We start from the raw sequence: 230,686 nt of genomic DNA, 5'->3' as shown, positions 1-230,686 counted from the left end.
GACCATCGCCTTCGACGGCCTCGGCCTCTAGCCCACCCGGGCCGAGGACTGCGCTGCGATCACCGAGTCGGCCCAGGCGATAGCCAAGGCCGTAGCCGACTCGCGACCTCCCGCGTCGTGCCTGCCGTAGTCGCCCACTCGTACCGCCCCCAGTGCGCTGAGTGCCGCATCGAGCAGTTCGCTCCCCCGTGAGTAGGTGGTCTCGTAGCTGTGGTCACCCAGTCCGAACATCGCGTAGCGGACGCCGTCGAGCCGATGCGGCCCGGTGGTCAGCTCGCCGTGAAGCCGTCGAACTGTCGTGGGCAGCTCCCCGTCGCCGTAGGTCGAGCAGATCACGAGCAGCAGCCGGTCGGGCCGGATTCGCGACACCTCGATCTGGCCGAGATCGACGACCTCGACATCCGTGCTCGGCCGCAGGTGTGCTGCAACCTCCTCCGCCACGAGTTCGGAGTTGCCCGACTCGGTGCCGAAAGCGATGGTCACCGAGGCCCTGTCGACACCCTGAGCGCGGTCGACGGCGGAGCTACTCTCGTCGGCGACCGAGGGCGCAGAGGGCAGCGACAGCGCCGACCCGGCGATCAGCCGCAGCTCGGCCAGGTCTGTCACCTTGCGGCGGATCCGATCGGAGGAGGCATTGCGGGACTCGTGGGCATCGATGAGCAACCAGCCGTCGTAGCTCGTGGCGGTAGCGAGCGCCTCCCCCATGGCCTTGATTCCCGGACGGCCCAGGCCGGCACCGATGTCCCGAGCGATCAGGGCCGCAAGCTGTTTGGCGTCGGTACGCTGCGAGGGGATCGTGCCGCGGGGGCCGCGCCTCGCCCAGCCCGCAACGTACAGGCCGGGTTCCACCCTGCCCGTCTCGCGGGCCTCCGCATCGACAGCGATGTGGCGCTGGCCGGGGGCGGCAGTGAAGCCGACCGCCGAGATGACGCTCTCCACCGAGAGGGCGGTCCGGCTCGCGCCACCGCCCTGCACGACCTCGATCGAGGACACGTTGCCCCGCGCACCTCGCACGGCTGCGGGGCAGTGCCCGAACCACCACTCGACCCGCACCCGCGCGCCGGGGACGGCTTCCGCGTCCTTCAGGTCGCGCACCACGTCGCTGCGGGCGTCGTCTCCGGCGGGCGGGAGCTCGTCGGCCCCGTGCACGACGTGGGTGACGCCATCGAGTTCGATGACCTCCCTCATCATCACGGGATCGAACTTGGATGCCGCTGGCAGTGACCGGCCGATGACGTGGATGACGCTGAGCTCTGCGGCGAGCGCGGCGTGCGCCTCATCGTCGATGTCCGAGCCGACGAGTTCCCGGGGTGCCTTCGAGAGCAGCCGCACGAGATCCAGGGCGACGTTGCCCATACCGACGATGGCGGCTGCCGATCCAAGCGACGGCACCGGGCGGCCCTCGCCCGGGTGCCCGTTGAGGAGCCGCGTGATCCGCCCGGCGCCGACGACGCCCTGCAGATCGTGCCCAGGTACGTCGAGCGGGATGTCGTCGTGCAGGCCGTGCGCGAGCACGACGGCGTCGAAGGCACCGCGGAGGCCGGCAAGGTCCACATCCCTACCGAGGGTGACCCCGCCGTGGAAGCGGACCCCGTCCTTCTCGAACAGCCGCGCGAACTGCCCACTCACGGCTTTCGTGCCTTGGTGATCAGCTGCGACGCCGTACCTGACGAGGCCGTACGGCACGGGCATCGAGTCGAGAACGCTGATCTCTGCTTCTGGTAGCTCCTTGCGGAGCGCCTGCGCGGAATAACAGCCGGACGGGCCTGATCCCACGATGACGATGCGGGGGTGGCGGGTGGCCGAACCGGCGGTCGCTGCGTCCCACCGCACCGGCAGGCTCGTCATCCCCCGGAAAACCCATCCGCCCTGCTGCGGCGGGTTCTCGGGCACCAGGCCAAGGGCGGGAAGGTCACGGAAGATCCGCGGGAGCGCGACGGCGGCGACCTCAGCGCGGGCCGCCCACGCTCCGAGGCAGACGTGCACCCCCTTGCCGAACGCGAGGTGAGCGCCTTCGCCGCTGCGCGCGGCATTGAACTGCTCGGGCTTGGTCCACTGCGCGGTGTCGCGGTTCGCCGAGAGGATGCAGATTCCGAGCTTGGCGCCGGCGGGCAGTGCCACGCCCTGCAGAACGGCGTCGCGCGTCGTCTGCCGCGAATACATCCCGATGGGGGCTATCCAGCGCACGGCCTCGTCGAAGACGTCGTCCCACGTCACCGAACCGCTCTCGGCAAGGGCGCGCTGCCGGGGATCGGCCAGCAGTGCGTGGGCGGCGACACCGATCACGTCGCGCGGCTCGTTCAAGCCGCCGCCGATGGTCATCTTGACGTTCGCGCGGATCGACTGCAGGGGCATCCGATAGTCGGGCATTCCCAGCAACGCCGACAGCAGGCTGTCGTCGGGGTGCTTGGAGTGCCACACGAGCATCTCATCCAGGGCCTCGTCCACCTCGTCGAACGAGGCCTGCCCCTTCGCCCACACGACCAGATCGTCGGCGTAGTTGCCGGTGGCGTCGATCATCGTCTGCGACCAGCGCTGCAGATCCGCCGCGGTGGCATTGTGCAGCCCGATGATCGCGCGCAGGTTCTCGGCGGCGTACGGCGCCGCAAAATCCCAGACCAGGTCTGCACCCGGACCGAGCTCGGCGAACTCGCGAAGGTAGCGCTCCGCATTGCGCTCGAACACGGGCAGCCAGGTGCGTTTGACGACCCCCGGTCTGAGCACGGGCTGCCAGGCTCTGCGCTCGATGTAGTGGTCGGGGTCGTCACGGCGCAGCATGGAGTGGCCCATCGCCCGGATCATCAGGGATCCCTGCTCGTTCGCCGAGTAGGTTTCCTGGTCGAGCTCGGTGTCGTGCACGGCGTCGAACGACGTGACGAGGTAGCGGTTGACCGCTGGAACCCAGTGCACGCCGCCCTCGGCGCGGAGGCGCTCGAAGATCGGGAACGGGTCGCGGTAGAGCTCCGGGATGCTTACCCAGTCGGCAACGGGGGCCGGCCGGTTCACGCCGCATCTCCTTCAAGAATCTCGAGGGGGTCGAACGAGCTTCCCGCGGCGTAGTTGTCGAAGAAGAGCTCGGCGCCCTCCTCCGTCAGCACGGGCGAGGCGTACGTCCGGCGTGATCCCGCGACGGTGGATTCGCCGAGGCGGAGCAGCGCGCACCTCCGGGTGGGAGATCCCTCGTCGGCGATCGTCAGCACCGCGCCGCCGTCGACCGATTCGACGATCTCGACTCCGCCGACCGGCAGGTAGAGCATCCCGTAGTGACCGACGAACGTGACGCTCCCGGCGAATCGGGTGACCGCACTGCCCGCAGAGCGCTCGCCGGGAAAGAAGAAGCCATCCTCGTGACGAGAGACCCCGCCCTCCACGGCGATGGCGCCGTCGGGCATCCGTTCTATATAGGAAATGAACGATCGTTTGATCGGCCAGACGAGACTGCTCATGAAGTACTCCTTCGTAACTCCGCTGGTTACACTGTTGAGCCAGAGTTAAAGAACTACAACTGACCTTTCATGCACTTACAAAGAAGTAGGAGTGCGTATGGATGCGGGAACCCGCTACACTCTGCGGCAACTCGAGCTGTTCGCCGCCGCCGCCGAGCACGGCTCGTTCTCGGCGGCAGCCGACGCGCTCTACCTCACCCCCAATGCCGTCGCGCTGGCCGTGCGCGACCTGGAGACCGCGCTCGGCGCCCACCTCGCCGTGCGCCAGCGGGCCGTAGGAATGTCGTTGACCCCGGCGGGCGTGCATCTGCTCGACCGGGCGAAGAAGCTGCTCCGCGAGGCGGACGACCTCTACTGGAGCGTCAGCGACAACGGCGGACCGCTGCGCGGCCCCGTGACCGTCGGCTGCTACTCCACGCTCGCGCCGACGATCCTGCCGCCCCTCATGGAGACGATCCGGAGGGAGGCGCCCGACATCGCGCTCTCGATAGTCGATGGTCCGGTGAGCGAGCTGCTGCCCTCGCTGCTGTCGGGAGGAATCGACGTGATGATCTCCTACGGCTTCTCACTTCCTCCCGAGCTCGAGCAGGTGCAGCTGTCGGAGACCGAGATCCACGTCATCCTCCCCGAGTCGCACCGTCTCGCGGACAGCGAGTCGGTGCACCTCGAGCAGCTCGTCGACGACCCGCTGATCCTGCTCGACCACCCGCCGAGCAGTGACCACACGCTGGGGATGCTCGCCAGGGCCGGCGCAACCCCCAACGTCGCCTACAGGACGTCGAATTTCGAACTCGTGCGGAGCCTCGTCGCCCGTGGTCTCGGGTACAGCCTCCTCATCCAGCGCCCCGCGATCGACGAGAGCTACGAAGGGCTGCGCATCGTCAGCAAGAGGATCGAGCCGACGCTCTCGCGGGAATCCGTGGTCATCTCCTGGCCCCGCTCCGTGCGGCTCACCGCTCGGGCCCGCGCCGTTGTCGACCACGCCCACTCGGCAGTCGCGGGGCAGAACTGGTATCCCGCAGACCCCGGGTAGACGAAGAGACCGCCCCGTGAGGGACGGTCTCTTCGTTCGTTACTCCACCGGGTCGGGTGTGAGCACGTACTTCGTCTCGAGGTACTCGTGGATTCCCTCGAAGCCGCCCTCGCGCCCGAGGCCCGACTGCTTGATGCCTCCGAACGGGGCCGCGGCGTTGGAGACCACGCCGGTGTTGAGCCCCATCATCCCGGTCTCGAGCGAGTCGATGAGGCGCTGGCCGCGCGCGAGGTTCTCGGTGAAGACGTAGCCGACGAGCCCGTACTCCGTGGCGTTGGCCTTCGCGACGGCCTCGGCCTCGTCAGTGAAGCGGATGATCGACACGACGGGCCCGAAGATCTCCTCCCGGAGGATGTCGCTGTCGGCGGAAACCCGGTCGATGACCGTCGGCTGGAAGAAGGCGCCCGGGCCGTCGATGGCGGAGCCGCCGGCGAGCAGGGTCGCACCCTTGCTGACGGCGTCGGTGACGAGCGAGCCGACCTTGGCCACCGCGTTGTCGTCGATCAGCGGGCCGATGGTGACGCCGGGCTCCGTGCCGCGGCCCACGCTCAGCTCGCCCACCCGCTCCACGAGGCGACGAGCGAACTCGTCGGCCACCGCCTCGTGCACGATGAAGCGGTTGGCGGCGGTGCAGGCCTGGCCCATGTTGCGGAACTTCGCCACCATCGCGCCGTCCACGGCCTTGTCGAGATCGGCATCCTCGAAGACGAGGAACGGGGCGTTGCCGCCGAGCTCCATGGAGGTCTTCAGCACGCCGTCCGCCGCCTGCTTCAGCAGCGCAACGCCGACGGGCGTCGAGCCCGTGAAGCTGAGCTTGCGCAGCCGGGGGTCGGCGATGATGGGCGCCGAGACCGCGGAGCTCGACGAGGTGGTGACGACGTTCACGACGCCGGCGGGCAGGCCGGCCTCCTCGAGCAGGCCGACGATGAAGAGCGTTGTGAGCGGGGTGAGCGCCGCCGGCTTGATCACCGAGGTGCAGCCCGCCGCGATGGCGGGGGCCAGCTTGCGCGTGGCCATCGCGAGCGGGAAGTTCCACGGGGTGATGAGGAACGACGGGCCGACGGGGCGCTGAGTCACGATCATCCGGCCGGTGCCCTCGGGGTTCGAGCCGTAGCGGCCCGTGATGCGCACGGCCTCCTCGGCGAACCAGCGCAGGAACTCGCCGCCGTAGGCGATCTCGCCCCGGGCCTCGGCGAGCGGCTTGCCCATCTCGATGGTCATGAGCAGCGCCGCGTCCTCCTTGCGCTGCTGCAGCAGATCGAACGCGCGGCGCAGGATCTCGCCGCGCTCGCGCGGTGCGGTCGCCGCCCACTCGGCCTGCGCCGCAACCGCCGCGTCGAGGGCGCGCATGCCGTCGGCGGCGCTCGCGTCGGCGATCGAGGCGATGACCTGGCCCGTTGCCGGGTCTGTGACGTCGAGGGTCTTGCCGTCTTCCGCGTCGACCCAGGCTCCGCCGATGAACAGCTTCGTCGGCACGGCCGCAAGCAGCTCGGCCTCCGACCGTGCCGACGCGCTCACAGCGTGTTGCCGAGCTTGAAGCCCTGCTCCACGTCACCCTGGCGGGTGTACGAGAAGCCGTCTGCTCCGACCGTGACGGCCATCTCGCTCGCGTCCGTGCGCGGCACGACCGGCTGCGGGTTGCCGTCGAGGTCGAGCACGAGGGATGCCTCGGTGTACCAGCTCGGCACGACGGGGTTTCCCCACCAGTCGCGGCGCTGGTTGTCGTGCACGTCCCAGGTGACGACGGGGTTGTCGGGGTCGCCGGTGTAGTAGTCCTGCGTGTAGATCTCGACGCGGTGGCCGTCAGGGTCGGTGATGTAGAGGTAGAACGCGTTCGAGACGCCGTGGCGGCCCGGGCCGCGCTCGATCACGTCGCTCTTGCGCAGGGCGCCGAGCTTGTCGCAGATGTAGAGGATGTTGTGCTTCTCGTGCGTGGCGAACGCGATGTGGTGCATCCGGGGTCCGTCGCCGCCGGTGAGGGCGGTGTCGTGCACGGTGTCCTTGCGGCGCATCCAGGCGGCGTAGGTGACGCCCTGGTCGTCCTGGATGTCTTCGGTGACACGGAAGCCGAGGTCTTCGAGATACTTGCGGCCACGCGGAACGTCAGGGGTTACCTGGTTGAAGTGGTCGAGGCGCACGAGGGCGCCCGGGCCGTAGAGGTCGTAGCGCCAGGCGAGGCGCTCGACGTGGTCGACCTGGTAGAAGAACTCGTACGGGAAGCCCAGCGGGTCTTCCACGCGCACGGTGTCGCCGACGCCGTCGACGAAGCCCTCGCTGCGCCGTTCGGTGCGGCATCCGATCGCCTGGTAGTAGGCCTCGGCGAGGTCGACGTCTTCGGGGGTGCGCACGCGGAACGCGAACGAGGCGACGGCCGCGACCGGCCCCTGCCGCAGCACGAGGTTGTGGTGGATGAACTCCTCGAAGGTGCGCAGGTAGAGGGAGTTCTCGTCCTCCTTCGTCACGACGAGGCCGAGGATATCCACGTAGAACTCGCGGGAGGCCGCGAGGTCGGTGACCACGATCTCCATGTAGGCGCAGCGCAGGATGTCGGGCGGGGTCAGGTCGGTGGTGGGGATTGCGTCATTCGTCATCGAAGTGATCTTTCTGCGGTGAGAGGGATGGTCAGACTGCCGGTGCGGACGCACCGAAGCGGGCGGTGTGCACCTCGCCGAGGGTGATGTGCACGGCCTGCTGGTCGGAGTAGAAGTCGAGCGAGCGGTAGCCGCCCTCGTGGCCGAGGCCGGAGGCCTTGACGCCGCCGAACGGGGTGCGGAGGTCGCGCACGTTGTGCGAGTTGAGCCACACCATGCCCGCGTCGATGTTCTGTGCGAAGGTGTGGGCGCGCTCGAGGTCGCGCGTCCAGATGTAGGCGGCGAGACCGTACCGCACGCCGTTGGCGAGCGCGAGGGCCTCGTCGTCGGTGTCGAACGGCGTGATCGCGACGACCGGCCCGAAGATCTCCTCCTGGAAGATGCGCGCTTCGGGCTTCACGTCGGCGAACACGGTCGGGGCGACGTAGTTGCCGGTCTCGAAGCCCTCGGGGCGGCCGCCGCCGGCAACCAGCCGGCCCTCGGTCTTGCCGATCTCGACGTAGCTCATCACCTTGTCGTAGTGCTCCGGATGCACGAGCGCGCCGACCTCGGTCTTCGGGTCGTGCGGGTCGCCCACCACGATGTTCTTCGCCCGCTCGCCGAAGCGCCGCACGAACTCCTCGTAGATGGGGCGCTCGACGAGGATGCGCGAGCCCGCGGTGCAGCGTTCACCGTTCAGCGAGAAAACGCCGAACAGGGTGGAGTCGAGGGCGGCCTCGAAGTCGGCGTCGGCGAAGACGACGGCGGGCGACTTGCCGCCGAGCTCCATCGACATGCCCTTGAGGGTCGGCGCGCAGTTCGCGAAGATGATCTGCCCGGTGCGGCTCTCGCCGGTGAACGAGATGAGCTGCACGTCGGTGTGCTTGACGAGTGCGTCGCCGGCCTCCTCGCCGAGGCCGTTCACGAGGTTGAAGACACCGTCGGGCACCCCGGCCTCACGGAAGATGTCGGCCCACAGGCTCGCCGAGAGCGGGGTGAACTCGGCGGGCTTGAGCACCACGGTGCAGCCCGAGGCGAGCGCGGGGGCGAGCTTCCAGCTCTCGAGCATGAACGGGGTGTTCCACGGGGTGATGAGCCCGGCAACTCCCTTGGGCTTGCGGTTGACGTAGTTCAGCTGCCGCCCCGGCACCTTGTAGGCGTCGTCGGCCTGCGCCACGATCAGGTCGGCGAAGAAGCGGAAGTTCTCGGCGGCCCGCTGCGCCTGGCCCAGTGCCTGGGTGATGGGCAGCCCGGAGTCGAACGACTCGAGCTCGGCGAGCCGGGCATCCCGCGACTCGACGATGTCGGCGATGCGGTTGAGGATGCGCGAGCGCGCCCGCGGCAGCATCCGGGGCCAGGGTCCCTCGTCGAAGGCCTTGCGCGCCGCGGCGACCGCGCGGTCGATGTCTTCGCGCTGGCCGGCAGCGGCCTGCACGTAGGTCTGGTTCGACACCGGGTCAAGCACGTCGAACGTCGCGCCCGAGAGGCTGTCGACGAACTCGCCGTCGATGTAGTGCTGGATCTTCTCCGGCAGCCCCTCGGGGACGTGCTGGATGCGGCTGGACTGCTCGGTGGTCATGACAACTCCTCTAAGACGAACTCCGTCGTGCGGCTTCCCAAATGATATACGATAAGATGCACAATCAGAAGGCCCCGTTGTCATCGATAAGCTCGACGGCAACCCGGCCAGGGAGGACGAGGACGTCATGCTCGACACCAGCACCATCGAGGCGATTGCCGACGAGCTCGTAGAGGCGGCGCGCAGCCGCGTTCCCGTTCCCCTACTGCGGGCGCGGTATCCGGAGATGACAGTCGAAGACTCCTACGCCGTGCAGGCGCTCTGGCGCTCCCGCAACGAAGCTCTCGGCCGGCGGGTGGCCGGCCACAAGATCGGCCTGACGTCCAAGGCGATGCAGGCCGCGACCGGCATCACCGAGCCCGACTACGGCGTCATCTTCGACGACATGGTGTTCGAGACGGGCAGCATTCTCGACTGGAGCGCCTACGCGAACCCGCGAGTGGAGGTCGAACTCGCGTTCCGCCTCAAGGACGACCTCAGCGGACCGGGCTGCACGATGTTCGAGGTGCTCGCCGCCACCGAGTACGTGGTGCCGGCCCTCGAGATTCTCGACTCCCGCATCGAGATGGAGGGCCGCACCATCGTCGACACCATCAGCGACAACGCCGCGATGGGCGTCATGGTCGTGGGCGGCCGCCCGGTGCGCCCGGATGACATCGACCTGCGTTGGGTGGGCGCGATGCTCTACCGCAACGAGACGATCGAAGAAACCGGTCTCGCCGGCGGCGTGCTGAACAATCCCGCCTCCGGCGTCGCCTGGCTCGCCAACAAGATCGCCGCCCACGGCGACGGGCTGAAGGCCGGCGAGCTCGTTCTCGCCGGATCGTTTACCCGGCCGATGTGGGTCTACGCGGGCGACAGCGTGTTCGCCGACTACGGCCCCCTGGGGGTGGTGACGTGCAGGTTCCAGTGAGCCCTGATGCTGGCTTCTCCGCCGCCCTCGCCAGTGCGGGCCGCCCGCTCGCGGGCATGTGGGTGTGCAGCGGCAGTCCCCTCATCGCTGAACTCTGTGCGGGATCCGGGCTCGACTGGCTACTGATCGACGCGGAGCACAGCCCGAACGGGCTCGAGTCGCTGCTCGCGCAGCTGCAGGCCGTGCACGGCTACCCCGTGCTACCGGTGCTGCGCCCCCCTGTGCTCGACCCGGTGCTGATCAAGCAGTACCTCGACCTCGGTGCCCAGACCCTGCTCATCCCCATGGTCGACACCGCCGAGCTCGCCGAGCTCGCCGTGCGCAGCGCACACTACCCGCCGCGCGGCATCCGGGGCGTCGGCTCGGCCCTGGCCCGGGCATCCCGGTGGAACCGCGTCGACGGGTACCTCGAGCGCGCCGGTGAGGGCATCTCGGTGATCGTGCAGATCGAGTCGCGCGATGCCGTGGCGAACATCGACAAGATCGTGGCGGTGCCGGGGCTCGCCGGCATCTTCCTCGGCCCTTCAGACCTCGCCGCTTCGATGGGCGTGATCGGCCAGCAGGACCACCCCGACGTGATCGCGGCAGTCGAACACTGCATAGCCGTTGCCGTGGCGCACGGCGTGCCTGCGGGCGTCAACGCGTTCGCGGAGCCGCTGGCCCGCCGCTACCTCACGGCGGGGGCATCCTTCGTGCTCGTCGGCGCGGATGTCGCCCTGCTCGCGCGAGGCTCGGAAGCGCTCGCGCAGCGCTACACGGCACAGCCGGACGAGGGCACGGGGCCGCGCGCCGGTTATTGACTCGCCCGCGCCTCAGGCGTGGTGGTCGGCCTGGTAGGACAGCAGGGCGTCGAGCGTGCCGGTGCGGTGCGCGCGGGCCGCGAGCTCGATCTCGAGGGCTGGCACACCCGACTCCATGAGCGCGAGAAGGCGCTCGTGCTCGGCAACCGACTCGCGGGCCCTGCCCGGCACGAAGCTGAACGTCGAGTCGCGCAGCATGGTCAGCCTGTCCCACCCTCGGTGCACGAGGTCGAGGAGGTGGGGGTTCGGACAGTGCTCGAAGATGACCGCGTGGAACGCACGGTTCAGCTCGGTGAAGCGGTGCGGGTCGAAGTGCTCGAGGCAGTCGGCCATCTCGGTGTTGATGCCGCGCGCCGCGGCGAAGTCGGCCGGCGTCAGGAATTGCGCCGATAGCGCGGTCGCCGCACCCTCCACGAGGCTCAGCGTTTCCATTGTGAAGAAGTACTCGCGCTCGTCGACCATGGCGACCTGGGCGCCGACGTTGCGCTCGAAGGTCACGGCGCCCTCGGCCTCGAGGCGCCGGATGGCCTCACGCACCGGCACCACGCTCACGCCCAGCTGCTTGGCGATCTGGCCGAGCACGAGCCGGAATCCCGGGGTGTAGCTGCCGTTCTGGATGCGCTCCTTGATGTAGGCGTAGGCCTGCTCCGACTTGCTGCCCGCGGCCTCCGTGCTCTGCTGCCCCTGGGTGGCAGTGCTCATCGGGTCTCCTTCTGGTAGCGCGCCTTCCACGCCGCATTCATAGGGTAGAGGCCGTCGACGCTCTCGCCACGGGCTACCTGCTCTGCAATGTAGGTCTCCTCGAGCTCCTGGGCGATCGATGCCTCAACGACCTCGGCTACGAGGCCGGGCGGGATGACGATCACGCCGTCGTCATCGCCGACGATCACGTCGCCGGGCTGCACGGCGGTGCCGCCGCAGGCAACGGTCAGGTCGACGTCCCACGGCACGTGCCTTCGACCGAGCACGGCGGGATGCCCGCCCTGCGAGTAGGCCGGGATCGCCAATGCCGACACGGCGGCGAGGTCGCGGATGCCGCCGTCGGTGACGATGCCGGCCGCGCCGAGGTGCTGCGCGCGCAGGGCGAGGATGTCTCCGACCGTGCCCGTACCGGCCTCGCCGCGCGCCTCGATCACGAGCACGTCGCCGGGCTGGAGGGAGTCGAAGGCACGCTTCTGGGCGTTGAAGCCGCCGCCGTGCGACTCGAAGAGGTCTTCACGGTTCGGGATGAAACGCAGCGTGCGCGCGCGGCCGATCATCTTCTCGCCTGGATGGGTGGGGCGCACGCTGTCGATGGTGACGTTGTCGAGGCCGCGCTTGCGCAGCTGGGAGCTGAGGGTCGCCGTGCCCACCGATGCGAGCTTCGCCCGCAGCTCTTCGGTCAGCTCGAACGGCGGCGACGACGCGGACAGCCCGGCGGTCTCCCGGCTCCCCCACGCCTCGACGCGCTGCAGCTCGTCGACCTGCGGCCCGGCTCCGTGGCTACCCAGGGCGACGGAGCCCTCGACCACGCGGGTGACGAGCCGTCCGGTGGACGGCGCGCCCGGGGCATCCGGAGCATCGACCTCAACCTCGACGACCTGCCCCGGGCCGACCACGCTCGAGCCGGCCGGGGTTCCGGTAAGGATGACGTCGCCTCGCTCGAGAGTGATCAGCTCGGAGAGGTCGGCGACGAGCTGGGCGAACGGGAAGACGAGGTCGGTTGTGCGGTCATCCTGCACCAGAGCGCCGTCGACCCAGGTGCGGATGCGCAGCCGGGCCGGGTCGAGAGCCGCGGCATCCAGCAGGGTCGGGCCGAGCGGAGTGAAACCGTCGCCGCCCTTCGAGCGGAGGTTCGATCCCTTGTCGGCCCAGCGCAGATCGTAGACCCCGAAGTCGTTCGACGCGGTAACCGCAGCGACGTGGCTCCACGCTTCCTCGCGGGAGACCCTTCGGGCCGGTGCGCCGATCACGAGGGCGATCTCGCCCTCGAAGGCGAGCAGCTCGGTGCCCGCCGGCCGCTCGATAACTCCCCCGTTGCCCGACACCGAGGTCGAGGGCTTGAGGAAGTAGGAGGGCTGGGCCGGCACGCGCCCGCGCTGCGCGATGCGGCTCGGGTAGTTCAGGTGCAGGGCGATGACCTTGCCCGGGCGGTCGCGCCCCGCGGGGTCGAACGACGGTACGGGTACGGCTGCGTCAGTCATACCCGAATCGTATATTATTTAGTACACTTCTCAAAGGGCTGTCGGCCTGCCTATACTCACACCGTTCGGTCGATCAGGCCGGTGCTCGAAAAGGGGGCACGAAGTCCGCGAGCGCACGGCGGGCGAGACACACACGGAATTCTCCCGTCCCTGTCTCGAAAGGCGCTTCATGCCCTCGGTCTCCGCCCACGTCGCTCTCACCCTCGCCCGCCACGTCGACCACGTCTTCGGCATCATGGGCAACGGCAATGCGTACTTCCTCGATGCCCTCCTCGAGCGCACGAGCGCGACGTTCACCGCTGTGCGCCACGAAGCGGGCGGCGTCGTAGCCGCCGACGCCTTCCACCGCGCGGGAGGCGGGCTCGCGGCGGCCACGGCGACCTACGGCGCCGGCTTCACCAACACCCTGACCGCCCTCGCCGAGGCCGTGCAGGCGCACATCCCGCTCGTGCTCGTGGTCGGCGACGAGCCGACCTCCGGCGCCCGCTCCTGGGACGTCGACCAGATCGCGCTCGCCGCGGCGGTCGGAGCGCGCACCTACACCGTGGGCCGCATGGACGCGGCGGCCACCACGGTGATCGCCGTCGAACACGCCCTCACCTACCGCGTGCCCACGGTGCTCGCCATCCCCTACGACGTCGCGGCGCTCGAAGCGGGCGACGTGCCGACCGTTGCCGAACCCGCGCTGCCCGGTCCGCTCGTAGTACCCGGGCCGTTCGCCGAGGCGAGCCTCGCCGGGCTGGCCGACCTGCTCGCCGCCGCCCGGCACCCGCTCCTGCTCGCGGGCCGGGGCGCGTGGCTCGCCGGCGCGGGACAGGCGCTCGGCGAGCTCGCCGACGCCACCGGCGCCCTCACCGCCACGACGGCGCTCGGTCGAGGGCTGTTCCCCGACGACCGCTTCGACCTCGGGGTGGCGGGCGGCTTCGGCGCGGAACCGGCGATGAAGATCGTGCGGGACGCCGATGTCGCCGTGGTCTTCGGCGCCTCCCTGAACCAGTTCACCATGCGCTTCGGCGAGCTCCTCTCCCCCGGCACCCGCGTCGTACAGGTCGACATCGCGCCGACAGCGAGCCACGCGCACGTCAACGGCTACGTGCGTGGCGATGCGGCACTCGTCGCGCGCACCCTGGTGACGGCACTCGAGGAGCGCGGCGCCACGCCGAGCGGCTGGCGCGAAAGCGTCGACGTGGGCGCAGCGCGGGCGCAGCACCCGGGCCAGGAGCTCGCCGACGATGGCCGACTCGACCCTCGCTCGGCCGCGCGCCGCCTCGGTGAGCTGCTGCCGGATGACCGTGTCGTCGTCTCGGACGGCGGCCACTTCATCGGCTGGGCGAACATGTACTGGCCCGTCGCCTCGCCCGACCGGGTGATGATGGTCGGCACGGCCTTCCAGTCGATCGGCCTCGGGTTTCCGAGCGTGCCGGGGGCCGCGATGGCGAAGCCGAGCTCGACAGTGGTGCTGAGCACCGGGGATGGCGGCGGACTCATGGCGCTCGCCGACCTAGAGACCGCGGTGCGGGTCGCCGCCGGCCGCGGCATCGCGGTGGTCTGGAACGATGCCGCATACGGCGCCGAGGTGCACGTCTACGGCGGCAAGGGCCTCGCCCCCGCACCGATGCGCATCCCGGAGGTCGACTTCGCTGCGCTCGCCGACGCCGTGGGCGGCCGGGGCGTCGTCGTGCGATCGCTCGCCGACCTCGACGTCGTCGCCGACTGGGCTGCCAGCCCGGTCGACGAGCGCCCCTTCCTCCTGCTCGACCTGCGCATCTCGGGCGAGATCGTCGCGCCCTACCAGCAGGAGATCATCAGCGCTAACCGCTGAGGGCGCCAGCCTCGAGCATGGCCCCGGCGAAGAATGCCGAGAGCTCCTCGGTCGCGGTGAGCGGCAGCACGTGGGCCACATACTGGTCGGGCCGCACGACCACGACACATCCGGCCGACGCGTCGATGCCGCGCAGCGCGAAGATGCTCTGCTCGGGCACCGCTGCGTAGACCTTTTCGTAGTCGATCAGCTCGAAGGGACCGGTGCGGGGGAAGAACACCGAGGGCACCGATCCGAGGTCGACCTCCACGTGCTCTTCCGGGTACACCGCCTTGACGTCGAAGACACTGTCGAGCTCGGCGCCGGCGGGCGTGTGCCGCACGACCGGCGAGTCCGGCGCGTGCTCGAGCCAGGTCGCCCATTCCGCGAGCGCCTCGCGCCCTCCGACGGCGGCGGCCGCGGGGAAGGCGTAGAGCCGCCACCGGCCGTCCGCCCGCGCGTGATGACCGAGGTGGATCGGGTTGCCATCGGCGACCCGCACGACAGGCACCGACCTGAAGCGCTTGCCGATGGGGAATCCCTCGGCGAGAGCCTGATATGCAGGCTCCCCGATGAGCATCGACGGCGGATACTGGGTCATGAAGCCTGCCGGGAACTCGGCGGTGCGCACGTAGAACTCGGCGAGCTCTTCCGGATTCTCGAACTCCTCCGGCTTCTTGGCCATGAGTGTCGACCACTCCTTGTCGAAGTCGATGAGGTTCTTCGCGATCACCTGGCGCTCGCCCGAGTAGGTCTTCAGCAGCTCCGCCGAGGCCCGGCCCGTGAGCACGTGGGCGAGCTTCCAACCGAGGTTGAAGCCGTCCTGCATCGAGACGTTCATCCCCTGGCCCGCCTTCGCGCTGTGGGTGTGGCAGGCGTCCCCCGTGATGAAGACCCGCGGGCAGCGGTCGTCGCCCTCGGGCACCTCGTCGAACTTGTCCGTGAGGCGGTGCCCCACCTCGTAGACGCTCGACCACGGCACGTCCTTCACGTCGAGGGTGTAGGGGTGCAGGATGGCGTTCGCCTTCTCGATCGCCGTCTCCACGGTCGTGGCGCGCACGGCGCCGTTGTCGCCCGGGGCGACCTCGCCGAGATCGACGTACATGCGGAACAGGTGGCCCCCCTCGCGCGGGATGTGCAGGATGCTGCCCGCCTGCGACTGGATCGCGCACTTCGTGCGGATGTCGGGGAAGTCGGTGACGGCGAGGGTGTCCATCACCGCCCAGGCGTGCGCCGCCGAGGCGCCGACCAGCTTGCGGCCGATGGCCTCGCGCACCCCGCTGCGAGCGCCGTCGCAACCCACCACGTACTTCGCGCGCACCCGGCGCTCCTGACCGGCGCGGTCGCCGGCAGTCTCGCGGAGGGTGACGGCGACCGGATGCTCTGCCCCCTCCTCGATCGTGAGGGTCACGAACTCGAAACCGTAGTCGACGCCCATCCTGGCCGGGGCGTTGCGCATCGACTCGGCGAAGTAGTCGAGCACGCGGGCCTGGTTCACGATGAGATGCGGGAACTCGCTGACCCCGGTCGCGTCGTCGACGGCGCGGGCCGAGCGGTGGATGCGGCTCGGGTCTGCGGGGTCGGGCGACCAGAACGCCATCTCGCTGATCTGGTACGCCTCATCGGTGATCCGCCCGGCGAAGCCGAAGGCCTGGAAAGTCTCGACGCTGCGGGCCTGGATGCCGTCGGCCTGACCGATCGCGAGGCGCTCCGGCCTGCGCTCGATGATGCGGGCGTCGATGTCGCGGAACTGGGCGAGCTGCGCCGCGAGGATCATCCCCGCGGGGCCCGCGCCGACGATCAGCACGTCCATCTCGTCGGGCAGCTCTTCCGAGCGGTTCAGGCCGATGCCGGCGGCAGGAGCGATCCGGGGATCGCCGGACACATAACCGTGGTGGTGGAACTGCATGCGATTCCTACTCCGTCTTCGTCGACCTGCCTCTGGACTTCGGCGTCCAGAGAGAGTACGTTCTATAATAGACCGCTGTGTTCTACTATCGTTCGTGAGAGCGTAGTCCGGCATCACGGTTCACGCAACGGTCCAGGAGCAGCATGACCACCTCTGAGACGGCGGGCGGCGCCTCGTCGCAGACGCTCGACCGGGGTATCCGCATCCTGGAGCTGCTCGCCGACGAGCGGCACCCGCAGAGCATCGACGAGATCGCGGCCTCACTCGGGCTGCATCGGTCGGTGGCATACCGACTCATCCGTACGCTCGAGGCCCACGGCCTGGTGGAGCGGGAGGCGACGGGACGCCTGCAACTCGGCGCCCGTCTTGCCGCTCTGGCCGCCGGCGTCGCGCACGATCTCCAGGCCGAGGCGCTGCCCGAGCTCACCGAGGCGGCGAATGACCTGGGCGTCACCTGCTTCCTCGTCGTGCTCGACCGCGACGAGTGCGTGACGCTCGTGAGCGTCGAGCCGCGGCACGCAGTAGCCACCGTCGCGCAACGGCCTGGGACCCGGCATCCGGTCGACGTCGGAGCTCCCGGCAAGGCAATCCTCACCCAGATGCGGCCTGACCACTGGCCAGCGGGGATCCACCCGACCGTAGCCGCCAATGTGCGCGACGCCGCCGTGCGCGGCTGGGCCGAGAGCCAGAACGAGGTGATCTCGAGTCTGCACGCTGTCGCCGTCCCGCTGTCGCTGCGGGGTCGGTCGCCAGCCGCGATCGCCGCCGTGTACCTGCCGAACGGTCAGGAGGCAGCCGCCGTCGCCGAGCGTCTCATCCGGTCCGCAAACGCGGTGCGCGCGGCGCTCGGCGGCTGAGACGTCGGCCGCGTGTCAAAAACATCGATGCGATGTTGGCAGGCGATGTCTCAGCGGGATGCATCCAGACATTGGTGTGATGTGCCAAGACATCGGTGACGCTTGCCCACATTTTGCCCACAAATGGTCAGGATCACGGTGATCACGTCGACCCAGAACTAGTCAGACAACCGCGAAATCTCGCGGAACTCCGCCTATCTACTAGGCGCCGTTGGTGCCGGACTGTCACTGAAAATCGTGAGGTCACGGGATCGACGCCCGTCGGAGCCACAAGGGTGATCATTACGTCACCCCAGAAACCCTCGCGGAGCTTCTATCCGCGGGGGTTTTGCTTTTCCCTGGTGAGCGGTAGTTTTCTGTTGCTGATCAACCAGCTCCGCCCCATCGATGCACGAGGCAAGAAGTCAAACCGGCCTCTCCTGCAGATGCCGATTCGCACGCCTCGTCGACGGCTTGAGCCGGTCTGGGGCCTGTTGGTCGCCGAGACCATGAACCTCTGGTCCCAAGGGTGCCCTCCCGCCCAGTGGCATGGCAGAACGCCGGCGGTTACAACCCTGCCCAGCTCCCGATCATCTCTACGCATCTTCCGTACGTCGTCTCATCAGAGTCCATGAGCAAGTCAAGAAGATGCAGGACCTCGTACTGATGATGCTCAGTACCTGCACTAGGGAACTCGTCGCCGTATCTGACCCAGGATGCATCCTCTCGGAGTCCCACTAGGACGTTGCCCAGGAACACGGCCGCCGGTGCCTCCACGCCACGGGAGTGGATAGCTTCGCGATGCTGTCGCAGGACGTCGCCGAGGATCGTAATGCTGGATGCGAGATCCCGCGGGCTCGCTCCGAAATTGGCACACATGGTCGTGAACGGCTCGTAGCCCAGTAGGTGTCGAACCGAGACGGACGGCCTCTCAGTCGCCGGAACGTAAACCGCCCGTCCTCTCGGAATGACACGAACGGCGGACACCTCGTAGCCGGGGTCACGGAAGGGCGCATGGTCGTTCATCGAGCCTCCTCGGCGGACTCCCTCGGGTCCGTGAGGCTCACAAATTGCTCGCGCTCGGGAGCCGCGTGTGCACTGTCGCCGGGCAGCGGGTGCGGGGTGTCGGAGATCGCTCCGGACTCTGCGGTCCCGTGCGCAGAGACCTCGACTCCGACAGAATCCCATCGGTACACCTCGCTACCGGCAGCGGGGTTCTGCGACGTGATGTAGAAGAGTCCTGGCCAGGCGAGCGCTCCAATAGGAGGCCCGTCAGGGTCGGGATTTGCGAGCGCGACACCAGCCGTCGAAGCCACCTCGCGGCCTATATGGAAGGGCAGTCCGACGACGTCAGGCACTACCACTCGTTGCGCCGCTCGCCTCGTCATACTTCGACGGTACGCCGAGGGGCGGTGGCTGGCGAGTGGTCAATCGAGTCACCTGCCACGGGGCAAGTCCGCTCGGCGGTCAATGGTCCGCGCCCTCTCCCTCATCCGGGTGAACGTCGGGGCAGTCGGCGAGGCAGCAGCCGCACATTGGATGCGCGACAGAGCCAGCGTCGGCAGTGCCGACGTGGGGCGTTGTTCCCGAACCCGTGCGCAACGTTCTGCAGCGCCTCCAGGAGCGAGCGGCAGCGGGTGTCGACGCCATGGACACCCAGAAGATCAGCGGGGACACTCCGCGGAACCATGACGAAGCGTTCCTGCAGATGTCATGGGCAGCGGAAGCCGCTGACCGCGCGACCCGTGACTACCGAAGCGTCTTCAACGCCTACACGCACAAGTTCCACCAGCCGAAGCCCCCGATCGGCGAACTCGCTGCCATGCAGGGCGCGATCACACAGTCGTTCGCGAAGCGATACACGCCGAAGACCGTCGAGGCGATCGAGGCATTGCTCTCCGAGGAGCCCAACCTCGACGCGATCCGTTCGGGCATCCGCGCACTCGGCTTCGAGGATCTACGCGGTATCTCCGATGCGCTCGACCGCGCGATGAGAGCAGCCGAATCCGAACGTGGCTTCCATCCTTGGTTGCCTGCCGCCGACAAAGCTCGTGCCGCAAGCCGCGCCGTCGAGGCCCTCGGCAACGACGAGCTGTGAGAACTTTCTTTACTCGTTCAAGGCCGGCCTAACGGCCGGCTTGGCTCGCCTGATCCTGCGGTGCGTCCGGTCCTCGCTACGCTGCGGTCCGGGCGCTCCTCGCCTCAGGCGAACCCTGCAAGGCAGGAGGGGAAGATCAACGCCACATAGCAAGCGCGGGGCGAGTCCGGCCGCATAGGCGGAAGAAGGGCGTGAGGGCTGCTACCCCTAAGCCGTCCCACCCAGATGAACTGAGGGGCGCTCCGGCTACGGAGCGCCCCTCAGTTCGAAGAGGGTATCGACAGCCTGGTCAAGTTCCCGCGCAAGAACGAACGCCAGCGTGAGAGTGGGAGCGTGAGCTCCACGCTCCACCGAGATGATGGTCTGACGAGAGACGTTACAACGACGGCTCAACTCCTCTTGCGTGAGCCCGGCGGAAAGACGCGCCTCCCGCACCTTACTGACGAGCATCGTGGTTCACCCTGAGGCGGACGACGCCATAGCCGACGATGATGACCGCGAACAGGCCGAGCAGGATAACCCAGCTCGCCACCGCCGGTGCCGCGACAGCGACCACCACAGCCAACGCTGTAGCGACTATCGCGAAGACGTAGGCTCCGGCGCGTGCTTGTAGATCCAGCTGATGCTCGAGGGAATCTGCCTGATCGCTGCGGTTCCGGCGTTGGTCGCGGCGCTTGACAAGCATCGCTCCCGTGCCCACGATCACAATCGGCACCGTCATAGCCGCGATCCGTAGCCACTCGAGCTCATAGCGATACGCCAGACTCAGCCCGACAACCAGAACGACGATGCCGCCGGCGAGAACTGTCAGGTACTTCCAGAACACGAGTCACCTCCGGGTTATGTCAAAGAGTCTTGACTATCGAGCGTAGGCACACTTCATATCGAAGTCAAGTTCTTTTGACATCTAACGTGCCCGCAGCAGCCCCACGCGCGACTGTCCACGCTGCACGGCAGGCGCAAGCCTCGGAATCAGGCCGGGTCACGGGCCAGCTACCCGCCCCGCCCGAAACGCAAACCGGTCATCCGCGGCGAAGCGGTACTCGTCGTCGCAGCGATATCCGCGCAGCCACGGCACTCCGTCCACCACCCGCAGATAGAAGCCCTTCGGATACTCCGCGTCGTCGCTCAGCGGTGCCGACGCCACCTTCATCGCGCCCTGCGGCGAGCGCCCCATCGACAGCAGAGAATCGGTCGAGTTGGCCTGCAACGTCCACGCCAACCGTAGATACGGAGCAGCGTCGGCAGGGCACAGCTCGAGCCCCACAACCCCGGCAGCATCAAACACGTCGCGCAGCGTGCCGCCAGTCGGTAGACCCAGCTCCGCGACGGTGCGATCGACGAAGTGCATCACCTCGCCGGCCCGCTCGTCGAAGGCCGGGCCGGCGAGCAGAGTCTCCGCATGAGCGTTCAGTGAAACTCCCTGCCTGCGCAGACGCTCGGCGAGTTCGCCGCGAGACACCCCGCCGACGGTCACCTTCAGCGGCTGCGGCCAGAGCCGCCCGGATGCCGGGCCCACAAGCGAGTTCATCGACTCAGACTATTCACGTGCCACGGCGAGCAGCGCGGGAATGACGACCGCATCGACGAGCTCCGTCACGGCGCTCTCGTCGAGGTGGCGCCGCTGCAGCACGACGCTGCCGAACGCGGCGGTCGGGATGATCCCGGCCAACAGGGCGACGGGAGCGGTCGCGGGGACGACACCACGTCCGATCCACCGTTCGATCACTGCAGCGATCGCCGCCACAGGTGGCCGTCCGACTTCCCGCGACGCCTTGGCGCGCAGGTCGCCATCGTCGCCGAGCGCGGTCAACATGCTCGCGAGCACCCGGGCGCTTCGGTCATCTCGGCCGGAGAAGTGCATCGCCGCGGCGATGAGATCGCCGCGCAGCGATCCCGTGTCGGGCGGCACGGGCGGCACCTGCGACGCCAGCACCGCGGCGACGACGAGATCTGCCTTTCCCGGCCACCGCCGGTAAATCGCCGACTTTCCGCACCGCGCCCGCTCGGCGACGGCGGCCACCGTCGTTCCGGCATAGCCACGCTCGAGAAGCAGGTCTTGGGCGGCATCCAAGATGGCCCGATCGACATTCGGATTGCGCGGGCGCCCCACCGGGGCGGCATCCGTGAGTCGATCCATCTGGCCTCTTTCCCGTTTTCGGTACTGATGGTACCGTAACGCAATACGAGACACCGCTCTGGCCATCGCGGTGAACGCCATCGTCGCGTTCATCGCCCTGACGGCTGGTGTCTCGCCGGCCTTCGGCGGACTGACGGCGCCCGCCTACGCCTCGATGACGATCGTCGGGATGGTCGCAGGCTGGATCGGCTGGCGCCTCATCGCCACCCGCTCCCGCAACCCGCGAAAAGCGCTGAGCATCGCCGTCCCGGCGGTGCTGGTCCTCTCGTTCGTGCCCGACATCCTCCTGGCAACCCTGCAGTTCATGCCCGGCGCGACGCCTCCCGCCGTGCTGGCGCTCGCTGTCATGCACGTCGTCGTGGTCGCCATCGCCGTACCCGCGTACATCTCCGCGTCGCGAAGCCTCACTCGCCAGACGATCGCATAACGCGCACTTAAGCTCCGCCGACGTTGCTCCCAGCATCCGTCGACAGCGTGGGCTGCGTGACGACTCAGCGATCCCCCCTCGCCCTCCTCTCCCGCGGCGCCACGCTCGGTGCCGCTCTCCTGGCCGGAGCCGCCCTGCTCACGGGCTGCGCAGCCGGCCCGTCGTCCGCCACCTCCCCCGCCCCCGCGGTCGACGCGAAGACGGCGCAATCACCGGATGCCGCCGCGAACGCCGACGGCGGCACCACGGCCGATCGCGGCGACGCGACGACCGAGAAATCCAACGAAGGCCTCGTCTCGCGACTCATCGCCGAGACCTTTCCCGATCCCACCTCTGCCGCGGCGGCCTCGACCGCGACGGCCCTCATCGCCGCCGACGCCATCGCCCACGGCAACGCGCTCAAGCCCGGCCCCACCGGCCTGCTCGACCAGTTCGCCGCCGACCACGCACGCGTCAGCGGCGCGCAGGCCGTCATCACGCACGTCGCCGCCGATGGCGACCTGGTCGCCGTGCACTGGCAGATCGCGCCGAACCCCTCCGACGAGCGCACGGGCGAAGCCGCCGTCGACCTCTTCCGCGTTTCCGACGGCAAGGTCACCGAACGGTGGTCGTTCGACCAGCCGATCCCGACGGGCACCCCGGCCAGCGGCAACACCAACACGATGTTCAGCGACCTCTACCAAGCACCCGCGGGAACCACCGCACCGACCGAAGCGCAAGAGGAGACCAACCGGCAGCTCGCCGTCGGCGCGTACAACGCCCTGTTCCGCGACAAGGACACCAGCGTCCTCGACACGACGTTCGACCCGGCGTACCTCCAGCACAACAGCGTCGCCGCCAACGGCACCGCCGCGCTGAAGGCCTTCTTCGCCAGCGGCGTGCAGTTTCCGGCGCAGCAGTCCGTGATCTCGCTCGCCGACGGCGACCTGGTGTGGACGTTCTCGCAGTCGGTCGGAGCGAAACCGACCGACCCGTACCTCGCTGCCGACATCTTCCGCGTCGACGGCGGCCTGATCCGTGAGCACTGGGACGTGGTGCCGGCGACGCCGGGGAGCTGACGGAGAGCGCGGGAGGGCGGGAACGAGCGAGAATGATGTCGTGCCCGCCTCTGCCGCAAGTGCCGATGTCACGATCTCGACGGGGATGCTGCGGGGCACACGCTCCGACGGCGTCGACCGCTTCCTCGGCATCCGCTACGCCGAGCCTCCCGTCGGCATGCACCGCTTCGCCGCTCCCGTCCCCGCGGCGCCCTGGACGGACGTGCGCGACGCGACCGCGTTCGGCGCCACCGCACCGCAGTCGCCCTACGGCGGAGCGCTCGGGAAGCTGCTCGTCTGCCCCGTGATCGAGGGCGACGACGTGATGACCGTCAACGTGTGGGCCCCCACGGATGCCGGTGCGCAGGGCGCTCCGGTCGTGCTCTGGATCCACGGGGGCGCGCTCGAGCGCGGCGCCGCCGCGCAATCCATCTACGACGGCAGCACTTTCGCGCGCGACGGGGTGGTGTTCGTCTCCGTCAACTACCGGCTCGGCGCGGAGGGCTTCAGCGTTCTCCGGGACACTCCGCTCAACCTCGGGCTGCGCGATGTCGCCCTGGCCCTCGAATGGGTGCACGCCGAGATCGCGGCGTTCGGCGGCGATCCGAGCCGCATCACCCTCATGGGCGAATCGGCCGGCGGCGCCCTGGTCGCCGCGCTCCTGGCGCGCCCCGCCTCACGCGCCCTCGTCGCCGGCGCGATCATCCAGTCGGGACCGCTCGAGGCGCCCACCGTCGCCAAGGCGCGACGCGCCTCCGACGGCATCGCCCGTCGCCTCGGCATCCCGGCGACCAGAGAGGCGTTCTCCGCCCGCACCCCCGCCGAGCTCATCCAGACCCGCGCGGAGCTGGCAGCGGGATCGTCGCCGCTGGGTGGCACGCCGGGCTACAACCTGGCCGTCGACCCCGCGTCGCTGCCGGCCTCGCCCTCCGACGTGCTCGACCAGGTCGACGTGCCGCTTCTCATCGGCACCAACACGGACGAATACCGCCTTTGGCTGACACCCGACGCGCTCGCAGAGATCAGCCCCGTCAAGGCCTGGATCGCCCGACGTGGACTGCGCATTCCCGAACGCGCCGCGCGGGCCGTCCGCGCCGCCTTCCCGGACGCCTCACCCGGCGAGGTGCTCGGCCAGCTGATCACCGACCGGATGCTGCGGGCCCCCGCCGTCCGCGCCGCCCGGTCGCGCCGCGCGCCCACGTTCGTGTACGAGTTCGCCTGGCCGAGCCCCGTCCGCGACCTGCGCGCCGCGCACGCCCTGGAGATCGCCTTCGCGTTCGACACCATCGACCACGACGAAGCGACGCGCCTCGCGGGGCCGGATGCCCCGGCATCCCTCGCCCGCGAGATGCACGCCGCCTGGGTGTCGTTCATCACGACGGGTGACCCCAGATGGCCCGCCTTCGGCGCGGAGCGGACGACCCGGGTGTGGGACGTGGAGCCGTCGACGGTGCCACTGCGGCGCGCGGCGGTCGTGGACGCGCTGAGGTAGGGCGGGGCGCGCCCGCTCAACGACCGGAGGGCGGGCGGCGGAGCCGGCATCTGTGTGGTCGCCGGCACGCTGAACGCGCGGTATAGTGACGGAGAACGCAGCGCGAAACGTGTGGGGACGTCGCGCGATCCGGGGGGATCCAGGCGTTCTCATGGGGGAAACGCAGGCACCTAGTGTCTGCAGTCACGCATTGCTGGGGGGCAATATGCGGACACAGTCGGCTATCTGTGGTGCAGCACGATGAGTGCACTCGAAGACATCGCTTCGGGGCCGCATCTCGCGACGCTCGGCGCGCGCCTGACGTATCGGCACGCCGCCGTCGCGCCGCGGGCGTCGGAAGCGCTGGCAAGTCGCCAGCAATGGGAACGTCGATACCGCACGCTGCTGCGCATCAGCGACAGCGCCGTCGTGCTGCTGGCATGCCTTCTGGCATCGGCGCTCTCGTTGCTGGCGACCTCGCCGCGCATCCTCGCCGAAGATCCGGGTCTGCTGGTGCGGGTTCCGCTCAGCACCGCGCTGATCTGGATGCTCGCGCTGAGCCTGTTCAACACCCGCGAAGCCGCGATCATGGGCGTCGGCGTCACCGAGTACAAGCGCGTCGCCCACGCGACCGGCCTCGCCTTCGGCGCGCTGGCCATCGCCTTCCTGCTGTTCGAGTGGCAGGGCATCCGCACACAGCTGTACTTCGCTCTGCCCGCGGGCATCCTGGCCCTCGTCTGGACGCGCTGGCTGTGGCGCCGGTGGCTGTGCCGACAGCGCGCCGTCGGACGGTACGCCTCGCGCACCGTCATCGTCGGCGCACGTGAAGAGGTCGAATACGCGCTGCGCACCCTCGGCCACGAAGGCCGCCTCGGTTACAAGGTCGTCGGCACGGCGATTCTCGACGAATCACCGTCTGCTCTCGTCGTCGACGACCACATCTACCCGGTGTTCGCCGGTTCTGCCCCGCTGCGCGACACCGCGCACTTCCTGCGCGCCGACACCATCCTCGTCGCCGGCCAGCCGTCGGGCGACCCGACGTTCGTCAAGCGCATCGCATGGGAGCTCGAGGGCACGGCCGCGGAGGTCGTCCTCTCCAGCCGCCTCGCCGACGTCGCCGGCCCGCGGATGTCGCTGCGGCCCGTCGAGGGGATGCCGCTGATCCATGTGCGCATTCCCCGGTTCGACGGCGGCGCGTACCTGCTCAAGCGCGGGCTCGACGTCATCGTCGCGTTGCTGGCGCTGATCGCTTTCGCGCCCTTCGCCGTGATCATCGCGTGCGCGATCGCGATCGATGACCCCGGACCTGTCTTCTTCCGCCAGTCGCGCGTGGGCCGCGACGGCCACGACTTCCGCATGCTGAAGTTCCGGTCGATGCGCGTCGACGCCGAGAAGCAGCTCGCGGCGCTGCGGGCGACGAACGAAGGCTCGGGCCCGCTGTTCAAGCTCAAGCACGACCCCCGCGTGACCCGCGTCGGCCGGGTGCTGCGGAAGTACTCCCTCGACGAGGTGCCGCAGTTCTGGAACGTGCTCCGCGGCGACATGAGCGTCGTCGGGCCCCGCCCGCCGCTGCCCGACGAGGTGAGCATGTACGACACGGCCGTCTCGCGCCGCCTCTACATCAAGCCCGGCATCACCGGTCCGTGGCAGGTCGGCGGCCGCAGCGACCTCTCGTGGGACGAGAGCGTTCGCCTCGACCTGCGATACGTCGAGAACTGGTCCGTGTTCGAAGACCTGCAGATCATGTGGCGCACCGTGAAGGTCATGGTCAGCCCCGAAGGAGCCTACTGATGGTCCTGGAAGCAACGCCGGTCGTCACCGACCCGCAGACAACTCTTCCCCGCACCCCGGCGCAGAGCACGCGCACCCTCGAGGTCGCCATGATCGGCACGCGCGGCGTTCCCGCCGCGTACGGCGGGTTCGAAACCGCCGTCGAAGAAGTCGGAAAGCGCCTCGTCGAGCGCGGCCACGGTGTCACGGTGTACACGCGCGGCTCGGAGAGCCGCGACCGCGAGTACCTGGGCATGCGCGTCATCCACCTGCCCGCCCTCCATCAGAAGCAGCTGGAGACGCTGAGTCACACCGGCCTGTCCGCTCTGCACGCGGTCACGCGCAAGGCCCCGGATGCCGCGTTCGTCTTCAACGCCGCGAACTCGCCGTTCGTCCCTCTGCTTCGTGCCCGCGGCATCCCCGTGGCCCTCCACATGGACGGTCTCGAGTGGAAGCGCTCGAAGTGGGGCGCCCGCGGGCGTGCCTACTACCGCTGGGCGGAAGAGTTCGGTGTGCGCTCCGCCGACGCCCTGATCGCCGACGCACCGGGCATCGCGGACTACTACACCGAGGAGTTCGGCGTGCCGACCGAGCTGATCCGCTACGGTGCGCCGATCCTCGACAGCGCGCCGCTCGACGGCATCGCCGAACTGGGGCTGAGCGCGAAGGGGTACCACCTCGTCGTCGCCCGCTTCGAACCGGAGAACCACGTCCTCGAGATCATCGAGGGCTACCGCGCCAGCAACGCGACGACACCGTTGGTGGTCGTCGGTTCGGCCCCCTACGCGGCCGACTACACGCAGCGCATCAACGCCGCTGCCGCGGACGACCCCCGCATCCGCCTCCTCGGCGGGGTGTTCGATCAGGATCTGCTCGACGCGCTTTACTTCCACGCACGCACCTACGTGCACGGCCACTCCGTCGGCGGCACCAACCCGTCGCTGCTGCGCGCGATGGGCGCCGGCACGGCCGTCGTGGCGTGGGACGTCAACTTCAACCGCGAAACGCTCGCCGACCTCGGCTGGTTCTTCGAGGACGCCCGCGAGATCCAACGGCACTTCAACGATCTGGAACAGGATCGCACGCGCGTTCCCGCCCTGTCGGCCGCGGTGCAGAAGCGCGCGACGGAGCACTTCCGTTGGGACGACGTCGCCACGGCGTACGAAAACCTCGCGGCCCGCATCGCGTCGGGCTCGTCGGTGCACGCAGCGGCCCGGCGCGCACGCCGATCGGGATCGACCGCGTGAGCATCGGCACCGAAACGGGAACGGCCCCGCAGACCGCAGACGAACTCGTCGAGAAGGGCCGCGCCGATGCGGCCTCTTCCCGAGAAGAGCCGTCCGACCGCGTGGCACGTCTGCAGACCACGCGGGGCATACTGCGTTCCGTCGGAGGCAGCGCCGCCGCCCGTCTGATCGTCATGCCGATCAGCGCGGTCCTCGGTCTGATGGTTACCCGACTGATCATCGACAACTACGGCGAAGGCGCCTACGCGCAGTACATCCTGCTCGTCGGGGTCGCCGCGATGATCCCGTTCGCCGACCTGGGCCTGTCCGCGGCGATCATGAACGCCACGGCGGCGGCGCGCGACCCGCGGTCCGACGCGCACCTGCGCGGCGTGCTGATCTCCTGCATCCGCATCCTCGCGTGCTGCGCGACCGTGCTCGTTCTCACCGCGGTCGCCATCTACGCGCTGGGGCTCTGGGACGCGATCCTGGGCGACGGCCTCACCCTCGAGTCGGGGGCACTCGCGGCAACGCTCTGCGTCGTCGCGCTCGGGGTGAACCTCCTGATCTCCTTCGGCCAGCGCATCCTCATCGCCCTCGGCCTGAACACCCTCGTCGTGCTCTTAAGCGGACTCCAGACGCCTCTCGTACTGCTCGTGCTGTGGGTGACCATCAGCACAGGGTCGGGTGGAGGCTACCTCGCCGTCGCCTCGTATGCAGCGACGTTGATGATCAGCGCTGTCGGCCTTCTGCTCGCCGCACGACGGATCAACCCCACGCTGGCCGCGGCCGCCCGCGCCGCGGTGAATCCGCGCGAGCGCGGCGAGCGCGTGTTCGACGTCGCATGGCCGATGCTGATCCAGATGGTCGCGGTGCCGCTTGCCACCGCGTCGGATCGCCTCGTGCTCAGCCATCTGGGCACCCTCTCGCAACTCACCGAATACAGCCTCGCCGCGCAGATGTTCACTCCGCTGTTGGTCGTCGTCGCGACCGCGGGGATGTCGCTGTGGCCCGTCTTCGCGCGCGCCCGGTCTGCCGGGACAGCGAGCCCCTTGTCACCCCAACTCATGTCATGGGGCTTCGCCGGCATGGGTCTGATCGCGAGCCTCGTGATGTGGAGCTTGTCCGGTGCGCTCAGCCAGCTCGCATCAGGCGGACAGATCTCCGTCGGATGGCCCGTTCTGCTCGCCTTCACCGTCTTCATCATGGTCGACGCGGCGAAGCACCCGTTCGGCATGTATCTGACGGATGCCGCGGGGCTGCGCTTCCAGGCGTACTTCGCCCTCGCGCTGCTGCCGGTCAATCTCGGGCTCACTCTGGTGCTCACGCCCGTGCTGGGCGCGCCCGGCCCCCTCGTGGGGACAATCGTCGGCGTGGTCTCCTGCCAGCTGATTCCCAATATCCTTCTGGTGCACCGGCGCATGAAAAGGGCAGTCCTCGACGGCGTCGTCACTGCGTCGAAGGGAATCAGATGAAAATCGCACAGGTCGGCGACTACTCGGTCTCGAACTGGGGCGATCAGCTGTATCCGGGGGTAAGCCGGCACCTCTTCGACACCCTCGGGCTCGGTGTCGAACCCGCCTACTTCGCCCCGCTGAAGGGGACCACCGCGGCGGGCGAACCTATCCACCCCTACGCCGACATCGGTTCCAGCGGAGCCCGCGCCGTCCTCGTCGGTGGCGGTGACCTCATCCGATTCGATACCCGCACGGTCGCGCTGGACCACATGTCGATTCCGCACGAATCCCGCCGGGGACGCCTGCTCCGGTGGCGCGCCGACGCGTTCGCGCGCCGGCACCTCGCCCGAGGCCCCGGGGCATGGGTACCGACCGAGCCCTGGGTGAAAGACACCCCGACCGCGCTCGTCTCCGTCGGCATCCACCCGATTCCACAGGGCCCCGACGTCGCACGCGCCTTCTCGCACGTGAAAGCCGCCTGGGCGCGAACGCGCAACGGGGTCGAGCATCTGCAGGGCGCGGGTGTGGCACCCGAGCGGATCGTGCTCGCACCCGACATGATCTTCGGGCTGCGTGAACTGACGCAGCCCGACGCAGCACGGGCGCGCGGAGCAGCCGTGTTCGCCGAGCGCCTCGGCGTCGATGAGCCGCCCCTCCTCTTCCACGCCGCCACCTTCCACGGATGGCCGCAGGAGCGCGTTGAAGCGGCGCTGTCGTCCCTTCGCGGGATGCCGCTCGCCGTGCTCTCGCTGGGCGCCTACTCGGGTGAGGACCGCGTGCTCGCCGCCGCCGCACGCGCGACCGGCGTCGGCGAACTCATCGGGCTCGCCACAAACGACATCACGGCAGCGCTCGCGGCCGCGGGCGCCGTGTTCACCACGAGCATGCATGCGGCCATCGTGGGCGGATCGTTCGGCACCCCCGTCTTCGTGCCGGGAGTGAAGAAGACGAGCGAAGCATTCGCCGTGTGCCCCGTGCCGCCGCCGGTGCAGGGGGTGGAGGAGTCAGAGCTGGCTGCCGCGGTGCACGCCCGTCTCGGATCACGCACCGGTCACGACCCCCGGCCGAATGCCGAGGCCGTAGCCGCCGCGATGCGGACCGTCGCGGAGCGCGTGGGCCTGAGCTGACGCCCTTCGATCAGCTGCGCGCCCGCGGGATGAGGCGATGGCGCACCCTGCCGTCGCCCTCCGCGATCTCCTTCGGAAGGTGCGGAACGCCGGCCAGGTAGGCGCGTCCCTCATCCTGCGCGGCATGCCACGAGTAGGTGCTCGCCACCTTCCGGCTGGCATGCACCACGGCGAGCGCGTCGATGACGCCCATCCGCAGCCCGCGCTCCTGCATGAGCTGCGCCCAGTGGAAGTCCAGCCCCCACCCGTACCGGAGGTCGGCGGGGAACGGAAGGAGGATCCGGCGCGCGTCGCGGCGGATGAGCGTAACGGGTCCGATCTCCACGAAATCCGTCTCGCGCGCGATGGTGAGCAGGCGTCTCTTGGTGAGCGGCCAGTTCGCGTTGCTCTGTCGCGTCTGGGCGGGCTGGGCGAGCGCGAAGTCGAGGCGCTCGCACAGCTCGATCGCGCGGTCGAGGAACCCGTGCGGCACCGTGACGTCGTCGTCGACGATGACGAGCCAATCGGGGTCGCCCATCTGCTCCGCCAGCACATTGAGGTTTTGGAACTTGCCGGCGGTCAGATGGCTCGCGGCCGTGTCGCCCGCGAGGGCGCCCGGGATGTCACCCATCGCTCCCAGCCGCGCCGTCACGAGGTGCCGGCTCGCTCGCAGTTCGCGCACGACAGACGCGATCAGCTCTGCCTCGCGATAGATGCCGACGACGACGACCGACGACGGCTCACTGCGATGGCGCAGGCCCGAGAGCACTCTTCCGTAGAGGTCGTCCACCCGCTCCGCGAGGCGCCGAGCAGCGCGTTTGATTCCGTACCCTCGTGTCCGAATGCGCAAGAGGTCTCCGTTCGGTGGGTGTCGAGGCGGGTCAGAGCTCGCCCGGCAGGACGGCCTGACGGTCGAGCTCATCGAGGATGGGTGTCGAGAGTGCACGGCCCTGGGGTCGCTTCGGTGCGTAGACCACGAGTGCATGGAAGAGGAACCGCACGAAGAAGGCGGCCAGCAGGGTCACCGCGGTCGCGATGGCGGCCGACCAGTGCCATCCGCTCACGAGCACCGCCACGATCGGCAATCGCACGAGAGCTTCGGCGTTGTTGAAGGCGAAGGACTTCGCGAAACGAGATCCGACCCGGGATGCCTGACCCTTCATGTCCTGGAAAACGAAGCGCTCCATCAGCAGGAAGTTCGCCACGATCGTCACCTCGGCAGCGATCACTGCCGCGACGACATAGTTGACCCCCAGCCGCACGAGAGCCCACACGATGAGGACGTTCGCGATCGCGCCCAGCCCACCGACGATGGCGAACAGCGACATCTTGCCGAATCGGAGGGCGGCCAGCTGCACGAGGAAGTGCATCCCCTGCCGCAGCGACGCCTTCGACTCCCCCGCAAAACGCCCGGCGAAGTCGAACGGCACTTCGGCGACGCGCAGCGGGGTGCGGGCGAGGATCTCGAGCAGGATCTTGAAGCCACGCGGGTTGAGTGTTTCGTCGTCGATGGCGCGGCGATCCACCACGAAGTAGCCGGTCATGGGGTCGGCGACGCTCCGCAGACGCACGGGGAACATCGCTCGCGTCAGCGCCGTCGACAGGCGCGAGACCCACACGCGCGTGCGATCAGCCAGCCCGTGCGCGGTGCCGTCGCCGGTGTAGCGCGACGCGACGACCACATCCACATCTCCCCGCCGCATTCGCTCCGCGAGCTCGGGGATCTTCTCGGGCGGATGCTGCAGGTCGCCGTCCATGACAAGGCAGGTATCCGATTCGGCGAGGTGCATGCCCGCAACGACCGCGCCCCCCAAACCTCCCGAGGCCACGTCTCGATGCAGAAGCCGCACGGGGATGGCGGCATCCTGCGCCACCCGGAGGATCTCGGCCGGGGTGTCATCGCGACTGTCGTCGACGAAGATGATCTCCGCCCGCATGCCTTCGGTCGCCCGCGTCACGCGTCGGACGAGTTCGCGGATATTCGGTGCCTCGTTGTACGTCGGCACGATGATGCTGAGGTCCATGCTTCCCCCGGAGCAGACTCGCGGGGATGGAAGCGGCAGATGACAACGCGTGCGCGTCGCCCCCGCGACGCTCGTCCCCGCCGTCATCCTACCCAGTCGACGCGAGCTGGCCAAGACCCACAGCTCCGCGCCCCGTCACGCGACGGCGGCACTCACGATCTGCACGACCTGGTCGGCGTCGGCGCGCAGACGCGCGAAGAGCGCCCGGTGGCGTGCGGCGCTCTCGCGGTGCGCGTCGGGGATGTCCACCGGGGAGGCGGCGGCGGCGCGGCGGCCGAACAATCCGCGCGCCGGCGGCGGTGTGGATGCCAGCAGCGCGCGCCGACGATGCAGATCAGCTCCGAGTGCGCTCAACCCTTCGAGCGGCGCCGACTCTGCGGACGCCGCCAGGAGGATGAACTCTCTCACCGTGAAGGTCCGCGCGCGCGCGGATGCGTCGAGCAGCGCGATGGCCCCACGCTCGCGGGTCGTCGCGGTCAGGATGAGAGCTGCGCGCTCGACGTCACCGACCTTCAGCGGACGCGATCGATGCGCGTCGCCGCGCTCAGCCGCCTCGGGCGGGAGGCTGGCGCGTGCAATGTCGCACATCGGCTGTCCGGACTCGGCGCGGACACCCCGACTCACCACCAGATACCCGGCGTCGAGCCGATCGAGTTCGGCTCCGACCGTCGCCGCGAGATACGGCGACCGGCAGACGTTCTGCGCGCACACCACCAGGATGCGTTGGCTCACGACATGCCTCGGGACGATAGGCGCACAGCCACCACACTAGGCCTCGGCACGCCGCACCCGTTCGCGACGAAGCAATGGGATAGGCGTCGTCAATTACCCCGCGCACCGGGCAGAATAGGCAGAACCCCTCCGCAGGCCGGGGCTCCACCGAAACGAGGCACAGTGACCCTTCGCGATTACGTCGTATCGCTGCGAAAGAACTGGATCGTCATCGTTGCGCTCGCCGTGCTGGGCGCGATCGGCGGCTACGCCTACGGCCAGACCCAGCCCGACCTGTATCGGTCGCAGTCGTCCGTGATGGTCATCCCCGCCCGCGGAGACAACACGAGCGAGCTCGTGCAGGGCTCGAACTACGTGCAGAACTTGGTGCAGACGTACGCCGTCGTCGCGACCTCGCCTACCGTGCTCGACCCGGTGATCCGATCGCTGGGCCTCAACACCTCCGCGCAGGCTCTCGCGAGCACCATCTCCGTGGAGTCTCCGCTGAACACGGTCGTCCTCAACATCTCGGTCGTGGCTCGCGACGCGGTGACGGCCCAGCAGATCGCCGATGCGGTGGCCACGGAGTTGTCCAACGAGGTGCAGGATCTTTCGCCGCAGAATGCGGACAACAAGCCGGCGGTGCGGGTACAGACGATCACCCCCGCGAAGGTGGCGGCCTCCCCCTTCGCGCCGAATGTCCGCCTCTTCGTCCTCGTGGGTGCAGGTATCGGACTTGCGATCGGCATCCTCTACGCGGTGCTGCGCCGGCTCCTGGCCACGCGGCTGGTCAGCCGCGCCGACGTCACCGCGCTCACCGAGACGCCGTTGCTCGGCGAGGTCTACCAGGCCGGCACCGGGGTGTCCCTGGCCGCTGCGGTGCGCTCGGCGCCGCGCAGTTCGGTCACGGAATCGGTCCGGAACATCGTCGCGAACCTCCGCTTCGCGAACCTGAACGGCGTGGCGCAGGTGATCCTCGTGACCTCCGCCACGTCCGGCGAGGGCAAGTCGTCGGTGAGCGTCGCGATGTCGGAGATCCTGGCCGAGCAGGGCGCGCGCGTGCTCCTCATCGACGCAGACCTGCGCCGAGCCTCCATCGCAGAGCTGACCGGCCTGGAGGGGGCGGTCGGTCTCACCACCGCCCTTCTGGGCGACGTCTCCGTCGCCGATTCGGTGCAGGAATGGCAGCCGCACCTCGACGTCCTCACGAGTGGAGCGCTCCCGCCCAATCCTGTGCAGCTGCTCACGTCCGCGCAACTGCGCAGCCTGCTGGTCTGGGCGCGTGAGCACTACGACTACGTCATCATCGACAGCGCTCCCGTCCTCGCCGTCAGCGATCCACTGTGGCTCGCACCCAACGCCGACGGCATCGTCGTGGTCGCCCGCTCGCGCATGACGAAGCGCGACGCGCTCGCACGCACGCTGTCCACCCTCGAAGCCACGCGGGAGTCGATCCTCGGCATCGTCCTCAACGGTGCGAAGACGACCGACCTCGGGCCCTACTACGAAGTCCAACCGGAAAAGCGTGGCCGCCGATCGGCGGCGCCGCGCGAGTCCACCGCGTGACGTCCGCGACCACGGGGAAACGTTCCTCACTCCTGGCCGCGCGGCTCGCGCCGGCGGGGCTCTTCGTGGTCGCAACACTCCTGGCGACGATCATGTCGCCGACCGTCTCACTGTGGACCGATGAGTCGATCACTCTGTCGGCGGCATCCCGCACGCCGACGCAGTTGTGGGCGCTCCTACAGCACATAGACGCCGTCCACGGCGTCTACTACGCGTTCGTGAACGGCTGGATCCACCTTTTCGGGGACTCGTCGTTCTCGGTCCGCCTCCCGAGCGCGCTCGCCGCGGGGGCGACGGCACTCGGCATCCTGTTTCTCGGCCGGCTCGTCGCCAGCGCCGCCACGGCATGGACCGCGGCGATCGTGTTCGCCACACTCCCCCGGATCACGTGGGGCGGCATCGAAGCCCGCCCCTTCATCTTCGCGGCCGCCGCGGCGGTATGGGCGACGTATCTGCTCGTCCGCGCGACGCGCTCGGCCTCACGCGCCTTCTGGGTGGCCTACGGAGCTGTCGCGGCGCTCGGGGTGGCGATCAACATCTACCTCGCGCTCGTCATCGTCGGCCACGCGGTGACCGTGCTCCTGACCTCGCGCGATCGCCGCCGGATCACGCGTTTCACCGTTTCTGCTGTCATCGCACTCGCCCTCGCTTCCCCGGTCATCCTCCTGGCCCGCTCGCAACAGAGCCAGCTCGGCGACCAGGGCGATAGAAACGTGCTGAGCATCGCGCGGAAGGTTCTCGTCAACCAGCTGTTCCTCGGCGAGACCCCTTCGACGGATGCCGCACCGACGTGGTTCACCCGCTCGTGGCAGATCGCGGCCGTGGTCGCGGCCGCGATCGGGCTGCTCGCGATCGTCCTTGCCATCGTCCGGCGCCCGGCTGTCGGCGACGACCGCAGAGTGATCCTCGCTGTCGCGCTCCCGTGGTTGATCGTGCCCACGGCGATGATCGCCGCCTACGCCGTGCTCGCCTCGCCGATCTACCAGCCGCGATACCTGACGCTCGCGGCACCGGCCGGCGCCCTGCTGATCGCGGCAGGAGTGCGAACGATCCGCGCGCGGGTCTGGGCCGCCAGCGGCGCCATCCTCTATGTCGTCGCGATCGGCATCGTCTTCGCCTCCCAGCGCATTCCGTTCGCCAAGTCAGGGAGCGATTGGTCCGCCGCGGCGGCCGCGGTCGAACGGGGCGCCACCACCGGGGATGCGGTCTACTTCGCCCCGCGTGACACCGATGGGCCGACGGGAACCGCCATGCTGACCTCGCGCCGCATCGCATACGCGTACCCCGCCGCCTTCGAGAACCTGCGCGATCTGACCCTGGAGCGCACGGGCGCCGAGACGGCCACGCTCGACGGATTCTCCCGCGGGCTGGACGCGGTCGCGCTGCCCGGCGATATCGATCGGATCTGGGCCCTGTACAGCAAGAAGGGCCCGGCGTCGGTGCGCAGCGAATCCGACACCCTTCTTCGCGAAGCCGGCTTCCACGGCACGGTTGTCTGGGAGGGCCCGTCGACGACCGTCATCGAGTACTCCCACGACGACTGAGGCCACAGAACTCGGCGCTCCGCCGGCGTCCCCGGCACGCCCCGGTGAGAAAGGTCTCATACGGACAGGGCGCCGACGGGCGCCGCCTATCGTGTGAGCAATCCCGAGGGCGCTCCCGAAGAGCCTCACCCACCGCACGCATCGGGACCTCGATCCGCGCGTCGCCCCGATGACCTCGCGTGTCACGCAGTCAACTGCCTCAGGAGCCGTACCGTGAACACACCTCCCTCCCACCCGTCCGGTGCCGTGTCTCGGCGGCGCCGCTGGGCGGCCCGCCTCAGCACGCTCGTCGTCGCGGCGGTCGCCGCAGCGACGCTCGCACCCCAGGTGGCGACCGCCGCACCCACCACCGTCTTCAGCGACGACTTCGCACGGAACGTGGCGGGGAGCTGGGGAGCCTCCGCCGCCGGTTCCTACGCCGGGTACTCCGTCCCGGGCGCGTTGTCCGTGGACGGAAGCGCCGCGCAGCTGAATCTGGCTCCCGCGCAGTCCGTCTCTGTGCTGGCGGGCACGGGGAGTGCGGGAGACGTGCGCGCCGATGCGTCCATCCGCCTCGGCCAGAGTGCGGGCCGGTCGTACTTCGCCTTCATCCTCCGCTATCAGAACGACGGCTCCGCCTACCGCGGGCGCCTGGAACTGGATGCCGCGGGCACACCCACCCTCGCCGTCTCACGTGCCGGAGGGGGAAGCGACAAGCAGCTCGCCGCGGTGCGCCTCGCACAACCCCTCGACCGCGGTGAGTGGTACACCCTGTCGTATTCGGTGACCGGCACGTCGCCGGTGACGGTGCGCGCCAGCCTGACGAAGCGAGGTGCCGATCCGGCGACACCCCAGTTGACCGCGAGTGATGCCGACGGGTCGAGGATCGAAGACGCGGGGCGCGTCGGGCTCTGGGCGTACATCTCGAGCAGCGCTACGAAGAACACCGAGCTCAGCCTGGATGACCTCGCGTTCGCCGATGGCGCGGCGCCGTTGACCATCGCCGGGGGACCGAGCCCCACGCCGACGCCGACCACGACACCGACACCGACACCGACCGCGACACCCACCCCCACGACACCCCCGGCAGCGACACCCACTTCCACGCCGACCACGCCGCAACCGCCGGCCACCGGTGGAGGCTCCGCGTCGTCGGGGGATGCCGGGTCCGTGGACGTCGGCCGAGCGGCCTACCCTGTGCCCACCGGCGCCGTCTTCGTCGACGCACACGCGTTGCGCAGCGGAAACGGCTCCGCCTCCTCACCGTTCACGACCGTGCAAGGCGCGATCGACGCCGCAAAGCCCGGCGGAACGATCGTGGTCCGCACGGGCGTCTACCACGAGGCTCTCTCCATCCCCTCGAACAAGCCCCTCACGATCCAGGCGTATCCGAACGAGGCGGTGTGGTTCGATGGCTCGCGGGTCGTCTCCGCGTGGACTCCGTCGGGCTCGGTCTGGGTCTCCACCGGATGGACCACGTCGTTCGACAGCTCGATGCGCGGTCAGGCGTCGATGTACGTGAGCAGCGACCATCCCACCGCCAATCGGCCTGACCAGCTCTTCGTCGACGGGATCGCACTTCGGCAGGTCGCCAGCGCCGCGGAGGTCGTTGCGGGCACATTCGCCGTCGACGACGCCGGCGACCGGTTGGTTCTCGGCACCAATCCGAATGGCCGCGAGGTTCGCGCGAGCGATATCAGCCAGGCGATCGACGCGACCGCGCCGAACATCACCCTGCAAGGCTTCGGCGTCCGTCGTTACGCGACCACCTTCGGCGCGACCGCCCAGGTGCGCATGCACAATACGGGCGCCGTTGTGCGCAACCTGGTGATCGAGGACGGTGCGTTCATCGGCCTGGCCGTCCAGAATGACGACAGCGTCATCGACCATGTCACCGTGCGCCGCAACGGCATCATGGGCATCGGTGTGAACCAGGCCTACAACCTCGTTCTCAGCAATTCCCTCGTGACCGACAACAACGCGCAGCACTTCAACGACATCCCCGTGGCAGGCGGTATCAAGATCACGCGTTCGCGAAACGTGACCGTGACGGGAAACGTCGTCAGCAACAATGACGGCTCCGGCATCTGGTTCGACGAGAGCTGCTACGACGTGAAGATCGTGCGCAACACCGCGAACGACAACTCGACGAGCGGCATCCAGCTCGAGCTCTCCGATACGGCGGTCATCGCCGGCAACACGTCGACCGGAACGCGGACCGGAATCCAGATCATCAACACGGGAAACGTCCGGATCTACAACAACGAACTGGGAGCCAACGCCGACAACGGCATCCGCCTTCGCCAAGACGCCCGCCGATCCGCCACACACGCGACGGGACGCGACCCTCGGATGGGCATCGACTCCCGCGTCCCCTGGATCACGCGCAACATCACCATCGCCAACAACGTCTTCGGTTCGGGAGGTCGCTATTCCATCCGAGCGAACGACGGCGCGACCAACCGGCCGGTGGACAGCTGGAATGTGGTGATCACCGGCAACCTGTTCAACAACAAGGCTGCGGGCGGCCCGACCATGGTGGCCTGGGGAACGGGAGACAACCGTTCCTTCGAGGGCTACCAGTCACCGGCCGAGCTGAGCGCAGCCAAGAACCGATCGTGGGTCAACGCGATCGCAGCCTCGGCGCTCCCCCTCGCGTCGATGGCATCGGCCGCAGCTTCCGCTGCCTCGACGGCGGCTCCGATTCCCGCCGATGTCGCCGCTCTGTTGGGCGTCGGGACCACCCAGAGATTCGTCGGGGTCCGCTCGCGATGATCACCCGGTGGACGGCCTCGCGCTTCACACCGAGAATCCGGGCGCGAGGTCGTTCGACCCTATACTGAACTGCACGCCAGCGGACGAGGGGTTCGAGCCGGCGGCAGCAGGGGGACGTCGGTTTCGACCGACACGATGGAGGCACGTGTGAATCGTCACGGGGACGCCCAGCGAGTACTCCTTCTGACGGCGACCGTCACCCCCCACCCTCAGATGGGCGCCCTCGTCGTGCGAGCGCCCGACGAACGGTTCGAACAGTATCGGGCCGCGTTTGGGCACCTCGTCTCGTCCGGAGCAACGGAGCTGTTCGACGCCATCGTGCTGTGCGAAAACAGCGGCTTTCCGCTCGAGCGCTTCGACGACGTGTTCGCAGATTCTCAGGCCACGGTGGTCTACGCCCCCGTGGCGATGGACGAGTCGGCCGGGAAGTACGGACGCGGCTACTCGGAGATGCTCCTGATCGACAGAGCACTGGAACAGGTCGGCGATGTGGTCGGAGAGGGCGACCGGATCTGGAAGCTCACCGGGCGCTATCAGATCAAGAACCTCGCCAAAGTGGTGTCGACGTCGACGTCCTCGGCGGATGTGGTCGTCAGCCTGCGCAAGTACCCCTCGAAGTGGGCGGACCTCTATCTCTTCGGGTTCAACCTTCGCGCCTGGCGAGCGCTGTCGGCGCATCTCGACGAACTGAAGGCAGCGTCGGGATCGGTCGTCATGTACGACCTCATCGATGGTCTCTCCGCGCAGGGGATCGAGGTCACGGCTCGGCTGGGCGCGGAGCCCATCCTCGCGGGCGTGCGCGGTCACGATCAGCGCAACTACGATTCGGGCACGCAGCGACTCAAGCGCCGCGCGCGGCAGTTCCTCCACATCGTGGCCCCCGGGCTTCGGGTCTGAGCAGCTCACGAGGGATGATGAGCGTCGAGAGCACCTGGGTGTCGGCGTCGGCTCGGATGCTCCGCGGGGCGAAGTTCGAGACCACCGCCGCCGTCATCGCGATCATCCTGATCGGAATCGACATCCGGCTGCCGTTCAACGCTCCCACCAGCGTCGTCATCGGCACCGTCTTGTTCCCCGTGGTCTTCCCCGCGGCATACCGGTACACCTGGTTCCTGGGCTTCGTCGCCCTGGTGGTCGCGACGGTCGGCTGGGGTCTGTTCATGTCTGCGCAATCGCCAGAGCCCTCATCGACGTCGCTCGCCGTCGCACAGTGCCTCCGCGTGCTCAATCTGGTGTTCGCACTCGCGGTTCTCCTGTGGGCTCGAGGTCGCGTCGGCATCGCCCACACGGTGCTCGCCTTCGCGGGCGGCATGTTGCTCGGCGTCCCGCTCAGCGGCATCCATGCGCTCAACCCATGGAAGTTCGATCTCGGGTTACCGTTCACCCTCATCGCGCTCTCTCTGCCTTTCGTCTATCGCAAACGCGTGCCCCAGATCGTCACGGGTTGCGTCCTGATCGCCATCAACGTCCTGTTCAGCTCGCGCTCAGCAGCCGGATTCGTGCTGATCGCCGTCGCGCTCGGACTGACGGGCGGATCCGCCGCGGCCGTCGCCGGCGCACGGCGCAGCAAGAAGTGGCTTGCGTTGCGCTACGCCCAAGTGGTCGCTGCGGCCGCAGGCGCGTACTTCCTCCTCCAAGGAGCGATCCTGGAAGGGATGCTGGGTGAGGGCATCCAAGAGCGCACACAAGCCCAGATCTCTGCGGGCGGATCGGCCCTGGTGGGCGGTCGTCCCGAGATGGGCGCCTCGATCGCGCTCATCGCGGCGAACCCCTGGGGGTACGGGGCCGGAGCGCTCCCCACGCCGAGCCAGATCCTGATCGCGAAAGGCGGGATGGCCCGCCTCGGCTACGACCCCAACAACGGGTACGTCGAGCAGTACATGTTCGGTACCTCCTTCGAGGTGCACTCCACGATCGGAGACCTCTGGGTGACTTTCGGCATCCCCGGAGCGATCCTGGCGATCGTCTGCCTCATTCTGCTGCTCGGCGGAACCGGGGGCGCCATGGCGAACGGCACCATGTCGACGGTTCTCGTGTACCTCGTCATCCGCTCCGTCTGGGACCTGGGTTTCAGTCCTATCTATACGTCGGTTCTCCTGCTGCCCCTCGCACTCGCGGTGATCGCCGCGCCTCGGCGTGACCGTGTCGAGCCACCGGGCTCGTTCGCCGGCGGAGCAGCGGGGTTCGGTCCGCGGACCTTCGCATAGTGCTCTCGCCGTCGCGGCAAACGGCGGGGAAGGCTTGGCGGGCAGGGGAACACCCCACCAGTTCGGGATGGCTGATGGGGTGTTCCTGTCGATCGTGCCGGGCCGCGGCGATCGTCCGCCGGGCCGTTCGCCTACTGAGGCATCGTCGGGTCGATGACCACGATGTCAGTGAACGAGAGCGTCACCGGGTAGGCGTTTGCCGAGGTCGGCACGTAGGTGTCCAATCCCACCCAGCCCGCCGCCTGCAGCTCAGCGGTGGTGTCGGACTTCGAGATCTGCCAGCTGCTCGGCTCGGGGTTCGACGCCTTCCACAGCTTCGCTGCGAGCGATGTGGTCCCGACGCCCTTGACCTCGAACGACACGGTGTAGACGGTGCCGGGAGTCAGGACGAGCCCCGTCACGTTCACCGGTGCGCCGAAGCTCGACTGGTTGCGGAAGATCGCCAGTCGCACCGTTCCGTCCGCAGCCACGATGACGCGAGCGTTGTAGTTGTCCGCCCCCACCTGGCGACCGATCACGGTGATCTGCTGGCCGGCGGCGATCTTGTCGACCGAGAACGACGCGGTGACGCGGGTGTTCGAGCTGGATGCCGCCGCGAGACTCGCCCGCAGCCCGGTCGAAGAGCGGACCTTCATCTGTGCGGCGCCGTCGGCGACCGAGAACGACGAGGCCGCGCCCGACGCGATCGACCACGAACCGCCCAGATCAGCAGCACCCCACCCATTGGCCACAACGCGTTCGAAGGCATCCCGGGCAGTCACATTGCTGACAGGTGCCACCGCGACGACGGTGCGCGCGACGGAGCCGGTCGCGCCGGAACCGTCGGTGACCGTCAGGGTCACCTGATACGAGCCGGCGGCGGCGTAGGTGTGCGACGCCGTCGCGCCGGTGCCGCTCTGGCCGTCGCCGAAGTCCCAGGCATACGAGGAGATCGGCCCCTCGGGATCGCTGGATGTCGAACCGTCGAACGTCGCCGCGAGCGCCGACGCCGACGAAGTGAACGCCGCCGTGGGCGGTTGGTTCACCGGCGCAACCGTGACGTCGTGAGTCACAGATCCGGTCGCTCCCGCTCCGTCCGTCACCGTGAGGGTGACGTGGAAGGTCCCGCCCGTTGCGTAGGTGTGCGACGCGCTCGCCCCCGTCCCGCTCTGCCCGTCGCCGAAGTTCCACGCGTACGACGCGATCGGACCCTCGGCATCCGCCGATGTCGACCCGTCGAATGCCGCTCCGAGCCCGGTCACCGACGAAGTGAATGCGGCGGTCGGAGCCTGGTTCACCGGGGCGGCGGAAGCGACGACGTCGTGGGTGACCGCGTTGGTCGCGCCCGACGCATCGGCCACCGTCAAGGTGACGTGATAGGTCCCGGGCGACGCGTAGGTGTGCGACGCGGTCGCTCCTGCGCCAGAGGTCGCATCGCCGAAGTCCCACGCGTACGACGCGATCGGCCCCTCGGCATCGTTCGACGCCGAGGCGTCGAACGATGCGCTCATGTGACTGACCGTCGATGCAAAGGCTGCAACCGGCGGCTGATTCACAGGCGTCACGACGACGTCCTGTGAGACGGTTCCGGTCGCACCCTGGTTGTCGGTGACGGTGAGAGTGACGTGGTAGGTGCCCGCACTGCCGTAGGCGTGGGTCGCCGTCGCTCCGGAGCCGCTGTGGCCGTCGCCGAAGTCCCACCCGTACGATGCGATCGACCCGTCGGCATCCTTCGAAGCGGTGGCGTCGAAGGATGCGCTCAGCCCGGTGACCGACGACGAGAACGCCGCGGTCGGAGCTTGGTTCACCGGCGCGACGACGACATCGTGTGTCACGGACCCGGTCGAGCCGGCCCCGTCGGTCACGGTGAGCGTCACGTGGTACGTGCCGGCAGCGGTGTACGTGTGGGATGCCGCAGCGCCGGTTCCGCTCTGCCCGTCACCGAAGTTCCAGGAGTAGGCGGTCACGAGTCCCTCGGCATCCGACGAGGCGGATCCGTCGAACGAGGCCGCCAGACCAACGGCCGACGAGGTGAAGACGGCGACCGGAGGCTGGTTCACCGGCGCGGCGCCGGAGCCCATCGTCCAGTGCGAGCTCACCTGTGCCGCCGTGAGGGTCTGCGGGTAGACGGCGACCTCGTCGACCGCGCCGCGCCAGTACTGGTCGCCCTCCCAGCCGTTGTCCCCACCGACGCGCCAGTATCCGGTGTAGTCCTGTGCTCCGGTGTTGGCGCTCGTCGAGACGAGGGCGCCGTCCACGTAGAGCTCCATGCCGTTCGACGACATCTGAGCAACGGCATAGTGCCACTTGTTGTCGTTGTAGCCCGGCGAACTCTGGATGATCTGCGACGATCCCGTCCAGACTCCGAATTTCAGCGTGCCGTCGCCACTCATATAGAGATGACGGTCGTACGACCCGCTCGTACCGGTCTGCGAACTTCCGAATCCGAGGATCTTGCCGCCGGAGGTCGTGTTCGTCTTGAACCACGTCTCGAGCGCGAACGTCGTCGGGTTGGTGAACGCGGCATCGCTGGAGATACCCGTCTGGGTGCCGCCACTCGGATGGAGCGTGATCGCAGTGTTCGAGACCCCGGCGAGCGCGCCCACACCCCCCTTCGTCACGTCGCCGTAGTAGGTACCCGAGTTGGCGTCGGGAGCGGAATCGAGCGCCTTCGCCCCCGACGATTCTCCGACCCGCCAGTACAGAGTCGGCGACAGCCCGTAGACCGCGGCACCGTAAGCGTCGCTGGGTGCGGCCGTGATCGTCGACGCGCGGCCCGAAGCCACCCAATGGCTGTTGATCTGATTGCGGGTGAGCACCTTGTCGTAGACGGCGATGTCGGAGATCGATCCGTTCAGGTAGTTGCTGGAGCCCGTGTCGGGCCACCCGCCGAGGTTGTCTCCGCCGACGCGCCAGTAGCCGGTGTAGGCCTGACCCGACGTGGTGTCGGTGCGGCCGTCCACCCGCTTGCCGTCGATGAACAGCGACATGCCCCCCGAACCCATCGAGGCGACGACGTAGTGCCATTGGCCGTCGTTGTAGCCGGTCGAGGAGCGCACGGTTCGCACGCTGCCCGGGTACACACCGAAGGTGATACGCCCGTCACCCGACATGTAGACATGTCGGTCGTAGCTGCCCGAATCACCCGACGTGGAACCGCCGAACCCGACGATCTTCCCACCGGCGGTGCTCGTGGTCTTCACCCACGACTCGACCGTGAATGTGTCACGACCCGGTTCAGAAGCCTTGGACACCGCGAAGGATGTGTTGGCTCCGGCGAAGCTCGTCGCCGCGCTCGCGGTGGCGAGGTTGGGTCCGGTCGCGCCTCGGGTGGCCGAGTTCACGGCGAGATCGCTGCCGCCTGCCCAGTTCGCCGCGGTCGTGGTCGATGAGTCGCTGAGAGGCCAGTAGCTCACGGCGCCGTCGTTCAGCACGCCGAGCGCGTAGGCGGATGCCGCCGTCGACGAGACGGTCACGGGCGAGTACGCCCCCATTACCGCGTTGCCGTTCGGGTCGGTGGCCCGCACCCGGTATTGATAGGTCTTTCCGGCTTCGACTGTCTTGTCGACATACCGTATGTCGGGAAGCGTCCAGAAGTTCGAGTCGACGGTCGTCTCGTAGATCGGAGCAGAGACGCCCTCGCGGTACAGCTGATACGTCAGTCGGGTGTTGTCACGATCCCAGTTCGCGGCCCATGAGAGGCGCACCTCGCCGGCGCGGATCGAGAGAGCGGTCACGGGGAATCCCGTTCCGCTCAGGCGCGGGCCGTCGGTGTCGGGCGCGATGGCCTTCTTCGCGAAGCGCACGAGGCCCTGCTGCGCCACGTTGTTGATCTTGAGGAACTCACCGCCGTAGACGACGTAGTCATCGTTGGTGGTGACGTCCCACGCCGCCTGGCTCTTGCCGGTGTAGGAACCCACCTGCCAGTCGGGGAACCAGTTGAGCAGGGTCCCGGCCGGCTGTCCCGTGTAGGACTTGTAGCCGTAGATGTCCGAGGTCAGAGTGTTGCCGAGATAGTCCTTGGCAAAGGCGAGCGAGTGGTGGAACGACCAGGTCGGGCTGGTCTGCGGGAAGCCGCCGACGTTGCCGCAGTAGTGATCGTGCGAAGCGGAGTAGACGACTCCCGAACTCACCGCGACCGAGTAGTCGTCGCCATGGCAGTCCTGCAGCCAGACGAGGGATCCATCGGTCCAATTCGCGCGGAACACACCTTCGAAGCCGTCCTCGCTGCCGCCGCCGAAGTCGTACCCGGTGCCGTAGACGCTGTCGCCGTCGGAGTACAGCGCGTACATCGCGGCCTTCGTGCCGGCGTTGCGGATCAGATCGTTGACGGCCCAGGGCATTGACGCTCCGGTGATGGCGTCGAGCGCGGCCATCCCGCGTCCGGGGTTGGTCGAGCCGTTGGCACTCTCGAACGAGCCGGCGACCACCACCTTCGAACCGGTCGGGTCGACGACGATCGCGCGCACCCCGTACCCACCGGTAAGAGTGGCCGTGAACGGAAGGGCCTTGGACGTGGTGGCGCTCACCGACGCGATGCGCACGCGTGACGCTCCGCCGATCCAGCTGAAATCGCCGCCGATCCAGACGGTGTTTCCGCGCACAGCGATGTCGCTGACGGGACCATTCGGGGCGGGGTTCCACGGCAGGAGCGCGCCCGTCGCCGCGCTGAACGCGGCGATTCTGCTGCGCGACACACCGGCGATCGTGGTGAACGTGCCGCCGACGTAGATCGTGGAACCGTCGGGCGACGCCACGATCGATTTGATCGCGCCGTTCGCGCCGGGATTCCACGACGTCATGACGCCGGTCGAGAGCGTGTAGGCCATGAGGTTGGCGCGCGGCGACGTGTTCACCCCGGCAGCAGCGCCGGCAGGCCTGGCCGTGGTGAACTCACCGCCGACGAACACCGTGTCACCGGCGATCGCCTGCGTCCACGCGACGCCGTCGATCTGCGCGGTGGGCAACGGCACCGACGTGACCGTCTCCGGCTCGCCCGGCGCGGTCGGGGTGGTGTCGGCGTATGCCGGCGCCTCGGCCATCCCCACGCCGGCCAACACGATCCCTACCGCTGTCGCGACTGCCAGAAGTCGATTCCGTCGACCCCGCACGCCACGACGGGCCGCACGATGATCGAACGCAGCAAAAATGCTCACGCTCATTCCCCCGTCTGCCCGCCCCCGCGAGCAACGATCCCCGGCGCTCGACGCGCCGGTCCCCAGATTGGCTGATCGTACCGTATGAGCAGCGCGTGCGGCAATCAGCTCTGCGGGACGGCTCCCCGCCACGTCAGCGCGGGCTCATCGCCGCGATAGTCGACGACGAACGTGACGTCGGAGCGGCGGTCATCGGGAATGCGGAACAGGTAGACACCGGAGGCCGTGGCACCGGGATCGAGAGAACCGCTCACTGGCATCCCTCCCGGCTGCTGGTAGGTCTCGGCGGGGTCGCGCTGCTCTCCCATGTAGGCGCTGACCACCACGAGATTCAGATCGAGCGGCGCCTGGCCCGTGTTGGTGATCTGCACCGTCACCCGGACTGCCGCAGCCTGGACCTCGCCGGGCACGACGACCTCACCGGTGACGCTCTCGAAGGAGGTCAGTGCGACCTGGATGCCGGCGGCGGTCGCCGGCTGCTGCGGAGCCACGGGTGCGAGTTCGGGTACCGGGGTCGGATCGGAGGGCTCTGCGCTCGCCTGCGGGCTCGGCGTCGTGGGTACGTCCGCCGGCCCGTTCGGCGTCGCGGTGGACGTCGGGCTGGGCAGCCCGGTCGGCGATGCGCCCGACGATGACGACGGGATGCCGCGGACGAACAGCACGGCGACGATGACGAGCACCGCCACCGCGACGGCGCCGAGGATCCATGCGGTCCTCGTGCGCGAACCGCCCTCTGCAGGTGCACCCGTGTCAGCCATCTTTCCCCCCTGAGCGATGCGGCGGTTCCCCTCCCGCCGACGACGCCGAGTGTATATCGTCCCGCCCCGAGGCCGGTCCTCGACCGTTCGCGCCGACGACGCGGTTGGATACGATGACCGGACTCGATGAGCCGTGAAAGGGGCCCTATGCGCGTCCGCCGTCCCGGGCCACTCCGGTATCTCATCGCCCACCCCGGCGCGGAATTGTATGGATCCGACCGGGTGATGCTGGAGACGGTGGTCGCGCTGATCGAGGGCTCCGCCGAGGTGACCGTGACGCTTCCGGAGACGGGCCCGCTGGTCGACCTGCTGGTCGGGGCGGGTGCCACGGTCAGGTTCGATCCCGCGCTCGTTCTCCGCAAGAGCCTCCTGCGCCCGAAGAACGGGATCGCCTCGATCCGTGCCGCGGCGCGCGGTCTCCGCGCCTCCCGTCGGGTGCTTCGACAGGTACAGCCGGATGCGGTGTACATCAGCACCATGACGCTTCCGCTGTGGCCGCTCGTCACGCGGTTCGCGCGCGTTCCCTCGTTGCTTCACCTGCACGAAGGCGAACAGGGCGCTTCACGGCTCGTGAAGTGGGCGATCTACGCGCCCGCAGCCGGGGTCACGGCGATCGTCGTCAACAGTGAGTTCAGCCGCGACGTCCTCCGCCAGGCATTTCCGAGGCTGGCCGAGCGGGCTCAGGTGGTCTACAACGGTGTGGCAGGCCCGCCCGCGGTCAGCCCGCCGCCCGCCGACCTGGGCGACATCGTGCGCCTCGCGTACATCGGCCGCCTCTCGCCGCGGAAGGGACCTGACCTGCTGATCGAAGCCCTCGCCCGGCTTCGCGATCCCCGGATCCACGTAGACCTGATCGGCGCCGTTTTCCCGGGGTACGAATGGTACGAGCAAGATCTGCGACGGCGTATCGCCGACCACGCGCTGGGCGAGCGGGTGCGCCTGCTCGGGTTCCGGCCCGACGTGTGGCACGCGGTCGAAGACGCCGCCGTCGTCGTTGTTCCGTCGCGACTGGATGAGCCGTTCGGCAACACCGCGGTCGAAGGGACTCTCGCGGCGCGCGTGGTGCTCGTCAGCGACACGAGCGGCCTCCGCGAGGCAACGGAGGGCGTGGCGACGGCGATCCGGTTCGCCCCGGACAGCGTCGACGCGCTGTGCGAGGCGATCACGTTCGCCGTCGAGCGGTGGGACGAACTCCAGCCGCAGCTGGCAGCCGAAGCGGATGCCGCCGCCCGCAGATTCGCCCCCGCCCGCTATCGCGCGCAGATCGCGACCTGCCTGTCGCAGCTCAGTCGCCGGTCGTAGCCGCCGCGTCGATCGCACGCATCTCGCGGAACCACTTCGCCGCGGCGAGCACGAGGAATCCGCCGCACAGAACGAAGACCGCGCCGTACACGGCGAGGAACAGGGCGGGCACGCCCCACAGCACGAAGATGATGCAGAGCACTCCGAAGTCCGTCGGCAACAGCAGCAGCGATCGACGCAGCGTCCCGCCGCCGCGGGCATGCGTCGAGGTGACCCCCCGCTTACCCTTCAAGAGATCGTTGAGCAGCATCCCGAAGAACGTGACGACGGCGACGACGCTGAACCCGATCGGAATCAACAGCCACGGCACGGGAACGTCCGTGAAGCGGAACAGACCGATGAGCACCGCGAGATGCAGGCTGGCGATCTTGAGCGCGTCGACGAAGTGATCGAGCCACTCGCCGGCGACGCTTCCCCCGCCCTGCAGCCGCGCCAACTGTCCGTCTGCCGAGTCCCACGCGTAGCCGAGGACGAGAAGCACCGCGATCAGCACACCGACCGCCACCGAGGGAGGCAGAACGCACATGAGCGCGATCGCCGTGAACGTGAAGGCCGCACTGATCACCGTGACGGCGTTGGGCGTGAGGCCCCACACGTACGCGGTGGCCGCCAGAACGCGACCGATGCGACGGTTCACATATACCGAGTACGCGGGCGCTCCCCGCGCGTGACCTTTCTGCGCTGTCCCCAACCGACGCAACGCCTCCGACCAACTCCCGCTCATGCTCCCCCGATCGTCGCGGTGCGCCATCGCGGTTCTCGGACTGCTCCGTGACCGTCGATGCACGCGTTGGAGGTCAGGCTAGTACGACACCGCGCCTCGCTCGGCTCCCGGGCGCCGGGGAAGCCGGGCGCCAAAACGTCAGTAGACTGCGGAGCCAGATGCGGATCGGGTCGGCGCACGCGTCGCCGCCACCGCATGCTGAACTCGAGTGGGGGCTCACGTGCTCAGGTCGCAGAACTGCGAGATCGTCGTCGCCGTGACGACGTTTCGCCGGGCGCGTCAACTGGCCGAAGGGCTTCCGAGGATCGTCGAGCAGGCCTCGGCCTCGGCCCACGACGTTGCCGTCGTCGTCGTGGACAACGACAACGAGCCCTCGGCCCGCGCGTTCGTCACAGAGCTGTCGACCGACGTCCACTACATCCACGAGCCACGGCCGGGCGTCTCGGCTGCGCGAAACGCGGCTCTTGATGCGGCATCCGAGGCCCGTGCGCTGATCTACGTCGACGACGACACCGTGCCGGGGCCAGGATGGCTGGACGCGATGATCGATGCGTGGGCTCGCGACCGCCCCGCGGCGGTGTCGGGGTCGACCGTGTTCACTTTCGACTCCGACGCGGATGCCCGCTACGCACGGGGGTGGGGCGAGTTCGAGCCGTCACGCCGACCGACCGGAGCGTCCTGCGACAGCGCCGCCAGCCGCAATCTGCTCCTGGACGTGGGCTTTCTCCGCGCCCATGATCTGCGATTCGACGAGCACCTCGGGCTCATCGGCGGAGAAGACACTCTGCTGACACGCCAGGTCACGGCCGCGGGCGGGAGCATCCTCTGGTGCGACGAGGCGTGTGTCACCGAAGCGGTGCCGGCGTCGCGGGTCACGCGGCCGTGGCTGTTGCGGCGGGCCTTCCGCAGCGGCGGTTCGTGGGCCTACGCCGTGATTCGCACCGCGAAGAGCGGTCCGCGGCGCACGCGGGCACAGCTGCTCCGCCGCGCCGTTCCCATCATGGTCGTCCGCTCGACGGCCGCGGCGCTCGCCGTGGCGATGCAGCGCCGGGTTGCGGCCCGCCGCGCGTGGCGCGACGTCGTGTCTCAGGCGGGGGTGCTGGCGATCTGCCTGGGGGCACGCGGAATGCGCGAGTACGGACGCGGGCGATGACGCGGTGGGACCTCGGCTTTCCTGCCGAGACATCGATCGAACAGTGGGAGCGTCGTCACGCGGAGGGCGATGTCCCGGGCCGCTGGCCGTACGGGCTCGATGCCCTCTCGGCCTTCGCCGATGTCCGACCGATCTCCCTCCCGGTACCGGGCTCGCTGACGAAGGCACGAGCGCGCGTCGGGATCGGCCCGCGACCCGTGCGTGACGCCCTGGGCCTGACGTGGGACGAGAACACCGCATGGCGCATGTCGACCGCGGCCCCCCATGCGACGCAGGCGAGCGGAGTGATCTGGCTGACCGACACCGCGGCGCGCGGTGGCGAGCTCGGCAGCTTGCCGCGCACGCTGAGTCGATGCGCGGTCCTGTGGGTGCTGAGTGAGGCGCAGATCGCGCCGCTGCGGGCGATCGTGCCCGGTCCGCAGATCGGATACGTGCGCTTCGCGATCGATCACGACTTCTTCACCCCGCGCCCGCTGCCCGAAACGCTCCGAGTGGTCAGCGTCGGCGGCGACCGGGACCGCGACGCGGACACGCTGTACCGGGCGTTCGAGATCATCCACGCGGCGATGCCGCAGGTCGAGCTCGTGGCGCAGACCAGCTCGTCGCTGGCTCCGCCGGCGGGGGTCACCGTGATCCGCCATCTCCCCCACGCCGAACTTCGAGACCTCTATGCCTCGGCGACCGTGGTCATGATCGCGACCCGTGCGAACCTGCACGTGTCCGGGATGACGGTGTCGCTGGAAGCGATGGCGACGGGAAGACCGGTGACCATCACGCGGACACCGGGGATGGACGACTACGTGGCGCACGACCGCACCGGGCTCCTGAGCGCCGTGGGCGACCCCGACGCGCTCGCCGCGCATACGCTCGAGCTGCTGCGCGATCCGCAACGCGCGGAGGAAATGGGAGCGGCAGGACGACGTCGTGTCGAGGCGCGCTTCACACCCATGCTCATGGCGAAGCAGATCGGGACCCTCCTGTCGGACCTCTGAGGCGCCGACGGGACGGTCACCGGGCCAGGGGCCCGCTGACTCCGCGACGCCCATCGCGCAGTCCGCGGCGGAGCGCTCGCCAGGGTGCTCGCGACTGGAGCAGCTGCCGCCGACCGCCCTGGAGCACAATCGCCCACGACATCCGCAGAGCGGATCGGCGCCAGCGCCGCTGCGCCTCGGAGTCGAGCCTCAGTCGCGCGAACAGCAGCCGGTTGCGGATGTTGTAGTAGTAATACGTTTCCGACTTGGCCCGACTGCTGTGGGCCTCGTCGTGGGTGCCGCCCTCGTCGTGAACGGCGAAGACATCGTCGAGCACGCGCAGGGTACCGCCGGCGTCGTGCACCCGCGCGGAGAGGTCGACGTCCTCCCAGTACAGGAAGTACGCGTCGTCGAATCCGCCGAGCGTCCGCCACAGTGAGCGCGAGATCGCGAAGCACGCCCCCGTGAGCCAGAACATGCGCGGGCGATCTCCCCGAGCCGGCCGGTGCCGCACTCCGGCACTCGAGCCGTCGTCGAGATAGAGGTCCACCCCCGCGCTCCACAACGACCCGTCGGGCTTCGTGATGGTGGGCGCGACGAGCGTCAGCGGGTCGGACGCCGCGCTGGCGGCGAGCGCGAGGACGGATGCCGCGTCGAGCGTGGCATCCGGGTTCACGACCACGAGCACATCGGCGCCGCGCGCGAAGGCGAGGTCGGCGCCTCTGTTGACTCCGCCGCCGAAGCCGAGATTCTCCCCGAGCAGAAGCGGCGTCCATCCGTGGCGTGCGCATACCTCGCCGACGCGCTGCGCCTCGGATGCGGAGGTGAAGCAGTCGACGACGATCACGTCGATGGCATCGCTCGCGGCATCCAGTTTCGAGAAATTCTGCTCGACCAGCGCGGCCGACCCGTACGAAACGACGACGACCGCCGCCCGACCATGCCCCATGCTGCACAGCCTAGGTCACACGCGTTCCGTTACGCTGGTCCCGCCTTCAGGAGGACACATGACCGAGCTCCCGTACTGCGCCGCTTCCTCGGGGGGAGCTGCATGAGCCGCGAGATCGTCGTCGCGATTCCCACCTTCCACCGACCGGAGTCCCTCGCTGCACTGCTGCGGGCGGTGGCCCCGCAGGTTCGCGAGGTCGGCGCCGAGGTGGTGGTCATCGACAACGATCCCGCCGGTTCCGCGCGCGAGTCGGCGGCAGCCGAGGGCGCCCGCTACGTCATCGAACCCGGGCGCGGGCTGGCGGCGGTGCGCAACCGTGCTCTCGACGAGGCGGCGGAGGCGCGGGCGCTTGTCTTCATCGACGACGACGAGCTTCCGGCAGACGATTGGCTCAGCACCCTCGTGCAGCGTTGGCGACACTCCGGCGCCGCGGCGGTGTCGGGGCGGGTGGAGACCCGTTTCCCCGACGGGTGGAGTGATCGCTGGATCGAGCAGGGCGGGTTCTTCCGCCGCGTGCGGTTCGCCGACGGCGCGCAGCAGCACAGCGCACCCACCAACAACCTGCTTCTCGATCTCGAGGTGGTGCGGCGCCACGGCGTGCGCTTCGACCCCGCGTTCGGATTGTCGGGAGGCGAGGACATCCATTTCACGCGCCAGCTCGTCACCCTCGGCGAGTCGATCGTCTCCGCTCCGGATGCTCTCGTGTTCGACATCGTCGATCCGGCACGACTGACGAAACGATGGGTGCTGCGCCGCGCCTACCGGGTGGGTATCAGCACCGTCCACGCCGACGTGGCGCTGAGAACCGGCGTGCGCGGACGCCTTGCAGCGCGCGTGCGGGGCGTCGCGAAGGGAGCATTGCGCCTGATGGCGGGATCCGGTCGACGTGCGCTCGGCGTCGTGACCCGTTCGGATCGGCACCGGGCGCGCGGCGCACGGGCCGCCTGGAGAGGGGCCGGCATGGTGGTCGGTGCCGTCGGCGGTTCGTACCAGGAGTACATCCGCCGCTGACGCCGGCCGCGAAATGCGCTAGTGTCGCAATCGGACTTTGGGGAGTCCGTGTCGGGTCGGGGGACTCGGCAGTTTCTGGGTCGTCTTCGGACGGCTCAAGAGTCAGTTGCTGGGGGGCACATGACTATTCGCATCGGCTATGCCGCGGGGGCGTTCGATCTCTTTCACATCGGACATCTGAATGTTCTGCGTCATGCCAAGGAGCAGTGCGACGTCCTCATCGCGGGGGTGGTGAGCGACGAGATGCTGCGCAGCGTCAAGGGTGTGGAGCCGTTCGTTCCGACCCTGGAGCGCGTCGAGATCGTCCGCGGCATCCGCTACGTCGATGAGGTGCACGTCGAGACGGTTCCCGACAAGCTCGAGGTCTGGCGCCAGGTCGGTTTCACGCATTTCTTCAAGGGTGACGACTGGCGCGGGACCGATAAGGGATCACGACTCGAGCGGGAGTTCGCTGGCGTCGGTGTCGAGGTCGTGTACTTCCCCTACACCGCTCACACCTCGAGCACGAAGTTGCGGCGGGCGCTGGACGCCGCCGCGGCTGCGGGTGAAGAACGGCGAGCAGCGCGTTCCGAGTCGGCGTGAATGGCGCGCCCGGAGAACGCCGATGACGCCGGACCCGGTCGACCTCTTCGTGGGACAGGTGATCGCGCTGCTCCCGGCGCGCGGCACGGACGCCGGGGACCCTGTGCGTGCGCGGCTCATGCGCATGCTCTTCCCTCGCGCCGTCGGGCGCACCGTCGATCCGCCGACCGGGCCGCTGCACCCTCGGGTGTACTCGCTGATCACGAACGGACGTGACGTCGGGGTGCTCACCGTCAGCGGAACCGAGATCCCCGTCCGCGTTCTGCCCCTGGACGTCGGAACGCCGTCCGAGGCGACCGCCTTCCGCATCACAGAGATGGCCGGGCGCGCACTGCGGGTTCGCGGCGTGGCCGAGGGCGACTCGGCGGCCTGATGTCGTCACGCGGCAGCGGCCGCCGGCACGGATGCCGACGACCCCCCGAATGTCGCGTCACTGCATCGCCTGCAAGCGGGCGCGCAACTCCTCGCTCGTGTGAGTCTCCTGGTCGAGGTTCTCCTTCAGCAGCGCGAGCACCTCGCCGTTGCCCATCGCCTGCACCGCGATGATCAGAGCCTCATACGCCGAGATCTCGTAGTGCTCGTTGCCGAGCGCCGACGCCAGGGTCACCTGGTCGCGGAGATTCGCCGAGCTCCGCGCGATGAGCGAGGCGGCCTGCTTCGAGATGCCCTTCGTGCTCGGCGACGCGGCGCTCGATTCGGGAAGCTCGAGGAGCGTGAAGACCGAGCTGAGGTTCTCCATCTGCTCGCGCGTCTCGTCGGCGTGGTGGCGGAAGAGCTTCTTCACGTCGCTCGACTGCGCAGCCGATGCCAGCTCTCCGAGCGCGGCGAGGGAGTCCTCTTCCATCGTGACGGCGGTGCGCTACTGGAAGCGGAGCAGGTCGGTAGGGGTTTCGAGAATGGTCTGAGACATCTGGTTCCTTTGGGTTGGAGTGCGGTCGGACGAGTTCGGTCGGTGCGCTGAGGCGCGCTCAGGCGGGGCCCGCCGCGCCGTCCGGTGCCCCATCGAGAGGCAGATCCGGATCGGTCAGCACATCGCCGTCGGCGATGCCGTCGCGAACGTCCTCGCCGATCGGATCGAGGATGTCGTCATCGCCCGCGCGCTCCGGCTCCTGCGGCAGAGCGGTATCGGGGTCGAGGGGACTCTGATCGGGATCGATGATGCTCATGGCGTCCTCCTTCTGTGGTGGTCAGGAGAGCCTGCGCCCTGTTCGCGCCGGAGCCGACGGGCTTGACGCGGCATCCGTCGCAGGGTACGGACGAGACCAGGTCGTCCGCGGAGGTGAGGCGCGCGCGGCTCAGCAGGTAGCGACGGGCGCGGGCCGACCGGCGAAGCGGTCGGAGGTCCAGGAGACCAGCGTCGGCAGGAAGTCCGACCCCGACGCCACGATGCTCATGTGGCTGTATCCGGGGTACTCCCGCCACGTCAGGGGGATGCCGGCGGCACACAGATCGCCGACGTAGCGATGCTGCAGTGCGGGCGAGATGACCTCATCGGCACCGCCCCATGCGATCATGAGCGGCATGGGCCACGGCCCCATCGTCTTGTTCTCGTCAAGTCGGGTCCCCATCGCGCCGGCCGTGGGGTCGCCGATGTACAGACGATCACCGGCACCGATGCCGAGTGCGCTGAGCACGCTGACGAGCAGCCCCGGCTGGGAAGTGCAGCGCGCCGACATCTCCCGCACGATGGCCCGCCCCGCGGGTGCGACCTCCGCGGTGAAATCGACGTCGGAGTAGGCCTGACTGTAGGGGATGAGCACCCACGCGACGGCGATGGTCGTCAGGGGGCTCGGGTGGGAGGAGTCGACGATCAGCTCGGCCATCCCTCGCGGATCCGCCGCGGGCGAGATGGCCGCCACGCCCAGGATCCGCAGTTCGGGGGCGTAGTCGCGGGCAACGGCACCGGTCCACAGCGCCGCGTGTCCGCCTTGGGAATGGCCCCAGACGACGGCCTCATCGCCGAGTCGGACGCCGTCGAGCTGCTTCGCCGCACGCAGAGAGTCGAGCGTCGATCGCGCTTCGCCCTCGCCGATCACGTACGGGAAGTCGCCCTCCGCCCCTTGGCCTGAGTAGTCGGTCGCGACGATCACCCACCCGGCGGCGATGGCATCCGCGACGGCGGGGATGCCCTGGATCTCGAACATGTTCGGCAGCAGGCTCGGGGCGCAGCCGCGCGCGATGCCCGTGGTGCCGTGATCCCACAGGATGGCGGGCGCCGGGCTCGCCGCGGCGTTGTCGGGGATGACGACGATCGCGCTCGCGACCGCCGGGGCGCCGTGGACATCGGTGGTCGTGTAGAGGATGCGTTCGACGTGCGCCCCCTCGGGTGCGGCACCCGGCCACGGCTCTGCCCGAAGAAGGGCACCCGGGGTGCGGGGAACCTGCGCGGGCGCTGTATAGAAGGAGTCGATCACCGGGAGCCCGGCGCGCAGCTCCAGGCTCCCCCACCACGCGAGAGCCGGCACGGCGATGACGAGCACAGCGGCGACCCAGCGCGCGCCGGCGATAAGACCTGGCGGTACGCGGGCGGCACCCGCGTCAGCCTGCGCCACCGGTCTGCGAAGGCCTTGCCAGACGAGGCCGGACCCGAAGACGGTCATCCGGATGCCGAAGAGCACGGCGATGGTCACCGACGTCAGATCGGGCCACACCAGGGCGAGCACCCCGATGGCGATCTGGGCGACGATCCAGGCCGCCACCAGCACCCGGGCGCTGAGTGGACCTCGCCGAACCCGGGGCACTTCGGACACACCGCCGAGGATGAGCAGCACCGACAGCACGACGGGAAGAACGGCGATGCTGACGCCGAGCCACACGATGAGGGCGGCGCCGCACACGATCCAGACAGCTCCGACAACGGCGGGCCACCCGGTCGGCGAACCGGAACGGCCGATCTCGGCGACGCCGGAGAGGATGCAGCTGATCCCGGCGTAGACGGCGAGAAGCGCCAGCGAGGTGACGGGCTGCAGCGTGATGACGAGGCCGAGTGCGATCAGCACCGCACCGGCGAGAACACGGAGGGATGCCGGCGCGTGAGCCAATATGCCGGGAAGCGCGCGGAACCGTCGCAGCCGCCCGCCGAGATCGCTCACAGCGACACCCTACCGAGGCGGCCCATCCCCGTACGGGAAATTTTCGAAAATGGTCCCTGGCCCGGTGATTTCAGCCTTCCGACACCCGACGCCCCTAGGATGAGCCCGGCGCGGGGCGCGCCCGGTTCTTGGGGGTTATGAATGGGTCCTCTCCGCACGGGTCGCGGCGCTTTCACTCGCGCTGCCTCGGTCGTCGTCGCTGCCGCGGTGGCCGCGCTGTTCGCCGGATGCGCGACCGACACCACGGACGCCGACACTCCGGATACGCGGCCACCCGCCTCAGCGACGACGCCCACACCGTCGCGCACTCCGCTCACGCCGGCACAGCAGCTCCTCGCGCTGCACACCGACGTGCCCGGGGCGTGCGCGGTCAGTTTCTCCGTCGACGGGGCGACGGTCGATCCGCAACTGCAGGTGCACGACCGCCTCTTCGATCACCTCCCCATCCCTCGCGTCGCCGGTCGGGTCTTCGCGGGCTGGTACCCGGATGCCGCGACGGCGGCCTCGGCATCCGCCGACCCCGCGGCACGCGCGGGCAACCCGGCCACGCGTGTCAACGGATCTCACGTCGTCTCATGCCCGTCGCACCAGATCACCCTGTTCGGAGCCTGGACGACGTCCGACGCGCTGGCGGCAGCGAAGACGCGGGTGCCGATCCTCATGTACCACCAGTTCACGACCAAGGCCGGGGGCGAGGACGGATGGCTGCGCGGCAACTACTCCTACATCGAGGATTACCGCGCCCAGATGCAGTACATAAAGGACCAGGCGTTCTATCTGCCCACCTGGGATGAACTCAGTGCATTCATCGACGGCGCCCTCTACCTTCCCGACCACGCCGTCATCATCACCGACGACGACGCCGACGCCTCCTGGCTCACCCTGGCCTCACCCATCAACGAGCAACTGCAGCTGATGGCGACGTCGTTCGTGATCACCGGTTCGGGCGTTCCCACCCAGAACCGCTACGTGCTTCCCCGTTCGCACACCCACAACATGCACCAGGCCGGCTCCAACGGCAAGGGGCAGATGGTCAACCTGTCGGCCGCCGAGATCGCCGCCGACATGAACGCGTCGGCGGCCGCGCTCGGCGGCGTCAAGGAAGTCATGGCCTACCCCTACGGCCACAACAACGAGACATCCCGCGAAGGCCTGCGCCAAGCCGGATTCGAGATGGCTCGCACCATCGCGCAGGGTTACGTCTCGGTCGGCTCCGACAAGCTGACACTGCCGTGCGTCCGTATCAACTACGGCATGGGCGTCACCGACCTGAAAAAGCAGATCGGCTGAGCCGAGCGTTCCTGCGCGCGAGCACCAGAAGGAACTGACAGAGCACGCACAGCACTTGCCCACCTGGGCGTCGCTAGGCTGATACGGTTCTGTCCCTGACCGATCGCGAGCGCATGCCCATGGATCTTTCCGTCATCGTTCCCACCTTCAACGAAGGCGGGAACGTCGCCGAGTTGGTGCGCCGTATCGGGGCATCCCTCGACGACGTCGATTTCGAGATCGTGTTCGTCGACGACTCCACCGACGATACCCCCGCAACCATCCAGGCGGTCGCCGAGGAGGCGCGCTTCCCGGTGCGGCTGATCCACCGCGACGAACCCGAGGGTGGACTCAGTGGCGCGGTGCTCGAGGGCTTCCGCAACGCGCAGGCGCGCTGGTGCTTGGTGATGGATGGCGACCTGCAGCATCCCCCGGAGGACATCCCCCGCATGCTCGAGCGCGCCGAGCGCGGCGATGTCGACATCGTCGTCGCCTCGCGCTACGTGGCCGGTGGTACCGCAGGCGGCCTCGCGGGTGCGACGCGCACGGCCGTTTCGCGCACCTCGACCCTGCTGACGAAGGCGATGTTCCCGCGCAAGCTGCACGGCTGCACCGACCCGATGACCGGGTTCTTCCTCGTCGACCGCGACACCGTCGACATCGAAGAGCTGCGCCCCCGTGGTTTCAAGATCCTGCTCGAGATCCTCGCGCGCCGTCAGATGCGCATCGGTGAGATCCCGTTCGCTTTCGCCACCCGCTTCGCGGGCGAATCGAAGGCGACCTTCGCCCAAGGCATGCGCTTCTTGACGCAGCTGGCGATGCTCCGCTTCGGCCGCATGTCGGCGTTCGCGCTGGTCGGCGGGGTCGGCGCGATCGCCAACCTCGTGATCATGTGGGGGCTCGTCCACCTGGGGATGAACTACGTCTCCGCCGCGATCATCGCGAGCGAGGTCACGATCATCGGCAACTTCCTGCTGCTCGAGTATCTGGTCTTCGCCGACATGCGTTCGGACTCGGGCCAGATGTGGGTGCGCTTCCTCAAGTCCTTCGCCTTCAACAACGTCGAAGCGATCGTGCGCATCCCGATCATCCCGCTGCTGGTGCAGGGCGCCCACATTCCCAGCGTGCTCGCCGCCGCCATCACGCTGGCCGCTGCATTCGTCGTCCGCTTCGTCTACCACGCACTGTGGGTCTACGCCCCCAAGCGCAAGGAGACCTCGGGCGCGCCCGCGCGGGCCGTAGCCCGTGCCGGCAGCCGTACGCTGGAATCATGATGTCCGAGAAGACCCCCATCACGATGTTCGGCGCCGACTGGTGCCGCGACTGCGTCCGCACGAAGAAGCAGCTCGACGAACTCGGCGTGGAGTACACCTACGTCGACCTCGTCGCCGATCCCGCCGCGGCGGATGTGGCGCGCGAGATCTCGGGACGCACGAACATCCCGGTGGTCGTCTATCCCGACGCCTCGCACCACGTCGAGCCGTCCAATGCCGACGTCGAGGCGAAGCTGCGCGAGCTCTCGCTCATCTGAGCCGACGGCGGCATCGGGTAGCAGCTTTCCCGGGACCGCGTCTCATTCGGTCGTAAGCTGGAGGCCCGCGCGCGAGCGCGACCACCGCTTCGAAGGAGAACGCCGTGACCGCAGAAGCTCCGTCCGCGCCGTCCGCATCGCCCCGGAAGAAGACCCCCGCCGCACAGGTCGATGACGAGGTGCGCTCCGAGTTGGATGCCGCGATCACCCGTCTTCGCACAGGATCGCGCACGTGGGCGGCGCTCTCGCTCGGCCAGCGCCGCACGCTGCTGACGCGGATCCGGGTCGCGACCGCCGCCGTCGCCGCGGAGTGGGCCGACACGGCATCCACCTCGAAGGGACTGCCGGCGGGGCATCCGCTCCGCGGCGAAGAGTGGCTGTCGGGCCCCTACGCGGCCATCGTCGCGCTCGACGCCTACGCCGGCACCCTTCGCGCCCTTTCCGTAGGCCGCTCGCCGCTGGAGGGCGTGCGGATCGGCACGGCGCCGGGCGGGCGAACCGCCGTGCACACGTTCCCCCTGTCGGCGACCGACGCGCTGCTGCTGTCGGGCTACACGACGGAGGTCTGGCTGCAGCCGGGAGTGGATGCCGCCACGGCGCGGCGCGAGGCAGGACTCGGCCAGCTCGACGCGGGGACAGCGGGTGGGGTCGGCCTCGTGCTCGGGGCGGGCAACATCACCTCCATCCCCTACCTCGACGTGATGTACGAGCTGCTCGCCTTCAATCGCGTCGCCATCCTCAAGGTGAACCCCACCCAAGATGCCCTCGTCCCCATCTTCGAGCGCGCGCTGGCGCCGCTCATCGAGCCGGGGTTCCTGCAGATCGTCCGCGGCGGCGGCGACGTCGGCGCCTACCTCACGAAGCATCCGGAGATCGACCACGTCCATATCACGGGCTCAGAGTCGACCTTCCGCTCGATCGTGTGGGGCCCCTCCCACACGCCAGCCGCGGCCGGTGCGGCCACGCGGCGGCGCAACGAGGGGCGTCCGCTGCTGAAGACGCCGATCACCGCCGAGCTGGGCGGTGTTTCCCCCATCATCGTCGTCCCGGGAAAGTGGTCCGACGCCGACCTGCGCTTCCAGGCGGAGCACGTCGTCACCATGCGTCTGCACAACAGCGGCCACAACTGCATCGCCGGCCAGGTCGTGCTGATCTCCGACGACTGGCCGCAGCGCGACGCGTTTCTCGATGCCCTGCGCACGGCCTACGACCGCGCACCGTCGCGCCCGGTCTGGTATCCGCAGAGCCAGAGCAAGCTCGACGCGGCCCGCGCCGCCTACCCGGATGCCGCGTGGTGCGCCGGCGGCACCCGGGCCCTCGTGGAGACCTCCGCCGACGATGCCGACGCACTCGAGACGACGGAGTACTTCTCGCCGGTCCTCGGCGTGGTGGGGCTGCGCGGCACCGGTCAGGAGTTCCTCGATGCCGCCGTCGCACATGCCAACGACAAGCTCGTCGGCACCCTCGGCGCGAATGTGCTCATCGATCCGGCGACGCAGAGCGCACTCGGCGACGGGTTCGAACGCGCCATCGCCGACCTGCGATACGGCACCGTCGCGGTGAACACGTGGACGGCGTTCGGATTCCTGACCCCGACGGCGACGTGGGGCGCGTTCCCCGGCGGCACCCTCGCCGACGCTCCCAGCGGGATGGGCATCGTGCACAACGCCCTCCTGCTCGATCACGTCGAGCGCACCGTCGCGCGCGGTCCGTTCCGGCCATTCCCGCGGTCGGTCTCGTCGGCGACGCGGGGATACGGCCTGTCGGTGCTGCCGAAGCCGCCGTGGTTCGTCACGTCACGCACGGGCGCGGCCGTCTGCGAGGGCTTCACCCGGTTCCGGATCGACGGGAACTGGCCGCGCATGTCGGTGACTCTGGCGAAGGCGTTCGGCGCATGAGCCCGCGGCGCCCGGCCGCTTCCGGTGCGCTCGAGGCGGACTATGTGATCGTCGGTGCGGGCTCTGCCGGGGCCGCCCTCGCGGCGCGATTGAGCGAAGACCCCGCCGTGAGCGTGCTGCTGATGGAGGCCGGCCCCGTCGACGGGGCCCTCGAGCTGCATGTGCCCGCCGCGTTCTCGACACTGTTCCGGGGGCGCTACGACTGGAACTACGACACCGTCCCGCAGCGGGAGCTGGAGGATCGCACGATCTACTGGCCGCGCGGCAAGACCCTCGGCGGCTCATCGTCATTGAACGCCATGATGTGGATCCGTGGTTTCGCTGCCGATTACGATGCGTGGGCCGAGGTCGCCGGCGACGGCTGGTCGTGGAAGGCTCTCGCTCCGTACTTCCTCCGCGCGGAGGCGACGCAGGATGCCGCCGATGCCACCCAGGGAACCCACGGCGCCCAGCCTGTCGAGCACCAGCGCGATCCCCGCCCGCACACGGCCGCGTTCCTAAAGGCGGCGCGTGAGCTGCGGCATCCGGTCACTCCGGCGAACCTCCCCGCCCGCCAGGGGTTCTCGCAGACGATGGTCACGCAACATCGCGGCGCGCGGGCATCCACAGCCGACGCCTACCTGCGGCCGGCGCGGGGGCGGCGCAACCTCCGGGTGCTCACCGACGCTCTGGTGCGACGCGTGACCTTCACCGACGACGACGCGACGCCGCGGGCGACGGGCGTCTACGTCGATCTGGGCGGGCTCACCCGCCACGCCCGCGCGCGACGCGAGGTCATCCTGTGCGGAGGCGCGATCAACACCCCGCAGCTGCTGATGCTCAGCGGCATCGGGCCCGCCGACCACCTCACCTCCCGCGGCATCCCCGTTCGCGTGGACGCCGCCCAGGTGGGCGAGAACCTGCAGGACCACCTCGTCGCGGGACTCGCGCCCGCCGCCCGCGGGGGCACGCTGTACGGGGCGCGACGTCCCGCGCAGCTCGCGCGTTACCTCAGCCGCCGCCGGGGGATGTTGAGCTCGAACGTGGCCGAGGCGTACGGGTTCATCCGCACTCCGGTGGCCGAGCGTGCGGGGGCGCCGGCTGATTTTCCGGACATCGAGATCATCTTCGCGGCGGCGCCGTATGTCGGAGAGGGTCTGGTGCCGACGCCGGCCGAAGGCATCACGGTGGGCGCGATTCTGCTGCAACCACGCAGCCGCGGCACCATCCGGCTGGCCTCCGACGACCCGACGGAGGCCGCGATCATCGACCCCGGCTACCTCACCGACGCCGAGGGCATCGACGCGGAGACGATGCGCGCCGGACTCGCCGAGTGCGAACGGCTCATCGCGACGTCGGCGCTGCGCGCCGTGACCACCGGTGGGTGGGTGCAGCCGGTCGGCGGCGAGCGGATGAGTGCAGCCGAACGGATCGAGCTGTCACTGCGTCGCTACTCCCACACCCTCTACCATCCGGTCGGAACGGCGCGGATGGGCGTCGACGCGGCATCGGTGGTCGACGCCGACCTGCGGGTACGCGGCGTACGAGGCCTCCGCGTCGCGGACGCGTCGGTCATGCCGACGGTGATCCGCGGTCACACGAACGCGCCGGCGATCATCATCGGCGAAAGGGCCGCCGACCTCATTCGCGGGCGCTGAGCGCGACCCGCGGGTGCGCGGGCATCGAGACGCCCGCGCACGTGCGCTGATCAGCGGCCGGAGCGGCGCTGACCCCCGTTGGAGCGGACGACCGAGCCGACCATGAGCTTGCCGCCGGCGGCACCGGCGCCGCCGCCGTGCGAGGCACGACGCCCGGCGGTGCGAGCATTGCCGGATGCCGCGGGCTGAGCCGCCACACGATCCGTCGACCGGTGGTCACGGGCGGGACGCTGCTCGCGACCGGCCGTCGAACGCTCGGCAGCCGGACGACCGGCGCGCTCACTCCGGCCCTGACCGGCCGACGCACCCTGGCCGGCGCCGCGGCCCTGACCGCGCCCGCCGCCCTGAGCACCTTGGCCGCCGTCGCGGGCGGCGCGCTTGCGCTGCGCGTTGGCTCCCTGGCTGCGCCCGCCGCCGCCCTGGCCACGGCCGGGCTGCTCGGTCTTCGGCGCGGGGGTGACATACGCGGCGACGGTGCCGACGAGCGCGGTGACCTCGGGCGAGGTCGGCGTCACGGGCACGGGCGTCACGGAGATCGCGGCCTTGCGCAGAAGGTCCTTGACGTCGCGCTCCTGACCGGGCAGCACGAGGGTGACGACCGAGCCTTCCGCGCCGGCGCGTGCCGTGCGACCGGAGCGGTGCAGGTACGCCTTGTGCTCCATGGGCGGGTCGACGTGGATGACCAGCTCGACGTCGTCGACGTGCACGCCGCGGGCGGCGACGTCGGTGGCCACGAGCACGCGCGCGGCGCCCGAGCTGAACGCGGCGAGGTTGCGGTCACGGGCCGGCTGCGACAGGTTGCCGTGCAGGTCGACAGCCGGAATGCCCTGTGCGGTCAGCTGCTGCGCGAGCTTCTTGGCGTGGTGCTTGGTGCGCATGAAGAGGATGCGGCGACCCGTGCCCGACGCGAGCGTCTGCACGAGTTCCTTCTTCTGGTCGACGCCCCCGACGTGGAACACGTGGTGGGTCATGGCCGCGACGGGCGAGTTGGCCTCGTCTACGGAGTGCAGGACCTCGTTCTGCAAGAAGCGCGTGACGAGCTTGTCGACGCCGTTGTCCAGCGTCGCGCTGAACAGCAGACGCTGTCCGTCGCGCGGGGTCTTGTCGAGGATGCGGGTGACCGACGGCAGGAAGCCGAGGTCGGCCATGTGGTCGGCCTCGTCGATGACGGTGATCTCCACAGCATCCAGCTTCACGAAGCCCTGCGAGATGAGGTCTTCGAGGCGACCGGGGCAGGCCACGACGATGTCGACGCCGGCCTTGAGAGCGGCCACCTGACGGCTCTGGTTGACGCCACCGAAGATGGTGGTCGTCTTCATTCCGTACGCGGCCGCGAGGGGCTCGAGGACCGCGTTGATCTGCGTGGCGAGCTCGCGGGTCGGCGCGAGGACGAGACCCAGGATGCGGCCGGAGCGACGGCTGCCGCCGGCGAGCGGGCCGCCGAGACGGGCCGCGAGCGGAATCGAGAAGGCGAGAGTCTTGCCCGAGCCGGTCTTGCCGCGGCCGAGCACGTCGCGGCCGGCGAGCGTGTCGGGCAGGGTGTCGACCTGAATCGGGAACGCGGTGGTCTTGCCGTCCTTCGCGAGGACGTCCAGGAGCGGGGAGGGCACGCCGAGCGCGCCGAAAGTGATGTCAGACATAGTGATGTTTCTGGGCGGAAGGGCCCGGATCGGTGGCCTCTGCGCGGATGCGCACAGGGTCGCCGTACGAAGAATGTCAGCCGATCATCCGGTTGGGAGCCGGGCGGCGAGGGAAGCGTTCTACGACGCGAGCGCGCTGATGTCAGCGCGACAAGTACCCCCAGCCTACCAGCCCGGCCGCCATTGCCCGCCGCCGGGCCTCGCGACGCGGGAAAGCGGCAGGGAAAGCGGCAGGGAAAGCGGTCAGCGGGCGAAGCGGTCGGTGGCGTCGCGCAGGGCGCGTGCGATGCCGGGCTCGGATGCCGAGTGGCCCGCGTCGTCCACGACGACGTACTCGGCCTCGGGCCAGGCGCGATGCAGATCCCACGCCGTCATGATCGGCGTGCAGATGTCGTAGCGCCCCTGCACGATGACCGCCGGGATGGCGCGGATCGCTCCGACGTCGTCGATGAGCTGGCCTTCGCGCAGCCACCCGCAGTGCATGAAGTAGTGGTTCTCGATGCGGGCGAAGGCCACGGCCGCCTGCTGCTCGGCCATCGACGCGACCAGGTCTGGATCGGGATGCAACGTGAGCGTGGAAGCCTCCCACGTCGTCCATGCGACCGCTGCGGGCACGTGCACTGCGGGATCGGGGTCGGTGAGGCGGCGGTGATAGGCCTCGATCAGACGCGAGCGCTCGAGCACCGGGATCGGCGCCAGGTAGTGCTCCCACAGGTCGGGGAAGATCGCCGACGCACCGCCCTCGTAGAACCACTCCAGCTCGTGGCGACGGAGGGTGAAGATACCGCGCAGCACGATCTCGGTGATGGCATCCGGATGGCATTCGGCGTACGCGAGCGCCAGCGCGGAACCCCACGAACCGCCGAACACCTGCCACGTCTCGATGCCGAGGTTGCGCCGCAGCAGCTCGAGATCGGCCACCAGGTGCCACGTGGTGTTGAAGCGCGGATCGGCGTCGGGCGCGCTCATATGCGGCGTCGACTTGCCGCACCCGCGCTGATCGAACAGCACGATCCGGTACTTCTCCGGGTCGAAGAAGCGGCGATGCCACGGCGACGTGCCCGCGCCGGGCCCGCCGTGCAGGAAGACGACCGGCTTGCCCTCGGGGTTGCCCGACTGCTCCCAGTAGATGCGCTGGCCGTCACCGGCGAGCAGGAAGCCGGTGTCGTAGGGCTCGATCGCGGGATACAGGATGTCGTCGAGGTGGGCGGGTCCGTTCACAGTTCTCCTCCTGACACCGAGAAGGTGTCACAGGCGCCAAGGCCGTTCTGATATCCGCTGGTGAACCAGCGTTGACGCTGCGCGCTCGAGCCGTGCGTCCACGTCTCGGGTCGCACGGCCCCCGACTGCGCCTGGATGTTGTCGTCGCCGACGGATGCCGCGGCATTCAGCGCATCGCGCAGCTGCGCATCGGTGGGGCGCTGCAGGTAGGCGACGCCCTTCGGGTCGGTGACACTCGAGGCGTCTTTGAGCCAGGCGCCGGCATAGCAGTCGGCTTGCAGTTCCGTGCGCACACCGTTGCTCGTCGGTCCGGTGCCGTCGTTCGCAAAGCGCTCCATCACGCCAGTGATCTGTTGGATGTGATGACCCCACTCGTGCCCGAGCACGTACAGCTGCGCCAGCGGCCCCGCCTGCGCGCCGAACTGGGTGCGCAGCACGGCGAAGAACGTCGGGTCGATGTACACCGTCTCGTCGGGAGGGCAGTAGAACGGACCGGTCGCGTGGGAGGCGGTGCCGCACGAGGTCGACTGCGACCCGTCGACGATGATCAGCTGCGGGGCGCGGTAGTCGCGCACGCGCTGCTCCCAATACCCGTCGAGGATGAGCTGACTGGCGGCGAGACGACAGTCGTCGTTCGCGTTGGCATCGGCGCCGGTGTCGCACTGCGCGATCGCGGTGCCCTCCGACGGCTGCGGAGCTTCCAGGCCGCCGAGCAGGCTGCCCACATCGCCGCCGGTGAACAGGTTGAGCAGCAGGATCGCGAGGCCGCCGAGACCCGCCAGACCGCCACCGATCACCAGGCCGCCGCGACCGCCGCCGCGACGAGCAGTGTTGCCTCCGACATCCGCGTTGTTGTTGAAGGTCATGCCTCACCGTACCGTCACCGGGCCCGCCCCCGTAGGCTCTCCACATGGATGCCACGACAGTCACCGTGACCGGAGCCGGGGGCCAGATCGGCTACTCGCTGCTGTTCCGTATCGCCTCCGGAGACATGCTCGGAGCCGATCGTCCGGTGCGGCTGCGCCTGCTCGAAATTCCCCAAGGGCTGAAGGGAGCGGAGGGCGCGGCCCTCGAACTGCAAGACTGTGCGTTCCCCTTGCTGGCCGGAGTCGAGATCACCGACGACGCCCGTGTCGCGTTCGACGGCGCGAACCTCGCTCTGCTCGTCGGTGCGCGCCCCCGCACGGCAGGGATGGAACGAGCCGATCTGCTCGCCGCCAACGCCGGCATCTTCGGCCCGCAGGGCGCGGCACTGAACGACGTGGCCGCCGACGACATCCGCGTCGCCGTGGTCGGAAACCCCGCGAACACGAATGCCCTCATCGCCGCCGCCTCGGCGCCCGACATCCCCGGCGACCGCTTCGCCGCGCTGACGCGGCTCGACCACGACCGCGCCGTCGCCCAGCTCGCGGCCGCCCTCGACGTTCCCGTCGCCCACCTTCGCGGCGTCGTCGTCTGGGGCAACCACTCCGCGACGCAGTTCCCCGACGTCGCCCACGCGACCGTCGACGGCCGTCCGGTGCTCGATGCCCTCGCCGACCGTCTCGGCGGGGCGGATGCCGCGACCACCTGGCTGGACGAGGAGTTCGTGCCGCGCGTCGCGAAACGCGGCGCAGAGATCATCGCGGTGCGGGGATCGTCGTCCGCGGCGTCGGCCGCGAACGCCGCGATCTCGCACGTCCGCGATCTCGTCCACAGGACCGGCGACGCATGGACGTCGGCCGCGGTGCTCTCCCACGGCGAGTACGGCGTGCCGGACGGGCTGTACTCTTCGGCGCCGGTGTCGAGCGACGGGACCGGCTACCGCATCGTCGAGGGTCTCGAGCTCGACGATCGCGGACGCGCGCGCCTGGACGCATCGGTCGCCGAGCTCGTCGCCGAGCGCGACGCCGTCCACGCCCTCGGCGTGATCTGAGTCCGCGGTGAGCGATCTCACCTGGCTGATCGCCGGCGTCGCGGTCATCGGCGTCTCCACGGTGCTGGCGCGCCGCTTGGGCGTCGCCGGCCCGCTCATCCTCGTCGCCATCGGACTGGTCGCCTCGCTCCTGCTGCCGACGTTCTCCGTTCCGCCCGAGCTGATCCTCGTCGGCATCCTTCCGCCGCTGCTGTACGCCTCAGCGGTGCGTCTCCCGGCGGTCGAGTTCCGCCGGGATGCGGTGCCGATCGCGGGTCTCGCCGTCATCCTCGTCGTGATCAGCGCGCTGGCCCTGGGCACGCTGTTCTTCTTCGCCATCCCGGGACTCGACTTCGCGCTGGCTGTCGCCCTCGGCGCGATCCTCAGCCCCACCGATGCCGTGGCGACCTCCATCGCCAAGAAGCTCGGCATCTCCCCACGGGTCGTCACGATGCTCGAGGGTGAGAGCCTCCTCAACGACGCCACGGCACTCGTGCTGCTGCGCAGCGCCGTCGCCGCATCCGCCGCCGGCTTCTCGCTCATCGGCACCATCGGCGCGTTCGCGTGGGGCGTGCTGATCGCCGTCGTGGTCGGCGTCGGCGTCGGCCTGCTCACTCTGCGGACCCGGCGCTGGATCGGCGACCCGGTGGCCAACACCGCCGTCGGTTTCATCGTGCCGTTCGTTGCCTACCTGCCCACCGAGCACCTGGGCGGCTCGGGGCTGGTCGCCGCGGTCGCGGCGGGGATCACGACCAGTCAGGGGGCGGCCCGCTGGTCGACGCCCGAGCAGAGGGTGTCCGACCAGCTCAACTGGCGAACGCTGGAGCTGTTGCTGGAGGGCGCCGTCTTCCTCATCATGGGGCTGGAGCTGCGCGACATCGTCAGCGGCAACGTGGTGAAGTACAAGGGCATCGGCATCGCCATCGTGCTCGCCCTGGCGGCGTTGGCGATCGTGCTCGTCGTGCGCGCTCTGTATGTGTCCGGGGTCGTGGTGCTCATCGCGCGGCGTGCACGGCGAATGCAGCGGGGACGGCTCCAGGGTTTCAGCGACCGCCTCGACGCCTTCGATCCCGATACGTCCGACCTGCGCGACCTGCGCCCGCCGCGCGACGGACCGACCGGCGCCACACCACGTCCGGGCTTTCTGCGACGATTCACCCGACGCACGGCGCGGACAGTGGTGCGCCGCGTCGCGGCACGTCCGACCTCGAGCCCGGCGGCGACGCAGCACCGTGTCGACGGCCTGCGCGCACGCGTCGGACGCCTACTCAACGACATGGACTACTACCAGGCGTCGACGCTCAACTGGAAGGACGGCACGGTCATCGTCTGGGCCGGCATGCGCGGGGTGGTCACGCTCGCCGCCGCGCAGACGCTCGAGCCCGACACCCCCGCCCGCGAGCTGCTGATCCTCGTCGCGTTCTTCGTCGCGCTCACGAGCCTCATGCTGCAGGGCCTGACGCTGCCCTGGCTCATCCGCATGCTCAAGATGCCGGCTGCGACGGGCGACGGTGCCACCGCAGAGGAGAGCGATCGCCTCGATGATGAGCTTCGCGAGGCGGCGCTCGCCCGCCTGCGCACTCCCGGGCTGGCCGACGCGAGCGGAACGCCCTATCCCCCCGAGGTCCTGGCGAAACTCGCCGACCGCATGGGTGCGCCGCGGCTCGAGTCGCTCGAGATCACCACGGCGGGCGTGATCGATCTGCGTATCGCGCTCATCGAGGCGATGCGCGATCACCTCGTCGACGTTTCGCGTGAGGGTTCGTACTCGTCCGCGACGCTCCGGCACGCCCTCGCGCGGCTGGATGCCGACCAGCTCAGCATCCAGCTGCGGCGCGGAGAAGAATGATCGCGTCCGGCGCCTGAGCCACAGGCCCGCGGCAGGCGATCGGCCCAGAACAGGCGTCATCGTCGTGAATCGCCCTGTCCCGGGCAGATTGCCTGCGGCGGGCCGATGATGCGCGTGCGTCGACTCGGAGAGGACGCGCGACGAGGAGTCGAAACGTGTCCACCCGGGTCGCGAGGTCGGAGGGGTAGGCCACAATGGATGCCGTGAGCACCGATCAGCCGCACGAGCATCGCGCCCCCGCCGATTACGCGGAGTCGATCGCCCTGCCCGCCGTCACCTCGGCCGTGCCGGTGGTCGTCTCGGGAGCAGACTGGTGGGCCGCGCGTCCCGCGGGCTCGCGCCTCGTGGGGCTCGTCGTCGCCCGCGACGACCTGCCGTCGGTGATCTCCCAGCGCGACGCGCTCGCAGAATTCGGTGTGCCGATCGAAGGTTTCCGCCATCCCGCACCCGAGACCGGCGAGAGCTGGTCGGAACGCCTCACACGCCTGTTCGGCCGACTGGTGTCGGGCGATGTGGTCGTCGTCGCCGACAAGCACGCCCTCGGGCGCACCGTCGACGAGGAGACGCACGCCATCGCCGAACTGCGTCGGCGCGGCGTCATCGTCAAAGTGCTGGGGCACTCCCGCGGCTGACCCGTGCGGGCTCCGGGGCGCCGGCATCCGCCCACGCCGATCCGGCGACGATCGCGTCGAACAGCCGCAGCATCGCGTGGGGGAGATCGCCCAGCGGGGTCGACATCTGCACGAGAGCGACCTGTTTGTGCCCGGGAACGGTGTACCAGTACCGTGCGACGAGGCGCTTGTGCACCGACGTCTGACCGTCTTCCTCGATCGTCTGCGTGCTCACCGCGTGCAGACGCAGCACGGCGGAACCGGCGGCATCCACGCGGATCGCCGTCCCCAGATCCGGTTCATCGGTGTGGGGCAGGCTCATCTCGAACGCGCGCATCACGGCGTCGGGCGCCGTGCCCACGGCGGGAGTGATCGTGATCGGGGTGTGGACCGTGATGGCGACCGGCGTTGCAACGCCCGGAGCGACCTCGCGACACATCAGCAGCAGATGCGCCGAGGCGGCCCGCGCCGCGGCCGCGGCCTCTTCCAGCCCGGACCGCACGCGACGGCGAAGCACCGCCGCGTCATCGCGCGGACCGACGATCTCGCGAGCGATGATCGTGATGTGCTCGCGGGTGGCAACCTCATCGCGCGGGTCGAGCGAGATCCATTCTCCCGGCAGACGGAACCGCAACTGCGGGAGCGAGGCCGTGCTCACTGGTCGCCGGCGAGGCGGCGGATGTCCGCGGCCGTGAGGTCGAGGATGCCCTCGACGCCTTTGCCTCCGACGATCTCGCTGACCGAACCCATGATCCGCAGATCGTCGATCTGCGAGTTCTCCTCGGGGCGGCCCTCATACGCGATGAACGTCAGGTCGCTGTCCTTCAGGTCGGGGTCGGCGACCGCGGCACTCGCGACCTCGCGCACCGCGGTGGCCACGCCCTCGGCCGAGCTGTCGCGCACGTAGAGGCGGATGACGATCTTGTTCACCCACGGAGCGCCGGGGTGCTGCACCTCGACGCGGGCGGCATAGGTCGAAGCCTCGGAGGCCGTGGTGACACGCGACGACGCGTTGCTCTCGTTCATTCCCGCACATCCTGTCAGCATCAGAACCAGCACACCCGCGGCGACAAGTGCCCGCGGCCATCGACCATTACCCACGCGAATACTCCATCTCGTATACCTGCTCGTACGTGCCCTGGACATCGTCCGCGAAGAAGATCTCATCTCCGGGGCGCACCTCGGGCACGAGGTCATCGGCCAGTTCACCGTACATGTCGGCGTTGTGGATGCGGATGTCGACGGGGTGGTACGTCTGCCAGTTCGGGCCCGGAACGTCGTTGCGGTCATAGCCGACGAACTCCAGGGTGTGCACCGGATCCCAGCGGTTGTTGACCTGGGTGACGCGCACCGACGGGTCCATCTCGCCGGCGTGTTTGTCGATCGCCGATCCGGCGGTGACGACGGACTGCACGCGATCGGCGATGCGCGGATCGGTGGCGAGGTCCCCGGCCATCATGCCGCCCAGGCTCCAGCCGGTCAGCATGATCGGGGCGTCGCTGTCGAGGGCGCCGGAACGTTGCAGGGCGTCCCACACCGCCTTCTCGTACTGCGTCTCCAGTCCCGGGAACAGCGCGAGCATGGCATCGGCGGACAGATCGTTGAGGGCGCCGTCGGTGTTCATCGGCGACCAGTTCTGCGTGCTCGGCAGCTGGACACGGTAGCCGATGACGGTGCCGGCGGCGTCGGTGATGGCGATCACCCGGATATCGGTGGCCGTCTCGCCGCCGATCACGTCCTGGCGCCCGACCTCTTCGAAGAGGTCGCCGTAGTCCTGCGCCGTCTTGTCGTCGGCACTGTCGGAGGCATCCGCGTCCGACGGGCGCTTGGGGTACGGGAACCCCTCCTTCGGTGTCGACGGGCCCTTCGGGGTGCCCAGCCCGTCGCGGATGAGGAAGGTCAGCAGGAGCGAGCCCACGATCACGACCGCCAGGATGGCCAGCGCGACCCAGCCGATGACGGCGGCGATCAGCGAGAGCACGATCGCCACGATGATGACCACGAGGATGATCACCACGATCGCCACGAGCACTGCCAGCAGCTCGCCGAGGAACTCGAGGATGCCCTTCAGCACGCTCGCCGCCCAGTCGCCGATCCAGCCCGCCGCGCCCTCCCAGAACTGATTCCAGTTGTCGTATGCGGAGTCGCTGTCGGCGTCGATGGCGGTCTCGATCTTCGCGATCGCGGTGTCGGCGATCGCGCGGAGGCGATCGCGCGCGCGGTACAGCTCCTGGCGGGCATCCTGCACCTGAGAGGAGGCGTTCGACTGTGCCTGGCGCAGTCGCCGCAGGTCGTTCTCGATCTCATCGATCTGATGCTGGGGGGCCTCGACGGCCTCCGCGCGGAGCAGATCGCCCTCGCGCAGCGACATGTCGTTCGGCAGCGTCGCCGACTTCTGGTCGTAGTACTCGGCCGTGGAGATGGCGGTGCGAGCATCCTGCTGAATGGGGCGCAGGTCGGCGGCGTACGTCTGGAGCGCCTCACCCGTCTTGCGGTAGCGAGTGCGCGCGTTGCTGAGCGAGCGGGCGACCTCGGATGCCGTTTCGGCGAGAGCGTCGGTCGAGCGGGAGATCTGCCCGTCGATGAGGCCGCGCAGCGACTCGGTCGCTCTCGCGATGGCCTCGGCCGCCGTCACGAGGTCGGCCGCGCGGGGGTCGAGCTGGTCGGGTTTGCCGAGGAGCAGGTCCTCGAACTCCACGGAGATCGCGCTCATCAGGGCTCCCCATCGGAATCGGAATCGGAATCGGTGTCGGGGGCGGCCTCCTCCGCCTGGCGGGCGAGCTCGGCGTCGACCTCGGTCATCGTGTCGACGATCGCGTCGATGCCGTCACGCACGAACTGCAGCTTCTCGATGAGCTTGCCGCGGTTGTAGTCCCAGTTGTCGGCGAAGTCACGCACCTTGCCGGCGAGGCGGTCCTCGCCGGTCAGTCCGGCCAGGTCACCGCCGACCGTGCCCGCCGACTCGAAGGTCGACAGCGCGTCGTCGACGCGCACACGCGCGGTGCGCAGCGCATCGAACTCGATCTGGATGTCCGTCATCGTGTCTCCCCGACAGGAGTGGGGCCGGGCGCTGTCATTGCGCTCGGCCCCACCGATGTGATCACTGACCGAGCTGGCTGGCGAGCTGCTCGTCGGTGGACTGCAGAGCCTGGGCGGCCTTCTCGAGGAAGCTCGCCATGCCTTCGATGCCCTGGACCGTCTTGGTCGCGCCGGTGGTGAACTCGGTGTACGAGGCGTCGAAGGCGCCCGACGCACGGCTCGTGGTGAACCCGTCCTGCACGAGCTGGGCGACCAGCTGGCGCAGACGCTGGAGGTTCGCCTCGAGCTCGTTCTGGCCGTCACGCAGACGCGAGGCAGCGGAGTTCATCTGGTCGTAGGTGACATTCAGATTGGCCATGAGGGCCCCTTTCAGCTAGCCCGGCCGGAGTGCCGGGAGGTCTTGTTGATTAGACGATAGGCGCGGGCGCCCACCGTGACCATGGGGAGAACTCCCCATGGTCGGCCCATCCCTTCCGTGGCGGGACGGCGGCTCACGCGTCCACCCCGGTCGCGGCCAGTTCTGCGGCGGCCGTCGCGAGGGGGAACTGAATGCGCACTGTTTTGCCACGATGTGCCAGGATTCCGCGCCCCACCGGCAGCTCGCCGCGCACCAGACGCGGGAATGGCGTCTTCAGCACGACTTCGCCGTCAATGGTCTCGGGCTGCAGCACCACGCCGCGGCGGGCCGACTTGATTTCGCCCAGCAGGCCGAAGTTCGTTGTCCACTCGCTCATCTCACCGACGACGACGAAGAACACCTCGCCGCGTCCGGCGCGTTTGACGATCGTCGACAGGTTCATCTCGATCATCGAGCTGGCGAACTCGCCGATCCCTTCGAGCACGAGCATCGGCACGGCACCACCGGCTGCGACCCGGTCAGCGGCTTCTTCGATGGCGCTGAGCAGTGCCATCGCGGTCGACGCCGATTCGGCCGTGCCCGTCCAGGCCGCGGCATCCTGCACCGGGGATCTCCGATCGCCGATGTAGTACGCAGGGGTGTCCGCACGCGCCCGCAACACCTGACGGGCGATCGCGGCAGCCGCATTCGAACGACCCGCCGCGGGAGCGCCGGCCACGATGAACGTCCCGTGCGGTTCGATGCCGTAGGGACCGAGGTCGAGGTCGGACAGACCGATCGCCACACCGGTCGGGGTCGTCACCGGCAGCTGGTCGAGGGGGTACTCGACGGGCAGCGCGCGGATGCCGGGCGCCGGCGTCGTGCCGCGACGGAGCATGGCCTCGGCCATGCGATCGATCGCCAGCGACTGATCCTTCGTGCTCGAGGTGCCACCGATGACGGCGATCTGGGCCTCGTGGTCATCGACGATGGCGCGGCCGGGAGCCGCGTCGGCGCCGAGGATGTCGCGCGGCATGCCGAGCAGGGCGTAGCCGTCTTCGTCGGCCATGCGCAGCACGATGCGGCGCTGGATCATCGCCTGGAGCGAGGTCGGTACGCTCTGCCCGCGATCGGCGGTGAGCGCGACGTGGATGCCGAGACCACGACCGTCGGTGAGCACCTGCTGGAAAGCACGGTAGGAGTCGGCGCGACCGGGAATGCCCTCGAAGGCGGAGCGGAACGCGGGGAAGCCGTCGACGAGCACCAGGATGCGCGGCTCGTCGGTGCGTCCGGACAGCGCCCGGTACTCGGTGAGGGTGGACGCGCCGGATGCGGCGTACGCGTCGCCGCGGCGGTCGAGCTCGGTGCGCAGCATGCCGAACAGCCGCTCGATGCGCTCGGTGTCGTCGGCCGAGATCACGGCGCCGACGTGTGGCAGCGACTCGAGCATGCGCAGGCCGCCGGTGGCGGCATCCACCCCGTAGACGTGCACGGGGCCGCCGCGCGGGGTGATGCCGGCCGAGACGGCGAGGGTGCGCAGTGCCACCGACTTGCCGGAACCACCCGTCCCGAAGATCGCGAGGTGGCCCTCCGTGTCGGGTTCGAAGAAGAAGGGCACCTGGTCCTGCCGCTCGGGCACGTCGACGACGCCGAGCACCAGGCGCGCATCGGTGCGCTGGTGCAGCTTGGTCTGGTCGAAGGTCGTCGCCAGTTCGTCGAGCCACGGACGCCGCGGCGGGGCGATGCGCGCGAGCTGCGCGGCGTCGCCGAAACGGGCCACGAGCAGCTGCTGGTCGTTGGGTCCGAGGTCCTCCGTCTCGGAGGGTGCCTCGTCGGTGGCGGGCTTCTGCCACACCGGCGCCTCGCCCAGCAGGAAGGGACGCACCTCGACCGCCGGCTCGGGCTCGGCCCGCAGGCTCCAGCCGCCGGAGTAGGCCGACTGGAACAGGCTCATGCGGCCGGGGCCGGTCTTGGCGATGCCACGACCGGGAATGCCCGGGTCGAACAGCGCCGCCTCCTTCGAGCCGATGACGTCATCGGAGTCGGTCTCGTCGGCCATGCGCAGCGCCACCCGGAGATTGGTGTTGGCACGGAGGTTGTCTTTGATGACACCGGCCGGCCGCTGCGTCGCCATGATGAGGTGGATGCCGAGCGAGCGCCCGCGCTGAGCGATGTCGACGACACCGTCGACGAATTCGGGCACCTCTTTGGCGAGGGCGGCGAACTCGTCGATCACCAGCACGAGCGCCGGGGGCGCATCAGGGTCACCGGCCTTCTCGAGCTCGAGCAGGTCTTTGGCCTTCTTGCGGTTGAAGAGGTGCTCACGGTGGTGCAGCTCTGCCCGCAGGCTGGTCAACGCGCGCCGCACGAGGTGCGGGCTGAGGTCGGTGACCAGGCCGACGCAGTGCGGCAGGCTGACGCAGTCGGCGAAGGCGGAACCGCCCTTGTAGTCGACGAAAAGGAACGTGACGCGCTCGGGGCTGTACTCGGCGGCCATGCCGAGCACCCACGCCTGCAGGAACTCGCTCTTCCCCGATCCGGTCGTGCCACCGACGAGGGCGTGCGGTCCTTGCTGTCGCAGGTCGAGGTGCAGCGCGCCCTGGGCGCCCTGGCCGACGAGGGCGCGCAGCTTCGGCTGATAGCCGGCCCCCGACCGCGTCGCGCGGATCGAGGCATTCTGCGTCCACCGGTCGATGACGGCATCCGCGCTCGTGGCCATCTCGGTGCCGAGAAGCTGCAGCAACGGGATCGTGCGGGGCACATCGCCGGCGTCCTCGGCGACATCGCCGATGTCGGTGATGCGGGCGAGGGCACGGGCGACCACACCGAAGCGGGCGGCGTCGAGCGCCTCGACCCGCAGCGGAGCGATGACGGTACCGAGGCGCACGAAGTTGGCGCTGGCCTCACCGTCAGCCGGAAGCTCGACCCACGTGCGACAGGCCGCCGGGAGGTCGGAGACGCGGGACGTCGCCCAGACCGGGATGACGCCGCTTCCGGCGGCACGCTCGCTCAGCTGGATGAGGCGTCCGCGATCGACGGGCGCATCGGGGGTGACGATAACGACATATGCCGGCAGCGGCATCTCCTCTTCACGACCCCGCGACTCGCCGACCTCGGCTCCCGCGGCGGTCGCGGCATCCGTCGCCTTCAACGCGCGCAGGCGACGCAGCTGCTTCACGCGGGTGTCGACGAGTTCCTCGAGCTGGGCGAGCAGCCGGGATGCGGTGGCAGCGTTGTCGGCGATGGGCGCCGTGCCGAGCGCGTCTTCTGCAGCCCACGTGTGGGGCAGCCACTTGAGGTCGGCGAGCGCGGCGCGCGTCGTCGGCCCGACGAAGGCGACGATGTGCACGTCGGAGGGGGCGTGCAGTCCCGCCGTCTGCGCGAGCAGCGCTCGCGCCGTGTCGCCGACGCGAGCGGTGGAGCCGGCGATGCCGATAGCGCCGGCATCGGCGAGCGATTCGAGGATCGGCACGTCGTCGACCTCGCGGTACGCGGCCACCGTCTCATCGAGGCGGTCGACGTACGCGGGGATCGCCGCGTCGCGCTTCGTCGATTCGGCGACGGTGTTGCGGCTCGGCGAGGTGCCGTCGCCGAGCCGGACGTGCAGGAACGACCAGTGCTCGGGGCGTCGGGTCCACACGAGCGGGCCGGCGGCGAGCGCGTCGGCGCAGACGGGGTCGAGTTCGGGAACCTCTCCGCGGCGGACGCGCCGCTCGGTCTCGCGCTCCTCCTCGAGCCGCGTCGACAAACGCGACAGCTGCTGCTCGAACCGGTCTTTGTCGCGCTGCAACTGCGCTTTGGCCTGCAGGCGGGTGGTGACCCAGGTGCCGAGCATCAGCAGCGGGGATGCCGCGACGAACACGAGCGCCATCGGGTTCTTCATGACGAAGAACAGCACGGCGCCCATGATCACCGGCGCGATCATCGCGAGCCACGGGAACATCTGCGGGGCGGGCGGTGCGGGCAGGTCGGTACCCGGCAGCTCCTCGCCGAGGTAGCGCGCTTCGACGCGCGGCGAGCGGACGAAGGGCACTTGTCGCCAGGTGGACGGGGCTGCGGTGGCGTCGCCCGCCGCCGCGGTGATGCGCAGGCGCGTGTCGCCCAGTACCGCGTCGATCTCACCGTCGGCCGCCGCCAGATAGGTGACGGGTGCGCCGTCGACGAGGATGCCGTTGGCCGAGTTGAGGTCGACCAGTTCGGCGCGTCCCTGCCCGACCTCCAGACGCGCGTGACGCTTGGACACGAGGGGGTCGTCGAGCACGATGTCGCACGCCGCGTCGCGTCCGATGATCACCACGCTCCGTTCCAGGGGCACGGTCGTGCCCGCACCCGGGCCGGAGACGATCTCGATCTCGCCGATGGTCTGGCGCGGCTGATAGCCCGCCGGCACCACACGGATCGCGGATCCGGCGCCGAGCTGGATGTGGGCCACGGATGCGGCGGCATCCAGCACTTCACCGGGACCCTGCGCGATCGTGCCGAACGCCTCGAGGGTCACCTCATCGTGCGTGGGGATCCCCCCGCGCGGATCGACCTCGGTGAGCGTGCGCGCGAGGTCTCCGACGGTGGCATCGGCATCGGCGTTGATGACGAGGTCCTCGGGTTCACCCCCGGGGCGGACGAGCGTGGTGCGCAGCTTCATGCGTCTTCCTTTCTGCGCGGGGAGTCGTCGCCGGCCTCACGATCGTGAGCGGCAGGGTCATCGAGCATGGCCAGATCGTCACGAACGACGAGGCGGGAGGCGATGGCATGCTCGACGAGACGCACACGGCGATTGGTGGCCGACGTGGTCACCCCGCCGCGCAGGCCCGGCACTCCCTGGCGGTCGAGCTTGTCGCACACGTTGTCGAGCTTGCGGTTGAAGCGCGTGATGCTCCAGCCCAGTCGCTGCGCCGCCGACGCGGAACTCGGCAGTTCGCTCATGCCGGTGCCCTCACGGCGCAGCACCGGCTCGGCGAGCGCAAGGATGAGCAGCTTCTGACTGGGCGTGAGAGGAACGGCACCGATGGTGGATTCGCCATCGCCGGAGGTCTCGGGAGTCGTCTCGCGGAAGGCCGGCTGAGCGGTGTGCACCGACAGCTCATACGTCGTGGGTCCGGCGCTGAAGACGACCGTCGTCACACCGAAGACGATGGGCAGCCGCGCCCCGGGGGCGAGTTGCGCCTGCACGCGGCCCTCTGTGTCGGTGACCGTCGCCGACAACCGCGACCCGATGTTGACGAGCCACCACAGGCCGCCGGACTGCTCGATGGACAGGAAGTGGCGGTGTAGGAACCTGTTGTCGTCGATCGCCAGGTCGCCTTCGCGACCGATCGTGAAGCGCGTCCCCGAGGCCACGGTGACGTACTCGCCCGCGAACTCGACGGTGATGTCCGCACCGTCGACATCGCCAGCGGCGTCCTCGACCGGGGGGACGGTGTCGTGGATGTCGGTCATGGTGTGCACTTTCGTGTCTCGGTGCTCGCGGTGCCGTCCTTGCGGACGAGCATCACCGCGATGCACGTCGTCCCCCCGGCATCCGCCGGCAGTGTCACCGTGGTGTCGGTGACCTTGCGGGTCTCGCCGTTGCCGGCGAGCGTGTACGGATACCAGAGGTAGCCGTCGCCGTCTTTCGGTTCGGGGTTCTTCCAGGTGAAAACGGCGTTGCCGCCTTGCACGGTGCCGGCGAGTCCCGTCACCGGCGGGACATACCCGCCGAGGGGATCCTGCGGTGCGGCCGAGACGGCCGGGGTGTTCTCGGCAGAGGGCGGTGCCGCGGGCGCGAGCAGACTCGCTCCGACGGCCACACCGGCGACGACGAGCACGACGGCGGCGATGGCGAGACCGACCCACAGCCCGCGCCGCGTACGCGGCGCCGAGGCGGGTGCAAGGGGTTCGCCAGTGGTCTCATCGACGATGGCCGAGGCGGCGCGTGGGTCGAGCGTGTGTGCCGGCGGAGCGGTGTTCTTCGCGGGGCGACGAATCGTCGACGACGTGTCGAGGTCGGTCTGCGGGGCGATCGAGACGGGACCGCGCAGCAGCGTCGGTTCGGCGGTGTCGGTGGGCACCGCGGCCGTCGGGCGTGCCGGAGCGTCTGCCGGGCCCCGCCCGGTGCTGTCCGCGCTGTCGGAGCTGGCCCAGGGACTCGCCTGATCGCGGCGACGGGTGGGGCCCGCCGCTGGGTTGGTGTTGGGCTCGATGCTGACGATGCCGCGCACTCTCGTCAGTTCGCCGTCGGCGTCGTCCGCGGCGGCATCCTCCGGGGAGTCGTCGAGGATGTCGATGGGCGTGACGGAGTGCGCCAGCTCGATCTGCACCCGCTGCAGAGCCCGCGCGAAGGCGATCGCCGATTCGTAGCGGTCGCCGGGACGCTTTGCCATCGCCCGCTCGAGCACGGCCTGCAGCGACGCCGGCGCGTCGACGCGCACGAGCGGCGGCACCGGCTGCGACTCGATGCGCTGAATCAGATCGGCGCCACCGTTGCGGCCGCCGGGCTGCTCGAACGGCGAGCGTCCCGCCAGCAGGGTGTACACCGTGGCTCCGAGCGCGTAGACGTCGGTGGCGACGCCCGAGCCAGGCACGTCGCTGAAAGACTCTGGCGGCGACCACGGAATGGACATTCCCGACGACGACTCCTCCGATTCGGCGGTCGTCGCGATGCCGAAGTCGGTGAGGGCGGGACGGTTGTACTCGGTGACGAGGATGTTGGCCGGTTTGATGTCGCGATGCAGGATGCCGGCGCGGTGCGCCGTCTCCACCGCGGCCGCGACCTGGATGCCGACCCGCAGCGCCTCGGCGATCGAGAACGCCGCCGCCCGCGAGCGCACCTGCAGGTTCGGCCGCGAGCAGTACTCCATGACGAGGTAGGGACGGCCATCGTCGGACACGCCCGCCTGGTAGATCGTCACGATCGCCGGGTGCGTCGACAGCAACGCCATGACGTTCGCCTCGGCGGTGAACTGCTCGGCCGCGCCCGAGGCCATGCGGTCGGCGAGCATGACCTTCACCGCCACACGGCGACGGGGCAGGTGCTGCTCGTAGAGGTAGACGTCGGCGAATCCACCCGAGCCCAGCACGTCGACGTAGGTGAAGCCGGGCAGCGCGGGCGGCGGCGCCGGCGGCCGCTTCGCCGCGCTCACGGGAGGTCCTCGAAGGTCACGGTCACGTCGTCACCGAGGTCGAGGACGTCGCCCGACACCACCATGGTCGGCTCGTTCGGATGCAGGCGTACGGGCTCATTGCCCCCGCGCAGAAGCACCGTGCCGTTCGTGGTGTCGAGATCGGTGACGAGCACGTGCTCACCCTCGGCCCGGATCTCCACGTGGCTGCGGGAGATGTCCTGATCGGGGCTGTCGACGGCGACGAGGGTCGGCAGGTCGGCTCCGGACGTGCGGGTGGACTTCGGTCGACGCCCGATGATCACGGGGCGTTCCAGCTCGACGACTCGTCCCGTTGACAGTCGTATGCGTCCGCGGGTCGGACGGCGCTCAGGAACGCTGTCGGTCGACTCGAAGGCCGGGCGCTCGGCCCGCAGCGCGCGCATCTCGGCGACAGCGATCGTCGCGCCGTCGTGATCGCCGAGGTCATCGGGGTTGCCTAGGTCGTCGGGGTCGTCGGGCATCGGTACCGCGACGGGAGATTCGGCCGACGCCGGGGCGGCCTCGTTCTCGGCTTCCGCGTCGACGGCGGCGCTCGCCGCGGCCGACACGGGGCGGGCGACCGTCTCGCCCCACAGCAGGTCGTACTCGTCGACCGCCGCGGGCGCTCCGTCGCTCGCCGTCGCCTCGGGAAGGAGCGTGTCGGCGGAGGCGTCGGGCGCGGGCACCTCGAGCACGGGCTCGCCTGGCTCGGCGGCCGGCTCGGACTCCGCGGCCGGCTCCGGCGTCGGCGCTGCGGGCGAGCCGAACAATCCCGGAGGCAGCGAATCGATGACGGATGCCGAGGAGATGGCGGATGCCGAGGACGAAGCGGCCACCGGCGGCTCCTCGGCATCCGACGCCTCCTCGAAATCCGACGGTGCGGGCGCAGAGGACGCGGAGAGCGGTGGCATGGCGGTCGTGGCAGTCGGCGTCGACGGGGGTGCGGCGACCGGTGCCGCGTTCGGCACTGCGGTCGACGGTGTCCGCGCCGGCGCGGCCTGATCGACATCCATCGTGAGCTCGATCTGCACCAAATCGGCGAGGACGACCCCGGCCTGCAGTGGAACATCGCCCGCGGGCGCGGGCGGGCCTCCGGCGAGCACCGTGACGCGGGTGGCACCCGGCAGGAACCGCTCCGTCCAGGTGGAGACGCCCGCTCCGGAGACGGCGTCGGACGACTCCCCCTCGACCGTGACCTCGATGTCGCCACGCACGGCGACGCGTACGCCGCCCGCTTCGGCCATCGCCAGGGCGAACGGCGGAATCGCCGTGAGAGACGTTCCGAAGGCGCCCGTCAGCGCCTCGAGCACCGTGCCGATGCCGCCGGCGCCGAGTCCGCGCCAGACCGCCGCGGCCGTCATCGCCGACACCGTGGGTGAGAGTACGGCGAGAGCACCGTCGTCGGCCGCCACCCACCATGCGGCGTCGCCACCGGCCGGTCGGTAGAGCACCCGTGCGGTCGTCATCGCATCCCCATTCATTCGAAATCGCCTCTCGCGCCCGCCCTCGGGCGGGTGTCACCGTCGGCGTCGCCGCGGCTGGCCCCCGCCGGAGCGGTGTCGTACACGTCGTCGTAGCCCGAGACCGCCACCGCATCGACCACCACAGCGGTGATGTTGTCACGCCCGCCGTGCAGGAGCGCTTCGTGGATCAAGCGGGTGGCCGCGGCGTCCGGGGCGGTCTCGTCAGCCAGGATGTCGCGCAAGCGCTCCGCCGACAGTTCCCCCGACAGTCCGTCGGAGCACACGAGGATGCGGTCGCCCGGCTCGGCGGGCACCATCCAGTAGTCGGCCTGTCCATCGCTTCCCGCACCGATGGCGCGGGTGATCTCGTTGCGGCGGCTGTCGGTCGCGGCGTCCTCCCCGGTGAGCATGCCGGCATCGAGGAGTTCCTGCACCACGGAGTGGTCGACGCTGATCTGTTCGAGCAGTCCGTTCGCGAACCGGTAGGTGCGCGAGTCGCCGACGTTGACGGTGAGCCAGTAGCCCACACCGCCGACGTCGGCGACGACGACGCCGGCCAGCGTGGTGCCGGCGGCCCGACCGTCGCTGGCGATCGCTTCGACGCGCGCGCGGGCGCGGCGAAGCGCTGCACGCACCTGATCGATCGCGAGGCTCGTTGCCCCGACGAGGTCGGCGAACTCCGCGACGACGGCGGCGCTCGCGCGGTCGCCCGCGTCATGGCCGCCCATGCCGTCGGCGACCAGGAAAAGCGGCGCGTCGGCGAGGAAGGCGTCTTCGTTCACGCGGCGGCGGAGCCCCGTATGCGTGGCAGCGCCCACGCGCACGACGATCGGCGCTTCGCTCACGAGGCCAGCTCGATCGTCACCTGGCGGTCGCCGAACTCCAAGACATCGCCCTGTCGTACGCGCGTACGCTCGCCGGGGACGAGATGCTGGAGTTCGCCGCCGCGGCGAAGGCCCACCCCGTTCGTCGAATGCCGGTCGACGACCCACAGCGTGCGGTCGCCGTCGGGGATCAGTTCGAAGTGCGTCTTCGACAGCGAGAGCGTCTCGTCGCGGACGGGCGAGACCATCGCGCCCGTCTCCGGCGCAGGATTTCGGCCGAAGAGAGTACGACCGTACACGGCCTGCCGAGCACCGTCGTCCCACACGAGGCGAGCGTAGGGTCGCTCCCCCGTCGACACGCGGGTCTCGTCGAGATTCTCGATCAGTCCACTCGACACCGCATGCGAATCGCTGACGACGGGGGCGGCGGCAGATACCGCGGGAGCGGGAGCGGGAGGAGCATCGACGGTGGGTACGGCCGAGCGAGCGGCCGGCTCCACGGCGTCGAGTCGTGACGTATCGCTCACGCCGGGAACAAAGGAGATCAGACCGCTCACGGCGGGCGTGGGACGCGCCGCCACGGGTGCGGCCGACGGGGTCCATCCAGCGAGATCCGGGGCATCGCCGACCGGCAGAATCGGTGCTGCCGGCAGCACCGTCGGCGCCAGCGTCGACGGCCGAGTCGGGGATTTCTCGGCATCCGGCCCAGAAGCGGGCGCCTCCGCGGCGTGCGGCAAGACCGCTCCGCGGCCGGCGACGTCGGTCATCACCGCACCCGACACGCGGTCATGCCACCCCCGGTGCCACGGCGAGGAGTCGAAGAGCGGCGAGAACGGCCCGACGATAATCGCCGACGCGAGCGCCCAGATGACATTGCGCACGAGCGCCTTGCCGAAACCGAGGCGCGTGGCGCTGGGCTGATCGACGAGCACGAGGCGCAAGCCGAGCGCGCGCATGCCCAGCGAACCCGCACCGGCCTGCATGAAGGTGTAGACCACGAACCAGCCAAGGCCGATGACATACGCGAGCAGCACGGCAACCGGCAGCGGCAAGGCCCCGCCGGTGCCGAACGAGATGCCCGCGAAGATCCCCACCGCGATGAGCAGCACGACCATGCCGACAGCGCCGTCGATGACATAGGCGCCGATACGGCGGCCGAGCTGCGCCGGGCGCCGCCCGAGATCGGGATCACTCATCGGTCGACTCCGTTTCACGAGGGGGGCGCCGGATGCCGCGGCGAACGGCATCGTTCAGCGTGTGCCCGAGGCCGACGATACTGCGGCGAACGATCTGCCACACCGAGCCGCCACGCCGCAACGAACGGAGGCTCAGTCGGGCGCGCACCCGTTGCCACACCGTCGTGGAGCCGCGCATCTCTCCGACGATGTCGTCCACCTCGCGCCAGAATGCCTCGACGTCCTCGGGCGCAGGTTCGCCCGGACCGAAGACATCGACATCGGCACGGGTCGCCAGTTGGGCGACGCGGGGCTGGTCGAACGCCGAACCGACGATGGCCGCGCTTTCACTGCGGGTCGCGCCCACGACCACGGGAGCGCGCAGGTCGACGGCCGAGTCGACGAGTTCGTCCCAGCCGCCCGAGATGCGATCGGCGGTGCGGGCGGCGTTTCGGCGGCGCGCGCGACGAGCGCCCTTGATGACGCCCATGATGATGAACGGCGCCGCCAGCAACAGCAGGATGCCGAGGGTGATGCCGCCGTACAGCAGCACGGGTCCGAGCCAGCTGAGCCCGGCATCCTGCTCCTCGTCCTGATCGCGGTTCTCCGCGATGGCGGGCGGCAGGTCGGCCGGCTGCTGCGCGGGCGGCGGCGGCTGCAGCACCTGCGGCTTCGGGTTGGCCTTCGGCTTGGTCGACTGGTCGTTCGGCTTGTTGTCCTCGTCGGGCGTGGGGTCGAACGCGATCCAGCCGTGGTCTTGGAAGGCGATCTCCACCCAGGCGTGCAGATTGCTGCCGGTGGCGGTGAGCGTCGGGCCGTCCTGAGGGTGCTTGTCGTCGGCATGCCACCCCATCACGACGCGCGCGGGCATGCCCAGCTGGGTCGCCATGAGCGCCATCGCGACCGCGTACTGCTCGTCGTCGCCGACCATCTGCTCGCTGCCGAACAGCGACGTGATGCGGTTGGCGCCGTGGCCAGACAGCGAGACCACGTCGTCGCCGAGGCCGTGGCTGAAGAAGCCCTGCGTGTGCAGGTAGCTCTCCAGAGCACGCGCGCGCTCGATCGGCGTCTCGGCGCTGGCGACGGCCTTCGAGGCGATGTCGGCGATCTTCTCGGGGATGCCGCTCTGCTTCGGCATCTTCAGCGCGGCGAACGGCACGTCCGCCAGGGCCGCGTCGCTCGGCTGATCGGGGATGACGGTCTGGATCGTGTAGGCGTCGCCCTGGGCGAGGCCCGTCGGGGCGACGGCCGTGCCGGTCGCGTCGTTGAAGTACGTGGTGCGGGCCAGTTCGGACGCGCGCGGACCATCGAACGTGAAATCGCGGGCCGCACCGACATCGGGTACCCACACGCCGGACAGGTCGCCGATCTCGACGCGGACGGTGGAGTCGGTGCCGGTCGCCGTGGGCGACATGTTGGAGCGGATGGGCGTGAAAGCACTCGACGAGCCGGCACCGTCGTCCGACACGTTGTAGACGATGCCGTCGTAGGTGTCCATCGTGGCCAGGCGCACCCGACCGTCCTTGGGCAGCCCGGTCACCGTGAACAGTGTCTTGTCGGCATCGTCGCGCACATGGCCGCGGAACGACTGCAGAGGGCTCGGGTACTGGGTGATGTCGAACGGCGGGATGATGAAGTCTCGGAGGATGTAGCGCGGCGGCGTCGCCACCGCGGCGGTCGCCACTCCGACGCCGGATGCCACGGCCAGCACGATCCCGCCGGCGATGAGACGTCGCATGCGCGAGCTGCGCACGGTCGCCGCATCCGACACACCCGCCGATTCGACGCGCACCGCGGCGCGATCGTGGTCCCACACGCGCCGCATGGCGAGCCACACCGTCGCCACGACCGCGAAGACGATTCCCTGCACGAGGGGCGCCGCCGGTTGGGCGACCCCGAGCAGGATCGTCGCCACCAGCACGATGAGCGCCGGCAACAGCGCCCACGCGGTCTGTCGGGCCCGGCGCGCCAGCGATCCGGTGAGCACGCCTCCGACCAGCAGGAGAATGAAGGGGACGACGAGATGGCCGTCGGATGCCGCGACCGGCGGCACCGTCGTGAGCAGTTGCTTCCACGACGTGACCGTGCCGATCGCGAGCTGCTGCAGCGTGTTCAGGGTGGGGATGAACCCCGCGAGCGCGGTGTGCGGCAGGGCGAGCGCGCCGCCGAACACGAAGTACACGCCGATCGTCGCGCCGAACAGACTCAGAACCCCCCAGCGCCACCGCGCGCCGACCTCGGCGAGCGCGAGGCCCAGCAGGAGGCCGCCGACTCCGGCGACGAGGTACTGGGCGGAGTCGAAGGTCGGCGCGAAGCCGATGATCGAGACGGTCAGCAGGAGCGCCGCCGCAGCGAGATCGAGCACCACGACCCGCGTCGCCCGCGGCGCGATGGAATGTGCCGCCGCGGTGCGCGGTGCCGAAGCACGGGGACGTCGCACCGGAAGACGCAGACGCGCACTCACGACAGCACCTTCCGCACGGCGCGGGGCAGCTGGTCGAGGGCCCCGATCGTGATGACATCGGCCTCACCGATGCGCTGGAGAGCGGGCGCGTCGACGCGCGTATCGGTGACGACCGCGAGTGCGCGCACCGATTGCGGCAGACGCGAGCACGCGAGGCGCAGTTCGGCGGCGTCGGTGCGCGAACCCGTCACGAGGACGACCACCGCGGCATCCGGTGCATGCGCGGCGATGCCGCCGGCGAGGGCCACGATGCCGCCGAGGCGAGCCCGCGAGTGACCGAGCAGCGACAGCTCGTCGAGAAAACGGCGGGGCGTGATCGAGCGGAGCGGGCCCTGCTGCGTGCGCGCGTCGAGAATGCGCGAGTCGCGGAGGGCGCGCAGGCCCACCGAGCCGGCGACAGAGATGGCGAGTTCGAACTCGTCGGCGTCGCGGTACTCGTCGGGCAGGGTCGACAGGCCCACGACGAAGTGGGAGCGGCGGGTCTCCTCGTACTGGCGCACCATCACTTCGCCAACCCGCGCGGTCGACTTCCAGTGCACGTGGCGGAGGTCATCGCCCGGCTGGTATTCGCGGAGGGCGTGGAATGACACGTCGTCGCGGGAGAGGTGCTGGGCGGGCAGGCCCTCGAGGTCGCGCATGTGTCCGAGCGACAGACCGTCGAGGGCGGTGGTGCGCGGGTGGACGAAGAGGTCGACCGCCTGCCGGCGGTCGTTGGCGCGCTCGAAAAGTCCGAGGGGATCGCCGCGTCTGACGCTCACCGGTCCCACCGAGAGCACGCCGCGCGCCGTGGTGGGAATGGCGAAGACCTCTTCGTGCTCTTCGCCGGGCACCAGGCGCGGCACCTGGAACACGCCGCGGCCGGCGCCGACCGGCAGGATGACTTCCGAGGGCAGCAGCGTGCGCGACGTGCGGTTGGCGAGCATGAGCCCGCCGACGGCACGCTCGCCGACGACGACGTGCGTGCGGGTGAGGTCGAGCCCGATCTCGTAGTTGGTGCGCCCGAACAGGAAGCCGAGGCTGACCACGAGGGTCGTGGTCAGCACGCCGGCGACCACGAGGAATTCGCGCCACCCGTAGGCGAACGCCAGCCACCACACCAGCACGGCGGTCGCGATCAGCACCCATCCCAGAGGCTGGACGACGTCCGCGACGATGCGCGCGATCCGCAGCACGCGGCGGCGCACCACGTCGATCTGCTCCCGGCGACGTTCGGCCGCGGTGGCTTCACGCGGCGCGACGAGAGGGGCGTCTCCGGTGTCGGCGACGGCGTCATCGTCGGTCGGCGGGGCCGCGCTCGACACCGTCTCCGGACGCGCCGCGGATGCGCCGGAGTCGCCGCCCTGCCGACGCGTGCGGCGCGACGGAGTGAGGGTTTCCGGCGCCTGCGACATCAGCTGGCGGCCCGCGCCAAGGGTGCCTCGACCGCGGCGAGGGCACGCTGAACGACGCTCTCCGCGGTCGTACCCGAGAACTCGGCCTCGGGGTCGAGCACGAGGCGGTGGGCCCACACGGGCACGGCCAGCGCCTTGACGTCATCGGGCACCACGAAGTGACGACCCTGCGCAGCGGCGTACACCTTCGCGACGCGGATCATCGAGATCGCACCGCGCACCGAGACGCCCAGGCGGGTCGACTCCGACGCGCGGGTGTGCTCGACGAGCTGCGCGGCGTAGCGCGCCACCACCGGGTCGACGTGCACGGACGCGGCAAGGTCGGCCATGTCGGCGACGGCGCCGGTCGTGATAACGGCGGTGAGGGATGCCGACGGGTTGCGGTCGACCGCGCCGGCGAGGATGCGCTCGGTGACGGCGAGGGTCGGATAGCCGATCGACGTCTTCAGCATGAAGCGGTCGAGCTGGGCTTCGGGCAGCTTGTACGTGCCCGACTGCTCGATCGGGTTCTGCGTTGCGATCACGAGGAACGGCCGACCCACCTCGTGCGCGACACCGTCGACGGTCACGCGGGACTCCTCCATGACTTCGAGCAAGGCCGACTGCGTCTTCGGCGAGGCGCGGTTGATCTCGTCGGCGAGCACGATCGAGGAGAACACCGGGCCGCGGTGGAACTCGAAGCGGTGGTTCTGCTGGTCGTAGATGGTGACACCGGTCACGTCGGAGGGCAGCAGGTCGGGCGTGAACTGGATGCGGGTGCTCGTGCCCTGCACCGACGCGGCGATCGCCTTCGCGAGGCTCGTCTTACCGGTTCCGGGAGCGTCCTCGAGCAGCACATGACCCTCGGCGAGCATCGCGGACAGCACAAGGCCGACCACCTCCCGCTTACCCAGCAGCGCCTGATCGACGTTGTCGACGAGGCGCGTGAAGGTGTCGCGGAACCAGGCGGCCTGTTCGGGGGTCATGCTCATTCGTTCGTTCCTTGCTGTCGAGGAGTTACGGAGAGGGTCAATTTCGCGGCCACCATTGCTTCTCGGTGTCGACGTCGCTGCCCCAGCCGACGATGTCGACCCAGACGTTGTAGCCATCGGCGCCGCTGTAGCACGCGAGTTGCTTGGAACCATTGGAGGGCAGATCGAATTCGGCGCGCGTACCGAATCGGTGTGCCCCGCCCGAGTCGTTCCAGCAGTCGATGGTGTATCTGCCCCCGGTGAAGTTCTGCGTATTCACCACGAACTTGTAGCACCCGTTTACACAGGGCCCGCCGGGAACGTAGTCACCGCGGGTGACCCACACACGGGGCTGCGGCGGGTTGTCCGTCGTCGCCGAGTCGGACGCCGTCGTCGTCTGTCCGGGCACGCTCGTACGCACCTCGATGCTGTGGGCTTCGTTGTAGCCGTAGCCGCGCGTGATCGAGCCGTTCGCGGCGTTGCTCACGAGACCGCCGTCGATATACACGTCCGTCGTGATGTCGCGACCGTTGCGCCCGGGCGACGACCACGAGAACGTGATGTTGGTACCGGATGGCGCTGCGGTCGCGGACGGGTTGCCGATCGGACCGTACGGCGAGACAGCGTTCGACGCGTTGGATGCACCGCTGGCGTAGGTGCTGCCGTCGACGGTCGACACCGCCCGCACGCGGATCGTGTAGGTGCCGTTGTTGTTGACCTGGCCGTTGCCGATCGTGCCGGCGCCGTTGGTGCCGCCGCCGATCCAGTCGCTGCGCCAGCCACCTGTGCCTACGGAGTACTGGTACTGGATCTCGTTCGCGGCGGCGCCGTTGCCGGAGCCCGCCTGCCAGGTCACGCCGACCGTATTGTTGCCCTCGGTCGCAGCTACCGCGGTCGGCGCCGCCGGCGCGGTCACACCGCGGCGCGGCGCGGACTGCGGGCTGCGGTCACCCCAGCCGGCCTTGTTCTGCGCACGAACGTCGAACGTGTAGTCCGTCGTCGAGGTTTTGACGGTGACTGCTTGGCTCGTCTGGCTGCCCGACACCGGGATCGTATTGACGACGGACCCTCCCTGCAGCACGCGCAGCTCGTATCCAGAGATGGCATCGCCGTTCTTGTCCGGGGCGTTCCAGTCGACCCGGATCTGCGCCTGGGAACCGACGGGTTCGAGCAGCGTCGTCGTGGGCGCGTTGGGAGCGGCGGGCGGTCCCGCCGGCACCATGGACGCCGACCACGGGCTGAACTCGCTCGGGTCCGGCGCCTTGTTGTGGGCGCGCACACGCACCTGATACGACGCGCCGTTTTCGAGCCCGTCCCAGACGATCGAGGTTCCCGTGACGCCCGTCTTCTGGACGATGCCCGACGGCGGTGCCGGCGAGATCTCCAGCGTGTACGACGTCACCGGCGAGCCCTCCGAGCGCGGCGGGACCCACGAGACCGTGAGGCTGCGGTCGCCGAACTTCAGCGTCGGCGGGGCCGGGGTGTCGGGGCGCACATCCGGGCGGGCGGTCTCGGACGGCATCGACGGGTCGGAGGTGCCGACCTTGTTGCTCGCGGTGACCACGAAGTTGTACTCGACGTTGTTGGTCAGCCCATCGAGCGTGCACGTCGTCGACGCGCACTGCTTCATGTAGTTGTTCGCGGTCGAGGTGACGGTGTAGCCGGTGATCGGCGACCCGTTGTCGCTCGGCGGCGTCCACGACAGCACGACGGTGCGGCTCTGGATGCTGGAGACGACGGGGCGACCCGGGGCATCCGGCTTGCCCTGCACCGTGATGCGGATGCGTCCCTCGACGGCGCGGTCGGGGTCACCCGTGGCATCCATCACGCGGTAGCGCGCCACGACGACACCGACGAACGCCTTGTCGCTCGTGACTTCGACCCGGTCACCCTTGACGACGACCTGCGCCTGACCGGTCTCGAGCTGAGCGCTCTCGATCTTCAGCGGCGTCTCGGGGAACGGGTTGACGTCGTTGTCGAGCACGGCGACCGACTCGGTCGAGCCCTGGGCCGACTCGGCGATGACGTCGTCGTTGGCGCTCGCGAGCGGGCGCGTCGAGGCGGTCACGACGACCGAGATCGTCGCCTCGGCCGGCGTCGTCGTGCCATCGTCGGCGGTCACGGTGAGGTCGGCACGCGTGCCCTTCTTGGTGGATGCCGCGGCCGACACCTTCAGCTGGGTACCGTCGACCGACGCGGTCAGCCCATCGGGCGTCGAGCCCTTGATGCCGAACTTCAGCTTGCCCTGATCGCCCGGATCGGGGTCGGTGGCCAGCGCCGCGAGGTCGAGCACCGCGGCATCCTCGCCCGGCGAGACGTTCATGGAGGCGCCGATCATCGTCGGCGGCTGGTTGTCGGGCGGCAACACGGTGATCGGGATCGTCAGCGTCGCCTTGCGCCCGGTCGCATCGTCGGGGCCGTCACCGTCGGTGACCTCGAAGGTGAGCGCATCGGAGCCGAAGTATCGGTCGGCCGACGTGTAGACCAGGGTCTGCTGATCCTTGATCAGGCTCGCGCCGTTCGCGTGGATCGCCGAGACCTTGGCCGCCTCGGTGATGACGACGTTCTTGCCGCCCGCGGCGCGCACATACTGCGACAGCGGCAGCTGGACCGTCTCCCCGCTCTTGACCTCGAGCGGTTTGGTCGAGATGAGGCTCGGCGGCAGCTCCGACAGCGCCGGCACGCGGATGAACGCGGAGTCGGTGAGACCGTCGGGGTCGGTGACGGTGTACGTGATGAGCTGGCGCTGATCGGTCACCTGGACGTCGACGGTGCCGTCGGCGTTCACGCGGGCGTTCTCGCCGCCGGCGCCGAGCGTGACCTTCAGATCGCTCTTGGTCCCGTCGGGATCGTCGTCGTTCTCGAGAACGGCGACCTGGGCGGTCACGCCGTCCTTGAGGTCTTCGGCGCGGACGCGATCGTCACGGGCGATCGGGCGTTCGAGCGGAACATTCGGGTCGACGGTGATCTGCACGCTCGTGGATGCGCGCGCACCGCGCGCATCGGTGATGGCGTACTGCAGCGACGTGTTCATCTGCTCGTTGGGAGCGGTGATCAGCAGGTACTTACCGCTGACCCGCGCCTTCAGTCCCGGAACGTCCGGCAGCGTGATCGGGTCGTCTTGAGCGAAGCCGAACTCGTCGCCGTCGGGGTCGGAGTCGTTCGCGAGCACCGGCACGGCCACTTCGCGCCCGGGGCGGATGGTCACGGCATCGCGCACCGCGTAGGGCGCCTGGTTGACGGATGCCGCCGGAGCGATGCCGACCTGGATGTTGGCGGTGGCATCCTTGCCGAGCGCGTCACGGACGCGATACGAGAACCGATCGACGCCGCTGGAGCCGGCGAACGCTTCATAGGTGAACGCGTTCGCGGCAGTCTCGACGATGCGGCCCTTCGTCGGCGCATCGGCGATGCCGACGAGTTCGACCGAGTCGCCGTCCTGATCGATGCCGTCCAGCGGCACAGGGATGGTGACCTTCGATCCGCTCAGCGTGCGCGCAGTGAGGTCCTGCGGCTTCGGCGCCGAGTTCGCGTCGTCGTTACGGGGGAGGATCTGGATCGTGACGTAGCCCGCGTCGCGCTGGCCGCTCGAGTCGACGGCCTCGTAGGTGACGTAGACCGTCTTCGGAGTGTTTCCCGCGCGGAAGCGGACCTTGTCCTCCGAGACGAAAGCCTCACCGTCGGCCGGGTCGACCAGCGGCGGAACCAGGTCGGGGGCGACGTGCATCGTGTCGCCGTTGGGGTGGTAATCGTTGGCGAGCACCGGGATCGTCACGGTGTCGCCGACGCGCACGATGGCCTGATCGTCGTTGGCGACGGGCGGGCGCAGCTTGTCCGGCGGCGGCACGGGAATCACGACGATCTCGCCGGTCGCCGACTGCGAGCCGTTGGAGATCGTGTAGCCCACGCGCACCTGTTTGTTGAGCGAGCCCACGTCGCTGATCCGGACGGTCTCGTGGCCCAGCACCGCCGCGGCCACGCCCGATCCGGGCACCGTCGTCACCGACTGCACGACGAGGATGCCGCCGCTGGGGTCGGTGTCGTTGGAGAGCACGTTGACGAGAACGTCCTTGCCGACGGGAAGCAGGGCGATGTCGCGCACCGCGACCGGCGGCAGGTCTTCGTTGGATGCCGGGAGCACGTCGATGCGCACGAGGCCCGGAACCGAGTTCGGACCCGCCGAGACGAGGTACTGCGGGTAGTAGGTGCCGGGGTTCGCGGCGGTGAAGGTGAACGTCTTGTTCGCGAAGTCCGGCACGATCGTGGCGCCCTGCACGTCGTCGACGCGGGTCAGACGCAGCGGCTCACTGCCGGAGCTCGTGTCGTTCATGAGCGGCGACACGGTGACGGTGCGGCCGGCCTGCGTCACGACGTGATCGGAGTTGGTGATCGGCACGGTGGTGCCGAGGGGTCGGATGTCGTAGCGCGCAACGCCCGGACCGTCAGCGGAACCGTCGGAGATGACGATCGGCACGTCCTTGCGCCCCTGCACGCCGCCGATGGCGCGGTAGGTGATCTGACCGTCGGGAGTGAAGTCGGCCTCGTCGCCGCCGTCGGCCGTGACGTTCTTCAGGAAGATGTCGTCGCCGTCGGGGTCGATCCAGTCGGAGAGCACGTTGTACGAGGCGGTGCCGCCGGATTCGACCGTGATCGGGGTTGTGCGCTTCTGTACGGGCGCAGAGTTGACGTCGAACGGATGGACCGTGACGGTGACCGTCGCGGTCGCTTCTCCGCCGCGACCGTCGTTGACGGTGTAGCGGAAACTCGTCGAACCGGTGGCACCCTCGGGCGCGGTGAACTGCAGGGCCGCGCCGTTGTTGATCGGTTCCACCGTGCCGAAGGCGGGGGTGGATGCCGGCGACGCGACGAGCACGTCTCCGTCGGCATCGGTGTCGTTGTCGAGCACCGTCAGCACGGTGGTGCGCCCCGGGCGTACGCCGTACTGGTCGTCCTGCGCGATGGGCGGGGTGTTCTTGTCGGTGCGCTCGGGGAGGGTGGTCTGCACCGTCTCCTCGGTCGTCTTCTCCTCGTCGGAGCCATCGCCCTCGGGAGGCGTGATGTCCTGCCAGTTGTCGACGCGCTGCATCGAGTCCGACGCCATCCATGCCGCCCCGCCGAAGACGTCGTTGAGCACCACGACATCGCGGTTCACGCGGAAGCGCAGCACGCTGGTCGGCTCGACGCCCGGCACGTCCTGCACGGTGTCGTCGCTGTCGCCGGGGCAGTCGCGCACGAACCGCCCGGAACCCGACCAGGCCCCGTAGGCACAGCCGGCGACGTAGACAGGCTCGGCGGGCGTGCCCTGCGCGCTGCCCGTTTCCACCGTCTGGGCGTCGCCGCCGCCGGTGGGAACCCGCACCAGTGCCGTCGGGGTCGCGAGCGTCACGGCATCCGCGGCGCCGGAGGGCTGCTGCAACACGGCGTCGCCCGGCACCTGCACACGCGAGCCGTCGCCGCCGTAGAGCGTGTTGGTGTCGTGGTCGAGCACGTACGGGGTGGTCCCCACGACGGTGATCGAGAGCTTGTGGTCGGCCGCGACACCGTCGAGCCCGCGCGACGACTTCTGCACCGTGTTGCCGTCATCGCCGGGACCGTACGACCGGACGGTGGCATCGGCGGCTGACGCCGCGTAGACGGTTCCGTCGACGCCGACGGCCACTTTGGCGTTCTTGCCCTCGTCGGCGACGGGCTCGGTGCCCTGGGCGCCGATGCCGCTGATGGCGGTGAAGGGGCTCGTCCACAGCGCCCCGGTGGGCTCGAGCACGGCGACCGTGTCGGAGCCCATCGCGACCGCGGCGCCGGGCTTGAGCTCGGCCGAGTCGGACATGATCACGCGGGCGGGGTCGATGGCGGCGATCGACGACGCGGTCGAGTCGACGACCAGCACCCGCGTTCCGCTCTGCAACAGGTCGTAGTCGGCGCTGCCGGTGCGCAGGCCGCCGTCGAGCACACGAGAGGAGTGGTTGAAGTGACCGATGAGCAGGCTCGACTGCTTCGTCACCCAGACGCCGCCGTCGTTGAGGTCGACTTCGGTCGTCGGCTTTCCCTCATAGGACACGGCGAGGAAGCCGACCACCAGGGCGGCCGCTGTGACCGCAGCAGTGGAAATCAGCGTGCGCGGACGCGCTCGAAGCCACGCAAAGGACTTCATTGTGGGCTCGGCTCCCCTCCGGGCTCGTATTCATTTGCGTGGCGTCGGGACCTGTTGCTGAAGCAGGCGCACACGTCGTGCAGACCCGGATAGCCTACGTCACGAAATCTACGGCGGCGTCCGCTTGCGCATGGGGAGAACTACCCACTATTGGATCGTCATCTTGCGACGTACGTCGCAAGATGCGCCGCCGTGAGGGTCTGACCGCCCGCAACCAAGTCCGCAGGCGTTCCGGTGAACACGACCCGACCGCCCTCGCGCCCAGCACCGGGCCCGACATCGATGATCCAGTCGGCATGAGCCATCACCGCTTGATGGTGCTCGATGGCGATCACGGTGTTGCCGGCATCCACCAATCGGTCCAGCAACGCCAGCAGGTTGTCGACATCGGCCAGGTGGAGCCCGGTGGTGGGCTCGTCGAGCACGTAGACGGCGCCGGGCTTGGCCATCGCGATGGCGAGCTTGAGGCGCTGGCGTTCTCCACCCGACAATGAGCTCAGGGCTTGGCCGAGCGAGATGTAGCCGAGCCCGACATCGATCATGCGCACCAGCGTCGTGTGCGCTGGTCCCGTGCCCACGAATGCCGCCGCCTCATCGGCCGACATGGCGAGCACCTCCGCGATGTTCTTGTCCTGCCAGCGGTACTCGAGCACCGCGTCGCTGAACCCGCTGCCCCCGCAGAGTTCGCATCCGGTCTCCACGCTCTGGGTGAAGCCCAGATTCGTGATGATCACTCCCAGTCCTCGACAGGCCGGGCACGCCCCCTCGGAGTTGGCGCTGAACAGTCCCGGCTTGACGCCGTTCGCCTTGGCGAATGCGGAGCGGATCGCATCGAGGATGCCCGTGTAGGTCGCAGGGCTCGAGCGTCGCGACCCTTTGATCGCGGTCTGGTCGACGACGACGACGCCGTCGAAGGCCGGCAGGCTGCCGTGGATGAGCGAGGACTTGCCCGAACCCGCGACCCCGGTGACGACGGTGAGGATGCCGAGGGGCACATCCACGTCGACGTCCTGCAGGTTGTGCAGCGCGGCGCCGCGGATCGCAAGGGCACCACGCGCGGCGCGCGGCTCCGACTTCAGACGGGCGCGATGGTCGATGTGGCGACCCGTCGTGGTATCGGAGGCACGTAGCCCCGCGACGTCACCTTCGTAGGTGATGCGTCCGCCGCCGCGGCCCGCGCCCGGTCCGAGGTCGACGACGTGATCGGCGATCGCGATGACCTCGGGTTTGTGTTCGACGACGAGCACGGTGTTGCCTTTGTCTCGCAGCAGCAACAGGAGATCGTTCATCCGCTGGATGTCGTGTGGATGCAGGCCCGTCGTGGGCTCGTCGAAGACGTAGGTGACGTCGGTGAGACTCGATCCGAGGTGGCGGATCATCTTGGTGCGCTGCGCTTCGCCGCCGGACAGCGTGCCGCTGGCCCGGTCGAGCGAGAGATAGCCGAGCCCGATGTCGACGAAGGAATCGAGAGTCTGGCGAAGACCGGTGACCAGCGGCGCGACCTGCGGATCGTCGATGGTGGCCACCCACGCGGCGAGTTCGGTGATCTGCATCGCCGCGGCATCCGCGATGCTGATCCCGCCGATTTTGGAGGAGCGGGCACCGTCGTTCAAGCGCGTGCCCTCGCATGCCGCACACGGCATGAACTTGACGGCCCGGTCGACGAAGGCGCGCACGTGGGGCTGCAGGCTTTCGCGGTCCTTCTGAAGCATCGATTTGGTGACCTTCGGGATGAGACCCTCGTAGGTCATGTTGACGCCGCCGACCTTTACCTTGGTCGGCTCGCGGTAGAGCAGGTCGTGCAGTTCAGCCGCGGTGAACTCGGCGATCGCCTTGTCGCCGTCGAAGAATCCGGATTCACTGTAGGCCTTCACCATCCACCCGTCGGCGGTGTAGCCGGGGACGCAGATCGCGCCGCCCCGCAGTGAGAGCGAACGGTCGAGCAGCTCATCGATGTCGATGTCGCTCACCTGACCGAGCCCCTCGCACGTCGGGCACATGCCGCCGGTGATCTCGAAGGACCGCTGAGAGGTCTTGCCTTCGCCGCCGACGGCGATGGTGACCGAGCCCGCACCCGACACCGCGGGCACGTTGAAGGAGAAGGCCTGCGGAGAACCGACGTGCGGCTGACCGAGGCGGCTGTAGAGCACACGCAGCATCGCGTGTACGTCGGTCGCGGTGCCCACCGTCGACCGGGCATTCGCACCCATGCGCTCTTGGTCGACGACGATCGCCGGGCTCACGTTCTCGAGCGCGTCGACATCAGGTCTGCTGAGCTGACCCATGAACTGCTGCACGAAGGTGGGATACGTCTCATTGATGAGGCGCTGCGATTCAGCCGCGATCGTGGCGAAGACGAGGCTGGACTTGCCGGAGCCGCTGACCCCGGTGAACACCGTCAGACGTCTCTTGGGGATCTCGACATCGATGCCCTGCAGATTGTTCTCGCGCGCACCGACGACGCGGATGCTCCCGTGGGAGTCGGCCACGTGCCCCGAGGTTGATGCCATGGCGTCAGTCTGCCGCCTCCGTGCGACATCCACACCCTGGTGTGCGGGGGCCGCCGGGATCCACACGATCGGTGACTTGTGCCGAGGCCAGCAGGCGCTCGGTATGCACGGAGGCGTCGAGCAGACTCACCGAGTCATCACGCATCACGTCCCGGCCCGCATCGGTGACGTCAGAACGCCCGGTGGCAGCCCTGCAGGTGGTCGTCGACCATCCCGGTCGACTGCATCAGGGCGTACATGGTGGTCGATCCCACAAAGCGGAAGCCGGCCTTTCGGAGCGCCGTCGACAGCGCATCGGATGCTGCGGTCACCGCCGGCACATCCGCGAAGCTCTGCGGCCGCACGGTGCGGGGAGGCGGAGCGAACGACCACATGAACGCGTCGAAGGCCCCGGGCTCCATGTCGCGCACGAGTCGTGCGTTGCCGATGGTGGCGAGGATCTTGGCACGGTTGCGGATGATCCCGGCATCCGCCATCAGCCGTTCGACGACGTCGTCGCCGAACTCCGCGACGACGTCGGGTTCGAACCCGGCGAACACCTCGCGAAAGCGGGGTCGCTTGCGCAGAATCGTGATCCACGACAAGCCCGCTTGGAAGCCCTCGAGGCTCATCTTCTCGAAGAGCGGTCGATCGCCGCGCAGCGGGCGTCCCCACTCCTCGTCGTGGTAGCGGCGGTACTCGGGATCATCGCCGACCCAGCCGCACCGGGCGATGCCGTCGGGTCCTACGCGTAGATCGTCCACCCGCTCAGGCTAGCCGCGGGCGCCGACACGACGCGCGAGGGCGGAGCGCAACGCGTCGTCGAGCTCGGTGTGGGCGAACGCGAACCCCGCCGCGCTCAGCCGCTCGGGCACGACCCACCGGCTCTTCACGACCAGCTCGGGCTCGGTGCGCAGCGCCCACATCGCCAGCTCCAGCATCCACCGGTAGGCGGGAAGCCCCACCGGCATGCCGACGATGCGCCGGAGGGTGCGCATCAGTTCGCGATTGTCGGATGCCGTGGGTGCGACCACGTTGACGATGCCGTCGAGCTCCGCATGCGCGACGAGGAAGTGCATCGCCTCGACGACGTCGTCGATGTGCACCCAGCTGAACCGCTGCGCTCCCCGCGTACGGTGGTGCGGAACGCGGCCATCGACGGATGGATCGGGCCCGATGCCCCGGTAGCGGCGATGCTGCGGCCCCCACCCGTCGATCTGCGGACCCCCGAGACCGATGCGAGCGAGCATGGTGAGCATCCGCGTGGCGGGTCCGTCGCCCAGGACGATCGCCATCCGCAGAGCGAGGCGCCGCGTCGTCGGCAGATCCCCGGCGAAGAACTCGGCTTCCCAGGCCCGCGCCACATCCACCGAGAACCCTTCGCCGAGCTCCCCGGCGTTCTCCGTGTTCGGCGCGTCGGTGCGATGGCGGTAGATCGTCGCGGTCGAGGCGTTCAGCCACACCGCCGGTGGGCGGGATGCCACAGCCACCGCCGTCCGCAGGGCGCGGGTGGTCTCCATCCGGGAGCGCAGGATCTCGTCGCGGTTGCGGTCGGTGTAGCGGCAGTTCACCGACTTTCCGGCGAGGTTGACGAGCACGTCGGCGCCGTCGATCAGTTCTGCGACGGCGGCGGGGTCGTCCCAGCTGACGGGCGCGTGCCGTCCGATGACGCCCACCCGATAGCCGCGCTCGCGAAACGACGACACGACGGCGCGGCCGATGAAGCCCGAGGCCCCCGCCACCACGGCTCGGGGGCTCGTGGGTTCATCCGCTGGCGTGTCTTCTGCTCGAGCCATTGTCTTGCCCCATTCTGAACGCGTTCAAAACAGGATACCGCGAAGGCATGCCCGCGTCGAGGAAGGGCCCCGAGCAGCTCGAGCAGTCGGTGTATCAGCGAGTGCTCGGGGTCGGGGAAGGCTGCTTCAAGGTCGCGGGGCGACGGTGCGAGCGCTCCGTCCGGCATCCGCCGTACTGGCGTTGCGCCGAGTGATCTTTCCCGCCTTCACCTACGAAGTCCGCAGAAATGCGCGAACTCCGCATGATCCGGGCGGGATCGTGCGGAGTTCGCGATGAACTGCGGAGTCGGCGATGGCGCGCGCGGAGCGCGACTTCGGACCTACTTCTTCTTGAGCGACTTCTCCGAGACCGGCGCCTGCCCCGACGCGGCGAGCTCGGCGTAGTACGCGCGAGCCTCGCGCTGGCGTGCGTCTTCCGCGCCCGAGGCGATGGGCGCACGCACGTGCTCGGGCTCGAAGGCGAAGGCGTCGACGAGGTCCTGTGCGTGCGGGCGCAGGCGCAGGAGCAGCCGGTCGATGTACTTCGAGACGGATGCCGCGCGCTGCGCCGACAACCGGCCGTGGATGAGGTACCAGGCCAGGTGCTTCTCGATGAGGTGCAGTCCGAACAGGTCACGCAGCCAGGTCAGCACCTGGGCGGTGCCCGCATCGGACACCCCGGAGATGCCGTCGCTGAAGGCCTCCCACTGCAGCAGTTCGCCGTGAGCGCGCGCAGCCTCGATGAGCTCGGCCTGGTTCGCGTTGAAGATCGCCGCCGCCTCGGCCGGCGAGGCCTTGGATGCCGGTCGGAGCCGGCCCGCGACATCTTCGACCATCTGCCGCACGCGCCCGGCGAGCAGCTCGTGCTGCTGCTCGGCGCGCAGGCCCAGCTCCACCGACCGCGCGGTCGAGCCGAAGTCGGCGACGGCCTGGCCGAGCTGGCGCAGACCCGCCCCGTGGAAGACCTTGCCCGCGGTCTGCTTCGCGGCGAACGACGCGAGCTTCGCGGCATCCGCCCCGCTGAACTGCTTGGCGAAGTCGCTGAGCAGCCGCTTTCCGACCAGCTGCAGGAGCACATTGTTGTCGCCCTCGAAGGTCACGTAGACGTCGAGGTCGTGGTGCAGCCCGACGAGGCGGTTGTCGGCCATGAAGCCCGACCCGCCGCAGGCTTCGCGGCACTCCTGAATGGTGTCGAGGGCATTCCACGTCGACAGCGGCTTGAGGGCCGCAGCGAGCGTCTCGAGGTTCTCGCGCTCATCGGGAGTGTCGGTGCGCCCGCTGAAGACGCCGTCGAAAGTGCGCAGCAGTTCGTCGTTGGCGAAGAACTGCGCGTACACCTGAGCGAGGCGCGGCAGCAGGCGCCGCTGGTGCTTGCCGTAGTCGAGCAGCACGACCTCGTCGCTGCCCGACCCGGAGTCGAACTGGCGGCGCTGGTTGGCGTAGGTGAGGGCGATGTGCAGCGCCAGCGCCGTCGCGGTCGTCGCCGCACCGTCGAGAGACACGCGCCCCTGCACGAGCGCACCGAGCATCGTGAAGAACCGACGTCCGGGGCTCGGAATGTCGGAGCTGTACGTGCCGTCTGCGGCGACGTCGCCGTAGCGGTTGAGCAGGTTGAAGCGCGGCACGCGTACGTGGTCGAACGCCAATCGGCCGTTGTCGATGCCATTGAGCCCACCCTTGACCCCGTCATCCTCGCTCTGCACGCCCGGCAGCGTGGCGCCCTGTTCGTCGCGGATCGGAACGAAGAAGCAGTGCACGCCGTAGTTGACCCCGCCCGTGATGAGCTGCGCGAATACCGTCGCCGCGCGCCCGTGCAGGGCGGCGTTGCCGAGGTAGTCCTTCCACGCGCCGCGGAACGGCGTGTTGATGACGAACTCCTCGGTCTCAGGGTCATAGGTGGCTGTGGTGCCGATGGCCGCGACGTCGGAGCCGTGCCCGATTTCGGTCATCGCGAAGGCGCCCGGCAGTTCGAGGTCGATGACATCGCGCAGCCACGCCTCGTGGTGCTTCTCGGTGCCCAGCTGATAGATGGCCGAACCGAACAGACCCCACTGCACGCCCGACTTGATCTGCAGCGACGGGTCGGCCAGCACGAGCTCCATGAAGCCGGCGAGGTTGGCCCCGTTGTCCTCCAGCCCGCCGTACTTCTTCGGGAACGCGCGGCGCGAGCCGTTGTTCTCGACGAGGATGTGCAACTGCCCGAGCACGCGCTCCCGGTGGTCGGCGACCGACAACCCCTCGATCTTCCACAGCGCGGGGTCCTTGATCATCTCGCGCGCCTCGCGGCGCGTCTCGGCCCACGTTCCGAGGAGCAGATCGGTGACCGTGTCGACGTGGATGCGCGCCTCGTTCGCCTCGGCGGCGGTGTGTGCGGCCCGGGGTGCCCCGCCGGCGGGAGTGCGCGTGTTCGTGGCGGGCTTCTTCGGACGGACGGCGGCGTCGGTCATCGGCGTACCTTTCGACAGCGGACAGGAAAACTCACAGTCGACGGTAGGAGCGCCACAACACCCTCGCAAACCGGTTGCACCCACCCCACAAAGGGCGCGGCGTCCGCGGCATCCGGCCCTGTGTGACACCCACACTCACGATGCGTGAGACTCAGTTCCACCGTGTCATCGCGGGATGCCCCGAGGTCAGAGATCCAGACCGTGACCGAAGCGGAAGAGCGGATCGGCCGTGTCGAAGGGTACGTCGGGGCGGGATGCCTCCACAGCCGCCATCGAGCGGGGCAGGTCGAACGGCAGGCGCCCGCGGGCGCTGGCCGCACCGCTCAGCACGTCGAGGAGCGCGGCGGAACTCGCTCCCCAGTTGCCCGTGACGGTGACGCCCAGCTCGACGATCGGTGTGAGGATGGCCGGCCGGTCGAGGAAGACATCGACCACGGTCGGCGCGACAGCGGCGACGGCGGCGACGTGCTCCACAACCTCCGACGGGAAGTCCAGCGAGCCCGCGTGGAAGAAGTTCTCGAAGCTCGAGCCGCGCTGCTCGTACGGCGCCTGCAGGCGGAGCACGGCGAGGTCGGCCTCGGCCGGGGTGGCGACGATCTCGCCGTATGCAGCGGCGACCTTCGCATCGACGCCCTCGACGTAGAGCTTCAGCCCGCGAGCGAAAGGCACCGCGTCGGTCGCGGCGAGCACCGTGATGGCGGTGCGTTGCGCGGCGGCGCCCGCGGCGCGGAACGATGCCGACCCGACGATCTCGTCCGCTGCCTCGGCATCCACAGACGGGTTCTCGAAGAGCCCGAGGGTGAACTTCTCGCGCAGCAGGCGCCTCGCCGAGACGTCGAGGCGCTCCTCCGAGACGATGCCGTCGGCGACGAGCTGCAGGAGGATCTCGGTGCAGCGTTCGCCGCCGAATTGGTCGGCGCCGGCATCCAGAATCTTCGCCATGCGTTCGGCGGGGGTGAGGTGCTCGACACCCCAGGCGCGCGCCGGGAAGGGGTCGCCCATGATCTCGCTGTCGGTGACGAGGCCCCAGTCGGTGCAGACGATACCGCCGAAACCGAACCGGTCGCGGAGCAGCCCCGTCAAGACGCTCTTGTTGAAGCCGAATCCGACCTCTTCGTAGGCGGTGCCGATCGGCATGCCGTAGTAGGGCATGACCTGACGCACCCCCGCCTCGAACGCCGCCGCGAAGGGCACGAGGTGCAGCTCGAACGCGTCACCAGGGTAGACCTGCTCACGGCCGTAGGCGAAGTGCGGGTCTTCGCCGTCTTTCTGCGGGCCACCGCCGGGGAAGTGCTTGACCATGGTCGACACCGAGTCGGGGCCCAGCTCGTCTCCTTGGAAGCCGCGGATGTAGGCCGCGCCCAGCCGTGCCGAAAGCTCGGCATCCTCGCCGAAGGTCTGCAGCTGGCGCGCCCACCGCGGCTCGGTCGCGAGGTCGACCTGAGGATGCAGCGCCACGCGGATGCCGACGGCGGCGTACTCCTGCCGGGCGATGTCGCCGAAGGTGCGCACGAGCTGCTCGTCGCGCGTCGCCGCGAGCCCCAGCGCATCCGGCCACTGCGAGAACGGGCCGGCGTGCATCGACGCCCCGGGGTTGTCGGTGAACGAGTGACGCGGATCGGTGGAGAGGGTTACGGGGATGCCGAGGCGCGTGGCGGCCGCGAGCTGCTGCAGACGGTTGTGCCAGCGGGCGATCTCGCCGGCGGTCGGCGCAGCCCCCAGAAGGTTGAAGTGGGTCATGTGCCGTTCGCGCACGTACTCGTCGGTCGACGGCAACCCGAACGCACTGTCGCCCTGCGAGAGCTCACCGTCCGGACCGATCGAGATCATCGTCTGGAAGAAGAGTCCGGCTTTCTCCTCCACGGTCATTTCGCGCAGGAGGAGCTCGACACGCTCGTCGATCGGCAGGCCCGCGTCGAGCCAGGGGCGGTTGGCGGCGGCCGCGGGTGCCATGGGGGTCGCGGGGGTCGTGCCCGGGGCCGGCTCTGTCATGGGAGATCCTTCACAGCGATGTGAGAACGAGACCGGACGGCCTCTCCGGCGACGGTACACGAAACCCGACCGATTGGTAACTACGAATCGAGGTCACGTGATTGCAGGGCTAGGGTGGGCCCGGGAGGCGACAATGACCACGCCGGCACCGACGCGCAGGCGCAATACGGCGGCCACACGCGCGCGCATCGTCGATGCGGCGCGCGAGGTCTTCGTCGCGCACGGCTACCGCGCCGCGTCGCTGCGTGACGTCGCCGCTGCCGCGGGGATCACCCACCCCGGTCTGCTCAAGCACTTCGCCACGAAGGACCTGCTGCTGGCCGCCGTGATCGCGACGTACGATCGGGCCGCCGAGGACGTGATGCAGCCGGGCGGCGCCACTGTCGCCGCCGGGGATCTCGTCTTCTCGGCGGTGGCCGCTCGCAACCAACAGATCGAGGGATACCTGCCGTTGTACGCCGCGCTCGTCGGCGAAGGCTCCACCCGCGGCCACCCCGCCCACGCCTACATGCGCGAGCGCTACGCCCGACTGCGGGAGGTATCGGCCCTGCAGTTGCGTGACGCCAGCGCGGTCGGCGCCGTCCATCCCACGCGCGACTTCGCCGGTGAGGCCGTCCGCCTGGCGGCCGTCTGGGACGGACTGCAGCTGCTCGCGCTCTACCTGCCCGCGCGTGTCGACGTGGTCGCCCTGCTCACGGAGGTGCAGCGGCTGCTCGCGACGGCGCCGCGATCGCGCGGACCGGCGGATGGTGGACAGGGCGGCCCGACGCATGACGGGGATGGCGCACCCCGCGCCGCGGCATCCGGATCAGCGTCACCCGCGCGCTGGCCGTCACTCGATCTCGGGATCGACGACGGCGACACCGCGGAGGGATATCGCGTCGGGCGGGAGCGTCGTGCACGCATCCTGCGCGACGCGACAGCACTGTTCGCGCGCGACGGCTATGCAGAGACCAGCCTGCGTGAGATCGCCGAGCGGGTGGGGGTGTCGAAGTCGGCCCTTCTGCATCACTACTCCTCGAAGGACGCACTGTTGCGGGCTGTGCTCACCGAACGCGACCGCGCGATCTCGGCCACCCCGCCCGCGACGACCGACCGGGCGGCGGACTTCGTGCGCAGCCTCCCGCGCAGTGCAGCCGAGAACGCGGCGACGACCCCCGGTCTCATCGAGGTGTACGCCGTGTTGTCGTGCGAGGCCCTGCCGGGCGACCACCCCGCGCACGACTACTTCACCCGCCGGTTCACCGCCACCGTCGACCACTTCGCTGCGGTTCTGCGTGCCGCACAACGTGACGGCGACCTGCCTGACCATCGCGATCCCGAACGCGAGGCCATCCGCCTGGTCGCCCTGTGGGACGGACTGCAGTATCAGTGGCTGTACGACCGGGACAGTGTCGACGTGGCTGCGCATCTGAGGGCGCACCTCGACGACATCCTGCCGCCGCACTGACGCGGCGGCCGCGGCTGACGCCGGCCCGGAGGCACACGCCGAGGCGCGCACCGAGGCGCACACCGAGGCGATGAAGCTGCCTCACCGGATTCGGGCTCGGGTCACGGATTCGGACGGTGGATGCCGCGACATCCGAATCTGTTGCGCATCTCCGAATCTGGTGATGGATACGCCGAGCGAGGGCTGGCCCCGCCGGCCCGGCCGGCCCGACCGCCCCGGGTCAGTTGGCGGCGATGACCGCGACGACCGCCTCGCCGTACGCCTCGCGCTTCTTCGCGCCGATGCCCGTGATCCCCTCGAGCGCCGCGACGGATGCCGGGCGCTGCTCGGCGAGGGCCCGCAGTGTGGCGTCGCCGAAGACGATGTAGGCGGGCACGCCCTGCTCCTTCGCGGTTGCCGCGCGCCAGGTGCGCAGAGCCTCGAACAGGTCGCGATCGTCGTCGGCGACCTGTTCGGTGGCGGCCGACTTGCGCACTCGCGCTGCCCCGCCGCTGCGACCGAGCACATCGCGGCGCAGCGGCACCTCGAGCTCACCGCGCAGCACCGCGGCGCCCTCGTCGCCGACCGCGAGCACGCCGTACTCACCGCGCGCGACGATGATGCCCCGCGCGAGAAGCTGACGGATCACACTGCGCCAGTCCTGATCTCCGAGGTCGGCGCCCAGCCCATAGGTCGCGAGCTTGTCGTGGCCCTGCTGGCGGATGCGCTCGGTCGAGGCACCGCGCAGGATGTCGACGAGGTGGCCGGCGCCGAACGCCTGATTGCGTTCACGCTGGAGGCGGACGATCGTCGAGAGGAGTTTCTGCGCCGGCACCAGCCCGTCCCACGTGTCGGGGTTGTCGAGGCACGTGTCGCAGTTGCCGCAGGGCTCGGAACTCTGCCCGAAGTACCCGAGCAGATTCTGACGGCGGCACGACACGGTCTCGCAGAGGGCGAGCATCGCGTCGAGATGCTGGCCCAGACGCATCTTGTAGGAGCGGTCGCCCGGCGACTGGTCGATGAGACGCCGCTGCTGAACGACGTCACCGAGTCCGTAGGCCATCCAGGCCAGGGCCGGCTCGCCGTCACGACCGGCACGCCCCGTCTCCTGGTAGTAGCCCTCGACCGACTTCGGCAGGTCGATGTGGGCGACGAAACGGACGTCGGGCTTGTCGATTCCCATTCCGAAGGCGATGGTGGCGACCATCACGACGCCGTCTTCGCGGAGGAACCGCTGCTGGTGATGCGCGCGCACCGCGGCATCCAACCCGGCGTGATACGGCAGGGCGTCGACGCCTTGCGTGCGCAGGTACTCCGCGGTCTGCTCCACCGACTTGCGACTGAGCGCGTAGACGATACCCGCTGACCCGGCCGGCTGCGAGCGGACGAACTGCAGCAGCTGGCGGCGCGGATCGACCTTCGGCTCGATGCGGTACTGGATGTTGGGGCGGTCGAAGCTCGCGACGAAGTGCCGGGCGTCGGGCAGCTGCAACCGCTCGGTGATCTCCTGGTGCGTCGCGCGCGTCGCCGTCGCCGTGAGTGCCATGCGTGGCACCCCCGGGAAGCGGTCGGCGAGGTCGCCGAGCGTGAGGTAGTCGGGCCGGAAATCGTGACCCCACTGGCTGACACAGTGCGCTTCGTCGACGGCGATGACGCTCAGCTGCCCGCGCTGCAGCAGAGCGGTGGTGGATGCCGCGCTCAGCCGCTCGGGCGCGACGTAGAGCAGGTCGAGCTCGCCCGCGAGGAAGTCCTGCTCGACCCCCGCACGTTCGGCCGGCGACTGCGTGGAGTTCAGGTACGCGGCGCGCACGCCGTTGGCGAGCAGGGCGTCGACCTGGTCGTGCATGAGGGCGATGAGCGGGCTGACCACGAGGCCGGTGCCCGGGCGCACCAGGGCGGGCACCTGATAGGTGATCGACTTGCCGGCGCCGGTGGGCATGAGCACGATCGCGTCGCCGCCGGAGACGACCTGCGCCACGATCTCTTCCTGATCGCCGCGGAACTCGTCGTAGCCGAAGACCTCTTTGAGCACCGCCTTCGGGTCGGAGGCGTAGGCGGGCCGCGCCGCTGCGGCGGGCCGGGCGCGCGGCGCAGCAGTGGGAGCGGTGGGAGTGGTGGGAGTGGTGGGAACCGCAGTGCGGGTTCGTGACGCGGGCGTGGACGTGCGCGACCGTGACGCGCCCGACCCGGCGGCGGGCACGGTCGCCGTGTCTCGAGTCGCGCGGGCGAGGGCGCCCGCATAGCCGTCGTACTCGGGCGGGGGCGGCGCGTCGTGATCGTCGGGCGGGGTCAGCTCATCGACGTCCCACGGCACGTCCGCGTACGGGTCGTCGTAGCGGTCGGTCGATGCACTCACCCGTCCAGGCTAGCCGCGGCATCCGACACCCGCGCCCACCTCCCCGAGTACCGCGCGAGCTGAGCGCGGGAGCTACAGGCGTGCGACCTCGGTCACGCGGACGACGGCGGTGCCCTCCTCGACGGACGCCACGAGGTCGACTTCGGCGCGGATGCGCCAGTCGTGGTTGCCCTCGGGATCATCGATGGTCTGGTCAACGCGCCAGAGACCGGATGCCGCGGCATCCGCGGTGTCGATGACGCACAGCCGCGGCGAGCGCGCCGGACCTCCCGTGAGGATCTGGTCGTGCTCGTCGTAGTAGCGATCGAGCGCGGCCGGCCAGTCGACGTCCGGGTCGAGAGCGACGAGACCGTCGTCATCCTGTAGCGCGGCCAGCTGCACGCGGCGGAACAGCTCGTTGCGGACGAGCACCGTGAATGCGCGCTCGTTCGTGAGGATGGAGGGCGGCGCCGGCGGGACGACGGGGGCGGCGTCCTCAGGCAGGTGCGCCGTGGGGTCGACCAGCGCCGACCACTCGTCGACGAGACTCGAATCGACCTGGCGCACGAGCTCGCCGAGCCATTCGATGATGTCGAGCAACTCGTCGGTGCGCGCCTCGGCCGGCACGGTCTGGCGGATCGCGCGGTAGGCGTCGGAGAGGTACCGCAGCACCAGTCCCTCGCTGCGGGCGAGCTGATAGAACGACACGAACTCCGCGAACGACATAGCCCGCTCGAACATGTCCCGCACGACCGACTTCGGGCTCAGTTCGAAGTCGCGCACCCAGGGCTGACTCGAGGCGAACACCTCGAACGACTGCGCGAGCAGGTCGGCGAGCGGCTTCGGATAGGTGATCTCCTCGAGCAGCGCCATGCGCTCCTCGTATTCGAGGCCGTCGCGCTTCATCGCCGCGACCGCCTCGCCCCGGGCCCGGTACTCCTGCTGCGCGAGGATCGCACGCGGATCGTCCAGGGTCGCCTCGATCACACTCAGCACATCGAGGGCGTAGTGACCGGTGCCGATGCCGCCCGGGGCGACGGGGGCCGCGCCGGCGCGACCCGAACTCCTCCAATCCGCACCCGGATCCCCCGGATCGGCCTCGACAGCGCCGGGGGCGGTCGCCGTGGAGGAGTTCGGGACGGCAGCGGCGCCGGGCCGCACGTCGTCCGCGGGCGAGAGCAGCTCGATCGCGGCGAGCGCGAACGGCGACAACGGCTGGTTGAGCGCGAAGTTCGGTTGCAGATCGACGGTGAGGGCGATGCGCGAGCCGGATGCCGCGGCGCGATCGATCTCGACGATCCCGGCATCGACGAGGGTGCGGAAGATCGCGATGGCCCGCCGCGCCAACGCGAACTGCCGGGCGCGCGGCTCGTGGTTGTCGAAGACGAGCGACCGGACATGACCGAACACGTCGCCGCCGCGGCCGATGACGTTGATCAGCATCGCCGCCGTGAGCTTGAGCTGCGGCACGAGCGGTTCGGGCGGCGCGGCGATGAGGCGTTCGTAGGAGCCCTCGCCCCAGTTGACGACGCCCGTCGGCGCTTTCTTGCGGACGATCTTCTTGCGCTTGGCCGCATCCTCACCGGCCTTCGCCAGAGCGACCGCGTTCTCGATCTCCCACTCGGGGGCCATCACCACGACGTTGCCGTGGGTGTCGTAGCCGGCCCGACCCGCGCGGCCGGCCACCTGGTGGAACTCGCGGGCGCTGAGCTGGCGCATCTTGATGCCGTCATACTTGCTCAGCGCCGTGATCAAAACGGTTCGGATCGGTACGTTGATACCCACCCCGAGGGTGTCGGTGCCGCAGATGACCCGCAGCAGCCCGCGTTGGGCGAGGGTCTCGACCAGGCGGCGGTAGCGGGGCAGCATGCCGGCGTGGTGCACGCCGATGCCCGCACGCACCAGCCGCGACAGCGTCTTGCCGAAGCCGGTGGTGAAACGGAACCCGCCGATCGCCTCGGCGATCTCGTCGCGCTGCGCGCGCGTGGTGAGGGTGACGGATGCCAGGGCTTGCGCCCGTTCGAGCGCGGCAGCCTGGGCGAAGTGCACGATGTATACCGGCACCTCGCGCTCGTCGACGAGCATGGTCAGCACCTCGTGCACCGGACGGCGCTCGTAGGAGAAATGCAACGGCACGGGACGCTCTACGCCGGTGATCTCCGCGACGGCGCGACCGGTGCGCCGGGCGAGGTCGTCGATGATGGGCGTGACGTCACCGAGCGTCGCCGACATCAGCAGGAACTGCGCCCTCGGCAGCAGCAGCAGGGGCACCTGCCACGCCCATCCGCGGTCGGGGTCGCCGTAGTAGTGGAACTCGTCCATGACGACCTGATCGACCGCCGCATCCGAGCCATGACGAAGCGCGATGTTCGCGAGGATCTCCGCGGTGCAGCACACGATCGGCGCGTCGGGGTTCACCGACGAGTCGCCGGTGACCATGCCCACGTTCTCCGCACCGAAGATCTCGACCAGGGCGAAGAACTTTTCGCTGACGAGCGCCTTGATCGGAGCGGTGTAGTACGACCGCCCGCCCGCGGCGAGACAGACCGCGTGCGCGGCGATCGCGACGAGGGACTTGCCGGTGCCGGTCGGCGTCGCCAGCACGACGTTCGCGCCGGAGACGAGCTCGATGACCGCCTCGTCCTGCGCCGGATACAACGTCAAGCCGCGACCGGTCGCCCACGCGACGAAGCCTTCGTAGGCGGCATCCGCCGTGGCCCCCGAGGGCACGAGGTCGGTCAGCGCCGCGGCAGAGGTCATGCTCCGAGTCTGCCAGGCGCCGCCTTCACACCGTCACGCGGTCACGGCTGCGCGGCCTTCGCGGCCAGCACATGCCGGGCCGCGTCATCGACCCGCTGAGCGAAGGCCGGATCCGATTGCGCTTTCGTGAGCACCGCGTCGTACATCGCGGGGAACACCGACGGATCGGTAGAGGCCAGCACGACGTCGACGCCCGCGGTGATCGCGAGCACCGCCCGGTCGGCGGGACTCCACGCCTGCACGGCCTGCGCCGCAGAAAGATCGTCGGACATCATCATGCCGCCAGGCCCCACGACACCGCGGGCGAGAGCAACCACGGTCGGCGAGAAGACCGCCGGCGACGCGGCGTCGAGATTCTGGTAGATCGCGCTCGCGACCATCACACCCGCCGGCCCCTCCGGCACCAGCGCGCGGTACACCGCGATGTCGGGGCCGTCGGCCGTGACGGACGTGTCGACGACGTCGGCCGTGTCGTCGGTGTTGGCGGTGACGTGTCCGAGGCCCGGGAAGTGCTTGAAGACCGGCATCACGCCCGCGGCACGCATACCCTCGGCGAATGCGCCGGCCTTCGCCACGACCGTCGCCCGGTCGTAGCCGTACTGGCGGCCGAGTCCGCCGATGGGCGGATTGTCGAACCGTGTCTGCTCGCTCGTGACGATGTCGGCGACGGGCGCGAGGTTCAGCGTGACCCCCGCCGCGGCGAGCTGCCGCCCCCAGGCGGTCGCCGACGCGCGTAGCTGGTCGTCGGGAAGGTCGGCCTGGCGGATCGCATAGGGCATGTCGTCGAAGCCCGGCCCGGAGAGCACCTGCACTTCGCCACCCTCCTGGTCGGTGGAGACCCAGAGGGGGATGCCTCCGGCATCCGCGCTCGTGAACGCGCTCACCACCGCGGCGACCGCCGCAGACCCGGCGCCCGATCGGCCGTGCAGGAAGATGCCGCCGGCGTGGCGATCGACCACGGCCGACATCGTGTCGGGGGTGACGGCGTCGACCTCGGTGCCGACGATGAAGAGCTGGCCCACCCGGTGGCGCAGATCGAGATCCGCCAGCGGGTCTGCTGTCGGCGTCGGGGATGACGACGTCGACGGCGGGGAGAGCGTCGGCGGTGCCGACGACGGCGCGGGCGCGGGCCCGTACGCCCCGCAGCCGGCGAGCGCCACCGCGGTCGCTGCGGCGAGCGCGGACGCGCCGAGAATGGTGCGGGCGAGCCGGCGATGGGGGCGGTGGTGCATGCGCTCATCCTCCCGGCTCTCGCCCGTCGGCGACAGCCCTGGCGGAACACGAGGCTGCGCGCCTACGTTGGGAGGCAGAGACACTCACCCGGGAGGACCGCCATGAGCGACGACATCCGCATCGCGCGCAACGACGAGCAGCACCGCTACGAGATCCTCGTGGACGGGGAGATCGCCGGGTTCACCGAGTTCGAGGAGGATGCCGAGGGCCGCCTGGTCTTCCCGCACACGGAAATCGATCCGGCGTACGGCGGACGCGGTCTCGGAACGAAGCTGGTCGCCTCCGCGATGGCAGACGAAGCCACCCGCGGAGACGTCATCGTGCCGGAGTGCCCCTTCATCGTGACCTACCTGCAGAAGCACGACGTGCCCGGCCTGCAGATCGCGTGGCGCGAGCGCGACATCGAGATCGCCGAGCATGCCTCGACCGCCGAGCGCACACCCGGCGACGAAGGCGTCGGCACGCCGCGCGGATGACACGGCTCGACGACGCCGCCGCCGATCTGTCCGGTCCGGCGACCTGCGACGGCCCGCGCGCCCTGCTGCTCGAGGCGCGCGAGGTTCCGCTGGGTGGCGTGCGGGCGATGGAGGTGCACCGCAGCCTCCCGCAACGCGCGCTGCCGATGGTGGGCGCGTGGTGCTTCCTCGACAGGTTCGGGCCGCAGACGGCGCGCATGCGCGTGGAGCCGCACCCGCATATCGGTCTGCAGACGGTCACCTGGCCCCTGGTCGGCGAGGTGCGTCACCGCGACACGCTCGGCAACGACGTGGTCGTGCGCCGTGGTGTGCTCAATCTGATGACCAGCGGCGCCGGCATCGCCCACTCGGAATACTCGGTCGGCGACGATGCTGTGCCTCTCGACGCGCTGCAGTTGTGGGTCGCGCTGCCGGAGAGCCGCCGCCATGGCCGACCCGACTTCGAGCGGCACGAGAACCTCCCGGTGGTCGTCCTCGACGACCACCGGGGAGCGGGCCCCGACGACGACACGGTCGGCCGCGCCACCGCGACGGTGGTCGTCGGTTCTTTCGCCGGCGCACCCTCTCCCGCCGCGACGTACACCCCGATCGTCGGCGCCGAGCTGCACCTTCCGGCAGGCGCGCGCGTGCGCCTCCCGCTCGACCCGTCGTGGGAGTATGCACTCGCCGGCGTCGAGGGCACCGCAGCGGTATGGACGGATCCGGATGCCGCGACCACTCTGCCGACACAAGGCCTGCTGTACCTCGGCATCCACCGCGACGCCATCGACATCACGACCGAGCGCGACACGACGCTGTTCCTGATCGGCGGTGAACCGTTCGAGGCCGACATCGTCATGTGGTGGAACTTCGTCGGCCGCTCACACGAGGAGATCCTCGCGGCGCGCGAGGCGTGGGAGGCGGACTCCGCCCGCTTCGGACGCGTCGTCGACCACGGCGACGAGCGGGTTCCGGCGCCGCCGCTGCCCGCCGTTCGTCTGACCCCGCGCCGCCGTTCCGCTTGAGGTTTTTCCCGGCCGGTCACCCCCGGGAGCGCGGCTACGCTGGGGACGTGGCCCGAAACACCGTTCTCCCGACGCGCGTTCTTCTCGTGTGCGCGGCGATCGGGGTGGCCACCGGCATCGTCGGTGGTATCGCCGGACTGGTGACGCCGGTCGTGCTGGCGGTGCCCGGACTCGCGATCGTCTACGGCCTCGTGTTGGGAGCCCACGTGCTTCCCGGAATCATCGCCCAGGAGGTGCTGCGCCTCCCGCTGGTCGCGATCCTCACGCACGTGCTCGCCGCGCTCGTGGCGAGCGCCTTCGCGCCGATCTGGACACTGCGTTTCCTCGGCACGGCGCTGCTGTTCGGTGCGATCCAGGAGGGTGTGGCCGCCCTCACCCGTTACCGCGCGTGGGGCGCCTGGCGCTTCTTCATCTCCGCGGCGATCATCGGCGTCGTCGTCGCCGTGGTCGTCTTCTTCGCTGCCCACCTGAGCGCCTACGCGCTCTGGGCGCAGATCGCCTACCTCGCCCTTTCGGTCTGTGGTCCTGTCGCCTGGACAGCCCTCGGACTCGCCGTCGGCGCGTCTCTGCGGCGCGCGGGCGTGGCCCGCCAGGGCGCCGTCCGTGGCTGATCCGCGCGGGGAGATGCGCCACCTCTGGCAACTGAGGTAAGGCTAGGCTAACCTGGAGTCGAACCACTCCCCGACTGTTCGGATCACCCGTGACCTCTGCCTCCCGCGGAGCGGATGCCGCGACTGCCGCCGCTTCTGCGCCTCAGCCCGTGCTGCGCGTGCGCGAGCTCGGCGTGCGGCACGAAGGGGCGGATGCCGATGCCCCGGCATCCGCGACGTTCGATGTGCGACGCGGCGAGGTCGTCCTGCTGCTCGGCCCCAGCGGCGCCGGCAAGTCGACGCTCGCACTGGCGCTGAACGGTCTGATCCCCCATGCGGTTCCCGCGACGCTGACGGGGTCGGTGCACGTCGACGGCCTCGACACCGCCATGACACCCGTCGCCCAGCTGAGCACGCGCGTGGGGATGGTCTTTCAAGACCCCGATGCGCAGCTCGTCACGGGAACGCTGCTCGACGAAGTGGCGTTCGGACCGGAGAACCTGCGCATTCCGGTCGACGAGGTGCTCGCGCGTGGCGAAGACGCGCTGCGGCGGGTGGGCCTGTGGGATCGACGGTACGACAACCCCGATCTGTTGAGCGGTGGGGGGCGCCAGCGCCTCGCCATCGCGTGCGCGCTCGCGATGGGATCGCCCCTGCTGGTGCTCGATGAGCCGACCGCCAACCTCGACCCGCAAGGGATCGAAGAGGTTTACGCGGCGCTGGCCGAACTCGTCACCGCGGGCGACCGGGCGATCGTGCTCGTCGAGCACAACCTCGACGCCGTCGTCGCGATCACCGATCGGGTGGTCGTGCTCGACCACGACGGGCGCACCGTGGCCGACGGCACCGTCGACGAGGTGCTGCGCGCTCGCGCCGCGGAACTGCACGAGATGGGTGTCTGGCTGCCGATCTCGACGATCGCGGCGTTGCGGCTGCGTTCCGCCGGATGGCGCCTCGATCCGTTGCCGCTGGATAGCGACGAGCTGCGCGCCGCGCTCGAGGCTGAGGACGCCCCCGCGACCGTAACGCCCGGCGCGCAGCCCACCGAAGCGTGCAGTACCGCCCCCTCCGGCCGGAGTTACGCGCGCGAAGCCACCGCCAGCTCCGAGCCACTGATCCGCGTGCGCGGGTTGCGCACATGCCGCGGGCGCCGCGAGATCCTGCACGGCATCGACCTCGACGTGGCCCCGGGCGAGTTCGTCGCGATCGTCGGGGCGAACGGCGCGGGCAAGACCACTCTGCTGCAGTCGCTCGCGGGGGTCGTGCCCGTCCCGCGGGGCCAGGTCACGGTCGACGACGTCGACGTGGGACGCACCGACCTGCGCACCCTGTCGCGCCGCATCGGCTTCGTGTTCCAGAATCCCGAGCACCAGTTCATCGCCGCGACAGTGTTCGACGAACTCGCGCACGGCCTCCGCCAGCAGAAGCTGCCCCACGACGTGGTCCGCGCGCGGGCGCTCGAGGTGCTGCGCCGGTTCGGCCTCGAGAACAAGGCCGATGTGCATCCGTTCCTGCTCTCGGGCGGCCAGAAGCGCCGGTTGTCGGTCGGCACCGCCCTGGTCGCCGGCGCACCGGTGCTGGCGCTGGATGAGCCGACGTTCGGGCAGGATCGTGCCCGCGCCGACGAGCTCATGCACCTGCTGAGCACGCTCAGCGCCGCCGGAACCACCATCCTCGTCGTCACTCACGACATGCAGCTGGTCACCGAGCACGCTCACCGCACGATCGTCGTCGGCGAGGGACGCATCATCGCGGATGCCGCGACCCCCGAGATCTTCGCGGACGATGAGCTTCTGCGATCGGCGGGGCTCCGCCAGCCTCCGCTGCGTCGCGCGTTCGCCGGGGTGACGCGGCATCCCGAGCTGGGTGGCATCACCCGCCTCGCCGACCTGCCGGGCGCAGGCGCGACCGTGGTGACGCCGTGAGTGCGGCTGCGGTCGATCCGTGGGCCTCCGCGGCGCCCGACGACAGAATGCTCGCGGGGTTGAACCCGTTGGCGAAGCTGGTCGCGCCGCTTCCGGCCATCGTCCTGCTGGTGTTCGCGCGTGACCTCGCCACACCCCTGTGGTTCATCGCGTTGGCGTACGCCGTGGTACTCGTCGGGGTGCGCCTGACCGCGCGCACCGCGCTGCTCATGTTCGCGGTGCTTCCGGTCGCCGGTCTGGTCATCGGCCTGTCGATGGGCCTGTGGACCGACCCGTCGAAGGTCGATGGCTCCACGGTGGTGGCACAGATCGGCGGGTGGACACTGTCGGGCGGAGCGCTGCTGCTGGGCCTGGCCACGGGTGCGCGCCTCGCCGCGATCGTCGCCCTGGCCCTCATCGCCGGGCTGACGACGACCGGCCCCGATCTCGTGCGCGCCGGCGTGCAGCAGCTGCGCGTGCCCTACCGGGTCGGCTACACCGCGCTGGCGGCCTTCCGTTTCGTTCCTCGCTTCGGCCACGAGCTCGACGTGATCCGGCAGGCGCACCGCGTGCGGGGAGCGCACGGCGGTCACGGTCCCTTCACGGCCCTGGCCCGATGGTGGGGCTATCTGGTGCCGCTGCTGGCAGGTGCGATCCGTCACGCCGAGCGGGTTGCCCTGGCAATGGATGCCCGCGCCTTCGGCGCCTACTCCGACCGCACCGAGCGGCACGTGGTGCCCTGGCGCCGCCGCGACACCGTTTTCGTGATCGCCTTCTGGCTGGTGAGCGGCGGCATCCTCGTGGCTCTCTTCCCCTGGACCTTCTGACTTCCGCTCTCCGTTCTCCCACCCCGCCGAAAGGACCCGCATGGCCCGCTTCTCCCGGCTCACCAAGCCCGTCACACAGGAGCTTCTGCGCCTCGACGTGCTGCGCGTCGAACGGCTCACGCCGCACTGGATGCGCGTCACGCTCGGTGGTGGCGACATCGATCGCTTCACCCCCCTGGGCTACGACCAGTGGTTCCGCCTCTTCCTGCCGCACCGCGGCGACGCCGCAGAAGAGGGTCTGGAGCGCATCCCCGTCAAGGCGAACAAGATCTTCGGCTACCTCAAATACCTGCGCATTCCCGAGGGGGTGCGCCCCGTGATGCGCAACTACACCGTGCGCGCCTTCCGTCCGGCCGGAGCCCACGGCGGCGCCGAGCTCGACGTCGACTTCGTGCTCCACGGCTCCGGCCCCACGGCGGGTCCCGCATCGCGGTGGGCCGACTCGGCCACCCCCGGCGAATCGGTGGTGATCATCGACGAAGGCCTCGGCTTCTCGCCGGATCGGGGAACCGACCGGGTGCTGCTCGTCGCCGATGAGACCGGCGCGCCCGCCGTCGCCGGAGTCTGCGCGTCACTGCCCGCCCACGCGACCGGGACCGTGCTGCTCGAGGCCCCCTCCGCCGCCGACGTGCTGGATTTCTCGGCACCGGAAGGCGTCGAGGCGCACTGGCTGGTGCGGGATGCCGGTGCGAAACCGGGTTCGGCGGCCCTTGCCGCTCTGCAACAGCTCGGTACCCCGGCATCCGACACCCACGCGTTCATCGTCGGCGAGCAGTCGTTGGCGGCCGCGGGCCGCCGCCACCTCGTCGGCGCCGGCCACCGGAAAGAGCGCATCAGCTTCGTCGGCTACTGGCGCGTCGGTGCCGCTTCTCCGGCCCCGAGATCAGAGCGCGCCGAAACCGAGGTCCGCTGATGGGCAAAGTGACCACGGCGTATCTGCTGACCTGTGCCGCGATCGGCGTGGCGGGGGGAATCGTGCTCGCGGCCGGCTGGTCGCTCTCGCTCGCGATGTTCGTGACGATGCCGTTCGTGTCGGTCGCGATCGCCGGTCTCTGGGTGCTTCCCGCAGTGGTCGCCCTGCGACTACTGCAGCGCCCCTTCGCGGGACTGCTGGTCGGACTGATCTCGGGGCTGGTCCTGGCGCCGTTCTACACCGTGTCGGCGGTCGCGACGACGCTGTTCTGGTCGTTCTTCCCCGAGCTTCCGTTCCTCGCCACCCTCTACCGCAGGTGGGCGACGTGGCTCCACTACGCGGGAGCCGTGACGATCGGCATCGCATACCCGATCCTGGCGGCGCAGTCGTTCGACCTGTGGTCGATGTCGCCGCCCCTCCTCGTAGGCTTCATCGCCCTGTGCGCAGCATCGTGCGTGGGGGGCACGGCACTCGGAATCGTCCTCGCCGACCGTCTCCGTGCGGCGGGCGTCGCGCGGCTCGCCCGCCACCGCGCGACGGTGTAGCGCGGCGCGGCAGGAATGCCGCGTCAGCTCACCGCCCCGCGGAGAGCGTCGGCGACCCATCGGGCGTAGCGGTGCCAGGGCGGGACGTCACCCGCTATCGCGGCAGCATGGGCGCGCAGTTCCGGATCGGCGCGGAACCACTCGCCGCCCGCCCGCAGGTGGGCGAACTGCTCGTGGCGCGCACGCTCGAGCGTGCGTCCCCCGGGTTCGAACGCCAGCAGCTCCTGATGCCAGATCGCTGCGAGACGCTGACGCGGTTGTCGCGTGGTGCCGATCTTGATCCGCTGCTCCCACCGCAGGTAGTAGACGACCTCCACCCGCGGGGGCGGCAGATCCGGGTCGGGGCTGTCGCCCAGCCGCCAGCGGCATACCGGACAACGGCGGATGCCGTCGGCATCCACCTCCGGAGGCGCGAACCCGCACAGCACGCAGGTGGCAGCATCGATCACCGCTCGAACGCTACCGAGCGGCGCCGACATCCGCGCGGGCGGGTGCGGCGACGCTCGTGCGGGCGGGTGCGGCGACGCTCGTGCGGCTAGCGCTTACCGACGATCTGACGCGACACGATGTCGCGCATGATCTCGTTCGTGCCGCCGTAGATGCGGTGCACGCGGGCGTCGAGGTAGGCGCGCGCGATCGGGTACTCGGTGATGTAGCCGTAGCCGCCGTGCAGCTGCACGCCGATGTCGAGCAGCTCCGCTTCGCGATCGGTCGACCAGAACTTGACCTTCGCCGCCTCTTCGGCGGTGAGCTTCTTGTCCTTGTAGAGCATCATCGCGCGGTCGTTGTACGTCCACATCACGTCGACCGTGGTCGCCATGTCGGCGAGCAGGAACCGCGTGTTCTGGAAGTCGGCGATCCGCTCGCCGAACGCCTCGCGGCTCAGCACGTAGTCGCGCGTCCAGGCGAACGCGGCCTCGCCCGCCGCCGCGGCCGCGACACCGATCGACAACCGCTCCAGCGGCAGGTTCATCATCAGCTGGATGAAGCCGAGGCCCTCTTTGCCGCCGATGAGGTTCGCCTCCGGAACGAACACGTCGGTGAAGCTGAGCTCCGCGGTGTCCCACCCGTGGAAGCCCATCTTCTCGAGCTTCTTGCTGTGGTCGAAGCCCTCCATGCCGTCTTCGAGGATGAGCAGGCTGAAGGCATCCGGTCGGTTGCCTTCGCCGGTCTTGACGAAGGTCACGACCATGTCGGCGGTCTTGCCCGACGAGATGAACGTCTTCGCGCCGTTGACGAGATAGCCGCCGTCGACCTTCTTGGCGGTCGTCTTGATGCCGCGCAGGTCGCTGCCGGCGCCCGGCTCGGTCATCGCGAGGGCGCCGAGGATCTGGCCGGTCGCCATCCCCGGCAGCCACTTCTCCTTCTGCTCCTGCGTCCCCATGTGCACGATGTACGGCACCGCGAGGTCGTCCTGGATGCCGAAGGCACCGGCAAGCGAACCCTGCCCGGCCCCGATCGTCTCCTCGAGCACGATCGAGCGGAAACGGTAGTCCTGCAGCATCCCCGCGCCGCCGAACTCCTCCGGCACGCTCAGACCGATGATGCCGGCCTCGCCGGCGGCGAGCATGGTGGCGCGGTCGATCTCGCCCGCCGCCTCCCACTGCTTGCGCTTCTCCTCGGAGGCATAGCGCTTGAGGAACTCCTTGACGACGTCGCGGAACGCCTCGTGATCCTCGTCGTAGATGTCGCGCTCCATGGTGCGCCCGTCCTCTCGTCGTCGAGTGCCGAATCCTGCGGGCTGCGCGGCGGAGACCGCCGGATGCCGGTGGCATCGCATCCCAGCATCCATGGTACTGGGTTTCACCCCATTCGACGAGTGCGCTGCTCCCGACTCAGTAGTCGGGAGCAGCCGGAAGGCCGAAGAAGTCCTCGAGCGTGTGGAAGCCGCCCTCGTGGTACGCCTTCGCGAGCTCGACGCCGACATAGCGCAGATGCCACGGCTCGGCCTGGTAGCCGGTGACGGCGGTGTACCCATCCTCGTAACGGATGATGAAGCCGAAGCGCCACGCGTTGGCCGCGGTCCAGGCACCCTGGCGGGTACCGCCGAACGACTCGATCGCGCCGCAGCCCCCGTCGCACGCGGCGACGTCGGTGGCGAGGCCCGTCTGATGCTCGCTGTATCCCGGGCGGGCGCTCTGCCTGTCGGCCTCGGCGCGGCCGAGCGAGTTCACATAGCCGTTGTAGGTGCGCGTCTGGGACGCATACGAGCGGTACGCGCTGTTGAGACCGATCGCGCCAGCGCCTTCGTCGGCAGCAGCCGCGACGAGTGCGGTCAGCGCTTCGGCCGCGGGTGGCTGGAGTCTCCCATCGACGGTGCGCTGAATGTTCGCGGGTGCGACGACCTCGGCCGGCTCGAAGTCGACCGGGTTGAGTGGACGACGCTTGTCGACGACGATCCAGACGCGGTGCGGGTCGCCCAGGTCGATGCAGGGCGCGGCTCCCGCAGCCACAGTTGCACGGAAAGCCGCGCCTCCCCCGAACGCGGCGATGACGTCGGCGTCACTCCCGCTGGCCAGCGCCGACGTGACGGCGGAGCTGTCGCACGATGCGGCGGCAGGCCCGCTCTGCGCGGGGACGGGCAGGGCTGTCGCCCCCGCCGCGGCCCCTGACCCGCCCGGCAGCGTCACGGCGTCGGTCGGGTTCGCAGCCGCGGGCGCCGTGCCATCCGGAAGCGTCGACTCCCCGCCCGGACGCGCGAGCGCGACGACGAGGGCGATGAGGCCGACCGCCAGAACCGCGACGACGGCGACGACCCCGCGACGACCGAGGGCGAATGCGAAGCGACGACGCGAAGCGACGGCGCGATCGGCGGTCGCACGGTGCGCCGGGGCCGTCGCGGACGCCTCTGCGGCGAGGCGCGCGGCACGGCGACTGTTCGGCTGCTCGGGTTGCGGCACTCATCCATTCTGCCGCGCGCGACCGCTCGAACGAGCGGCGTTGCGATTGTGTCGAATCTATGTTCGTATATCACCATGCGCTGGCGTGGACAAAGTATCGATTCGACGGATGCCGGCGCACTGCCCGGAATGGAGAGCCTCGACGGTCTGGTGCGCACGGTGACGACCCCGGAGTTCGCGGGGATGACCTTCCACGAGGTAGCTGCCAAGTCGGCGCTGAACCACGTGCCGAGTGGTTCCGCCATGCCGTTCGACTGGACGGTCAACCCCTATCGAGGGTGCAGCCACGCGTGCTCGTACTGTTTCGCGCGCAACACGCACACCTATCTCGACCTCGACGCAGGACGCGACTTCGACGAGCAGATCGTCGTGAAGGTGAACGTCGCCGAGGTCCTACGGCGGGAGCTCGCGGCTGCGTCGTGGAACCGCGAGCCGGTCGCACTGGGTACCAACACCGACCCCTATCAGCGCGCGGAGGGCCGTTACCGACTCATGCCCGAGATCATCGATGCACTGGCCGCGAGTCGGACACCCTTCTCGGTTCTCACCAAGGGCACGCTGCTGCGCCGCGATCTGCCTCTTCTCGCCGAGGCGAGAAGATACGTTCCCGTGCACCTGTCGATGTCGATCGCCATGCCCGACGAGCGGCTGCGCCAGACGCTGGAAGCGGGGGCGCCGACCTTCCAGGCGCGGCTCGACACCGTCCGCGCCTCGACAGACGCAGGCTTCGCCGTGACCGTCTTCCTGATGCCGATCGTGCCGCACCTCACCGACTCCGTGCCGGTGCTCGACGACGCGCTCGCGCGCATCGCAGCATCCGGGGCCCGCCGCGTCGTCTTCGGTGCGCTGCACCTGCGACCAGGGGCGCGGGAGTGGTTCTGGCAGTGGCTCGAGCGGGAGCATCCCGAACTCGTCCCCGCCTATCGCGGGCTCTACCCGGGCGCCACGACCTACGCCCCCAGCGGCTACCGGAAGATGCTCGCGGCTCGGGTCCGCCCGTTGCTGCGTCGACACGGCCTCACGGGCGGTGCCGAGGAGGAGGTCGAGAATCGACCGGCCCGGACGAGCCGACCCGGGCCCGTACGAACCACGGCGCGCGCGGCCGCGGCGACCGCCGCGCCGGCCATGCTGTTCTGACGCCGCTTCGAATCCGAGCACGCAGAAGGGCCGCGACGATATCGTCACGGCCCTTCCTCAGATCCGATGTCAGCGGTCGACGTTCGCCGCCTGGCGACCGGCGATCTCCTCAATCAGGTCGTCGCCCGGACGCGCATCGTCGAACGGCGCGTCGATCTCGGCGCGCTCGAGCATCTCCGTCATGCGACGGCGGCGCTGGCGCGGAATCAGGGTGACGACCCGGCCCGAACGACCCGCACGACCGGTGCGACCGGAACGGTGCAGGTACGTCTTGAACTCGTCGGGAGCATCGGCCTGGATCACGAGGTCGATGTCGTCGACGTGGATGCCGCGCGCGGCGACATCCGTAGCGACGAGCACGCTGACGCGGCCCGAGGTGAGGCGCTCCAGGTTGCGCGTGCGCTTGGCCTGGTTCAGGTCGCCGTGGAGGGCGACCGCGTGGATGCCGGCATCATCGAACTGCTCGGCGAGCATTTCGGCGTAGGCACGGGTCCGGGCGAAGACGAGAGTCTTGCCGGCGCGATCGACGAGCGAGGTGAGGATCTCGGCCTTGTCGCGATGATCGATGACGAGCACGCGGTGGTCGATGGTTCCGGAATCCTGGTCCTCGCCGGCCACCTCGTAGACGGCGGGATCGACGAGGAACTCGTCGACGAGGGCCGCGACCTCGCGGTCGAGGGTTGCAGAGAACAGCAGCTTCTGCGCGCCGGACTCGACGAGGCGCAGGATGCGCTGCATGGGCTCGAGGAAGCCGAGCTCGCTCATATGGTCGGCTTCGTCGAGCACGACGATCCCGATCTCCGAGAGGTCGAGCTTGCCCTGCGACTGCAGGTCTTCGATGCGACCGGGGGTGCCGATGATGATGTCGACGCCCTTCTTGAGCGCACCGACCTGGCGCGCCGCCGGCACACCACCGTAGATCTGGGTGGTGAACAGTCCCACGCTGCGGGCGATCGGCTGGATCGTCCGGTCGATCTGCAGCGCGAGCTCACGCGTCGGAGCGAGGATCAGCGCTTTGGGGCTGCGACCGAAAGCGCGACGCTTGCCGGCCTGGCTGCGCAGCACCGACTCGACGAGCGGGGCACCGAACGCAATGGTCTTGCCCGAACCGGTGCGTCCGCGCGCGAGCACGTCCTTGCCGGCCAGGATCGGGGCGATGGTCGCGGCCTGAATCGGGAAGGGCGACGGCGCACCGAGCTCAGCGAGGGCACGGACGATGTTGTCGCCGAGACCGAGGCTCGAGAAGCTCACATCGGCGACCTCTTCGGCCTGAACGGCCTGAGCCTGCAGCTTCTCGTGCACGACGTCGGCGTGCGCTTCGTAGGCCTTGCGGGCCGCGGCATCCTTGGCGTCGGAGTTCCAGTCGGAGCGGTTTCCACCCGTCCGGGCCGAACGGTCATCGCGACGCGGGCGGTCGTCGCGGACGGGGCGGTCGTCGCGGACGGGGCGGTCGTAACTCCTCCGATCGGTGTCGCGCGCGGCGAAATCGGGACGCTCACGGCGATCCGGACGCGACGTGGAGGAGTTGCGTCCGCGGTCGTCGAAAGAGCCGGCGGGGCGGTCGTCGCGGGCCGGGCGCCCGTCGAACGAGCGGGCCGGGCGGTCGTCACGACGGGGACGTTCAGTACTCCGGAAATCCCGAGCCTCACGGGGCCCACGGGCGCCATCACGGCCACCACGCGCAGAATCTCCGGAGTTGCGGACATAGCCACCGCGGTCATCACGGGCCGGGCGGTCATCAAACGACCGTGCCGGACGGTCATCACGGGCCGGACGGTCATCGCGACGGGGACGATCGTCAAACGACCGTGCCGGACGGTCGTCGCGACGGGGACGATCGTCAAACGAGCGGGCAGGACGGTCGTCGCGACGGGGACGATCGTCGAACGAACGAGCCGGACGGTCGCCGTGGGCGCGCGTCCGGATGCCGCGGGCCTCGTCGCGCCCCGCGCGCTCCTGCGCGCTCCACCGCTGCTTGGGGGCCGACGACGACTCGGTGGCCTCGACGGCGCGGTAGCCGCGGTGCCCCGCGCTCTTGCTGCCGGGCTTGCCAGCGGACGACTGGCCGGGGCGGCGCTTCGCATCCTGGTAGCTGGTCTTGGCGCCGTAGCGCGGTTCGAAGTTCTGGGCGCGGCCGCCGGCCGGCTTCTTGCTCTTGGGCATGGTGTTCTTCCTGGGTTTTCTCGCGCGAGAACAGCGCCACCGCGCAGCGAGAGCCGGGGACAACCAGAAGGTCGGACGGATCGGGGCGGCGGGCGACCCGGTGGTCCGGGGGCCATTCAACATTGATGGTTCATGTGCGCCGAACGACGCTCACCATCGGCCCCTTGGACTCACAAACCCACCCGCGCACGTGCGCGGTGTCCAGAGCCGACCACACAACAGTACTCGTCCCACCTGGGAAACCGCCGCGTCGCGCGACTTTCCCGCGGGTTCAGCCGCCGTTGGCGGCACGCAGCGCAGTGAGCGCGGCAGGGAGATAGACCGATTCCATCGCCCCCTCGTGAGCGCTCCCGACGATCGCGATCCACGTCGTGCCCTGAAACGCGTATCCCGCTTCCACGCTCGAGATCTCTGAGGGGACGGGCGTCGTGAAAACGGTCGCGCCGTCCACGCTCGTCTCGGTGTAGCTCCCCGCATCGCGGAGCGCCTTGATCAGTCCGTCCCGGACATCGGCCGGCAGCTGGAGCACGCCGGCATGCACGCCGCCGTCCGATCCACCCTCGACGCCCCAGCCGCAGTCGGCGCGACGAGTCGCGGCGTCGACGGCCGCTTTCGCGACCGGTCCGGGCAGAAGCTGTCCGATCGTCCATCCCCCACCGTCGGGATACAGAACCGCATTCTCAGAGAAGTTCGCCTTCAACACCTCGATCGGGATCAGCTGTGCGCACTCCGGGAAGACGACCGCCGACGACGGGGAGGGAGAAGGTGTCACCGGAGCAGTGCGCACGCTTCCGCCCCTAGCGACCGCGGCGCGAGCGGCGCGGGTGCAGGGCGGCGGTTCCGTCCCCGGATGCCGCGACCTCTGCTCCGTCGACATCCGCCTCCGGGTCGCTCGCGTCGGACCGACCCGAGCGCCGGGCCGCGCGACGCTCGCGAGCGCCCTCGACCAGGTTGTAGAGCGTGGGAAGAACGAGCAGGGTCAGCACGGTCGACGAGATGAGTCCGCCGATCACGACGATCGCGAGCGGCTGGGAAATGAACCCGCCGTGCCCGGTGATGCCGAGGGCCATGGGGGTGAGGGCGAAGATCGTCGCAAGCGCCGTCATCAGAATCGGACGCAGACGTCGCGACCCGCCCGCCATCGTCGCGTCGTGGGCACTCAGCCCCTTCGTGCGGTACTGATTCACGAGGTCGACGAGCACGATCGCGTTGGTGACGACGATGCCGATGAGCATCAGCACGCCGATGAGTGACGCGACACCCAGCGGCACCCCGGTCGCGATCTGCAGCAGGATGGCGCCGGTCGCCGCGAACGGCACCGAGACCAGCAGCAGCAGCGGCTGGCGGAGCGACTTGAAGGTCGCCACCATCACGATGTAGACGATGAGGATGGCGGCGAGCATCGCGAGTCCCAGCTGACCGAAGGCATCCTGCTGCTGGGTGACCACACCGCCGATCTTCGCGTCGGCTCCCGTGGGCAGATCGAGACCGGTCAGGGCCGCACGTACGCTGGCCGATGCCGTGTTCAGGTCGTCGGTCGACGGCGTCACCGTCACGGTGGCGGTGCGCTGACCGCGCTGCGTGGTGATCGAGGTCGGCCCCTGGCTCTGCTCGACCGTCGCGACCTGGTCGAGGCGCACGAGTCCGGAGCCGGAGGCGATCTGCAGCCCCTTGAGCTGGTCGATCGTCTGCGGCACCGAGGACGACTGCAGGTACACGGTGAGGGAGGTGTCGCCGATCTCGACCGTGCCGATCTGCCGCGGCTGCATCGTGTTCGAGACGAGTCCGCCCACGGCGACTTCCGACAGACCGAGCTGCGCGGCCTTGGCCCGGTCGACGGTCACGGCGACGTAGGGGAGGGATGCCGAGAGGTTCGACGTGACCTGCCCGACTCCCGCCTTGCCCTGCAGACCCGCGATGACGGCATCGGTGGCCGTCTGCAGGGCGTCGGACGAGGGCGCCGTCACATCGACCTCGACGTTGGTCGAGCCGAAACCGCCCTGACCCGACGACACGGTGACGGTGCCGACGTCGCTGAGCCCGGCGACCGCCTTCTCAACGTCATCGCGGATGGTGACCTGATCGGCGGAGGTATCGGTCGTGACCGAATAGGTGATGCCGGTGCTGCCTCCTCGGAAGGCGTCGCGCACGGCTGATCCGCTCGATCCGATCGAGGTCTGCACGGTCGTGACTCCGGCCACGCCGGTGAGGGCGGCTTCGACCTTCTTGGCGGCCGCATCTTCGGCGTCGAGGCTGGGCGCCTGCCCGACCTGCTGGGTGACGGTGAAGGTGTTCTGCCCGCTGTCACCGAGGAAGTTGGTCTTCATGAGCGGAGCGGCGGCCAGCGTGCCTCCGAGCACCAGCACGGCAAGCAGCAGGGTGATCCACGAGTGCTTCAGCGTCCAGCGCAGGATCGGCAGGTACCCGCGCTGCAACCGCGAGGGAGGCGCCGTCGGGTCTTCGGGATCCACGGGCCGGCCCGCGGCATCCTGCACGGGCTTGCCGGGCCGAAGGAACCAGTACGCGAGCACGGGCACGATCGTCAGCGCCACGAACAGCGAAGCCGCCATCGCGATCGTCACGGTCATCGCGAAGGGACGGAACAGCTCACCGGTCACGTCGCCGACGAACGCGATCGGAAGAAAGACCGCGACCGTCGTGATGGTCGACGCCGTGATGGCCGCGGCCACCTCACGCACCGCCAGCAGAATCGAAGAGAGCTTGTCGGCACCCTCGACATAGTGACGTTTGATGTTCTCGATCACGACGATGGAGTCGTCGACAACGCGTCCGATCGCGATCGTGAGCGCGCCGAGCGTGAGGATGTTGAGCGAGTAGCCGAAGGCTTGGATGCCGACGAAGGTGATGAGCACGCTCGTCGGGATCGAGATCGCGGTGACCAGCGTCGAGCGCACCGACAGCAGGAACAGAAGGATCACGAGAACGGCGAAGACGAGGCCCAGCAGGCCTTCCTGCGCCAGCGATTCGATCGACTGCTCGATGTAGGGCGCCTGGTCGAACACGACCGTGAAAGTCGCGTCACCACCGATGTCGCTCTGCAGCTTCGGCAACAGCGCCGTCACGGCGCGGCTCACATCGACCGTGTTGGCCGACGGCAGCTTGGTGATCGAGACGGTGAGGGCGGGTTGGCCGTTGACCCGCGAGATCGACGTCACCGGGTCTTGCGCGAGGGCCACGGTCGCGACGTCGCCGACCTTCAATGCGCCGCTCTTCAGCGCCCCCTCGAACTGCGCCGCCGAGGTCGGCACGAGCGGGAGAGCGGCGATCTGGTCGACCGACGTGAGCTTGCTGCCCGTCTGCACGGTCAGTGTCTGCTGCCCTTCGGTGACGGTGCCGCCCGGGAAGAGCACGCCGTTCTGCTTCAGCGCATCGCTGAGCGCCGTCTGCGTGAAGCCGGCCGCGGCGAGTTTCGCCTGGTCGGGCGTGATGGTCACGCGCTGGCCCTGGCCACCGACGATGGATGCCGCGCTGACGCCCTTGACGTCCTGGAGGTCGGGGATCGTACTGGCCTGCAGCTTCGCCTGGATGGTCTTCTCGTCGCTGTATCCGGTGACGGCGAGCGCGATGACGGGCAGGTCGTCGATCGAGAACGAGACCACGTTCGGCTCGACACCGGTGGGCAGGGTGGACTTGATGCGGTTGATCGCCTGGAGGATCTTCTGCTCGGCGGTGGCGAGATCGGTGCCGTAGGTGAACGAGGCCTGGATGATCGAGGCGTTGGTCGTGCTCGTCGCCGTGGTCGACTCGAGGCCGGGAATGCCCTGGATCGCCGTCTCTATGGGGCTCGAGACGTCGTTGTTGACGACGTCGGGCGAGGCCCCGGGGTAGGTCGAGAGGATCGACAGCTGGGGGAACTCGACCGACGGAATGAGCTCCTGCTTGAGGCTCGTCAGCGCGAGCCCGCCGAAGATCGCGGCGACGATCGTGATGAGGGCAATGAGAGCACGGTTCTTCAGGCTCAGGACGGCGAGGTGCGACACGGGGAACCCTTGCTCTGCGGACGGCGTGGACGACAAGCTCGATACACGCGTGTATCCGCTTCATTGTCGCACGGCGATGAACCGGCTCGGACGCTCACGGGCCGGGGGTTTTCCGCCGATCTGCCCGCTCAGCGCGGGACGAATCCGCCCAGCAAGAAACCGAGGGCCGCCGCCACGAGCGCGAACACGAGCGTGCCGATCAGGTTGATCCAGGCCCAGTCGCGCCGCCCCCGCTCCGCGAGAAGCGCCGACTCGGTCGACACCGTGCTGAACGTCGTGAATCCGCCGAGCACACCCACTCCGATGATGCTCATCCACGCGGGTGCGACGGTGGGTCCGAGCCCGGTGAGAAGGCCCAGCAGGAAGGACCCCAGCACGTTCACCATGAGAATGCCGAGGGGAAACACCCCCGTCCGTCCGCGCATGATCGCGCCATCCATGACATAACGCGCACCCGCACCGAGGCCGCCGCCCAGGATGAGTGCTGCGATCTCGAAGGCGTTCACTCGGCATCCTCCGGGCGCTCGATCTCATCGGGCCGGTCGGCCATCCGTCGTCCGATCGTCAGGCCGATCACGGCGAGCACGACTCCACCGAACACCGACACCGCGATGAGGACGAGGCCCACCAACGGGAGCGCGGCCGATGTGGTGAGCGCTTGCACCGCGAATGCGCTGTAGGTGGTGAATCCACCCATCACTCCCGTTCCGAGGAACAGGCGTCCGAGCGGATGCCGGTCGGCGAGCCAGCCCACGATGACGCCGAGCAGCATCGAGCCGAGGAGGTTGATGGCGAGCGTGACGGCGGGGATCACGAGCGGATGCAGTCCCGCGGAGCCGAGCGGCAGCACGATGACGGCGCGGATCGCGACCCCGATCATGCCGCCGAGGATGACGACCACGAGCGCGGCGGGCGAGAACCAACGGGTCGTGGACACGGGGGAAGACTAGTCGCGGCTCACCCCCGCAGAAGCGCGCGGATCGCCGTTTCCGGCGAAATCGACGTGTCGAGCACGACGCCCCGTCGGTACCGCGAGAACACCCGTGGGTCGATGTACGAACCCTTGGCGACCGTCGGGGTGTTGCCCAGTGCCTGGGCGGCGGCCTCGACCGCACGAACCTCCGCGCGCTTGCGCTCGGTCTTGCTGGACGCGGGTCCGGTGCGCGCGAGCTCCTCCGCGGCTCGGATCGTGCCGCGGAGCGTGCGGAAGTCTTTGGCGGTGAAGGTGCCGCCGGTCATCGTCCGCACGTACACGTTGACGTCCCGCGGGCTCAGTGGCACGCGACGCCGACCGCGCGCGTAGGCCAGCAACGGCGCCGCGGGACGGCCGGCCGCAAGCAGAGAGATGACGGCGGCGAGGTCGGCGTCGTCGATGTCGAGGCTCTGTCGCTTGCCGCTCTTGCCAGGAAAGCGCAGGCTGGTGATGCTGCCCTCCACGGCGGCATCCCGGCGCTGCAGTGTCGTCAGCCCGCGGCTGCCGTGCGCGGAGAAGTACCGCTCGCTGCCGACGCGGGGCGCCGCCCCATCGAGCATCCGAAAAGCAGTGGCCAACACCCGCTCCCGATCGATGCCGTCGCGACGCAGCGACGGGGTGACGCGCGCACGGGCCCGCGGAAGGCGCTCAGCCAGGTCGAGAGCGCGGGCGTACTTTCCCTTGTCGCGGCGGGCCGACCAGTCGGGATGGTAGAGGTACTGCATACGCCCCGCGTCGTCGATGCCCGTCGCCTGGATGTGCGCATTCGCGGCCGCGGCGATCCACACATCGCTCCACGCCGGGGGGATGACCATTCCGGCGATGCGCTCGCGTTCGTCGGGCGGAACCGCCGATCCGTCGGCGTCGACGTAGCGGAAGCCCGACCCGGAGCGCACACGGCGGTAGCCGAGGTCGCGGCCGGGCCGGACCTTTCGCAAGCGCGGCACGTCAGCAATCGCGGAGCATGTCGATCAACTCCGCCTTCCGTTTGCCCGAGTAGCCGCGGATGCCGAGTTCTTTCGCTCGGCCGCGTAATTCGGCGACCGACCAGTCGTCGTACGATCCCGATTCGCCGCCGCGTGCCCCGACGGCTCTGCGACCGTCTCGGGCCGCCGCGTTCGAGATGCGCGCGGCTTTCTGCTTCGATGCGCCGTCCTTGCGGAGCTCTTCGTACAGCTCCGGGTCCTTCAAGGAGGGAGGCGTTCTGTTTTGGGGCATATATCGGCCCTATCGCAGATGAGACGGGACTGGCAAGGGGGGTGCCCGAGTCCACGATCGCGACTACGTTCAGGGGGTCATGGAGTCCCCCGAGAATGGAGCAATCACATGAATCTCGCTCTGATCATCATCATCGTCGTCGCCATCGTGCTGGCCATTGTGGGCGGTATGAACGCCGCCCTGAACTGGTTGCTGTGGGTCGCTCTGATCGTCGGCGTCATCGCCATCATCGCGTTCCTGCTGCGACTTGTGCGCGGCGGTCGCGCATAACAGCACCGCTTCACCGGACACCGCGCCGGCTCACCCTCGGGTGAGTCGGCGCGCGTCTGTGTACTGCGGGATGCCGCGTCTCTCACCCTTGGCAGCTCGAGATATATCGTGTTACTCTCGTTGCAACGCGATATATCTCGAATCGCCCGGAACCAGGAGAGAACCCATGACACTCGAGAAGTGGCTCATCAAGCCGGGCGAGACCCGGGTGATCGACCTCGAAGACATCCGCAAACTCAAGATCGGCCTCGTCGGCGGCCAGATCGACGTCGTCGCGCACGACGAACCCGGCGTCCGCATCGAAGTGCACGCCGTGACCATCAAAGACCTTCGCATCGAAGCGTCGGGCGACGTCGTCGAGATCGACCACCCGCAGTTGCGCTGGGACAACTTCCTCGAGGTGTTCCGCAATTTCGGTTCCGGCGGGCCGAAAGCCGAGATCAGCGTCGCGGTTCCCCGCGGCATCCTTCTGAACCTCGGCGTCGTGTCGGCGAGCGCGCTCGTGTCGGGGCTCGCATCGGGCGCTCGCCTCAACACCGTGTCGGGCGACATCATCGTCGACGGCCTCACCGGGGATCTCTCCGTCAACGCCGTCTCGGGCGACGTGCAGATCCGCGGGCTCGACGGCTCACTCAGCGCCAACTCGGTGTCGGGCGAGGTGGCGGCCACCGGCAGCATCCGCAAGGCCACGATCGACACGGTCTCGGGCGGCATGCTCGTCGATTCGACCGGCCGTGTCGACGTCGTCAGCCTCAACACCGTGTCGGGCGACGCCACCGTGCGCCTCGACGAGGGGCACCCCGCAAACTTCGTGCTGCGCAGCGTCAGCGGTCGCCTGATGGTCGACGGCGTCAAGCGGTCGACCTCGGGCCCGTCCAACTACGTCGACTCGGTCGGCGAGCTCAGCGGCAGCTTCGCCGACGTGCGCGCCAACTCGGTGTCGGGCGACGTGACGGTTCTGCGGCGTGCGACGGCGGCGCCGGATGCCGCGGCATCCACACCCGCCGAAGACGCCCCCGAGTGGGCGACCCCCGCAGAGGAGGCGTGACGATGCCCCCCGTCTTCTCGCACGGCGATCTGCGCCTGTACCTGCTGAACCTTCTCGACGAGTCGCCGCGGCACGGGTACGACCTCATGCAGGCCCTCTCCGATCGCACGGGCGGTACGTACACGCCGAGTGCGGGCACGATCTATCCGCGGCTGTCGAAGCTCGAGGAGGAGGGTCTCGTGACGAAGGTCGTCGACGGCCGGAAGACCGTGTACGAGATCACCGCCGCCGGCCGAGCCGAGGTCGCCGCCCGCGCACACGAACTGGAGGGCATCGAGGCCGGCCTTGCCGACAGCGTGCGCCTGATCGCCGATGAGGTGCGTGGCAGTGTGCGCGAGGCGATGAAGAGTCTGCGTGCCGATCTCGCCGCTTCTGCCCAGTCGGAACGCGACCAAGCCGAACGCGACCGGGCGGCCGGGCGCGCCTCGGCATCCACGGGACCGGCGGATGACGCGCGCACCGCGTCACGCGAGCAGATGCGACGCGCCGAGGCGATCGTGGGCGAGTTCCGCGCCACCGTGCGCGCCGACCTGCGCACCCATCTGGCCCACGGCGGCGACCTGGGAGCCTCGGTGGTGGATGATCTGTCACGAGCGCTCGACGAGGCGCTGTCCACCCTTACCCGGGCCCTGCGCTAGCCCCGCCCAGTTCCGCGAGCGGGGTTGGTGGGCGCTGGCGGAAATGGTCGGCGCACGCCGGTGAAGGGTCAGGCAGGCCAGAGTTCCTCGTCGTCGCCGACCGGGTCTTCCAGCGGCACGACCAGGATCGGGCGCGACTGGCGGTGGGCGAGGCGCGCCGCCACCGAGCCCGTGAAGAACTCGCGGATCGACTCTCCGAGTCCGCGCCGCCGGGTGCCGACCACGATCAGTCGAGCCTGCGCACGCTCCGCCAGATGCTTGATGGCGAGGGCCGGGTCACCGACGAGCTGGGTGACGGTCCATTCGACACCCGCCCCCTCCAGCGCCGACTCTGCATCGTGTTGCACGGCCCTCAGTTGCATCTCGCCCACGGCGATGTCGACGTCGATCGGCGCGGAATGCACGTACCCGTCGGGATCCTCGTAGGTGACGAACCTCGTCACATCCACGTGCGCCACGATGAGCGGGGCGCCGAAGAGTTTCGCGTAACGCGCCGCTTCCTTGAAGACACGCGGCGGTTGGCCGGGAATCGCACCGACGATCACCGCGCGCAGGGGGACCGGATTCTCGTCGATATCGGTCATGACACCCTTCCCGTCCTCCCCCGCACCGCAGAGGCGCCGAGGGCACCGTGTTATTCTGAATGCTACTCTTCCCGGCAAGATGCCGGATCGTCAACCGCATCGTGAATGCGCCGGACCAAAGTGCGGAACACCGCATCGTCCGTGACTCAGAAATGAGGGGGTCTCGCATGGGGCGTGGCCGTCAGAAAGCGAAGCACACCAAGATCGCTCGCGAGCTGAAGTACGACACGTACAACGTGAACTACTCCGCGCTCGAAAAGGAGCTTGGACACCACGAGGAAGACCCGTACGTCGACAAGTGGGCAGATCAGTATGCCGACGACGAGGACGAGCTCGAAACAGCCTGACGTCTGTTCGTTGCGTCGTCGGTCGACCGTGAACGGTGCGCGTCACCACGCGCCGTGGCGACGTTCCCACTCGTCCTCGATCGTCCGCGGACGTGAGACGACCAGGCCGATCGGCAGGGTCGCGAGGAAGAGGATGCCGAAGACCACCAGCACCGGCTGCCAGCTCCCGGTCGCCTCATGGACGACCGCGAACATCAACGGGAACAGCGCCGCGATCGCGTAGCCGACGCTTTGGGCGAAGCCGCTCAACGCCACCGCGCCCTCGTGGGTGCGCGAACGCAGCTGGATGAGCACCAGCACAGCGGGAAAGAGCGCCTGAGGGGCGCCGAGCAGCACCACCCACAGCACCGTCGCAGCGGCGGGCGCGAGGACCATTCCGAGCACCCCGGCGACTCCGGCGGTGAGGGCGACGGCGTAGATCACGCCGACGCGACGCCACCGGGTGATCACGATCGGGACGATGATCGACCAGGGCAGTCCCATGGCCCCGAACAGCGACAGCAGGGCGCCGGCTTGGGCATGCGAGACGCCGGCGATGTCGACGAGAACGACCGGCAACCAAGCGAAGCAGGCGTACACGCTCGCCGCCGAGACACCGAAGCTGCCGGCGATCGCCCATGCCAGCGGCAGGCGAGGCAGGCGTCTGAGCACACCGGGTGCGGGTGCGTCGATCTCGATCGCGCCGGTCGCGACCTCGGGGTCCGCCGGTGACGGCATGCGCGAGCGCACGACGAGAGACACCCACGGAACGACGGCGACGAGGGCGAGCACCGACCACATCCCCAGCGAGAATCGCCAGCCCGCGGCATCCGCCACGGGCACCGCGACCAGCGGCGGCAGGAACGCCGCCACCGACAGCAGCGACGAGTACACCGCCGTCATCGTGCCGATCCGCTCGGGGAAGTAGGCCTTGATGAGGGGCGGCAGCACCACGTTTCCCACACCGACAGCCGCGAACAGCACCGTCGTCGCGATGAGCAGGCCCACCGCGTCGGCCGCGTTCGCGCGCGCGACCAGCGCCCCGGCGGCGACGATCATGGATGCCGCGGCCAGCCGCTCCAGTCCGAAGCGTCGCTCGAGCGCGGGCGTGACGATGCCGAACACCGCGAAACACACCGGCGGAGCCATGCCGATGAGACCCAGAATCCCGGTGGGCACGGGGAAATCGACCTGGATCTCGGAGATGATCGGCGACAGCGCGGCCACCGCGGAACGCAGCGAGAACGCGACGAAGACGACGCCGACCAGCGCGAGCATGCGGCCCCGCCAGAGGGAACGGGGGCGGGGAGCAGTCACTCGACCAAGCCTACGAGGGACTCAGGACGTTACGGCTCGCTGCGCTCAACGAACGGGGGTGAGCGACGGGTCAGCTCTCCTGGGTGCCTTCGACCCAGGCGAGGTATTCCTCCGACACCGTGCCGGTGATGTACCGGCCGTCGAAGCAGCTCATGTCGAGGTCTTCGACATCGGGGGCGCCCTCGAGGATCGCCGCCTTCAGGTCGTCGATCTCCTGGTAGACCATGTAGTCGGCACCGAGCTCCTCGGCGATCTCGGGAATCGTGCGGCCGTGGGCGACGAGCTCGTGACGCGACGGCATGTTGATGCCATAGACGTGCGGGAAGCGTACCGGCGGCGCGGCCGACGCGAAGGTCACGCTCTTGGCCCCGGCATCGCGCGCCATCTGGATGATCTCTTTCGAGGTCGTCCCACGCACGATCGAGTCGTCGATGAGCAGCACGTTCTTGCCCTTGAACTCGCTCGACATGGCGTTGAGCTTCTGGCGCACGCTCTTCTTGCGCACGGCCTGACCGGGCATGATGAACGTCCGGCCGACATAGCGGTTCTTGTAGAAGCCCTCGCGGTACTCGATGCCGAGCTTTCGTGCGACCTGCATCGCCGCCGGCCGTGAGCTGTCGGGAATGGGCATGACGACGTCGATGCTGCCGCTGGGGGTGTACTTAGCGATGGTGTCGGCGAGGCGCTCACCCATGCGCAGGCGGGCCTCGTACACCGAGATGCCGTTCATGATCGAGTCGGGACGCGCCAGATACACGTACTCGAACGAGCACGGCACCAGCTGCGGGTTCGCGGCGCACTGCTGCGTGTGCAGGCGCCCGTCCAGGTCGATGAATACGGCCTCGCCGGGCTCCACATCGCGGACGACCTCGAAGCCGCCGTTCTCGAGAACGAGCGACTCCGACGCGACGATCCACTCATAGCGCCCCGTCGGGGTGCCTGCGGCATCCAGCGCGGGACGCGTGCCGAGGATGAGGGGGCGGATGCCGAAGGGGTCGCGGAACGCGAGCAGACCGTAGCCAGCGATCAACGCGATGGTCGCGTACGAGCCCTCGACGCGCTCGTGCACCCGCGTGACGGCCTGGAAGATCTGCGCCGGATCGAGCTCGAGTCCCGAGATCGACGCCTGCAACTCGTTGGCCAGCACGTTGACGAGCAGCTCGGTGTCGGAGCTCGTGTTCAGGTGCCGGCGGTCTTTGCTGAACAGCTCTTCGGTCAGCTCACGCGTGTTGGTGAGGTTGCCGTTGTGCACCAGCACGATGCCGTACGGGGCGTTCACATAGAACGGCTGCGCTTCTTCTTCGCTCGACGCGGTGCCCTTGGTGGCGTACCGCACGTGGCCGAGCCCGATCTCACCGAGGAGGGCGCGCATGTCGCGCGTGCGGAACGCCTCGCGCACCTGCCCCTTGGCCTTGAACAGGTGGAAGACGCCGTTCGACTCGGCTGTGGCGATGCCGGTGGAGTCCTGACCGCGGTGCTGCAGCAGCAGGAGCGAGTCGTAGATGTCCTGGTTGACCCGGCCCTGTCCGACGACGCCGACGATTCCGCACATATGGTGTTGCTCGATCCGTTTCTGCGCCTAGACGGCGGATGAGTATGCGCCGACCAGGCGCACGGCTCCGCCGTCGACGCCCTTGGCACCCTGCTCGAACTGTCCGTCTGGCCGGGCGCCGTCGCGCACGACGCCGACCTGCCAGGTCGCGATGCCGATGTCCGACAGAAGGGATGCCGCGGCATCCGCCTGATCGGCCGAGACGACGGCCACGAAGCCGACGCCGAGATTCCAGGTGCCTTCGGTGTCTTCCAGGCGCAGGCCGCCGAGATCGGCGAGCACGCGGAAGACCGGGGTGGGCGACCACGTCGAGCGGTCGACCTCGACCCACGCGTGCGGAGGCAGCACGCGGGCCAGGTTGGCGGCGATGCCGCCGCCGGTGACGTGGCTGAGCGCGTGCACCGCGCCCGGCAGCTGAGTGAGGAGGTTCAGCAGGGGCAGCGTGTACAGGCGCGTCGGCTCGAGCAGCTCCTCGCCCCACGTACGCCCGAACTCCGCCGCGTGCGCACCGTAGTTGACGCCCTTGCCGGCCACGATGTGTCGGATGAGCGAGTACCCGTTGGAGTGGGGGCCGCTGGATGCCAGGGCCAGCACCACATCACCGGTCTGCACGCGCTCCGCGCCGAGGACGTCACCGGCCTCGACGGCACCGGTCGCCGCACCCGCCACGTCGTAGTCGTTGATGCCGAGCAGGCCCGGGTGCTCGGCGGTCTCGCCGCCCACGAGAGCGGTGCCGGTCTGCTCGCACCCGAATGCGATGCCGCGAACGATATCGGCGATGCGCTCGGGGAAGACCTTGCCGCAGGCGATGTAGTCGGTCATGAAGAGCGGCTTCGCGCCTACCACCACGATGTCGTCGACGACCATGCCGACGAGGTCCTGGCCGATCGTGTCGTGCTTGTCGATCGCCTGAGCGATCGCGACCTTCGTGCCGACGCCGTCGGTCGAGGTGGCGAGCAACGGCTGCGTGTAGGCCCGGAGCGCGGAGGCGTCGAACAGGCCGGCGAACCCGCCTACACCGCCCCAGACCTCGGGTCCATGCGTACGACGAACGGCCGACTTCATCAGTTCGACGGCGAGATCGCCCGCCGCAGTGTCGACGCCGGCTTCGGAATAGGGATTCTGTGGGGCTTCTGCCACGCGAACAGCCTAGCGGCAGCCTCGACGGTCGCGGACCGATCGTGCTCGCGCCATCGCGGACGCCACCCTGTCGCCCGCGGAACGCGCTTGCCTAGGATGGCGACATGGCAGCCGCGGCGGGACCGGAGTGGATCATCCGCGAAGACGCGAGCCTGCCGGTGCTCGTCGCCCTGTATCTGCGCCACGTGCTCGGCACCCGGTTTCCGGAAGAGCTGCCGCATCTTCGGGCGATCGCGCCGACGCCTGCCACGACGGCCGGCGAGTACGACGACCGGTCGTCGATCGAACGGCAATGGCGCGCGTACTGGGACCTGACGGTCGAGCCGCAGGCCAACCCCTCCCCCGTGCCCCTGGAGCTGATCGACGGCTTCGAGACGTATGTGGCGCTCCCGGTCGAGGGCTTCGCCGCGCTGCAGGCGTCTATCGAGCCGCACGCGGCGGATGCCGTCGCGTACGCCCGCACCGCAAACGAACGCTACCGGGCGAGCGTGGGCAGCGGCGCGTCGTATCGCGCCTACGCGAGTGCCATCGCGGAGCATGAACGCGTCGTCGGGCGCCGGGCGCACTCGTTCGAGCTGAACGTGCAGGTGCTGCCGTTCACCCAACGCGGCGTGTGGTGGATCGGCGCCCTGACGGTCGCGGTGACCGACGGACTGCGCGGCGACATCGCCGAGTTCGATGCGGCGATCGGTCCGATCATCGCGGACATCGCGTGACTGCGGCATCCTTCGGGGCGTCCGCCGCCCGACGACAGGCGATCGCCCGGACACAGGCGAACCCGTCGCGAATCTTCCTGTCCCCGGCAGATCGCCTGTTACCGGGCGCAGCGACGGAGGACTACTCGGCGTCGTCGACGGTGATGATCTCGCGGTCGACGCGCACCTCGCGGGTGCGCCGTGCGAGGGCGCGGTCGATCACGAGCGCGACGACGCCGCCGATCGCGACACCGATCGGGATGGCGAACAGGCACACGAAGCCGAAGACCTGCGTGGTCGAGTACGAGACACCGGTGCTGGCGCTCACGTTCTCGCTGCCGTTGAAGCCGAAGGTGAGCACGAGGGCGGCGAGGATGCCGAGGGCAGCACCCCCGACCAGGAACACCGTGTACCGCGGGCTACGCCGCACGTAGGCGGTCTCGATGCGGTGCGCGGCGGAAGGGCTCATGGCTCCATTGTTCCACTCCGGGCCATTCAACAGGCTCGGAGACTGCTGCGGCAGGAGCCGGTCGGGTGAGCGGGGTAATCTGCGGCTATGACGGCATCCGGACCTCTCTCCCACGACGACCGCCACCGACCCGACTTGTCGGCGAGACCCCACGTCATCATCGTGGGCGGCGGCTTCGCGGGAATCAGTGCCGCCACCGCCCTGCGCCACGCGCCGGTGCGGGTGACCCTCATCGATCGTCGCGTCTACAACACCTTCCAGCCGCTGCTGTATCAGGTGGCCACCGGCGGCCTGAACCCGGGCGACGTCACGCACTTCCTCCGCAGCCTGCGGCTGCGCCAGCCCAACCTCGAAGTCGTGCACGAGCACCTCATGGAAATCGATACCGATGCGCGCCGCGTGCGCCTGCTCGACGGCCAGGAGATGTCGTACGACTACCTCCTCATCGCCAACGGCGTCACGACCGCCTATCACGGCACGCCGGGCGCCAAGGAGAACTCCTTCGCGGTGTACTCCCGCTCGCAGGCGATCACGATCCGCGACACCCTCTTCACACGACTCGAACGCGCCGCCGTGCGCGACGACCGCAGCAAGGGGCTGTCGGTCGTCGTCATCGGGGGCGGACCGACGGGTATCGAGATGGCGGGCGCCCTCGCCGAGCTGCGCGATCAGGGCCTCGAGCCGGCCTACCCCGAGCTCGACGGCGATGCGTTCCGCATCACGCTCGTACAGCGCAGTGAGATCCTGAAGCCGTTCGTTCCCAAGCTCCGCGAGTACGCCGCGGCGCAGCTGCGGCGCCGCGACGTGGAACTGCGCCTGGGTGCCGGCGTCGACAAGGTGCTCCCCGATGCCGTCGTGCTCTCCGACGGCAGCGTGCTGCCCAGCGACCTGACGATCTGGGCGACGGGCGTCGCCCCCCACGAGGAAGTGCGCGAGTGGAGCCTTCCCCTCGACAAGGGCGACCGCATCCGTGTCGGCGAGGACCTGCAGGTCGAGGGCCTGCCCGGAGTGTTCGCCGCCGGCGACGTCGCGATCGCACCCCAAGACCTCCCCCAGCTCGCCCAGCCGGCGATCCAGGGCGGTGAGCACGTGGCGAAGCAGATCCTGAGAATCATCGCGGGACAGGCCACGGAGCCGTTCGCGTACTACGACAAGGGGCAGCTGGCGATCATCGGCCGCCGCTCCGCGATCGGGGAGCTGCCCGGCGTCGCGAACCTTCCGGGGCTGCACGGCCTCCGGTTCCTCGGAAAGATCCCGCTGCTGCGCAAGACGGTGACGCTCACCGGCTCATTCGCATGGATGACCTGGCTCTTCGTCCACATCACGAGCCTGCTCGGACCTCGCAACAAGTTGACGGTGATGATCGGGCTCGTCGCCCGCTACGGCGTGCACCTGTACCGGGCTCCGGTGCCGATCGTCGGCGATGTGCCGGCCATCCGCCCGTCGAAGGCACAACGGCGCCAGCGGGCCGCGAAGCCGTCGACCGACTGAGCGCCGCGCGTTTCGAGCCGGCGCAGCGCGTCGAAACGCAGAACCCCGTGAGCGAGCCGTGAGGACTGTGGCCACCCCCGTAGGGAAAGCGTAAGGACCGCAGAAACGGTCGTATCGCGGGAGTTGGATCGGAGCCGTGCCCATCGTGGGCGCCCGCCGAGAGGCCCGGTTCGATCCGGCGTGCGGTCAGTCTCCTGGAGTTGCTGTGCTCGATGTGATCTACGTCGTCGTGACGATCGCGGTGTTCGCGATCGTCGCCCTCGTTGCGAAGGGGGCGGAGCGACTCTGATGGACGTCTTCTCGATCATCGGCGCCGTGCTCGGCATCGCCAGCGTCGTCTACCTCGTCATCGCCCTCGTGAAGCCGGAGCGCTTCTGATGGGCGTCGACACCGCCGACATCTGGTTCGGCGTCCTCCAGATCTCCACCCTGGTCCTGCTGCTCGCGCTGCTCTACCGTCCCGTCGGCGACCTCATCTTCCGCATCTTCACGAGCGAGAAGGATGCCGCCCCGGAGCGCCTCGTCTACCGCCTCATCGGTGTCGATCCCCGTGCGGAGCAGACCTGGCAGGCCTACACCCGCGGCGTCCTCGCCTTCTCACTCATGGGCGTGCTGTTCGTCTACGCCCTCCAGCGGCTGCAGGCGTTGCTTCCCGCATCGCTGGGCCTGCCGGCCGTGCCCGAAGGTCTCGCGTTCAACACCGCGGCATCCTTCGTCACCAACACCAACTGGCAGTCGTACTCCCCCGAAGCGGTCATGGGCTATCTCGTGCAGCTCGCCGGCCTGACGGTGCAGAACTTCGTCTCGGCCGCCGTCGGCATCGCGGTCGCCATCGCGCTGGTGCGCGGCTTCGCGCGGCGTGGCGGGCGCACGATCGGCAACTTCTGGGTCGACCTCGTCCGCGGTACGGGGCGTCTGCTGCTGCCGATGGCCGTCGTGGCGGCCATCGTGCTGCTGGCGGGCGGCGTGATCCAGAACATCAATGGCTTCGTCGACGCGCATACCCTCGCCGGTGCGACGCAGTCGATCCCGGGCGGCCCGGTCGCTTCGCAAGAGGCGATCAAGATGCTCGGCACCAACGGTGGCGGTTTCTTCAACGCCAACTCCGCCCACCCGTTCGAGAACCCCACCCCGTGGACGAACCTCTTCCAGCTGCTGCTGATCCTCGTGATCCCCATCGCTCTGCCTCGCACATTCGGGCGCATGGTCGGCGACAACCGCCAGGGCTACGCGATCCTCGCGGTCATGTCGACCCTCGCGATCGCGTCGATCGCCGCGGTCAGCGCCCTCGAAGTCATCGGCCACGGCACCGCCCCGCAGCTCGCGGGTGGTGCGATGGAAGGCAAGGAGCAACGCTTCGGCATCATCGGTTCCGCGCTCTACGCCGCCGTGACGACCCTGACGTCGACCGGCGCCGTCAACTCCATGCACGACTCGTTCACCGCGGGCGGCGGGATGATCCCGATGGTCAACATGATGCTCGGCGAGGTGGCTCCCGGCGGCGTCGGCTCGGGCCTGTACGGCATGCTCGTGCTCGCGATCATCGCGGTGTTCGTGGGCGGCCTGCTGGTCGGGCGCACACCGGAATATCTCGGCAAGAAGATCGGCCCCACGCAGATCAAGCTCGCGAGCCTGTACATCCTCGTCACGCCCACCCTGGCTCTGGCCGGCACGGCGCTGAGCTTCGGCATCCCCGCTGTGCGGGCCGACGTCGAGGCGACGTCGATCCTGAACCCCGGCATCCACGGGATGAGCGAAGTGCTCTACGCCTTCACGTCGGCGGCCAACAACAACGGTTCGGCCTTCGCGGGCCTCACCGCCAACACGCCGTGGCTGAACACCGCGCTCGGTGTCGTCATGCTCCTCGGGCGCTTCGTGCCGATCGTGCTGGTGCTCGCCCTGGCGGGCTCCCTCGCCGCGCAGCAGCGTGTTCCGTCGACGGCGGGCACCCTGCCCACGCATCGCCCGCAGTTCGTCGGCCTGCTCGTCGTCGTCACGATCGTGATCTCGGCACTCACCTATTTCCCCGTTCTCGCGCTGGGTCCCCTGGCAGAAGGTCTTTCCTGATCATGAACACGACCGCCCCGGTCATCGACCGTCCCTCCGCCGAGGACGACACCACCTCGTCGGCTCCCGCCGCCCGCCGCGCCTTCGGGTGGGCGCAGCTGGTCACCGCCCTTCCCGGCGCCCTTCGCAAGCTCAATCCCGCCGAGCTGTGGCGCAGCCCCGTCATGTTCCTCGTGTGGGTGGGCGCGGCCCTCACAACCGCCATCGCGGTCGCCGAACCGTTCCTCGGCGGCCCGCAGAGCTCGGGCGGCACCCCCGTTCCCGCCGGCTTCACGTGGGGCATCGCCGTCTGGCTCTGGCTCACCGTGCTGTTCGCCAACCTGGCCGAGTCGGTGGCCGAAGGCCGCGGCAAGGCCCAGGCGCAGGCCCTGCGCACCACGCGCACCGCCACGATCGCGCACCGGGTGCAGGGCTACGACGCGTCGGCGGATGCCGCGGCCACCTCCGCCGCCACCGAAGACATCGCCTCGTCGGAGCTCTCGCTCGACGACGTGGTCGTCGTCTCGGCCGGTGAGCTCGTACCGGGCGACGGCGACGTCATCTGGGGCATCGCCACGGTCGACGAGTCTGCGATCACCGGCGAATCGGCTCCCGTGGTGCGCGAGTCGGGTGGCGACCGCAGCGCGGTCACCGGCGGCACGCGCGTACTCAGCGACCGCATCGTCGTGCGCATCACATCGCAGCCCGGCCAGACCTTCGTCGACCGGATGATCGCTCTCGTCGAGGGCGCGAACCGTCAGCGCACGCCCAACGAGATCGCCCTCGGCATCCTGCTGGCGAGCCTGTCGATCGTGTTCGTGATCGTCGTGCTGACGCTCAACCCGATTGCGTCGTACGCGGCAAGCCCGGTCAGCATCCCCGTTCTGATCGCCCTGCTCGTCTGCCTCATCCCGACAACGATCGGCGCGCTGCTGTCGGCGATCGGCATCGCCGGAATGGACCGCCTCGTGCAGCACAATGTGCTCGCCATGTCGGGGCGCGCTGTCGAAGCCGCCGGCGACGTGACCACGCTGCTGCTCGACAAGACCGGCACCATCACCTACGGCAACCGTCGCGCGTCGGCGTTCCTGCCCCTGCCGGGCGTCGACGAGAACGACCTCGCGTCGACCGCCGCCCTATCGTCGCTGTCCGACCCGACGCCCGAGGGCGTCTCGATCGTCGAGCTCGCCGCGGTCCGCGGCGTGCAGGTCACGGCCCCCGCGGATGCCGTCGCGGTCCCCTTCACCGCACAGACCCGCATGAGCGGGCTCGACCTGGCCGACGGCACGCAGATCCGCAAGGGCGCCGGCAGCGCGGTACTCGCCTGGATGGAGCAGGCCGGGCCCGTCGCGGCATCCACCCGCGAGGCGCTGCTCACCGATGTCGAAGCGGTGTCGCAGTCGGGCGGCACGCCGCTCGTCGTCGCCGTGCGCGATGCCGGCGGCGCGCGCCTGCAGGGCGTCGTGCACCTGAAGGACGTCGTCAAGGAGGGGCTCGCAGAGCGGTTCACCCAGCTGCGCGCGATGGGCATCCGCACCGTCATGATCACGGGCGACAACCCGCTGACGGCGCGCGCCATCGCCGCCGAGGCAGGCGTGGACGACTTCCTCGCCGAGGCGACACCCGAAGACAAGCTGGCGCTCATCCAGCGCGAGCAGGCCGGCGGTGCCCTCGTCGCGATGACCGGCGACGGCACCAATGACGCCCCCGCGCTCGCCCAGGCCGATGTCGGCGTCGCGATGAACACGGGCACGTCGGCCGCGAAGGAGGCCGGCAACATGGTCGACCTCGACAGCGACCCGACCAAGCTCATCGACATCGTGCGCATCGGCAAGCAGTTGCTCATCACCCGCGGCGCCCTGACCACGTTCTCCCTCGCCAACGACATCGCGAAGTACTTCGCGATCATCCCGGCGATGTTCATGGGGGTCTTCCCCGGACTCGCGGCGCTGAACCTCATGCAGCTGCATTCGCCGGCGTCGGCGGTGACGAGCGCGATCATCTTCAACGCGATCATCATCGTCGTGCTGATCCCGCTCGCCCTGAAGGGTGTCGCTTACCGGCCGGCCAGCGCGTCGCAGATCCTCGGCCGCAACCTCCTCATCTACGGACTGGGCGGCGTGATCGCCCCGTTCATCGGCATCAAGCTCATCGACCTCGTCGTGAGCCTTCTCCCGGGCTTCTGAGCCGGGCTCCTGAAAGGCATCGTCATGTCCACCCGCACCTCCCTCCGTCATCTCGGCGTCGCCGCGCGCACCATGCTGCTCGCCACGGTCGTGCTCGGCCTCGGCTACACCGCGGTGATCACCGGACTCGGCCAGCTCGTGCTGCCCGGGTCGGCCAACGGATCGTTGCTGCGCAGTGCCGACGGCCAGGTCGTCGGCAGCGCCCTGATCGGGCAGTCCTTCACGGATGCCGACGGCGCGGCCCTGCCGCAGTACTTCCAGTCGCGTCCGTCCGCCGCGGGCACCGGCTACGACGGCACCGCGTCGAGCGGCTCGAACCTCGGGCCCGAGAACGCCGACCTCATCGCCTCGATCGGGCAGCGCCAGGCTGCCGTCGCCGTGGCGGACGACGCAGCGACGAGTGACATCCCGGCCGACGCCGTCACGGCATCCGGATCGGGGCTCGACCCGCACATCTCGCCCGCGTACGCCCAGCTGCAGGTCGCCCGCGTGGCCGCGGCCCGCGGGCTCGACCCCGCCGTCGTCTCGGCGATCGTCGCCGAGCACACCACCGGCCGCGACCTCGGGTTCCTGGGCGAGCCGCGGGTGAACGTGCTGGAGCTGAACATCGCGCTCGACGCCGCCCAGCGGTGACCCGCGGTGACTGGGGTGGGCAGCGAGAACTAAGGTGAACGCATGAAGCGCGGCAGGCTGCGGGTACTGCTCGGGGCCGCGCCGGGCGTTGGCAAGACGTACGAGATGCTCACCGAAGGGCGCCGCCTGCTGGGCGACGGCGTTGACGTGGTCGTGGGCATCGTCGAGACCCATGGGCGCGCCGCGACCGCCGCCCAGGCCGCGGGACTGCCGACCCTCGACCGTCGACGCATGCAGCACCGCGACGTCGAACTCGACGAACTCGACGTCGACGCGCTCCTCGCGCGGCATCCCGAGATCGCCCTCGTCGACGAGTTCGCCCATACCAACGCCCCGGGCTCCCGCAACGAGAAGCGCTGGCAAGACGTCGAAGAGCTGCTCGCTGCCGGCATCGATGTCATCACGACCGTCAACGTGCAGCACATCGCCTCCCTCGGCGGGGTGGTCGCGCAGATCACCGGGATCACGCAGCGCGAGACAGTGCCGGATGCCGTGGTGCGCTCGGCCGATCAGATCGAGGTCGTCGACCTCGCGCCGCAATCGCTGCGCGACCGCCTCGCCGCGGGCGCGGTGTACCCCGCCGAGCGCATCGACGCGGCCCTGTCGAACTACTTCCGTCTGGGAAACCTCACCGCCCTGCGCGAACTCGCCCTGCTCTGGCTGGCCGACGAGGTCGACAGCGCGCTCAAGACCTACCGCGAAGAGCACGGCATCACCGGCACGTGGCAGGCCCGCGAACGGGTGGTCGTTGCGCTCACCGGCGGTCCTGAAGGCGACACTCTGCTGCGCCGCGGCGCCCGCATCGCCGCGCGCGCCGCGGGCGGAGAGCTGCTGGCCGTGCACGTGACGACACAGGAAGGCCTGCGCGCAGCAGCGCCGGGAGCACTGGCCGCCCAGCGGGCGCTGGTCGAGTCGTTGGGCGGCAGCTACCACCAGGTCATCGGCGAAGACGTGCCGCGCACGCTCGTCGACTTCGCAAGATCGGTCAACGCCACACAGCTCGTTCTGGGCGCGAGCCGTCGCAGTCGACTGAGCGCGGCCTTCACCGGTCCGGGCATCGGCTCGACGGTCATCCGGGAGTCGGGCGACATCGACGTGCACATCGTCACCCACGCGGCGGCCGGTGGCGTGTTGCACCTGCCCCGCCTCACCGGCGGCGCGCTCGGCTGGCGTCGCCGCATCCTGGGGCTCATCGTCGCCTTCACCGGCGGCCCGCTGCTGTCGTGGCTGCTGTTCTCCACGTCGAACGACGACACGATCACGTCCGACGTGCTCGCCTATCAGTTGCTGGTGGTCGTCGTCGCGCTGATCGGCGGCATCTGGCCGGCGCTCTTCGCCGCCGTGTTGTCGGGACTCACCCTCGACTTCCTCTTCATCCAACCGCGCTTCACGGTCAGCATCGACAAACCCCTTCATGCACTGTCGCTCGTGTTGTACGTCGTGATCGCGATCCTCGTGAGCTGGATCGTCGACCAGGCTGCCCGCCGCACCCGTCGCGCGCGCCGCGCGGCGGCCGAATCGGAGTTGCTGGCCACCGTCTCGGGCAGCGTGCTGCGGGGAGAAAGTGCCGTGCCGGCGCTGATCAGCCGCATCCGCGAAGCCTTCGCCGTGAGCGGGGTGCGCCTGCTGTCCGGAGACGGGTCGACCGGCGAGGTCATCGCGACCGACGGCGAACCGGTGAGCGACGGCCGTGCGGTCTCGGTCGCCGTCGGCACCGACGCCGCGACCGGCGGCCCACGCGCCACCCTGGAACTGCACGGCGGCGACCTCGGCACCCTCGAGAGGCGACTGCTCGACGTGATCACGGCGCAACTTGCCGCCGCGATCGAGCACCGCGATCTCACCCAGACGGCCCGCACCGCCGATGCCCTCGCCGCGACCGACCAGGTGCGCACGGCCCTGTTGTCGGCGGCCAGCCACGACCTGCGACGCCCCCTCGCCGCGGCGATCGCGGCCGTCGGCGGACTGCGCGCGGCGGGATCGTCGCTCAGTGCGGACGACCGCAACGAGCTCATTGCGACGGCCGACGAGTCGCTCGCCTCGCTCGCCTCCCTGGTGACCGATCTGCTGGATGTCAGCCGGGTGCAGGCGGGCGTGCTGGCCGTCTCGTTGGCCTCCGTCGACGTCACCGCCGCGGTGCTCGAAGCCATCGACGAGCTCGGCCTCGGACCCGGCGCCGTCGAACTCGCCCTCGACCCCGACGTGCCGAGCGTGCGCGCCGACCCGGTGCTGCTGCAGCGCGTGGTGGTCAACGTGCTTGCCAACGCGCATCGGTACTCCCCCGAGGGCTCGCGCGTGCGCATCTCGTCGAGCCGGCTCGGCGAGACGGCCCAGCTCCGCATCGTAGACCACGGACCGGGCGTCGCCGCCGAGCGTCAGGACGAGATCTTCGCGCCGTTCCAGCGCCTCGGAGACACCGACAACACGACCGGCCTCGGGCTGGGCCTGGCCCTGTCGAAGGGGTTCACCGAGGGGATGGGCGGCACGCTCGTTCCCGAGACGACGCCCGGCGGCGGACTGACCATGGTCATCTCTTTGCCGGTGGATGCCGCGGCGTCCGACTCTCTCGACTCCGGGCAGGGAGGATGAGAGAGTGAAGATCCTGGTCGCCGACGACGACCCGCAGCTCGTTCGGGCACTGCGGATCACCCTGGCCGCGCACGGTTACGACGTGGTGGCCGCCCCCGACGGTGCCGCGGCGATCGCCCTCGCCGCCCAGCAGCGGCCCGACATCGTCATGCTCGACCTGGGGATGCCGCGACTCGATGGCATCGAGGTGATCCATGCTCTCCGCGGCTGGACGAGCGTGCCGATCCTCGTCGTGTCGGGCCGCACCGGATCGGCCGACAAGGTCGAGGCGCTGGATGCCGGGGCCGACGACTACGTGACCAAGCCCTTCCAGGTCGACGAGCTGCTCGCGCGGCTGCGGGCGCTCGTCCGCCGCAGCGGCGACGGCTCGACACCCTCGAGCGACGCGCCGATCGTCCGTTTCGGAGCGGTGGAGGTCGACCTGGCCGCCACGCGGGTGACCCGCGACGGCGAGGTGGTTCATCTCACGCCGACCGAGTGGCGCATGCTCGAATTTCTGGCGCGCAACCCGGGAACACTCGTGACCCGCCAGACGCTGCTCAAGGACATCTGGGGCACCGATCAGGTCGCCGATTCGGGTTACCTGCGGCTGTACATGTCTCAGCTGCGCAAGAAGCTGGAGCGCGATCCGGCCCGACCCCAGCACCTGCTGACCGAGCAGGGGATGGGCTACCGCCTCGTGCTCGAGGGGTGACCCCCGGGAAGCCGCGTTTCGACTCGCTCCAGGCCCTACCCCGCGACGACCGCCTCGAGACGCGCGTACGAGGCCTCCATACCGTCGGTCATGCCCGTGGCGAGGATCATGTCGCGAGTCTCCTTGTCCGGGTACTCGATCAGCAGGGTCAGCAGCGTTGCGCCGTCCTCTTCGTACAGCTGGAGGTCTTTGAGGGTGGCCGGTCCCGGCATCCCGATCATCTGTTCGGTGGTGACCGCGCGCCACATCGGCTCGCTCAGCACCGTCGAGCCCTCGAAGCCGAAACGCGTGGACTCGTCGTCACCCTGCTGCCAGACGTAGCGGTAGGTGTCGCCGACCTCGCACGCCACGAGCTGCCAGCCGTCGGGGCCGAGCAGCCACTTCTTCAGCAGTTCGGGTTCGTGGTGCGCACGCCAGACGAGCTCGCGCGAACCCTCGATGAGTCGGGTGATGCGCACGTGCTGGTCGGAGAGCAGCTCGGTGCGCGTGCCTTTGCCCTGCGCGTAGTCCCGCAGGTCCTGCAGCACCGCGTCGAGCTGGTTCATCGCCAGGCGCGAGCCCTCGATCGCGCCCATCGCGACGACCTGCTCCAGCGCCTCGAGCGAGGCGAAGTAGGTGGTGTTGGTAAGGCGAGAGCCCTCGGCGGTCGCCTCGAAGGAGAACACCATCCGCATCGAGGGGAAGCCCTCGAGCTTTTCGCCGTCATTGCCGACGAACGAGTCGAGCACTTCGAAGCTGCGTCCGGCGTCGACGTTCAGCACCTCCCACGATCCAGCAGATCGCTCGCCTTTCGGGCTCGTCATGCGGTAGTCCACGCGCCCACCGGGGCGCAGGTCGAACGCGGTGAACGTCGCCGGCCAGCCGGGAGGGCCCCAGAACCGCTCCAGCTGGCGGGGGTCGGTGAAGGCCTCCCAGAGACGGGAGACGGGTGCCGCGGCATCCGCCACGAGCGTCATGGTGAGGTTCTCGGGATCGGTCGTGATGTCGGTGACGGGCATGTCATTCTCCTTGGGTCGGGCGGGGATCGTGCGGGGATGCCGGCTCTGCCAGCAGCGCGTCGAGGCGATCGATGCGCGAGCGCCAGAGGTCTTCGTAGCGGGAGAGGAGCGCCCGGGCGCGGGCGATCATGCGGGGGTCCGCACGCACCAGCCGCTCGCGTCCCTCGGCGCGTTTGACGACGAGACCCGCGGCTTCGAGCACCGCGACGTGCTTCTGCACGGCCGCGAACGACATGTCGTAGTCGGCGGCGAGCGCCGACACCGACTGCTCGTCGACGATCGTGCGCCGCAGGATGTCGCGCCGCGTCGCCGCCGCCATCGCGTGGAACAGGCGGTCGGTCTCATCGTCACTCAACTCAGTTTGTGCAACCATTTGGTTGTACGTTAAACCCAAGAATGCCGCGTGTCAACGCCCGTCCTGTCGGGAACGCGTTCTCGTTGCACTTGTGGGCTTTACGTTGCACTGGTCCCGTTCGTCGTTGCACTGGATGCAGCGAAACGCCGATGCGGCTGCGCCCGCTCCGCTCCCCCAGCGGGAGTATCAGCACCAGGCACGCAGCGTCGCGAGCCCGTAGGGAGGCATCCAGGTGCGACCGGTCGACATCGCGAAACAGATCACGACCAGGCGCCGCTCTGCGGGCACCGAAGTGCACTGGGTGCCGCGCGCAAATGAGAACGGCGCCGGCCTCGAGCAGCAGCACGGCGTTACCAGCAGAGAGCTCGGCGAACGGGACTGGGCTGCGATTGATCCTGTGCAGGTGCGCACCTCGAAAGGCGTCCGTCACTACTTCACCGGCGCGCTGTACTTCTGGGAGCGCACACGCAGTCATGTGTGGTGCGAGTCTCAAGCAGAGCGCTGGGAAGTCCTGTGGCTGGACTACGGCGGGCAGGTTAGCCGGCTCTGGGCGCAGCCGATGGCGGTCGCTTTCGGACACGGTTCGCGGCTGTCCGGGCATTGGCACATCCCCGACCTGCTGGCTCAGTTCATCGATGGCAGTTACGGCCTGCTCGATGTTCGGCCGGCCGCCCGCATCGACGACGCGGCTACGCTCCAGTTCGACGAGACAGCGAAAGTCTGCGCCGCGCTCGGGTGGCGCTACCGTGTACTCGCCGGCCATGACCCGCTCGCGACGAGAAACCTCGACTGCATTTCTGCGTCCCGCCACGATCGCTGCAGACCGACCGCGAGGATGGAGGCTCTGATCTTGGACGCCGCACGAGGCGGCCGAACGCGCGGCGAGCTATGCCGGATCGTGTCGCCGGACTGTCCGCCGCTGGCCTGCGCTTGGGTCGACAACCTCGCGTGGAGACGGCTCCTCGACCTTGATCTCGCTTCGACCTTCAGCAGTGACACCGTCTACTCGACCTCGGAGCGCATCCGGGAAGGAGCGTTGACCCATGCCTGACGACCACAAGCTTCGACTCGGTGATGCCGTCGAAATCGACGGCGAGACCTGGGTGTGGGAAGGCGTGCGCCGCGGCACCGAGGCGAAGCTCCGGCGAGACGGATCTTCTGACGACTGGTTAGTCCTCTCTGTACCCGAGTTGCTCGCCCACGCCGGCACCGCGCGACGCGACACCGATCTACCGCTGCGACCCAGCCAAGGCGACTGGCCGAGCGATGTCCTCGACATGGAGAAGCATCTCTTGGAAGCCTTCCGTGGAACCCCGATGGACGTGACCGCCACGAAGCCACGAGTAGCGTACGACCCAGCAACGACCCGCCAGGAGGAACGAATCGCCTCCAAGACCGCCGAGATCGCGGGCACGTCGCTCGGACGATCTCGACGCACGCTCTACAACCTATGGAACGCCTACCAGGCTCATGGCACCGCGGGCATCGATGCCCGGATGCACCGCAAGGGCAAGAAGCGGCTGGCCATTGCGAAGGCCGACCCCCGACTGGTCGCCGTCATCGACCGCGCACTCGACGATCGCAAAGACATGCCCACGAGCACTCGACGGCACTGCGCGTTGCTCGTTCGTCGGACGTTGTCGCAGATGTATCCGGGCGACGCGATCTGTGAGATCAAGGACGGAACGCTGCAGGGGTACATCAACGAACGGGACGCCGGCAGATACAGCTTCGCGAAGGCGACGACGCGACGCACGGCCGCCAACAGCCCGGAGCGCGAGTTCTTCTCCGGGAACGCGTCTCGTCTCGGAGCGGTTTGCGAGATCGATTCGACCAAGCTCGACGTCCAGGTGTGGGACGACAAGGGCAACGTGTTTCGGCCAACCGCGACCGTGCTGTTCGATGTGGCAAGCCGGGTCCCTCTGGCATGGGCGATCCACGCAGACGCTCCGAACGGCTTCGATCACGCGTTGCTCTTAGCCCGAGCCATTGTCGGTCGGCGAGCTATCCCAGGTTCAGCGGCGGCTGTGCTCTCGGGGTCCGCCACGCTCCCGGTTGAGTTGATGAAGCGAGTGAACCCATACCTCGACGACGACTCGCTGGCCGTGCCGTGGATCTTCCCGCACGCGATCACGATCGACGGGGGTGCAGATTACCGCTCCGCCACGTTCGAGGCAGCATGCCGCGCATTCGGCATGACCCTGGTCCTCGCACCACCCAACGCCCCGACAGTGAAACCGCACGTCGAGCGCAACTTCGGCACTACGTCGACGAACTTCGCAACCTGGTTGGCGGGCGCAACGGGCAACTCAGTCGCCAACCGCGGCAAGCGCGACGTACCGACGCTGACACTCGACTCGGTACGCCTCGCATTCGAGACGTGGATCACGACGGTCTACCTCAACACACAGCACGGCGGGCTGAGATCGCCGCTGTTTCCCGGTCGGGAGTGGACTCCAAACCAGATGTATGCGGCGCTGTTCGAGGTAGGGCCGGGCGTTCAATTGCCGTTCCGTGCCGAGGACTTCTTCGCACTGCTGCCCACAAAACCTCGCGTGATCAGCAACGAAGGCATCGCGTTTCAAAACCGTACCTACGACTCGCCACTGCTGGCCGATCTCCGGGGACGCTCGATGACCGGGACAGGCTCGCCTGGGTCGAGAAGTGCCCGCAAGGTCGACATCAGCTACGACCCGTACAACCTCAACGCCGTCTGGGTACATCATCCCGAAACTAAGGATTGGATCGAGTGCTGGGACACGGCGCTCGATGATCGCTCGGCATGGATGGCGGCGGAGGCCGCTGTGAAGCTGGTGGAGCGGTTCGGGGCCGCCGACGGCGGCGAGACTCCGAAGACGGCGGAGTTCTTGGATTCTGTTGAGCGGCGGGCGCGCAGCGACAAACGCGCCCGCGCTACACACCTCCGAGATCAACGTGGCCCGGCTAGGGCAGGCGACACGGTTGAAGGATCTGCCGAGTCAACGCCCATCAAACTGCGAGAGTGGGCCGCTCCGGTCGACGTAGACGACATCGATTGGAACTCGTCGGCATACGACATCGTCACCATCAAGGACATCCGCTCGTGATCGTCGAGCCACTGATCTTGGATCACGACCGCAAGACCACCCTGCCCGGCCTGCGAGAGGCCTTCAGCTCGCTCCCACCGCCTCCGCCCGCCCTATCGTTCGCTGACTACGCTGCCATGCCCGCTAACGATCGCGCGGCCTATGACCAGGCACGCGATGACTTTCTGCGACTAACGCTACGGGTGCCGACCCCTGAGCAAGACCTCAGCGCCGGCATTCTCGCCAAGCTCATCCGCTCCAATCCTCGCCGCAAGAACTCCCGCCGAGGACTCATGATTTCTGCCCCGATGTTCTACGGGAAGACCGAGCTCGCGCTGCTTCTGGCTCGTTCTGTCGAGCACGAACACGCTAAGCGCTATCCGGAGTACGCCGACGACGGCGAGGTTCCTGTGGTGTGGATTGAGATGACCGACCACGGGACCGGGAAGGCACTGCTCGCGCAGATCATCCGATTCGTGGCCCCGACGATCGTGCTGCCGACGCACATCACGACAGACGAACTCCGGCACCGCGCCGTCGATCTGTTGCGCCTCCACCGCACGAAGCTTCTCGTGATCGACGAGGCGCACAATCTCGGGGGCAGCGAACCCTCGAGCGTCATTAAGGCGTTGCAGAACGAGTCGTCAGCGACGGTCGCTTTGGTCGGCATCAGCCTCGCGAGCGGAACGGCCTTCGGTAAGGGCGACGGTCTGCAGGTCACGATGCGATGCGAGATGGTGGAGCTGCACCGGGCTGACGAGACCGATGCCGGGCGCGCGTTGTGGGACAGATGGGTCACGACGTTCGATCGAAATCTCCCGCTTTGCGAACACGCTCCTGGCACGCTGACACGGAATGCCCGGGCTTTGCAGAAGGCCGCGGACGGGCGTCTCGCAGTACTCGCTCTGATCGTCGAACGGCTGGTCGCTTCAATTCTCGACGACCACCACCGGCGCGACGAGCAGGTCACCCGCCACCGGCTCTTCACCGCGCTCGACGGCCTGCGCCACACGACACCGGTTCGGCACCCGATCACGATTGAAGATTTGGTCGAGGCGGCGTGACAGACGCTCGAGCATGGGCGATCCGGCCGAAGTGGCACCGGCTGGAGACACCGCGCTCGTATGCGCAGCGTCAGTGCCGAGCTACGGGAGTCCCGTTCGAGGACGTCGAGCGAGGGCTCACCTCCGAGAAGCAGCTTTACATCTACCGGGTGTGGAAGGACGAGGCTGCGGCCGCCGCAATCGTCGAGGCGGCCGCCGGACGACCCCCCGGCCACCACCTTCGGCTGCGCGCTATCGCACAGCCAAACCCCTCCTTGACCTATCCCCAGCGCTTTCTTTGCCGTCTCTGCTCGGCTGGCGATCACGTGGAGCAAATCCCGCACGATCGCGAGAACTGGTGCCTTCGACATCCGGGGCAGATGGTCTGGGTGGGCCCAGGTACGACCACTGAGACACAGCAGATCGTGCCTCATGACAGAGCCCTATTCAGAGCCGAGCGCGGGTTTCGGCGCCTCGTGACCCGCGGCCACGTCGGCCCGCGATTACACGCTCGGGCATGGGAGATGGTGCGTGACAACGCGTGGCTGACACGACCCGAGGGGTGGAGCGCCGCAGTATCGCTCTGCGCAGACGACCGGGAGATCCGCGGTCGCGCGGCGCTCTACGCGGAGACCATCGCAGTACTCGAGGTGATTTCCGACGCGAAACGAGTCCAGCGACTGGCCGCGTGCTCGTCAGTCGACCTCCGCCCCGCGATCAAGAGCGCGCTGGCCGCTATCGACGGGCCGATCGAGGTTCTCGTGGAACGGATTGTGCTGTGGCTACGCCCTCTACGCCGCGAGGTATGCGCGACCCGCATCGAAGACCTCGACGTCCCGTTAGAGGTCGTCCACACCTCGGCAATCATCGACGTATCTGCCCCCTACCCTTTATGGATTCAACGATCTCCGCAGGCGATCGCCGAATGGGACTGGAGACGCAATGCTGGCGACCGCGATCCCTGGGGACAACAAGGTACGTCGGTGAAGGCATCGTGGGTTTGTGATCGCGGTCATCGGTGGGAGACCTCGCCGTACGTACGATCGGTCGCGGGGTGTCGATACTGCGCCGGGCAAGCGGCGTGGCCCGGGCAGACGGACCTCCGTACGGAGTATCCCGAGCTCGCGGCGGAGTGGGACCGAACTCCAGGAGCGAATGCAGGTGACCCGGACGGGGTCGGCGCTAGATCCAATCGTCGTGTCCGCTGGGTGTGCGGGAAGGGGCACCGATGGCAGGCGACCATCGCTAATCGCACCCGAAACGGCTCGGGCTGCCCCTTCTGCGCGCGCAATCGGGCGAGTCCAGGTGAGACGGACTTGGCGACCGTTATGCCGGATCTTGCGGCCGAATGGGACTACGAGCGGAACGGCGAGTCGTCGCCTTCTTTAGTCGGTGCTAAGTCAGCGAAGAAGGTGTGGTGGGTTGGTCAGTGTGGTCATGGCTGGCAGGCAGCGATCAACAACCGCTCGGCGGGTCAGGGCTGTCCGTTCTGCAGCGGCAAGCGCGCCTTGGCGGGTGTCACCGACCTCGCCACGGTCCGTCCCGATCTCGCGAAAGAGTGGGACGCCGCGAACGACTTGAAGCCGCAGGAGATACTCCCCCACTCCGGCAGGAAGGTTGTCTGGAGGTGCGCGGCTGGGCATCGCTGGGAAGCGGCGGTATACAGCCGGTCGGCCGGCCGAGGATGCCCCCACTGCTCTGGTCGGTACCGAGAGCCGAAGTAGGCGGCAGGCGCTGGACAGCTCCGACTGACAGTCGCGACTACTCCTGCTCGGCCTCGACGTCCATATCGGGGCTCCCAGGTAAAAGGTCGGAGGCTTGAATGTCGTCAAGAACAACTGCGAGCTGGCCAGGTGTCTTGCTCACGTCGTCGAAGAGCGCGTCAGCGATTCGCCATAGCTCCACCGCAGCCTCGGCAAGTGTGTACAGGTCCTCCGATCCCTCTTCCGTGTCACTCATCTGCAGCGCTCCTCCGTTCACAGAACCGTCAATAGTGTCACTACTGTCGCTTCGATGCATCAGCGCGCAGCCAAAGTCGGCCCGGGGGCGGACCACCTATGCGGCCTGATACTCGACGGCTTAGAAGCGGCACCTCGAGCCACCCACGCGACAGTGTCGTGACGAATTCCACCTGCCTGACCGACTCCTCACGACGCAGGCGGAACTAGTGCGAGGCTGCCTGGTCGCACTACTTCCCCCGCGCCGGCGATGAAGCTGATCGCTCCGGTCCGACACCAATAGAGAAGCAGCCAATCACGCAGTAGCTGGAGGTGTGCCTCTTGGTCGCCGCGTGGCCGTTCCTGATCCGCGATGACCGTCAGCCAGTCGTCGGGCTCGAACATCGCATCTAGCAGTTCGGCGGGTGTCGGACCTTGCGAATGCTCATCCCACCAGTCGCGCGCCGCCTCGTACGCATGCTGTGCGGTCGGTAGACCATTGGGCTCGGAGACGATCGCGATCAGTGCCTCGAGGAAAGGATCGCGGGCGGCCATCTGGAAGCCGCCCACGTCCACAAGATCGAAGCCCATGAGCAAGAGAATGCCATACGGATTAGGCCTTCTCCGGGAGGCTTCGCGGCAAGCCTGAGAGGGTGCGCAGGAATCCGGACCCAAGCTCTGACTGGAGCGCGTACGTCCGTGAGATAGGAACAAATATCCAGCGTCAGCGGCTCGCCCGCGGTTACAGCCAAGACCGGGTCGCTTACGAAGCAAACCTGAGTAGGTACACGTTTCAGAAGCTCGAGAAGGGCGAGTCCCGTCCGGACACGGCCGCCAACCCACGACTGATGACACTGCTCGCGATTTCGCAGGTGCTGGGCGTGGAGCTCTCAGCCCTCCTCCCCTCGCATCCGCCAGATCTGACGGCGCGGTAGCCGAAGCCCGTGTCGGGTAAGCGCGGATCACCGTGCGGACGGGTCCCTCCTTGCCCTTTCTGCCGAAATTCGTCGCGACCGACGGGCTCGCGCTCATCATCGTGGCCCTCAGCCGCCCCAGACGGCCCGCGCCGATGATCGTGATAGGGATGGGCGCCTGGTCGGCCCTGCCTGCAGGCCCCGGATACACCTAGTTCACTATCCCGCCGTCATTATCAGCGGCATCCTCACCGGAATCGGCCTTCACTTTGGCGCTGTTCACGCGGCCAACGCAATTGGTCAACGAGCCGGTAGCGACTCAGCGTCGATGAGCCCGAGCGGGTGGCCTCGCGAAAGTCTAGGGAAACGCTAGATATCCCTAGACTTCGCTAGACCCGCCAGTCGCTCCGGTAGTCGGGATGATCCGCATGAGCGAGGGCGAGTTCCCGAAGCACTGCCGCCAACGTCTCCGCTGGCACCATTGCGGGCGTCGCCGCGCGGAACGCGTCGACGATCCGGCGCTTGGCGGCACACTCTGCGAACACTCTCTGATAGTCGATCGCGACGATCATGCGTTCTGGGTCGAACGCGAACTGCGTCGCCCAGACGCAGAATCCGGTATCTGCCGTCGGTGACACTGACGCGACATGGTCCGCGATCCGCTCATCCTCATCGATCCGAGCCAACAGGAACGCCACAAGCCCCGTCGATTCTTCCGCCATATCAACCTCCTCGAGAGCAACCTGCCAGGATCGCACACCGTACGTCCTCCAACGCACCCTTGGGAGGTCGTGATGCCCAATTCACGCCGACGTCAGAGCCCTGCTGCATACTCAGATGCAGTCCAGGACCGACCGACTAGATTGGAACCCGGGTGCAGAACCCGAGGCGTCGAGAGCATCCTCGTCGCCCAGACTCACGTTCACATGCGCGTTCTGCTGCGCGCCGTGGCATCAGATTCGGCCGCGCGGATGACTTCGGAGAAGCTCCGCGCCCTTGTGGCTAGGGAGAGCATCGAAGCTGTCTCCCGACTCATTCAGTAGATCGCGACATGGGCCTCGAGGCCCCGCACGGTGCCGCACGAAGTCGTATGGATCCGCTGCCTGCACTGACCACCTCCGGCGAGCTACTCTGGAGGGACCCCGTTCCGCACTGAAGGGACCCCGCATGGACCGGATTCACCGGCGCGATAATGGCCTTATCGTGCCCGCAAACTTCATCCGCGCCGCCCGAGAATCCGGCTACCTGAGCGTTTCGAGCGCCCTTGCCGAACTCATCGACAACTCGCTGCAGGCTGGTGCGACGGTCGTCGACATCCGGGTCGATCGGGACACTGACCGCAACCTGCCCCGGATCACCATCGAAGACAACGGTGGCGGCATGGACACGGCAGAACTGGCAGCGTGTTTGCGCTTCGGGGGCTCATCGCGGTTCGATGCTCGCGATTCCTTCGGCAGGTTCGGGATGGGACTTCCCGCCGCGTCTCTCAGCCAGGCGCGACGAATCGAGGTCACCGCATGGCGGCCGGGGTCCGCCGCACAATCCGTCACGCTCGACGTCGACGCCGTCGCGACCGGTCACCCCGCGGATCTCGCCCCGGCTCCCGGCGCCGCCGGCGCATCACCGTCGGGCTGCCGGGTGGTCTGGCACGACTGCGACCGTATCGAGTACCAGCGCCTGGCTTGGTTGGAGCGCGCGCTCCATAAGGACCTTGGACGGATGTTCCGCCGGTTCCTCACCGGCGCGTTCGCGTTGCGCATCAACGGCCGTATCGTCGAGGCGTCCGACCCGACGATGCGGTCGACAACGCTCCACGGACACACCGCGCGACTCGCGTTCGAACCGCTCAAGTATGAGGTCGCGACCGCCAACGGGTCGACCAGCCAAGTCACGGTCACGTTCACCATGCTGCCGGTCGCACACTGGCACGACCTCGACAACACCACAAAACGTCGCCGCGGAATCGTCGGTGGTGGCGGGATATCGATCCTCCGCGCGGGGCGAGAGATCGCAAACGGCTGGCACCTGATGGGTGGCAAACGCAAAGAGAACTACGACGACTGGTGGCGATGCGAGATCGAGTTCCACCCGGCGCTTGACGAGCACTTCGGCATCACCAGCAACAAACAGGGGATCCGGCCCACCGCCACGCTCCGAGAAGCTCTCGAGCCGGAGCTCGAGTCCATCGCACGCATCCTGAATGCCCGGGTGAGGCAGGCATTCGAGGAGGTAAAGTTTGAGGCCGCGGTCCAAGGATCCTGCCGGATCGCAGGTGCCGCGGATGGGGATCTTCCTGTCATCCGCTCGCATGGGCGCGCTCGCGGTGCACTCAGCTACCGCCTGAGCGTCAACCAACTGACCGGGGACTCCATGTTCGATCTGACGCTGCGGCAACGCCTCCTCGACGTCACAATGAACACCGATCACCCGGGCTACACCGCGCTTTACCGGCCTTTGCAGGATATGGGCGACGCTGCGGCACCGGTACGCACCGCTCTCGACCTGCTTCTCCTGTCCTTTGCACGATCCATCGCCGCCGCCGGCCCCCACGAGGACGACTACCGCAGTCTGCTGCAGGAATGGGGCACCACGTACGGGCGGATGCTGGAGAAGTCATGACCGACGACGAGACCAAATTCGTCAACATCTCTCTGCCGACCGGAACGTCACGAGCTGAACGAGAGGGATATCTCCGCCTCTGCAAGGTGCTCGCCGCAGTCTCCTTCGATGCCCTGCGGCCCATGGTTCGGGAGCGCCTGTTCGCGGACGCGGAGATCAGTGATCTCTACAACCGCCCCACGCTCGGCGCGGCCGCGCACACCCTCATCGACCTCGTCGAACAAGGATGGACACTCAAGCTGTACCGGCACGGGCCGCTCCTCATGCCCCCTCCCTCGCACCCCGATCCCGAGACGGAGAAGGCCCGCATCCGCCGGCAGGAGCACCTTCGACGTGACCCCCAGCTCCGCCAACCAAGTGTGCGCCGATTCATCGAACGCATGGAAAAGCCTCGCGAGCATGCGGGCGGACTGGTGTCGATCTTCAACCTGATGCGTGATGGTCGTGAGCTTGCAGACACCTTAGAGACCGCGGACGATCCGAACACGGTGATCAAGCCGTACGTGCAAATCGTCGACAGCGGCAAATGCGAGCACACAGGACTCGCACTCCACGATATCTGGCGATACTTCCGGCACACCTGGTCCAACGCGTACTTCACCGTGCCGGGACGGTCCATGCCGATCCTGGTCCGCGACGCCGCCACCGCGCACCATGCGGTGATCGGACTCGCCGCCGTCTCCAGCCCCGTCGTTCAGATCGCCGAACGCGACCAGTGGATGGGATGGGACACCGACACGTTCCTCGAGGCGATCCACGAGACGCCAACGTCGAAGGTGGCGCAATGGTTGTCCGCCCGCATCGACACGCAACTGCATGAGATCTATGTCGAGGACCTACTCAACGACGATGTCCTCCAACCCGCCGCACTCCAGCAGCCCACCCTCGAGGCCGTCGCGCTCCTGCGCGCCGACGCTGAACGACACCGGCAGAAGCACCACCGGACGCCGTTGCGTGAGGTTCGACAGATCGAACGAGATGACTGGACCGAACGGGCCCTCACCCCCTTGTTCCGCAGCAAACGGGCAACGGCGCTCGCGGACACGCTGGAGGCTTCCCTCGCCCTGCACCCTTATCTGCACCCCACACCGACCGCCGAAGGCCTCTCGGCGGCGCTTAAGGACACCAAGGCGAGGACGCAGATCCGTCGACTTGTTCGGCACGCGCGAGGCGAAAGGGTGGGCACGGTCATCGCGGATCTGACGGTGTGTGGGGCGGTCGCGCCATACAACGCGCTGGCTGCCGGAAAGCTCGTCGGAGCGCTGGCCGTGTCCCCCAAAGTGATCTCCGCCTACTGCACCAAGTACGCGCGGCCAAGCGAGATCGCGTCCGCGATGGCCGGGCGAGGTATCGAACGAGAATCGCGTCTCTCCTTCATCAGCACCACCTCGCTTTACGGCAGCGGATCCAGTCAATACAACCGGCTGCGGTGGCCGGCCCAGGTGATGGGAGGACCGGGCGACCAGCAGATCAGGTTCCATCAACTCGGACGCTCCCGCTCCTTCGGCACGTCGCAGTTCACGGACGACACCGTCGACGCGCTCGTCCGACTGTCCCGATTGCAGGGTGCGACGGTCCGGGTCAACAGCCTGTTCGGTGAGGGCGTGAGCCCGCGGTTGCGGAAGGTTCGGCTGGGTCTTGCTGCGCTCGGGTGGTCAAGCAACGACCTGCTTAGGCACGGCCGCGAAAGAATTGTGTACGGGGTGCGGCTCGTAGAGAATCTACGCGATTACTCGCTCGGCATCGACCCGGACCCCCGTTATCTCGTGAATCCCGAGCAGGTCGACGGGGAAGCCGCAGTCGCGCAGTGGTGGTTCGAACGCTGGGGAGGACGCCGCGCCGGTCAAGCGGCTGTCGCCGAGTCGATGCGCGCCCACCGGTTGGTGCGCCCTCTCCGGCACGGTGCACGCGTGTCACTTCCCGACGTCGAGGATGCGCCGTCCGAGCAGACGCCGCCGGTGACCGCCCAACAGGCTTGACTACCCCGACACCACTGACAAGATCTCGGAGCTGCTGTTCAACGAGGCGATCAAGGCATCCGCCTCATCAGGGTCGATGGTGCGTCTCACACCCAGAATCCGCACCTGCTCACCAACCGGCAACGTGAACGACGGGCGGGGAGTGCGCACGAGCAGATTGCTGCCAGTGCGCCCCTCCCGCAACACCCAGCTCTTCACGCCGTGCTCCCGCAGCACCGTCCCCTCCACGTCATACCAGCCGCCGTTGACAACATCCACGGTGTTCGGCGTGCCCCTCTCCCAGTACTCGTCGCACAGGCCGCGCACGTCACACGTACCGCACTGCTCCCCCACGACGGCTGCCGGACGGTTCGCGGCAACCATGGCGTCGGCGCGACCGACCCTGGCGGTCACCTCCGCACGGAGGTCCGCAAGTTCCGCCTCTGTCGGGACGGGCACCACCACATCACGGTCCGGGTAGGCGGCAACCAGCGCGGTCACCGGGAGAGCGTCGGGGTTACTCTCGCGGTCATCCATCCACAACAGCGCGTACAGCCGGAGCTGGTCGCGGTGCGTCGGGGCCTCTGCGCCTGTCTTCGTGTCCATGATCTCCGCACCGTCGGCGTCCACGCTGAGCACGTCGACGCGACCCCTAACGCGCAGGTGCGCGGCCACCAGTTCGCGTTCTGGATGGGTGCCTCCCCGAATCGGGTAGCGCTTCGCGGGCAGCCGGGTCGGCGCACCGACCGGCGCCGGCGTCGGCGTCGGCGCCGGCGCCGGATGCGGGTGCAGCGTCATCCGGTTGAGGTAACTCTGGATCTGTTCGCGCGCCTCCGGCAGCCAGTCCGAGAGGGCACGATCGATCTGCTCCCGCCGGTCCGCACTGATCCGCGGGTTGCCGTCAAGTCGTCGCAACTGTTCGTCGAGGGTGCGCTGCGCAACAGCCGTGTAGCCTCCGAGATCCCGCAGCACCGTGACGGCGTCAGCGGTCCGCGGCGAGACGCAGCCCGCCGTGACCAGTGCGGTGACGATGATCTGCAGCGCCCCGTGCACCACGTCACCCTTCATCGCGGGCAGGTTCGGCAGTCGCGGATACCCATGCTGCGCCCACAGATCCGGGTAATCCGCTCGTGCCAGGGCGAATCGGCGCGGGCAGATCTCGGCTTCCTTCAATGAGGAGTAGCTCCACATCGCCGGCACGGTCGGCAGGACCCCCGGACCGTGGCTGATGCCGGTGTCGTAGAGTCTCGTCTCGTTCAGCTCAGCCACCGCAGCACCTGCTGGCTCGCGACGGGCAGGTTTCGGGTCACGACGATGTCATCGATCGGGTGGATCGGTACACCACCAAGTTCTTTCGCATCCCAGAGTTCCTGCGTGGGAGGGGTGTCCCGGGTCAGCGGACTCTGGATGTAGAAGATGCGGTCAGTGCCGTTGCCGCGAGCGAGGATCGGGGCGGTGACCGACCCGATCCCCGGAATCAGCACCGGTTCGTTCTTCAGGAACTCGATGCCCGTGATGTCACGGCTCTGCAGGTCGGCGAGGAGCTTGTCGATCGACTGGTTCATCCGAGCCTCGTTCAGCACCGGGCTGATGCCGTCCAGGACATACCGCAACAGCGCTGCACCGATCTGACGGTCGAGCAGGCTGTGCTCAAACCGGTTGCGGAAGCTGCGCAGGCACCGGTAGCAGGACGCGTCGCAGTCGGCCGGGCAGTGCTCAAGCCGGTCCAGCGCCTTCCGGAAGATCGATTCCCCGTACCCGTGCACCCGCCGAGTGAACCCGGCACCGCCGGCGAGCGTGTCGTACAGGTAGATCTCAGCCTCCAGCCCGTGGTTGCCGCCCGGTGTCAGCGCGGGGCGGTACTCGGCCTGCAACTCACTCGCGTCCACGTCGAGCTCACCTGTCGCAGCAATCGTGAGCGCTTCCGCGACGGTCCGAAGCGCCACCTGCGTGGACAGTAGTTCCGGGCGCAGGGTGAGTGGCTTCTCGACGCTCAACCGCACGAGCAGCACATCGGAGATGAAGTCCGTGCCCAGCACGAGACCCTTCGTCGAGCCCGACCCCTGACACTCTTGTTCCCGCTCATCGGGGAACGGCTTGGCGTGGGGGCCAGCGACGATGCCCGTCGAACCATGGCTCGGTTCGATCAGGCCGCACTTCGTGCAGTACGTGTATCCCTCGCCGCGTGGACCGGTGTTCGTGACCAGCAGTGTGTCCCGCCGGTAGGTCTGCTCGAGGCGGGGTGTGACGTGATCCCAAGCTTCTTCGCGCTCCGGGCCCTCGGCGACAAGTTTGGCGCGGGTGGCGTAACTGTTCGCCGGTGCGTCGTCCGGGCTGGTGCCGGGATCGTCGTTGGCGCGATGGGCGAACCCGGGCGGTCGCATCCAGTTCATCGCCTTGCCGAATTTGCCGGTCGCGCCGCACGCGTCGCAGTCACGCTCCTCGCCGCGCTGGGCCTCGTCTGCTGGGACGTGCTTGGCGTAGTGGCAAACCTGGCATTCGAAGTAGAGCATCTTGTCGCGCCAGGCTTGAGCTCGTTCTTTGTGCATCGGCGCGTAAATGGCGCCGGAGGTCCATTCCTTGTTGTCGATCCACACCACCTTGCCGGGCGCGTACTGGGTCAACGCGACCGGCAGGCCCTGGCTCGGCGCGTACCGGAACTCAGTGTGGAATCGTTCCGACTTGGCACGGTCGAACACGTGGAACGCCACCACATCGGTCGGGAACGCGTACCTTGGCAGCACGCCTTTGTAGAGGAGGCGATCGAGCAGGTTCGACTGGCTGCGCTGCTCGGCGGGCACCTCGGCGCCGTCCTCGCCGGCATCGCCGTCCTCGACCGCGACCTCTTGTGGGGCGGCGTCGCCCTCTTCCGGTTCGGGCAGCTTCCCATCGGCTTGCAGGTCGAGCGCGTCATCGATCGCGCCGAGGGTCGCCGTGATCAGGCCGTCGAGGAGGTGCGATCGGTCCGTTGCGGTGAGCTCCGCTGGCAGCCATGACGCGATGTCGACCGTCAGCACGGTCTGATGCTCGGTCAGCCACTCTTCGAAGTCGGTGCGGTTCAGCGGTGACGTGGTGCCCATGAAGCCGCGGACGGTGCCGAGCACTTCGAACAGTTGGGGCTGATCCTCGGGGTCGATCTCGGGCAACCTGTCCTGGTTGTACCGCTGCAGCAGGTAGGCGATGACATGACGTCGCGCGATCTCGTCGTTGTCCAACGTCAGCACCGGGTCGTCCACGTCGCCGCGGATCATGAGGTGCGGGTTTCGGAAGTAGTGGTCGTCGTGCGTGTCAGCACTGCCGAATGCGACGACCGTGGCGACCGCGTTGCCTCGACGACCCGCACGGCCCGCCCGCTGTTGGTAGTTAGCACGCGATGGCGGCATGTTGCGCAGGGCGACACCCGACAGGCTCCCGATGTCGATACCGACCTCCATCGTGGTGGTGCACGAGAGCACATCGATCGCGGCGCGTTCCTGTTCCCCCGGTCGCGGCAATCCGACATCGATGTCCTGGAACAGGAGTTCGTATTCCTCGGCACGTGAGAAGACTGCGTCGGATTGGGCCGCATTCAACTGTGCGGTGTGCTCCGCGGCGATGATGCTGAGGATGGGTTTGTGGGGAGACTGCAGGGCACGTTCGGCGCTCTGCCGGTAGTAGCCCTTGCGCGCCTGGAAGACCTCGTCAGTCGTGGGGTCGAGGGTGCGCACCTGGTTCTGGTCGCAGTTGACGCAACGTGTTGATCCCGGGAAAGGCCGCTGGGTGAACCGGCACCGCTTGCAGTATCCCCACAACCCGCCCGGCTCCAGCGCGACCGTGCCGGCGAGCAGTCGATACTTCGCGCCCTCCAACTCGCAGAACGCAGGAAGCAGCACCGGCAGCCACTGCTCCTTGAACTTCTTCTTCGCTGCCGGCGTTCCCAGCCAGCGGTCGATGGCCTGGAATCTGCCGGTGTGGGGCTTCACGCCGCCCTTCTGCCGCCACCACTCCGAGGTCATCGTCGGGAACCAGATGCCGCGCGTAGGCGTCGCCCACTGCGCGAGCCACAGCCGGACCAGGGCGAGGCGCTGCTCGTCGGTCGTGGCGACACCATCGATGGCTGGCAGGTCCGCGAGGAGGTCGTCTCGCAGGCTGGTCTTCTCCCGGATCGACGCGAGGCCCAGAGACACCAGTCCGTAGTGCTTGTCGGTCAGGGCCAGGTAGATCGCACGCAACAGGGCCTGCGGGGGCGGGGAGGTGAGCATCAACAGTTCCCCGCGCGCTTCTTCGTTGCCTGTCAACGCCCCGTTGTCGACCGCCTTGCCGACCGCTTTCAGAACGTGGAGGGACTCCGCTTCCCGAAGTTCCGGACGCAACCGCACCTCGAGTTGCTTGGCTCCCACCATCACCGCCAAGTACAGACGCTCTAAGCTCAGCTGCTTCCCGATGCCCGGCTGGGCGGACAGTTCTTCCCACCCCTTCAGGATCAGCGGCCGGATCACGTCTCGCATCGAATACGCCTGCAGGTTGGGCGCCAGACGTGCGGCTACCTGTCGCGAGTCGGAGAACGCCAACACCTTACGGCCGCGCAGCGGCGCGAACGTGGAGTACGGGGCACTGGGCGGCTGGACTTCGATCTGTCGGGTTACCAGTGCCTGGAACGGCTGGTCGCCCTTCGTCTGGTGGTCCTGAACGGAGGAACGGCCGAAGAACCCCGCCAACTGTCCGCAGACACCGCACGGTTTGAATTCGCCGTCCGCTTCGGCTTGGTCGTCGCCGTCATCGCCATCGTCGTCGCTCGTCACCTTTTCGCCGCTGCGCAGCTTCGGGAGAAAGACGATGCGGCCGCGGACCGGCGGCTTGTCCGGATCGAGCCGGCCGGTCACCAGGTCGATCTCGGCGACCTGAACCTCTCCGGCCTGCGGTTCTTCCAGCAACAGATCGAGGGGAAACAGTTCGGGGACCGCGCCGGCGGTGGTCTGGAAGGCGCCGCCGCTCTCATGCCACAAGAACGTCGGATGCTGCAGATCATCGGTGTAACCGCGCGCGTAGGCCGAACCGCAGTGACGGCAGGTGTAAAACTCGAACACCCGCGCCCCGCACTGGCAGGTGGCCCGCGGTTGCGGGTACAGCCTGCCGATCGGTCCGACGCTCGGCGGCAGATCGTCACGTTCGACGGCCTTGCACTCGGGGTCGATGCACGCCCACAGCCCGGGAAGCCCTCGGAAGAACGCGTGCACCCGGCAGGGCAGCAGGCCCGCTTCCTCGGGGGTACGGCGTGCGGCGCTGCCCAGCGCGACGAGGGCGGTGACCGCCTTGTCCGCCAGCTCGGTGGCGACGTCGGGGAACACCGCTGTGCCGAGTTCGTGCAGCGGTTGCGCCTTCTGCATCGTCTCGTTGATGAGCAGGTTCATCGGCTCGTAGCCTGCCAGGGCGTCGTGGAGCAGTGACGCGACGGGACGGTCCCGGTCGGCCACACCTCGGTCGGTAAGCAGGTCGGCGACCGCGACCATGCGTGCCGGTTCGGTCTCGGCGTTGTAGAAGTCCGCGAGCGGGAGGCTGGCGAGCAGCGTCGCATCGGCCGGCATGCCTTGTGCAGCACCGGCTCGCAACGCCGGTTTGCTGGTAACCGTCCGGAAGTCGGCTTCGTCCTTGCCGGTCAGTTGCGCGGCGAACTCGCGGGCATACTCGGGGGTGCTGAAGCTCGCGCTCGTCGTGATCACCTGGACACGATCCGGCGTGATCCCCAGCCGGGATCGCAACCGGCGCAACAGCAGTGCGACCTCGGCGCCCGCGGCCCCGCGGTACAGGTGCGCCTCGTCGACGATCAGTAGGAACTTCTCATCCGGGTTGTCCGCCAGCCACTGCCGGGTGTGGTCGAACACCGGCCGCTCGAGCGGCCTCATCAGCATGTACTCGAGCATCGAGTAGTTGGTGATGAGCACGTCCGGGGGTGCGGCGAGGACCTCGTGGCGGGTGAGGAGTTCCGGGTCATCCGGTCCCATCACTGCCCGCAGGAACCGCCCACTCTTCACGTCCTTCCACTTCGAGTGCTTGGGTCCGAACCACGCCTTAAGGTCAGGTTTCGCGGGCCACTTGCCCCGCGCCTCCAGCTTCTCCTTGAGCTTCTTCGCCTGCGCGTGCCCGGGCGCTTTCGGATCGGCAGCTTTATCGATCAGCAGCAGGTAGAAGTCCTCGATCGACCCGAGCCGCTTCTGATCCTTTTTCACCGTCCGCACTCCCGGGTACAGGGTGCGGCTGGTGTAGCGCGCGAAACGGGCTGGGCGACCTGCCCAGGCATGGAACTGCGTCGTCAGCCGCGGGTCGCCCAGCAGCAGACGCAGACGCGCCAACTGGTCGTTGACCAGCGCGTTCATCGGGTAGAGGATCAGCGCGCGCACGGCGGGGGCAGCGAACGAGTCCGGCCGGTGCTTAGCTTCGGTGGCCAGCTTGGCGAGCATCGGCAACAGGAAAGACTCGGTCTTCCCGGAGCCCGTTCCGGTCGTGATGGCGAGGCTTTTGCCGTCGCGAGCCGCCCACTCGATCGCTTCCGCTTGATGGGTGTAAGGCGGATCGTGCAGCAACCGGTCGAACTCACCGACCTTCTGGGTGAGCGGGGTGAACAGGTCGTGCACAGCGCCGTCGACGTCGAGTTCAGCGAACTTGCGGTTGGTCTGGTATCGCGGCGTGCTCTCGATGAAGGGAGCTCTGAACAGCACCCCCTCAGTCAGCAGCAATTGGCGGCGCTGCTCGATGATCGTGGGGTGACCGACATGGTACGTCGCCTCGATATACTCGCGTAAGGCCGACTGGATGTCGTCGATCGTCTCGGCGATCGTGGGAGCGTCAGACGCCATGTGGTGCCTCCTCTTGTGTCATCCACAGCATGTCGATCAGAAAAGTCCCGACGCCGTCGGCCGCACTCTCGGGCACACGGAACGTGAACAGCGCACCCGTCGTCTTCCCGAGCGGCATTCCGACGAACTGCAGGTAACGTTCCGCGAATCCCGGCAGAGGCGAGAAGAAGTCGAAGACGACGTCACCGCCAGTTGCGCTGCCCGCGCGGCGACGGAAACGTTGCGGCACGCCACGGGCAGCATCGGCCGCCGCTTGATAGCGCCATGCCTCGTCGCGACCGGGCAGGACCGGGTTATCGACCGGCCAATCCAGCAAACGCGACGGCACGCCATGCTCACACCGCGCCAGACACCACAAGTCGGCGCCGTAACCCTGCGGCCGGCGGGCGATGAAGTCCCCGGTATCGGAATCCGCCGGCGGCCGCCAACGGCCCGCGTAGTACCGCACCGAAGATGCCGGGTCGAGGATCTGGATGTCCTCGAGGTGGCCGGCGAGGGCGGCGGTATCCAGGCACACCCGAAATCGATCGAGAAGTTCGGTCGGAGTTTCGATGGCCGGTCGGGCAAGCCAACGTTCTGTCGCGACGCAACGCAGCCCCCGGTCGCGCAGTTGCGTCGGCCCGGCGTCTGCATTGAGGTTGATCGACCGTGTCGAGCCTTCGTAGTCGATCGTCTGGGCAAGATCGTCCGGGATCAGTGGCACACCGAACGGTCTGATGCCGGTGAGCAGGTAGCGGCCCGGGTGTCGTTCGATGAACGACGGCGGCGCCAGGTACAGCAGCCGCGCCGACCGGCCATTGTCATGGCGAAGTTCCAGCAGGTCCCCGGAAGCGACCAGTTCATCCAGGATCTCCCCGATGCCCGACCGAGTGACCGCACCGGCACCGGCGAGGGGCTGCACGGCGCCGTACACGGCATCGGCGAGCCGTCCCGGACTCGTCGGGCACAGGAACGACGCGGCTCGGCGCAGCGCAGCGGCCAGCGCCTCGAACGAGGTCAGGTCGATGATGTCGGGGTCCAGGCCGAGAGTTCGTATCGCCGCGGCGGCGGCCATCTCGGGCGTGAGCTGGCTGATCTGCATCAGAAGCTCCGTTCCACGCCGTCGGCGTCGTTCAGGGCCCGGGTGCCGAGAACCGCGAACCGTGCGGCGCGGTAGAGCACCGGGGTCTGCATGACCTGCTCGAGCAGGAACGTGACCTCGTCATTGGGAAACTGGGAAAGATATCCGGGACGGCCGGCGAGCATCAGCAGGAAGCGGGACACCGCCGGGTGATCGCCGAGCCCACTGCTGGCGAGGTGCGGTGCGATGACGGCGTCAAACCCGAGCAGCAGGCTCCCGGACGATAGCCACTTGTAAAGGCTGTACGCGATCGCGGTCGCAAGATCCTTGTGGGATGTGGAGATCCCGACAGCCTGCTGCATCTCGGCGAGCAGGTCCGCGACGTCCTGAGCGTGGGCGACCTTGCGTTCGATGCCGCCCCAGTGGCTCCCGCCGATGATGGTCCCGATCGCGCGGGCGATGCCGTCGCCGATCACCTGCTGCTGATACATGACGAACGCGTCCGCGGGCAGTTCCGCGTTCAGCCACCGCGCGTGTGCATCGACCAACTCGCGGACGTCGGTCAGGGTGCGCCCGGCGGTCGGCACCGCGGGGCGCAGATCGGGTTGCTGAAGGAGCGCGTTCGGTTCGGTAGGGAGGATGAGAGACGCCGACGCGTCACCGGCGCGGGCGACGACAAGTCCCCCGCGCGGCGGGGCGCTGATGTCGGCGCCGACCGGGCGCGGCACGGCGGCGGTCGGCGACTGCACATCGTAGAACTCGATGGTCGTGGCGTCGCCGTCGGTGCGGTCCACCAGGCGAGCGTGGACGTGTCCGTCGTGGTTGCGCGCGAAGCGCCACCGCAGCGGCTGGAAGCCACGCTCACAGGTTAGGGTCGCGAAGCCGACACCGGCGCGAGCCACGGTGATCACGCAAGACTCTGCGTCGTCGTAAGCGTCGCTGAAACGGTGATCCTTGCGGATCGCTTTGGCGAGTGTGGTCCACGCTTCCTCGTCGAGGGGCAGGTGGGTGGACCGTCTCAGGTCCGCGATCGACTGTCCTTGCTCGCCACGCAGGCTCACCTCGATGTCCGCCTCGGCACCGGCGGGCCCATCGATTACGAGATGGGCGCGGTCGTCCCACAATTCGCTGAGGGTTGGGCGGGCAGGAGTGGCGAGCAGACGGATGCCCTCGCCGACGGCGGCGCCCTCGGGGCGGATCTGCGGGTCTCGGATCGTGATCACGAGGGAACCGACGGTCATCGGGCGGTCATCGTCTCCCAGCAGACTGACACTCGCGATGTGGGTGCCGACGCTCAGGCCCTGCAGGGAGAACACCAGTTCGCTCTGCCCGGCCGGCCACTCAAGGAAGTACACATCCCCGCCGATCGTCAGCCGGCATCGTTGCGGAGCCAGTTCGGATCGGATCCCGAGGATTGCCGGTTCCCCCGCAATCCACTCGGCTTCCCCCTCACCGTCCCATGCGCTGGCGACGATGCCGACCGGACGGATGGCGACGTGCGTGAGCACGGCGATGCCGCCGGCGGTCAGCGTGGCGGCATCCTTCTCACTGACCTGCTCGGGGACCGCGAGCTCGTAGCCGCGCACCCCCTCAACGTTGACCTCTATCTTGGCAACCCAGGGCACCGTCGGCGGGGTCAGTGAACTCGCCCCGATCAGCAAATAGCGGTGCCCGGGGCGAACCAGCTTGCCCTTCACCTCGATCGCCAGGCCGGCGCCCTGGCGGCGAAACAGCCACCACGGCCCTGGGGTGATGCCGCACTGGTCTGCCAGGATCCGGTTGGTCTCCTCCTGCGCCCGGTCTAGCCGTAAGAAGGCTTGATCGGTACGCGGCCATGTCGCGAACCGGACCGACTGGCCGGGGTAAAGCAGTCCGCTCGGCGGCACGTGCCGGTCGGCGCCATCGACGAAACCCCGCGACACCCGCAACTGCCGGAACACGTCGGGCAGCCCCGCCCCCAGCGGCGTCAAGTCGGGGAGCTCCGCATAGGCGTTCCACTCGCCCTCAAGACGCAGATACAAGCGCGGATCGGTCGCGCGTGGCTGCGCGTGCGGCGGCGATGCCGTCTGCCCCTGAGTCGAGGTCGGGCGGAAACCACGTGCCCGGTGCGCGGACTGCTGGGCCGTTCGCAGCCAGTGACGCGCCTGCTGCTCCTTCGAAAGATCGGTCACGATCCGGTCGAGCGTGGAGTTGAGAAGGTAGGGGCTGGGTGAATCGTGCCCGGACAACAGCGCGGCGGCGACCTGTCCGACAAGGGTGGTGTTCTCGCAGAAGATGCGGAACCGCTCGGTATACGACGCTGCCCGACGTGCCAGCCTCAGGCCCAGGGTCGGTGGGTCGTCGAGCAGGTCCGACGTGAGCGCGCCGCTGAACTCATAGAGCAGTTGGGCCAGTTGTCGCTGAAGGTAAGTCGGCAGCACACCGTGCGTGATCGGCCAGGCGATGATCGTGAACGCCGCAGCGAAGGCGCCCGTCGGCACGGCGCCACCATATGCGGCCGCGAACTTCGTGAACCACGATTTGATCAAGGCGCGGTGCTCAGCTCGCCACCCGGGCGTGCGCTGCTCGAAGGTTCGCCAGTACTCATCCCCGACATAGTCGTAGCCGGCCTCAGCGGCGTACACCACGAACGGCAACCACCACCGACGATGGCGAGAGCCGAGGCCTTCGAACACCGCAGTCCGCACCGTCGCGATCAGCAGATCAAGGTCTTCGGCAGAGAGCTCGTGTTCAAGAGCGAAAACGGGCGCAGTGACCTCCAGACCGGCGCGCTCGTCCCGAACGATACTGAAATGGGTGTCAAGGCGCGCGTGAAGGTGCTCCAGCATCTCGTCGATCGAGCTCGACGCCACATGCGACATCGTTGCGGCCCCCACCTGTCGTATTCCCCCTGACTCACATCAGTGTGGCCGAAACCTCAGACGTTGCCCTACCTTTCGCCACTTAGACACACATCTTCCGCGGCGGCAAACTCGCCCAGCACACCGCCCCTGGGCGCACGCACCGCGGAGTTTCCGGTCGATTCGTCGCGCCGCTGCAGGCACATCCCGCCGCTGCGGGGAGGAAACACGCACCTCCGCCAGCACAGCAACTGTAGACAAGCCGGACGTAGCGGTGGAGGCCGAACGCGGATGACGCCGACGCAACTCAGGCCAGTAGCCACCAGGCATGACGCATGCACGGCAGAGGATTGCCCCGAGGAACGCCAACGGGCCCGGCGAGCATCACCAGCACGCCCTGCGCGGAGCGATTGAGCACAGACCCTTGCGGCGGAGGGCCAGAATGTGAGGGTGAGCTCGTCAGCGCGCCGGAGCAGCTGGGCAAAGCGCTGGGGGCTGCCAGCGGCATTAGTCGGGGCGCTGGTCGCCGTTGTCATCGGTTGGACGGGCATCGGTGACTGGCGTCCGTTCTGCGGACTGACCGGAACATGCATTAACCCTGGGACGCAAGCACCGTCGCCGCGCGAGCTCTCCCCGGGCAGTCCGGTCTCCGTCGTATGGTCTGGTGCGGGCGACGCCGTGGTGGCGAAATGGGACCCTGTGGATGACCCGACACTGGATCACTACGTGGTGAACATCGTCGCCCTCTACCCGCAGTCGTTCACCGTGGACGCGGGATACCGGGACGGGGAGCAATTGTTGACCTCACGGGAACTGAATCCCGCATCCGACTCGGTCCACCGTTTCGAGACCAATGGCGAGCCCCTCACCCTCACCGCCGACCAGACGTGGCAGGTGTGCGTGACCGGCTACCGGCCGATCCCAGAGGGCGAGTACATCGACGAGTACCAGATTCAGGGCAGCGAGCGGTGCTCTGAACCGTTCGCGATCCCTACGGCGCCGTGACGGTGTCGGTGGGGACATGGTTCAGTGACGTCATGAGTCGGATGAGGAAGCGTCGAGCGCACCCGAGGCCGCCGACCGCGGTCAGCGGGCGGGACACCTTGGAGATGCAGTTGGACCGGCTGGTCACGGAGGTAAACGACTCCGCCGACCCGATCGGCATGCTGAGCATGCGCATCGACAACGAGCTTGCTGAACTCACCAGCACACTGTCCTCCCACCGACCCGAACGTGTCGTCGAACTCGCCCGTGCCGCGTGCCTGCCGTGGGTGTTCGAGGGGATGGTGAAGCCCGACACCGACGGCGGCCCGACCAAGACGGAGCTACTCACACTGCTCGCGCTCACCGCATCAACTGGGCATGACCCCGGTTCCTCCCGGAGAGAGGTGATGAACGGCCTCTACCGCGAGGCGCACGATTGGGCGGAAGCGGCAGGGTCGGTTCTCCGCATGGCTCAGGCACTGCAAGCCCTCCAATCCCAGGATGACCCGCTCGCGAGGATTGCGGCATCCGTGCATCGACGGGAAGTGTGGATCCGCAACACCTCCTACCCGGACATGGTCAAACGCACCCACGATCTCCTCTTCGACAGCAAGGAAGTCACCGGCCTGCTCCGCGGGACCGTCGGCTTCGATGCGGAGGATGCCGCTCAAGTGCTCACCGCGCTCAGTCAGGCACAGTCGGCCGCGACCAACGACCGCTGGGTCGCGCTCGGGGAGACAGCGCACTCCCGCCCCCCGCTCCTGGCCGACGTGGGACTACTGGGGTTGACGTCGGAGGAGCGGGTTGCTTTCAACCGGTTCTGGCAGCCCACCGCTGACCTCGTCGCCTTCACCGTAGCCGAGGTCGACAAGCTCGCCGGATGCGGGGTCGATGTGACCGGCGCGGTCTTGAAGCACTTCAGCGTCATCCGGGACGACAGCACACCACGGCAGCTCCTCGACCGGTTCGTGGCCGGCGACAACCCGCTCCGCACTAACCCCATCCTGCGCACCACGGATGACCGGTTCATCCTCATCCACGACGGCCTGATCCGGCCCGCGATCCGGGAGAACCTGGAGCAGACCATGCGGGGCACAACCGTTTGGGAGACGTATCAGGCGCGCCGGGGCACCGTGTTGGAGGAAATCGGGAGAGCGGCCTTCGAGCGGCTCCTTCCCGGCACCGTCACGCACTTCGCGTTCGACTACTTCGTCCCCGGCACCGACGCCGAGGCGAACCTACCGCCCGCGAAATACACGAAGCGCGTCGAGGGAGACATGCTGTTCGTGCTGGACGATGTTGCCGTCATCGTCGAAGCGAAAGCCGTAGCCATCACCCCGGCCGCCCGAGCCGGCGACACCCGCGGCCTAAGACGCAACCTCACCGACCTCATCACCAAAGCCGCCGACCAGGCCAGCCGAATGCAGCAACGCCTCGCAGAAGACGGCGGCCTGCGACTCAAGGACGGCACCTGGCTCGACCTGTCGCATGTACGGGAAGTGCACACCGTCGCGCTTACCCTGGAAGACCTCACTCAGGTCGCCACCGCCACCACCGCCCTGGTGGAGGCCCGCCTCTTGGACGAGGACCGGGTGCCCTGGGTGGTGTCCATCCACGACCTGCAGCTGATCGCCGAGCTCATCGACAAACCCGCAGACTTCCTCCTCTACCTGCGCAGACGTCGCGATCCGGAGATGCCGACCTACTATCACGCCATCGACGAGCTCGACCTGTTCCTGTACTACCTCGACGCGGGGCTGTATGTCGCCCCCGACCCGATCGCGATGGCGGCTGAGCTCCCGTACGCGTCGGCAATCAACGAGGACGACTTGCGCCGCCGGGCGGAGCAGCAGACGGTCTTCGTCGGGGTCCGCACCGCCCCATTGGATGCCTGGCACCAGGCGCAGATCAACCCCACCGTTCCCCGCGCTGCGAAACCGCATCGCACCGCCCGCCCGATGGACAAGCTAGTCAGCGAACTGACCGTGCGGCGGGACTACGGCTGGCTAAGCATCGGGGCCACCCTCCTGGCTGGAGACACGGACACCCAGAAGGGGTGGGCTCGGGTGCCGCGAATGCTGCTGTCAAACCGGCGCAGAGACGGCAACGGCCGCAGCTACTTCTCCGACGCGGGCAACACGCGGGCCGACGCGTGGGCGCTAATCTGGGTCACCCGCCCACCTCGCAGGCTCCTAGAAGACATCGTCGACAAGGCGACCAGCTACCTGGAGGACAAGAAGTACCAGATCAAGGTGCCCCGCGGCGTAGTGTTCGTCTTCGACGAGCGCACCGCGCGACTTGCTCACGTCATCTACGACGGTGAGACACTGCCGCGGAGTCCCGAGATGGATGCGCGGGCCGGCCGACTCGACTCGTTCTGAGGGTCCCCTTGAGCTCGAGCGCGGCCGCCCGTTCTTCGCGTCGCTAATGTGACCGGGGGAACTGCCCCGCTCGCTCGTGGCGTCTGGCCGCTGGTACGGTGCTGACGGTTCCACGCAGTAACCGAACGTCAACTCGGGCACAGTCCACCCGTGAGGACTCCGCCTCGACCAAAGGAGCAGCCTGTGTCTGATGCCGCTCAAGCTTCGGCCCACTCGCCCGCCTGGTCGGACGAAGCGATCAACAGCACGGGCGACGACAAGTTCGAGCGCGCGCCGTTTGCGAAGATGATCGCGCGCCGCATCGATCAAGTTGCGCCTCGACAAGCCAGCACTGTCTTCGGAGTCGTGGGCGAATGGGGATCTGGGAAGACCTCCGTGCTGAACATGATCCGCGAGTCAGTCCCGGACGACTGGAAGGTTGTCCCCTTCTCTCCTTGGGCAGTTTCCTCGGCGGACGGCCTCAGTAGACAGTTCCTTGCGGCATTGCGCACGGCCTTCGATGAACTACCCACGAGCGAGCAGGTCAAAAGGGCGAAGTCGGTGGCCTCAAGATACGCGCGAGTGGCGACGCCCTGGCTCAAGTTCATCCCCGTGGTCGGAGACGCACTTTCTACTACGGTCGATCAGCTGCTGGAGGCGACCGCAGAGTCGATCCCCTCGTGGGATTCCACCTTCGCCACACTTTCTGACGCGATGGGGGACCTCGGCCACCGAGTTCTGATCGTCGCCGACGATGTCGACCGACTCGACCCCGATGAGTTGCTTGAGCTATTGAAAGTAGTTCGCCTTTTGGGTCGCTTCCCGAATGTGCACTATCTACTGGCCTACGACCAGGAGAGTGTTGAAGCTTTGCTCAGCGAGCGAGGTTTCAGCACCCGCGCTGGCTCTTTCATGGAGAAGATCGTTCAGTACCCATACGAGCTGCCTGCGATCTCGGACGTCGCGAAGCGCCGTCTTCTCTCGGAATCACTGACCGACATGTTCGGAGCAGTGAGCGTCTCAACCTCAGGTGAAGGTGCTTCACGCGCCTCGGAATTGATCGGCATCTTGGGCCCATCGCTAGATACTCCGAGGTCCCACGCGCGCTACCGCGAACAGCTGCTGAGTGTCGTGACGCTTGTCGACGTGGCCGAGGTCGACCTGCTAGATCTGGCCGCCATCACCTACGTCCGCGTCTTCGCCCACGAACTCTACGCAACCCTCCCAGATTGGCACCACCGGCTCAGGACCGGGAAGTGGCAGCGCAAGCTTCTAGACGATGACGACGTTAGCGAAGAGGAATGGCGCGAGTGGGTCCGCGCGCGCGTCGCACCGCGTCATCTCGAAGACGTCCTCCGAGTACTAAGCTTCCTCTTCTCTCCCGTCAGCATTGGCGGGCTGAGCTTCCACGAGCAGCACGGTCAAGGATTCTCCGACGAGAAGTACGTCCAGCGCTACCTTGTACTGGGTCTCCCGGCAGACGACGTGTCCGACTCCCTGGTGTCCGCCGGGGTTGACGCGCTGACCCAGGGTCATGCGAGTTCCGATGCGGTGCGATCCCTGACATCGGTTCTTGACGGATCCGACGATCAGAGATCAGCGCTTGCGGGGGAGAAAGCCCTATTGGCACGACCGGTCGGTTCTGATCCGTCAGTTCCGCTGACGCGCTACGTCTGGGATCGCACGTCGGGCAAGCCGGACACCTTCTCGTTCATGTCCGCTGGCGCGGTTCTGGGTCGCTGGTTTGTCCGTGAGGCGACCGCTGTCCTCAGAACTGGCGACCTGACCGTCGCCGAGCTCCGCGGATGGATGGGAGACGATGCAGTGATTGGACTAACGCAGCGAATCCTCCAGAACCCAAACCTTGATGGCGACGCCAAGCGGGCGATCGGTGAGGAAGTAGTGGGGCAACTCAACGACTCCGTCCTCGAACGTGTGGACGAGACGCTTCTGAGCGCCGGGCGTCTCAGCCGCTTCCTAAGGCTCCGCGCGCGTGTACGCGGGGCGGACTCGATTCGGGGAGTTCTAGACGAAACGATCGATGCGGCGAGCGATCAAACATTCTTGCTCCTCGCGACAGAATTTGTCGAGGTCTGGACTGTTGTTCCGTCCGGCGAAGTGGATCAGATTGAGTTCGACCTTGAAACGTGGAGGCAAGTCGCCTCCGACGAGCAAACCAGGTCGGCTTTAGAGCGGCTCGCCGAGCCCATGGAAGGCTACACCGCAACGACCACGGACCCAACGCTCGAAAACCTCCAGGCAGTCGCCTTGGGAGCGCTTCTCGCGGCCTTTCCGCAACCGTCGGCGGGAGCGGAGGATGGCGGAGCGTAAGGACGCTCGCATATTCGCACGATGCGCGCATCACGGTGCGCGTAAAGTCCGAGCGCGCGTCCCCTAACGACCGGCATTCCGAGCATCGTTAGAGTGACGGCATGGGGAATGAGCCGCAGAATGCGAAGCCGATCATGAAGAAGATGCTGGTTGAAATGCCAGCAGGCGCCGAGCTCACTCCCTCCAAGAAGGTTCCGGGAGCGTCCAGCCCGTTGGTGCATGGTCCCGACGGCGTCTCGAGTCAGGTTGTCTTGCACGAGATCCCGAGCAAGATGACGAAGTTCATGAAGAGCGGGTACGCCGATTTCCTCCTCGACCTCGCCGTCGCAGCGGCAATTGCAGGCGGTGAAGCCGCCATCAAGCACGGTGTCCCCAAGTTCAAGCAGTACTTAGCCGAACGTCGAGCAACGGCCACTGCAGAAGCCCCGGCCCGAGAGAGTACTTCCAGTACCGTCGCTTTCGCCGAGCCTGGAGTTGTTGAGACCAGCAACCCGGGGGACGACATCGTCGAGACCGATCCCTCATTGTCCAGCGACCAGTGGTTCCAACTCTTCTTCGACGCCGTCGCGCACGGAGTCGCCGGTAAGCGTCACGAGGAGATCAGCGCCGAGAAGTGGCGCGAGTTGGCCAGCGCTCGGATCGCCGATGATCCCGCTACCCAAGAACTCGCCCGAGCGATGAGAGAGCTCTTGCCGGAGGAGGTCAGCGTAGGAGTCGACCGTGTTCTCAAGGAGCATCCAGAACTGCGCAACGAGGACCCCATCGTCCTACTGCAGCGCCTGTTCGACGACGACGCAAGACCAACCAAGCAGCAGTCGCTGGAACCTGACGCGGATGAAGAGGACGATCCTTCCGAATCGTGATGCGCGGGTGCTCTGGTGCGCGACAAGAGCCCTGCGCCCGAAGTGCAGCCGCCGTCGCCAGGAAAGTGTCACGACAAAGTCGACCCGGATCACCCGAAACCTCGCCAACTACGCGACATCCAGTGTCATCTCACCGCGTTCCCGACACGTCCAGACAGCAGCAGCCATTGCCTTCTCCGCATTGATTATGAGTTTCCGGGCACCCATTGAGCTTCTTGTACGTCTGTGGATCACTGTCTTGTGAGACATCGTTCTGGCGGTGCTCAGAGCACCCAGGACCCTACGGCGGATACATCGCCGACGGAGCCAAGACAACTGACGCCACGTGCGCAGCTCCTGGCGACAACTCTTGCTACTACTGAACGGGACACAGGAATGAACGAGCGACCAATCCGACGTGATTCGCCCCCATTCGCGGAGCTGCCGGCCTCGATCGAGGGAAGTCCGGAGCTCTTGGCGACCTTCCACACCGGCGCCTTCTCGCTATCTGGGTTCGTCGGATCGCCCCTCGGCGTCACCGCCACGCTCAGAACAGTGTTCACGGTTCCGGTCGGCTCAACAGTTGAGTACGCCTTCGCCGCTCATAACCGACCAGCCGCAGGGATCGACGTGTGGGCGCGCCCCGCGGACGAACAGGACGACGAGGACTCAAGGATCTACGCCAGCCTCATCCGCGGCGGCGGCGGAACAACCGGACCGACACACTCCTCGCTGTTCACACTCTGGTTTCCCGTCGAGCCGGCGAGCCTCGCCAGCGACCTCACCATCGAGATCTCCGGCATACCCGGGATTGAGCGAAATCACACTCTGACGATCTCTCGAGAGGCTCTCAGAAGCGCGTCCGAGCGCGCGGACATGCGATTCTCGCGACTCTGACGGGCGCCACTGTGCAGTACCGAAGACGTACGCGGACCGTGCGATTCCGAGCAAGGGTGCCGACACGCCGCGCCGCCTCATCCTGCCGACTATGGTGCGATCGCTGGAAGGCGTAGGGCCCCGGGCGTCCCACTCAGGCGGCGCAAGCGATGCAGGTCGTGGCCATCGGCCGGGCGTCGAGCCGGCCCGCGGCGATCAGGCGGCCACAGACGATGCAGACGCCGTAGGTTCCGGCATCCACGCGCGCGAGCGCGGCATCGACCTCCGCGCGCTCATCGCGCACCGAACGGCGCAGCGCATCGATGCGCTGCCACTCGCCCGACAGGGTCGAGCCCTCCGGGTCGTGCTCGTCGTCCGCCGTCGCATCGGAGCGGTCGGAGCGCACCGCCGCCTCGTCCGCGTCGAGCCGCGCGAGCAACTCGTCGAGCTCCGCCGCGCGAGCGCGAAGCCGGGCGACCGGGTCGGTCATCCCTGATAGCCGATGAGCCAGGTCACCCCGAACCGGTCGCGCACCTGCCCGTCGTGATCGCCCCACGGCCGCAGTGCGAGCGCGTCGAGCACCTCGCCGCCCTCGGCGAGCGCCGCGAACCACTGCTCGAGCGTCGTCGACTCAGCGGTCCCCAGGAGGGAGAACAGGATGCCGCGCAGTTCCAGCGTGGGCTCACCGGGCCCGGCATCCGAGGCGAACAGCTCGACCGGGCCTTGCAGCATGCCGTGGGCGATGAGGTCGACAGCTCCGTCGTCGCGAGCGAAATCGCCGTAGGTCGCGAGCACGAGTTCACCACCGAAGACGCCGCGGTAGAACTCGAGCGCCTCACGAGCGGTGCCGTCGAACGAGAGGTAGGGGGTGAGTCCGGTCATGCCGCGAGGATACGTCGCGGCGCCGACGGGCACGACCCCTCCTGTCAACCCCCGTGCGCGACGAAGCGACGCGGCGAAGACTCGGGATCGCACGGCATCCACGTCCGGACGGCCGTGCGGACACAATACGAGGAGGACGACATGACCGATCCCCAGACCGTCGAAACGGCCGAGACCCCGAACGACACCACCGGCGTCGGCACCGAAGACGCTCCCAAGACGGTGGAGCCGGATACCGACCAGCTCACCGAGCCCAGCACGGAGAAGGACCCCGGCGAAGAGCCGCTCGCACCCCATCCCGACGAGCCGTTGGCACCGTCGCCGGACGAGCCGCTCACGCCGAATCCGGCGGAGCCGACGCTTCCGCAGGGCGGCGAGCCCAGCCACCATGCCGTCGGTGTCGGCGTGATCGACACCGACGAGGCCTGACGGCCTCGCCCACCGCCGTCACCCGCGCCGCCGCCAACGCCCGCCCGACTAGACTGAGGCCGTCCCCGGCACCCGAGTCTTGGAGTCCCGCCGCGTGAGCACCCCCGCATCCGACAGCAAGGTCGCAGACACTGTCGAGAACGCCGTCCAGACGCCGGAGAAGGAGCAGCCGTACGCGGCGCTCGGCCTCAAGAGCGACGAGTACGACCAGATCAAGCAGATCCTCGGTCGCCGCCCCACCAGCGGTGAACTGGCGATGTACTCGGTCATGTGGAGCGAGCACTGCTCCTACAAGTCGTCGAAGATCTACCTGCGCCGTTTCGGGCAGAAGGTCTCCGACGAGATGAAAGAGCGCTTGATGGTCGGCATGGGCCAAAACGCCGGCGTCGTCGACGTCGGCGAGGGCTGGGCCGTGACCTTCAAGGTCGAGAGTCACAACCACCCGAGCTACATCGAGCCGTTCCAGGGCGCCGCGACCGGCGTCGGCGGCATCGTCCGCGACATCATCTCGATGGGCGCCCGACCCGTCGCCGTCATGGACCAGCTGCGCTTCGGTGCGATCGACCACCCCGACACGGCGCGCGTCGTTCATGGAGTCGTCAGCGGCATCAGTTTCTACGCCAACTGCCTGGGCCTGCCGAACATCGGCGGCGAGACGGTGTTCGACTCCGTATACCAGGGCAACCCGCTGGTCAACGCCCTCGCAGTGGGCGTCATGCGCCACGAAGACATCAAGCTCGCCAACGCCACCGGCGCGGGCAACAAGGTCGTGCTCTTCGGTGCGCGCACGGGCGGCGATGGCATCGGCGGCGCGTCGATCCTGGCATCCGACACCTTCGCCGACGGCGGCCCCACCAAGCGCCCCGCCGTCCAGGTAGGCGACCCGTTCGCCGAGAAGGTGCTCATCGAGTGCTGCCTCGAGCTCTACCGCGACGAGCTCGTCGAGGCCATTCAGGACCTCGGTGCCGCGGGTATCTCCTGCGCCACGAGCGAGCTGGCCGCAAACGGCGGTTCGGGCATGCGCGTCGACCTCGAGAACGTGCTGCTGCGCGACCCCACGCTCACGCCGGAGGAGATCCTCATGAGCGAGAGCCAAGAGCGCATGATGGCGATCGTCGCGCCCGAGAAGCTCGACGCGTTCCTCGCCGTCACCGGCAAGTGGGATGTCGAGACCAGCGTGCTCGGCGAGGTGACCGGCGACGGTCGCCTGCAGATCTTCTGGCACGGCGAGCAGATCGTCGACGTCGACCCGTCGACCGTCGCCGTCGACGGTCCCGTCTACGAGCGTCCCGTCGCCTACCCGACCTGGATCGATGCCCTCCGCGACGACTCGGCGTCGGCCCTGCCGCGCACCGACGACGCCGCCACCCTGAAGGCACAGTTCCTCGATCTGCTCGGCAGCCCGAACCTGGCCGACACCAGCTGGGTGACCAACCAGTACGACTACTACGTGATGGGCAACACCGCCCTGAGCTTCCCCGACGACGCCGGCATGATCCGCGTCGACGAGGAGTCGGGCCTGGGCTTCGCCATCGCCACCGATTGCAACGGCCGCTTCTGCCAGCTCGATCCGTATGCGGGCGCCCAGCTGGCACTCGCCGAGGCGTACCGCAACGTCGCCGTCACCGGTGCGGTGCCCACCGCCGTCACCGACTGCCTCAACTTCGGCAGCCCGGAGAACCCCGAGGTCATGTGGCAGTTCGGCCAGGCGGTCGACGGTCTCGCCGACGCGTGCCTCGAACTCGGCGTGCCCGTCACGGGCGGCAACGTCAGCTTCTACAACCAGACCGGCGACACCCCGATCTTCCCGACACCTGTGGTCGGCGTGCTCGGCATCATCGACGACGTCGCCCGCCGCATTCCGAGCGGCTGGCAGGATGCCGGCGAGAACATCTACCTCCTCGGCGTCACGGCCACCGAGCTGAGCGGTTCGGCGTGGGCCGAGACCGTTCACGGCCACCTGGGCGGACGACCGCCGGCGGTCGACCTCGCCCAGGAGAAGCGCCTCGCGGGCCTGATCCATGCGGCGTCCCAGCAGGAGCTCGTCTCGAGCGCTCACGATCTCTCGTCGGGCGGCCTGGCGCAGGCTCTCGCCGAAGCCGTCGTACGTTTCGGTGTCGGCGCACGGGTGTGGCTGCGCGAGATCATGGAGCGCGACGGCGTGGATGCCGCGACCGCCCTGTTCAGCGAGTCGACCGGCCGCGTGATCGTCTCGGTACCCCGCGAGGAGGACGTCAAGTTCCGCGGGCTCTGCGAGGGCCGGGGCTACCCGGTGCTCCGCATCGGTGTAACCGATCTGGCCGCCGATGGCGAAGAGCCGACGCTCGAGGTGCAGGACGTGTTCACGGTGTCGGTGTCGGAACTGCGCGCGCGGTCGCAGGCGACGCTGCCGGCGGTCTTCGGGCCGACCGTGACCGAGCCCGTAGGCTGAACGCATGGGCGACGACGACGAGTACACCGGCATGAACGAGGCGCGCACGCGCCGCACCCGCATCACCGCCTGGGTCACGATCATCGCCCTCATCCTCGTCGGCGGCGGCGCCACGGTGCTCGCTCTGCTCTTCGGCTGACCGCGCGACTCGAACTCCGCACGTGGATGCCGCGGCATCCGCTGGCTGCGAGCGCTCCCAGACAGCGTCGTTAGGCTGAAGGCGTGGATCCGCTCTGGGCGTCGGTCGCCGAGTTCTGGTGGATCGGACCGACCGCGCTCGGCACCGGCACCCTCGGCTGGCTGGGGCTGCGCCGCGGCCGCCGCGAACGCCGACGGCGCATCGAGCTCGATGCTGCTCGCCTCGAGCTGCGGTCGGCGCGGCGCGAACAGGCGTTGACGCGAGCGCGGGTGCGCGTCGCGCGCGCGGAACTGACCCGCCTGCAGGCCGAACGCACGGCCGGTCGGGGCACCGGCCTCGACCTCGCCGGCGCGAGACGTGAGCTCGATATCGCCACCGCCGAGGCGCGTGTCGCGTCGGCCACCGCGCGCGCACGACGAGCGCACGTGTCGGCCGCCCGGGCGGCGCTGCCGTCGACGGCGGACGCCGCGGCTCTTCCCGTTGCCCGCCTCCTCGCGGCCCACGACGCGTTGACCGCGCGGTGGATGGCGTACGAGACCGATCCGGCCCGCCTCATCGCCTTTCCCGCGATGACGGACGCTCGCCAACCGCTGACGGCGGCATTCCTCGCGGCCGAGCGGACGGCGCGCGAGCGACGTCCCGCATCGGCGCAGGCACGGGTCGAGCCGCAGCGATTCGCCGCCTACCGCGATGCGGTCGCGGCCGCAGGCGCCGCCTTCGAGACAGCGGAGGCCGAGGCGTGGCGTCAGGCGCGTGCCGCCGGAGATGCGCCGCCGAAGCCTCGCCCGGGTGATCCCGATGCCCGTACCGCCGGGTCGCCCGCCTTCGAGCAGTGGACGCTGCTCGCACAGGATGTCGCCCAGACTGTGATCGCGAAGGGGTCGGAGGCGCTGGTGCAGGCGATTTCGCTGCGGCCCCGACCTGCGACCCGGCCTGCGACGCGGCCCCGCGACGGGGCGCCCGCCGACGCGACGGACGACGGCACCGCAACACACGACGATCCGCCGCGCGGCGGCCCGGGTCGGGTGTGGCCGGTTCCGCGGCGTCCCCGCGCGTAGGGTGAGTCCGTGGATCACTTCTGGACCTTCGCCGGCAGCTATTGGTGGCTGGTGTTTCCCCTCCTCGGCGTCGCGGGCGGGGCCATGCGCCGGTGGGATGTGCTCGCCCAGCGGCGGCACGCGCGCCGCCTCGAAGTGATGAAGGCGAAGGCCGAGCTGAAGACCGTCACAGCCTCCACTCGCGTCAGCGGCACCGGCGAACCCCAGGCGATCACCAAGCCGTCGCCGCTGCCCGACCAGCTTCAGTCGTTGTTCGAGGCGCACGACGCCGTGACCGCCCGTTGGCTGGAGTACGAACTCGACGTGGCGCGCATGATCGCCTTCCCGACGATGAGCGATGGTCGCCAGCCGATGACAGCGGCGTTCCTCCGTGCGAAGAAGGTGGCCGATCGCCTCCGGCCGACGTCTGCCGATGCGCGGGTGAGCACCGATCAGGTGTCGGAGTACCGCACCGCGGTCACCGACTACGAAGTGGCCTTCGACCTCGCGGAGCGCGATGCGCGACGCGTGCGCGACTCGCAGTTCACCGATACCGAGCGCAAACGCCTCGCCACGGCGCAACAGTTGCTGAGCGTTGCGCTCGATCAGTCAGCGACCCCGGCCGAGCGCCAGCTCGCCTACCGCCGGGTGCGCGAAGAAGTCGACGGTTTGCTCGCGCTGTCGGACGAGGCGGTCGAGATCCTCGAGAACAAAGTGGCCCTGCAGATCGAGAGCTCTCACGACGGACGAGGCCCGGCCGCCGTCGAGCCCCGTCCGTAAGCGGCGGGCATCAGGCCGTGAGGCTGTCGACCCACTCCTGGTTGTCGGCGATCCACTGCTTCACGACGGGTGAATAGTCGTCGCCGTCGTAGGAGTTGAACATGGCATCCTCGAGCGAGGCGAGCTTGTCGCTCGGCATCGAGAAGTTCGAGATCCAGTCGTGCACCTCGGGGTGGTCCTTCGCGAACGACGTGGATGCCACCGAGTGCACGCTCTCCGCCGCACCGAGCAACCCCTTCGGGTCGGCGAGGTCCTTCAGGGGGAAGGCGTTGTACGCCCAGTGCGGACGCCACAGCGTCACGGCGATGTTCTGACCGGCATCCGTCGCCTTCTTCAACTCAGCGAGCATCGCCGGAGTCGACGACTCGACGAGCGTCAACGAACCGAGGCCGTACCCCGGCACCACGTCATCGGCAGTGACGCGCATCAGCCCCGAGCCCGGCTCGATGCCGACGATCCGTCCGCCGAACTGGTCGGCAGCGCCCGCGAGCTGATCGAGGGAGTCGATCGGTGCATCGGCGTTCACCGCGATCGTGAGGCGCGCATCGTCGTTCCACGCGCCGAGGTCTTCGACCTTGCTGCCGTAGCGCTGGAGGTAATCGGCGTGAGTCGTGGGCAACCAGGTGTCGAGCACGACGTCGAAGTTGCCGCGCGACAGACCCTCATACACCGGGGCGACATCGGCGTACGTGAGCTTGACCTTGTAGCCCTTGTCCTCGAGGATCGACTGCCACAGGTACGACGCGGCGATGCCCTCGTCCCACCCGTTGAAGACGGCGATGTCGATCGACTTCGCGCCTGCTCCCGCGCCGCCGGCGCACCCGCTGAGGGTGAGCGCAGCGGCCGCGGTCAGCGCGATGCCGGTGAGGATCTTGCTGCGTGTCTTCATGCTGACGTCCTTTCCCGCGGTGCGCTGTCGGCGGACCGGGTGATGCGAGCGAAGCGGCGCGGGCTGCGTGGGCGCCCCAGCGCCGAGGTGAGTCGGTCGAGGATCATCGCGATCATCACGACCGACAGGCCGGCTTCGAAGCCCAGCCCTACGTTGATGCGGCCGATCGCGCGCACAATCTCGCCGCCGAGGCCGCCGGCGCCCACCATGCCCGCGATGACCACCATCGACAGGCTCAGCATGATCACCTGATTGACACCGGCCATGATCGACGGCAGCGCCAGAGGGATCTGGATCTGACGCAGCACGCGCGCCGGCGATGCCCCGAAGGCGTAGCCGGCCTCGACGACCTCGCTGTCGACTCCGCGGATGCCGAGCTCGGTCAGGCGCACGCCGGGTGCGATGGCGAAGAGGATCGTCGCGATCATGCCGGGCACGGCGCCCACGCCGAAGAAGATGATCGCGGGGATCAGGTAGACGAACGCGGGCATGGTCTGCAGCAGGTCGAGCACCGGGCGCACGATCCGCGAGACGGTGTCGTTTCGGGCGGCCCAGATGCCGGCGGGAATCGCGATCACGATGGCGACGAGTCCCGCGACGATCACGAGGGCCAGCGTGTCCATCGCGTGGTCCCACTGGTTGACGCCGACGATCACGAGAAGCCCCAGCGCGGTGCCGAGCGCCAGGCGCCACCCGCTGACGGCGAAGGCGAGAGCGGCCAGCACCAGGATGAGCAGCCAGAACGGCGGCGCCATGAGCACGGCATCCACCGTGTCGTAGATCGCTTTCAGAACGAACGCGACGGCGTCGAAGAATCCGCCGAGGACGTGGCCGAGCATGTCGACGACCGCCTCTGCCCACTTTCCGACGGGAATGCGGAAGCCATCCATCAGCGCGCTCCTTCCGTCGCGGCGTCGACGAGGGGGGTGAACTCCGCGACCATCTCCAGCGGGGTCTGCACGATCGGCGTCTCGCGGGTCGTCGCCGGTACGTTGCCGAGCGCCGCCAGCAGGGTGATGCGCGGGATGACGCCGCGGAGGCGCCGTTCGTCGTCGATCACGGCGAGGGGCACCGTGGCCTCGACCGCGGTCTCCACGATGTCGACCAGCAGGTCGTCCGGACCGACGGTGGGCACGTGCGGATCGACGATGCGACGCAGGTCGGTCTCGCCCGCCTTCACCGCACGGATGACCGCGCGGTCGGTGACGACGCCCACGAGGCGCCGGTTCTCGATCGCGAAGACGGCCCCGGCCTGATGCTCGCGCATCGTGCGCAGGGCTCCACGCACGCCGGCCGTGATCGGGGTCGACAGCGACGGCGGCTCCATGACCGCCGAAGCGGTGAGCACGCGGGCCCGGTCGACGTCGTGCACGAACTGGGCCACGTAATCGTTGGCGGGATCGGTGAGGATCTCTTCCGGGGTGCCGTTCTGCACGATGCGTCCGTCGCGCATGACGGCGATGCGGTCGCCGAGGAACATCGCCTCGTTGAGGTCGTGCGTGATGAACACGATGGTGCGCCCGAGCTCACGCTGCAACTCGACGAGCTGTTCCTGCATCTCCCGCCGGATCAGCGGATCCAGCGCGGAGAACGCCTCGTCCATGAGCAGGATGTCGGTGCCCGCCGTGAGTGCACGCGCGATGCCGACGCGCTGGCGCATTCCGCCGGAGAGATGGTCGGGCAGGGCATCGGCGCGGTCGCCCAGCCCCACCCGGTCGAGGATGTCGCGGGCGCGCTCGCGGCGTTCGGCCTTGCCGACGCCCTGGATCTCGAGGGCGTAGGCGGCGTTGTCGAGCACGCTCAGGTGCGGCAGCAGGGCGAAGTGCTGGAACACCATCGAGACCGACTCGCGGCGGATGGTGCGCAGCTGCGCCGGCGACGCGGTGGTGACATTGCGGCCTGCGATCGTCACGTCACCGGCCGTCGGCGCGACCAGGCCGTTGAGCATCCGGATGATCGTGGACTTGCCCGACCCGGACAGGCCCATGATCACGAAGATCTCACCGCGGTTCACCGTGAAGCTCGCGTCGACGACGGCGGCCGTCCCGGCATCCGCCACCTCGGCGCGGGACTGGCCGGAGCGCAGGCGCGCGACGGCATTCTTCGGATCGCGTCCGAAGACCTTGTACAGGTGCCGCGCCTCCAGCAGGGGCGCAGCGGAATCAGCAGTAGTCACGGAACACCTCGGCAGCCCGGTGCACAGGCTGCATCGGTCACGCCCGGGTGACGGCCGCTCGCGTTCCTCCTGAACGCTCGGCGCAGGACATCGGATCCGCGCAAAGGCCGCCGACCGTACGCCCGCCGGTGCCAAGGGGCACGACAGCGGTCGCGGACTGGTCTGGGTCAGCCCCGCAACGGGGCCGTCTTCCACCGTTTCATCTGGTCCGCAGCGGGCGCAAATTGGACGATCCGCCCTCGTCTCGCTATCGCGCGCACGCGTGGCCGTCCCGCACCCCTTGACAAGATCTGCTGTTCTATGGTTACTTACTCAAGTAACGAACCAAGACACCGGATGCCGGGAGGGCACGTGATCGATGAAGGGCGAGCACTCTTCGTGCAGATCGCCGAGAGCGTCGAGGACTCCATCGTCGATGGCAGCCTCGCCGAAGACTCGCGCGCTCCATCGACCAACGAACTCGCGGCGTTCTACCGCATCAATCCGGCCACGGCCGCGAAAGGAGTGAACATGCTCGTCGACAAAGGTGTGCTCGTCAAGCGCCGCGGCATCGGCATGTTCGTCGCGGTCGGCGCACGGGAACAACTCCGCACCGAGCGACGCGCCGCTTTCGCGACCCGCTTCATCCAGCCCCTGCTGGCAGAAGCACGCACCCTCGGACTCAGCCCGGATGACCTCGCCGCACTCGTACGCGAACAGGCGTCCACCTCGACCCCGGAAGGAGACGCACGATGACCGTCGTCGAAGTGACCGACCTCGTCAAGCGCTACAAGGACGCCGCCGCACTCGACGGCGTATCGCTCACCCTGCAGGAGAACGTCATCTACGGCCTGCTCGGCCGCAACGGCGCGGGCAAGACCACGTTGATGTCGATCCTCACCGCACAGAACTTCCCCACCTCGGGCAGCGTGCGGGTATTCGGTGAGAACCCGTACGAGAACTCACGGGTGCTCGGCCGCATCTGCTTCGTGCGGGAGAGCCAGCGCTACCCCGACGATGCCCGCCCATCGCACGCCTTCCGCATGGCGGCCATGTTCTTCCCGAACTGGGATCAGGAGCTCGCCGATCGCCTGATCGCCGACTTCCGCCTGCCGATGAAGACACGGATCAAAAAGCTCTCGCGGGGGCAGCTGTCTGCCGTCGGCGTGATCATCGGGCTCGCCTCCCGCGCCGAACTCACGTTCTTCGATGAGCCCTACCTCGGCCTGGATGCCGTGGCACGCCAGATCTTCTACGACCGCCTGCTGGCCGACTACACGGAGCATCCGCGCACGGTCGTGCTGTCCAGCCACCTCATCGACGAGGTCTCCGACCTGATCGAGCGGGTCATCGTCATCGATCAGGGGCGCATCCTCCTCGACGACGAGACCGATGCGGTGCGCGGGCGCGCCTCCACCATCGTCGGCGACGTCGACGCGGTGGCGGCATTCACCGCGGGCCGTGACGTCATCCATCGCGAGAGCCTCGGGCGCGTGGCGAGCGTCACGGTGCTCGGCGAGCTCGATGCCGATGACCGCGCGCACCTCGCGGCATCCGGGCTCGAGGTCGGCTCCGTGTCTCTCCAGCAGCTGATCGTGCGTCTGACACAGCACGAGTCCGAGTCCGAGTCCGTCACCGAAGGAGCACGTCGATGAACCGTATCCTCAAGGTCGCCCGCATGCAGTTCGTCAACAAGTACACGTTCGTATGGATGCCGCTGATCATCCTCGTCGCCGCGTTCGTGCTGTCGGTGATCATCTTCGCGATGGTCCCGTTCGGCGGCGCGAAATACGGCGGGGGAAGCCAAGCGCCGATCTGGTATTTCTTCGGCCTCGGCATCATGTCGCTCAGCTACACCTTCCCGTTCTCCCAAGCACTGAGCATCACGCGCCGGGAGTTCTTCTTCGGCACGATGCTCGCCGCGCTTCTCACGGCGTCGATCCTGGGCGTCTCGTTCGCGGTCGGCGGCACGATCGAGCGGGCGACCGGGGGCTGGGGCGTCAACGGGTACTTCTTCTCGCTCGATTGGGTGTGGACGGCCGGCCCGGTCGGCGCAGGAGTGTTCTTCGCCGTCGTCGCGATGCTGCTGTTCGTGATCGGGTTCTGGGGTGCGACGATCTACCGCCGGTTCGCCGCGATCGGCCTGACCATCGCACTCGCACTGTTCGGACTCGCGCTCGTGGGCGGGATCTGGGCCATCGGACGGCTCGACGCCTGGGCCACCGTCGGAGAGTGGCTCGCCGGACTCGGCGCGATGGGGCTGACGGCCGTGCTGGCCCTTGCCGCCCTCGGACTGGGAGCGGCGTCGTTCCTCACGCTGCGGCGCGCGATCCCCTGAGCGGGCATCCACCGCCTCCTGCCGCTGCTGCGGCCGTCGTCAGTCGGCGGCTGCGGCAGCGGTGTGGTGGCGGATGACCTCGGCGACGACGAAGTTGAACCACTTCTCCGCGAACTCGGGATCGAGGTCGGCTTCGAGCGAGAGCCGGCGCAGCCGCGCGATCTGCTGCTCCTCGCGGCCCGGGTCCGACGCCGGCATGCGGTGCTCGGCCTTCAGAACTCCGACCTGCTGCGTGCAGCGGAACCGCTCGGCCAGCAGAAAGATGAGCGCCGCGTCGATGTTGTCGATGCTCGCGCGAAGTCGCTGGAGGTGCGCAGTGGCGTCGGTCATTGTGCTCCCTTTCGTCCTTGCCGACCTTAGCGGCTGGAGCAATGTGCACGCCTAGAGTGTGATCATGGCAACGAACAGCGACGAGCCGGGCAGGCGCGTCTGGACCACCCTCAACCGCCCCTTCGCCGCGGGGTTCTTCCTCGTGCTCGGCGGGCTCGTGGCCGTCCTCTTGGGGATGGCCGTGAGCAGTCTCGTCACGGTCTGGATCTACGTCGCCTTCGCCCTCTTCGTCGCCCTCGGACTCAACCCGGTCGTGCAGCGACTGCAGCGCCGCGGGGTGGGGCGCGCGTGGTCGATCGTCATCGTCTACTTCACCCTCGCCATCCTGCTGGTCGCGGTCCTGTGGCTGATCGTGCCGACTGTTGTGCAGCAGATCGCCCAGTTCATCACCGACATCCCGCGGCTGATCTCCGCGTTCCAGCAGACGGACGCCTACGCGTGGGCGCGCAATCAGTTCGGCGACCAGGTGCCCGCCATCATCGCCGAGGTGCAGAAGTTCCTCACCGATCCGGGTCATATCGCCGCAATCGGCGGCGGAGTGTTGCAGATCGGCGTCTCGATCGGAACGGCCATCTCGGGCACGATCATCATCATCGTGCTGAGCCTGTACTTCCTCGCATCCTTGACGGAGATCAAGCAGGCCTTCTATCGCCTGCTCCCCGCCCGTAGCCGGGCTCTCGCGGCCGACCTCACCGAGCAGATCACCGATTCGGTGGGCGGCTACCTCGGCGGCATGGTGGTGCTGGCATTCTTCAACGCGCTGGTCAGCTTCATCCTCTACTCGATCCTCGGGCTGCCATTTCCCGCGTTGATGGCCGTCGTCGCGTTTTGCCTGACGATCATCCCGCTCGTCGGCACCGTCCTGTTCTGGGCCATCGCCTCCGTCGTCGCACTGTTCGCCAGCCCCCTGTCTGCCCTCATCTTCGCGGCGGCGTATCTGGTCTACATGCAGCTCGAGGCATACGTGCTCACCCCGAAGGTCATGAACAAGGCCATCGCCGTTCCGGGCGCCCTGGTCGTGATCGGCGCCCTCGTCGGCGGAACGCTCATGGGTCTGCTCGGCGCACTGGTGGCGATCCCGGTCACGGCATCGATCCTGCTCATCATCAAGAAGGTCTTCATCCCGAAGCAGGATGCCGCGACCTGAAGCCGCCCCTGACCCCGCACGCCGCGGCATCCCGCCGCCTGGGCGCAGGCGATCTGCCGGAAGCAGGCAGATTCTGCGCGCATGATCCTGTTCCCGGCCGGATGCCTGCGTTCAGCCGGCCGGATGCCGGCGCTCGGGCGCCCGTGGCGGCTCAGCGGTCGAGGAGCAGACAGGTCGGCGACGGCGCGTCGACGCGGCGTCGGGGACGAGCGGGCACGCCGGTACGTTCGTCGATCGTGAGCTGCGCCACCTCGTGGGAGCGCTCGCCCGCGACGAGCAGCGTGTCACGCACGACGACGTGGTGCCGTGGCCAGTCCACGCCCGCGTCGACCAGGGCGACCGGGCGCAGCTCGGCTCCGGTGCCCCTCACTTCCACGACGGCGATGGTGTTCGATCCACGCAGTCCGGCGAAAACGAACCGGCCGTCGTGGGAGAGCGTGATCTCCGCCGCGGCATCCGCGTCCGTCGCCACTGGCGACAGCGGCACGCCCGCGATCATCCGCCACGTCCCGCTGACGTCGGGCCCGAGCACGAAGAGCTCGTTCGACAGCTCGGTGACGACGAACAGATGTCCCGACGGGTGCCATCGGCTGTGCCGCGGACCGGTGCCGCGGGGGAGCACGACGTCCTGCGGGCCCCGCGCGCCGGATCCGTGCCAGAAACGCACCAGATCGAATCCGAGATCGGTGGTCGCGAACGTGTCGCGCGGCAGAAAACGGGTGTGGTGCGCGCGCGACGGTCGAGGCGCCGTGGTGGACATACCGGCCATGGCATACGGGTCTTCGGCCTCGGCGAGCGCGGTCGGTGCCGAGGGCCGCCCGTCGGCACCGAGCGCCATCCGGACGAGTCGTCCGTCGCCCCAGCACGCCGCGATCAGCGCGTCGCCGCCCGGTGCGACCGCGACGTGGCACACGGCCTCGCCTGCGGCGACCGGTGCACCGAGCGGCGCGAACGACTCGTCGCCCGTGCGGACGAAGGCCTGCACCGCACCGCGCTGCTCGAGCGCCGCGTAGATCACGGGCAGAGTCGGGTGCCACGCGATCCACGACGGCGAATCGGCACGCACGGCGACGCCGGGGCGTCGCGAGAGCTCACCGCCCGCCGAGATCTCGTCCGGCGCTCCCGCGACGAGGATGCCGACGCCCTCGGCCGCGCCATCCCTGTCGGCGGTGTAGCCGCCGAGGAACAGCCGCATGTCAGTCGACGAGGTCGTGGCGCACGATGACGGCATCGCGCGCCGGTCCCACACCGATCACCGAGATGCGCGTTCCGCTCATCGCCTCGAGAGCGAGCACGTACTCCTGCGCCTGCACCGGAAGGTCTTCGAAGGTGCGGGCACGGGAGATGTCCTCGCTCCAGCCCGGGAAGTACTCCAGGATCGGGGTCGCGTGGTGAAAGTCGCTCTGGCTGACGGGAACCTCGTCGAAACGCTCGCCATCGACGTCGTAGGCGACGCACACCGGGATCTGCTCGAGTCCGGTGAGGATGTCGAGCTTGGTGAGGACGAGGTCGGTGATGCCGTTGATACGCGTGGCGTAGCGGGTGATCGGGGCGTCGTACCAGCCGACACGGCGCGGCCGACCCGTCGTCGTGCCGAACTCGAAGCCGCGGGTACGCAGCCACTCGCCCTGCTCATCGAAGAGCTCGGTCGGGAACGGACCCGAGCCCACGCGGGTCGTGTACGCCTTCACGATGCCGACGATGCGGTCGAGTCGGTTGGGGCCCACGCCCGACCCCGTCGAGGCGCCGCCCGCCGTCGCCGACGACGACGTCACGAATGGGTAGGTGCCGTGGTCGACGTCGAGCATGGTCGCCTGGCCGCCCTCGAAGACCACGACGTCACCGGCATCCAGCGCGGTGGTGAGCAGCAGTCCGGTGTCGGCGACCATCGGTCGCAGGCGTTCGACGTACGACAGCAGGTCTTCGACGACCTCGTCAACGGTGATCGCGCGGCGGTTGAAGACCTTCACCAGGAGGTGGTTCTTCTGATCGAGGGCGCCCTCCACCTTCTGGCGCAGGATGTTCTCGTCGAAGAGGTCCTGGATGCGGATGCCTACTCGGTTGATCTTGTCCGCATACGTCGGACCGATGCCGCGACCGGTCGTGCCGATCATGCGCTTGCCGAGGAAGCGCTCCGTGACCTTGTCGAGGGTGCGGTGGTACTGGGTGATCACGTGCGCGTTGGCGCTGATCTTGAGCCGCGAGGTGTCGAGACCGCGCGCGTTGAGGGCCGACAGCTCGGCGAACAGCACCTCGAGGTCGACGACCACGCCGTTGCCGATGACGGCGTTGACGCCGGGCGACAGGATGCCGGAGGGCAGCAGATGCAGCGCGTACTTCTCGTCGCCGATGACGACGGTGTGACCCGCGTTGTTGCCGCCGTTGAACTTGACGACCCAGTCGGTGCGCTCACCGAGGAGATCGGTGGCCTTGCCCTTGCCCTCGTCTCCCCACTGGACGCCGACGATCACGATGCCTGGCATGGAATGCTCCCCCGTTTTCGGACGGTTGCACCGGGGACGCCGGTACACCCCATCTTATCGAGAGTCGCTCACGCCCGATCCCGGCCGAGAGCCATGTGCCAGGCGCCGAAGAGCTCATCGGCCACCCCGGGCGCTGCCACCATGACGCCGCCGTACGCGGGAAAGAGGCTGGGCCGCCCGGCCTCGTCCCAGACCTCCGCCCCCGCCTCATGGGCGATCAACACGGCGGCGAGATGATCGATCGGGCTGAATCGATGCACGACCGCAGCGCTTCCCCGTCCCGCCGCCGGCCCCAGGAGCGTCAGCGTGCCCGAGCCCATCACGCGCAGCGTGCAGAAGCGCTCGGTGAGCGCGCGCGAGAACTCGAGCATGCCGGGCCAGGCTTCGTGTCCGGCCAGCTCGGTGCTGACCACGCCTCCCCGCAACGTCGCGGTGTCACCGACGTGCAGCGGCTCGCCGTTCTGGCGAGCGCCCTCGCCGGCGCGCGCATCGAAGACGATGTCGCGCCAGGGGTCGGCGACCACTCCGAGCAGGGGTCGGTCATCGATCGCCAACGCCAGGGAGAACGACGTCCACGGCACCCCGTTGGCGAGGTTCGTGGTGCCGTCGACCGGGTCGAGGTACCAGGTGGGCTTTCCCGCGACGGGGCTGCCGCCGTACTCCTCCCCGACGAAGGCATGCTCCGCAAAGCGTTCCGCGATCACGGCTCGCACGCGGCGTTCGATCGCCCGGTCGAGCTCGGTCACCAGATCGGCCGGGTGGGCCTTGGTGTCGACGTCCGAGACCCGGTAGGCGCGGGTTTCGGCGCTGGCCCATGCGCCGAGGTCCAGCGCGATGGCGTGCGCGGCGGCCAGCTCATCGGCATTCATCGGGCATCCTCTCCGACGCCGGCTCCGACGGGAACTGCGGCGATCAATGTCTGCAGCCGATCGAGTCGGTTGGTGGTCACGGTGTCGATGCCGAGCCGCACCGCGCGAGCGAGGTCGTCGCGGTCGTCCACCGTCCAGGCGGTGACCGTGTGACCGAGCTCGTGCACGGCCGAAACGAAGTCCTCGTCGACGAACGCGAATGGCGCGTTGACCGTGACCGGCGCCAGTTCGGCGAGGTCGGCCGCGAGCGGCGGTGTCACCGACCGCCACGGCAGCCAGAGCCGCGCCTCGGTCGAGAGCCCGCGCAGCACGCGCATCGCTTCGATATGGCCGCACCAGTCGACGACGACACCGGATGCCGCCGCCACCTCGTACGCGGCGGCGGCGAACCGTGCGTCGTCCATGTCGATCACGAGGCGGCTGGGTGTCGCGGTGAACTCGGCGATCACGTCTCGCAGCAACGGCGGGCGCTGCTCGGCATCCCCGAAGCGGGCGAGCTCCGCCGTCGACACGGCGTCGATCGGGCGATCATCGCCCCAGAGACGGTCGAGGGTCGCGTCGTGCAAGACGACGACGTCGCCGTCGGCCGTGAGTCGCACGTCGATCTCGACGAACGCCGCGCCCTTTTCGATGGCCGAGCGGATGGCGGGCAGGGTGTTCTCGCGCAGAACGGCAGAGTCGCCGCGGTGAGCGCACGCGCGCGTGGCGCCCAGGCGGTGCGGCGTCATCAGCACGCCGCCGTCTCGACGCGGCGCACGAGGTGTCCGTCACGGTAGATCAGCGCCGAGCCGATGGTCGCGAAGCCGACGTCGCCGACGACCGGAGGTACCCCGGACACGAACGCATTCACCGTCACGTCGTCGCGGCGCAGACGCACCTCGTGGAAGTGGCCGTGCGGCACGACACGCTCGACGACGGCAGGGACAGCTCCGGCGCGACGGTCCGCGGAGTACACGACGTCTTCGGGGCGGACGCCCACGACGCCGACGCCGGCCCCGATCCGCTCGCCGTCGAAGGTGCCCTCGAACCGGTTGAGCGCACCGATGAAGGTCCCGACGAACTCGGTCGCGGGATGCCGGTAGAGCTCGACCGGAGTGCTGAACTGCTCGATGCGCCCGGCGTTCATGACGGCGACGCGATCGGAGATCGACATCGCTTCCTCTTGGTCGTGCGTGACGATCACCGTGGTGATGCCGAGGCGCTGCTGAAGCTCACGGATCTCCTCCCGCACCTTGACCCGCAGCTGCGCGTCGAGGTTGCTCAACGGCTCGTCGAGCAGCAGCAGGTCGGGCTCCTGCACGAGGGCGCGGGCGAGCGCGACCCGCTGCTGCTCCCCGCCGGAGATCTGCGGCGGGCGGGAGTGCTTGTGGTGGAGGAGGTTGACGAGGGCGAGGACGGCCTCGACGCGTTCCTTCACCTCGGCGCGCGGACGGCGTCGCACACGCAGCGGATAGGCCACGTTCTTCATGACGGTCATGTGCGGCCACAGCGCGTAGTTCTGGAAGACCATCGCACTCGGGCGGCGATCTGGTCCCAGCCGCGTGACGTCACGGCCGGCCATGAGGATGTCGCCGGTGTCGGGCGTGAGGAAGCCGGCGATCATCCGCAGCGTCGTCGTCTTGCCGCAGCCCGACGGGCCGAGCAACGAGACGAGCTCGCCGCGCTCGACGGTCAGGTCGAGGCTGTCGATGATCGTGCGCCCGCCCAGCACCTTGGTGAGCGCGCGGAGCTGGAGGCCGTCGGCGGGTGGCGGGGTGGCCGCGTCGACAGCGCAGTCGCTGGCGCGGGGATCGGAGAGGGCGATCACGGAATACTCCTTCATTTGAGCTGGAAGCCTTCGGCGAGCTGGCCGCCCATGACGTGTTTGCGGACGGCCAAGAGGAGGACGACCGAGGGGATGGCGAGCAGGATCGAGAAGACGGCGGCGACCTGCTTCGGATAGTTGAGGACGAGCGTGTACATCTGCGTAGGCATGGTGAGGATGTCGGGGGCACCCACCAGGTAGGTGCCTTGCGCCTCGTCGAAGGCGGCGAGGAAGGCCATCACCGCGCCGACCAGGATGCCGGGAAGCGCCATACGCAGCGTCACGGTGAAGAACACCCGGGCGCGGGAGGCACCGGCATCCCGCGCGGCTTCTTCGAGTGCTCGCGGCACCGCGGAGAACGCGGCCGACGGGATCCACGTCATGAACACGATCGTGCCCAGCAGTTGGACCACCACGACGCCGGCCGTGGTGTTCATCAGCCCCAGCGCGTAGTACAGCGACGCGAGGGTCGCGAACAGGCCCATCTTGGGGAAGGCGTTCGTCGCGAACAGGCCGATCAGGAAGAGGCGCCGGCCGGGGAACTCGAACCGGGCGAACGCGTAGGCGGCCGGAAGACACACCACGGCCGACACGAGTACCACGATCGGCGTGATCATCAGCGAGTTCTGGATGGAGGCGCCGAGAGCGGGATCGGAGACGACAGCCGACCACCACCGAAGGGTCCAGCCGTCGGGGAGCAGATGCGGGAAGGTCCAGCTCTCGGCGAAGGCGTGCGCGCCCAGCCAGACGATGGGCCCGAGGACGAAGACGAGCAGCACGAGGGCGAACACCGCGATGGCGCCGCCGCGGAGCGCACGGGTGAGAAGTGTCGACATCAGACCCGTCCCTCCCGGCGTGCGGAGCGGAAGTTCGCCCAGACGTAGAGGGCGCCGATACCCGAGGCGATCAGGAACACGACGAAGGCCATGACCAGCGACTGCTGCGGTTGGTTGTACGACGTGAAGTAGTTGGCGATGGACACCCCGAGCATGGTGGGCGCGTTCGCCCCTGTGAAATAGGGCACCGTATACGAGCCGATCACGCCGATGGCCGTGAAGGTGACGGCGATCACGATCGGCACAGCGCTCATCGGCAGCAGGATGGTGCGCACGATCCGGCCGGTGCCGGCCCCGGCATCCCGCGCCGCATCGATGAGCGCATCGGGAATCGACTGCAGCCCCGAGGCGATCATCAGCACGGCGAACGGCAGCGAGGTCCACGCCGAGCCCAGCACGATGGCGACGACGGAGTACGACCACACCGGGCCGTCGATACCGAGCTGGGCGCTGAGGGTGCGGATGAAGCCGTCGGCGGAGGTGAAGGTCAAGATCGCCCACGAGGCGATGACGACCGGGATGAACAGCGGCACGATCGCCACCGTCGACAGCAGCCGGGCGAGCCAGCCGCCGCGAAGGCGCAGGTACAGACCCACACCACCGGCCAGCAGGAGCACGACCAGGGTGCTGACCACCGTCACGGCGAGGGTCAGCACCAGATCGTCCCAGAACTCCGGCGTGACGAAGACGTCGCCGTACGCGGCGAAGGTGGGCACGGCCCCGTCCGCGCGGTGGACGTTCTGGCCCACGGCCGCGACCACCTCGTTGAGCCCACCGGTGAAGCCCACGCTGAACGCGAGCGCCAGCAACACGGGCAGCCCGACGAACGCGGTGACCACGAGCACGGGCGGCAGGGCGAGGACGAACCCCGCCACCGCGGACCGCGAAGCCGCACGGGCTCCACGATCCGCGGCGCGGGTCGCCGTCGCTGCGGCGATCGCTGTCACTTGCCGGGAACCTTCTGCGCCCAGGCCTTGTTCATGTCGGCCGAGTTGGTGGCGAAGTAGGTGGGGCGAAGGTTCGCGATGTTCGCGTTCTGGAAGGTGCTCTGCACCTCGGCGGGGAGCTTGTCGAGCGCGATCACGGGGTAGCCCGCGATGCTGTCGGCGACGAGGCTCTGCGCGGCGGGCGTGAGCAGCCACGAGAGCAGCTTCTGCGCGGCGGCCTGTCGCGGCGTCGCCGACGGGATGCCGAGGTAGCTCGCACCACCGGTGAACGAGGGGTTCTCGATCTGCGTGTACGCGATGTTCGAGGGGATCTGACCGTTCTTGACGCCCGTGACGAACTGGTCGCTCCACACCGGCGCCATGGAGATCTGTCCGCTGGAGAGCAGGTCGAGCACCTGGCTGTTGCCGTTCGGGTAGACGCCCTTCTGATAGACGAAGGGGTTGAGCGACGCGAGGGTGGCGAACCCCTTGTCCCAGTCGCCCTCGACCTCCGGAGCCGAGCCCGTGACGAGCTTGGTGCGGTCGGCGTCGGGCACGTTCTGGTCGAGCACGGTCGTGACGAACGCGGCGCCGCTTCCACCGGTGCTCGGCGAGTTGTAGGTGAACTGACCGGGGTTGGCCTGGATCCAGGCGAGCAGGTCCGACAGGGTCTTCGGGGGCTGGGGAACGGTGGCCGTGTTGTAGGCGAGCACGACGCTCGACCCGCGGTACGGGACCGCTCCGTCGCCGCCGGCCTGCACCAGCGAGGACGGGATGTCGGCGATTCCGGGGACCTCGGCCGTGCCTACCTTGGTGAGGAGGCCGGATGCCGCGGCCTGCGCGACGAACCCGGCATCCACGAGGTCGTAGCCCGGGTCGCGGTGCTGCACGGTGGCGGCGGTGAGCTTGGCCACCGTCTGCTGGTCGTGGGTGCCGTGCAGGTCGAAGTCGACCGTGACGGAGGAGCCGGGGTTGTCCTTCTCGAACGCGGGGATGAGGGTCTTCTGCCACAGATCCTGGATGTTGGTGTCGGCGCTGACGAACACGGTGAGGGCCGTGTCGGCGGAGCCGGACGACGAGGCGTCGGCCGGGCCCTGGCTGCACCCGGCGAGGGTGAGCGCCGCCACCGAGACGGCGGCGAGGGAGGCGATCAGACGGAGGTTTTTCACAGAGCACTCCTGGGGGAAGGAAGAGGTGAGGTGGGGGTCGGCCGCCGCGTCGGGTTCGCAGGCGGCCGATGTCACGCTAACCTCCGCGCTCATTTGTGGCGATACGCCATAGGGAGGTTTCAAATGAGCGCCAGAACCTGTTCAGATGCCGTTAACATGAGCGCAAATGCGCACCGTCAGAGTGTGATCACCCCTGCACAGAAGGATGGGACGTGTTGACACACCAACGTGAGGCCGCGATCATCGAGCGGCTCGAAGCCGTCGGCAGCGTGACGGTCGACGAGCTCTCTCGCCTGCTGGACGTCAGCGGCACGACGATCCGGCGCGATCTCGAACGTCTCGAGCTGGATGCGCGCCTGCGGCGGGTGCACGGCGGAGCGACGGTCGCCCGGCGCCCCGATGCCACCGCCCCGGAGCTCGATGCCGATACGCGCGAGAAGGAAGCGATCGCGCGAGCGACGGTCGATCTGATCGCGGACGGCGAGGTCGTTCTGCTCGACATCGGCATCACGACGTTGCGCATCGCTCGGCATCTGCGCGGGCGGGCGGTGACGGTGATCACCAACAGCCTCGCCGTGCTCGATGCGCTACGCGACGACGACGCCGTGTCGCTCGTGCTGCTCGGCGGTGTCGTCGGTTCGAAGCCCCGCACCCTCGTCGGTCCTCTGACCGAAGAGGGACTCGCGCAGGTGCGGGCCGATATCGCCGTCATCAGCAGCACGGGCGTCAAGAACGACGGCGCGGTCGTCACCGATCTGACGCAGGAGGCGAGCATCAAGGTGCGGATGCGCCACGCGGCCGACCGCGCGATCCTCGTCGCCAACACCTCCAAGTTCCCCGGCAGCGGTTCGTACCGTGTTGCATCGCTCGGCGACTTCGAGACCGTCGTGACCACGAACACGGCGGATGCCGAGACGCTCGCCGCCGCCGCGCAGGCGGGTGTGCGAATCGTGCGGGTCTAGCCCCGCCGGTAGGCTGGGCGGCATGTCGAAGGTCCTTCAGTCCCTGCCCGTCGGCGAGCGCGTCGGCATCGCCTTCTCGGGGGGTCTCGATACCTCCGTCGCCGTCGCCTGGATGCGCGACAAGGGCGCGGTGCCCTACACCTACACCGGCGACCTCGGCCAGTACGACGAAGACGACATCGCCTCGATCCCCGGTCGCGCCCTCCAGTACGGGGCCGAGAAGTCGCGCCTCATCGACTGCAAGCCGCTGATGGTCGAAGAAGGCCTCGTCGCGCTGGCGTGCGGCGCCTTCCACATCCGCTCGGGGGGCCGCACGTACTTCAACACGACCCCGATCGGCCGCGCCGTCACCGGCACGCTGCTGGTGCGTGCGATGAAGGAAGACGGCGTCGACATCTGGGGCGACGGCTCGACCTACAAGGGCAACGACATCGAGCGGTTCTACCGCTACGGCCTGCTGGCCAACCCTGCCCTGCGCATCTACAAGCCCTGGCTGGATGCCGATTTCGTCACCGAACTCGGCGGCCGCAAGGAGATGAGCGAGTGGCTCGTCGCCCACGACTTCCCGTACCGCGACTCCGTCGAGAAGGCGTACTCCACCGACGCCAACATCTGGGGTGCCACGCACGAGGCGAAGACCCTCGAGCACCTGGACGTCTCGCTCGAGATCGTCGACCCGATCATGGGCGTGCGCTTCTGGGACCCCGCGGTCGAGATCGCCACGGAAGACGTGTCGGTCACCTTCGAGGCCGGCCGTCCGGTCGCGCTGAACGGTGTCGAGTTCACGGACACCGTCGCTCTCGTGCGCGAGGCGAACGCCATCGGCGGTCGTCACGGCCTCGGCATGAGCGACCAGATCGAGAACCGGATCATCGAGGCGAAGTCGCGCGGCATCTACGAGGCCCCGGGTATGGCCCTGCTGTTCATCGCGTACGAACGCCTGGTCAACGGCATCCTCAACGAAGACACCCTCGCGACCTATCACGAGCAGGGCCGGCGCCTCGGACGCCTGATGTACGAGGGCCGCTGGCTCGAGCCCCAGTCGTTCATGCTGCGCGAGTCGATCCAGCGCTGGGTCGGTTCCGCGATCAGCGGAACGGTCACGCTGCGTCTGCGCCGCGGCGAGGACTACACGATCCTCGACACCGTCTCGAAGAACCTCTCGTACGCCCCGGAGAAGCTGTCGATGGAGCGCGTCGGCGACGCCGCGTTCGGTCCCACCGACCGCATCGGGCAACTCACGATGCGCAACCTCGACATCGCCGACTCCCGCGCCCGGCTGGAGCAGTACGCCGGACTCGGCCTGCTCGGCGGAGCGACGGCCGAACTGGTCGGCGAGCTCGCATCGGGCGAGTCGGCCGAGATCACCGGCCACGCCGCCCCGTTCGACGCGGCCCGCGAGCAGCTGGCGGAGGCGCTCGACGAGGCATCCGAGTCGGCATCGTTCGACTTCGGCGCCGACTGACGTTCGATCGGGGCTCGCGGCGGAACGCGCCGTGTCAATTAACTTGCACATCGATGTGCATGTTCTTACACTTGCGGAGTGACGACAACCGCTCCCCTCCGTCAGCTCCGCAAGGATGCCGCGGCGAACCGCGCCGGAATCCTCCGTGCGGCCGCGGCCACGCTGGCGATCGACCCCACCGCCTCGATCGACCAGATCGCGCGCGCCGCAGGCCTCTCCCGCCGCGCCCTGTACGGACACTTCGACGATCGTCAGGCTCTGCTGTCCGAGCTCATCTCCGCGGGCGCCCAGCGCTTCAACGCCATCGCGTCATCGGTGGACGAACCGCACCCGCCGCTCGCGCTGGCGCGGCTGACTGCCGCCCTGTGGACCGAAGCCGCGCACGTGCAGATCGCGGCGGCGCTCGCCCTCGACGACACCCACCTCGAGCACACCGCGGTGGCGCTCGCTCCACTGAGGCGAGCGCTGGCCGCCATCGTGCGCACCGGTCAGGATGACGGGACGCTCCGCACCGATATCGCCGCGCCCACACTGGCTCGTCTCATCGAGGAGACCGCACGCGCGGCCGTGAGCCGGATCGACGCGTCCTCGCCCATCTCCACTTCGCTGGCCGTCCGCGCCGTGCTGAGCATCGCGGGCCTCTCGTGGCGCGAGTCCGAGGCACTGTTGAGCGCCCACCCCGACGTGATGGAGGCGAAGTGATGCGCGTGCGTCTCGAACAGGTGCAGAAGGGCCGCCGCGGAGAGGCCCTCGGCTCGACGAGCCTGACCTACCGCAGCGACCGCGCCACGCTCGCCGTCGCAGAGACCGAGCAGCGCCCGACCGTGCTCGGCCTCATCGCCTCCGGCCGGATGCGCCCGGATGCCGGCACGGTCGCGCTCGACGACGCCACCGGCCGTCGGGCCCACAACGCGCTCCGACGCCGCGTCGCCCTCGTCGATGCGCCCGACGTGAGCGAGCCGGCCCCGAACATCGCCGTGGCCGGTGTCGTCGCCGAAGAGCTCATGTTCGCCGGTCTCGCATCCGACCCGCTGTCGGCGCGGCGGTGGCTCGATGAGCACGACCTCCGCTCGTCGGCACGACTGCCGATCGCCGATCTCGCGCCCGCGCACCGCCTGCGCATCCTCCTCGAGCTCGCGTCGGCACGCCCCGGGGTCGACGGACTCGTCCTCGTCTCCCCCGACCGCCACGGCGGCGACCCGGCACAGTGGTGGGAGCTGGCCGAGGAGTTCGCCGAACGGGGGTACGCCGTGCTCGTCATCGCCGGCGAAGCGGCCGCCTCCGCCTTGGCCGATAGCTCAGCGTCCGCCGCGCTCCATCCGTCCAGCGCCCGCGTCCTGAAGCCCAGCCGGCTCCGCCTACGCACCACCACTCCCCTCGCCGGAGGCCACCGATGAAGATTCCCGCCATGATCGCTGCCGAGCTGCGGCGCCTGACAGCGACACGCATGTCGGTCATCGCCCTCATCGCCCTCATGCTGGTGCCGGTGCTCTACGGCGGCTTGTACCTCTGGGCGAACCAGGATCCGTACGGGCACTTCTCCGAGGTCCCGGTCGCCCTCGTCGACCTCGACGAGGGCTCGGGCACCGGTTCGGATGCCGCGCAGTACGGCAGCCAGGTCTCGAAGCAGCTCATCGACGGCCACGCGTTCGACTGGCGTGCCCTCAGCGAGGCGGATGCCGCGGCCGCCCTGCACGACGGCACAGTCGATTTCATCGTGACGATCCCGGCCGACTTCTCCACTGCGCTCGTCTCCTCCGGCGGCTCCGCCCCGCGGCAGGCGACGATCGGTCTGCAGACCAACGACGCCAACAACTACCTCGCCTCCACGATCGGCACCCAGGCCGTGGACAAGATCCGCCGCTCCGTCGCCGAACTCGTCGGGAAAGAGGCCGCCTCGCGCCTTCTCGGCGGTTTGAGCGATATTCGGGCTCAGCTGGTGCAGGCGAGGGACGGCGCGACGACGCTCACCGACGGCGCGCAACAGGTGGCAGACGGCAGCACGACCCTCGCGCACGGCACCGCGGCGCTCGCACAAGGTGCGGGAACGCTGACCGACGGAGCGACCCAGGTCGCCGGCGGCGCCGCGCAGGTCGCTGACGGCGCGAGCCGGGTCTCGGCCGGCACCGCGACGCTCGACGGGTATGCCGACCGCGCGGCATCCGCCGGCGAGCGCGTCGTCAGCTCCCTCCCGCAGGCCCGCGACGACATCGCGAAGCTGCTGGCCGATCGCGGCGTCGACCAGTCCACGATCGATCAGGTGCTCGCCGCGCTCGATCCCATCGGGGATGCCGCGGTCACCGGCAACGACCGACTGCAGGCCGCGGTGGCCCAGGTGGACCAGCTCGCCGCCGGCGCTGCCCAGGTCGCCTCCGGTGCGACCCAGGTGTCGTCGGGCGCGGCCCAGGTCGCCTCCGGGGCGGGAACGCTCGCCGACGGTGCGAACCAGGCTGCCGCGGGCGCCGCGACCCTCTCGTCCGGCGCGGGCCAGGTGGCGGGCGGCGCGGCGCAGTTGCGCGACGGACTGGGCAAGGGTGTGGAGGCGATTCCCGACACGGATGCCGCAACCCGCGACGCGCAAGCCAAGACCATCTCCGACCCGGTCGCGGTCGACTCCAGCGCGCAGACGTCGGCGGGAGACTATGGTGCGGGCCTCGCGCCCTTCTTTGCCGCCCTCGCAGGATGGATCGGCATCTACGCACTGTTCCTCATCGTCAAGCCGATCTCGCGCCGCGCCGTGACGGCCCTGCGCTCGCCGATCCGCGTCACGATCGCGGGCTGGCTGACCCCTGCCCTGCTCGGCAGCGTGGGAATGGTGGCGCTGTTCGGCGTGCTGTCGTTCGCGCTGGGATTCCGGTTCGCGAACCCCATCGGCACCCTCGGCATCCTGATGCTCGCTTCCTTCACCTACGCGGCGATCATCCTCGCGCTGAACGTCTGGCTCGGCTCGGTGGGTCAGTTCGTCGGACTTGTCCTGATGGTGCTGCAGTTGGTGACCGCGGGAGGCACGTTCCCCTGGCAGACCCTGCCCGCACCCCTCGCCGCACTGCACCACGTGCTGCCGATGGGCTACGTCGTCGACGCGATGCGGCAGCTGATGTACGGCGGCGACATCGCACGCGTGAGCGGCGACATCGCCGTGCTGCTGGTGTGGGTGGGCGGCGCCGTCGCGCTCGCCGCCGTGGGCGTGACCCGGATGACCCACCGCCGCACGCTCCGCGATCTGCAGCCGAGCCTCATCGGGTAGCCGCGCTGCGCTCGGTGATCGACCGGCTGACGAGCCGGTTCCAGAGCACGGAGGCGACCCGATCGGACCGCGATAGTAGGGTGCAGATCGTGACGACCCGGAAGTGTAGGTGTCGAAGGAGGCGTCATGATCGCGGAGCTGAACAGACTGGTCGAACGGGTTGAAGGTGGTCTGGACGACGGCCTCGACGTGGCATCCGTGGCGCGAGAACTCGGCACGACGGAGTACCACCTCCGGCGGATGTTCTCGTCGCTCGCCGGGATGCCGCTGTCGGAGTACGTCCGGCGGCGCCGAATGACAGTCGCGGCAGCGGATGTCGTCGGAGACGACGACCTGCTGAGCGTCGCGGTGCGGTACGGCTACGGATCAACCGAGGCATTCGGCCGAGCGTTCCGATCGGTGCACGGCGTCAGCGTCGGCGACGTGAAGCGGAACGGCGGCCCCCTTCGAACGCAACCGCAACTCAGGTTCCGCCTGAACGTAGAAGGGAACATCACCATGGACACCCGAATCACAGATCGACCGGCATTTCTCCTCGTCGGCCACGCCACCCGCGTGCCCCTCGTCCACGAGGGCATCAACCCGCATATCCAGTCCCATATCGCTTCCCTCTCGGCGGAAGAGCACGCACGCCTCACGGCGCTGAGCGATACCGAACCGTCCGGCCTGCTTCAGGTCAGCGCCGACGTAGACCCGGACTACACCGAGGGAAGCGAGCTGACCTACCTGCACGGAGTCGCCGTCACGGGCACGGTCCCGGTGGCCGACGATCTCGACACGATCGAGGTTCCGGCCGGCACGTGGGCGGTGTTCCGCTCCGAGGGCGAGTACCCGGCTGCGCTGCAGGAGGCCTGGGCTGCGACCGCCACTGAGTGGTTCCCGTCGAACCCGTGGCGGCTCCGGCCCGGGCCGTCCATCGTCGCAGTACTCGACCGTGCCGACGATTTCAGCACGGCCACCTGTGAGCTTTGGCTGCCTGTCGAGCGGGCCTGACAACCTCGCTCGTGAGTCGCCTCGTGGAGGCGTACGTGAGGCAGACCGAAAGTGAGAAGGTCTTGCACGTGGGCGAAGCCCACGTGGGGGCGGGCCTTCCCGTGCGATACCGAGCCGAAGTCGAGGATCCCGCGCGCGCGTACGAGAACGCCGTCGTCTACGTCGCAGATCTGAAGTCGGTGGTGGTGGGAATCGCTGTCCTGCAGCAGGATGTCGCCACATCCGAGATCAAGCGGGTCTGGGTGGATCCCGGCGCGCGCGGCCTCGGAATTGGCTCCTTACTCATCGATGCCGTCCTCAGCCAACAGAGCCGTCCTCTCCGTCTCACCGTCTGGGACTGGCGAGACAATGCGGTGAGGGGATCGTGGTGCCCCGGGTTCACCCTTGCGGCGGCGCAGCAGTTCCGCGACGCGGCAGTGGGTGCCCACCTCGTCGAGGGCATGCAGCCGGTCCCCGGTCAACCCCCTCGCCGTCTCCGAGGGCTCGCCTACGATCGGAAGCGACCGGAGGAGACCCCATGGCGACCGCCAGCGTCCGACAGTTCGACTGCACACCCGACGACGTCTTCGCCGTCCTGGGCGACGGATGGGTGTATCCGACGTGGGTGGTGGGCGCCTCGCGCATGCGCGCCGTCGACCCGGATTGGCCGACCGAGGGTTCTCGCATCCACCACTCCCTCGGCGTCTGGCCGGTGCTCATCGACGACGACACGCAGATCATCGAGTGGACGCCGCCACGTCGCGTGCGATTGCGCGCGAAGGCCGGTCCCCTCGGCCGCGCCGTCGTCGTCATAGAGGTGCGTCCACACGGCGACGGATGCGTCGTCCGCCTCGCCGAAGAACCGGTGGGCGCGGCGGGGCGCCTTCCTCGCTTCCTCTGGGCCCCGCTGCTGCATCTGCGCAACGAGGAGACAATTCGACGCCTGAGGTACCTGTCGGAGGGGCGGCGCATCGAGCGCGAGGCGTCACCGTCTCGCAGCTCGGACGACAAGACCTCGCGACCGGGCGTTCCCACTCCCGCCGAGGGCACGCCCGGTGCGGATGCCATCGCAGACGGCGCCGAGGCGACGGAAGCGAATGCCGCAGCCGCGTCGACGGGAGAGGCATGACGGACGTCGCGATCGTCGGATCTGGCCCGAACGGGCTCGCCGCGGCCGTGACGCTCGCGCGCGCCGGGTTGTCGGTCCGCGTGTTCGAGCGCATGGGGCAGCTCGGCGGCGGGGCCCGCACGGCGGAAGTCGTCGCGCCCGGATTCCTGCACGACACGTGCTCGGCGGTGCATCCGCTCGCGCTCGCGTCGCCGTTCTTCCGCGCGTTCGGTCTCGAACGCCGCGTCGACTTCGTCATTCCGGACATCTCCTTCGCTCACCCACTCAGCCGCGCCGACGGTGGATCGGGCATCGCGTACCGCGACCTCGAGCGCACGGCCGCCGAGCTCGGGCGCGACGGCGACGCCTATCGTCGCCTGCTGGCACCGCTCGCGGCGCATGCGCGCGAAGTCGCGCGCATGACCGGATCGTCGCTGCTGCGCGTGCCGCCGCATCCGATCGTGACCGCGCGTTTCGGGCTGCGCGCGCTGCAGCAGGGCAGTCGGTGGTGGGACGCGGGCTTCTCCGACGCGGTCGCCCCCGCGATGATCACCGGTGTCGCCGCACATGCGATCGCCCCCCAGCCCAGCCTCGTCGGCGCCGCCGCCGGTCTTGCCCTGCAGACGCACGCGCACGCCGCCGGGTGGCCCATCCCACTGGGCGGCTCGCAAGCCATCTCAGACGCGATGGCCGATGACCTCCGCGCGCACGGCGGTGAGATCATCACCGACCACGAGGTGCGCGCGCTCGACGAGGTGACCGCCCGTGCCGTGGTGCTCGACGTGACACCCCGCGCACTCGTGCGGCTCGCCGGCGATCGGATGCCGCCCCGCTACCGGCGGCGGCTGGAGGCCTTCCACTACGGCAGCGGCGCAGCGAAGGTGCAGTTCGCGCTGTCGGGTCCGGTGCCGTGGGCCGATGAGCGCATCGCCGAGGCCGGCACGATCCACATCGGCGGCACCCGCGCGCAGATCGCCGCGGGCGAGCGCGAGGTGTTGGCGGGCCGACACGCGGCATCCCCCTACGTCCTCGTCTCACAGCCGTCCGTCTTCGACCCGTCGCGAGCCCCCGTGGGTCAGCACGCGCTCTGGGCGTACACGCACGTACCCACCGGCTCGACCGTCGATCAGACCGAGGCGGTGACACAGGCGATCGAGAACGTCGCGCCGGGCTTTCGCGATCTGATCATCGCTTCGCACAGCTCGACGGCCGCCGAACTCGCCGACGAGAACCCCAACTACATCGGCGGCGACATCGCCGCGGGAACGCCGACGCTGCGTCAGCTGCTGGCACGGCCGGTGTTGAGCACCGACCCGTGGCGGACCCCGATGCCGGGGGTGTACCTGTGCGGAGCGTCGACCGTCCCCGGACCCGGTGTGCATGGACAGTCCGGATGGTTCGCGGCGCGGAGCCTCCTGCGCCACGAGTTCGGCATCGACCGCACCCCGTCATTGGCGCCCTAGCGGCATCCAGAGAGCGCCGGGGCCGGGGCGGATACCCCCCAGCTCCGCGCCCGGCTCACCCGGCAACAACAGTCTCCGTCGCACCGTGGGACGCCGGTCGGTTGTCCACAGAAACAACCCCGGTCGCTCCGCAGATCCCGCCTGGGGAGGAAGCGGTGACAGGGCCTGTCAGCCGCCGGCGGCCGGAGGGGTCTGCCGCGCTGCGGCGAGTTCGTCGACGTAGAGCGACCGCTCGTCGATCGTGCCGTTGCGGTAGGCCTGCCTGCCCACCATGTGCGCCGACAGCGGCGCGGTCGCCAGCTGCATCATGACGATCGGCACCAGGAAGGCGAGCACCGGCCACGATCGAAGCGACAGGGCGATGGCCACGCAGATGAGGATCAGGCCCAGCACCTGCGGCTTCGTGGCTGCGTGCAGGCGGGTGGGTACGTCGTGGAAGCGCAGCAACCCGATCGCGGCGGTCACGCAGAGCAGCCCGCCGATAAGCACAAGCACGAGGGCGGCGATGTCGAAGATCTCGTTCATCGGTTGGTGTTGTCCCTTCGCGCCACGAAGCGAGCCACGGCGATCGATCCGAACACTCCGACCGCGGCGATGATCAGCAGTGCCGGAAGCGATCGAGTGTGGTGATTGATGACCATGTCTGCGCCCAACGCGCACATCACCAACGTGAGCAGTACGTCGGATGCCACCGCGCGGTCGAGGATCGAGGGGCCGACGATGATGCGCCAGAGGGTGAGCAGACCGGCGACGGCGAAGACGACGTAGACGGCGACGATCAGGACGCTCATACGGCCGCACCCCCCTCGCGCGGCGTCTGCGCGCCGGCGGTGCGAATGGCCTCCAGCTGCGCGGGAGAGCCGACCGCTCTGACGATCCGCGACTCCCACCCCTGCACGGCACGACGTTGGTTCTCGACGTCGCGGTCGGACGAGACCCCGAGCACGTGCAGATACAGGATGCGGCGGTCACGGTCGACGTCGACGATGAGAGATCCGGGGATCAGCGAGGCGGTCACCCCGACGTGCGCCATGATCAGATCGTCGTCGGTGCGCAGCGGCACCGCGATCACCGCGGTGCCGGGGTAGCGCCGCGGGTCGAGCGTCTGCCATGCCACGAGCAGCGAGCCGCGGATGAGCGCGAGGAAGAACATCACGACGAACACGACGCCGTACCAGAGGTTCACCCGCCCCGACAGCTCGACCGCCGGAAGCCGGAAGATGCGGGTCACGAACAGGGCGACGATCAGTCCGGTCAGTGCCGCGAGCACCGTGAACTGCCCCCAGAGCAGCATCCACAGGGCGATTAGCCACACGAAGAACGGCAACTGGCGCCAGATCGCAGAGGCCACAGAGGTGGTCGGACTCACGATCCACCTCCCTCGTCGAGCTGAACGAGGGTCACCGGCGTGAGAAGCGCATCGCCGATGCTCGCGCACAGCGTGTACAGCGGCCCCGCGAAGACGGTGAGCGCCACTGTCACCGCGACCATACCCGCCGTCGTGGCGGTCATGATGCGCGGGATGACCCGGCGCGCGCCGGCATCGTCGGCGGCCGGCGCGTCACCGAGGTAGGAGATGCGGTCGACGACACCCGTTTCCTCGGTGTGGTCGTCGTCTTCGCGCCAGAACGCGAGGTTCCAGGCGCGCATCAATGTGTAGAGCGTCAGCAGCGACGTGACGATGCCGCCGATGATGAGCGCGTACATCAGCGGGGTGCCGACCTCGGCCGCGGCGTTGAACAGCGCCAGCTTGCCGATGAATCCCGAGAACGGCGGCAGTCCACCGAGGTTGATGGCGGGGATGAAGAAGAGCACGGCGATCACGGGAGCCGCCCTCATCAACCCCTTCACCTTGAGGATCGAGGTCGAGCCCGCGCGGCGTTCGATGAGCCCCACCGCGAGGAACAACGTGGTCTGCACGATGATGTGGTGCACCATGTAGTAGATCGTCGCGCCGAGGGCGAGCGGCGTGGCGATGGCCAGTCCGAAGACGAGATATCCGACATGGCTGACCAGGGTGAACGACAGGATGCGTTTGAGCTCGGCCTGCGCCAGAGCGCCGAGCACACCGACGATCATCGTGGCGAGCGCAACGATCAGCAGCAGCGTATTGACGTCGTTGTCGCGGAAGATCTGCGTCTCGGTGCGAATCATCGCGTAGACGCCGACTTTGGTCAGCAGGCCGGCGAAGACCGCGGTGACCGGAGCCGGCGCGGTCGGGTAGGAGTCGGGCAGCCAGAACGACAGCGGGAAGACGGCCGCTTTGATACTGAAGGCCAGCAGCAGCATGAGGTGCAGGACGAGCTGGGTCGACGCGGGTAGCTCGGTCATCCGTTCGGCGAGCTGGGCGATGTTGACGGTGCCGAGGGCTCCGTAGATCGCCGCGATCGCCGCGAGGAACAGGATCGACGACACGAGCGACACCACGATGTAGACCGTGCCGGCGCGGATGCGCGACTCGGTCGAGCCGAGGGTGATCAGCACGTACGATGCCACGAGCAGGATCTCGAACCCGACGTACAGGTTGAACAGGTCGCCCGCGATGAACGCGTTGAAGATGCCCGCCGAAAGGATGAGATACGACGGGTGGAAGATCGTGACCGGAGTGTCGTCGTCGCCGTCGGCGGCGCCCTGGCCCACCGAGAACAGCAAGACCGCGAGCAGCACGATGCTGGAGATGACGACCAGCAGCGCGGCCAGCCGATCGACGTACAGGACGATGCCGAAGGGGATCGGCCACCCGCCCACCGAGACGGCGATCGCCTGCCCGGACGAATCGACGGCGTACAGCAGGACGGCGGCGATCGCGAGGACGAGCGTGAGGGTGACGACCGACACACCGACCTGCACGCGCCGCTGACGGCCGAACACCAGCGCGATGCCGGCCCCCAGCAGGGGCAGCGCCACGAGAAGGGGCACCAGCGCGTTCATCGCGGCTCTCCCCCCGGGTGGTCGCGGCCGTCGGCGCGGGGCCGATCGACCGGAGCGTCGTCGCGGATGCCGTCGAGGTCGCGGTGGTGCAGCACCGTGATCGGGGCGGTGTCGGTGCCGACGAAATCGGTGGTGACGATGTCGTCCTGGTCTTCGATGGAGGTCTCGTCGTCCATCTCGTCCTCTTCGACCGTGCCGCGGTCGCGGACGGCGATGTCCTCTTCGTCGTCGAGCACGGTGTCTGCCTGGCCGAGCTGCCACGAACGGTAGATGAGAGCCAGCAAGAACGCCGAGACGGCGAAGGTGATCACGATCGCGGTGAGGGTGAGCGCCTGCGGTAGCGGATCGCTCATCTGATCGACATCGCCGGCGCCGAAGAAGGCGGCGATGCCGGGGCGGCCCATCACGATCAGCAGGAAGAGGTTGGTGGCGTTGCCGAGCAGCAGGAAGCCGATCAGCACCCGCGTGAGGCTGCGCTCGAGCATCGCGTAGACACCGCAGGCGAAGAGGGCGCCCATGATGATCACCAGCACGGCCGAGACGGTCACGAGACGATCACCCCCCGGTCGCGCAGCTCCTGGGTCTGGCGGTCGACCTCGCCGCCGAGCGAGCGCAGCACGTCGAGCACGAGCCCGATGACGACGAGGTAGACGCCGATGTCGAAGAGTGTGGACGTGACGAACTCGAGGTGGCCGATCACGGGGATCTCCGCTTCCCAGAACCAGCTGGTCAACGGCGGCAACCCGAACAGCAGGGGCACGATGGCGCAGGCCACCGCGAGGGTCATTCCGGCTCCGAGCAAGCGCCCGGCATCCGTCGGGGCGGCGGCACCCAACTCGTACCTGCCACCGGCGATATAGCGCATGACCAGTGCCATGCCGGCCACGAGGCCGCCGGCGAACCCACCGCCGGGAAGGTTGTGGCCCGCGAAGAGCAGGTAGATCGAGACGACGATGATCGTGTGGAAGAGGATGCGCACGATCACCTCGAGCATGATCGAGCGGTTCTCGGGGCGCACCTTCTGCCCCCCGACCAGCCACGTCTGGCGCGTGCTGCCGGGCGAGCTCGCCCGCGGGCGCGGGCCTTCATCGGTCTCGATGAGCGGCCGGCGCGTGCGCGTGACCCCCGTCGGCAGCGCCGAGATCGTGCGCGAGATGAGGTCGGAGCGATGCGTCACGAAGACGAGGGAGGCCACGCCGGTCGCGGCGAGGATGAGTACCGAGAGCTCGCCCATGGTATCCCACCCGCGCAGATCGACGAGCGCGACGTTGACCACGTTCTTGCCGTGGCCGAGCTCGTACGCCAGGTCTGGGAAGCGGTCGGAGATCGGCGGGGCCACACGCGCACCGGTGGCCACCATGGCGACCATCGCCATAGTCGCCCCCACGGCGATGGCGAGAACCGCCCGCAGCAGGGGGCGCACCGACGCGTTGTGCTCGCCGAGGCGAGCGGGAATGCGGCGCAGCACCAGCGCGAACGCGATGAGCGTGACGGTCTCGACGAGGATCTGCGTGAGGGCGAGGTCGGGCGCGCCGCTGGTGGCGAACAGCGCGATCATCCCGAGGCCGGTGGCCGACACCAGCACGACGCCCGTGTAGCGTTTGCGCGCCCGCACCGCGAAGATGCCCGCGACGATCATGATCGGTGCGACCACGACCTGCATCGGCGTCTGCCAGAGATCGAGCGAGATCTGCCACGTCGGGCTGGCAAGCAGGGCGGTGCCTTCGGCGGCGACGAAGACGACGAAGATCGTGCCGACGTAGACCGGCAGCGAACCCCGCTGCGTGAATGTCGTCGTCCACACCGCGACCCGGGCGATGACGCGCAGGGTCGCGTTGTAGACGTCGGCCGCGGTGAAGGGCAGGATACGGCGGGGTACCCGTCCGGTGCGCCGCGCGAACCAGAACAACACGGCTCCGAGTGCGATGCTCCCGAGCGACAGGAACAGCGCCGGCTCCCACCCGTGCCAGAGCGCGAGGTGGTACGGATGACCGGCCTCACCGGCGGCTATCGGCAGCGTGTCGGCGTAGCCCGAGAACGCGACGTCGAGCAGCGGGGCGGCGAAGCCGGCGACCACCGACAGTCCCGACAGCAGGATGGGGGCGGCGAGGAAGCCCAGCGGCGGGTCGGGCCACGCCGTGACCGGCAGTGCGTGACCTGCGGCATCCTTCTTGGTCCAGAAGGCACCCCAGATGAAGCGCAGTCCATACGCCGTGGTGAGCACCGAGCCGAGCACGATGCCGATCAGCGGAATCAGGGCGTCCGGGCGCGTCCCGCCCTCGAGCAGCGATGTCAGCACCGCTTCTTTGGCGACGAAGCCGACGGTCGGCGCAAACCCGACCATCGATGCGATGGCGATGATCGAGAAGACGGCGAGCGTGGGCGCCTGGCGACCGACGCCGGAGAGTTCGCCGATGTCGCGCGTGGAGAGCTGCCGGTCGATCACGCCCACCACGAGGAACAGCGACGACTTGAACAGGGCATGGCCGATCAGCAGCGCCAACCCCGCGAGGGCCGAGTTGCGCTCCCCGTAGCCGAGCACGACGGTGAGCATGCCGAGCTGGCTCACGGTGCCGAAGGCGAGGATGCGTTTCAGGTCGGATTCGCGCAGCGCTTGCAGTCCACCGAGCAGCATCGTGAACAGCCCGAGGCTGATGACGATCGGACGCCAGAACTCGCTGTGCGCGAAGGCGGGCGCCAGCCGGGCGATGAGATAGATGCCGGCTTTGACCATGGCCGCGGCGTGGAGGTACGCGCTGACCGGCGTGGGCGCGGCCATCGCTCCCGGCAGCCAGAAATGGAACGGGAAGATGGCCGACTTGCTGAGCGCACCGACCAGCAGCAGCACGATCGCGACGTTGAGCAGGCCTTCGCTTCCGGGCTGCAGCGGGGCCGTGCCGCCGACGATGGCGCTGAGGCTGTTCGTGCCGTACAGCACCGACATCATGACGGCGCCGACGAACATGACCAGTCCGCCGAGCGTGGTGACCAACAGCGCCTGGAGTGCGGAGCGGCGGCTCGCGCCGCGTGCGTGGTAGAAGCCGATCAGGAGGTAGGAGAGGATGCTGGTGATCTCCCACAGCATCACCAACACGATGATGTCGTCGGTGAGCACCAGCCCGTACATCGCGCCGGCGAAGCCCAAGAGCACCGCGGCGAAGAGCCCGACGCCTTCTTTCTTCCCGTCGAAGTACCAGCGGCAGTAGATGAGAACGAGCGCGCCGACACCCGTGACGATGAGCGTCAGCACCCAGCCCAGCGTGTCCATGCGCATCGAGATATCGATGCCCAACTGGGGGATCCACGGCACCGATTCGGTGGCTGTCTGACCGTCGATGACTTCCGGGGTGTGTAGCAGCGCCTGCACGAAACCGATGATCGGCAGAACCGCCGCCACGAGGAATGCCCGCGGGCCGATGCGCCCGAACAACCACGGCAACGTCAGCGGAATCACCGCGAACGCAGCCAGGAGCACAAGCAATCTGGCCTCCTGACAGTTCGCGGGGGTCGGAATGCCAGTCTACCGGCAGCGCAGAACTAGCTGGCCCGCCCGGTCGTATTACCGATGCGGAATGTCGAGGTGAGATCGACGGATGCCGGTTCGCGCCCCTCCAGCATGGCGGCGATGGCGGCGCCGGCCGCCCGTCCCTTTTCGGTCGCGGGCTGCACGAGCGTGGTCAGTTCGTACGGAGCCAGACCGTCGACGGGGACGCCGTCGAACCCGGTGATGCTGACGTCGTCGGGAACGCGGAGCCCGGCTTCCTCGGCGGCGCGGATCACCCCGGTTGCGAGAAGGTCGCTTTGGGCGATGACGGCCGTCGGCCGAGTGCCGGAGTCGGCGAACAACACGCGTCCCGCAGCGAAGCCGTCGTCGATCGAGCTTCCCCCGCTGGCGAACGCGGGCGCATCGGGGAACACGTCGCGCGCACCCTGGAGGCGATCACGGGTGACGTCGACGGTGATGTCGGCATCCGGATCGATCCAGCCGACGGTGCCGGCGGCATCCTGCCAGAGGGTCACGATCGCGACGCGCGTGTGTCCGAGGTCGCGCACATGCTCGGCCGCCCGGCGCTGCGCTTCGCGGTTGTCGAGCGCGATGCGGGGAACCCCGTCGCCGGCGTCGCCCTCGATGACCACCACGGGCACCCCGCGCGCCTGCACGATGGGCAGCGAGTCGCGCAGCGACCCGTCGCATCCGATGAGCACGGCCGCATCGATCGAGGCGGTGGTCAGGGTCGGTGCGTTCTCGATGTCGAGCTCGGCGTCGCGGCGCAGCAGCAGCAGCCCCGCACCCAGAGGGGCGACCGCTTCGGCCAGGCCGTCCATCAGAAGACGCTGCACGGGATCGACGAACATGAAGTTGAGTGACGATCCGACGACCACCGCAACGATGCCGCTGCGTCCGAGGCGCAGCGAGGCGGCCCGCGGGTCGGGGCCGGTGTAACCGAGAGAGTCCGCGGCTTCGCGCACCTTGAGCCGAGTCGTGTCCGACACGGGAGTCTTGCCGCTGAAGACGACCGACGCCGTCGACGGCGAGACGCCCGCGACACGGGCGACGTCGGCGATGGTGGCGCGTCGGTTCGTCACTCCCCGATGGTATCCCGGCCGACGCCGCAAGGCTCGAATCGTTTCGGTCACGTTCGAATCGATTCGGTAGGGTGAGACGGTGACCTCCCGAACCACCCTCAGCCGCCCCCGACTCGTCCAATGGCGCACGTCGATCTTCACGCTGTTCCTGCTGTGCGGCCTGACGTTCGCGTCGTGGGCATCACGCCTGCCCGCGGTCAAGCAGAACCTCGGCATCGACGACTTCGAGGTCGGCGTGCTGCTGTTCGCGATGGGCGCGGGCTCTCTCATCGGCGTCATGTCGGCGAACGTGATCGTTGTGCGCTGGGGCGCCAAGCGAGGGCTGTCGGTCACCATCTGCGGCGTTGCGATCGGCCTCTTCGTCGCTGCGCTCGGTGTCGACGTACTGGCGTCGTATCCGGTCGCCGTGGTGGGTCTGGCGATCATGGGCTCGTGCTTCGGGGCGACCGACGTGATGATGAACGTCGAGGCGGCCGCGGTGGAGCAGGCATTCGAGCGCACGCTCATGCCACTGTTCCACGCGTTCTTCAGCCTCGGCACGGTGGCCGGTGCCGGCATCGGCGTGGCGATGGCGGCCTGGGGCGTGGGTGCGTCCTGGCACCTCGGCGCCGTGGCGGTGGTCTGGTTCGCGATCACGGCGAACGCTCTGCGGTTCGTTCCCGCCCAGGAGCAGTCGGCGCCGGATGCCGATGAGGTTATCCCGTCGCGTCGCAAACGGGTCCATTCCGCCCTCGAGGTGTGGCGCGACCCGCGCACCTATCTGATCGGCGCCATCGTCCTCGGCATGGCATTCGCCGAGGGCAGCGCCAACGACTGGCTCACGATCGCCGTGGTCGACGGGCACAACGAGTCGGAGGCGACCGGTGCGATCTTCCTCACCGTCTTCTCGGTCGCCATGACGGTCTTCCGCGCGATCGGCGGACCCCTCGTCGACCGCATCGGACGGGTGTGGACCCTGCGCGTGCTCTCGATCGCCGCCGGCGTGGGTCTGATCGTCTTCATCCTGGCGCCGAACCTCCCCGTCGCCTTCATCGGCGTCGCCCTCTGGGGCGCCGGAGCGTCGCTCGGATTCCCGCTGGGCATGTCCGCCGCCGCCGACGATCCACGCAAGGCGGCGGCATCCGTGTCGGCGGCCGCGACCATCGGCTACGTGGCATTCCTCTGCGGGCCGCCCGTGCTCGGGTGGGTCAGCCACCAGATCGGCATCCTGAACACCCTCTGGATCATCGTCGGCCTCATCGCGATGAGCGGCATCGCCTCCGGCGCCGCGAAGCCCATCGCGGGTTCGAAGGTGGGCGTCGGGCATCATTGAGCGGGCGACGCGTAGGATCATCGGGTGCGCCTCGTCATCGCCCGTTGCTCCGTGGATTACACCGGTCGCCTGAACGCGCATCTGCCGCTCGCGACGCGGCTGCTCGTGCACAAGGGAGACGGCTCGTTGCTCGTCCACTCGGACGGCGGTTCCTACAAGCCCCTCAACTGGATGAGCCCGCCCTGCACCCTCACGGTCGAAGTTCCGGATGCCGAGTCGGCCTCGGCGGGTGTACTCGAGCACTGGCGGGTGACCCACGCCAAGACCGGCGACGCGCTGCTGGTGCGCATCTACGAGGTGCTGCACGACTCCTCGCACGAGCTCGGCATTGATCCCGGGCTGCAGAAGGACGGCGTGGAGGCCGACCTGCAGCGATTGTTGGCCGAACAGGTCGACGTCATCGGCGACGGGCTCACGCTCGTCCGGCGCGAGTTCCCCACGGCGATCGGGCCCGTCGACCTGCTGCTGCGCAATCCCGCCGGCGGAACGATCGCCGTCGAGGTGAAGCGGCGCGGCGACATCGACGGGGTCGAACAGCTCACCCGTTACTTGGAACTGCTGAACCGTGACCCCCACCTCGCACCCGTGGCCGGCGTCTTCGCGGCACAGGAGATCAAACCGCAGGCCAAGACGCTCGCCGGCGACCGTGGCATCCGCTGTGTCACGTTGGACTACGACGGCATGAAGGGCGTGGAGTCCGGCGCCCCGCGACTGTTCTGAGCACTCCGGCGGTTCAGAGCACGTCGGCGGGTTCGACCGCGCTGGCTAGGCTGGGGGCATGGCGTTGAGATCACCGTGGACCTGTGTGCTGTGGGACGTGGACGGCACGCTCGTCGACGCCTCCGATGGAATCCTCCGTCGGCTGACCAACACGCTGCAGCATTTCGGCAAGCCCGCGCCGACGCGTGAGGAGCTGGTCCACTGGATCGGCCCGCCGATGTTCGATTCGTTCCAGGCGAACGTGGGCATGTCGCCGGAGCAGTCCTCCGAAGCGGTCGCCTACTACCGCACGCTCGGCAAGGCCGACGGCTATACGACCGACGTTCGGCTCTACCCCGGCGTGGCCGACATCGTCACCGATCTTGCTGCCGCCGGCGTAGCCCAGGCCACGGCCAGTTCGAAGCCCGAGGTGCAGGTGGTCGCACTGATGGAGTACTTCGACCTGGCTCCGCACATGCAGGCGATGGCCGGTTCCACTCCCGACGAGAAGACCCTCGCCGCCAAGTCCGACATCGTCGCCGAGGCGTTGCGGCGCCTGCGCGCAGCGGGCGCCGACACGAGTCGACCGGTGCTGATCGGCGACCGTCACCACGACGTCGATGGGGGAATCGCCCAGGGCGTCCCCGTCATCTTCGTGCGGTGGGGTTTCAGCTGGCCGCACGAGTCGGACGGCGCCGCTGCCGCGGTCGACACCCCTGAGCAGTTGCGGGCTCTGCTGCTGGTCGACGACGAGGAACAGTCGACGTCTCACTGAGCGGCAGGGTCATCCAGCCGGGAAAAAAGCCTCCGAGTTCCCCCTTCCCGCTGTTGACAGTCGACCCCACGGGACGGCCGTCCCCGCTATATTGGGCTCGCCGCACGGTCGGTGAGCGCGGAACGCGAGTCTGCCGCCACCACAGCTTTCGGGTGAACCGTGTCGGTGGGAGAAATCGACATACGCAACCGACAGAAAGAATGCCCCCATGCGCCTGCACCGCAGCATCCCTGCCGCCCTGCTCCTATCGACCGTCGTCCTCCTCGGAGGATGCTCGACAATCAGCAACCTGATCGGCGGTGAGCAGGCCGTGCGGGACGCCGACACGGGCCAGGTCACCGAGTCGGGCAAGGCTGACGCCTTCACGATCAAGATCGGCGACTGCTTCAACGACCAGAGCGCCTCGACCATCACCGACGTCCCCGCCGTGCCGTGCTCCGACCCGCACGACAATGAGGTCTACCACGAAGTGACCATGCCCGACGGAGAGTTCCCCGGCGACAGCGCCATCACGGATGCCGCGGAGAAGGGTTGCGGCGAGGCGTTCGCCTCGTTCATCGGCATCCCCGCCGAGAACTCCACGCTCAGCTTCAGCTACCTCACCCCGACTCGCGACGGCTGGGAGGGTGCCAACGACCGGCTCATCTCCTGCATCGCGTACGACCCCGCCGGCAAGGTCACGGGCACCCTCGCGGGCGCCGCGCGATGACAACCGCTCCGGGCGAGCGCGTCACTTTCCGCGGCTCGCTCGCCCGGCGCGCGCTGGGCGCCCTCGTCCTGTCCGCGGTGCTCGGTTCGGCAGCGCTGTTCCTGCTCCCCTCGGTGCTGCCGGTCACCACGAACAGATCGACCCGCGCAACGCTGGCCATCATCGCCACGGTGATCGTGGTCATCCTGGTCTGGGGCAGCGCGCTGTGGCAGTCCAACACGCGGGTGGTCGTGGATGCTGCATCGGTTGAGATCCGTCGTCCCGGTCAGCTCATCCACCGGTGGGACCGCGCGACATCGACGTTCTCCAGCCGCATCACCAAGCGCTACACGAACGGCATCCCTTCCGGGGTGGACCGCACCCTGATCGTCGATTCGGCCGGCCGTCGCGACGAGGTCAACGTGGCGCTGACGCGAGAGGGTTTCACCGAGCTGATGGCCCTGCTCGCTCCGCTGTCGGCGCGCGTGGCCGCCGTGGCGCAGGCCGAGACGGCCACCGCGTTCTCGACGGCGCCGCGGAGCTTCTCGCCCAGTCCGGCACCGATCCGTCGCCGCGCGCGTCGGGCCGGCTTCGTGGCGGGCGTCGTCGCGATCATCGCCATCGTGACCCTCGGGTTGGCCGCCTCGGGAATCCTGGTCGAGGACGATCGCGAGATCGCCCTGATCATCGTGGCGCCCATGCTGGGCGTGCTCACGGTCATTCTCGCCGCCTTGGCGATGGTCACGGCAGGAAAGGCTCGTTCGGTCCCCTCGCGCATCGACGTCGGCACCGGCTCGGTGACCGTCGACGGACAGGTCTTCATTTTTGCGCAACAGCGCGCGGTGCAGCTGAGCCCGCCGGCATATCCGCGACGCACTCTCGTGATCGTCGAGGGCACGGGTCGCAAGCACCGCTGGCTCCTCGGTGAGCCAGGGGCATCCACCCGCGTTCCGGCGATTCTGCCCGACTATCCCGAGCTTGTGGCTGCGGTAGCAGCAAGTGCCGTCGGGGCGGAGAATGTCGTGCGCCTCGACCTCGAGTGAACCCCGCACCACCAGGGCGAAAGAAGAATGAAGCCGCCGTCTGCCGGAAGGGCGGACGGCGGCTTCAGAAGGCGAAGTCGGCCCGCCGAGAGCGGGCCGTCGCATTCACAGGGGTCGGATGTTCTCCGCCTGAAGGCCCTTGGGGCCCTGGGCGATCTCGAACTCGACGCGCTGGTTTTCCTCGAGCGAGCGGTAGCCGCTCGATTCGATGGCGGAGTAGTGGGCGAAGACGTCTGCGCCGCCCTCATCGGGAGCGATGAACCCGAAGCCCTTCTCCGAGTTGAACCACTTGACGGTACCGCTGGTGCTCATGAACTGCCTTACTGACGTGCGACGACGACGCGAGTGCGCCGACGGGCTCCACGCTAACGCTCGGGCTCATCGCGCGCATTAGCAGATGAGACAAGGTGACACAAACGTTGCAAGATATCCGCCAAAGGTCGCAAGTCCGACGTCGGGCGAGTACAGCGGGCGGCGAGCTCAGACGACAAGCGCCGAGATGAGGTCGGCGACGGAGATGGAACAGACCCCGATGCGAGAATCGGCAAGGCCGACCGGAATCCAGAGGGTGCCCTCGTGAACGATCCCGCCGCAGGAATAGACGACGTTGGGCACATAGCCGTCGCGTTGGGGCGCGGGCGGCTCGAGGAGCGGCACAGCGCTGCGTCCGAGGACGATCGAGGGATCGTCGAGATCGAGCAGCAACGCGCCGAGGACATAGGTGCGCATCGGACCGACTCCGTGAGTCAGGACGATCCAACCGTCGCTCGTCTCGATCGGCGATCCGCAGTTGCCTGTCTGGACCATCTCCCACGTCTCACGCGGGGTATGGAGGACCGCTGTGGCACTCCACTTCACACCGTCCGCCGACTCTGCAAGCGAAATGTCCTCGCCGCGCGTGCGGCACACGGCAAGGTGGCGACCGTCGATCGGGCGCGGAAACAGAGCCATCCCTTTGCTGACCGCCGCGTCCCCCGTGAGTCGATGAATGCTGAAGGTCCGAAGGTCTGGACTCACGATGAGCCGTGGCGCGATGTCGCGCCCGTCGTAGGCGGTGTAGACGGCGCGGTACTGAACGACGCCGTCCTCACCGATGAAACGCACGAATCGCGCATCCTCCATCCCGTGGTTTTCCTCTTCCGCCACCGGGACGAGCACACGTTGCGACAAAGCGGTCGCCGCGTCGAACGTCGCCCGATAGGCGGACTCAGCGAGAACCCGGAGGGAGTCGACCTGACCGTGACCCCCGACGCGTGAGGAAAGTTCGGTGGGCACGGCGGCGGCCGCTGCCGGGATGTCTGCGGCAGTGAATCGTTCCGGAAGCACACTCAAGAGCGCGTTGGAGACCTCATCCATGATCCCCTCGTGAGCCACCGCAGACCGGAAGTGATCGATGGTCCACTCTCCGGGGGTCAACTGCGGAAGACAGGGCGGCCCGACGCGTGCATCGAACTCCCACGTCTCATCGGCCCCGATGATCGCCTCGACGAAGCCGATAGACGAGAGATGCCCCTCCCCGATCGCTCGCACGGCGACCGCCACACGAAGACACCCCTCGGCGACTCCCGCCTGGTCGGGATGGGCGAACGCACTCGGATTGCACAGGGCGGCACCTTCGAGTGCGAACTCCGCCGTGAAACTCGCGCCGAGCAGGAGCCGGCGCGCGTCGGTCATCTCGACCTTCTCGACCAGCCGCGACCGCACCGCGTCCGCGCTCGCCAAGAAGAGGGCGCGGACATCGGGATGCCGCGCGGCGAACCCACCGAGAAGATGCTCAGCGGCGGCACCGACGTCCGCCTCGGGCACGGCGAGCACACGATCGACGATCTCCGAGGCGCGGGAGCGCGAGACCGTACCGTCCTCGCCGGGAAGGAAGAGCCGGCCGATCACGCGATCGGGCGCAGCGGCCAGGCTGGCGACGTGCATGCGGGCCGCACTCATGTCGAGCTCGACATCCCGAGTCTGCGGGCGTGCTGATAGGTGCTCAACGCCGCAATCGTCGACTCCGCCCCCCGGTTCTCGTTACGTCCGTCCCTCTCCAATCCGTCGAACCCCGCCCCGGTCTCATGATCGATCATGACGGTGTTGCCGTCATTCACTCCGATGAACCAGCTCCACGCCAGCCCGACCCCCTCGCGCCAACGCGGGTCACGCGTCAGGGTGTAGGCGCGAGCGCACGCATCGGCGATCGCGGCGACCTCGATCGGTTGCTGGTCGAACATCGGGCCTTCCTCTCCCGGTCCACGTCCGTGTGACCCGGTGACGGAGAGTCGCCCGTTCGATGTTTCGACGCTCATCAGAAACGTCAACAGCTCGAGGCCCCGCTCCACCGCCGGTGCGTCTCGGAGAAGGGCGCCCGAGACCATCAGAGCCTCGGCGATCGCCGCATTGGCGTAGGTCAGTCGCGGCTCGGGCCATGGCCACGCGGCCGTGCCCGTGGAGGGCACGGCGCGGACGAGATCGGCCACGAGACGCCAGGCCGCGGCGTCCGTCGGATGCTCGTAGGCGATGTGTACAGCTCCAAGAGCCGCGAAGACCGCCGTGCGGAGATCGGCGGGTCGTCTGTCGGCGGCGCGGGAGAAGGCACGGCGGGCACGCAGACGCACCGCCGGCTGCGGCGCGTGTGACGCAGCCGTGCCGAGCGCCCAGAGCAGGCGTCCCCACCAGTCGCCCATCCTCGGCTCCTCCGACCACTCGCCGTGTTCGTCCATCCGGTTTCGGACGAGTCCGTCCTCCCCGATCGCGTTCTCGAGGAAACGCAGGTACGTATCGGCGTGACCGGCGAGATCAGCGCCCTGATCGGGGTCGCGGACGACGACGATGAGTGCACGTGCGACATCGTCTACGCAGTAGCCGTGCTCGCGGCGCGGCGTGGCGTGGAGCGCGTGCTCGAACACTCCCCGGTGATCGGTGAGCGAGATCAGATGATCGAACCTCGCGGGGGCGTTCACGCCACCGCCGCCGTCGCCTGCAGCGCGACGCTCAGCAGACGATAGCGATCGGCGACGGCCGGCCAACTGGTCTCAGCCGCTTGACGCAACGCCGCTTCCCGCATGCGCCGCACCACGTCCTCGCTCGTGAGGATCGCACGAAGCGCGGCCGCGATCGCGGGGGGATCCTCGTGCGGAACGACGAGACCCGCGCCTCCCGTCAACAGCTCGACAGCATGGGGGAACCCCGTCGCGACGACAGGGACGCCCGCCGCAAGTGCTTCCACCAGCACACCGGACGTCGCCTGCTCCCGCGAGTCGTAGGGCAGCAGCACGACGTCGGCGGAAGCCACGAGCGCCGCGAGTTCGTGGCTATCGAGATACCTTCCCTCGAGATGCACCGCGGAAGAGACGCCGAGCTTCACGCTCAGATCGACGAGACCCGTCCGATACGTTTCACCGAATCGTGCGAGCACCTTCGGATGCGTCGCACCCGCGATGACGTATTCCACAGGAGGGTGGATATCGGCTAGCTGGGCCAACGCCTCTATGCCCCACTCGATGCCCTTGCCCGGCGAGATCAAGCCCCAGGTCAGGATCCTTCTCCTCCTGCCGGGAGTGCTGACAGCTGTCGCCGAGGCAGCCGCGCCGTGCGGAATCACTTCGATGTGGGCTGCGGAGATTCCATAGGTGCGCGTTAACTCAGCGCGGGCAGCGGATGTCATGACGACGACCCGCGTCGCTCGCGCACATACCTCGGTGAGTATCCGTCGTTGGTGTGGCGTCGGCGCAGCCAGCACGGTATGCAAGACCACGATCGCCGGCACGTTCAGCGCCGACAGGAGCGCGACCACGTCCGCGCCATCGCGCCCACCGTAGATGCCGTACTCATGCTGCACGATGACGACATCGCAACCGTTGAGCGTGATGGCGGAATGGGCCGCGCTCTCGCGGTCTCCCGAGACGAGGTGATCCGCGACGAAGAGAGAAGGTGTGCGGGAGGCCGCGGCATCCTCCTCGTCCAGGACGCGAACGACGTCGGCGGTGTCTCCGGGACCCGCTGCCAGCGCCGTGGCCAGAGCCTCTGTGAACGTGGCCAGTCCGCAGCGGGTCGGCGGGAATGTGCTGAGTAGTCCATAGCGAGTCATGGCGTCCGCGATCCTCGATCATTCCGCGCCAGGGGCCCGGACAGGTTGCGAGACGTCTGCCGATGGCATCCCCCGTGGAAACGCGGCGCCGTCGGCGCATTCCGGTCCACGCCCAGAGGAGCACTCCGAGCGCTGTGGCGGCAACACTACTCGCGCTTCCTGGGAGGCCGATGGTCCGATCGGACACGCTCCTGCGCATCCGTGCTGCGCACCTTCGCCGTGGCGCCGTAGGCGGCGACCTGGGTGCGCCGCTCCATGCCCAGCTTGGCGAGCAATCCGGAGACGTAGTTCTTGACGGTCTTCTCCGCGAGGCCGAGGCGTTCACCGATCTGACGATTCGTCAGCCCTTCGGTGATGAGGCTGAGCGCCTGTCGTTCCCGGAGTGTGAACTCGACGGATGCCGGCAAGGGCGCTTCCACCTGGCTGGTGAGCGATGACCGCACGTGGTCGACCACACGTTGATGCATCAGGGTCTCGCCCCGCGCGACCCTGCGGATCCCCTCGATGAGACTCCGTCCGCGAATGTTCTTCATCACGTACCCCGACGAGCCCGCGATCACAGCCGCGACGCTCGCGGTGTCGTCGTCGAACCCGGTCAGCATGAGACAACGGATCCCCGGATGAGCGGAGCGGATGCTGCGGCACAGGTCGATACCGCTGCCGTCGGGAAGCTGCACGTCCAGCACAACGATGTCCGGCATCGTCGCGGCGACGCGATCGAGGGCACCGCGGACAGAGTCGGCCTCACCGACGATCTCGATGTCGGGCGCGAAATCGATGAGCTGGGCGATGCCGCGTCGGACCAGTTCATGGTCGTCGACGAGGAACACCCGGATCATCGCGCCACTCCCGTCGTCGGTTGCAAGGGGACGCACCACCGTGCGCGGGTTCCGCCGGAGGTTCGCGACTCGAGAGCAAAGCGCCCCCCGAGCGCGCGGGCGCGCGCGGCCAGATTTGCGGTTCCGCTCGCCCGTGAGAGCTGCGACGGGAGACCGATGCCATCGTCGTCGACGGTGACGATCACTCCAGACGAGCTGACGGTGATATCCACATCGGCGGTGTCGGCTCGGGCGTGGCGCGCCACGTTGACGAGCGACTCGCGCACCACGGCGACGACGTCATCTGCGAGACCGCCGGTCACGATCAGATCCACAGGCCCCGCGAAAGATATGCGCGGCGCGGGCAGAAGGATGGAGGTCATCTCCGCGACGACATCCAGCAGACGACGCCGCGCCGATTCAGAACTCGAAGGCCGGAGCGTGAAGATCGCGGTCCGGATGTCAGCGATCGCAGCGTCGATCTCGTTGATGTGGGTGTCGATGGCGCGGGCATGTTGCGGGGCCTGCATCGCCAGCGCCTGCAATCCGAGCCCCGTGCCGAACAATCGCTGGATGACATGGTCGTGGAGATCGCGAGCGATGCGCGCGCGATCCTCGATCACGTCGAGTCGGTGCCGGTCGACCCGCGCCCAGGCCAGGGCGATGGCAAGACCTGCTTGGCTCGCGAACTCGGCGACGGTCGCGAGGTCGATCGGAGAGAACATCGCACTGCCCGCAGCGCGGGTCACGCACAGGGCGCCCGCGACGGTTCCGGACACCGTCAAAGGAGCCGCGACCGTCGATCCGTCCGCCAGCTCATCTGCCAGCCAGGGGGCGCGCAGCCGCTCGTCCGACGTGACGACGGCACCGGTGAGAGCTGCGGAGACGACGGATCCGTGCCCCGGCACGGTGGTGCCCTCGATCAGCTCGGCTCCGATGCCTCGTGCCGTATCGATCCGATGCTCTCCTGCAGATGCACCCGGAACGACGATGACGACCTGATCTGCACCGACGAGTGAAGCGATGTGCTCTGCGACGACACCGAAGATGTCGCCGGTGTCAGGGGACAGGAGAGCCGCGGTCACCTCGCTCAAAGCGATGCTGAGCTGCCCGCTACGCTGAGATTCTGCATAGAGGCGCGCATGGTCGATCGCGACCGCCGCCGTTGCGGCCAGCGCGGTGATGAGTTCCTCGTCCTGCACGTCGAACGGTCCGCGAGCGCGGTTGGCGACGTAGAGGTGTGCGAAGATCCCGTCCCGAGTTCGGATGGGTACGCCGAGAGTCATCCCCATGGTGGAGGTACCCGGAACGGAACCGCCGAAGGGCTGATCCGCGCCCGTTTCGGGAACCCGAGCTGCACCCCTGCTGTCGATGAGCCGCTCCACGAGCCCGTCGCCGCCGAGCACACCCAACGCCGCATAGTCGGCATGGACGAGAGTCACGGCAGCTTCGACGACGTCGCGAAGAACCTGCTCAAGCTCCAGACCGGCGGCGACACTGCGTGTTGCGTCCAAGAGGTCGCGGAGCCTCTGCCGGGCGTCAAGAGGGTTGCGGGCTCGCTCGGCGAGATCCCCTATCGAGTTCTCGAGCTCCGACCGTGCCGCGTCGGTAAACCGGAGAGAGTCGTCATCCATCGCTCCCTCTCTCAGAGCGTCATTGCCGGGAGTCTAACGCGGATGTCCTCGGCAAGGACCTTCGGCACTGGTGTCCGAGCGCGCAGAGAGGAGCATGGATAGCATTCGACGGCAGGAGTGGCAGTGCCCGCGCGCTACATCATCGCCGTCAGCGGCGTTCGTCCCACAGATGCCGTGCGGCTGTGGGCGACCGACCACGCCGTCGCGGCCCGCGCGTTCCTGCTCTTCGTGCACGTCGACGATGAAGATTCCGCGACCCCGCACGCCCCCGCCGCCGCCGCCGCCGCCGATCCATCTTTCGCCGACGACGACACGCTCATCCTCCACGGCCCGGTGCCGCATACTCTGGCGGACTTCGTGCGGGACGACGATGTCCTCGTCCTCGGCACCGACAAGAGCGGGTTCATCCACGCCCGGGTGTTCGGGTCGCGCGGCATCCAGATCGCGGGCGCCGTTCCGTGCAGCGTCGCCGTCGTCCCTAACGTCGACCTGCGGTTCCGCTCAGGGGTCGTCGCGGGGGTAGACCGTGGCGAGACCATCGCCGTCATCGCTCGGGCGGCATCAGACGAGGCGACCGCACGCGCAGACCCGTTGCATCTGATCCACTCCACCCGCGGCACCCGAGCGCCGCCAGCACTGAGGACCACCGAATCCGTGCTGCTGCGCGCATCGCTGGCGGCGACGCATCGTTGGCCGAGTCTCGTGGTGAGCGCTCGAACAACCTCACGCCCGGCAGCGCAGGCGCTGCTCGACGCGTCTCGAAACGCTGCCCTGCTCGTGCTCGGCCCCGGCGGCCGTCCTCCGACGTACCCTTTCGGCTCGGTGATGCACGATGTTCTCATCAACATCAATGCCCCTGTTCTCATCGCGCGGCGATGAGGTCGAGGCGGTACCCTCCCCCCGGGGTACCGCCTCTGCCACATCAGCCATCCCGCGCAATGCATGCGACGCGGCAAAGCTACGGTGCCTGATCTCGGAGGTGAGTCTTCGATCTTTCGCGGCTGTCCGGGTGCGACCCGTAGAGCGCAGGCTACCCCCGAATAAAAACGGTGAGGTAGGGACCAAGGTCCCGTGACGCGCGGGGACGAGGCATTAACGCCCCAGAACCATGCCGCCATTGGGTGAGATCACTTGAGCGCTGATCCAACCGGCATCCGGCCCGAGCAGCCACGTGATCAGTCCGGCGATCTCGTCGGCGTTGCCGACTCGGCCGACCAGGGTCTGCGCGATGCGGTTCTGCACGACCTCGTCGGAGACGCCCGCCCAGAACTCGGTGCCGGGGATGAATCCCGGCGCGACGACGTTGGCGGTGCCTCCCGATCTTCCGAGTCGGGCAGCGAGGTCGAACATCCACGCATGCAGAGCCGCTTTCGAGGCGCCATAGGCACCGGTGCGCGATCCGCGAAGGGCCGACACGGATGAGAGCAGGACGACGCGTCCGGCGTGGGCTTCGAGATCCGGCCGCAGCGCCTCGACCAGCAGAACCGCCGTCATCACGTTGAGGTCGAAACTCGCGCGCCAGTGGTCACGGACGGCGTCGAGGGAGCCGTCGGATGCCGCCGGCGCGTTGCCGCCCGCCGACGCGACCACTCCCACGCATGCGCGGTCCGCCGTGTCCACGGCATCCGCGACCCGTCGGGCGCCCTCGGGCGTACTGATGTCGGCGTCGACCACGAGGAAGCTGCGCTGATCGTGTGCGGCGACCTCGTCGAGCTTGTCGCGCCGGCGCCCGACCAGGGTGACGTGGCGACCCTCGGCGGCGAGCCGCAGGGCTGTGGCGCGACCGATTCCCGTGCCTGCGCCCGAAACGACGACGGTGGTGCGCGCGGATTCGCTCATGACGACCACGCTACTGCGGCGTCCGTAGCCCGGCTGCGGTGCAGCGCGGGGTATCTGTTGCGGCCGAGCAGCGCGTCGTACCATTCAGGGGAGATGAGTGACGGCCTCTCCCCTCTTGAGCTCACCAGCGGGATGATACTGAGCGACGAAATCTACGCTCGCATCGGCGAGGCGATCGTAGATGGCAGGTTCCCGCCCGGACACCGGCTCCGCGACGTCGAACTCGCGCGACAACTCGGCGTTTCGCGAACCCCGGTGCGCGAAGCGTTGCAGCGACTGGAACGCTTCGGGCTCGTCGAGATCGCCGTCGGGCGCCATACGAAGGTGACGGCCCCCGACGATGCCCTCCGCCGCGACACCGGAGAGTTCTCGGCATACTTCCTGGGCAACGCGTTGAATCTGGCACTATCGCGCTGCTCGGATGATCAACTCGCAGAACTCGTCGCGACGCTCGATGCCGCCGTCGCCGGCATCGATGCCGGTGACGGCGCGGCGGTGTTCGCCGCGGCATCCGAGTTGGGAGTCGTCGCGTGCCGAGCTACCGGCAACGTCGTCTTCATGGCGATCATCCACGAGACCTCGATCGCGGCGCAGCGCAACCTCCGGGGCTGGTCGGGTGTGCGGGCGCAGGCGACGCCGCGCAGAGAGAACTGGCAGCGACTTCGCGACCTCGTGGCTGCCCGCGACGGGGCGGGGGCAGAACAGGTCGTTCGTACCCTCTATTCCGTCACGCCCGGGGCTGCGCCGCGACCGTCGTGAGCGGACGCGCATGAGCGCAGCCGGGGCGCGCGAGATGCAGGAACGCCCAGCAGGAGAAGGCTGGCCCCATCCGGTCCAGCAACGCAAGGGTGCTATGTCCTCGCTTGCTGCAGCGCCGCGACTGCTTCGTCTACAGGAATCTTGCGGATAAGGAGCTCAATCTGATCCTTGAACGGTGAGTCTGCGCCGTGCCGTAGGTTGAACCTGATCGTTGGAGCAACGCGCCGCCCAATCACGGCGTCAACGGTTCCTTCCTCGATTGAGTCGACTTGCGACCAGCCGAAATTTCCAAGTAGCTCCACATTCTTTACCCCTTGGCTCCGCCAAAGACTCACACCCGCCTTGCTGGCAGCTATCTCTACGCCAAATCCGCGATAATTCGACGATACGGCGCTCGCGTTCTTCAAGAAGGGAGCGAGGACTGCGCTGCTCCACTCTGCGGGAACCACCGTTGCGCCAGGGTTCTTGGCGACCACGATCCGATGCCGAGTGCGTTGCTTTAGCACGCCAGTCGTCAAGCCTAACGATACGAGGATTATCACCGTGCCCGGAACCGCAATCAGGATGATGAGGAGAGCGGCATTCTGCTCGACAGTTTGAGCAACGAGAATGGTTGCCGCGAGAAGAGCAACAAACACAAAGGCATGCGTAACCAAAGGTTGGAGATGCGGCTTACTAGGGGAGCTTGGCTCCCGGCGTGAGGTCGAGACGCTCACCAGGTTGGAGGTACCGGTTGTACCGCTCGGCGATACCGTCGATACCGAAACGCTGTTCGATCGCCGCTGCCGTGTCGCCTTCTGCGACGACGTACACGACCGGAGTCCCACTGGCATTCGGGTCTGCCGCACGGATAGGTGACGGGTTGTAGTCACGCCGCGAGGGCGACGTCGGTGTTCATGATTGCTTCGTACTCGATGGGGGTCAAACCGTGGAGTCGCTTCTGGCGGCGGCGTCGGTGGTAGGTGCGTTCGATCCAAGTGACGATGGCGATGCGGAGCTGCTCCCGGGTGTCCCCGGACCGCCGGTTGAGGACGTTCTTCGGCAGCAGGCTGAAGAACGATTCCATCGCCGCGTTATGGCCGGCCGCGCCGACTCGGCCCATCGATCCGACC

At 68.7% G+C, this 230,686-nt stretch carries 195 protein-coding genes and 1 pseudogene (1 of these 196 cut by a window edge); 92 read left to right on the top strand and 104 right to left on the bottom strand.

Translation table 11 applies throughout. The annotated features are described in order from the left end of the window. Positions 1 to 31, top strand: the 3' end of a protein-coding gene (locus ITJ43_RS11750; RefSeq protein ID WP_194584038.1) for an SDR family NAD(P)-dependent oxidoreductase. The gene continues 761 nt to the left of window position 1, outside the view; only the last 31 of its 792 coding nucleotides appear in the window; the start codon falls outside the window, past its left edge; its stop codon occupies positions 29 to 31. Here ITJ43_RS11750 and ITJ43_RS11745 read toward each other — a convergent pair. Next, positions 28 to 3,006: a cytochrome P450 gene (locus ITJ43_RS11745; RefSeq protein ID WP_194584037.1), complete on the bottom strand. Its 2,979-nt coding sequence runs from the start codon at positions 3,004 to 3,006 to the stop codon at positions 28 to 30. The two genes, ITJ43_RS11750 and ITJ43_RS11745, sit on opposite strands and share 4 nt — an antisense overlap. Continuing rightward, complete coding sequence (locus ITJ43_RS11740; protein WP_194584036.1) at positions 3,003 to 3,446, bottom strand: HtaA domain-containing protein; 444 nt, start codon at positions 3,444 to 3,446, stop codon at positions 3,003 to 3,005. Before ITJ43_RS11740 ends, ITJ43_RS11745 begins: the two co-directional genes overlap by 4 nt. 97 nt (positions 3,447 to 3,543) lie before the next feature. Between ITJ43_RS11740 and ITJ43_RS11735 the strand changes: the two genes are divergently transcribed. Beyond that, on the top strand, positions 3,544 to 4,479 hold the full coding sequence (locus ITJ43_RS11735) for a LysR family transcriptional regulator (RefSeq protein ID WP_194584035.1): 936 nt from the start codon (positions 3,544 to 3,546) through the stop codon (positions 4,477 to 4,479). Positions 4,480 to 4,518: 39 nt separating this feature from the next. On the opposite strand, the gene ITJ43_RS11730 is transcribed toward ITJ43_RS11735, so the two are convergent. From ITJ43_RS11730 to hpaE, 3 genes are read right to left on the bottom strand one after another with little or no spacing between them, the layout of a single operon-like run. After that, on the bottom strand, positions 4,519 to 5,997 hold the full coding sequence (locus tag ITJ43_RS11730) for an NAD-dependent succinate-semialdehyde dehydrogenase (RefSeq protein ID WP_194584034.1): 1,479 nt from the start codon (positions 5,995 to 5,997) through the stop codon (positions 4,519 to 4,521). Further along, complete coding sequence (hpaD, locus tag ITJ43_RS11725) at positions 5,994 to 7,070, bottom strand: 3,4-dihydroxyphenylacetate 2,3-dioxygenase (RefSeq protein WP_194584033.1); 1,077 nt, start codon at positions 7,068 to 7,070, stop codon at positions 5,994 to 5,996. Before hpaD ends, ITJ43_RS11730 begins: the two co-directional genes overlap by 4 nt. Before the next feature lie 31 nt (positions 7,071 to 7,101). After that, entirely contained in the window at positions 7,102 to 8,628 is a 1,527-nt protein-coding gene (hpaE, locus tag ITJ43_RS11720) for a 5-carboxymethyl-2-hydroxymuconate semialdehyde dehydrogenase (protein ID WP_194584032.1), read from the bottom strand. 127 nt (positions 8,629 to 8,755) lie between these two features. On the opposite strand from hpaE, the gene hpaH reads away from it, so the two are divergent. Both hpaH and ITJ43_RS11710 read left to right on the top strand, forming a co-directional pair. Further along, positions 8,756 to 9,541, top strand: coding sequence for a 2-oxo-hept-4-ene-1,7-dioate hydratase (hpaH, locus tag ITJ43_RS11715; protein WP_194584031.1), 786 nt, complete (start codon positions 8,756 to 8,758; stop codon positions 9,539 to 9,541). After that, a complete protein-coding gene (locus tag ITJ43_RS11710) occupies positions 9,526 to 10,341 on the top strand; it encodes an HpcH/HpaI aldolase family protein (RefSeq protein ID WP_416361071.1) in 816 nt (271 codons plus the stop codon). The genes hpaH and ITJ43_RS11710 overlap by 16 nt, the downstream gene beginning before the upstream one ends. 12 nt (positions 10,342 to 10,353) lie before the next feature. Here the strand turns inward: ITJ43_RS11710 and ITJ43_RS11705 are convergent, their stop codons facing one another. Further along, positions 10,354 to 11,043, bottom strand: a complete 690-nt coding sequence (locus tag ITJ43_RS11705) for a GntR family transcriptional regulator (protein WP_194584030.1) — start codon at positions 11,041 to 11,043, stop codon at positions 10,354 to 10,356. Further along, the gene (locus tag ITJ43_RS11700; RefSeq protein WP_194584029.1) at positions 11,040 to 12,524 is read right to left on the bottom strand and encodes a fumarylacetoacetate hydrolase family protein; all 1,485 of its coding nucleotides are present in this window, start codon (positions 12,522 to 12,524) and stop codon (positions 11,040 to 11,042) included. The genes ITJ43_RS11705 and ITJ43_RS11700 overlap by 4 nt, the downstream gene beginning before the upstream one ends. Positions 12,525 to 12,693: 169 nt before the next feature. Between ITJ43_RS11700 and ITJ43_RS11695 the strand changes: the two genes are divergently transcribed. Beyond that, complete coding sequence (locus tag ITJ43_RS11695; protein ID WP_194584028.1) at positions 12,694 to 14,346, top strand: thiamine pyrophosphate-binding protein; 1,653 nt, start codon at positions 12,694 to 12,696, stop codon at positions 14,344 to 14,346. On the opposite strand, the gene ITJ43_RS11690 is transcribed toward ITJ43_RS11695, so the two are convergent. After that, the gene (locus ITJ43_RS11690) at positions 14,336 to 16,234 is read right to left on the bottom strand and encodes an FAD-binding monooxygenase (RefSeq protein ID WP_194584027.1); all 1,899 of its coding nucleotides are present in this window, start codon (positions 16,232 to 16,234) and stop codon (positions 14,336 to 14,338) included. The genes ITJ43_RS11695 and ITJ43_RS11690 overlap by 11 nt on opposite strands. A 143-nt stretch (positions 16,235 to 16,377) precedes the next feature. Between ITJ43_RS11690 and ITJ43_RS11685 the strand changes: the two genes are divergently transcribed. Then, positions 16,378 to 17,091, top strand: a complete 714-nt coding sequence (locus tag ITJ43_RS11685) for an IclR family transcriptional regulator (RefSeq protein ID WP_194584026.1) — start codon at positions 16,378 to 16,380, stop codon at positions 17,089 to 17,091. 546 nt (positions 17,092 to 17,637) lie between these two features. Here ITJ43_RS11685 and ITJ43_RS11680 read toward each other — a convergent pair. Further along, a complete protein-coding gene (locus ITJ43_RS11680; protein WP_194584025.1) occupies positions 17,638 to 18,096 on the bottom strand; it encodes a hypothetical protein in 459 nt (152 codons plus the stop codon). A gap of 538 nt (positions 18,097 to 18,634) precedes the next feature. On the opposite strand from ITJ43_RS11680, the gene ITJ43_RS11675 reads away from it, so the two are divergent. After that, complete coding sequence (locus tag ITJ43_RS11675) at positions 18,635 to 19,168, top strand: hypothetical protein (RefSeq protein ID WP_194584024.1); 534 nt, start codon at positions 18,635 to 18,637, stop codon at positions 19,166 to 19,168. A 246-nt stretch (positions 19,169 to 19,414) separates the two neighbouring features. On the opposite strand, the gene ITJ43_RS11670 is transcribed toward ITJ43_RS11675, so the two are convergent. The 4 genes from ITJ43_RS11670 to ITJ43_RS11655 form a co-directional block, all read right to left on the bottom strand. Beyond that, entirely contained in the window at positions 19,415 to 19,618 is a 204-nt protein-coding gene (locus tag ITJ43_RS11670) for a helix-turn-helix transcriptional regulator (protein WP_194584023.1), read from the bottom strand. Then, on the bottom strand, positions 19,605 to 19,994 hold the full coding sequence (locus tag ITJ43_RS11665; RefSeq protein WP_194584022.1) for a hypothetical protein: 390 nt from the start codon (positions 19,992 to 19,994) through the stop codon (positions 19,605 to 19,607). The genes ITJ43_RS11670 and ITJ43_RS11665 overlap by 14 nt, the downstream gene beginning before the upstream one ends. A gap of 156 nt (positions 19,995 to 20,150) precedes the next feature. After that, positions 20,151 to 20,699: a hypothetical protein gene (locus ITJ43_RS11660; protein ID WP_194584021.1), complete on the bottom strand. Its 549-nt coding sequence runs from the start codon at positions 20,697 to 20,699 to the stop codon at positions 20,151 to 20,153. A 9-nt stretch (positions 20,700 to 20,708) separates the two neighbouring features. Further along, a complete protein-coding gene (locus tag ITJ43_RS11655) occupies positions 20,709 to 21,308 on the bottom strand; it encodes a TetR/AcrR family transcriptional regulator (protein WP_194584020.1) in 600 nt (199 codons plus the stop codon). Positions 21,309 to 21,351: 43 nt separating this feature from the next. On the opposite strand from ITJ43_RS11655, the gene ITJ43_RS11650 reads away from it, so the two are divergent. From ITJ43_RS11650 to ITJ43_RS11620, 7 genes are all read left to right on the top strand, one after another. Beyond that, positions 21,352 to 21,735: a DUF6069 family protein gene (locus ITJ43_RS11650; protein WP_323741219.1), complete on the top strand. Its 384-nt coding sequence runs from the start codon at positions 21,352 to 21,354 to the stop codon at positions 21,733 to 21,735. A gap of 56 nt (positions 21,736 to 21,791) precedes the next feature. Then, a complete protein-coding gene (locus ITJ43_RS11645; RefSeq protein ID WP_194584018.1) occupies positions 21,792 to 22,793 on the top strand; it encodes a nuclear transport factor 2 family protein in 1,002 nt (333 codons plus the stop codon). Between the two features lie 40 nt (positions 22,794 to 22,833). Beyond that, entirely contained in the window at positions 22,834 to 24,264 is a 1,431-nt protein-coding gene (locus tag ITJ43_RS11640; protein WP_323741212.1) for a carboxylesterase/lipase family protein, read from the top strand. 240 nt (positions 24,265 to 24,504) lie between these two features. Beyond that, positions 24,505 to 26,034, top strand: coding sequence for a sugar transferase (locus tag ITJ43_RS11635; protein WP_194584017.1), 1,530 nt, complete (start codon positions 24,505 to 24,507; stop codon positions 26,032 to 26,034). Between the two features lie 89 nt (positions 26,035 to 26,123). Further along, a complete protein-coding gene (locus ITJ43_RS11630; RefSeq protein ID WP_416361073.1) occupies positions 26,124 to 27,260 on the top strand; it encodes a glycosyltransferase in 1,137 nt (378 codons plus the stop codon). Next, complete coding sequence (locus ITJ43_RS11625) at positions 27,257 to 28,714, top strand: polysaccharide biosynthesis protein (protein WP_323741211.1); 1,458 nt, start codon at positions 27,257 to 27,259, stop codon at positions 28,712 to 28,714. Before ITJ43_RS11630 ends, ITJ43_RS11625 begins: the two co-directional genes overlap by 4 nt. Further along, positions 28,711 to 29,823 carry a polysaccharide pyruvyl transferase family protein gene (locus ITJ43_RS11620; RefSeq protein ID WP_194584015.1) on the top strand — a complete coding sequence of 371 codons (1,113 nt, stop codon included), beginning with the start codon at positions 28,711 to 28,713 and terminating at the stop codon, positions 29,821 to 29,823. Before ITJ43_RS11625 ends, ITJ43_RS11620 begins: the two co-directional genes overlap by 4 nt. 10 nt (positions 29,824 to 29,833) lie before the next feature. Here ITJ43_RS11620 and ITJ43_RS11615 read toward each other — a convergent pair whose 3' ends face one another. The 3 genes from ITJ43_RS11615 to ITJ43_RS11605 form a co-directional block, all read right to left on the bottom strand. Beyond that, positions 29,834 to 30,592 (bottom strand): hypothetical protein, encoded by a 759-nt coding sequence (locus ITJ43_RS11615; RefSeq protein WP_194584014.1) that lies wholly within the window; start codon positions 30,590 to 30,592, stop codon positions 29,834 to 29,836. A 91-nt stretch (positions 30,593 to 30,683) separates the two neighbouring features. After that, the gene (locus tag ITJ43_RS11610; protein WP_194584013.1) at positions 30,684 to 31,826 is read right to left on the bottom strand and encodes a glycosyltransferase; all 1,143 of its coding nucleotides are present in this window, start codon (positions 31,824 to 31,826) and stop codon (positions 30,684 to 30,686) included. A 135-nt stretch (positions 31,827 to 31,961) separates the two neighbouring features. After that, positions 31,962 to 32,558 carry a hypothetical protein gene (locus ITJ43_RS11605; RefSeq protein WP_194584012.1) on the bottom strand — a complete coding sequence of 199 codons (597 nt, stop codon included), beginning with the start codon at positions 32,556 to 32,558 and terminating at the stop codon, positions 31,962 to 31,964. Between the two features lie 162 nt (positions 32,559 to 32,720). On the opposite strand from ITJ43_RS11605, the gene ITJ43_RS11600 reads away from it, so the two are divergent. The 5 genes from ITJ43_RS11600 (at position 32,721) to ITJ43_RS11580 (ending at position 40,608) form a co-directional block, all read left to right on the top strand. Beyond that, positions 32,721 to 34,103 carry a polysaccharide biosynthesis tyrosine autokinase gene (locus ITJ43_RS11600; protein ID WP_194584011.1) on the top strand — a complete coding sequence of 461 codons (1,383 nt, stop codon included), beginning with the start codon at positions 32,721 to 32,723 and terminating at the stop codon, positions 34,101 to 34,103. A 65-nt stretch (positions 34,104 to 34,168) separates the two neighbouring features. Then, on the top strand, positions 34,169 to 35,647 hold the full coding sequence (locus tag ITJ43_RS11595; RefSeq protein ID WP_194584010.1) for a glycosyltransferase family 39 protein: 1,479 nt from the start codon (positions 34,169 to 34,171) through the stop codon (positions 35,645 to 35,647). 213 nt (positions 35,648 to 35,860) lie between these two features. Beyond that, the gene (locus ITJ43_RS15345) at positions 35,861 to 38,401 is read left to right on the top strand and encodes a right-handed parallel beta-helix repeat-containing protein (RefSeq protein WP_194584009.1); all 2,541 of its coding nucleotides are present in this window, start codon (positions 35,861 to 35,863) and stop codon (positions 38,399 to 38,401) included. 147 nt (positions 38,402 to 38,548) lie between these two features. Beyond that, positions 38,549 to 39,298, top strand: a complete 750-nt coding sequence (locus ITJ43_RS11585; RefSeq protein ID WP_194584008.1) for a hypothetical protein — start codon at positions 38,549 to 38,551, stop codon at positions 39,296 to 39,298. A gap of 17 nt (positions 39,299 to 39,315) precedes the next feature. Continuing rightward, positions 39,316 to 40,608, top strand: coding sequence for a hypothetical protein (locus tag ITJ43_RS11580; RefSeq protein WP_194584007.1), 1,293 nt, complete (start codon positions 39,316 to 39,318; stop codon positions 40,606 to 40,608). Between the two features lie 131 nt (positions 40,609 to 40,739). Here the strand turns inward: ITJ43_RS11580 and ITJ43_RS11575 are convergent, their stop codons facing one another. Together ITJ43_RS11575 and ITJ43_RS11570 are read right to left on the bottom strand one after the other, a co-directional pair. Beyond that, positions 40,740 to 45,743: a PKD domain-containing protein gene (locus ITJ43_RS11575; protein ID WP_194584006.1), complete on the bottom strand. Its 5,004-nt coding sequence runs from the start codon at positions 45,741 to 45,743 to the stop codon at positions 40,740 to 40,742. Positions 45,744 to 45,847: 104 nt separating this feature from the next. Next, the gene (locus ITJ43_RS11570; protein WP_194584005.1) at positions 45,848 to 46,501 is read right to left on the bottom strand and encodes a hypothetical protein; all 654 of its coding nucleotides are present in this window, start codon (positions 46,499 to 46,501) and stop codon (positions 45,848 to 45,850) included. Positions 46,502 to 46,723: 222 nt separating this feature from the next. On the opposite strand from ITJ43_RS11570, the gene ITJ43_RS11565 reads away from it, so the two are divergent. Further along, a complete protein-coding gene (locus tag ITJ43_RS11565) occupies positions 46,724 to 47,803 on the top strand; it encodes a glycosyltransferase family 4 protein (RefSeq protein ID WP_194584004.1) in 1,080 nt (359 codons plus the stop codon). On the opposite strand, the gene ITJ43_RS11560 is transcribed toward ITJ43_RS11565, so the two are convergent. Then, positions 47,787 to 48,527, bottom strand: a complete 741-nt coding sequence (locus ITJ43_RS11560) for a CDP-alcohol phosphatidyltransferase family protein (RefSeq protein ID WP_194584003.1) — start codon at positions 48,525 to 48,527, stop codon at positions 47,787 to 47,789. The two genes, ITJ43_RS11565 and ITJ43_RS11560, sit on opposite strands and share 17 nt — an antisense overlap. Positions 48,528 to 48,783: 256 nt before the next feature. Between ITJ43_RS11560 and ITJ43_RS11555 the strand changes: the two genes are divergently transcribed. Further along, complete coding sequence (locus tag ITJ43_RS11555; protein WP_194584002.1) at positions 48,784 to 49,680, top strand: glycosyltransferase family 2 protein; 897 nt, start codon at positions 48,784 to 48,786, stop codon at positions 49,678 to 49,680. Continuing rightward, positions 49,677 to 50,672, top strand: coding sequence for a glycosyltransferase family 4 protein (locus ITJ43_RS11550; RefSeq protein WP_228495797.1), 996 nt, complete (start codon positions 49,677 to 49,679; stop codon positions 50,670 to 50,672). The genes ITJ43_RS11555 and ITJ43_RS11550 overlap by 4 nt, the downstream gene beginning before the upstream one ends. A 16-nt stretch (positions 50,673 to 50,688) precedes the next feature. On the opposite strand, the gene ITJ43_RS11545 is transcribed toward ITJ43_RS11550, so the two are convergent. After that, entirely contained in the window at positions 50,689 to 51,600 is a 912-nt protein-coding gene (locus ITJ43_RS11545; protein ID WP_194584001.1) for a glycosyltransferase family 2 protein, read from the bottom strand. Between the two features lie 102 nt (positions 51,601 to 51,702). On the opposite strand from ITJ43_RS11545, the gene ITJ43_RS11540 reads away from it, so the two are divergent. The 3 genes from ITJ43_RS11540 (at position 51,703) to ITJ43_RS11530 (ending at position 53,566) form a co-directional block, all read left to right on the top strand. After that, positions 51,703 to 52,611 carry a glycosyltransferase family 2 protein gene (locus tag ITJ43_RS11540; protein WP_194584000.1) on the top strand — a complete coding sequence of 303 codons (909 nt, stop codon included), beginning with the start codon at positions 51,703 to 51,705 and terminating at the stop codon, positions 52,609 to 52,611. Between the two features lie 120 nt (positions 52,612 to 52,731). Continuing rightward, positions 52,732 to 53,193 carry an adenylyltransferase/cytidyltransferase family protein gene (locus tag ITJ43_RS11535; protein ID WP_194583999.1) on the top strand — a complete coding sequence of 154 codons (462 nt, stop codon included), beginning with the start codon at positions 52,732 to 52,734 and terminating at the stop codon, positions 53,191 to 53,193. Between the two features lie 22 nt (positions 53,194 to 53,215). Further along, positions 53,216 to 53,566, top strand: a complete 351-nt coding sequence (locus ITJ43_RS11530; protein ID WP_194583998.1) for a hypothetical protein — start codon at positions 53,216 to 53,218, stop codon at positions 53,564 to 53,566. Positions 53,567 to 53,623: 57 nt separating this feature from the next. On the opposite strand, the gene ITJ43_RS11525 is transcribed toward ITJ43_RS11530, so the two are convergent. The 3 genes from ITJ43_RS11525 to ITJ43_RS11515 form a co-directional block, all read right to left on the bottom strand. Further along, positions 53,624 to 54,037 (bottom strand): ferritin-like domain-containing protein, encoded by a 414-nt coding sequence (locus ITJ43_RS11525; RefSeq protein WP_228495796.1) that lies wholly within the window; start codon positions 54,035 to 54,037, stop codon positions 53,624 to 53,626. Positions 54,038 to 54,161: 124 nt separating this feature from the next. Next, positions 54,162 to 54,359, bottom strand: coding sequence for a hypothetical protein (locus tag ITJ43_RS11520; RefSeq protein ID WP_194583997.1), 198 nt, complete (start codon positions 54,357 to 54,359; stop codon positions 54,162 to 54,164). Positions 54,360 to 54,488: 129 nt separating this feature from the next. Then, complete coding sequence (locus tag ITJ43_RS11515) at positions 54,489 to 56,285, bottom strand: lipase family protein (protein ID WP_194583996.1); 1,797 nt, start codon at positions 56,283 to 56,285, stop codon at positions 54,489 to 54,491. Between the two features lie 141 nt (positions 56,286 to 56,426). Here ITJ43_RS11515 and ITJ43_RS11510 point away from each other — a divergent pair, with 141 nt between their 5' ends. The 5 genes from ITJ43_RS11510 to ITJ43_RS11490 all read left to right on the top strand — a co-directional run bounded on the left by ITJ43_RS11510 (position 56,427) and on the right by ITJ43_RS11490 (position 62,620). Continuing rightward, on the top strand, positions 56,427 to 57,575 hold the full coding sequence (locus tag ITJ43_RS11510; protein ID WP_194583995.1) for a polysaccharide deacetylase family protein: 1,149 nt from the start codon (positions 56,427 to 56,429) through the stop codon (positions 57,573 to 57,575). A 119-nt stretch (positions 57,576 to 57,694) separates the two neighbouring features. Beyond that, positions 57,695 to 58,828, top strand: coding sequence for a glycosyltransferase (locus ITJ43_RS11505; protein WP_194583994.1), 1,134 nt, complete (start codon positions 57,695 to 57,697; stop codon positions 58,826 to 58,828). Further along, positions 58,828 to 59,085, top strand: coding sequence for a glutaredoxin family protein (locus ITJ43_RS11500; protein ID WP_194584090.1), 258 nt, complete (start codon positions 58,828 to 58,830; stop codon positions 59,083 to 59,085). Before ITJ43_RS11505 ends, ITJ43_RS11500 begins: the two co-directional genes overlap by 1 nt. A 104-nt stretch (positions 59,086 to 59,189) precedes the next feature. Beyond that, positions 59,190 to 60,983: an aldehyde dehydrogenase family protein gene (locus ITJ43_RS11495; protein WP_194583993.1), complete on the top strand. Its 1,794-nt coding sequence runs from the start codon at positions 59,190 to 59,192 to the stop codon at positions 60,981 to 60,983. Then, on the top strand, positions 60,980 to 62,620 hold the full coding sequence (locus ITJ43_RS11490; RefSeq protein ID WP_194583992.1) for a GMC family oxidoreductase: 1,641 nt from the start codon (positions 60,980 to 60,982) through the stop codon (positions 62,618 to 62,620). Before ITJ43_RS11495 ends, ITJ43_RS11490 begins: the two co-directional genes overlap by 4 nt. A 50-nt stretch (positions 62,621 to 62,670) precedes the next feature. On the opposite strand, the gene ITJ43_RS11485 is transcribed toward ITJ43_RS11490, so the two are convergent. From ITJ43_RS11485 to ITJ43_RS11475, 3 genes are all read right to left on the bottom strand, one after another. Then, positions 62,671 to 64,260, bottom strand: coding sequence for a DEAD/DEAH box helicase (locus tag ITJ43_RS11485; protein ID WP_194583991.1), 1,590 nt, complete (start codon positions 64,258 to 64,260; stop codon positions 62,671 to 62,673). Between the two features lie 243 nt (positions 64,261 to 64,503). Next, on the bottom strand, positions 64,504 to 65,481 hold the full coding sequence (pip, locus tag ITJ43_RS11480) for a prolyl aminopeptidase (RefSeq protein ID WP_194583990.1): 978 nt from the start codon (positions 65,479 to 65,481) through the stop codon (positions 64,504 to 64,506). Then, positions 65,478 to 66,347, bottom strand: a complete 870-nt coding sequence (locus tag ITJ43_RS11475; protein ID WP_194583989.1) for a neutral zinc metallopeptidase — start codon at positions 66,345 to 66,347, stop codon at positions 65,478 to 65,480. Before ITJ43_RS11475 ends, pip begins: the two co-directional genes overlap by 4 nt. Positions 66,348 to 66,391: 44 nt before the next feature. On the opposite strand from ITJ43_RS11475, the gene ITJ43_RS11470 reads away from it, so the two are divergent. The 3 genes from ITJ43_RS11470 to ITJ43_RS11460 all read left to right on the top strand — a co-directional run bounded on the left by ITJ43_RS11470 (position 66,392) and on the right by ITJ43_RS11460 (position 69,856). Beyond that, complete coding sequence (locus tag ITJ43_RS11470) at positions 66,392 to 67,396, top strand: malate dehydrogenase (RefSeq protein ID WP_194583988.1); 1,005 nt, start codon at positions 66,392 to 66,394, stop codon at positions 67,394 to 67,396. 7 nt (positions 67,397 to 67,403) lie between these two features. Beyond that, positions 67,404 to 69,224 (top strand): cation:proton antiporter, encoded by a 1,821-nt coding sequence (locus ITJ43_RS11465; RefSeq protein ID WP_194583987.1) that lies wholly within the window; start codon positions 67,404 to 67,406, stop codon positions 69,222 to 69,224. A gap of 194 nt (positions 69,225 to 69,418) precedes the next feature. Continuing rightward, positions 69,419 to 69,856: a dehydrogenase gene (locus ITJ43_RS11460; protein ID WP_194583986.1), complete on the top strand. Its 438-nt coding sequence runs from the start codon at positions 69,419 to 69,421 to the stop codon at positions 69,854 to 69,856. Here the strand turns inward: ITJ43_RS11460 and ITJ43_RS11455 are convergent. From ITJ43_RS11455 to ITJ43_RS11360, 20 genes are all read right to left on the bottom strand, one after another. Beyond that, positions 69,828 to 70,493 carry a hypothetical protein gene (locus tag ITJ43_RS11455; RefSeq protein WP_194583985.1) on the bottom strand — a complete coding sequence of 222 codons (666 nt, stop codon included), beginning with the start codon at positions 70,491 to 70,493 and terminating at the stop codon, positions 69,828 to 69,830. The two genes, ITJ43_RS11460 and ITJ43_RS11455, sit on opposite strands and share 29 nt — an antisense overlap. Further along, positions 70,490 to 70,861, bottom strand: coding sequence for a hypothetical protein (locus tag ITJ43_RS11450; protein ID WP_194583984.1), 372 nt, complete (start codon positions 70,859 to 70,861; stop codon positions 70,490 to 70,492). The genes ITJ43_RS11455 and ITJ43_RS11450 overlap by 4 nt, the downstream gene beginning before the upstream one ends. 67 nt (positions 70,862 to 70,928) lie before the next feature. Next, complete coding sequence (locus ITJ43_RS11445; RefSeq protein ID WP_194583983.1) at positions 70,929 to 72,548, bottom strand: hypothetical protein; 1,620 nt, start codon at positions 72,546 to 72,548, stop codon at positions 70,929 to 70,931. Continuing rightward, a complete protein-coding gene (locus ITJ43_RS11440; protein WP_194583982.1) occupies positions 72,548 to 72,874 on the bottom strand; it encodes a hypothetical protein in 327 nt (108 codons plus the stop codon). The genes ITJ43_RS11445 and ITJ43_RS11440 overlap by 1 nt, the downstream gene beginning before the upstream one ends. A 61-nt stretch (positions 72,875 to 72,935) precedes the next feature. Then, entirely contained in the window at positions 72,936 to 73,232 is a 297-nt protein-coding gene (locus ITJ43_RS11435; protein ID WP_005054492.1) for a WXG100 family type VII secretion target, read from the bottom strand. Positions 73,233 to 73,365: 133 nt separating this feature from the next. After that, the gene (locus tag ITJ43_RS11430; RefSeq protein WP_194583981.1) at positions 73,366 to 77,853 is read right to left on the bottom strand and encodes an FtsK/SpoIIIE domain-containing protein; all 4,488 of its coding nucleotides are present in this window, start codon (positions 77,851 to 77,853) and stop codon (positions 73,366 to 73,368) included. Continuing rightward, positions 77,850 to 78,647 carry a hypothetical protein gene (locus ITJ43_RS11425; RefSeq protein WP_194583980.1) on the bottom strand — a complete coding sequence of 266 codons (798 nt, stop codon included), beginning with the start codon at positions 78,645 to 78,647 and terminating at the stop codon, positions 77,850 to 77,852. The genes ITJ43_RS11430 and ITJ43_RS11425 overlap by 4 nt, the downstream gene beginning before the upstream one ends. Beyond that, on the bottom strand, positions 78,644 to 80,329 hold the full coding sequence (locus tag ITJ43_RS11420; RefSeq protein WP_194583979.1) for a protein kinase domain-containing protein: 1,686 nt from the start codon (positions 80,327 to 80,329) through the stop codon (positions 78,644 to 78,646). The genes ITJ43_RS11425 and ITJ43_RS11420 overlap by 4 nt, the downstream gene beginning before the upstream one ends. Then, a complete protein-coding gene (locus ITJ43_RS11415; protein ID WP_228495795.1) occupies positions 80,326 to 81,795 on the bottom strand; it encodes an FHA domain-containing protein in 1,470 nt (489 codons plus the stop codon). The genes ITJ43_RS11420 and ITJ43_RS11415 overlap by 4 nt, the downstream gene beginning before the upstream one ends. Before the next feature lie 11 nt (positions 81,796 to 81,806). Continuing rightward, entirely contained in the window at positions 81,807 to 82,637 is an 831-nt protein-coding gene (locus tag ITJ43_RS11410; RefSeq protein WP_194583977.1) for a PP2C family protein-serine/threonine phosphatase, read from the bottom strand. Then, complete coding sequence (locus ITJ43_RS11405) at positions 82,634 to 83,812, bottom strand: RDD family protein (protein WP_194583976.1); 1,179 nt, start codon at positions 83,810 to 83,812, stop codon at positions 82,634 to 82,636. Before ITJ43_RS11405 ends, ITJ43_RS11410 begins: the two co-directional genes overlap by 4 nt. Next, the gene (locus tag ITJ43_RS11400) at positions 83,805 to 86,255 is read right to left on the bottom strand and encodes a transglutaminaseTgpA domain-containing protein (protein ID WP_194583975.1); all 2,451 of its coding nucleotides are present in this window, start codon (positions 86,253 to 86,255) and stop codon (positions 83,805 to 83,807) included. The genes ITJ43_RS11405 and ITJ43_RS11400 overlap by 8 nt, the downstream gene beginning before the upstream one ends. Then, positions 86,252 to 87,646, bottom strand: coding sequence for a DUF58 domain-containing protein (locus ITJ43_RS11395; RefSeq protein WP_194583974.1), 1,395 nt, complete (start codon positions 87,644 to 87,646; stop codon positions 86,252 to 86,254). Before ITJ43_RS11395 ends, ITJ43_RS11400 begins: the two co-directional genes overlap by 4 nt. After that, positions 87,646 to 88,617 carry an AAA family ATPase gene (locus ITJ43_RS11390; protein WP_194583973.1) on the bottom strand — a complete coding sequence of 324 codons (972 nt, stop codon included), beginning with the start codon at positions 88,615 to 88,617 and terminating at the stop codon, positions 87,646 to 87,648. Before ITJ43_RS11390 ends, ITJ43_RS11395 begins: the two co-directional genes overlap by 1 nt. 37 nt (positions 88,618 to 88,654) lie before the next feature. After that, positions 88,655 to 94,747 (bottom strand): Ig-like domain-containing protein, encoded by a 6,093-nt coding sequence (locus tag ITJ43_RS11385; protein ID WP_194583972.1) that lies wholly within the window; start codon positions 94,745 to 94,747, stop codon positions 88,655 to 88,657. 158 nt (positions 94,748 to 94,905) lie between these two features. Next, a complete protein-coding gene (locus ITJ43_RS11380; RefSeq protein ID WP_194583971.1) occupies positions 94,906 to 97,257 on the bottom strand; it encodes an ATP-binding cassette domain-containing protein in 2,352 nt (783 codons plus the stop codon). A 170-nt stretch (positions 97,258 to 97,427) separates the two neighbouring features. Next, a complete protein-coding gene (locus ITJ43_RS11375) occupies positions 97,428 to 98,000 on the bottom strand; it encodes a DNA-3-methyladenine glycosylase I (protein WP_194583970.1) in 573 nt (190 codons plus the stop codon). 9 nt (positions 98,001 to 98,009) lie between these two features. Next, the gene (locus ITJ43_RS11370) at positions 98,010 to 99,032 is read right to left on the bottom strand and encodes an epimerase (protein ID WP_194583969.1); all 1,023 of its coding nucleotides are present in this window, start codon (positions 99,030 to 99,032) and stop codon (positions 98,010 to 98,012) included. A 320-nt stretch (positions 99,033 to 99,352) separates the two neighbouring features. Next, positions 99,353 to 101,458, bottom strand: coding sequence for an acyl-CoA dehydrogenase (locus ITJ43_RS11365; protein ID WP_194583968.1), 2,106 nt, complete (start codon positions 101,456 to 101,458; stop codon positions 99,353 to 99,355). Between the two features lie 186 nt (positions 101,459 to 101,644). Next, entirely contained in the window at positions 101,645 to 103,450 is a 1,806-nt protein-coding gene (locus tag ITJ43_RS11360) for a glycoside hydrolase family 3 protein (RefSeq protein WP_194583967.1), read from the bottom strand. Between the two features lie 133 nt (positions 103,451 to 103,583). On the opposite strand from ITJ43_RS11360, the gene ITJ43_RS11355 reads away from it, so the two are divergent. Beyond that, entirely contained in the window at positions 103,584 to 104,900 is a 1,317-nt protein-coding gene (locus ITJ43_RS11355) for a TetR/AcrR family transcriptional regulator (protein WP_194583966.1), read from the top strand. Between the two features lie 220 nt (positions 104,901 to 105,120). Here the strand turns inward: ITJ43_RS11355 and recQ are convergent, their stop codons facing one another. The 3 genes from recQ to ITJ43_RS11340 form a co-directional block, all read right to left on the bottom strand. Next, positions 105,121 to 107,235: a DNA helicase RecQ gene (recQ, locus tag ITJ43_RS11350; protein WP_194583965.1), complete on the bottom strand. Its 2,115-nt coding sequence runs from the start codon at positions 107,233 to 107,235 to the stop codon at positions 105,121 to 105,123. Positions 107,236 to 107,307: 72 nt separating this feature from the next. After that, a complete protein-coding gene (locus ITJ43_RS11345; RefSeq protein ID WP_194583964.1) occupies positions 107,308 to 109,974 on the bottom strand; it encodes a DEAD/DEAH box helicase in 2,667 nt (888 codons plus the stop codon). A gap of 41 nt (positions 109,975 to 110,015) precedes the next feature. After that, entirely contained in the window at positions 110,016 to 111,206 is a 1,191-nt protein-coding gene (locus tag ITJ43_RS11340; RefSeq protein WP_194583963.1) for a glycoside hydrolase family 3 protein, read from the bottom strand. A gap of 102 nt (positions 111,207 to 111,308) precedes the next feature. Here ITJ43_RS11340 and ITJ43_RS11335 point away from each other — a divergent pair, with 102 nt between their 5' ends. The 7 genes from ITJ43_RS11335 (at position 111,309) to ITJ43_RS11305 (ending at position 117,466) form a co-directional block, all read left to right on the top strand. Further along, entirely contained in the window at positions 111,309 to 111,683 is a 375-nt protein-coding gene (locus ITJ43_RS11335) for a GNAT family N-acetyltransferase (RefSeq protein ID WP_194583962.1), read from the top strand. Further along, entirely contained in the window at positions 111,680 to 112,687 is a 1,008-nt protein-coding gene (locus ITJ43_RS11330; RefSeq protein ID WP_194583961.1) for a pirin family protein, read from the top strand. Before ITJ43_RS11335 ends, ITJ43_RS11330 begins: the two co-directional genes overlap by 4 nt. A 47-nt stretch (positions 112,688 to 112,734) precedes the next feature. Then, positions 112,735 to 113,298, top strand: a complete 564-nt coding sequence (locus ITJ43_RS11325; protein WP_194583960.1) for an ECF transporter S component — start codon at positions 112,735 to 112,737, stop codon at positions 113,296 to 113,298. Between the two features lie 89 nt (positions 113,299 to 113,387). Next, entirely contained in the window at positions 113,388 to 115,202 is a 1,815-nt protein-coding gene (locus tag ITJ43_RS11320; RefSeq protein WP_194583959.1) for an ABC transporter ATP-binding protein, read from the top strand. Next, positions 115,199 to 116,008, top strand: coding sequence for an energy-coupling factor transporter transmembrane component T (locus ITJ43_RS11315; RefSeq protein ID WP_323741210.1), 810 nt, complete (start codon positions 115,199 to 115,201; stop codon positions 116,006 to 116,008). Before ITJ43_RS11320 ends, ITJ43_RS11315 begins: the two co-directional genes overlap by 4 nt. A gap of 40 nt (positions 116,009 to 116,048) precedes the next feature. Next, the gene (locus tag ITJ43_RS11310) at positions 116,049 to 116,921 is read left to right on the top strand and encodes a siderophore-interacting protein (protein WP_194583958.1); all 873 of its coding nucleotides are present in this window, start codon (positions 116,049 to 116,051) and stop codon (positions 116,919 to 116,921) included. Beyond that, the gene (locus ITJ43_RS11305) at positions 116,921 to 117,466 is read left to right on the top strand and encodes an ECF transporter S component (protein ID WP_194583957.1); all 546 of its coding nucleotides are present in this window, start codon (positions 116,921 to 116,923) and stop codon (positions 117,464 to 117,466) included. Before ITJ43_RS11310 ends, ITJ43_RS11305 begins: the two co-directional genes overlap by 1 nt. A 23-nt stretch (positions 117,467 to 117,489) precedes the next feature. On the opposite strand, the gene ITJ43_RS11300 is transcribed toward ITJ43_RS11305, so the two are convergent. From ITJ43_RS11300 to ITJ43_RS15340, 3 genes are all read right to left on the bottom strand, one after another. Then, on the bottom strand, positions 117,490 to 117,915 hold the full coding sequence (locus ITJ43_RS11300; RefSeq protein WP_194583956.1) for a GIY-YIG nuclease family protein: 426 nt from the start codon (positions 117,913 to 117,915) through the stop codon (positions 117,490 to 117,492). 86 nt (positions 117,916 to 118,001) lie between these two features. Beyond that, on the bottom strand, positions 118,002 to 119,165 hold the full coding sequence (locus ITJ43_RS11295) for an acyl-CoA dehydrogenase family protein (RefSeq protein ID WP_194583955.1): 1,164 nt from the start codon (positions 119,163 to 119,165) through the stop codon (positions 118,002 to 118,004). Positions 119,166 to 119,301: 136 nt separating this feature from the next. Beyond that, positions 119,302 to 120,366 carry a M15 family metallopeptidase gene (locus ITJ43_RS15340; protein ID WP_323741209.1) on the bottom strand — a complete coding sequence of 355 codons (1,065 nt, stop codon included), beginning with the start codon at positions 120,364 to 120,366 and terminating at the stop codon, positions 119,302 to 119,304. 75 nt (positions 120,367 to 120,441) lie between these two features. Between ITJ43_RS15340 and ITJ43_RS11285 the strand changes: the two genes are divergently transcribed. Continuing rightward, entirely contained in the window at positions 120,442 to 121,503 is a 1,062-nt protein-coding gene (locus tag ITJ43_RS11285) for an Rv2578c family radical SAM protein (protein WP_194583954.1), read from the top strand. A gap of 69 nt (positions 121,504 to 121,572) precedes the next feature. On the opposite strand, the gene ITJ43_RS11280 is transcribed toward ITJ43_RS11285, so the two are convergent. The 7 genes from ITJ43_RS11280 to ITJ43_RS11250 all read right to left on the bottom strand — a co-directional run bounded on the left by ITJ43_RS11280 (position 121,573) and on the right by ITJ43_RS11250 (position 129,858). After that, positions 121,573 to 123,666, bottom strand: a complete 2,094-nt coding sequence (locus ITJ43_RS11280; RefSeq protein ID WP_194583953.1) for a DEAD/DEAH box helicase — start codon at positions 123,664 to 123,666, stop codon at positions 121,573 to 121,575. 271 nt (positions 123,667 to 123,937) lie between these two features. Next, a complete protein-coding gene (locus ITJ43_RS11275) occupies positions 123,938 to 124,453 on the bottom strand; it encodes a hypothetical protein (protein ID WP_194583952.1) in 516 nt (171 codons plus the stop codon). 10 nt (positions 124,454 to 124,463) lie between these two features. Further along, positions 124,464 to 127,667, bottom strand: coding sequence for an efflux RND transporter permease subunit (locus tag ITJ43_RS11270; protein ID WP_194583951.1), 3,204 nt, complete (start codon positions 127,665 to 127,667; stop codon positions 124,464 to 124,466). A gap of 128 nt (positions 127,668 to 127,795) precedes the next feature. After that, positions 127,796 to 128,173, bottom strand: a complete 378-nt coding sequence (locus tag ITJ43_RS11265) for a fluoride efflux transporter FluC (RefSeq protein ID WP_194583950.1) — start codon at positions 128,171 to 128,173, stop codon at positions 127,796 to 127,798. Further along, positions 128,170 to 128,604, bottom strand: coding sequence for a fluoride efflux transporter FluC (locus ITJ43_RS11260; RefSeq protein WP_323741208.1), 435 nt, complete (start codon positions 128,602 to 128,604; stop codon positions 128,170 to 128,172). The genes ITJ43_RS11265 and ITJ43_RS11260 overlap by 4 nt, the downstream gene beginning before the upstream one ends. Before the next feature lie 20 nt (positions 128,605 to 128,624). Continuing rightward, the gene (locus ITJ43_RS11255; RefSeq protein WP_194583949.1) at positions 128,625 to 129,587 is read right to left on the bottom strand and encodes a DNA topoisomerase IB; all 963 of its coding nucleotides are present in this window, start codon (positions 129,585 to 129,587) and stop codon (positions 128,625 to 128,627) included. Between the two features lies 1 nt (position 129,588). Beyond that, a complete protein-coding gene (locus ITJ43_RS11250; protein WP_194583948.1) occupies positions 129,589 to 129,858 on the bottom strand; it encodes a Rho termination factor N-terminal domain-containing protein in 270 nt (89 codons plus the stop codon). 108 nt (positions 129,859 to 129,966) lie between these two features. Here ITJ43_RS11250 and ITJ43_RS11245 point away from each other — a divergent pair, with 108 nt between their 5' ends. The 3 genes from ITJ43_RS11245 (at position 129,967) to ITJ43_RS11235 (ending at position 131,814) form a co-directional block, all read left to right on the top strand. Next, the gene (locus ITJ43_RS11245; protein WP_194583947.1) at positions 129,967 to 130,128 is read left to right on the top strand and encodes a hypothetical protein; all 162 of its coding nucleotides are present in this window, start codon (positions 129,967 to 129,969) and stop codon (positions 130,126 to 130,128) included. Positions 130,129 to 130,294: 166 nt separating this feature from the next. Continuing rightward, positions 130,295 to 131,176, top strand: coding sequence for a DUF4097 family beta strand repeat-containing protein (locus ITJ43_RS11240; protein WP_194583946.1), 882 nt, complete (start codon positions 130,295 to 130,297; stop codon positions 131,174 to 131,176). Positions 131,177 to 131,178: 2 nt separating this feature from the next. Beyond that, positions 131,179 to 131,814, top strand: coding sequence for a PadR family transcriptional regulator (locus ITJ43_RS11235; protein ID WP_194583945.1), 636 nt, complete (start codon positions 131,179 to 131,181; stop codon positions 131,812 to 131,814). 68 nt (positions 131,815 to 131,882) lie between these two features. Here ITJ43_RS11235 and ITJ43_RS11230 read toward each other — a convergent pair whose 3' ends face one another. Beyond that, positions 131,883 to 132,398, bottom strand: a complete 516-nt coding sequence (locus ITJ43_RS11230; protein ID WP_194583944.1) for a universal stress protein — start codon at positions 132,396 to 132,398, stop codon at positions 131,883 to 131,885. A 167-nt stretch (positions 132,399 to 132,565) separates the two neighbouring features. Between ITJ43_RS11230 and ITJ43_RS11225 the strand changes: the two genes are divergently transcribed. After that, the gene (locus ITJ43_RS11225) at positions 132,566 to 132,745 is read left to right on the top strand and encodes a DUF3073 domain-containing protein (RefSeq protein ID WP_005054410.1); all 180 of its coding nucleotides are present in this window, start codon (positions 132,566 to 132,568) and stop codon (positions 132,743 to 132,745) included. A gap of 42 nt (positions 132,746 to 132,787) precedes the next feature. Here the strand turns inward: ITJ43_RS11225 and ITJ43_RS11220 are convergent, their stop codons facing one another. The 3 genes from ITJ43_RS11220 to purM form a co-directional block, all read right to left on the bottom strand. Then, positions 132,788 to 134,041, bottom strand: coding sequence for a CynX/NimT family MFS transporter (locus tag ITJ43_RS11220; protein ID WP_194583943.1), 1,254 nt, complete (start codon positions 134,039 to 134,041; stop codon positions 132,788 to 132,790). A 70-nt stretch (positions 134,042 to 134,111) separates the two neighbouring features. Continuing rightward, positions 134,112 to 135,593 carry an amidophosphoribosyltransferase gene (gene purF / locus ITJ43_RS11215; RefSeq protein WP_194583942.1) on the bottom strand — a complete coding sequence of 494 codons (1,482 nt, stop codon included), beginning with the start codon at positions 135,591 to 135,593 and terminating at the stop codon, positions 134,112 to 134,114. A gap of 27 nt (positions 135,594 to 135,620) precedes the next feature. Then, positions 135,621 to 136,733, bottom strand: coding sequence for a phosphoribosylformylglycinamidine cyclo-ligase (purM, locus tag ITJ43_RS11210; RefSeq protein WP_194583941.1), 1,113 nt, complete (start codon positions 136,731 to 136,733; stop codon positions 135,621 to 135,623). A gap of 104 nt (positions 136,734 to 136,837) precedes the next feature. Here purM and ITJ43_RS11205 point away from each other — a divergent pair, with 104 nt between their 5' ends. Beyond that, on the top strand, positions 136,838 to 137,449 hold the full coding sequence (locus tag ITJ43_RS11205) for a zinc-binding alcohol dehydrogenase (protein WP_194583940.1): 612 nt from the start codon (positions 136,838 to 136,840) through the stop codon (positions 137,447 to 137,449). Between the two features lie 121 nt (positions 137,450 to 137,570). On the opposite strand, the gene ITJ43_RS11200 is transcribed toward ITJ43_RS11205, so the two are convergent. After that, on the bottom strand, positions 137,571 to 137,897 hold the full coding sequence (locus tag ITJ43_RS11200) for a potassium transporter Trk (protein ID WP_194583939.1): 327 nt from the start codon (positions 137,895 to 137,897) through the stop codon (positions 137,571 to 137,573). 87 nt (positions 137,898 to 137,984) lie between these two features. Between ITJ43_RS11200 and ITJ43_RS11195 the strand changes: the two genes are divergently transcribed. The 8 genes from ITJ43_RS11195 to ITJ43_RS11160 all read left to right on the top strand — a co-directional run bounded on the left by ITJ43_RS11195 (position 137,985) and on the right by ITJ43_RS11160 (position 147,535). Continuing rightward, complete coding sequence (locus ITJ43_RS11195; protein WP_228495791.1) at positions 137,985 to 139,388, top strand: NAD(P)/FAD-dependent oxidoreductase; 1,404 nt, start codon at positions 137,985 to 137,987, stop codon at positions 139,386 to 139,388. A gap of 136 nt (positions 139,389 to 139,524) precedes the next feature. Next, positions 139,525 to 139,677, top strand: a complete 153-nt coding sequence (locus tag ITJ43_RS11190; protein WP_194584097.1) for a hypothetical protein — start codon at positions 139,525 to 139,527, stop codon at positions 139,675 to 139,677. Continuing rightward, positions 139,677 to 139,766: a K(+)-transporting ATPase subunit F gene (gene kdpF / locus ITJ43_RS11185; protein WP_194583938.1), complete on the top strand. Its 90-nt coding sequence runs from the start codon at positions 139,677 to 139,679 to the stop codon at positions 139,764 to 139,766. Before ITJ43_RS11190 ends, kdpF begins: the two co-directional genes overlap by 1 nt. Next, on the top strand, positions 139,766 to 141,454 hold the full coding sequence (gene kdpA / locus ITJ43_RS11180) for a potassium-transporting ATPase subunit KdpA (RefSeq protein WP_194583937.1): 1,689 nt from the start codon (positions 139,766 to 139,768) through the stop codon (positions 141,452 to 141,454). The genes kdpF and kdpA overlap by 1 nt, the downstream gene beginning before the upstream one ends. A gap of 2 nt (positions 141,455 to 141,456) precedes the next feature. Continuing rightward, positions 141,457 to 143,619 carry a potassium-transporting ATPase subunit KdpB gene (kdpB, locus tag ITJ43_RS11175; protein WP_194583936.1) on the top strand — a complete coding sequence of 721 codons (2,163 nt, stop codon included), beginning with the start codon at positions 141,457 to 141,459 and terminating at the stop codon, positions 143,617 to 143,619. Positions 143,620 to 143,643: 24 nt separating this feature from the next. Continuing rightward, complete coding sequence (gene kdpC, locus ITJ43_RS11170) at positions 143,644 to 144,252, top strand: potassium-transporting ATPase subunit KdpC (RefSeq protein ID WP_194583935.1); 609 nt, start codon at positions 143,644 to 143,646, stop codon at positions 144,250 to 144,252. Between the two features lie 42 nt (positions 144,253 to 144,294). Continuing rightward, complete coding sequence (locus tag ITJ43_RS11165; protein ID WP_194583934.1) at positions 144,295 to 146,841, top strand: DUF4118 domain-containing protein; 2,547 nt, start codon at positions 144,295 to 144,297, stop codon at positions 146,839 to 146,841. A 4-nt stretch (positions 146,842 to 146,845) separates the two neighbouring features. Next, positions 146,846 to 147,535, top strand: a complete 690-nt coding sequence (locus ITJ43_RS11160; protein ID WP_194583933.1) for a response regulator — start codon at positions 146,846 to 146,848, stop codon at positions 147,533 to 147,535. A 35-nt stretch (positions 147,536 to 147,570) separates the two neighbouring features. On the opposite strand, the gene ITJ43_RS11155 is transcribed toward ITJ43_RS11160, so the two are convergent. Both ITJ43_RS11155 and ITJ43_RS11150 read right to left on the bottom strand, forming a co-directional pair. Beyond that, a complete protein-coding gene (locus tag ITJ43_RS11155) occupies positions 147,571 to 148,533 on the bottom strand; it encodes an SRPBCC family protein (RefSeq protein WP_194583932.1) in 963 nt (320 codons plus the stop codon). A 1-nt stretch (position 148,534) separates the two neighbouring features. Beyond that, the gene (locus ITJ43_RS11150) at positions 148,535 to 148,906 is read right to left on the bottom strand and encodes an ArsR/SmtB family transcription factor (RefSeq protein ID WP_194583931.1); all 372 of its coding nucleotides are present in this window, start codon (positions 148,904 to 148,906) and stop codon (positions 148,535 to 148,537) included. A 214-nt stretch (positions 148,907 to 149,120) separates the two neighbouring features. Between ITJ43_RS11150 and ITJ43_RS11145 the strand changes: the two genes are divergently transcribed. The 4 genes from ITJ43_RS11145 to ITJ43_RS15420 all read left to right on the top strand — a co-directional run bounded on the left by ITJ43_RS11145 (position 149,121) and on the right by ITJ43_RS15420 (position 154,720). Continuing rightward, the gene (locus ITJ43_RS11145) at positions 149,121 to 149,939 is read left to right on the top strand and encodes a TnsA-like heteromeric transposase endonuclease subunit (RefSeq protein ID WP_194583930.1); all 819 of its coding nucleotides are present in this window, start codon (positions 149,121 to 149,123) and stop codon (positions 149,937 to 149,939) included. After that, the gene (locus ITJ43_RS11140; protein WP_194583929.1) at positions 149,932 to 151,974 is read left to right on the top strand and encodes a Mu transposase C-terminal domain-containing protein; all 2,043 of its coding nucleotides are present in this window, start codon (positions 149,932 to 149,934) and stop codon (positions 151,972 to 151,974) included. Before ITJ43_RS11145 ends, ITJ43_RS11140 begins: the two co-directional genes overlap by 8 nt. Next, complete coding sequence (locus ITJ43_RS11135) at positions 151,923 to 153,017, top strand: TniB family NTP-binding protein (protein ID WP_194583928.1); 1,095 nt, start codon at positions 151,923 to 151,925, stop codon at positions 153,015 to 153,017. The genes ITJ43_RS11140 and ITJ43_RS11135 overlap by 52 nt, the downstream gene beginning before the upstream one ends. A gap of 359 nt (positions 153,018 to 153,376) precedes the next feature. Further along, positions 153,377 to 154,720, top strand: coding sequence for a zinc-ribbon domain-containing protein (locus ITJ43_RS15420; RefSeq protein WP_416361072.1), 1,344 nt, complete (start codon positions 153,377 to 153,379; stop codon positions 154,718 to 154,720). Between the two features lie 37 nt (positions 154,721 to 154,757). Here ITJ43_RS15420 and ITJ43_RS11125 read toward each other — a convergent pair whose 3' ends face one another. Continuing rightward, entirely contained in the window at positions 154,758 to 154,955 is a 198-nt protein-coding gene (locus ITJ43_RS11125; RefSeq protein WP_194583926.1) for a hypothetical protein, read from the bottom strand. Between the two features lie 188 nt (positions 154,956 to 155,143). Further along, a complete protein-coding gene (locus ITJ43_RS11120) occupies positions 155,144 to 155,524 on the bottom strand; it encodes a hypothetical protein (RefSeq protein WP_194583925.1) in 381 nt (126 codons plus the stop codon). Positions 155,525 to 155,586: 62 nt separating this feature from the next. Here ITJ43_RS11120 and ITJ43_RS11115 point away from each other — a divergent pair, with 62 nt between their 5' ends. Then, positions 155,587 to 155,868 carry a helix-turn-helix domain-containing protein gene (locus ITJ43_RS11115; RefSeq protein ID WP_194583924.1) on the top strand — a complete coding sequence of 94 codons (282 nt, stop codon included), beginning with the start codon at positions 155,587 to 155,589 and terminating at the stop codon, positions 155,866 to 155,868. A 368-nt stretch (positions 155,869 to 156,236) separates the two neighbouring features. On the opposite strand, the gene ITJ43_RS11110 is transcribed toward ITJ43_RS11115, so the two are convergent. Further along, positions 156,237 to 156,569 (bottom strand): DUF6221 family protein, encoded by a 333-nt coding sequence (locus tag ITJ43_RS11110; protein ID WP_194583923.1) that lies wholly within the window; start codon positions 156,567 to 156,569, stop codon positions 156,237 to 156,239. A gap of 445 nt (positions 156,570 to 157,014) precedes the next feature. Here ITJ43_RS11110 and ITJ43_RS11105 point away from each other — a divergent pair, with 445 nt between their 5' ends. Both ITJ43_RS11105 and ITJ43_RS11100 read left to right on the top strand, forming a co-directional pair. Further along, positions 157,015 to 158,466 (top strand): ATP-binding protein, encoded by a 1,452-nt coding sequence (locus ITJ43_RS11105; RefSeq protein ID WP_194583922.1) that lies wholly within the window; start codon positions 157,015 to 157,017, stop codon positions 158,464 to 158,466. Beyond that, complete coding sequence (locus tag ITJ43_RS11100; protein ID WP_194583921.1) at positions 158,463 to 160,445, top strand: Druantia anti-phage system protein DruA; 1,983 nt, start codon at positions 158,463 to 158,465, stop codon at positions 160,443 to 160,445. The genes ITJ43_RS11105 and ITJ43_RS11100 overlap by 4 nt, the downstream gene beginning before the upstream one ends. Here ITJ43_RS11100 and ITJ43_RS11095 read toward each other — a convergent pair whose 3' ends face one another. From ITJ43_RS11095 to ITJ43_RS11080, 4 genes are read right to left on the bottom strand one after another with little or no spacing between them, the layout of a single operon-like run. Next, complete coding sequence (locus ITJ43_RS11095) at positions 160,446 to 161,693, bottom strand: PD-(D/E)XK nuclease family protein (RefSeq protein ID WP_194583920.1); 1,248 nt, start codon at positions 161,691 to 161,693, stop codon at positions 160,446 to 160,448. It lies immediately after the preceding gene. Further along, positions 161,681 to 167,257 carry a DEAD/DEAH box helicase gene (locus tag ITJ43_RS11090; protein WP_194583919.1) on the bottom strand — a complete coding sequence of 1,859 codons (5,577 nt, stop codon included), beginning with the start codon at positions 167,255 to 167,257 and terminating at the stop codon, positions 161,681 to 161,683. The genes ITJ43_RS11095 and ITJ43_RS11090 overlap by 13 nt, the downstream gene beginning before the upstream one ends. After that, complete coding sequence (locus ITJ43_RS11085) at positions 167,247 to 168,338, bottom strand: hypothetical protein (RefSeq protein ID WP_194583918.1); 1,092 nt, start codon at positions 168,336 to 168,338, stop codon at positions 167,247 to 167,249. Before ITJ43_RS11085 ends, ITJ43_RS11090 begins: the two co-directional genes overlap by 11 nt. Next, a complete protein-coding gene (locus ITJ43_RS11080) occupies positions 168,338 to 171,169 on the bottom strand; it encodes a hypothetical protein (protein ID WP_228495790.1) in 2,832 nt (943 codons plus the stop codon). The genes ITJ43_RS11085 and ITJ43_RS11080 overlap by 1 nt, the downstream gene beginning before the upstream one ends. 687 nt (positions 171,170 to 171,856) lie before the next feature. On the opposite strand from ITJ43_RS11080, the gene ITJ43_RS11075 reads away from it, so the two are divergent. The 5 genes from ITJ43_RS11075 to ITJ43_RS11055 all read left to right on the top strand — a co-directional run bounded on the left by ITJ43_RS11075 (position 171,857) and on the right by ITJ43_RS11055 (position 178,571). Next, positions 171,857 to 172,162 (top strand): hypothetical protein, encoded by a 306-nt coding sequence (locus ITJ43_RS11075; RefSeq protein ID WP_194583916.1) that lies wholly within the window; start codon positions 171,857 to 171,859, stop codon positions 172,160 to 172,162. Between the two features lie 104 nt (positions 172,163 to 172,266). Next, the gene (locus tag ITJ43_RS11070; protein ID WP_194583915.1) at positions 172,267 to 174,522 is read left to right on the top strand and encodes a hypothetical protein; all 2,256 of its coding nucleotides are present in this window, start codon (positions 172,267 to 172,269) and stop codon (positions 174,520 to 174,522) included. A 183-nt stretch (positions 174,523 to 174,705) separates the two neighbouring features. Continuing rightward, positions 174,706 to 176,832 carry a KAP family P-loop NTPase fold protein gene (locus ITJ43_RS11065; RefSeq protein ID WP_194583914.1) on the top strand — a complete coding sequence of 709 codons (2,127 nt, stop codon included), beginning with the start codon at positions 174,706 to 174,708 and terminating at the stop codon, positions 176,830 to 176,832. Between the two features lie 101 nt (positions 176,833 to 176,933). After that, on the top strand, positions 176,934 to 177,695 hold the full coding sequence (locus ITJ43_RS11060) for a hypothetical protein (RefSeq protein WP_194583913.1): 762 nt from the start codon (positions 176,934 to 176,936) through the stop codon (positions 177,693 to 177,695). A gap of 375 nt (positions 177,696 to 178,070) precedes the next feature. After that, positions 178,071 to 178,571, top strand: a complete 501-nt coding sequence (locus ITJ43_RS11055) for a hypothetical protein (protein WP_194583912.1) — start codon at positions 178,071 to 178,073, stop codon at positions 178,569 to 178,571. A 133-nt stretch (positions 178,572 to 178,704) separates the two neighbouring features. Here the strand turns inward: ITJ43_RS11055 and ITJ43_RS11050 are convergent, their stop codons facing one another. Next, positions 178,705 to 179,040, bottom strand: coding sequence for a TraR/DksA family transcriptional regulator (locus ITJ43_RS11050; RefSeq protein WP_194583911.1), 336 nt, complete (start codon positions 179,038 to 179,040; stop codon positions 178,705 to 178,707). Continuing rightward, positions 179,037 to 179,432, bottom strand: coding sequence for a VOC family protein (locus ITJ43_RS11045; RefSeq protein WP_194583910.1), 396 nt, complete (start codon positions 179,430 to 179,432; stop codon positions 179,037 to 179,039). Before ITJ43_RS11045 ends, ITJ43_RS11050 begins: the two co-directional genes overlap by 4 nt. 141 nt (positions 179,433 to 179,573) lie before the next feature. On the opposite strand from ITJ43_RS11045, the gene ITJ43_RS11040 reads away from it, so the two are divergent. The 5 genes from ITJ43_RS11040 to ITJ43_RS11025 all read left to right on the top strand — a co-directional run bounded on the left by ITJ43_RS11040 (position 179,574) and on the right by ITJ43_RS11025 (position 184,248). Beyond that, positions 179,574 to 179,861 (top strand): hypothetical protein, encoded by a 288-nt coding sequence (locus ITJ43_RS11040; RefSeq protein ID WP_194583909.1) that lies wholly within the window; start codon positions 179,574 to 179,576, stop codon positions 179,859 to 179,861. Positions 179,862 to 179,955: 94 nt separating this feature from the next. Continuing rightward, on the top strand, positions 179,956 to 182,292 hold the full coding sequence (gene purL, locus ITJ43_RS11035; RefSeq protein WP_194583908.1) for a phosphoribosylformylglycinamidine synthase subunit PurL: 2,337 nt from the start codon (positions 179,956 to 179,958) through the stop codon (positions 182,290 to 182,292). Between the two features lie 4 nt (positions 182,293 to 182,296). After that, positions 182,297 to 182,431: a hypothetical protein gene (locus tag ITJ43_RS15215; RefSeq protein WP_267238047.1), complete on the top strand. Its 135-nt coding sequence runs from the start codon at positions 182,297 to 182,299 to the stop codon at positions 182,429 to 182,431. 83 nt (positions 182,432 to 182,514) lie between these two features. Then, positions 182,515 to 183,489: a hypothetical protein gene (locus ITJ43_RS11030; RefSeq protein ID WP_194583907.1), complete on the top strand. Its 975-nt coding sequence runs from the start codon at positions 182,515 to 182,517 to the stop codon at positions 183,487 to 183,489. A 9-nt stretch (positions 183,490 to 183,498) separates the two neighbouring features. Beyond that, positions 183,499 to 184,248, top strand: a complete 750-nt coding sequence (locus tag ITJ43_RS11025; protein WP_194583906.1) for a hypothetical protein — start codon at positions 183,499 to 183,501, stop codon at positions 184,246 to 184,248. A 10-nt stretch (positions 184,249 to 184,258) separates the two neighbouring features. Here ITJ43_RS11025 and ITJ43_RS11020 read toward each other — a convergent pair whose 3' ends face one another. From ITJ43_RS11020 to ITJ43_RS11010, 3 genes are read right to left on the bottom strand one after another with little or no spacing between them, the layout of a single operon-like run. Further along, on the bottom strand, positions 184,259 to 185,137 hold the full coding sequence (locus ITJ43_RS11020; protein ID WP_194583905.1) for a glycine betaine ABC transporter substrate-binding protein: 879 nt from the start codon (positions 185,135 to 185,137) through the stop codon (positions 184,259 to 184,261). Then, positions 185,134 to 186,027: an ABC transporter permease gene (locus tag ITJ43_RS11015; RefSeq protein WP_194583904.1), complete on the bottom strand. Its 894-nt coding sequence runs from the start codon at positions 186,025 to 186,027 to the stop codon at positions 185,134 to 185,136. Before ITJ43_RS11015 ends, ITJ43_RS11020 begins: the two co-directional genes overlap by 4 nt. Continuing rightward, positions 186,027 to 187,313: a quaternary amine ABC transporter ATP-binding protein gene (locus ITJ43_RS11010; RefSeq protein ID WP_194583903.1), complete on the bottom strand. Its 1,287-nt coding sequence runs from the start codon at positions 187,311 to 187,313 to the stop codon at positions 186,027 to 186,029. Before ITJ43_RS11010 ends, ITJ43_RS11015 begins: the two co-directional genes overlap by 1 nt. Positions 187,314 to 187,664: 351 nt before the next feature. On the opposite strand from ITJ43_RS11010, the gene ITJ43_RS11005 reads away from it, so the two are divergent. Genes ITJ43_RS11005 through ITJ43_RS10995 form a run of 3 tightly spaced genes read left to right on the top strand, consistent with a single transcriptional unit; the run spans position 187,665 to position 189,630 of the window. Continuing rightward, positions 187,665 to 188,048: a GntR family transcriptional regulator gene (locus ITJ43_RS11005; protein WP_194583902.1), complete on the top strand. Its 384-nt coding sequence runs from the start codon at positions 187,665 to 187,667 to the stop codon at positions 188,046 to 188,048. Further along, entirely contained in the window at positions 188,045 to 188,947 is a 903-nt protein-coding gene (locus ITJ43_RS11000; protein ID WP_194583901.1) for an ABC transporter ATP-binding protein, read from the top strand. The genes ITJ43_RS11005 and ITJ43_RS11000 overlap by 4 nt, the downstream gene beginning before the upstream one ends. Next, entirely contained in the window at positions 188,944 to 189,630 is a 687-nt protein-coding gene (locus ITJ43_RS10995) for a hypothetical protein (protein ID WP_194583900.1), read from the top strand. The genes ITJ43_RS11000 and ITJ43_RS10995 overlap by 4 nt, the downstream gene beginning before the upstream one ends. Before the next feature lie 39 nt (positions 189,631 to 189,669). Here ITJ43_RS10995 and ITJ43_RS10990 read toward each other — a convergent pair whose 3' ends face one another. Then, positions 189,670 to 189,960, bottom strand: coding sequence for a chorismate mutase (locus tag ITJ43_RS10990; RefSeq protein ID WP_194583899.1), 291 nt, complete (start codon positions 189,958 to 189,960; stop codon positions 189,670 to 189,672). 64 nt (positions 189,961 to 190,024) lie between these two features. On the opposite strand from ITJ43_RS10990, the gene ITJ43_RS10985 reads away from it, so the two are divergent. Next, a complete protein-coding gene (locus ITJ43_RS10985; protein ID WP_228495787.1) occupies positions 190,025 to 191,107 on the top strand; it encodes an AI-2E family transporter in 1,083 nt (360 codons plus the stop codon). A gap of 151 nt (positions 191,108 to 191,258) precedes the next feature. Here the strand turns inward: ITJ43_RS10985 and ITJ43_RS10980 are convergent, their stop codons facing one another. The 8 genes from ITJ43_RS10980 to ITJ43_RS10945 all read right to left on the bottom strand — a co-directional run bounded on the left by ITJ43_RS10980 (position 191,259) and on the right by ITJ43_RS10945 (position 199,194). Further along, a complete protein-coding gene (locus tag ITJ43_RS10980; RefSeq protein ID WP_194583898.1) occupies positions 191,259 to 192,302 on the bottom strand; it encodes a lactonase family protein in 1,044 nt (347 codons plus the stop codon). 1 nt (position 192,303) lies between these two features. Further along, a complete protein-coding gene (locus ITJ43_RS10975) occupies positions 192,304 to 193,590 on the bottom strand; it encodes an adenylosuccinate synthase (RefSeq protein ID WP_194583897.1) in 1,287 nt (428 codons plus the stop codon). A 68-nt stretch (positions 193,591 to 193,658) separates the two neighbouring features. Continuing rightward, positions 193,659 to 194,459, bottom strand: coding sequence for an inositol monophosphatase family protein (locus tag ITJ43_RS10970; protein WP_194583896.1), 801 nt, complete (start codon positions 194,457 to 194,459; stop codon positions 193,659 to 193,661). Next, on the bottom strand, positions 194,456 to 195,187 hold the full coding sequence (locus ITJ43_RS10965) for a glycerophosphodiester phosphodiesterase (protein ID WP_228495786.1): 732 nt from the start codon (positions 195,185 to 195,187) through the stop codon (positions 194,456 to 194,458). The genes ITJ43_RS10970 and ITJ43_RS10965 overlap by 4 nt, the downstream gene beginning before the upstream one ends. After that, positions 195,187 to 196,266 carry an ABC transporter ATP-binding protein gene (locus ITJ43_RS10960; protein WP_323741206.1) on the bottom strand — a complete coding sequence of 360 codons (1,080 nt, stop codon included), beginning with the start codon at positions 196,264 to 196,266 and terminating at the stop codon, positions 195,187 to 195,189. Before ITJ43_RS10960 ends, ITJ43_RS10965 begins: the two co-directional genes overlap by 1 nt. 11 nt (positions 196,267 to 196,277) lie before the next feature. Further along, a complete protein-coding gene (locus ITJ43_RS10955; protein WP_194583894.1) occupies positions 196,278 to 197,099 on the bottom strand; it encodes an ABC transporter permease in 822 nt (273 codons plus the stop codon). Beyond that, positions 197,099 to 198,046: an ABC transporter permease gene (locus tag ITJ43_RS10950; protein ID WP_194583893.1), complete on the bottom strand. Its 948-nt coding sequence runs from the start codon at positions 198,044 to 198,046 to the stop codon at positions 197,099 to 197,101. Before ITJ43_RS10950 ends, ITJ43_RS10955 begins: the two co-directional genes overlap by 1 nt. Next, complete coding sequence (locus ITJ43_RS10945) at positions 198,043 to 199,194, bottom strand: extracellular solute-binding protein (RefSeq protein WP_194583892.1); 1,152 nt, start codon at positions 199,192 to 199,194, stop codon at positions 198,043 to 198,045. Before ITJ43_RS10945 ends, ITJ43_RS10950 begins: the two co-directional genes overlap by 4 nt. A 212-nt stretch (positions 199,195 to 199,406) precedes the next feature. Here ITJ43_RS10945 and ITJ43_RS10940 point away from each other — a divergent pair, with 212 nt between their 5' ends. The 9 genes and pseudogenes from ITJ43_RS10940 (at position 199,407) to ITJ43_RS10900 (ending at position 208,411) form a co-directional block, all read left to right on the top strand. Then, positions 199,407 to 200,156: a DeoR/GlpR family DNA-binding transcription regulator gene (locus ITJ43_RS10940; protein WP_323741205.1), complete on the top strand. Its 750-nt coding sequence runs from the start codon at positions 199,407 to 199,409 to the stop codon at positions 200,154 to 200,156. Between the two features lie 22 nt (positions 200,157 to 200,178). After that, positions 200,179 to 201,621 (top strand): argininosuccinate synthase, encoded by a 1,443-nt coding sequence (gene argG / locus ITJ43_RS10935; RefSeq protein WP_194583891.1) that lies wholly within the window; start codon positions 200,179 to 200,181, stop codon positions 201,619 to 201,621. A 78-nt stretch (positions 201,622 to 201,699) separates the two neighbouring features. After that, positions 201,700 to 202,323 (top strand): TetR/AcrR family transcriptional regulator, encoded by a 624-nt coding sequence (locus tag ITJ43_RS10930; RefSeq protein WP_194583890.1) that lies wholly within the window; start codon positions 201,700 to 201,702, stop codon positions 202,321 to 202,323. Then, positions 202,323 to 203,018: a hypothetical protein gene (locus ITJ43_RS10925; RefSeq protein WP_194583889.1), complete on the top strand. Its 696-nt coding sequence runs from the start codon at positions 202,323 to 202,325 to the stop codon at positions 203,016 to 203,018. Before ITJ43_RS10930 ends, ITJ43_RS10925 begins: the two co-directional genes overlap by 1 nt. After that, a complete protein-coding gene (locus ITJ43_RS10920) occupies positions 203,015 to 204,868 on the top strand; it encodes a YhgE/Pip family protein (protein ID WP_194583888.1) in 1,854 nt (617 codons plus the stop codon). The genes ITJ43_RS10925 and ITJ43_RS10920 overlap by 4 nt, the downstream gene beginning before the upstream one ends. Positions 204,869 to 204,994: 126 nt before the next feature. Then, a complete protein-coding gene (locus tag ITJ43_RS10915; RefSeq protein ID WP_194583887.1) occupies positions 204,995 to 205,861 on the top strand; it encodes an AraC family transcriptional regulator in 867 nt (288 codons plus the stop codon). A gap of 11 nt (positions 205,862 to 205,872) precedes the next feature. Beyond that, positions 205,873 to 206,157: pseudogene (locus tag ITJ43_RS15415) on the top strand (GNAT family N-acetyltransferase); the annotation flags it as partial. A 221-nt stretch (positions 206,158 to 206,378) separates the two neighbouring features. After that, on the top strand, positions 206,379 to 206,969 hold the full coding sequence (locus tag ITJ43_RS10905) for an SRPBCC family protein (RefSeq protein WP_194583886.1): 591 nt from the start codon (positions 206,379 to 206,381) through the stop codon (positions 206,967 to 206,969). Beyond that, entirely contained in the window at positions 206,966 to 208,411 is a 1,446-nt protein-coding gene (locus ITJ43_RS10900; RefSeq protein ID WP_194583885.1) for a phytoene desaturase family protein, read from the top strand. The genes ITJ43_RS10905 and ITJ43_RS10900 overlap by 4 nt, the downstream gene beginning before the upstream one ends. Before the next feature lie 168 nt (positions 208,412 to 208,579). Here ITJ43_RS10900 and mnhG read toward each other — a convergent pair whose 3' ends face one another. Genes mnhG through ITJ43_RS10865 form a run of 7 tightly spaced genes read right to left on the bottom strand, consistent with a single transcriptional unit; the run spans position 208,580 to position 215,929 of the window. After that, positions 208,580 to 208,936 carry a monovalent cation/H(+) antiporter subunit G gene (mnhG, locus tag ITJ43_RS10895; protein ID WP_194583884.1) on the bottom strand — a complete coding sequence of 119 codons (357 nt, stop codon included), beginning with the start codon at positions 208,934 to 208,936 and terminating at the stop codon, positions 208,580 to 208,582. After that, positions 208,933 to 209,202, bottom strand: a complete 270-nt coding sequence (locus tag ITJ43_RS10890) for a monovalent cation/H+ antiporter complex subunit F (protein WP_194583883.1) — start codon at positions 209,200 to 209,202, stop codon at positions 208,933 to 208,935. The genes mnhG and ITJ43_RS10890 overlap by 4 nt, the downstream gene beginning before the upstream one ends. Then, positions 209,199 to 209,780: a Na+/H+ antiporter subunit E gene (locus ITJ43_RS10885; protein ID WP_194583882.1), complete on the bottom strand. Its 582-nt coding sequence runs from the start codon at positions 209,778 to 209,780 to the stop codon at positions 209,199 to 209,201. Before ITJ43_RS10885 ends, ITJ43_RS10890 begins: the two co-directional genes overlap by 4 nt. Beyond that, positions 209,777 to 211,342 (bottom strand): Na+/H+ antiporter subunit D, encoded by a 1,566-nt coding sequence (locus tag ITJ43_RS10880; RefSeq protein ID WP_194583881.1) that lies wholly within the window; start codon positions 211,340 to 211,342, stop codon positions 209,777 to 209,779. The genes ITJ43_RS10885 and ITJ43_RS10880 overlap by 4 nt, the downstream gene beginning before the upstream one ends. Continuing rightward, complete coding sequence (locus ITJ43_RS10875) at positions 211,339 to 211,890, bottom strand: Na(+)/H(+) antiporter subunit C (protein ID WP_194583880.1); 552 nt, start codon at positions 211,888 to 211,890, stop codon at positions 211,339 to 211,341. The genes ITJ43_RS10880 and ITJ43_RS10875 overlap by 4 nt, the downstream gene beginning before the upstream one ends. After that, positions 211,887 to 214,823 (bottom strand): Na+/H+ antiporter subunit A, encoded by a 2,937-nt coding sequence (locus tag ITJ43_RS10870; protein ID WP_194583879.1) that lies wholly within the window; start codon positions 214,821 to 214,823, stop codon positions 211,887 to 211,889. The genes ITJ43_RS10875 and ITJ43_RS10870 overlap by 4 nt, the downstream gene beginning before the upstream one ends. A gap of 56 nt (positions 214,824 to 214,879) precedes the next feature. Further along, on the bottom strand, positions 214,880 to 215,929 hold the full coding sequence (locus ITJ43_RS10865) for a LacI family DNA-binding transcriptional regulator (protein WP_194583878.1): 1,050 nt from the start codon (positions 215,927 to 215,929) through the stop codon (positions 214,880 to 214,882). Between the two features lie 79 nt (positions 215,930 to 216,008). Between ITJ43_RS10865 and ITJ43_RS10860 the strand changes: the two genes are divergently transcribed. The 5 genes from ITJ43_RS10860 (at position 216,009) to ITJ43_RS10840 (ending at position 220,446) form a co-directional block, all read left to right on the top strand. Next, positions 216,009 to 217,241, top strand: coding sequence for an MFS transporter (locus tag ITJ43_RS10860; RefSeq protein WP_194583877.1), 1,233 nt, complete (start codon positions 216,009 to 216,011; stop codon positions 217,239 to 217,241). Between the two features lie 24 nt (positions 217,242 to 217,265). After that, positions 217,266 to 217,961, top strand: coding sequence for an endonuclease NucS (nucS, locus tag ITJ43_RS10855; protein WP_194583876.1), 696 nt, complete (start codon positions 217,266 to 217,268; stop codon positions 217,959 to 217,961). A gap of 58 nt (positions 217,962 to 218,019) precedes the next feature. After that, a complete protein-coding gene (locus ITJ43_RS10850; RefSeq protein ID WP_194583875.1) occupies positions 218,020 to 218,715 on the top strand; it encodes an HAD hydrolase-like protein in 696 nt (231 codons plus the stop codon). 208 nt (positions 218,716 to 218,923) lie between these two features. Next, entirely contained in the window at positions 218,924 to 219,424 is a 501-nt protein-coding gene (locus ITJ43_RS10845) for a septum formation family protein (protein ID WP_194583874.1), read from the top strand. Next, the gene (locus ITJ43_RS10840; RefSeq protein WP_194583873.1) at positions 219,421 to 220,446 is read left to right on the top strand and encodes a hypothetical protein; all 1,026 of its coding nucleotides are present in this window, start codon (positions 219,421 to 219,423) and stop codon (positions 220,444 to 220,446) included. The genes ITJ43_RS10845 and ITJ43_RS10840 overlap by 4 nt, the downstream gene beginning before the upstream one ends. A 105-nt stretch (positions 220,447 to 220,551) precedes the next feature. Here the strand turns inward: ITJ43_RS10840 and ITJ43_RS10835 are convergent, their stop codons facing one another. The 6 genes from ITJ43_RS10835 to ITJ43_RS10810 all read right to left on the bottom strand — a co-directional run bounded on the left by ITJ43_RS10835 (position 220,552) and on the right by ITJ43_RS10810 (position 226,976). Then, positions 220,552 to 220,758, bottom strand: a complete 207-nt coding sequence (locus ITJ43_RS10835; protein ID WP_005054759.1) for a cold-shock protein — start codon at positions 220,756 to 220,758, stop codon at positions 220,552 to 220,554. A 168-nt stretch (positions 220,759 to 220,926) separates the two neighbouring features. Continuing rightward, complete coding sequence (locus ITJ43_RS10830; protein WP_228495784.1) at positions 220,927 to 222,387, bottom strand: glycosylase; 1,461 nt, start codon at positions 222,385 to 222,387, stop codon at positions 220,927 to 220,929. Continuing rightward, the gene (locus tag ITJ43_RS10825; RefSeq protein WP_194583872.1) at positions 222,384 to 223,397 is read right to left on the bottom strand and encodes a glycosyltransferase; all 1,014 of its coding nucleotides are present in this window, start codon (positions 223,395 to 223,397) and stop codon (positions 222,384 to 222,386) included. Before ITJ43_RS10825 ends, ITJ43_RS10830 begins: the two co-directional genes overlap by 4 nt. Next, positions 223,394 to 224,524 (bottom strand): glycosyltransferase, encoded by a 1,131-nt coding sequence (locus ITJ43_RS10820; protein WP_194583871.1) that lies wholly within the window; start codon positions 224,522 to 224,524, stop codon positions 223,394 to 223,396. The genes ITJ43_RS10825 and ITJ43_RS10820 overlap by 4 nt, the downstream gene beginning before the upstream one ends. Before the next feature lie 146 nt (positions 224,525 to 224,670). After that, positions 224,671 to 225,363 carry a response regulator gene (locus ITJ43_RS10815; RefSeq protein WP_194583870.1) on the bottom strand — a complete coding sequence of 231 codons (693 nt, stop codon included), beginning with the start codon at positions 225,361 to 225,363 and terminating at the stop codon, positions 224,671 to 224,673. Next, positions 225,360 to 226,976 (bottom strand): GAF domain-containing sensor histidine kinase, encoded by a 1,617-nt coding sequence (locus ITJ43_RS10810; RefSeq protein WP_194583869.1) that lies wholly within the window; start codon positions 226,974 to 226,976, stop codon positions 225,360 to 225,362. Before ITJ43_RS10810 ends, ITJ43_RS10815 begins: the two co-directional genes overlap by 4 nt. 123 nt (positions 226,977 to 227,099) lie before the next feature. Here ITJ43_RS10810 and ITJ43_RS10805 point away from each other — a divergent pair, with 123 nt between their 5' ends. After that, positions 227,100 to 227,855 carry a universal stress protein gene (locus tag ITJ43_RS10805; RefSeq protein WP_194583868.1) on the top strand — a complete coding sequence of 252 codons (756 nt, stop codon included), beginning with the start codon at positions 227,100 to 227,102 and terminating at the stop codon, positions 227,853 to 227,855. A 213-nt stretch (positions 227,856 to 228,068) separates the two neighbouring features. On the opposite strand, the gene ITJ43_RS10800 is transcribed toward ITJ43_RS10805, so the two are convergent. Continuing rightward, positions 228,069 to 228,815 carry an SDR family NAD(P)-dependent oxidoreductase gene (locus ITJ43_RS10800; RefSeq protein WP_194583867.1) on the bottom strand — a complete coding sequence of 249 codons (747 nt, stop codon included), beginning with the start codon at positions 228,813 to 228,815 and terminating at the stop codon, positions 228,069 to 228,071. Positions 228,816 to 228,908: 93 nt separating this feature from the next. Here ITJ43_RS10800 and ITJ43_RS10795 point away from each other — a divergent pair, with 93 nt between their 5' ends. Further along, a complete protein-coding gene (locus ITJ43_RS10795) occupies positions 228,909 to 229,574 on the top strand; it encodes a GntR family transcriptional regulator (RefSeq protein ID WP_194583866.1) in 666 nt (221 codons plus the stop codon). Between the two features lie 92 nt (positions 229,575 to 229,666). On the opposite strand, the gene ITJ43_RS10790 is transcribed toward ITJ43_RS10795, so the two are convergent. The 3 genes from ITJ43_RS10790 to ITJ43_RS10780 all read right to left on the bottom strand — a co-directional run. Continuing rightward, a complete protein-coding gene (locus ITJ43_RS10790; RefSeq protein ID WP_194583865.1) occupies positions 229,667 to 230,230 on the bottom strand; it encodes a hypothetical protein in 564 nt (187 codons plus the stop codon). A 19-nt stretch (positions 230,231 to 230,249) separates the two neighbouring features. Then, a complete protein-coding gene (locus tag ITJ43_RS10785; RefSeq protein ID WP_194583864.1) occupies positions 230,250 to 230,387 on the bottom strand; it encodes a hypothetical protein in 138 nt (45 codons plus the stop codon). A gap of 55 nt (positions 230,388 to 230,442) precedes the next feature. Further along, positions 230,443 to 230,686, bottom strand: a 244-nt coding sequence (locus tag ITJ43_RS10780) for an IS3 family transposase (protein WP_194583863.1), incomplete at its 5' end; no start/stop codon positions are given.

It is taken from the genome of Microbacterium sp. VKM Ac-2870 (genome assembly GCF_015350795.1).
In the GTDB taxonomy this organism is placed as follows: Bacteria; Actinomycetota; Actinomycetes; order Actinomycetales; family Microbacteriaceae; genus Microbacterium.
The sequence above is the reverse complement of the archived record's forward strand: the minus strand, read 5'-3'. Positions and strand labels throughout refer to the sequence as shown.

Excerpts from the sequence above, each read along its gene's own strand:
- ITJ43_RS11165 (WP_194583934.1), top strand. The coding sequence starts at position 144,295 with ATGAAGCGCGGCAGGCTGCGGGTACTGCTCGGGGCCGCGCCGGGCGTT.
- ITJ43_RS11140 (WP_194583929.1), top strand. The coding sequence starts at position 149,932 with ATGCCTGACGACCACAAGCTTCGACTCGGTGATGCCGTCGAAATCGAC.
- ITJ43_RS11660 (WP_194584021.1), bottom strand. The coding sequence starts at position 20,699 with ATGAACTCGCTTGTGGGCCCGGCATCCGGGCGGCTCTGGCCGCAGCCG.
- ITJ43_RS11225 (WP_005054410.1), top strand. The coding sequence starts at position 132,566 with ATGGGGCGTGGCCGTCAGAAAGCGAAGCACACCAAGATCGCTCGCGAG.
- ITJ43_RS11460 (WP_194583986.1), top strand. The coding sequence starts at position 69,419 with ATGGATGCCGTGAGCACCGATCAGCCGCACGAGCATCGCGCCCCCGCC.
- hpaH (WP_194584031.1), top strand. The coding sequence starts at position 8,756 with ATGCTCGACACCAGCACCATCGAGGCGATTGCCGACGAGCTCGTAGAG.
- ITJ43_RS11680 (WP_194584025.1), bottom strand. The coding sequence starts at position 18,096 with ATGAACGACCATGCGCCCTTCCGTGACCCCGGCTACGAGGTGTCCGCC.
- ITJ43_RS11475 (WP_194583989.1), bottom strand. The coding sequence starts at position 66,347 with ATGACCTTCAACAACAACGCGGATGTCGGAGGCAACACTGCTCGTCGC.
- ITJ43_RS11150 (WP_194583931.1), bottom strand. The coding sequence starts at position 148,906 with ATGGTTGCACAAACTGAGTTGAGTGACGATGAGACCGACCGCCTGTTC.
- ITJ43_RS11415 (WP_228495795.1), bottom strand. The coding sequence starts at position 81,795 with ATGACGACCGCACGGGTGCTCTACCGACCGGCCGGTGGCGACGCCGCA.
- ITJ43_RS11105 (WP_194583922.1), top strand. The coding sequence starts at position 157,015 with ATGGACCGGATTCACCGGCGCGATAATGGCCTTATCGTGCCCGCAAAC.
- ITJ43_RS11435 (WP_005054492.1), bottom strand. The coding sequence starts at position 73,232 with ATGGCCAATCTGAATGTCACCTACGACCAGATGAACTCCGCTGCCTCG.
- ITJ43_RS11525 (WP_228495796.1), bottom strand. The coding sequence starts at position 54,037 with ATGGAAGAGGACTCCCTCGCCGCGCTCGGAGAGCTGGCATCGGCTGCG.
- ITJ43_RS11020 (WP_194583905.1), bottom strand. The coding sequence starts at position 185,137 with ATGAAGACACGCAGCAAGATCCTCACCGGCATCGCGCTGACCGCGGCC.
- ITJ43_RS11285 (WP_194583954.1), top strand. The coding sequence starts at position 120,442 with ATGCGCTGGCGTGGACAAAGTATCGATTCGACGGATGCCGGCGCACTG.
- ITJ43_RS11635 (WP_194584017.1), top strand. The coding sequence starts at position 24,505 with ATGAGTGCACTCGAAGACATCGCTTCGGGGCCGCATCTCGCGACGCTC.
- ITJ43_RS11085 (WP_194583918.1), bottom strand. The coding sequence starts at position 168,338 with ATGCAGATCAGCCAGCTCACGCCCGAGATGGCCGCCGCCGCGGCGATA.
- ITJ43_RS11545 (WP_194584001.1), bottom strand. The coding sequence starts at position 51,600 with ATGGGGCATGGTCGGGCGGCGGTCGTCGTCGTTTCGTACGGGTCGGCC.
- hpaD (WP_194584033.1), bottom strand. The coding sequence starts at position 7,070 with ATGACGAATGACGCAATCCCCACCACCGACCTGACCCCGCCCGACATC.
- ITJ43_RS11740 (WP_194584036.1), bottom strand. The coding sequence starts at position 3,446 with ATGAGCAGTCTCGTCTGGCCGATCAAACGATCGTTCATTTCCTATATA.
- ITJ43_RS10810 (WP_194583869.1), bottom strand. The coding sequence starts at position 226,976 with ATGGATGACGACTCTCTCCGGTTTACCGACGCGGCACGGTCGGAGCTC.
- ITJ43_RS11230 (WP_194583944.1), bottom strand. The coding sequence starts at position 132,398 with ATGACCGATATCGACGAGAATCCGGTCCCCCTGCGCGCGGTGATCGTC.
- ITJ43_RS11235 (WP_194583945.1), top strand. The coding sequence starts at position 131,179 with ATGCCCCCCGTCTTCTCGCACGGCGATCTGCGCCTGTACCTGCTGAAC.
- ITJ43_RS11380 (WP_194583971.1), bottom strand. The coding sequence starts at position 97,257 with ATGGCATCAACCTCGGGGCACGTGGCCGACTCCCACGGGAGCATCCGC.
- ITJ43_RS11240 (WP_194583946.1), top strand. The coding sequence starts at position 130,295 with ATGACACTCGAGAAGTGGCTCATCAAGCCGGGCGAGACCCGGGTGATC.
- ITJ43_RS11045 (WP_194583910.1), bottom strand. The coding sequence starts at position 179,432 with ATGACCGGACTCACCCCCTACCTCTCGTTCGACGGCACCGCTCGTGAG.
- ITJ43_RS11125 (WP_194583926.1), bottom strand. The coding sequence starts at position 154,955 with ATGAGTGACACGGAAGAGGGATCGGAGGACCTGTACACACTTGCCGAG.
- ITJ43_RS10995 (WP_194583900.1), top strand. The coding sequence starts at position 188,944 with ATGAACCGTATCCTCAAGGTCGCCCGCATGCAGTTCGTCAACAAGTAC.
- ITJ43_RS11090 (WP_194583919.1), bottom strand. The coding sequence starts at position 167,257 with ATGGCGTCTGACGCTCCCACGATCGCCGAGACGATCGACGACATCCAG.
- ITJ43_RS11540 (WP_194584000.1), top strand. The coding sequence starts at position 51,703 with ATGAGCCGCGAGATCGTCGTCGCGATTCCCACCTTCCACCGACCGGAG.
- ITJ43_RS11390 (WP_194583973.1), bottom strand. The coding sequence starts at position 88,617 with ATGAGCATGACCCCCGAACAGGCCGCCTGGTTCCGCGACACCTTCACG.
- ITJ43_RS11060 (WP_194583913.1), top strand. The coding sequence starts at position 176,934 with ATGGGGAATGAGCCGCAGAATGCGAAGCCGATCATGAAGAAGATGCTG.
- ITJ43_RS11000 (WP_194583901.1), top strand. The coding sequence starts at position 188,045 with ATGACCGTCGTCGAAGTGACCGACCTCGTCAAGCGCTACAAGGACGCC.
- ITJ43_RS11735 (WP_194584035.1), top strand. The coding sequence starts at position 3,544 with ATGGATGCGGGAACCCGCTACACTCTGCGGCAACTCGAGCTGTTCGCC.
- ITJ43_RS11310 (WP_194583958.1), top strand. The coding sequence starts at position 116,049 with ATGGCCCGCTTCTCCCGGCTCACCAAGCCCGTCACACAGGAGCTTCTG.
- ITJ43_RS10965 (WP_228495786.1), bottom strand. The coding sequence starts at position 195,187 with ATGACGCCGCACCGCCTGGGCGCCACGCGCGCGTGCGCTCACCGCGGC.
- ITJ43_RS11405 (WP_194583976.1), bottom strand. The coding sequence starts at position 83,812 with ATGAGTGATCCCGATCTCGGGCGGCGCCCGGCGCAGCTCGGCCGCCGT.
- ITJ43_RS11295 (WP_194583955.1), bottom strand. The coding sequence starts at position 119,165 with ATGGAGCGCGACATCTACGACGAGGATCACGAGGCGTTCCGCGACGTC.
- ITJ43_RS10800 (WP_194583867.1), bottom strand. The coding sequence starts at position 228,815 with ATGAGCGAATCCGCGCGCACCACCGTCGTCGTTTCGGGCGCAGGCACG.
- ITJ43_RS10845 (WP_194583874.1), top strand. The coding sequence starts at position 218,924 with ATGCGCCTGCACCGCAGCATCCCTGCCGCCCTGCTCCTATCGACCGTC.
- ITJ43_RS11365 (WP_194583968.1), bottom strand. The coding sequence starts at position 101,458 with ATGACCGACGCCGCCGTCCGTCCGAAGAAGCCCGCCACGAACACGCGC.
- ITJ43_RS11120 (WP_194583925.1), bottom strand. The coding sequence starts at position 155,524 with ATGGGCTTCGATCTTGTGGACGTGGGCGGCTTCCAGATGGCCGCCCGC.
- ITJ43_RS11510 (WP_194583995.1), top strand. The coding sequence starts at position 56,427 with ATGGGTCCTCTCCGCACGGGTCGCGGCGCTTTCACTCGCGCTGCCTCG.
- ITJ43_RS10905 (WP_194583886.1), top strand. The coding sequence starts at position 206,379 with ATGGCGACCGCCAGCGTCCGACAGTTCGACTGCACACCCGACGACGTC.
- ITJ43_RS11250 (WP_194583948.1), bottom strand. The coding sequence starts at position 129,858 with ATGCCCCAAAACAGAACGCCTCCCTCCTTGAAGGACCCGGAGCTGTAC.
- ITJ43_RS11430 (WP_194583981.1), bottom strand. The coding sequence starts at position 77,853 with ATGAAGCTGCGCACCACGCTCGTCCGCCCCGGGGGTGAACCCGAGGAC.
- ITJ43_RS10820 (WP_194583871.1), bottom strand. The coding sequence starts at position 224,524 with ATGACTCGCTATGGACTACTCAGCACATTCCCGCCGACCCGCTGCGGA.
- ITJ43_RS11485 (WP_194583991.1), bottom strand. The coding sequence starts at position 64,260 with ATGTCTGACATCACTTTCGGCGCGCTCGGCGTGCCCTCCCCGCTCCTG.
- kdpF (WP_194583938.1), top strand. The coding sequence starts at position 139,677 with ATGGACGTCTTCTCGATCATCGGCGCCGTGCTCGGCATCGCCAGCGTC.
- hpaE (WP_194584032.1), bottom strand. The coding sequence starts at position 8,628 with ATGACCACCGAGCAGTCCAGCCGCATCCAGCACGTCCCCGAGGGGCTG.
- purF (WP_194583942.1), bottom strand. The coding sequence starts at position 135,593 with ATGTGCGGAATCGTCGGCGTCGTCGGACAGGGCCGGGTCAACCAGGAC.
- ITJ43_RS10835 (WP_005054759.1), bottom strand. The coding sequence starts at position 220,758 with ATGAGCACCAGCGGTACCGTCAAGTGGTTCAACTCGGAGAAGGGCTTC.
- ITJ43_RS11535 (WP_194583999.1), top strand. The coding sequence starts at position 52,732 with ATGACTATTCGCATCGGCTATGCCGCGGGGGCGTTCGATCTCTTTCAC.
- ITJ43_RS11155 (WP_194583932.1), bottom strand. The coding sequence starts at position 148,533 with ATGCCCGTCACCGACATCACGACCGATCCCGAGAACCTCACCATGACG.
- ITJ43_RS11305 (WP_194583957.1), top strand. The coding sequence starts at position 116,921 with ATGGGCAAAGTGACCACGGCGTATCTGCTGACCTGTGCCGCGATCGGC.
- ITJ43_RS11245 (WP_194583947.1), top strand. The coding sequence starts at position 129,967 with ATGAATCTCGCTCTGATCATCATCATCGTCGTCGCCATCGTGCTGGCC.
- ITJ43_RS11335 (WP_194583962.1), top strand. The coding sequence starts at position 111,309 with ATGAGCGACGACATCCGCATCGCGCGCAACGACGAGCAGCACCGCTAC.
- ITJ43_RS11670 (WP_194584023.1), bottom strand. The coding sequence starts at position 19,618 with ATGCTCGTCAGTAAGGTGCGGGAGGCGCGTCTTTCCGCCGGGCTCACG.
- ITJ43_RS11340 (WP_194583963.1), bottom strand. The coding sequence starts at position 111,206 with ATGCACCACCGCCCCCATCGCCGGCTCGCCCGCACCATTCTCGGCGCG.
- ITJ43_RS11070 (WP_194583915.1), top strand. The coding sequence starts at position 172,267 with ATGCAGTTGGACCGGCTGGTCACGGAGGTAAACGACTCCGCCGACCCG.
- ITJ43_RS11425 (WP_194583980.1), bottom strand. The coding sequence starts at position 78,647 with ATGACCGACATCCACGACACCGTCCCCCCGGTCGAGGACGCCGCTGGC.
- ITJ43_RS15420 (WP_416361072.1), top strand. The coding sequence starts at position 153,377 with ATGGTCTGGGTGGGCCCAGGTACGACCACTGAGACACAGCAGATCGTG.
- ITJ43_RS15215 (WP_267238047.1), top strand. The coding sequence starts at position 182,297 with ATGGGCGACGACGACGAGTACACCGGCATGAACGAGGCGCGCACGCGC.
- ITJ43_RS10850 (WP_194583875.1), top strand. The coding sequence starts at position 218,020 with ATGGCGTTGAGATCACCGTGGACCTGTGTGCTGTGGGACGTGGACGGC.
- ITJ43_RS11580 (WP_194584007.1), top strand. The coding sequence starts at position 39,316 with ATGAGCGTCGAGAGCACCTGGGTGTCGGCGTCGGCTCGGATGCTCCGC.
- ITJ43_RS10990 (WP_194583899.1), bottom strand. The coding sequence starts at position 189,960 with ATGACCGACGCCACTGCGCACCTCCAGCGACTTCGCGCGAGCATCGAC.
- argG (WP_194583891.1), top strand. The coding sequence starts at position 200,179 with ATGTCGAAGGTCCTTCAGTCCCTGCCCGTCGGCGAGCGCGTCGGCATC.
- ITJ43_RS11685 (WP_194584026.1), top strand. The coding sequence starts at position 16,378 with ATGACCACCTCTGAGACGGCGGGCGGCGCCTCGTCGCAGACGCTCGAC.
- ITJ43_RS11505 (WP_194583994.1), top strand. The coding sequence starts at position 57,695 with ATGGATCTTTCCGTCATCGTTCCCACCTTCAACGAAGGCGGGAACGTC.
- kdpB (WP_194583936.1), top strand. The coding sequence starts at position 141,457 with ATGAACACGACCGCCCCGGTCATCGACCGTCCCTCCGCCGAGGACGAC.
- ITJ43_RS11550 (WP_228495797.1), top strand. The coding sequence starts at position 49,677 with ATGACGCGGTGGGACCTCGGCTTTCCTGCCGAGACATCGATCGAACAG.
- ITJ43_RS11695 (WP_194584028.1), top strand. The coding sequence starts at position 12,694 with ATGCCCTCGGTCTCCGCCCACGTCGCTCTCACCCTCGCCCGCCACGTC.
- ITJ43_RS10830 (WP_228495784.1), bottom strand. The coding sequence starts at position 222,387 with ATGAGTGCGGCCCGCATGCACGTCGCCAGCCTGGCCGCTGCGCCCGAT.
- ITJ43_RS11330 (WP_194583961.1), top strand. The coding sequence starts at position 111,680 with ATGACACGGCTCGACGACGCCGCCGCCGATCTGTCCGGTCCGGCGACC.
- ITJ43_RS11470 (WP_194583988.1), top strand. The coding sequence starts at position 66,392 with ATGGATGCCACGACAGTCACCGTGACCGGAGCCGGGGGCCAGATCGGC.
- ITJ43_RS11705 (WP_194584030.1), bottom strand. The coding sequence starts at position 11,043 with ATGAGCACTGCCACCCAGGGGCAGCAGAGCACGGAGGCCGCGGGCAGC.
- ITJ43_RS11450 (WP_194583984.1), bottom strand. The coding sequence starts at position 70,861 with ATGAACGAGAGCAACGCGTCGTCGCGTGTCACCACGGCCTCCGAGGCT.
- ITJ43_RS10915 (WP_194583887.1), top strand. The coding sequence starts at position 204,995 with ATGATCGCGGAGCTGAACAGACTGGTCGAACGGGTTGAAGGTGGTCTG.
- ITJ43_RS10840 (WP_194583873.1), top strand. The coding sequence starts at position 219,421 with ATGACAACCGCTCCGGGCGAGCGCGTCACTTTCCGCGGCTCGCTCGCC.
- kdpA (WP_194583937.1), top strand. The coding sequence starts at position 139,766 with ATGGGCGTCGACACCGCCGACATCTGGTTCGGCGTCCTCCAGATCTCC.
- ITJ43_RS11610 (WP_194584013.1), bottom strand. The coding sequence starts at position 31,826 with ATGGACCTCAGCATCATCGTGCCGACGTACAACGAGGCACCGAATATC.
- ITJ43_RS11445 (WP_194583983.1), bottom strand. The coding sequence starts at position 72,548 with ATGAGCGCGATCTCCGTGGAGTTCGAGGACCTGCTCCTCGGCAAACCC.
- ITJ43_RS11395 (WP_194583974.1), bottom strand. The coding sequence starts at position 87,646 with ATGTCGCAGGCGCCGGAAACCCTCACTCCGTCGCGCCGCACGCGTCGG.
- ITJ43_RS10795 (WP_194583866.1), top strand. The coding sequence starts at position 228,909 with ATGAGTGACGGCCTCTCCCCTCTTGAGCTCACCAGCGGGATGATACTG.
- ITJ43_RS11040 (WP_194583909.1), top strand. The coding sequence starts at position 179,574 with ATGACCGATCCCCAGACCGTCGAAACGGCCGAGACCCCGAACGACACC.
- ITJ43_RS11490 (WP_194583992.1), top strand. The coding sequence starts at position 60,980 with ATGAGCCCGCGGCGCCCGGCCGCTTCCGGTGCGCTCGAGGCGGACTAT.
- ITJ43_RS11200 (WP_194583939.1), bottom strand. The coding sequence starts at position 137,897 with ATGAGCCCTTCCGCCGCGCACCGCATCGAGACCGCCTACGTGCGGCGT.
- ITJ43_RS11345 (WP_194583964.1), bottom strand. The coding sequence starts at position 109,974 with ATGACCTCTGCCGCGGCGCTGACCGACCTCGTGCCCTCGGGGGCCACG.
- ITJ43_RS11385 (WP_194583972.1), bottom strand. The coding sequence starts at position 94,747 with ATGAAGTCCTTTGCGTGGCTTCGAGCGCGTCCGCGCACGCTGATTTCC.
- ITJ43_RS11570 (WP_194584005.1), bottom strand. The coding sequence starts at position 46,501 with ATGGCTGACACGGGTGCACCTGCAGAGGGCGGTTCGCGCACGAGGACC.
- ITJ43_RS10815 (WP_194583870.1), bottom strand. The coding sequence starts at position 225,363 with ATGATCCGGGTGTTCCTCGTCGACGACCATGAACTGGTCCGACGCGGC.
- ITJ43_RS11205 (WP_194583940.1), top strand. The coding sequence starts at position 136,838 with ATGGCAGCCGCGGCGGGACCGGAGTGGATCATCCGCGAAGACGCGAGC.
- ITJ43_RS10980 (WP_194583898.1), bottom strand. The coding sequence starts at position 192,302 with ATGCGGCTGTTCCTCGGCGGCTACACCGCCGACAGGGATGGCGCGGCC.
- ITJ43_RS11195 (WP_228495791.1), top strand. The coding sequence starts at position 137,985 with ATGACGGCATCCGGACCTCTCTCCCACGACGACCGCCACCGACCCGAC.
- ITJ43_RS11015 (WP_194583904.1), bottom strand. The coding sequence starts at position 186,027 with ATGGATGGCTTCCGCATTCCCGTCGGAAAGTGGGCAGAGGCGGTCGTC.
- ITJ43_RS10920 (WP_194583888.1), top strand. The coding sequence starts at position 203,015 with ATGAAGATTCCCGCCATGATCGCTGCCGAGCTGCGGCGCCTGACAGCG.
- ITJ43_RS10880 (WP_194583881.1), bottom strand. The coding sequence starts at position 211,342 with ATGAACGCGCTGGTGCCCCTTCTCGTGGCGCTGCCCCTGCTGGGGGCC.
- ITJ43_RS11440 (WP_194583982.1), bottom strand. The coding sequence starts at position 72,874 with ATGACGGACATCCAGATCGAGTTCGATGCGCTGCGCACCGCGCGTGTG.
- ITJ43_RS10975 (WP_194583897.1), bottom strand. The coding sequence starts at position 193,590 with ATGCCAGGCATCGTGATCGTCGGCGTCCAGTGGGGAGACGAGGGCAAG.
- ITJ43_RS11655 (WP_194584020.1), bottom strand. The coding sequence starts at position 21,308 with ATGGATCGACTCACGGATGCCGCCCCGGTGGGGCGCCCGCGCAATCCG.
- ITJ43_RS11630 (WP_416361073.1), top strand. The coding sequence starts at position 26,124 with ATGATCGGCACGCGCGGCGTTCCCGCCGCGTACGGCGGGTTCGAAACC.
- ITJ43_RS11360 (WP_194583967.1), bottom strand. The coding sequence starts at position 103,450 with ATGACAGAGCCGGCCCCGGGCACGACCCCCGCGACCCCCATGGCACCC.
- ITJ43_RS11530 (WP_194583998.1), top strand. The coding sequence starts at position 53,216 with ATGACGCCGGACCCGGTCGACCTCTTCGTGGGACAGGTGATCGCGCTG.
- ITJ43_RS10900 (WP_194583885.1), top strand. The coding sequence starts at position 206,966 with ATGACGGACGTCGCGATCGTCGGATCTGGCCCGAACGGGCTCGCCGCG.
- ITJ43_RS11055 (WP_194583912.1), top strand. The coding sequence starts at position 178,071 with ATGAACGAGCGACCAATCCGACGTGATTCGCCCCCATTCGCGGAGCTG.
- ITJ43_RS11690 (WP_194584027.1), bottom strand. The coding sequence starts at position 16,234 with ATGCAGTTCCACCACCACGGTTATGTGTCCGGCGATCCCCGGATCGCT.
- ITJ43_RS10985 (WP_228495787.1), top strand. The coding sequence starts at position 190,025 with ATGGCAACGAACAGCGACGAGCCGGGCAGGCGCGTCTGGACCACCCTC.
- kdpC (WP_194583935.1), top strand. The coding sequence starts at position 143,644 with ATGTCCACCCGCACCTCCCTCCGTCATCTCGGCGTCGCCGCGCGCACC.
- ITJ43_RS11500 (WP_194584090.1), top strand. The coding sequence starts at position 58,828 with ATGTCCGAGAAGACCCCCATCACGATGTTCGGCGCCGACTGGTGCCGC.
- ITJ43_RS11620 (WP_194584015.1), top strand. The coding sequence starts at position 28,711 with ATGAAAATCGCACAGGTCGGCGACTACTCGGTCTCGAACTGGGGCGAT.
- ITJ43_RS11355 (WP_194583966.1), top strand. The coding sequence starts at position 103,584 with ATGACCACGCCGGCACCGACGCGCAGGCGCAATACGGCGGCCACACGC.
- ITJ43_RS10925 (WP_194583889.1), top strand. The coding sequence starts at position 202,323 with ATGCGCGTGCGTCTCGAACAGGTGCAGAAGGGCCGCCGCGGAGAGGCC.
- ITJ43_RS11050 (WP_194583911.1), bottom strand. The coding sequence starts at position 179,040 with ATGACCGACCCGGTCGCCCGGCTTCGCGCTCGCGCGGCGGAGCTCGAC.
- ITJ43_RS10890 (WP_194583883.1), bottom strand. The coding sequence starts at position 209,202 with ATGAGCGTCCTGATCGTCGCCGTCTACGTCGTCTTCGCCGTCGCCGGT.
- ITJ43_RS10970 (WP_194583896.1), bottom strand. The coding sequence starts at position 194,459 with ATGAATGCCGATGAGCTGGCCGCCGCGCACGCCATCGCGCTGGACCTC.
- ITJ43_RS11100 (WP_194583921.1), top strand. The coding sequence starts at position 158,463 with ATGACCGACGACGAGACCAAATTCGTCAACATCTCTCTGCCGACCGGA.
- mnhG (WP_194583884.1), bottom strand. The coding sequence starts at position 208,936 with ATGAACGAGATCTTCGACATCGCCGCCCTCGTGCTTGTGCTTATCGGC.
- ITJ43_RS11560 (WP_194584003.1), bottom strand. The coding sequence starts at position 48,527 with ATGAGCGGGAGTTGGTCGGAGGCGTTGCGTCGGTTGGGGACAGCGCAG.
- ITJ43_RS11700 (WP_194584029.1), bottom strand. The coding sequence starts at position 12,524 with ATGACTGACGCAGCCGTACCCGTACCGTCGTTCGACCCCGCGGGGCGC.
- ITJ43_RS10955 (WP_194583894.1), bottom strand. The coding sequence starts at position 197,099 with ATGTCGACACTTCTCACCCGTGCGCTCCGCGGCGGCGCCATCGCGGTG.
- ITJ43_RS11370 (WP_194583969.1), bottom strand. The coding sequence starts at position 99,032 with ATGGCTCGAGCAGAAGACACGCCAGCGGATGAACCCACGAGCCCCCGA.
- ITJ43_RS11110 (WP_194583923.1), bottom strand. The coding sequence starts at position 156,569 with ATGGCGGAAGAATCGACGGGGCTTGTGGCGTTCCTGTTGGCTCGGATC.
- ITJ43_RS11280 (WP_194583953.1), bottom strand. The coding sequence starts at position 123,666 with ATGCCCAAGAGCAAGAAGCCGGCCGGCGGCCGCGCCCAGAACTTCGAA.
- ITJ43_RS11520 (WP_194583997.1), bottom strand. The coding sequence starts at position 54,359 with ATGAGCATCATCGATCCCGATCAGAGTCCCCTCGACCCCGATACCGCT.